The sequence below is a fragment of the Ciceribacter ferrooxidans genome (assembly GCF_004137355.1).
Lineage (GTDB): Bacteria > Pseudomonadota > Alphaproteobacteria > Rhizobiales > Rhizobiaceae > Allorhizobium > Allorhizobium ferrooxidans.
The window spans coordinates 55404-257565 of record NZ_SDVB01000191.1 but is presented as its reverse complement, the minus strand read 5'-3'; the positions used below and the strand labels follow the sequence as shown (position 1 = coordinate 257565).

Here is a 202162-nt window from a genome sequence, read left to right as displayed (position 1 = left end):
GGTAAAGCGATGGGCTCAGACCGTGGATCCGCGAACAAAGGAGGCTTTGTGATGCCATCAAAATGAACCATTGACAAAAAACCTGATGTGAGAGGAATCCACCGCTTGGCTATAGCTGTATCCCCACTGTCATCGCTTGTCGGTGCGAACCCGTCATTGCATTTTCCGGAATAAATATTTACTAAAACAATGTTGAAGCCTGCACTTCGATGCCGGGTGGCTACCCGAAAGGAACTGAAAGACAGAATGGTAACGATCAAGGAAATCGCCAAGGCCGTGGGCGTATCCTCCGCGACCGTGTCGCGGGTGCTGAATTACGACCCTGCCCTGTCGATCTCCCCCGCCAAGCGGCAGGCGATCATCGAAACGGCCGAGGCGCTGAACTACGAGACGCCGCGCAACCGCAACAAGGCGACGACCCAGACCGCGCCCAGCCTGCTCACCAAGCTCGTCATCGTGCATTTCCTGGAGCCTTCCGACGAGATCGCCGATCCTTACTACATCGGCGTGCGCCTCGGCATCGAGACGCGCTGCCGCGACCTCCGGACCGAGATCGTGAAGGTCTTCCACTCGGACGCCCTGCCCGAGGCTGGATTGCTCTCGGGCGCTTCCGGCATCATCGTCATCGGCAAGCATTCAGACCATGAGATCGCCTGGCTGAGGCAGCACGCACGCCACCTCGTCTTTGCCGATTTCGACCCGAAGGACGATGCGCTCGACAGTGTCTTCTCCGACGTGGAACTGGCGACGATGAAGATCCTCGACGGCCTGAAAGCCACAGGATACCACCGCATCGGCTTCATCGGCAGCCACGAAAAGCTCAACGACAGCGTACAGCGCTTCGCCGAAAAGCGCTGCGCCGCCTATATCGACTGGCAGAGACGAAACGGCACCTTCGAGCCCGACCTGCTCGCGCTCGCCGACTGTTCCACAGGACAGAGCCTGCGGCTCGAAACGGGCTATCGCCTCGCCCACGAACTCCTGGCGCTCTCCGAGCGACCGGACGTCATCGTGACATCGAACGACAACATGGCGATCGGCGCCTACCGGGCACTCCAGGAGGCCGGGCTTTCGATTCCGAACGACATTGCGGTCGTCTCGTTCAACGACATTCCGGTCGCCCAGTTCCTGACGCCGCCGCTCACCACCGTTCGCATCCATAGCGAACACATCGGCGAGACGGCGGTCGACCTGCTGCTCGAGCGCCTCTCCGGGCGCAGTTACGGCAAGCAGGTACGCATAGCGACCGAACTGATCTGGCGCGCGAGCTGCCGCAAGCCCCAGTAAATCCGGGCGATTTTCGCAATTCGCGACCGCAATAAATATTTACTAAATTTTACTTGCGCGCACCTCCGATTTCGGTAAATCTTGCGCTGACGGCAAAGAGGGAACCTGCCGCATCGGTTTCTTGGGAGGAAACAATGAACAACAGGACGATTCTGTCTCGCTTTGCGGCCGGCGCGCTTGCCGGCGCGAGCCTTCTCGCATCCACCGCAGCCTTCGCCGGCGAAATCACCATCTGGTGCTGGGATCCGAACTTCAACGTCGCGATTATGAAGGAAGCGGGCGCCCGCTATACGGCAAAGCACCCCGAGACCACTTTCAATGTGGTCGATTTCGCCAAGGCGGACGTGGAACAGAAGCTCCAGACGGCGCTCTCCTCCGGCACCACCGACGCGCTGCCGGACATCGTCCTGATCGAGGATTACGGTGCACAGAAATACCTGCAATCCTTCCCCGGCGCCTTCGCCGCCCTTTCGGACAAGATCGACTACTCCGGCTTCGCCCCCTACAAGGTCCAGCTGATGACGCTCGACGGCTCCGTCTACGGTGTGCCCTTCGATTCCGGCGTCACCGGGCTCTACTACCGCAAGGACTATCTCGAACAGGCCGGCTTCAAGCCGGAGGACATGCAGGATCTCACCTGGGACCGCTATATCGAGATCGGCAAGGCGGTCGAGGAAAAGACCGGCAAGAAGATGCTCGGCCTCGACGTCAATGACGCGGGCTTCGTTCGCATCCTCATGCAGTCGGCCGGCAGCTGGTATTTCGACAAGGACGGAAATCTCTCAATCGAAGGCAATGCCGCGCTGAAGGCTGCGCTCGAAACCGAACAGAAGATCCTGCAGGCCAATCTCCACAAGCCCGCCGCCGGCTGGACGGAGTGGGTCTCGACCTTCACTTCCGGCGATGTCGCGACCGTCACCACCGGCGTCTGGATCACCGGCACGGTCAAGGCGCAAGCCGACCAGGCGGGCAAGTGGGGCGTCGCTCCCATTCCGAAGCTCAATGTCGAGAGTGCCTCGAATGCCTCCAACCTCGGCGGTTCCAGCTGGTATGTGATCGACAGCTCGGCCGAAAAGGACGAGGCGATCGACTTCCTCAACGAGGTCTACGCCAAGGATGTCGATTTCTACCAGAAAATCCTGACCGAGCGCGGCGCCGTCGGTTCACTGCTTGCAGCTCGTACGGGCCCGGCTTACGGCGAAGCCGATGCCTTCTTCGGCGGCGAAAAGGTCTGGCAGAACTTTTCCGACTGGCTGGCGAAGGTTCCTTCCGTCAACTACGGCATCTTCACCAACGAGGTGGATACGGCCGTGACGGTCCACCTTCCCGATCTCGCCAAGGGCGCCAATGTGGACGAGGTCCTGAAGGCTATCCAGAGCCAGGCCGAGGGCCAGATCCAGTAGTTCCTCCCCCGGCGGGCGGCGGAAACCGCCCCACCTTCCGGAGCGTCCTTTCCTCGTGAGGGGACGTTCCGGCCCTTGTCTTCGGCGATGAAGGTATTCCCATGGCTGCCGGAAAAGCAGGCGGATTGAAACGCTATCACGATCTGAACGGCTGGCTGTTCATCGCCCCTTCGATCCTGCTCATCTCGATCTTCCTCGTCTATCCGATCCTGCGCTCGCTCTATCTGTCCTTCTTCTCCGGCAAGGGCATGATGATGAAGTTTGCCGGCTTCGGAAACGTGGTCCGGCTTTCCAACGACCCCGTCTTTCTCCAGGCACTCACCAATACCGTCACCTTCTTCGTGGTGCAGGTGCCGATCATGATCGTGCTGGCGCTGCTGCTCGCCGCCGTGCTCAACAACGACCGGCTGAAGTTCATCGGCTTCTTCCGCACCGCGATCTTCCTGCCCTGCGTCGCCTCGCTGGTCGCCTATTCCGTTCTGTTCAAGAGTATGTTTTCCGTCGACGGGGTTGTAAACCAGGCATTGCTGGCCCTTCACCTGACCGACGCACCGATCGGCTGGCTCACCGAGCCCTTCTGGGCAAAGGTGCTGGTGATCCTCGCCATCACATGGCGCTGGACGGGCTACAACATGATCTTCTATCTCGCGGCGCTACAGAACATCGACAGGTCGATCTACGAGGCCGCGCGGATCGACGGCGTGCCGGCCTGGGCGCGCTTCCTCTACATCACCGTGCCTATGCTGAAGCCGGTGATCCTCTTCACGACGATCATCTCGACGATCGGCACCATCCAGCTCTTCGACGAGGTCTACAACCTGACCGAAGGGCGCGGCAGCCCGGCAAATGCCACGCTGACGCTCTCGCTTTACATCTACAATCTCACCTTCCGCTTCATGCCGAGCTTCGGCTACGCGGCGACGATCTCCTATGTCATCGTCATCATGGTGGCGCTCTTCTCCTTCCTGCAGTTCTATGCCGCGAAGGACCGCTCATGAACACCTCGCGCCTCACTGCAGCCATGCTGCAATACGTCTTTCTCGGCGTCGCCGCCTTTCTCTCGCTCTTCCCGTTCTTCTGGATGATGATCAGCGCGACCAACACGTCGATCGACATCATCAGCGGCAAGACGAGTTTCGGTGGCGCGTTCGGGACGAACGTCGCGAACTTCTTCACACTGGTCGACGTGCCGCTGGTCTTCTGGAACTCGACCAAGGTGGCCGTCCTCGCCACGCTTTCCACCATCATCGTCTCGTCGCTGGCGGGCTACGGCTTCGAGATGTTCAAGTCCAAGGCACGCGACAGGATCTATTCACTCGTGCTCTTGACGCTGATGGTGCCCTTTGCAGCACTGATGATCCCGCTCTTCATGATGATGGCGAAAACCGGCCTCATCAACACGCATATCGCGATCGTGCTGCCGACGGTCGCCTCCGCCTTCATCATCTTCTATTTCCGGCAGTCGACGAAGGCGTTTCCGACGGAGCTGCGCGATGCGGCAAAGGTGGACGGCCTCAAGGAATGGCAGATCTTCCTCTACATCTACGTGCCGGTGATGCGCTCCACCTATGCGGCGGCCCTCGTCATCGTCTTCATGACGAACTGGAACAGCTATCTCTGGCCGCTCATCGTGCTGCAGTCGAACGAAACCAAGACGATCACCCTCGTCGTTTCCTCGCTCGCCTCCGCCTATTACCCCGACTACGGCGTGGTCATGATCGGCACGATCCTCGCCACCCTTCCCACCCTGATCATCTTCTTCCTCATGCAGCGCCAGTTCGTGCAGGGCATGTTGGGCTCAGTGAAATAGGAATATCGGTCCATGCGCATCATCGAGAATTTCAACGGCAACTGGCTCTTTCGCCACGGCTTCGAGCCGGCGCGCGTCTCCGCCCTGCAGGAGGGAGAGATCGTCCGCCTGCCGCACAACGCCGTCGAACTGCCCTATAACTACTTCGATGAAACGGAATACCAGAAGCCGTTCACGTATCAGAAGATCCTCGCCTGGCGACCGGAATTCGAGGGCCGCGAGATCTCGCTCGTCTTAGACGCCGCCATGGCCGACAGCGTCGTCTATCTGAACGGGCGCGAGATCGTCGCCCACAAGGACGGCTACACGCCGTTCGAGGCGCGGCTCACGCCCCATCTCGTGCCCGGCGACAACCTGATCACCGTCAAGGTCGACGGCTCTGAGAACCCGGAAATCCCGCCCTTCGGCGGCCAGATCGACTATCTCTGCTATGCCGGCATCTATCGCGATGTCTGGCTGAAGGTCGCAAGTCCCGTCTCGATCGGCAACGTCAAGATCGAGACGCCCGATGCGCTCGCGGACAGGAAGACCGTCACCGCACGCATCTTCCTCGCCAACCCGGAAAATCGACCCTTCTCCGCCAATATTGCCGCGACCATCGCCGACAGCAGCGGAACCGAGATCGCGGCTGCGTCTGTGGCACTGGACGGCAAAGAAGCACTCCTCACCTTCTCCGATCTCGGCGGCATTACGCTCTGGGACATCGATAATCCGACGCTCTACACACTGTCCCTGACGCTCGAGACCGAGCACGGCAAGGACACGTTCACACAGCGCTTCGGCTTCCGGACCGCCCGCTTCACACCGGACGGTTTCCTGCTGAACGGCAAGCCGCTCAAGCTGCGCGGGCTCAATCGTCACCAGTCCTGGCCACACACGGGCTACGCCATGGGCCGGCGCGCCCAGGAGAAGGACGCCGACATCCTGAAACATGAACTCGCCTGCAACATCGTGCGCACTTCGCACTATCCCCAGTCGAAGTGGTTCCTCGATCGCTGTGACGAGATCGGCCTCCTCGTCTTCGAGGAAATCCCCGGCTGGCAGCATATCGGCGGCAAGGCCTGGCAGCAGGAATCAATCGAGAATGTTCGTCGCATGATCGAGCGGGACTGGAACCACCCGTCGATCATCATCTGGGGCGTGCGCATCAACGAGAGCCAGGACAATCACGACTTCTACGCAGAGACGAACCGGCTCGCCCGCGAACTCGACCCGACGCGCCAGACCGGCGGCGTGCGCTTCATCACAAATTCGGAGCTGCTCGAAGACGTCTACACGATGAACGACTTCATCCTCGGCAACGAGGAACTGCCCGGCAACAACCGCGGGCGTGTCGTCCTGCGGGACAGGGTGGAGACGACCGGCATCACCCGGCCGATCCCCTACATGATCACCGAATATAACGGCCACATGTACCCGACCAAGCGCTTCGACCAGGAGCAGCGCCAGGCCGAGCACGTGACCCGCCACCTTCTGGTGCTCAACGCAGCCGCGGGCGACGGCAATATCTCCGGCTCCACCGGCTGGTGCATGTTCGACTACAATACCCACAAGGATTTCGGCTCGGGCGACCGCATCTGCTATCACGGCGTCCTCGACATGTACCGTATCCCGAAACTGGCGGCCTATGCCTATGCGAGCCAGGGCGATCCAGAAAAGAACGTCGTGCTACAGCCGGTCACCTTCTGGGCACGCGGGGAGCGCAATATCGGCGGCGTGCTGCCGCTGATCATCCTCACCAATTGCGACTATGTCGACGTCAAGTTCGGCGAATGGCCGGCAAAGCGGATCTATCCCGACCGGGAGACCTATCCGCATCTTCCGCACCCGCCGGTCGTCCTCGACCTGCGGACCGTCACGCAGGAGGAATTCGGCTCCTGGGGCCGCGTTTGGCGCGAGGGAACGATCACCGGCTATCTCGACGACAAGGTGGTCAAGACGCTGGTCCTGCCGGCCGATCCGGTTCCCGCAACCCTGGACGTCAAGGCGGACGACACGGCGCTGCGCGCCGGTGAGAAGGATGCGGTGCGCGTCGTGGTTCGGGCCCTTGATCAGTGCGGCAACCTGCTGCCCTACTTCGAGGAGCCGGTCTCGCTTGCCCTTTCGGGCCCCGGCCGTATCATCGGACCGACGGACCATACGTTGAAAGGCGGCGCCACCGGGTTCTGGGTGGAGGCCGGCGACGAACGGGGCAGCATCGAACTTGTCGTCGCGAGCCGCCGCTTTGCAGCTCAATCCGTCACCTTCACCGTCAGTTGAGATCCCGCCATGGCCGATGTTCGCCTCACCGACATACGCAAGCGCTTCGGCGCGCTGGAGATCATCAAGGGCATTGACCTGACCATCGGCGCGGGCGAGTTCGTCGTCTTCGTCGGTCCGTCGGGCTGCGGCAAGTCGACATTGCTGCGCATGATCGCAGGGCTCGAGGACATCACCTCCGGCGAACTGACGATCGGCGGCACCGTGATGAACGACGTCGATCCGTCGAAGCGCGGCATCGCCATGGTCTTCCAGTCCTACGCGCTCTACCCGCACATGACGGTACGCGAGAACATGGGCTTTGCCCTGAAATTCGCCGGCATGGACCGCCAGGAGATCGACCGGCGCGTCGACGATGCGGCGCGCATTCTCGAGCTCGGCCCCCTGATGGACCGGAAACCGAAGGCGCTTTCCGGCGGCCAGCGCCAGCGCGTCGCGATCGGCCGCGCCATCGTCCGTCACCCGGACGTCTTCCTCTTCGACGAACCGCTCTCCAACCTTGATGCCGAACTGCGTGTGCACATGCGCGTCGAGATCGCCAAGCTGCACAAGGCACTGAAGTCGACCATCGTCTATGTCACCCACGACCAGGTGGAGGCGATGACGCTCGCAGACAAGATCGTCGTCCTGCGGGCCGGCGTCGTCGAACAGGTGGGTGCGCCGCTCGAACTCTATGACGACCCGGCCAATACCTTCGTCGCCGGCTTCATCGGCTCCCCACGGATGAACTTTCTCAGCGGGCGGATTGCCGCCGTCGGGGACGGCCATGTGGCGGTTGCGCTTTCAAGCCGGCCCGATGTCCGGTTCGACCTCCCCGTCCGCGCGAGCGGGGTTTCCGTCGGCGACGAGGTGAGCCTCGGCATCCGGCCGGAGCATTTCCTGCCCGCCGGCGAAGGCGACGCCGATCTGACGATCGACGTCGACGTGGTCGAGCATCTCGGAAATACGAGCTACATCTATGCCGATCTCTCGGCCGACGAGCGCATCATCGTCGAGCAGGAAGGGTTTCGGTTCGCGCCCGATTGCAGCAGGCTGAACGTAGGTCTCGACCTCGGCAAATGCTTCCTCTTCGACGCGGCCGGGGTGCGAATTCGGTAAATCTCACGTTCGGCTCTGGACCGCCGAAGCCGGGGTCCTTGGGCGACGTGTTGCCCGGCCCTTGCGCCGTCGTGCGGCCCATATCCCGCCGCTCGCGCAAGAAACTGCGGCAACCGCAAACCAGCGGCTGCCGCATTGTCTTTACTCAGCGGCTTCCAGTTCGCTTTCGTCGGTGGCAAGCGACTCGCGGATCTGATCGATCTTTCCGACTTCAGGACCCACGCCGAGGATGGATTTCGCCTCCTCCAGCGTCGCATCCGTGACAACCCCGTCCTTGGTAAAGCTGGCAAGCGCTTCGCGCAGTGCCTCATCACTCAGTTCGGGATCGGTCGGAATTGCCTCAACGCCATTGGCCGCCTCGAACTCGGCGTATGCCAGTGCATAGGCGGCAACCGCCGTCATGCGCGGATCGCTCGAGTTGAGGTAGGCGTGATAGTTGCGGTTGAGCGAGCGCAGCCCGGGCGTTTTCGCCACGTCGCTGGCGACGGACACCTTGGAGGTGCGCTGCGCCTTCAGCGAGGATTTACCGTGTTCGCCCGAGTGCGCGGACGAGGATTTCCCGCTTCCGCCGCCATGGCCCCCGCCATTGCCGCCACCATTGCCACCTCCGTTTCCGCCGCCGTTACCGCCTCCATTGCCGTCCTTTGCAAAGGCAATGGTCGCAAAGCCCGTCATGCCGGCAGCCGCAGGGGCCACTGCCAGGCCGAGTGCAAGAACACTCCGGACGATCGTGTTGTTGATAGCCATTGGGTATCTCCTCGAGTTCATCACATAGTTCGGTCCCCCTTGAGGAGGCGCGAACTACTCCGGAAAGACTAATCGCCGACATGCCGGCGCGGTACCGTCCCCCGTCCAATACCACCTCGGCTCGGACCTAAGTCCGGGGGCTTACCCGATCAAAGGTCCGGAAGCGCCGATATGAGGGGGCGGAAAGGAGGGAGAGGTCTTGCCAGTCGCAGCCGCCTCCCCTAACCTCGAACGACCATCTTGCCGCATTTTTCGGCAATCGACTCGAGCACCCAGTGCGCATCAGCAAACTCATCTCCCGTTGGAATTCCCAGTCGCTTGCCATGCAGTTTCTCAGCATGGGCGGCGCTGTTTCGGTATGCGCCATGGCGCTGATCGGGGCTTTTGTTTCGAACCGGGTCGAGGATACCGTCACCAGCAATGCGGCCGCGGCGACGGCACTTTATGTCGACAGCGTGATCGCGCCGCTCCTTCCGGACATGCAGCGCAATGAAGTGCTCGACGATACGACGACACGCGCCCTGGATGAGACGCTCGGGCAAGGCGCACTCGGCGATCGCCTTCTTCTTTTCCGTCTCTGGCGGTCGGATGGAACGGTCTTGTATGCAAATGACGGAGCCATTACCGGAACCAGGCACGCCCCCGGCGATTTGCTGAAGACAGCCTTTTCCGGCCAGATGGTCGCGCGGTTCGTCGCCACCGGTGAAGGAGATGACCAGAGCGGGGCGGCGCTGCCTATCCTGAAGATCTATAATCCCGTCCTGCAGCCGTGGTCGGGGCAGGTCGTGGCCGTCTCCGAATTCCACGAAGCGGCAGGCGAATTCCAGCAGGGCCTTCTCCGGACGAGGTTGCACACCTGGCTCGCCGTAGCCGCCTTTACCTTTGTCTTCTTCGTTCTTTTGTCGGCGATCGTTCTTCGCGGAAGCAGGACGATCGAGCGCCAGCGTCATGACTTGAAGCAACGTGTCGAGGAGCTTTCCCATTCGCTGTCGCAGAACGAAGCCTTGAGGGAGCGCGTGCAACGCGCAACGCAACGCGCAACGACGCTCAACGAAGGGTACCTTCGCCGCATAGGGGCAGATCTGCATGACGGTCCTGCCCAGCTTCTGGCCTATGCCGCCCTGCGTCTCGACGGTGAGGCGCTGCGAAGATCGACCGGGTCAGATGAGACGAGCAGGAATGAAATCGTCGCGATCAAAGCCAGCCTTGATGAGGCCATGCAGGAAATCCGCACGATTTGCAGCGGCCTCGTGCTGCCGCAGATCGAAGGGGCAAGCCTCCCCGATATACTGCAGGAAGCCGTCCGCGCCCACCGGATGCGGACCGGAACGTCGGTGGCGCTGTCGGTTTCTGCGCCACCTGAGCACCTTTCGCCAGCCGCCAAGATCTGCCTCTATCGCTTCGTGCAGGAGGGGTTGAACAACGCCTACCGCCACGCCGGCGGCATCGGGCAGGCCGTTTCCCAGCGCACCGAGGGCGGGCTCCTCATCGTCGAAGTTGCCGATCGAGGCTCCGGTTTCGACGTGAACTATGTCCGGTCGACCAGTCTCGGACTTGCGGGCTTGCGCGAACGGGTCGAAAGTCTCGGCGGAACATTCGAAATCACCTCGTCTAAGGCCGGCACCGTCCTGCGCATGACGACGAGTATCGGGGAAACGAAGTAGCCATGGACACGAGGATACGGGTCGCGGTCGTGGACGACCATCCATTGTTCCGGGAGGGAGTGACGCGAAGCCTGTCGGAGATCGACGGGTTCGAGATCGTCGCCGAAGGGAGTTCCGGCGCGGATGCGGTCCGCATCGCCGGGACCCTGCAGCCGGACGTCCTGTTGATGGACATATCCATGCCGGGCGGCGGCCTTGACGCGATCCCGGCCGTTCTGGACGTCGCGCCCTCGCAGAGGATCGTCATGCTCACCGTTTCAGAGACGAGCGAAGATGTCACGACGGCGCTTACCCGCGGCGCGGTGGGTTACGTCCTGAAGGGCGTGGGAGCACTCACGCTTGCCGACGCTATCCGCACGGTCGCAGCCGGAGATGGCTATGTTGCCCCGACGCTGTCAGCCCGGCTGATTTCCGCCCGCACCGAGATGCCGAGCAAGTCCGCGCTCATCGCGAGCCTGACGCCGCGGGAAATGGAGGTTCTTGAATTGGTCGCTGTCGGCATGAGCAACAAGCATGTGGCCATCGAACTCGATCTGCAGGAAAAGACCGTCAAACACCACATGACACAAATCCTGACCAAGCTCGGTGTCACCAACCGCACCGAAGCGGCAATGGCGCTGCGTGACGCGCGCCAGACCTGACAGACTATTGGAGGAGCGCTTCGATCCGGCGTCTATCCGAGGTGGTTGCCAGCCGGTTCACGATCGTTCGGCCACGTGCGTCCTTCATGATGTATCGCCCGTTCACAACCGCTTCCGTTATGCCGCGCTTGTGACGAAAGCCGATGGCGGGAAGCGTGGGATCGACCTCGTCTGCCCCTTGCGCCTGTCCCGTTGTCGCTTCGGAACGATCGGCCTTATCGGAGGATCGGGATTCGCTTCCGTGTCCATTGCCTCCGCCGTTTCCACCTCCGTTTCCTCCACCGTTGCCACCGCCATTACCGCCACCATTTCCGCCCCCGTTCTTGGCGCTCGCCTCGGCCGGCGCCAGGGCAATGCCGGAGGAGGAAAAATCAAGGGTAACGGGCGCCGTGACCGCGGCAAAAATGACTGCCAGTCGGAGGAAAGCAACAACGGACATTCGGCGCATGATAAGGCGGCTATCCTTCAACGGGAGGTGTTCAGGGTTCGACATCCGTCCGGTCCTGGCTTCTCGAGGCTTGGCTGTCATTTTTACACGAGTGACCATTCCATGTCTTCCCGAATGCCAGTCGTAGGACGTTTCCTCGCCGTCGTCCGGACCTAGGTCCCGGCCATCCCGGGACCTAGGTCCGGTCCAAACTGACAGTGGGCCTCGACTTCGGCAAATGCGTCCTCTTCGACGCGGCCGGGGTGCGCATTCGACAGCGAGGCAATGCCGCTCGACATGTCTGTGCCGAGCGCTTCTGCACCTTCCCGCATGGCCGCTCGATCGAAGCCGCGGGTGCCACGGGCGAAACCGGTCGACCGTTCAGGTCGCTATTTCGCTGTCACGGTGCCCTTCATCGAGGGGTGGATCATGCACCTGAAATCATGTTTGCCGGCCGTGGTAATCTTCACGGTCGCAGCCCTGCCTGCGGCAAGCCTTCCCGTGTCGAACGAACCGTCCAGTGCGGTGGCTGTATGGCGGATGGAATCGGCATTGGCAAAGGTAACGGTGTCACCGACCGCGACTTGAAGCCTCGCCGGACTGAATTTCATCCCTTTGATTTGGACCGTGTGACCGGCAGCATAGGCCGGCAGCGCAAGGACAAGCATGGCAAACGTAAGAGCGATACGCATTTGATTGTTCCTCCTCGTCCAGGGAGGTAGCGATATCCCGTCGCCCGGTTCATTCTTCGACAAGGTGTCTTTGGCGACGGCACAAGGCCGTTCCTTGGTGCGCAGCAGGATACCATTCAATCGTCCTGACCGGTAGGATCGGCATCACACGATCAACGAACGCTGTGCTGGAGCCCGTCTCGCCCCTTGTTTCTGGAAAGCTCGAGCGGCCCATAAAATGGGCCGCTCGAGCATTGTCACCGACTACGCGCCTCGTCAGCTCGCCTTCGCCTGCCGGACCGGCGATTGCGTCCAGCCGGGCAACCAATCCCGGTGCGCGAGAAGGAGATCGTCGACGAGCGACCATATCTGGTCGAGGTCGAGTTCGGCGGCGGTGTGCGGGTCCATCATCGCGGCATGGAAGATGTGCTCGCGGCGCTCCGTCATCAGGGCGGCGACCGTCAGCTCCTGGACATTGATGTTGGTGCGCATCAGTGCCGTCAGCTGCGGCGGCAGCGCCCCGACGGACGTCGGCTGGATACCGCCGCGGTCAACGAGACACGGCACCTCCACCGCGCAATTGGCCGGCAGCGAGGAGATACAGCCATTGTTGCGCAGATTGCCGTAGATGACCGAAGGCTCGCCGGTCCAGACCGAGTTGATGATCGAGGAAGCATATTCCTTCGACGGGGTGACCTCGATCGTTTCGGCCGACCGGTAGGCTTCCGCCTGCCCTTTCCAACGCTCGATCTGCTCGATGCAGCGCTTCGGATATTCGTCGAGCGGAATACCGAACTTTTCGATCAGGTCCTCGCGCCCCTCCTTGATGAAATAGGGCGTATATTCGGCGAAATGCTCCGAACTCTCGGTGACGAAATAGCCGAGCCGCGTCAGCATCTCGTAACGCACCTTGTTCGGGCAGCGCGGGTTCCAGCCGGGTTTCGGCGCCCGTCCCTCGCGATAGGCGCGCACCAGCTCCGGATAAAGGTTTCGATAGCTGCCGTCCGCCTGGCGGTGCTCGAATTCCAGGAAGAACGCCATATGGTTGATGCCGGCCGAGCGGTAACGGATCTCCTCGTAAGGAATGTCCAGGTCGTGGGCGAGCTCCATCGCCGTGCCCTGAACCGAATGGCAGAGCCCCACCTGGCGGATCGCAGGGTATTTCTCCGCGATCGCCCAGGTATTGATCGCCATCGGGTTCACATATTGCAGCATGATGGCGTCAGGGCAGACCGCAAGCATGTCCTCGCAGATCTTCCAGAGATGCGGCACAGTCCTCAGGCCCCGCATAATCCCACCGACGCCCAGCGTATCGGCGATCGTCTGGCGGAGCCCGTACTTCTTCGGCACTTCGAAATCCGTGACGGTGCAAGGCTCGTAGCCGCCGATCTGGAAGGCGACGACGACGAAATCGGCGCCGGCGAGCGCCCTGCGCTGGTCGCTGTAGGTCTCCGCCTTGGCTTTCACCCCCAACGTGGCGATGAGTTTGTTGACGACGAGCGCGCTCTCTTCGAGCCGTTGCGGATCGATATCCATAAGCGCGATCGCCGCGCCGGAAAGCGCCGGGCGCTGCAGCACGTCGCCGATGATGTTCTTCATGAACACCGTCGAGCCCGCACCGATGAATGTGATCCTGGGATGTCCTGCCATGTCTTACCTCCGGCAATGGAAAATCATGCGATATCGAAGGCAGCCCTGACGAGCCGCCGCGTGTATTCTGTTTTCGGGTTCGAGAGCACCGCGTCGACCGGTCCCTCCTCCACGATCCGCCCGTGCTGCATGACGATGACGCGGTGGCAGAGTGCGCGCACCACCTTCAGGTCATGCGAGATGAACAGGTAGCTGAGGCCCTGCTCCGCCTGGAGTTTCCGCAACAGCTCGATGATCTGCGCCTGTACCGAGAGATCGAGTGCCGACGTCGGTTCGTCGAGCAGGATGAATTCGGGCTCGAGCGCCACCGCCCTCGCGATCGCGATGCGCTGGCGTTGCCCGCCGGAGAACTCGTGCGGGAACCGCGACAGGATGTCCGTCGGCATGCCGGCGGCCTCAAGCGCATCCTTGACCCTGTCGAGGCGTTCGGCGCGCGTCTTCCCAAGCCCGTTGACGACCAGTCCTTCCTCGATGATCTGGCCTATCGTCATGCGCGGATTGAGCGAGGCGAAGGGGTCCTGGAACACGATCTGCATGCGTGCCCTGAGTGGCCGCATGTCCGCGCGGGAGCGGCCGTCGACACGCTCTCCGTCAAAGCGGATTTCACCGGCGCTCGGCTCGTTCAGCCGTATGAGCGACTGCCCGAAGGTCGTCTTGCCGGAACCGGATTCACCGACAATGCCGAGTGTTTCGTGCCGGCGGAGCGTCAGGCCGAGACCGTCGACGGCAACCAGTTCCCTGAGATCGGGCCTGAAGATGCCGCCGTGGCGCATCATGAAGCTGACGCGCACGTCGCTCGCCGTCAGCAGCGGCTCGGCATTTGCCGGCAGCGGCGCGGCGCCCCCTTGCGGTTCGGAGGCGAGCAGCCGCCGCGTATAGGGATGGCGGGGCACCTCGAACAGGCGCTTCGTGGTGTTGTGCTCGCGCATCTCGCCATGCTGCATCACGTAGACATAGTCGGAGAACTTGCGGACGATGGTGAGATCGTGGGTGATCAGTACTACCGCCATGCCGCGTTCCTGCTGGAGCGCGCGGATGAGATTGAGGATCTGGGCCTGGACAGTGACATCGAGCGCCGTCGTCGGCTCGTCGGCGATCAGCACGTCCGGATCATTGGAAAGCGCCATGGCGATCATGACGCGCTGTCGCTGCCCACCGGAAAGCTGGTGCGGATACTGCTTCAGCCGCGCTTCCGGCTCGGGGATCTGCACCTGTTTCAGGAGTTCGAGCGCGCGCGCTTCCGCCTGCCTGCGGCTCACCTTCGCGTGCACACGGATTGCTTCTACAATCTGGCTGCCGATGGTGTGGAGCGGATTGAGAGAGCTCATCGGCTCCTGGAAGATCATGGATATCCGGTCGCCGCGGAGCGCCCGGCGGGCACGCGGCGAGAACGTCAGGATATCGGTGCCGTTGAAGGCAACCTTTGCCGCCGCCGACACCACGGCGCGCCTGGAAAGGAGACCCATCACGGTGCGGGCGGTGACCGATTTGCCCGACCCGGACTCGCCGACGATCGCCACGGTCTCTCCGCGGTAGAGCTGGAAGGAAATGTCCTTCACCGCCTCGACCGTCCCATGCTCGACCCTGAAAGTCACGCCGATATTGCGCGCATCGATGATCGGGGCGTCAGCCCGCTCGGCGCTGTCGAAGCGCATTGCCGGTGCGTAGTTCTCGGTTGCCGCAAGTGCCATGAGCAATCCTCCTTCAGTACGGATCGACGGCGTCGCGCAAGCCGTCGCCGAGCGCGTTGAAGGCGAAAACCGTCACGAGCACGAAGCCGACTGGCGCGAGGATCCACGGATAAGAGCCGATGACCGAATACGTCGCGGTGTCCTGCAGCATCAGGCCCCAGGAAATCAGCGGCGGCTTGACGGCAAAGCCGAGGAAGCCGAGGAAGGATTCCAGGAGCACCACGCTCGGAATGTGGAGCGTGACCGCCACGATCACATGGCTCATTACGTTCGGAAGAATATGCTGGAAGATGATCCGGCGATCCGTCGCGCCGACCGCTATCGCGGCGCGCACGTAGTCGATGCGGGCGAGCGCCAGCGTCTTGCCGCGAACCTCCCGCGACATCTGTGCCCAGCCGAGCGCCGACATGACGACCACCACGAAGGTGAGGAAGACATGGGTCGGTGCCGTGACCGGAATGAGCGAGGTGAGTGCGAGATAGAGCGGCAATTGCGGGAAAGCGAGCACGATCTCCACGAAGCGCTGGATCCAGGCGTCCGCGACCCCGCCGAAATAGCCTGACGCCAGCCCGACAGTGGTGCCGACCACGGTCACGATCAGCACGACGCTGAGCGCGATGGCGAGCGAAACGCGCGAGCCGTGGATCGCCCTCGAGAGCACGTCGCGGCCGAACTTGTCGGTCCCGAGGAAATGCACCGGCTCACCATCGATCGAACCGAAGAAGTGCCGGTCCGTCGGTACGAGGCCGAGGAGCCGGTATTCGCTTCCCCTGACGAAGAAGCCGAGATAGCGCGGGTTGTCGTAATCTGGCCCTACGATGGGCTGGAAGGTGACGGGGTCCAGTTCCTCGGTCTCCGCGTTCGCGTAAACCCGCGGAGAGATGCTGAGCCGCCCGTCCTTGTCCCGGAAGCTGACGGTCTGGGGCGGCGAGAAGCTGGCATCCGTCGCCATCGGGTTCATCGGCGAGAAGAATTCGGCAAACAACGCCGTGACCACCAGCAACGCAACCAGCCCAAGCCCTATGATGCCGGTCAGCGAGCGCCTGAAGCGGCGCCAGACCAGAGCCGAATAGCTCTCGTTGCCGCTTGCTCTGGTGACCGTCTCCTCGGCGACCGGATCGGGCCGGATTTCCTCGAGTGCCGCCATCTCACGCCCTCCCGAGTTCGCGGACGCGGGGGTCGAGCAGCGCCAGCAGCATGTCGGCGATGATGTTGCCGACGATCAATGTCGCTGCGAGCACCATCATGAAGGTCGCGGTGACGTAGACGTCGCCGACTGCCATCGAGCCGACGATCGCCGGCCCCACCGTCGGCAGCGAGAAGATGATCGCCGTCTCGATTTCGCCCGTGAGCATATAGGGCAGAACGACGCCCTGGTACATTACCAGCGGATGGAGCGCATTCGGAACGGCATGCCGCAGGATGACGGTGCCTTCCGAAAGCCCCTTGGCCCGCGCCGTCTCGATATACTGCGCATTCAGCGTGTCGAGGAGATTGCCGCGCATGACACGCATATTGTAGGCGAGCCCGCCAAACACGGCGATTGCGACCACCGGCCATACATGGCTGACGAGATCGGCGAACTTTGCCCAGGACCAGGGTGCGCCGCCATATTGCGGAGAAAAGAAGCTGCCGATTTCCGAGACGTCATAGTGGAACACCATCAGGTAGACGAGCACCAGCGCCATCAGGAAGCGCGGGATCGTCATGCCGAGGAAGGAGACCGTCGAAAGGAGATTGTCGACCCAGGAATACTGCCGCGTCGCGGCCCAGATCCCGAAACTGATGCCGAAGAGCGAAGCAAGGATATGGCAGACGAGCGCCAGCGCCAGCGTTCGCGGCAGTCTTTCGCCGACGACCTCGGCGACGGGTTTGTTATAGTAGAAACTGTAGCCGAAATCGCCGCGGGCCACGATGCCCGAGATCCAGTTGACGTACTGGACGGCCATCGGCTTGTCGAGGCCGTGTTCCACCCGGTAGGCCTGGGCCTGCGCCTCCGCCTGCTCGTAGGATGCACCCCCCTGGTTCATCAGCTGCGAGCGGATGTAATCGGCATAATCGCCGGGCGGCGCCTGGATGATCGCAAAGGTCACGACGCTCAGGATCAGGAGCACCGGCACCGCCGAACCGATCCGCGTCAGAAGAAATCTCAGCATCTACACTCTCTCCATTGCGACGGCGACCCTCCGGCTCGACCCCTCGTCCTGCCCGGCCGCGCTCCACGCGCGGCCGGTGGGGCTTCAGGGAGGAAAGTCAGTTCATCGGGCCACCGTCGCCCGGTTTGCCCGGCAACTGCTCCGGGTAGAGCTCGTACTTGCCCTGACGGTCGGCCGCCACCCACATGCGCTCGCGCATGATGGAGTCTTCGGCCCAGTTGAACATGTAGATCGGCGTGCCGGCGGGGACGTTCGAGAACCGCTTGTTGATGATGAGCGCGCCGGGATATTCCGTCAGCCCGATCGTGTAGAGGTTCTCGGTATAGACCTTCTGGTATTTCTTCATCAGCTCTGCCCGCTCGGCATTGTCCTGCGAGGTGATGAAGCGATTGACCAGCTCGGCCATCTCCGCCTCGAACGGCATGATGTCGACGTCCTTGCCCTCGGGTGCACGATGGTTCCAGCTGGTGCGCGGCCCTACGGGTGCCAGCTGCTCGGTGTTCTGCACCACTGAGGAAAGCTCGGTCGTGTTACGACGCACCGCCCAGTCGAAGCGGCCGGAATAGTGGGCCGCATCACGCTGGTTGGAATCGAGCGCGTTGATCACGACGCGAATGCCGAGCTTTGCCATCTGTCCGACGAGACCCTCCGCGAGGCTCTTGTCCGTCGTATAGCCGTTGTTGACCAGAACCACGATCTCGACGTTCGCGCCGCCGGCGGTGCCGGCCGGGAAATTGACGATGCCGTCAGAGTCGGTGTCGACGAGGCCGATCTTCTCGAGCGCTGCCTTCGCCGCCTCGAGGTCGTAGGGATAGTAGACCGTGGAATTGCGGTCGTAAAAGCTCGTCCCGGACGATAGTCCGCCCGGATAGATCGCCGTGAACGGCCCCTTCACAAGACTGTCGCCGATCGCCTTGCGGTCGAGCGCAGACGTCACGGCCTTGCGGAACTCGGGATTACGATTGAGCTCCCGGACAGCCTGCTCGCGCTCGTCGGGATTGCCCCAGCCGTTCGCCGAGAAGTTCATGAGGAGATTATAGCCGATCAGGCGCGGTCCGAAGGCGAGACGGGCTGGTGCGTCGGGCTCCGCAGCCCGCTTCAGCGCCGCCACGAAGTTTTCCGGCTGTTCGAGATTGGAGATATCTCCCGAGCCGGCGACCGCCTGCACGTCACGATCGGCCCAGGTCGAGAGCTTGTAATGCACCTCATCGAGATACGGCAGCTGCTGGCCCTTCTCGTCCACTTTCCAGTAATAGGGATTGCGGCGCATCACGATGATGTCGTCCGGGCGATACTCGACCGGCACCCAGGCCCCCATGACCGGCATGTTCATGTATTCCGGCGGGAAGGCATTCTTGAACTGGTCGTAGCTGTTGTCGGAGTATTTCGGGTGCTTGGGCTTCAGCACATGCGCCGGGCCGGGGCAAAAACTCGGATAGGCCATTGTATAAAGATACTGCCTCGGGAAGGCCTCCTTGAAGGTCCACTCGACGGTATAGTCGTCGATCTTGACGAGTGTCGTGCCCCCGCCGAAGGCCTCCGGAGAGGCCCCGCCGCCGAGGGGAGAAACGTTCGGATCGAGGACCGCATCCTCCCAATAGAACATCACGTCATCTGCCGTGAACGGATGACCGTCCGACCATTTCGCACCCTTGACCAGATGCATGGTCAGCTTGTGTCCGTCCTTCGACCACTCCCAGCTCTTTGCAAGGTTCGGCAGCGGTTCGGTGTCCTCGGCATTGACCTGGAAGAGCGGTGCGGTGCGCGTCAGGCATTCGGAAAGCCCGATGTCGATGCCGCCCCATCCCTGGCTCTGCCCCGCCATATAATTCCAGCCTTCCGGCCGGCCGCCAATCACGTGCCTGAGCGTATCGCCGTAGACGCCGATCCCGTCGGGCATGTTGGCCGCCTTGTAGACCAGCGGCTCCTCCGGCAGGCGGTCTTTCAACGGCGGCAGCTTGCCAGCCTTCTCGAACTTTTCAGAGACCCAGTCCGGCTCAGAATAGCCGGGTAACGCCTTGAACTCGAGGATCGAATCTCGCGCCACATAGGTGACCTTGGCTTCCGCTGGGAAAGCCGGCGGCTCCGGTGGTGTTGTGGCCTCGAAGGCATGCGCCGCCAGCGCGATCATCGATACGCCGACGCTCAGCAGAGCAATTCTCCCGAACTTCTTTCGATAGTGCATCGTCCCGTTCCTCCCTCTGTGGCAGATGCGTCAAACACCTGACTGGCTCACTGGGGCGAAGGCGCCGACTCCCTCTCGTCGCCCTGTCTTTCTCGCCTCAGCCTGCTCTCTTCATTGCAGCCTTTTCCGCCCGGATCTCGTCGAGCGAGCGAACCTCACGCCGTGCCGCCCCCATCCAATCCCGCGTCTTCACCTTTGCGTTCGCCAGCCGCTCCTGCGCCGCCGGAACTGCATGAGCGTATTGCGGCAGCCAGCGCGCCCCGGCGACGACCATCTCGTCGACCATCTGCCAGACCTCCTCCGGAGTCGCGACCGCACCGACCAGCGGATCATGCAGCACGGCGAGCTTCAGGAGATCGATATCGCCCGAGATCGCCGCATGGACCGCCATCCGCTGGACGTTGATCGAGGCCATGCAGGTGGCCGCGCAGGCCTCCGGCAATGTGATCCCCGAAACCATGTTGATGCCGAAGCGGTCGACGAAACCGGGCGACTCGATGATGGCATCCGCCGGCAGGTTTGTGATGACACCGTTGTTCTTGACGTTGAAGTGCCCGCGATAGACCCGTCCGGTCTCCAGCGCCTCCAGGATATGGCTGGCATGCTCGTTCGAGCGCCTCGTCCGGTCGATCGGCTTGCCGGCCGACTCCAGGAACTGCGGGAAGTCCGTCTCAAACCAGTTGCGGGTTTCGATCGAATACCGGAGGTAACCGCCGGTCTCGCCATGGATCCAGTCGGACATGTCGATCCACCGGGCGATCTCATCCGGGCGCTTGCGATACCACGGCAGGTATTCCGAAAGATGGCCGTTGCTCTCGGTGGAGTAGACACCGAAGCGCTTCAGCACATCGATGCGAAGCTTCTCCTGCTGCGAATAGACGGGGTGCGCCTCAAAGGCTGCCACCAGTTCATCCTTGCCGATCTTGCGGCCGTTCAGCCGCAGGTCGACGAACCAGGTCTGGTGGTTGATGCCGGAACAGACATAATCAAGTTCGCGGACCGACTGTGCGCCGAGCACTTCGGCGATCTGCTCGGCGCCGTGCTGCACGCCGTGGCAAAGCCCGACGGTATCGACCTTGCCGTACTCGATCGCCGCCCAGGTGTTCATGGCCATCGGGTTTGCGTAGTTCAGGAACTTCGCGCCCGGCGCCGCCACTTCGCGGATGTCCTTGCAGAAATCGAGAATGACCGGAATGTTGCGCTGGCCGTAAAGAATGCCGCCGGCACAGATGGTGTCTCCGACGCATTGGTCGATCCCGTATTTGAGCGGGATCGCGATGTCGTCGGCATAGGCTTCCAGCCCGCCGACGCGCACGCAGCTGATGACGTAGCGCGCGCCGTCGAGCGCCCGGCGCCGGTCGGTGGTCGCCGTCACCCGCGCCGGCAGCCGGTTTGCCTCGATCATTCTTTGCAGAATGTCCCGGATCATGCCGAGATTACGTTCGCTGATGTCGGTCAGGGCGAATTCCACGTCGTGGAACTCGGGAACGCAAAGGATGTCGGTTGCAAGCTTCTTGGTGAAGCCGATGCTGCCGGCACCGATGATAGCGATTTTGAAACCCATTCGTCAGACCCTTCTTGCGGAGTTGGCACCACAACCGACGACGACAATTGGAGGATGGAAATTCGTTGGCGACATGCCGAACACCGGCCAGAAAACCGGCCGTTTTCGCGCTGTCCCTCTGAGGAAACACGCTCTCCGACTTCTCCCGTGACAGCGATTATGCGTATATTCCCGGGCGGAGCCAGAGAAGGATTGTGCTATCATGGGTAATTTTGTGCTGCAGAATCTTCTCGATTTCGGGCCGGCAAGCCGCACCGTGTCGCTGCCCAGGGGGCGCCAGAGCCTGCACACAATGCCGACCAGCAGCGGTTACGAGATCCGCCTCGGGGGAGATTATGACTGGGACGGACGCAAGCGCGGCCTCGCCCCCTTCACCGTCCTGCAACACACCATCGGCGGACGGGGAAACCTGCGTTACGAGAACCGGACGATGCAGGTCCGGCCGGGCGAGACGCTGCTCCTGCTCATTCCGCACAATCACCGCTACTGGCTGGAAAGGAACGAGACCTGGGAGTTCTTCTGGATCTCCATGAACGGCGAGGAGGCACTGCGCATCCATCGCTCGATCCTTGCGATGACCGGTCCCGTCCTGCGGCTGAAGGCGGGGACGATCGACCAGCTGGCCCATTGCTGCCACAGGCTGGTGACCGGCGCGGAAACGCCCGGGGCGGCGTCCGCGATCGCCTATGAGGCTGCGATGGCGCTCTATGATGACGTCTTCGGCTCCCATCCGACCTTCGCCCAGGAATACCGCGCCCTGCAACATGTCCTCAGCCACATCGAGAGCCACCTCGACCAGCGTCTCGCGGTCGGCGATCTCGCGGCCGTCGCTGGCCTGAGCCGCGCGCATTTCTCGCGCATTTTCACTGCCAGCGAGGGCCTGCCGCCGGCAGAGTTCGTCCTGCAGAAACGGCTTCGGCGCGCGGCAAAGCTGCTGACGAAGACGGCGGAGATGCCGATCAAGGAGGTCTCCGCCCTCTGCGGTTTCGACGACCCGAACTACTTCTCAAAGGTCTTCCGCCGCCTCTACGGCACCAGCCCGAGCGATTTCAGAACCAGCGGAATGTATGCGAGCGTCGCAAGTCCGACAGCGCGGAAGGGGCGGCAAGCCGCCGCGGCCGGCTAATCAGGCTGTCCGATCGGGGCGCCGACGCCCATCGCGCCCTGTTCACACTCGTCGCACCAACGTCGCCGATATCACTGCGGTCACGCCATATCGAAATCACAGGGAGACGTGCGCATCTTCCGCCAGCTCGCCGTCGCTCTCGCCCGGCACGAGCGTCATCGGCCAGAGCAGGCGTGCCGGACGATCGGCATAGGGCTCAGCATAGGCTGGCATTGTGGCGAGCAGCGTCTCGGCAAGCGCTATGCCGAGATCGCGCAGTGAGAGCGTAAAGGCCGTCAGCCGCGGCGACAGGAAATGCGAATGCGGGCTCTGACGACCGATCACGGCGATGTCACGCCCCGGCACCAGCCCGGCCTCGTTGAGCCCGCGATAAAGACCGGTCGAGCTCACCTCATTGACGAGAAGGATCGCCGTCGGGCGCTCCTTGCAGGCCAGCAGATCACGGGCGATCTGGTAGCCCCCCGCCTCGTTCGGCGTCGAACGGAAGATGTGTTCCTCGGCGAGTGCAAGCCCATGACGCGCAAGGACCTCCCGGCAGCGGTCGACGAAGACATAACCGAGGTTCGCGTCGTCATGGGGCCGGCTGACGGCAATGCGGCGATGCCCCTTTGCGACCAGCCGCTCCACTGCCGTCTCCGCCATGCCTTCGAAGTCGAGATCGATCCACGGCTGCCCGACATCAGTCAGGCTTCGTCCGAGCGTGATGAAGGGGATCTTGCGTTTGGCGAGCAGCTCGAACCGGGCATCGTGGCGCCGCGTGGCCGAGAGGATGATGCCGTCAGCAAAACCGCGCGCCACGACCCTTTTCAGATAGTCGTGCGGATTCTCCTCGGAGGAACACAGCAGCGCGACGAGATCGAGACCGTGACGGGCAAAGACCGTCTGCACGCCGTCAAATACACTCATGAAGAAGGTATCGCCCTGGCCCGTGATTTCCGGCCCGGTCTGCATCATGAAGCCGATGATCCCGGTCGATCCCTTGCGCAGCGCCCTGCCCGACTGGTTGGCAACGTAACCCAGCGCCTCGGCCGCATCGAGCACGCGTCGCCGGGTCTCTTCAGCGACATCCGGCTTGCCGTTGAGGGCGCGGGAAACCGTGCCGATCGAAATGCCGAGTTGCTCGGCAAGCTGGCGTATTCCCTTCATTTTTCCGGATCCTCCCCCCGTCGACCCGAAGGCCGCACCGTTGCCCTATTGACATAAAACAATTCCCGCGCATAGTATCGTAAACGTTTACGGAAGCCAATCGAGGAGTTTCCGGCTTTCGAACTCGGGAGGAAACCTGTGACGTACAAGGCCGTCTTGTGCGGGTGTGGAAGTATGGCCAAAGGCTGGCTGAGAGCGCTTCGCGACACCCCCAACCTGAGCGACAGCGTGACGGTCGTGGGTCTCGTCGACATCGACCGTGCGGCCGCCGAGGCACTCGCCTACGAGTCCGGTCTGGCCAACGTCGCGATCGACACCGATCTCGAGACCATGCTTCGCCGCACCTCCCCTGACCTCCTCTTCGACATCGTCATCCCGTCCGCCCGGCGCGCCGTCGTCGCCGCCGGCCTCGCCCATGGCTGCCATGTGCTGAGCGAGAAACCCATGGCGGCCTCGATCGAGGAGGCCCGTGAACTGCGCGAACGTGCCGATCGGGCCGGTCGGCTCCACGCCGTCGTGCAGAACCGGCGCTTCATCGCCGGCGTGCGCCGCATTCGCCGGTTGATCGAGGAGAACCTGCTCGGCCGTTTGACCGGCCTTCATTGCGATTTCTTCCTCGGGCCCCATTTCGGCGGATTTCGCGAGGAGATGGACCACGTCCTCCTCCTCGACATGGCGATCCACACCTTCGATGCCGCGCGCTTCATGTCCGGCAAGGATCCGCTCGCCGTCTATTGCCACGAATACAATCCGCCCGGCTCCTGGTATCGCCATGGCGCTGCGGCAGACGCCATCTTCGAGTTTTCCGACGAGGTCGTCTTCACCTATCGCGGTTCCTGGTGCGCGGAGGGCGGGCCGACGAGTTGGGAGAGTGCATGGCGGATCGTCGGCACGAAAGGCACGCTTCTCTGGGACGGCGCCGACACGTTCGAGGCGAAGGTCGTCGCCGGAACGGACGGCTTCCTCCGCCCCCTCGAACCGGTGATCGTGCCCGCACCCGCGAACGAGGCGGACACCCACGGCCATGCGAGCGTGATTGAGAGTTTCGTCTCGGCGGTCCGCGGCGGCAGCCGTCCCGAGACCGACGGCAGCGACAACATCAAGAGCCTCGCCATGGTCTTCGGCGCAATTGACAGCGCCCGCGACCGGCGACGCGTCACAATCGCAGCATAGGGAACAAGCATGACCAACCCGGCCAAATCCATCCGCATCGGCACCATGGTCAGCGGGACCAAGGGAGACGCTGCAAGCCGTATCGGCCAGATCGCCGACTTCGGTTTCGAGAGCTTCGAACCCTTCTTCTGGCAGACGACCACCGGTCAGGATCTTGCCGAGCTCGGCAAGCACTGCCGCGAGGCGATCGGCGACCGGGACATCACCATTTCGACGCTCGGCATGTTCGGCAATCCGCTCGAGGAAACCGACATCGATCGCCAGACGCTGCAGGGCTGGAAGGACTGCATCGACAATGCTCACCATTTCGGAGCCACCTGCGTTGCCGGCTTCACCGGTCGGCTGCGCGGCAAACCGATCCCTGAGAGCCTTCCCCGTTACCGCGAGGTCTGGAGCGAACTTGCCAGGCGCGCCGCCGACAAGGGCGTGAAGATCGCCTTCGAAAACTGCGCCATGGACGGCAACTGGCAGACCGGCGACTGGAACATCGCGCACAACCCGGATGCCTGGGAACTCATCTTCAACGAGACGCCGGACGACCATGTCGGACTTGAATGGGAACCCTGTCACCAGATGGTCTACCTGATCGAGCCGATCCCGCAGATCCGCAAGTGGGCGTCGAAGATCTTTCACGTCCACGGCAAGGACGCGACGATTCGCTGGGACGTCATCCGCGAGCACGGCATCTTCGGCAAGGAGAAATTCGTCTTCATGCGCACGCCGGGCTTCGGCGACACCAACTGGACGGACGTGGTTTCCGAGCTTCGTCTCGCCGGCTGGTCGGGCTCGATCGACATCGAGGGCTGGCACGATCCGGTCTACCGCGATGCGCTCGAGATGACCGGTCAGGTCCACGCACTCAATTACCTGAAGACCTGCCGGGGCGGCGACTTCGTGTCCGACCCGGTTTGAGAAAGCATGCCGCCCCGTATGGAGGATGTGGGGCGGATTGGATAACCAAGGGAGGAGATCATGGGTATCCGCAAATATGCAATGCTCGCCGCAGTCGCGCTTGCTTCCGTGTCGGTGTCGGGACCGTCCGCTTCGGCCGAAGATGTCACGATCAGCGTCTGGTCGCTCGACCGCGACATCCAGCCGGCGCCGAACCTCATCAAGGATTTCAACGCGCTGAACACCGGCATCAAGGTTGAGTACCGCCAGATCCAGTTCGACGACGTGGTGAGTGAGGCAATGCGCGCCTTTTCGACCGGCCAGGCGCCAGACATCATCGCCGTCGACAATCCGGAGCACGCCCTTTTCGCTTCTCGCGGCGCATTCCTCGACCTGACCGAGATGATCGCGAAGTCGGATGTGGTGAAGGTGGCGAACTATTTCCCCGGGCCGCTTGCGTCGACCATGTGGGACGGCAAGAACTACGGCATTCCCAAAGCCACCAACACGATTGCCCTCTACTACAACAAGGACATGTTCCGGGCGAAGGGTCTCGATCCCGACAAGCCGCCGCAAACCTGGGACGAGCTTGTCGAGGCTGCCCGCAAGCTCACCGATCCTTCGGCAAACGTCTACGGCCTCGCCTTCTCGGCAAAGGCCAATGAGGAAGGCACTTTCCAGTTCCTGCCCTGGGCGCAGATGGCTGGCGCGAGCTACGAGAACATTAATACAGGTGGCGCCGTTAAGGCGCTCGACACCTGGAAGACGATCGTCGACGAGAAGCTCGCTTCGCCCGACACGCTGACGCGCGGCCAGTGGGATTCGACCGGCACCTTCAACTCCGGCAACGCCGTCATGGCGATCTCCGGCCCCTGGGAGCTCGACCGCATGATCGCGGAGGCGAAATTCGACTGGGGTGTCGCCCTGCTGCCAGTCCCGCAAGAGGGCGCCGAGCGTTCGTCCGCCATGGGCGACTTCAACTGGGCGATCTTCGCCAGTACGAAGCACCCGCAGGAAGCCTTCAAGGTGCTCGAATACTTCGTCTCGCAGGATGACCGGATGTTCAAGGATTTCGGCCAGTTGCCTGCACGCTCGGACATCGCGATCCCGGAAACCGGCGAGCCGAAGAAGGATGCCGCGCTCAAGGTGTTCGTCGAGCAGCTCAAATACGCAAAGCCGCGCGGTCCGCATCCGGAATGGCCGAAGATCTCCAAGGCGATCCAGGACGCGATCCAGGCGGCACTGACCGGACAGATGTCGTCGAAGGATGCCCTCGACCAGGCTGCGGAGAAGATCAAAGCCGTTCTCGGCTGATCTTTCTAAGTCCGCGCTCGGGTTGTTCAGTTTCCGGGAACCGGAGAGCCTCTGAGACCAGTCTTTGCAACGCGTTCCTCCCGGAGGGTCGTCCCGCGCGAATGCGGGATGCCCCCGGCGGAGGCGGAGAAGGAAATGAAGAGACTTCTTTCCAGCACCATCGACGGCCGCGGTTTCGACATCGCACTCGTGGCGTTGCCGCTCGCCTTCCTGCTTGCACTCTCCGGCATCCCGCTTCTCTACAATGTGCTGATGAGCTTCCAGGAAGTCGACATGTTCAGCCTCGGTACGCTCTGGCGCCCTTTCGTCGGCTTGCGGAACTATCGCGAACTCTTCGCGCAGCCCGAGACGTGGCCGATCCTCGCCAATACGGCGGTCTTCGTCACCGCCTCGATTGCCGGACAGTTCGTCATCGGTTTCGGGCTGGCACTCTTCTTCTGGACGAACTTTCCGGGTGCCTCCTGGCTGCGCGGCCTCTTCCTGGTTTCCTGGGTCATGCCGGGCCTCGTCGTCGGTGCGATCTGGAACTGGATTCTGTCGGGTGACTTCGGCGTCCTGAACTTCCTTCTGCGCGAAAGCGGGATTATCTCCGGCAACATCTTCTGGCGCTCGGACCCGAACTACTCGCTCTGGGCGGTGATCCTCGCCAATATCTGGCTCGGCACCTCCTTCAACATGATCCTGCTCTCGGTCGGCTTATCGTCAATTCCGGGAGACCTCTACGAGGCCGCCGAGCTCGACGGGGCAAATGCCTGGCAGCGGTTCTGGACGATCACGCTGCCGATGATGCGTTCGTCCATCGGCGCGATCATCGCGCTCGGTCTCATTTTCACACTGCAGCAATTCGATCTCTTCGCAGCGATCACCTCCGGTGGGCCGAACAACTCTTCGAACGTCACCCAGTACTGGGCGTGGGACATGTCGTTCCGCCAATATGATTTCGCCAAAGGCGCGACGATCTCCGTCATCATGATCGTCTTCGTGATGATCGCGTCCGTCGTCTATGTCCGTTCGACACGCCATGAGGTGCGGGGATGAGCCACACCCTTCGAGAAAGGATCATGCTCGGCGTCGCGATCATGCTTGCCGCGATTTATCTCTTTCCGCTCTACTGGATGTATGTCACCGCGCTCAAATCCGGCTCGGCGATGTTTGCCAATCCACCGGATTTCTGGCCGCGCGACCCGCAGTGGCAGATCTACGGCGAAGTCTGGGAAAGCCGGTCCATGGGCCGCTACATCTGGAACTCGCTGGTGATTGCCTGCGGCGCGGTTTCCGTCATCGCGCTGCTCGGCACCGGCTGCGCCTATGTGCTCGCGCGTTACCGCAATGTCTGGATCGACGTCGGCCTCTTTCTTATCCTCATGCTGCAGGTGCTGCCGGCCTCGCTGATGATCACGCCGATCTTCGTCGGTTTCTCGCAGATCGGGCTTCTCTCCTCCCCGCGGCTTGCCGTCGTTCTGGCGATCGCCGCCAAAAGCATGCCCTTCTTCATCGTCCTCGTGCGCGCCACCTTCATGAGCGTACCGCAGGAACTGGAGGAGGCAGCACTCGTCGACGGCAATTCCCGCATCGGCGCCTTCTTCAACATCGTGTTGCCGCTCGCAAAGAACGGCATCCTGGTCAGCGCCATCCTCATCTTCATGCAGGCCTTCGGCGAGTTCGTCTATTCGAAGTCGATGATCCAGGCAGTGGAGCTCCAGCCCGCCAGCGTGGGCCTCAACAGCTTCATGGGTCCGAACACCAACGAGTGGAACAATATCATGGCCTACGCGACCATCTATGTGACGCCGATCCTCGCCGTCTTCGTCGTCATGCAACGCCGCATCGTCTCCGGCCTGACTTCAGGAGCGCTGAAATGACCGCCCAGATCGAACTCTCCGGTGTCAACAAACATTACGGTGCCTACCATGCCCTGAAGAACATCGACCTGTCGATCCGCAAGGGCAGCTTCACTGCGCTTGTCGGCCCCTCCGGCTGCGGCAAGTCCACGCTCCTGCGCTCGCTTGCGGGTCTCGAGAGCATCTCGACCGGAACATTGAAGATAGCGGGTGAGGTCATGGACAAGGTGCCGCCGCGCAAGCGCGACGTCGCGATGGTCTTTCAATCCTACGCACTCTATCCCCACATGACGGTCGAGCAAAACCTCACGTACAGCCTGCGCATCCGCGGCACGCCGAAGGCGGAAGCGAAGAAGGCAGCCGAGGAGGTCGCTCAAACGACCGGCCTCTCCCACCTGCTCGGACGGTACCCGCGCGAACTTTCCGGCGGCCAGCGCCAGCGCGTCGCGATGAGCCGGGCGATCATCCGCCATCCGAAGGCCTTCCTCTTCGACGAGTCGCTTTCGAACCTCGACGCGGCATTGCGCGTCCACATGCGCAAGGAAATCCGCGCGCTGCACGATCGCCTCGGCGCGACCTCCGTCTACGTGACCCACGACCAGATCGAGGCGATGACCATGGCCGACCATGTGGTCGTCATGCGCGCCGGCGTCATCGAACAGCAGGGCCGCCCGCTCGACCTCTATGACAAGCCGGTCAACAAGTTCGTCGCCGGTTTCATCGGCTCGCCGGCAATGAACTTCATGCCCGCAACCGGCGGCGTCGATGGGCACTCGCTCGTTCTTGAACTCAACGGACGACAGCATGTGGCAACCGACGTTCCCATCGTCCCCGGAAAGGAAGTGATGTTGGGTCTCCGACCCGAGCACGTGACGATCGTTCCGCGCGGTGAAGGCATCCTCGAGGTACCGGTCGCGATCGTCGAATCCACAGGATCGGCAACCTACCTCACCACGGCCACGTCACCGCAGCTCGTGGTCGTCGTTAACGGACGGACGCATGTTTCCCCCGGCGACGTCGTCGGTCTCAAGTTTGCGTCGTCGCAGATTCACCTCTTCGCTGCCGACACGGAACGGCGGCTCTGACGGCGGCAAAACGGCGGCCCCGACCCTTCCGGTTGGCAGACCGGGTCACGGCCAATAGACTGGCACGACACCTTGGGAGACTGGAAGCATGGCGCTCAAGCGAATGGATAATATGGGCATCGTCGTCGAAGACCTCGAAGGCGCAGTCGAGTTCTTTCGCGAGCTCGGGCTCGAGTTCGAAGGTGGAGCGATGATCGAAGGGGAGTGGGCCGGACGCGTCACCGGGCTCGGCGACCAGAGCGTCGAAGTCGCGATGATGCGGACACCGGACCGTCACAGCCGGCTCGAACTTTCCCGCTTCATCAGGCCGTTGGTCATCGCAGATCACCGCAAGGCGCCGGTCAACGCTTTCGGCTATCTCCGCGTCATGTTCACCGTCGATGATATCGACGAAACGCTGGAAAGGCTCCGCACACGCGGCGCTGAACTCGTCGGCGAAGTCGTCGACTACAAGGACATCTATCGGCTCTGCTACATCCGCGGGCCGGAAGGGCTTCTCATCGGGCTCGCGCAAGAACTCGGCTGAGCGGCGCCTCGGCCGGTCCGTATTGCGCGCGCAGGTCTGAAGCTGCTCGAACGCCCGGAAGCGCCTTTCATGCGTCTCGGCAACCCCGCTCGTGGCCGGTTCATAGGTCCCGGAGACGCCGCTCAGCGCCTGCATCGCGGCTGTCATGTCGATGAAGGCGCCGGAAGCGACCGCGCCGAGGATCGCAGAACCGAGGAGCACGGGCTCCTCGGCTCGCGGCGCCACGACCGGCTTGCCGCAGGCATCGGCGAGAAGCTGGCGTTCGAGGCGGATGGAAAATACGGCAAACCTATCGTCGGACGGAAATTGTAGAATGGTACAGGAACGATGGCGGGCGGCGCGGAGATCCCACACATAGCAGCGCTGCCCGCCATTACGCGGCAGCGCTGGGCAAAGACAACGAAACAACGGGACGAACAGAAACGTGCCTTTATGCGGCCGGTCATTGGCTGGCAGTTCGCGCCTCCCGCTCCGTGACCTTCTGCGCAACGGACTCTCGCAACAGAGGAACCCAAAAGGGGCCCGGTAACTCTTGCCGGTCACGTCCGCCTCGGCAATGCGGTCAAACCTGAATCGACTGAAGGAATTGCGCTCGCAACATCGAACCCACAAGACTGGCTAGACACCAAAGCGCTCCCACATCTCTCCGGCCTTCACCCACTCATCACCGGGTATCCGGTCGATAAGTTCTTTCATCACCTTGGCAAATGCGGCTTTGAGTGTTCTATCGTTCAGTGCTCTCGCTCGATCTGTAGGAAGCAGCGGGCGCATGTCGGTGAAGAAGGTGGGACTGGCGAGTTTCTGAAACATCCGCTGCTGCGCCTCAGCCCTCGAAATAGCTTGTTCAGCCTTTTCGAGGTAGAGCTGAAAACACTCGACGATTCGGGCCGGGTCCACCCCCTGGAACACGGTGAGCGAGTGATCGAGGTCGAATAGATCGCGGCCCTTGTTGCGCTGAAGCAAAGCCCGTAGCTTGGTCGCGAGCATTTCTTCTCGCGAGAAGGTCGGGATTGCGGCCTCACCGGTGAACCACGGATTCTCTACGCCGAATGAAAGCTCGATAGGCGGATCGTAAGCTTGCCGTTCACGCGTGTTTATTTCGATCTTGAGTTTTATCGGGCTGGATGAATCCTCGGCTTCGACGGAGTATTTAAGTTTGGGTGCCACCGGACTTTGATTGAAGCGTGGCTTGCCCAACCACGGATCAAGAACGTCCTGCAGATGCTCCAGCAGCGGGCGGATGGGACCGGCGGTGGTGCGCACAAGATCGATGTCTTCCGAATAGCGCAGCGGCTTTGGAAAATGCAGCTTGTTGAGCGCCGTACCGCCGCGGAAGCGAAGTTCATTGTGCAGGAACGAATCGGAGAAGATGGCGACAATCGCGCGGCTGATAATGAGATCCTGCTCGACTTGCCGTTGGTTTGCCCACGGCGCCACACCGCTCCAGGCCGTGATGTAGTCTTGTGGTATCATTCATCGATCTCCGGCGGCCGGCGCACGATCACACGCCAGCGTTCATCGCGTTCGGATATCGGCGGCGACAAATCGGGATCGCCCGCCTGTTTGGGATCGAGTTCGACCCACGGCAGCGGCCCGCGTACAGACAGCGCCACGAAAATCGGCTCCGCAATCTGCGGATGCCCCACCCTTCCGAGCAGATGCCCAAGACGTTGCACCACCGCTTTCTCGAAGACGCCGGATAGGGCGGCGAGCTTTTTGGGTTGTAGCTGTTCGGCAAGCTCGGAAAGCACCGTAGCAATATTGTCCAGACCCGCGCCGGATTGCGGGTAGCGCATCAGATCGAGCGCCGTTAACTCCGGCGAGGATAGCTTCATATAGCCTGACTGCGTCTTGCGATCCTCGATCCCCGCCGACACCGCCGCCATGTCCTTACGATAGGAAAAGACGATCCGCGTCCGTCCAGCCTCGATGTCAGGCAGGAGCTTGTTCGTGATGACCTGAAACTCCATGACGGCCTGATGGGAAGCGCCGTGGGCCGCCGCTGCCGCCAGCAGCCCCACATAGTAGGGTCGCTTTTCGTGGCGCATCAGGGCGTCGATATATGACTCCGGCGGCGGCGCGCCTATCGTGGCGTATTGGGGCGGCACAATTACATAGAAGCCGCGTCGTGGCCGGACTAGATGACCACGCCGCTGCAACCGCTCGGCTGCATCAAGGAATGCACCGCGGCTGACGCCTAGCGCCTTCTGCGCGTCATCTGCGGAAAAGACCCCTTGGCCCGCAGCAAGCAGGCTGGAAATGTGGGAGGATAGAGCAGATCGTTCGACTAGAATCATATCTCAATATCCGCTTTTAGCGCGGTTTTTTCAACATGATTCCATTCCTTATCATCCCTGTGAATCCGCGTTTAAGGCGGACTTTCGCATATGATGCAGTGGCGTTTCAGACTCTTTTGATCTGTATTCTCGCGGCGCTCGTTTATGATGCGTGCGCGTTAATGGCAGGAACGATCGCCATATATGATTTGCAAATCCTGTCCCGGCGACTTGGTGGTATTGTAGTTGGTATGGATTTAGTGTGTGAGCGGAAAGCTCAACAATCACAATACGAACTGAAGCCTATTGACTATCGAGTGGGAATGGGCCGGACCTGTCACCGGCCTTCGTGACCAGCGTGTCGAGATCGCGATGACGCGAACACCCGACGGCCAAAGCCGGCTTGAGCTTTCCCGTTTCATCAGGCGTCGGTCGTCGCGGATCACCGCAAGGCGCCGGTCAACGCTCTCGGCTATCTCCGCGCCATGTTCACCGTGGACGATATCGACGAAACACTCGAAAGCCTCCGCGCGCGCGGCGCCGAGCTCGTCGGTGGAGTGGTCCAGTGCAAGGACGCGTACCGCCTCTGTTACATCCGCGGCCCAGAAGGCCTTCTCATCGGCCTCGCGCAAGAACTCGGCTGACGGGCGCCTCAGCCGGTTCGTATTGCGCGCGCGCAGGTCTGAAGCTGCTCGAAAGCCCGAAAGCGCTTTTCATGCCTCTCGGCAACTCTGCCCGAAGCCGGTTCATAGGTCCCGGAGATGCCGCACAACGCCTGCATCGCCGCCGTCATGTCGCCGAACGCGCCGGATGCAACGGCGCCGAGAATCGCTGAGCCGAGCAGCACGGGCTCCTCGGCGCGCGGCGCCACGACCGGCTTGCCGCAGGCATCGGCGAGAAGCTGGCGAACGAGGTCGCTCTGGCCCGCGCCTCCGCTGATCACCACGCGCCCGACATGGGCGCCCGCCTGCGCCTGGGTCTCGATGATCTGCCGGAGCCCATAACCGATCCCGCAAAGGCCGGCCACATAGAGCTCGACGAGATTGTCGAAATTCCGTTCCATCCCGAGTCCGGCGATGACTGCGCGGGCATGCGGATCGGCAAACGGCGCGCGATTGCCGAGAAATTCCGGGACGACGTGGATATCCCCGGCGAGATTGACCGCATCGGACAGGTGCGTGACCTTGCCCGCCGCCGCCTCAGCCATCAGGACCGGAAGGGCAATCCCGCGCTCGCTGGCCTCCTGACTGGCCTCCGCCGCGGCCGGATGGAAGGAGAGCAGCTGGTCGATTGCCGCGCCGGCCGCGCTCTGCCCGCCCTCGTTCAGCCACATGCCGGGCACCATCGCCGAATAATAGGGGCCCCAGACGCCGGGCACAAAGACCGGCTCGTTGGTCGACGTCATCGTGCAGGAGGAGGTGCCGAAGACATAGGCGAGATTTTCGGTCGGACGCCCACCGATGCCAACCGTGCCGATGCCGCCGGCATGGGCGTCGATCATGCCCGCCGCGACCGCGGTTCCCGGCTTCAGTCCCATTGCTCGGGCGGCATCTCCCGTCAGTCCCTCACCAAGTCGCGTGCCGGGCTCGACGATCCGCGTGCCAATCCGGGCGAAACCTTCATCTGCCAGTTCCCGAAGTCCTATTGTCTCGAAGTATCCCGGATCCCACCGCCTCTCGTGTGCAAGATAGGTCCATTTGCAGGTGACGGTACAGGTCGAGCGCGCGAGATCGCCCGTCGCCTTCCAGGAGAGGAAATCGGCGAGGTCGAAGAACTGCCAGGCTTGCGCGAAGGTCTCCGGCCTGTTCTCCTTGAGCCACAGGATCTTCGGCGTTTCCATCTCCGGCGAGATGCGCCCGCCGACATAGCGCAGGACCTCGTGGCCGAGCACATTGATGCGTTCGGCCTGTTCAACCGCCCGGTGATCCATCCACACGATGATGTCGCGGTCCGCATCGCCGGATGGGCCAACCGTAAGCGGAACACCGCCTTCGCCGAGCACGACCAGCGAGCAGGTCGCGTCGAAGCCGATGCCGACCACGGTCGCCGCATCCACCTTGGCTGAGGCGACCACCTCGCGGACGATGGCACAGACGACGTTCCAGATCTCGGTACTCGACTGCTCGACGATCGCGCCCGCCTCGCGGAAGAGCGAAATGTCGCGTCTGGCGACGGCGAGCATGTTGCCGGAAAGATCGAAGAGCCCGGCGCGCGCACTGCCGGTGCCCACATCGATGCCGATGACGTGGCGCGCCTCTCCTGTCGCAGACATGGTTTCCTCCTCGGTCATCGTCATGGCTCGAAACATCGACTAATCACAGGGCTCTGACGCTGCTGCAGGTCACAGGTCAACGCTGTTGGGTAGAATTACCAGATCGCGGATCGTCACGTTGCGCGGGCGCGTCAGCATGAAGAGGACGGCGTCGGCCACCTCCTTCGGCTGCATCAGGCTGCCATTGGCGAGCGCCTCCTCCATCTTGGCTTTCGGCCAGTCGTCGAGAAGTGCCGTCACCACGGGACCGGGCAGGACGGCGCCGATGCGCACGCCATGCTGTGCGACCTGGCGGCGGGTCGAATGCACGAAGGCCTGTACCGCGAACTTGGAGGCCGTATAGATCGGCTCCCAGACCACCGGCACGACCCCGGCGATCGAGCTGGTGAACAGGATATCTCCCGATTTCTGCGCAATCATGTGCGGCAGTACCGCATGAACCGAGCGGAAGGCCGCATTGATATTGAGGTTCAGCATTCGGTCCCAGGCGTCCGGATCGCCTTCTGCGACCGGCCCGCCGATATAGGCCCCTGCATTCGCGTGGAAGATATCGAGACCGCCGGCGACATCGAGGATCCGCGGCAGCATGCCGGAGACTTCCGCGCCGTTCAGGAGGTCGACCACCAGTGGCCGCGCTCTTTCGCCGAGTTCGGCGCAAAGCGCGTCGAGCTTCTCTCTGGCGCGGTCGATCAGCACCACAGTCGCACCTTCTGCAATAAGCGTGCGTGCGCATGCGAGCCCGATGCCCGATGCCGCCCCGGTGATCGCGGCAATCTTGCCCTTCATGAGTTCGGTCATGGTTGTTCTCCAGTCTTCTTGTTCAGGCGCGGCCATGGCTGACGCGCGAGCGGCGGGCAAGCGAGTCGACGATGACGGCAATCGCGAGCACGGCGCCGGTGATCATGTAACGCAATGACGAGCTGAGGTTCAGAAGCGTCAAGCCGTTCGAAATCGCCTGGATGACGATGATGCCGAGGAGCGCCGAATAGGCGCTGCCGCGACCGCCAAACAGGCTCGTTCCCCCGATGACCGCCGCGGCAATCGCGTTCAGGTTGACGTCGCCCGTTCCGGCCTGCTGGCTCGACGACGCGAGTCTCGACGCCGAGAGAATGCCGCCGAGCGTGGCGAGCGTCGAGCACAGCATGAAGGCACTGAGATAGATCCGCCGCACGTTGATGCCGGAGCGGCGCGCGGCTTCCCGGTTGCCGCCGACGGCGAAGATCGAGCGGCCCCATTTCGTCTTGGTGAGTGCGTAGTTCAGGACGACGACCAGCAAGACAAAGAGGCCGAACATCCACGGCACGCCGCGACCGACGTTGAGGTAGTAGATCGCGCCTTCGACTGCGAGCGTCAGAACTGCAGCCTTGAAGACGAGTGTGCTCACGGGCCGGGAGGAAAGATTGACGGTCTGCCGGCGGCGGCGGACGGCAAGCCCTGCGACGATGATGACCGCTCCGGGCGCCAGCGCCAGCAGATGCGAAAGCCATGCCGGCATCACCAAGATCTGGCCGAAGCGGACGAGCGGCGAGGCGTAGGGCAGGTTGATGCTGCCGGTCGGTCCGAGAATATAGAGCTGCATCCCGAGCAGCGCGAGCAGGCCAGCAAGCGTGGCAACGAAACTCGGCATCCCGAGACGGGTATAGAGAAGCGCATAGAGCGCGCCGACGGCGGCCCCGGTCGCGAGTGCAAGACCGATCGCAAGCAGCAGCGGCACGCCCGTGTTCACCCAGAGCACGCCGATGATGGCCGATGCCAGTCCGCTCATCGATCCGACGGAAAGATCAATTTCCCCAAGCAGCAGGACGCAGACGATGCCAAGCGAAATGATCCCGACGGTTGCGCAGTCGAAGAGCAGGTTGACGAGGTTGTTCGGCGCCAGGAAGATCGGATTGAGGATGCTGAAGATGGTCGAGATGACGACGAGCCCGACCGCAACGGGCAGCATTCCGAGGTCGCCGGAACGCACTCGCCCGACGAAGGCGCGGATCATGCCGGAGATTCCCTCGGCATGCGTCACGCGCTCGTCGCTGCGATCGAGTGCCTTTGAGGACGTGCGGCTTTGATTGGACATGTCGTTACTCATGCTGGGTTTCCACCGAGGTCGGCGCGCTCGCCGGACTTGCGATCGATCCGGCGCGAGACTGCGTTCTCCGTGGCGCCGGTGATGGCCGCCACGAGTTCATGGTTGGAGGCATCCGGGCTGAAGACACCGTTGTTGCGCCCGAGCCGGAGAACGACGATGCGATCTGCCACCGCGCGAACATCCTCCATGTTGTGGCTGATGATGATGACCCCGAGACCGCGCTCGCGCACCCGCTCGATAAGGTTCAGCACCTCGGCTGTCTGGGCGACACCGAGTGCAGCTGTCGGCTCATCGAGCATGATGATCTTGGGGTCGAGCAGCAGAGAACGGGCAATGGCTACCGTCTGGCGCTGACCACCCGAGAGAGAAGCGATCGGCTCACGCACGGAAGGGATCCGCGCCGCGAGTTCCCTGAGCAAGGTCCAGGCGCGCACCTCCATCGAAACCTCGTCGAGGTTCCACGGCGACATCTCGTGACCGAGGAAGAGGTTGGCGACGACATCCAGGTTTTCGCACAGGGCAAGATCCTGGAATACGGTCGCAATTCCGAGTTCGAGAGCACGGCTCGGACTGTCGAGGGCAACTTCCTTGCCGCAAAATTCGATCCGTCCCGCACTCGGCTGATGAACACCGGCAAGAATCTTGATCAGCGTGGACTTGCCCGCGCCATTGTCGCCGACGAGCGCGACGACCTCGCCGGCCTTGACCTCGAGTTCGATGTCGGTCAGGGCGGAGACCGCACCGAAGTTCTTCGAGACGTTGCTCAGTTTCAGGATGGTCATACCCTTTTCGGGCACGCCGCTATCGTTTCGCACCATGACAACACGCTCTTTTTACAGATCGGAAGCGCCGGCCGGAGCAAGCTCCGACCGGACACCTTGGGAGGTAACATTACTGGGTAATGCCGAGCTTCTTGCAACCCTCGGCGTACTCGCCGGTGCAGATCTCTTCAGGCGTCTGGATACCTTTGTCGAAGATCTCAGCCTTGATGTTCTCCGCCGTGACGACCGCCGGCACGAAGAGTTCGGAGGCGGTATTGTAAAGGGTGGTCTTGGCTTCGGGAGTCTCCCCCTTCAGCAGCTTGACGGCAACATTGGCGGCGGCGGCAGCGACGATTTCGGACGGCTTCGAAATCGTGTTGTACTGGTCGCCCGAGATGATCAGCTGCAGGGCCGCGATCGTCGCGTCGTTGCCGGTGACCGGCGGAACAGGATTGACGCCGGCTGCCTTGAAGGCTGCGATCGCGCCACCGCCGGTGCCGTCATTGGCCGCGACCACGCCCTTGATGTCGGCACCGAAGCGGGTGATCTGGCCGGCCGCCCACTCCTGCGCCTTCGGCGGCGCCCATTCCGGGGTGTCGAATTCGGCAAGCGTCTTGTAGCCCGAGTCTTTCAGACCGCGATGGATGCCGTCGCGGATGAGGCCGGCAGCTGCGTCGGTCGGCGAGCCGTTGATCTGCAGCACACCCGAGCCTTCCGGAATACTGGAGGCCTTCAGGTGATCGACGAGCGACTTGGCGATCGCATAGCCGATGCCCTCGTTGTCGAACGAAACGTAGAAGTCAGCGGGTTTGTCCGGGATCGGGCGGTCATAGGCGACGACCTTGACGTCCTGGGAATGGGCGATTTCGACGAGAGCCGCAGCCGCCGCGGAGTCGACCGGATCGAGCACGATCACCTTCGCACCCTGGGCGATCACCGAGTTGAACTGCTGCTGCTGCAGAGCCGCGTCAGCATTGGCGTTCTGGTAGATCACGGTGCAGCTCGCGCAGAGCTTTTCCATCTCAGCCTTGAAGCCCGGATAGTCGTGTTCCTCGTAACGGGTTGATGCCTGATCGGGCATCAGAAAGGCGACCGTCGCAGCTTCCTGCGCCGACGCGGAACCGGCAAACATCGCGGCAGCACCGACCGTTGCCATGAGCATCGAACGAACTTTCATCTTACTCTCCTCCTTGAATGGGCGAACCCGTTTCGAGAGACACAATCCAGGTATTTGCCCCTGCTTTCGTCATCACGGACCGGAACGTGACGGACGGCCGCAATTCTGCGTTCGCCGCCGATCCTCTCGACGCCGTTCTCGGTGACGGTTTCTGCCGGACAACTCCCGGTCGACCCTCCTTAGCCAACCAAATTCATCGATTGCGCAACGTTGCTCAATCGATGAAGCAAGAATTGCCACTTTCATTCTTTGATGTCAAGTTGGCTTTCACAGGAGGACTTCGTGATTCAGCGACGACCAGCAAAGAAGACCACGATCTACGATCTTGCCGATCTCGCCGGGACCTCAGCGAGCGCGGTGAGCGCAGTGCTCAACGGCACCTGGAAGAAGCGCCGGATCAGCAGCCAGCTCGCCGAGAAAATCACCCGGCTCGCCCAGGAACAGGGCTATGCCGTCAACATGCAGGCAAGCCTGCTGAGGCGGGAGAAATCGAAGATCATCGGAATGATCGTGCCCAAATACGACAATCGCTACTTCGGCTCGATCGCCGAAACCTTCGAAGCCATGGCGCGCGAGCGGGGGCTGTTCCCGATCGTTACCTGCACCCGTCGAGATCCCGACCTCGAGGTGGAGGCGGCGCGCACGATGCTCTCTTACCAGGTGGAATGGCTGATTGCGACCGGCGCAACAAATCCGGACCGCATTACCGACATCTGCCTTACATCCGGCGCCCACAGCATCAATCTCGACCTGCCCGGCTCAAAGGCACCGTCGGTCATTTCGGACAACTTTGCCGGCGCGCGGGAGCTGACCCGGCGAACCCTCGTCAATTGCCGCAACAAGCTCGGCGAGGCCACGCCCTTGCTCTTCATCGGCGGTCGTGGGTCCGATCACAATACGGCCGAACGCGTCCGCGGGTTTCGCGCAGCGCACGAGGAGATGGGCATTCCGATCGATGAGCGCCACATCCTCACCTGCGGCTACGCGCCGGAAAAGGCAGAGAACTCGCTCGCCGTGCTTGCCGCCTCCGAGGGGCCCCTGCCCCGTGGCATGTTCGTCAACTCGACAATCTCGCTCGAAGGCGTGATGCGCTGGATCAAAACCTCCCACCATTTCGAAGGCCGGTTGCCGATTATCGGCTGCTTCGACTGGGATCCCTTCGTCGCACTTCTCGGCCATGACGTCGAAATGGTCCGACAGGACGTGAAAGGCATGCTCCACGCTGTCTTCACAATCATCGACAAGGGCGGCTCGGAAAAGGCGCTGATCGAGGTTGCACCGACGTTTGCGTGAGTCCTACGCCGTGGCCGGGTGAAGCGAGTTTCACCCACACGCCGAGAAATACGCCTTTGGGCAGTTAGCGCGAGCGCGCACGAGGAAGCGGCGATATCAGTCCGACACTCCCGCGGTCGCTGGAGGAGCGCCGTCGGTCCGGATTTCGAGCGATGCCAGGCCACCGGCGGGGAAAATCGCGTGCACGGGTTCACGGCCGGGTGTCAGCGTGAACTGCGCGATCCCGTTCAACAGCTCATCAATCATCACCCGGAGCTGCATCCTCGCCAGGCCTGCGCCGGGGCACACGTGAATGCCGGCGCCATAGAGCAGATTTGGCGATTGATCACGGTCAGGACGGTATTGATCAGCGTCCTCGAAGACGGCCGGATCGCGGTTCCCCGATGCCCAGATCACCGTCACCCTGTCGCCTGCCTCGATCTGGCGGTCGCCCATGACGACTGCTTTCGTGGCGGTGCGCCGGTTCGATATCAGAGGACCATTGAGGCGGAGAATCTCCTCGATCGCGAGCGGAAGGCGCGTGCGATCCTGGCGCAAGTGCGATTGGACCTCCTGGTTCCGTGCGAGAAAATGCACGATAATCCCGACGCAGGCGGCGATTGTCCCAAGCTCGCCGACAGTCCAATTGCGCAGGATGCTGACAATGTCAGCGTATTCAAGTCGCTCGACGCCAATTGTCTGTCGCATAAGGTCGGTGGTGATATCCTCAGGCGCCCCATCGCCTGCAAATTTGCGCGCATCGAGTTGTGCGCGGATGTAGGCATCGAACTCGAGGGCGATCGACGCCATCGCCTCCGTGTCACGGGCAAGCGTCGCTTCGCGATTCTTGCGCACCCATTGACGCAACGGCCCGTGCAGCCCCTCTGGCCAACCGAGAAAACCGCACTGAACCCGGACGGCGTAGGGCTCGGCAAGGCTCGACATCACTTCCCAGGTCGAGCTCGCCTTCAGCGATCCGACGAGTTCGCCGGCAATCTGGCGACATACCGGCTCGAAGGCGTCCACTCTCTGCTGCGTGAAATAGCGTTCGATCAACCGCCTGTAGCCGGTGTGTTCGGGGGGATCCATCCCGTTCGGCACGGACGGGTGCCATGAAACAACATTGCTGAACCCGTGATGGTCCGTCACAACCTGCAAAACGTCTGCATGCCGAAAGAGGGACCAGCCGAGATAATCGCTGTGTGCAACAGGACAGGTCCCGCGCATATGGTCGTAAGCGCGGATCTGATTCCTCTGCACATCCTCCCCTCTGGGATCCCAGTCGGTTTCGTTGCCATCAGGCGATTGCGCCTCATTGGGGTTCATTCCGCTATTCAATCTCATCCGCCTTGATTCCGGTTCTCGGCCCGGCGGCCATTTGCGCAGCAGTTGTCGTTGCGTTCTTTGTCGCCCAGCAAAGAGGCAACCGCCTTTGCCAGCCCGATCCGGCAGGGCACGGGCGCCCGCAGGACTCGCGCGCCGATCATGGCACTGCCGTTCTCGAGCGCCGACCAGGCTCACGCTTCCTCACAAGTTTGAGTGTCCGCAGCTTGGTTGCGCTTCCACAAAGAGGACAAGGCCAGCGTACGGCTAACTCGCGACCAGTACATCTCAAGAGGACACCATGATCCCGGGCTTCCGCAACGCACTCTTCGCCGCCGCAGTCTCGGGGCTCGCCCTCACCAAGGGTCAGCCCTCGATGGCAGCAGGCAATCACCAGCATCCGGCAGAAAACGGAACCGCCGAGAAGCCGCTCGACATCATCCGGCAATCGACCGACCTTCCCGCGCCGCTTCATCGGAAGGGACCCGAAACCGTCACCGTGAACCTGGAGACCGTTGAAGTGACCGGAGCCGTCGCTGATGGGACGGCCTACCATTACTGGACGTTCAACAGGAAAGTGCCAGGCCCCTTCGTCCGCGTCCGCGTCGGAGATACGGTGAACATCGAACTGACGAATTCGCCCGATAGCAGCGAGCGCCACAGCGTCGACTTTCATGCCGTGACCGGACCCGGCGGAGGTGCGGTAGCCACAGATGCCGCGCCCGGAGAGAGAAAGGGCTTTTCGTTCCAGGCCTTGAAACCCGGCCTTTACGTCTATCACTGCGCTGTACCGCTTGCGGCCGAGCACATCGCGAACGGTATGTACGGACTTATCCTCGTCGAACCGAAGGAAGGCCTGCCCCTGGTCGATCGTGAGTTCTATGTCATGCAGGGAGAGCTCTACACGGAAGAGGCCGTCGGCACGAAAGGAAAGCTCACTGCAAGCACCGAGAAGCTGCTCGGCGAGCAGCCGGAATACTATGTCTTCAACGGAGCGGACAAGGCGCTGACGAACGAGAACGCTTTGAGAGCGAGAACCGGCGAAACCGTCCGTATCTATTTTGGAGTCGGTGGGCCAAACAAGACGTCGAGCTTCCACGTGATCGGAGAGATCTTCGACAAGGCCTACAATCTCGCTTCTCTAACCTCTGCTCCCTTGACCGACGTGCAGACGATCACCGTTCCGCCGGGCGGCGCCTCGGTGGTCGATCTCACCCTGGACGTCCCCGGGGAATACACGCTGGTCGACCACGCCCTCTCCAGGGCGGCGCGTGGCCTCGTTGGAAAGCTGATCGTCGAGGGTGACGAGCGGTCCGATATCTTCGCCGCAGCACCGGCGGGTAACGAGCACAGCAGCCACGATGCGCACATGTCCAATCACATGTCCGAGTGACCAGACATTGTGACCCCTACTCGCCGATAGGAAGGTCGCAGCCGGTCCGACATCAGCGCATTGGCCCGAAGGGCTGTCCAGATATATATGTCGATAGGTCTAGGACTTTACGGCGCTCCAGAGGGTGCTCAGCACCGTCGAATAAGCTTGCGATAGGCGAATGATACAAGAGCGGAAATCGAACGCCAACCTTCCCGCAAGATGGTGGCGCATCGCACACGTGGTGATGCCCCATACTCTCAGTCGCCAGAGAAAATCCGCGATCTCTGCATTATCGAACCGGATGCCGTCCCCCCCCAACGGCATTCCTTCTCATTCCCAGCGTACATCCCCGAGAAAGATATAGCCGGCTCCGTAGATCGTCTTGATCAATGCCGGATTTTTCGGATCTTCGCCGAGCTTGGTGCGCAGGCGCGAAATGCGCACGTCCATCGCACGGTCAAAGCTCTCGCCTCCCGCCCAGGGCTTCCTGCATCTGCGTGCGGGAGATCAACCGGCGGGGTCTCTCCAGGAAAAGTCGAAGCACCTGCCCCTCCGCGTTGGAAAAGGACACCTGCTCCCCGGTGGCCGAGACAAGCGTGTAGCTGTCGAAGAGCGCGGTCCATCCATCGAACCGCGCGATCTGGCTGGTGCGCTCGCCGGTCGGACGCCCCTTGCGCAGGCGGGCGCGGACACGGGCCACGATCTCGGCCGGTTCGAAGGGCTTGATGATGTAGTCATCGGCGCCGAGCTCAAGGCCCATGACACGGTCCTGCACTTGGGCGCGTCCTGAAATGATGATGATGGCAGCACCCGAATCCAGCGCCAACCGATGCACCAGCAGCAGGCCGTCACGATCCGGCAGACCGAGGTCGACAAGGCAAACGTCCGGGACGCATCGCTTCAGCGCCGCCTCGAATTCTGTCGCGCGGGCAAAAGTCGCCGTTTTGAACCCGGCTTCCGTAAGCGCCTCCGAAAGAACCTGGCGTATCTGTGGTTCATCATCAAGAATGGCGACAAGCGGTTGGGTCATTTGGTCACCGTCGGCAGGAACCGTGCAAGCGTCTGACTGTCGAAGGGCTTGGGAAGCAGCGGGAACCGTTTTTCGGCCGCGATCCGCAAAGAGGCTGAGGGAGGAAGGGAACTCATGAGGGCGATCGGCATTCCTCCTCTTGCCAGAAGCGTTTCGGCAAGATCGAGGCCCGTACGTCCACCCTTCAAGTGAATGTCGGCCAACACAAGATCGAGTTGCGGAAGATCGACGAGACTTTCTGCTTCCTCAACACTCGCCGCCTCAATAACCGAATGTCCAAGCGAGCAGAGCATATCGCGCACGGTCTCGCGGATGTCGTCGCTGTCTTCGACCAGCAACACCGTGTGCAGCGGCTCCTCGCTGCTGGCTGGTCGATAAGGAAGCCGAAGCTCGACACGCGCACCGCCTTCCCGGCGATTTTCCAGACGCACGCTTCCGCCGGACATCGTTGCCTGGTCATAGACCATGGAAAGGCCGAGACCGGAACCTTCGCCACCCTTCGTGGTGAAGAAGGGGTCAAGCGCGTGCTCAAGCGCTTCAGGCGAGAAACCGGCCCCAGTGTCCAAAACAGAGAACTCGATCCAGGTTTCATGCACTGTGCGGACGCGCAGCGTGATGGCGCCCGGTTTCGCGCCGATGGCGTCCTTGGCATTCAGGATCAGGTTCAGCAGCGAATCCTGTAACGAGCCGGCGTCGAGAATGAGCGGAACGCCGATCGAAGGGATGTCAACGTCCAACCGGATATTGTCGGCCAGCGCCGGCCCGGCGAGACGCATCAGATCCTTGATGAAATCGCAGAGATTGACTGGTGCCGGCCTGATCTCGCGCCGACCTGAAATGGATGCAATCCGATCGGTGAGATTACCGCCGCGGCGTGCTGCAGCGAGCGTCGAAGTCACCAGATCCTTCGCCCCCGGCGGCAAAGACATCTGTTCCAGCCTGCTCTGCAGTCCAAGAATAATCGTCAAGAGATTGGCGAAGTCATGTGCCAGCCCCGACGTCAACTGTGCGGCAAGCTCCCGCTTGCGCGTCTGCGCAAGGGCGGCACGCGCCTGGCTCTCCTCTGTAATGTCCGTCGATAGAATGTAGACGCCATGAATTGGCCCGTCACCATTTCGATCCGGAGTAAAGGCCGTTCGAATTCTCCGACCCGAGTCGTCGTCCGTGAACTCGCAAATGGAGGAAACGCCCGCCAGCGCGCGAACAAGATAGGGCTTGATCTTGGCAAATGAGCTTTCGCCCAGCACATCGCGCCCCGTGAGACCGACGATCTGCGAGGGGCGCCCGGGGATCACCGATGAAAGACGTCGGTTGGTATAGGTGTAGCGAAAATTACGATCGACATGCGCAATGTGCGCGGGGACCATTTCCGTCGTCAGGCGGATACGCGCCTCCATTTCAGTCAACTGGTTCTTGGCCGCCTCGAGCGCCGTGTTGGCCGCAGAAAGCGCCCTGTTCGTCTCGGAAAGGCGTTCGGTGTTGGACAGAAGCTGCTCAGAAAGCTCGGCAGAGCGGGTCCGCAGCATCTGCTGCTGTATCCGTACTTCGGTGATATCCGTGTAGACCGTAACCCAGCCGCCCTGCGGCAAGGGAAACCCCTCGACTGAAACCCAGCGGCCGTTTGGCCGCATGCGTTCGAGGTAATGCGGAACGAAGGCCTCGGCAGCCTTCACACGCGTACGAACCGCCTCTTCCGCATCGTCGACCGAACCATACTCGCCCCTCAGCACCAGATATCGGATCGTCTCCTCGAAGCTCACCCCTGGTGAGACGAAGGCATCCGGAAAGTCGAACATATCCTGGTAGCGACGGTTGCAGACGGCAAGTTTCAAATCGCTGTCGAAGATCGACAACGCCTGACTGATCAGGTTCAGGCCCGTTTTGATGAGGCCTTTGTGCTCCTCCTCGGAAAGCGGCATCCGATCCTTCTCCCTCCTGCATGGCTACCATTCGCGGAGAGACTGGGAAAGGGGTAATCATCGCTGTCACAATTCGTAAGATTTCAGAAAAAATGACGAAAAGCTTTGCGGCGAGAGTTGTGAATGAACGGAAGCCCGACAGTAGATCAGGCGCCGTCCAGCCCGGTACGGGTCAAGGGGAGGAACACATGACAGACCGGCAGCCCGGCTCGGGGCTTGTGTCTATTCCGGCACTGATGGCGAGGAACGCGAAAATGCTCTCGCGGCGCCCGGCCTATCGGGAAAAGGAATTTGGCATCTGGCAGGCCTGGACCTGGGCCGAAGCGTACGCGGAGACGCGGGCACTGGCCATGGGCTTCCTGGCGCTCGGGCTGAAACGCGGCGACTTCATCGCAGTCGTCGGACGCAACCGCCCTTCCCTCTACTGGTCGATCGTCGCCGCGCAGATGTGCGGTGCCGTCCCGGTGCCGCTTTACCAGGACGCCGTCGCCGACGAGGCGGAATATGTGCTGGAACACTGCGGCGCGCGGCTTGTCGTATGCGGTGATCAGGAGCAGGTCGACAAGGTGATCGAGGTTCAGGAGCGCATCAAGTCCATCGATCAAGTCGTGTATGTCGACAAGCGCGGAATGCGTAAATACGACCATTCACGGATGAACGCTCTTGCCGATGTGCTGTCGGAAGGCAGGGCGGCGCACCACCGGTTCGAGGCTGAGCTTGACCAGCGTATCGCGGCGCTCACCTATGACGATCCCTGTGTCATGCTCTATACGTCGGGCACGACGGGCAAGCCCAAGGGCGTTGTTCTTTCCAATCGAAATATCATCGAGACATCGCGCAATTCCTGCGAATTCGATCACCTCGGCCCCTCTGAGGAAATTCTGGCCTACCTGCCGATGGCCTGGGTGGGCGATTTCATCTTCTCGATGGGGCAGGCGATGTGGGCGGGCTTTTGCGTCAATTGTCCCGAAAGCCCGGCCACCATGATGAACGATCTGCGGGAAATCGGACCGACCTATTTCTTCGCGCCGCCCCGCGTCTTCGAAAGCCAGCTGACCAACGTGATGATCCGCATGGAAGATGCGGCACCTTTGAAGCGATGGCTGTTCCGCATCTTCATGGACCATGCCCGCAAAGTGGGTTCCGCGATCCTTGACGGCCGGCCCGTCCCGACATTGGACCGATTGAAATACCTGTTGGGCGATCTCGTGATCTACGGTCCGCTGAAGAACACGCTGGGCTTCAGCCGCATTCGTGTGGGTTATACGGCCGGCGAGGCCATCGGGCCTGAAATCTTCGACTTCTACCGCTCGCTCGGCATCAACCTGAAGCAGCTCTACGGCCAGACGGAAGCAAGCGTTTTCATCACACAACAGCCGGACGGCCAGGTGCGTTCCGATACCGTCGGCGTGCCTTCACCCGGCGTCGAGGTGAAGATCGCCGAGACCGGAGAGGTCTTCTATCGGAGCCCCGGCACCTTCCTTGAGTATTACCGGAATCCGGAAAGCACGGCCTCCGTCAAGGACCCTGATGGCTGGGTTGCAACCGGCGACGCGGGTTTCTTCGAGCAGGAAACCGGGCACTTGCGCATCATCGACCGGGCCAAGGACGTCGGCAAGATGGCCGACGGCCAGCTGTTTGCCCCGAAATACGTCGAGAACAAGCTGAAGTTCTACCCGAGCATCCTGGAAGCCGTCGTCTTCGGCGCCGGTCTGGAACGGTGTTGCGCCTTCATCAACATCGACCTGACGGCTGTCGGTAACTGGGCCGAGCGCAACAATATCGCCTATTCCAGCTATCAGGAACTCGCGGGCCACCCGCTGGTTTACGACATGATCCGCGGCCACGTCGAGGAGGTGAACCGATCACTCGCCGCCGACAGCACGCTCGCCGGCTGCCAGATCCATCGCTTCCTGATCCTGCACAAGGAGCTGGATGCCGATGACGGCGAACTGACCCGGACGCGAAAGGTCCGCCGCAACATCATCGCCGAGAAATACCGCGACCTCATCACCGCACTCTACGACGGGTCGACGAGCATCAGCACGCAGACGGAGGTCACCTACGAGGATGGTCGCAAGGGACTCCTCAGAGCGACGCTGCAGATCGCGGATGCGGCGACCGTTCCCATGCCCGAACGGAGGGCCGCCGCATGAATGCGCAGGCCCCCCTCACCACCTTTACCACCACTGCCGATGGCCGGAGGATCGGCGACGTTCTGATGGAGATGAAGAACATCACTCTTCGCTTCGGCGGAGTGAGGGCCGTCACCGACATCAGTTTCGATATCCGCGAGGGGGAAATTCGCTCGATCATCGGTCCAAATGGCGCGGGCAAGTCCTCGATGCTGAATGTCATTTCGGGTTTCTACGTGCCACAGGAGGGCGAAGTCTGGTTTCGTGGTGCGCGTCGGCCGACGATGAAACCCTACAAGGTCGCCCGCCAGGGCATTGCCCGAACATTTCAGAACATCGCGCTTTTCGACGGCATGAGCGTTCTCGACAACATCATGACCGGCCGGTTGACGTTGATGAAGTCCAGCATACTGCAGCAGGCGCTCTGGTGGGGGGCGGCGGAGAGAGAGGAAACCGCTCATCGGGAGAAGGTCGAAAAGATCATCGACTTTCTGGAAATCCAGGCGATCCGCAAGACGTCCGTCGGGCGGCTTCCCTATGGCCTGAAGAAGCGGGTGGAACTGGCCCGCGCATTGGCTGCCGAACCGAAACTTCTGCTGCTCGACGAGCCAATGGCCGGGATGAACGTCGAGGAGAAGGAGGACATGTGCCGATTCATCCTCGACGTGAACGATGAGTTCGGAACGACGATCGTGCTCATCGAACACGACATGGGGGTCGTCATGGACCTCTCCGACCGCGTCGTCGTGATGGATTACGGCAAGAAGATCGGTGACGGCACACCGGACGAGGTGCGCAACAGCCAGGCGGTGATCGACGCCTATCTGGGGGTCCCTCATGAGTAGAAATCGCGAGAAGGCAAGGAGAGTTTCCTGATGCCGGATACCGTCTATTACGCGCTCGAGGTCATGCTGAACGGTTTGATGTCCGGCGTCATGTATGCGCTTGTGGCGCTAGGCTTCGTGCTGATCTTCAAGGCGAGTGGCATCTTCAACTATGCGCAGGGCGTTCTTGCCCTTTTCGCCGCGTTGACGCTCGTCGGCATCATGGACGGCCAAATCCCCTTCGCGCACCTCATCAATGCACTCTTTGGCACGAACCTCCATCATTTTGGCTTCAAGGTGCCTGCGCTGATCGCCATCCTGATCACCGCAGGCGTCATGACCCTGCTCGCCGTCCTGGTAGAGCGCTATGTACTCAAGCACCTCGTCAACCAGGAACCGATCATCCTGTTCATGGCAACGATCGGTCTTGCCTATTTTCTTGAAGGCCTTGGCGACGCGATGTGGGGTTCCGACATCAAGACGCTCGACATCGGCCTGCCGAAGGGCATCGACGGGACGATCGAAAGCGTCACGAACGACTGGTTCGGCTACGGCTTCTTCATCGACCGGCTGGATATCGTGGCGACTGTCATCGCGGCCCTGCTCGTACTCGCGCTCACCGTTTTCTCGCAATACTCCAAGCAGGGCCGGGCGCTGCGCGCGGTTGCGGATGACCACCAAGCGGCGCTGTCCGTCGGCATTTCGCTGCGCTTCATCTGGGCCCTCGTCTGGTCCATCGCCGGCATCGTGGCCCTTGTTGCAGGTATCATGTGGGGCTCGAAATCGGGGGTCCAGTTCAGCCTGTCCCTGATCGCGCTGAAGGCCTTGCCGGTCCTGATGCTCGGCGGCTTCACCTCCATTCCCGGCGCCATCGTCGGCGGACTCATCATCGGCATGGGCGAAAAACTCTTCGAGTTTTTCGTCGGCCCACTGGTCGGCGGCGCGACAGAAAACTGGTTCGCCTATGTGCTCGCGCTGGTCTTCCTCGTCTTCAGGCCGCAGGGCCTGTTCGGCGAACGCATCATCGAAAGGGTCTGAGACATGCTCTACCGCGAGGCCGGTGACTTCAAGACAAGCTATGTGGCCGACAGCCAGACCTTTCCGATCAAGTTCGACCGGATCCGCTATTACATCGTGGTGGCGATCGCCTTCGGGGTCATCCCCTTCGTGATCGACGACTACTGGGCAAATGCGGTATTCGTCCCCTTCCTGATCTACGCCATCGCGGCGATCGGCCTCAACATCCTGACCGGCTATTGCGGCCAGGTGAGCCTCGGTACCGGCGGGTTCATGGCGGTCGGCGCCTATGCCTGCTACAAGCTGATGACAGCTATGCCCGATGTGTCGATCATCGTGCATGTCCTGCTGGCAGGTTTCATCACGGCCTTCGTCGGTGTCTTGTTCGGATTGCCCAGCCTCAGGATCAAGGGCTTCTATCTCGCCGTCGCGACCCTTGCCGCGCAATTCTTCCTGGTCTGGCTCTTCAACAAGGTGCCGTGGTTTTTCAACTATTCGGCCTCTGGCCAGATCACGGCACCGGAGCGCAGTCTCTTCGGCATTGCAGTGACGGGCGCCAGCACGCCGGCCTGGGCCAAGTACCTCTTCTGCCTCGTCATGCTCTTCACCCTCGCCTGGCTTGCCCGCAATCTGACGCGCGGTTCCGTCGGCCGTCGCTGGATGGCGATCCGCGATATGGATATCGCCGCCGAGATCATTGGCGTGAATCCGCTGACGGCCAAGCTTTCGGCCTTCGCCGTCTCATCCTTCTACATCGGCATCGCGGGCGCTCTCTTCTTTACGGTCTACCTCGGCGCCGTAGAGGTAGGAGAGGCCTTCGGCATCCAGAAGAGCTTCCTGGTGCTGTTCATGATCATCATCGGCGGCCTTGGATCGATCTTCGGAAGCTTCGCTGGAGCGGCCTTCCTCGTGCTGCTGCCGGTACTCCTGAAGAACGTGCTCGTCGGTCAATTGGGCTGGCCAACGGACCTCGCGGCTCATCTCGAGCTGATCATCGTTGGCGGATTGATCATCATTTTTCTCATCGTGGAACCGCACGGGCTGAATCAGCTGTGGCGGGTCGCGAAAGAGAAACTGCGCCTATGGCCCTTCCCTCATTAGGGGGCCGGTCCCGAATGCCGCGGCGGGGAACTGCGGACTTGTTGTGAATTCATCTTTGTCTGGGAGGAAATGAGATGAAGAAGATGCTTGCAGCCGTTGCGGCGGCCACCATGCTGATGAGCAGTATGCCTGCCTCTGCCGATCTGATCGTGCCGAACCTGTCCTATCGGACAGGCCCCTATGCACCGGGTGGCATACCCTATGCCGACGGCTTCAATGACTATTTCACCTTGCTCAACGAGCGCGACGGCGGCATCGGTGGTGAGAAGATCCAGGTTCCCGAATGCGAGACCGCGTACAATACCGAGAAGGGGGTGGAGTGCTACGAGGCCACGAAGGGTCAAGGAGCGCTGGTCTACAACCCGCTCTCGACCGGCATCACCTATCAGCTGATCCCCAAGGTCTCGGCCGATGGCATCCCGCTCTACACGCCCGGTTATGGCCGCACCTCGGCGGCGAATGGCAAGGTCTTCGAATGGGTCTTCAACTACCCGGCGAATTACTGGGATGGCGCGAGCGTCGCCATCCGCTACCTGCTCGACCAGAACGGTGGCGACCTGAAGGGCAAGAAGATCGCGCTGGTCTACCATAACTCGGCCTATGGCAAGGAGCCGATCCGCACGCTCACGGAGCTATCCAAGAAACACGGCTACGATCTGTTGCAGATTCCCGTCGATCATCCGGGCCAGGAGCAGAAGAGCCAGTGGCTGCAGATCCGCCGCGAGAAACCTGATTACGTGCTGATGTGGGGGTGGGGCGTGATGAACGCGGTGGCGATCCAGGAGGCCGCCAACATCAACTATCCGATGGAGAATTTCATCGGCGTCTGGTGGTCCGGTTCGGAAAACGACGTTCTGCCTGCGGGCATGGGCGCCAACGGCTACAAGTCGCTCGCCATGCACGGCACGGGCATGGATTACCCGCTCTACGGCGACCTCAAGAAATACGTGATCGATGCCGGCAAGGCGAGCGGCGCCGGTGACCAGTTCGGCTCCGTTCTCTACTCGCGCGGAATGTATGCCGCATTGGTGATTTCCGAAGCCATCCGCAAGGCACAGCAGATCACCGGCAAGTCAAACATCACCGCCGCCGACCTGCGTGACGGCTTCGAGCAGCTGGAGATCACCGAGGCGCGCATGACGGAGCTTGGCCTTCCGAAGTTCGGCCAGCCATTCAAGGCCTCCTGCTCCGACCACGGCGGACCCGGTGCCACGCTGCTCCAGCAATGGGATGCGTCGGCGAAGAAGTGGAACCTCATCACCGACTTCATAGCCCCGGATGATGAGGTTCTAACACCGCTGATCATGGAGGATTCCGCCGCTTACGCTGCGGAAAACAAGATCGCCGAACGCTGCAAATGAACCGGAGGATGCCCCGGCTGAACGCCCGGGGCGTCCCTTCACTCTCGCCGGGACGACACTCATGCTGAATGCAACCAACGTGGATGGGACCTTGCTGGAGGTCAACAACATCGAGGTGATCTACAACCACGTGATCCTCGTCTTGAAGGGCGTGAGCCTCTCCGTCCCGAAGGGCGGAGTGACGGCGCTGCTCGGTGGCAACGGCGCCGGCAAGACCACCACCTTGAAAGCCATCTCCAATCTCCTGAAGTCGGAGCGTGGTGAAGTCACCAAGGGGAGCATCGTCTATCGCGGCGATCGCGTTCAGGATCTTTCACCGGCAGATCTCGTACGCCGCGGCGTCGTTCAGGTGATGGAAGGGCGTCATTGTTTCGAGCATCTGACGGTGGAGGAGAACCTCCTGACTGGCGCGTATATCCGCCGGGACAGCAAGGCCGATATCCGGCGCGATCTCGATATGGTCTATACCTATTTTCCGCGCCTGAAAGAGCGGCGCAAATCGCAGGCCGGCTATACTTCGGGCGGCGAACAGCAGATGACGGCGATTGGCCGCGCACTCATGAGCCGGCCGGAAACCATTCTCCTCGACGAGCCCAGCATGGGGCTCGCGCCACAGCTGGTCGAGCAGATCTTCGAGATCGTGAAGGACGTGAACGAGGGCGAAGGTGTCACTTTCCTGCTGGCCGAACAGAACACCAATGTGGCGCTGCGCTATGCCCACTACGGCTACATTCTGGAAAGCGGCCGCGTGGTGATGGACGGCCCCGCCAAGGACCTGCGCGAAAACCCGGACGTCAAGGAATTCTATCTCGGCATGTCGGACAAAGGACGCAACAGCTTCCGTGATGTCCGAAGCTACCGCCGCCGCAAACGGTGGTTGGCATGAGGGCAGCGGAAGCAAGGAAAGACATCATGAGCCATTTCGACTCTTTGGAAACGCGCTCCCGCGACGAACGCGACGCCGGCCAACTGGCGGCACTCAACGCCTTGCTGCCTCGGTGGGGACGGAACCCCCTGGCCGATCTTTCGGAACTTGCGGCACTGCCGGTCTTGCGTAAGGCGGAACTTTCCGAGCACCAGAAGGCGCGGCCCCCTTTCGGCGGCCTGCCCGTCGGCAATGTTGTGCACTATTTCCAGTCGCCGGGACCGATCTACGAGCCGGGCGGCATCAGCCATGACTGGTGGCGCATGGGCCGCTTTCTGCATGCGCTCGGAGTCGGCCGGGGCGACATAGTGCACAACTGCTTCGGCTACCACCTGACACCGGCCGGCATGATTTTTGAGAATGGCGCGCGTGCGGTCGGGGCCGCCATCCTGCCCGCCGGCACGGGCCAGACCGAACTGCAGGTGCGTGCCGCCGCCGATATCGGTTCGACGGTCTATGCTGGAACGCCGGATTATCTCAAGGTGATTCTGGAGAAAGCCGATGAACTGGGCGAGCGCCTCAAGATCAGCCGTGCGGCCGTCTCTGGTGGCGCGCTGTTCCCGAGCTTGAGGCAGTATTACACCGATCGCGGCATTGCCTGCCTGCAGGTCTACGCAACCGCGGATCTCGGAAACATCGCTTATGAATCGTCCGCCATGGAAGGTCTGATCATGGATGAGGGCGTGATCGTCGAGATTGTGCGCCCCGGCTCTGATCGGCCCGTTCCGGACGGCGAGGTCGGCGAAGTAATCGTGACCTCGCTCAATCCGGATTATCCGCTCGTCCGCTTCGCGACGGGTGACCTCTCCGCCATTCTGCCCGGCACCAGCCCCTGCGGGCGCACCAATCGCCGCATCAAGGGCTGGATGGGCCGCGCCGACCAAACGACGAAAATCAAGGGCATGTTCGTGCGACCGGAACAGGTGGCACAACTGGTTGGTCGGCATGATGAGATCGTCCGGGCACGCGTCATTGCTAGCCGCGTGGGGGAAATGGATACGATGACGGTTCAGATCGAAACCCGCGCGACCAATCCCGCACTTTACGAACAGAGCATCATGGCGACGCTGAAAATGCGGGGAACCGTGGAACTGTTGCCGCCCGGCGCGCTCCCGAATGACGGTAAGGTCATCGAAGACCGCCGAAGTTATGATTGAGACTGCAGAATACAAATGAACCTGTCAGGCGACACAACCGCGTAGCAACGTGCCTTCTTTCGGTCAGGCCGACAAGGTTCGACGCTGTCGAGCAGGACGGATGATCGGCAAAGTCTCGTTTGCCCGTTTGCCGCCGGCAAACGATGCAGGCGGATTCCGTTTGACGGCCGGGGAGCATCGTGGTGCAACAATCTCAGGTACAGCCCCCGCTCCGGTTACCAGACCGGCGAGGTCTATACCGGAGCCCCGGCCTCCATTGCCCAGGCGCCGAGCTCGCTCATGCGCGGAGCTGCAGCGTACCGTAGGCGACGTTGTGATTGGCGCCGAACCACCCGACCTCCTGCCCCGTTGTCGCAACGCCGGGTATTGCCTCGACCGTCACGCCCCTTTTCCGCAGCCAGCCCGCCTGCGCTGCCTCACAAGTCGGGTCCACCAGATCGGACGAGCAGAGCCGCACGACCCGTTTTCCGGCGACAGCCAGGGTGAGGGCCTCGTCGGGTAGCACCGGCGTGCCGCCTCGGCCCATGGCGAGGGGAACACGTCCGGCCTCGCGCCGCGCGAGCTCCAGGACGCCGCCGGCGACATCGTCGTCGAAGAAGATGACGTCGGCGGATTGCAGGGCACGCACCGCCTTCAGCGTGAGAAGCTCGGGATCAGACGGATGCGCGCCGACAAAGGCAAGATGACCGCCGGACGGCTCTGCGGCGAGGGTGTCCGCCTCGTTGAGAAGCGCAGCCGCCATTCCTTCCTCCGGAGGCTTGCCGCCGGCAAGAGCACGGTCGACGAAACCTTCCCAGAAGACGCGGCGCAATGGTCCGGACAGAAGGCGCTCGTTGAGCCGCTCTCGGATCTTTTGTGCGATGACGGTCCAGGCGCCGAGCGTTAGCGGCAACAGCGTCTCGATACGGCGGCGGATGGCCTGCGCGAGGATCGGCGCGGCGCCGTCCGTCGAGATCGAGACGATCACCGGCGAGCGGTTGACGATCGAGCCGAAGCGGAACCGGCAAAAGGCCGGCCGATCGATGACATTTGCGGGAACACCCATCGCGTCCGCGGCATGGCAGAAGGCTTCGGCCTCGGTCTCGTCCGCGCAGTCCGCGATTGCAAGCGCCATGCCGGCGAAGCTGTCCGGCGTCCAGGCACGCGGATGATGGATGATCCGGGATGCCGGTCGATGCTCAAGAGAACCGGGCAACTCCCGCATCGCCTCACTCATTTGCTCCTCATCGGCGAAAACGTGTACCTCCGCTCCGGCGGCCGCCAGGAGCTCGGCCTTCCACGCCGCGCCCGCGGAACCGCCGGCGACGATGACCCTCCTGCCGCGGAGCTCCCAGAACACCGGAAGCGCCGCAAGCGGCGCAATCCGGCCACGACAACCTTCCTCACTCTGCTGCAAGCGTCTGCGTGGCATCGATGATCCTTCCGATTTCAGAGCGGCAGGAGCCGCAATTCGTCCCGGCAGAGAGTACCGCGCCGATCGCCTCGACGCTGCGGCAGCCCTTGCGAGCAGCGGCGGCGATCTGGTTGACGCCGACCGCAAAGCAGGAGCAGACGATGGCGCCGGTGTCCGGCCGGTCGGCACCGGGCCGGCCGGCGACAATCGCTGGGCGCTTGGCGGCGTCGGTGTGTGCGCAGGAGAGCTGCGAGACCGCCCAGCTGCGAGACACGGCAACAGGCTCGGCGGAGATAAAGAGCGCGGCCAGAAGTCGCCCCTCCGCAAAGAAGGCGATCCGGCAGTCCCCACTCCTGAGATCGACATAGCGCGCAATCTCGGCCTCGGCCGGTATGCCGAAGACCCGCCGCGCCCAGCTTTCCCAATCGGCGACGGCCTCGTCGAAGCCGAGCTCGACCCGCCAACCGCCGTCGGCGCGGGCCGACGCCCAATAGACGGTGCCCAGCCCTTCCGGCCGACGCGCACTGACCGCGAAACCGTAGGCTCGAGCCGCATAGCGCCTTGCGGCGACCGCGATATGCTTCGACGCCGGTTGCCCCGAAACCGGATCGGTGACCGGGGCGACCAGAGCATCGATACGGCCGAGGGATGCGGTCTCGCCCGTCCAGTGCATCGGCACGAAGACGGAGCCACGAGTCTGGCGATCCGAAAGCAAGGCCCGGAGAACAACCCGCGCGCCGTTCTCGCCAGAAAGCTCGACGAGGTCGGCGTCGGAGATCCCGTGCTCGGCGGCGTCCAGCGGATGCATCTCGGCGAATGGCTCGGCGGTATGGGCGGACAATCGTGCGCTCCTGCCCGTCCGTGTCATCGTGTGCCAATGGTCGCGGACGCGGCCGGTATTGAGGACCAGGGGAAAATCGGCGCTGACACGCGATGGTGCAGTCGACCGCACGGCTACGAAGCGGGCGCGTGCATCAAGATGGAAATACCGACCGTCCGCGAAGAAGCGGCGCTCCGCGGAAGCTTCGCCGGAGCGCTGCGGCCATTGGAAGGGCGCAAGCGCTTCGTAGGCCTCGGCCTCGATTTTGGCATGGGCGCCGATGTCGAATGCGCGATCACCGTCGTTCTCGAAGGCAGAGAGAGCCGCGTGCTCAGCAAATATCTCGTCCGGGGAGGTCCAGGCGAAGGCATCTGCAAATCCCATGCGCCGCCCAATCTCGGCAAGCTGCCACCAGTCGGGCCGGGCCTCACCGGGCGCCGGGCGGAACGGCCTCTGCCGGGAGATCCGGCGTTCCGAATTGGTGACCGTCCCGGCCTTCTCGCTCCAGCCCGCCGCCGGCAGGAGCACGTGCGCAAGGCGGGTCGTGTCGGTCCGCTTCTCGATGTCGGAAACGACGACGAAGGGGCAGGCTTCGATCGCCGCGCGGACACGATCGGCATCCGGCATCGAGACGACCGGATTTGTGGACATGATCCAGAGCGCCTTGATGCGTCCATCCGCAACGGCCTCGAACATGTCGACCGCCTTGAGGCCGGGCCTGTCGGCGATCACCGGCGAGCCCCAGAAGCGCTGGACACGCTCGCGATCGGACGGGTTCTCGATCGCCATGTGGGCCGCAAGCATGTTTGCAAGGCCGCCGACCTCGCGACCGCCCATGGCGTTCGGTTGACCGGTGAGAGAAAAGGGTCCCATTCCGGGACGACCGATCCGGCCCGTCGCAAGGTGGCAATTGATGATGGTGTTGACCTTGTCGGTGCCGATCGACGACTGGTTGACCCCCTGGCTGTAGCAGGTCACCACTCTTTCCGTTCTTTCGAACAGCGAGAAGAAGCGACGGATCGCGACGGTCGGGAGCCCTGTCTGCTGCGCCACGTCGGCAATCGACAATCCGCTGACAGCGGCGCGGACCTCGCCGAAGCCGTTGGTGTGGGCCGCGATATAGGCGTGGTCGAGCGTGCCCGTCTCGGCGAGATGCGCGAGAAGGCCGTTGAAAAGCACCACGTCGCCATCAGCCCGCACCGGCAGGTGCAGGTCTGCGATCTCGGACGTCGCAGTGCGACGGGGATCGATCACGACCAGCTTCATTTCGGGACGGGCGGCCTTGGCAGCGGCAAGCCGCTGATAGAGCACGGGATGGCACCAGGCCGTGTTGGACCCGACCAACACGACGAGGTCGGCATGTTCGAGGTCGTCGTAGCTGCAGGGCACGACGTCGGCGCCGAAGGCACGCCGGTGGCCGGCGACGGACGAGGCCATGCATAGGCGCGAGTTCGTATCGATGTTCGCCGAGCCAATGAAGCCCTTCATCAGCTTGTTGGCGACGTAATAGTCCTCGGTCAGTAACTGCCCGGAAACGTAGAAGGCGACGGAATCCGGACCATGCTCAGCAACCGTCCGACGGAAGGTCTCAGCGACGAGATCGAGGGCACCGTCCCAATCGGTCCGCGCGCCGCGGACTTCAGGGTAAAGAAGCCGGCCGTCGGACCCGAGAGTCTCGGCGAGCGCCGAACCCTTGGAGCACAGCCGCCCGAAATTCGCCGGATGATCCGGATCGCCCTTGATGCTGACCTGGCCGTCGTCACCGACCGTCGCGATGACGCCGCAGCCGACGCCGCAATAGGGACAAGTGGTACGGGTTTCAGTGGTCATGGTTTCCTCACGGAAATGCCCGCGCGGCGGCCGCGCCGAAGGCCATCTTCACTCTGCCGCCGCCAGCATGCTCTCGAGGAAAATCGACAGCCGGCCGTCGTCATTGCGAAGCGGGATCGTACGCACGGCCCCCTCGTCAGCCCCGAGAGCCTGACCGTTCTCCAGCGAGATTACCCAATTGTGCAGCGGGCAGGTCACCGCCTTGCGGTGGACAATGCCCTCCGAAAGCGGTCCGCCCTTGTGGGGGCAATGATCGTCGATTGCGAAAACCTCGTTTTCAGCAGTCCGGAAAACGGCGATCTTGCCCTCCGGTGTCTTCACGCAGCGGGCGCCGCGGACGGGAATGTCGTCAATGTGGCCAATAGCGATCCAGGTCATGGGTTTGGTTCCTTCTTTTTGAAAGCCTTGCGGGATGGCTACCCTCCCCTCGAGGGGGAGGGTCGGACCGCAGGTCCGGGGTGGGGTGATGGCGGCGAGCGCCAAGGTCATCCCCACCCGCGCGTTCCGCGCCACCTCCCCCCTCGAGGGGGAGGTGGTCACTCCGCAGCCTCGCTGAAGCCGACGAACGCCATCGGCCGGAATTCGTGCTTGTCCTTGCCGGAAACGCGCTCGGACCAGGGGTCGACCTGCGCGAATTTCTGGGAGAAGACGAAGCGGTCGAAGTAGGCGCGGCGCTTGTCGACATCGTCGAGAACCTGCCGACGCACTTCGTCAAGACCCACGCGCTTCGCCCACTTGTAGATGCGCTCGAGATACCGGGCCTGCTCGCGATACATCTGCGTGAGCGCGGCGATCACCTCGAGCGCTTCATCCTCGGTCTTCACGAGACCCAGAACCTCGGTGCCCTTGATGTCGAGTCCGGCCGCGCCGGCGAAATGGATTTCGAAGCCGGAGTCGACGCAGATCACGCCGACATCCTTGCAGGTCGCTTCCGCGCAGTTGCGCGGGCAGCCGGAGACCGCCATCTTGACCTTCGCGGGCGTCCAGGAACCCCACATGAATTTCTCGATGCGGATGCCGAGACCCGTCGAATCCTGGGTGCCGAACCGGCACCAGTCCGAGCCGACACAGGTCTTCACCGTGCGCAGGCCCTTGGCGTAAGCCTGGCCCGAGACGAAACCCGCCTTGCCGAGTTCGGCCCATACGGCAGGAAGATCCTCCTTCTTCACGCCCAGCATGTCGATGCGCTGGCCGCCGGTCACCTTGACCATCGGAATCTCGAACCTGTCGACCACGTCGGCGATCGCCCGCAACTCCCCGGACGACGTCACGCCGCCCCACATGCGCGGGACGACCGAATAGGTGCCATCCTTCTGGATGTTGGCGTGCACGCGCTCGTTGACGAAGCGTGACTGATAGTCGTCGGCATATTCGTCCGGCCAGTCACAGACGAGATAGTAGTTGAGCGCCGGGCGGCACTTGGCGCAGCCGCACGAGGTCTTCCACTCGAGTTCCTGCATCACCGCCGGAATGGTCTTCAGCTTCTTCGCCTTGATCAGCCGGCGGACATCGTCGTGGCCGAGATCCGTACAGCCGCACATCGGCGTCACGGCGGCGGGGTTGTAGGCATCGCCCAACGTCAGCGCCATGAGTTGTTCGACCAGGCCGGTGCAGTTGCCGCAGGAGGCCGAGGCCTTGGTGTGGGCGCGCACGCCGTCGAGTGTGGTCAGGCCCTTGCCGGTGATCGTGGAGACGATCTTGCCCTTGCAAACGCCGTTGCAGCCGCAGATCTCCGCATCATCCGGCAAGGCTGCAACGGCCGCCATAGGGTCCAGCGGGGCACCCCCCTGGTATGCCTGGCCAAAGATCAGGGTCTCGCGCATTTCGGAAATGTCGGTGCCCTTCTTCTTGAGGTCGTTGAACCAGGGCCCGTCGCCGGTGTCGCCGTAGAGAACCGTGCCGATGATACGATCGTCCTTGATGACCAACCGCTTGTAGACGCCCGCCGAGGCGTCCCGCAGGACAATCTCCTCCCGGTCGTCGCCGTCGGCGAAGTCCCCGAGTGAATAGAGGTCGATGCCTGTCACCTTCAGTTTCGTCGGCGTGTCCGAATGGACGAAGGCGGGCGTGCTGTCACCGGCAAGGTGGGCGGCCGCTACGCGTGCCATCTCATAGAGTGGCGCCACCAGGCCGTAGACCATGCCGCCGACCTCGGCGCATTCCCCGAGCGCAAGGATGTTGCCGTCCGAGGTCCTCATCCCGCCGTCGACGACGATGCCGCGATTGATTGCAAGTCCGGCATCCTTGGCAAGCCCGACACTCGGACGAATCCCGACCGCCATCACGACGAGGGTCGCGGGAATGATACGGCCGTCTTCGAGCTCGACGCCTTCCACACGGCCTTCTCCCAGGATCGCCTTGGTGTTCGCCTTGCAGATCACCTTGATGCCACGCTCTTCCACCGCCCTCTGCAGAAGATAACCGGCCGCCGGGTCGAGCTGGCGCTCCATCAGCGTCGGCATGACGTGCAGCACGGTCACGTCCATGCCGCGCTCGGCAAGACCTGCGGCCGCCTCGAGACCGAGCAGCCCGCCGCCGATGACGATGGCTTTCTCACGCGATTGTGCCGCCAGCAACATCGCGTTCACATCGTCGAGGTCACGATAGGTGAGAACACCCGGCAGATCCTTGCCCGGCAAGGGAAGGATGAAGGGCACCGAGCCGGTGGCGATCACCAGCTTGTCGTAGCTCTCGGTCACGCCGTGGTCGGAGGTCACCGTCTTCGCCGCGCGGTCGATCGCGATGATCTTGTGGCCCTTGTAGAGGGTAATGCCGTGATCGATGTACCAGCCGTCGCCGTGGATGACGATCTGCTCGTAGGTCTTTTCACCCGAAAGGACCGGAGAGAGCATGATGCGGTCATAATTGACGCGCGGCTCGGCGTTGAAGATCGTGACCTGATAACGGCCCGGCGCCTGCTCGAACAGGTGCTCCAGCATGCGGCCCGGAGCCATGCCGTTGCCGATAATGACGAGTTTTTCTGCCATGGTTCTTACTCCGCTGCAGTTCTGGGAAGAGCCGCGCCGGTCTCTTCGAGACGAGCGGCGCGCTTCTGCCGGATTGTTTCGAGGCGCTCGAGTGACGGATTTGCTCCGCCCTCGTAGGCTTCGAGAAAATCGATGAGTTCTTCGCGATAGGCATAGTAGTCGCGGTGGGCGAGCAGGGCCTTGCGGCTTCGCGGACGCGGTAGATGCACGTCCATCACATTGCCGATACGAGCGTTGGGGCCGTTCGACATCATCACCACGCGGTCGGCGAGCAGGATCGCCTCATCGACGTCGTGCGTCACGCAGATGGCCGTGACCTTGGTGCGGGCCCAGACGTCCATCAGCACTTCCTGCAATTCCCAGCGCGTCAGGCTGTCGAGCATGCCGAATGGCTCATCGAGAAGCAGCAGCTTTGGGGAGAGGGCAAAGGCGCGGGCAATCCCGACACGCTGCTTCATGCCGTTCGACAGGTCCGCGGCCATACGGTGCATGGAATCGCCGAGGCCGACCTTTTCGAGATAGTATTCGACGATGTCCGTGCGTTCCGCCGGGGAGGCCGTCGGGTAGACTCGGTCGACACCGAGGGCAACATTCTCGCGTGCCGTCAGCCACGGCATCAGCGAGGGGGATTGGAATACCACCGCCCGGTCCGGCCCCGCGCCGGAGATTTCCTTGCCGTCGAGAATGATGCCGCCGCCGGAAATCGAGTTCAGGCCGGCTGCCATCGAAAGGACCGTCGACTTGCCGCAGCCGGAATGGCCGATCACCGAGATGAACTCGCCCTTGTTGATCTTGAGGTCGAACCCGTCGACGACCGTCAGCGGACCCTTGGGAGTGGCGTAGGTCTTACGGACCTCCGAAAACTCGACAAAGCGGCGCTCGACCACGGTGCGGGCGGCGCGCTCGTAGGCTGCCGGCAACTTGTCCGCACCGGGCTTCTGGGTAATCGGAACGACGTTCGGCAACTCGATGACGCGGCCGGCCGACGTATTGCGATCGGCGCCGACGTCCATCAGATATGCCGTGACAGCGGCGCGCAAGCGGATGAACTCCGGGTCTGAATTCATTTCGGCGCGAGCACGCGGGCGCGGCAGAGTCACGTCGAAACTGGGACCGAGTCGTGCATTCGGACCGGGTGTGAGAGGAACGATACGGTCGGCGAGTAGGATTGCCTCGTCGACGTCATTGGTGACGAGAATGATCGTCTTCTTCTCCTGTTCGGAAATCACAGCGAACTCGTCCTGCAACTTCGAACGGGTCAGCGCATCCAGTGCCGAAAGGGGCTCGTCCATCAGCAGGACGTCGGGCTGCATCGCCAGAGCGCGCGCCACGGCAACGCGTTGACGCATGCCTCCGGAAAGCTCGGCAGGTCTGCGATCCTTCGCATGCGCCAGGCCGACCATTCCGACATAGTGCGACACGATCTTCCGACGCTCTGCCCTGCTCTTCGCCTTGAAGACGCTGTCGACTGCCAGCGAAACATTGGCATCAACCGTCAGCCAGGGCATCAGCGAATAGGACTGGAACACCACGCCGCGTTCGGGGTCGGGGCCAGTGACTTCCCGGCCGCGGAAGAGGACCGCTCCTGTATCCGGCTTCGCGAGGCCGGCCAGAAGTGAAATCAACGTGGTCTTTCCGGCACCGGAGAAGCCGACGATGGCGATGAATTCGCCTTCCGTCACCGTCAGATCGATGTTCGCCAGCACGTCGTTTCGGGAATTGCCGTGGCCGTACGATTTCGAGACGTTGCTTAATTCGAGGATCGTCATCGTCATTCCCTCACCGCGTGGCCGAGAAGGTGAAGGCCGACTGGAGCGCGAACATGACGCGGTCCAGCACAAAGCCGATGATGCCGATGGTAAGAACCGCAACCATGATACGGGCGAGCGAAGTCTCCGAACCGTTCTGGAACTCGTCCCAGACAAACTTTCCGAGCCCCGGATTCTGCGCCAGCATTTCGGCAGCGATCAGCACCATCCAGCCGACGCCGAGCGCCAACCGCAGGCCTGTGAAGATCAACGGCAAGGCGGAGGGCAGGACCAGCTTGCGGATCGTTGTCGCCGTCGAAAGCTGCAGCACCTTGCCGACGTTGACGAGATCCTTGTCAATCGAGGCGACGCCGAGCGCGGTGTTGACGAGCGTCGGCCACAACGAACAGAGGGTGACGGTGACCGCTGAAATCACCAGCGACTTCGGCAGCAAGTCGGAGGGATTCACATAGAGTGCCGAGACGATCATGGTGACGATCGGCAGCCAGGCCAGCGGCGAAACCGGCTTGAAGATCTGGATCAGCGGGTTGATCGCTCCATTGATCGTACGCGACAGGCCAGAGGCAATTCCAAGCGGAATGGCGATGACACTGCCGATCAGGAAGCCGAGGCCGACCGTCATCAACGAGGTCAGGATCTGGTCGAGATAGGTCGGCTTACCGGTATAGATGCGATGCTTGACCTCGTCCGCCTTGCCGTCGGCGACGAGCTTGGCGTTGCGCTCATCCTGGCGCTGGTAGAACGCAGCCGCCTTCTCGCGCTCAGCAAGATGATCCCGCCAGAGCGACCCTGCCTGTTCGAAGACCTCGGTCGGACCAGGTACAGCCCCGAGCGATGTCTTGACCATCGGCGCAAGAGCGCCCCAGGCAACCAGGAAGAACAGGATGCCGGCGAGGGGCACGACCAGAGTCTTGCGTATCTCCGCCACCTGTTCGCGAACACTGTCGCCGGCAGCCATCCTCAGGATGGGCGTGACCCAGCCGAGCCCGAGGATATTGAGCCATATGGAGACCTTGTCGATACGCTGGAAGAGTCGTTCTCTTCGGATTGCGCTATCGATCTTGGCGGTCCCGATGGTTTCAGTTGCGTGCGCCATCTATGCTTGCCTCATCATTGTCGTGCGTGTGTGTAGGATCAGCCGCCGACGACTTCTGCGCCTTCGATCTTCTGGTGGCCCTTGAGACCGATTTTCAACGAGTCGATGTAGGCGTTCGGGCTCTTGCCGTCGTAGTTGACGCCGTCGATGAAATCCGCGGTCGGCGCCTTGTAGCCGTCGCTGCTCCAGGGGAAGTCGGCGTCCTTCGCCTTGCCTTCCTCAACCAGCATCTTCGCGGCCTTCAGGTAGATGTCCGGCTTGTAGACCGACTTGGCCGTCTCCGCGTACCAGGTGTCGTCCTTGAACTCGGGGATCTGCCCCCAACGGCGCATCTGCGTCAGATACCAGACCGCGTCGGAGTAGAAGGGATAGGTGGCGTTGTAGCGGAAGAAGACGTTGAAGTCGGAGACGTCCCGCTTGTCGCCCTTTTCGTATTCGAACGTCCCGGTCATCGAATTGGCGATGACCTTGGCGTCGGCACCGACATATTCCTTGCGGGACAGAATTTCGACGGCTTCGGCGCGATTGGCGTTGTTGTTTTCGTCAAGCCACATCGCCGCGCGGATCAGTGCCTTGGTCAACGCGAGCGTCGTATTGGGGTTCTGGTCGACGAATTCCTGCGTCAGGCCGAAGACTTTCTCCGGATTGTTCTTCCAGATCTCGTAGTCGGTCACGACCGGCACCCCGATGCCCTTGAAGACCGCCGCCTGGTTCCAGGGTTCGCCGACCGAGTAGCCGACGATGGTGCCGGCTTCGAGCGTTGCCGGCATCTGCGGCGGGGGCGTTACCGAGAGAAGCGCGTCGCCCTTGATCTGTCCGGAAACGTCCGCCGGCGAATAGAAGCCGGGATTGATGTTGCCCGAGGCCAGCCAGTACCGCAGTTCGTAATTATGCGTCGAAACGGGGAAGACCATGCCGAGGTTGAAGGGCTTGCCGTCCGCCTTGAACTTGTCGACGACCGGCTTCAGGGCGTCGGCTTTGATCGGATGCACGATCTTTCCGTCGGCGTCCGTCGCCACATTCGCCTTCATCATGTCCCAGACTGCGTTCGAAACGGTGATGCCGTTTCCGTTCAAATCCATGGAAAATGGCGTGACGATGTGGGCCTTGGTGCCGTAGCCGATTGTCGCTGCAAGCGGTTGACCCGCCAGCATATGGGCACCATCCAGTTCGCCGGTGATCACGCGATCGAGCAGTACCTTCCAGTTCGCCTGGGGCTCGAGCGTCACGTAAAGGCCTTCGTCTTCGAAGAAGCCTTTCTCGTAGGCGATCGCGAGCGGCGCCATGTCGGTGAGCTTGATGAAGCCGAGCTTCAATTCGTCCTTTTCGAGCGAGAGCATCTCCGCAGTCGCCTGAGTTGCAAAAGCGCTGATCGCCAGCGCGGAACAGATACCCAGCACTCCATTGCGTACTGCCTTCACGGCGTCAGTCGATTTCTCGGTCATCGATCGGTCCCTTCCCCGGCTACGGAGAGAATGAGCAATAAAAAACGCCGCTCGGAGATTTGCGCCCGCGGGAGGAGGAATCCCGGACTGCAAAAACCCTTGCGACGTCGGTGTCTGATGTGGACGCGCCTTTGGCGCTCATCTGCTTGCCGGTCGCCGTTGACCGGTGCACTAATTGACACGCAAACAGCGTGCCACATTCAGGGGCGCGGAATTATCTTATTGACGAATAAATAGAAAATACGGCACTTCCCATAGAATGCTTATTCTTTGAGCGGATCAATAAGTGCACATTCTTAAGGCGATTGCCCATCGACGACGCCAGGAGAGCCGGACAATTGTGCAGCGCGGTCGGTGCTACGCCTCGTCCCCCACGGTCGACGCCGGCACAGCACTGCGCACAGCAAAGCCCTCCACATACTCGGCTATGCGGGTAGGATCGAAGACGTGGCCGTCCATGAAACGGTCCGCCGGGTCGGCACCTTCCATACGGAGATCCGCATCTGCAGCCGGCGCGGCTGCCTCGCCGAGGGCGAGACGGTAGAGGTCGGGACGGAAGGCCGAGGCGGCCGCCTTCATGCCCTCCGCAGAGAACGCCACCTGCCCCCAGCGGATCATTTGGCTGTAGATCCAGAGCGCCTCGCTCGGCCGCGGATAGTTGGCAAAGCCACCGTGAAACCGGAAATAGTCCCTGATGACGCGACGATTGCCCTTCGCGTCGAGGCTGAATTCGCCTGCAAGCACGTGGCGGATGATATCGACCGGCGCGGCGATGTAACGGGGATCGGCGAGCAGGTCGGCGAGCGCATCGTGGTTTTCCGGGTCGTCGCACCAGCGGGCCGCCGCATCGAGCGCCACGAGGAGACGTGACACCGTCTCGGGATGAGCTTCCGCCCATTCCGGCCGCATTCCGAGCACCTTCTCGGGCGCCGACGGCCAGATGTCCTGTTTGGCCGCGACGATACGGCCGACGCCGCGCCCGGAGGCAACCATGTTCCATGGCGCCCCAACGCAAAAGCCGTCGATTGCTCCCGCCGCGAGCGCATCGGACGTGAGCGGCGGCGGCACGACGACCAGCTTCACATCACGATCAGGGTCGATGCCGCCGGCCGCGAGCCAATAACGGAACTCGTAATTGTGCGAGGAGAACGGATAGGTCATGCCGAGCGTGGGCGACTGCTCTCCCCTCGCCCGCATGTCGGCAAGCACCAAAGCCAGCGCACGTGCATTCTCGAGCGCAGAGGCAGCATCATCGAGCCCGGTCAGCCCTTGCATACGCTCGAAGAGCCGGAGCGACAGCGTAATCGCATTGCCGCCACGACCGAGCGAGAAGGGCGCGATCGTCGGCGAAGGATTGGAGCCGAGCCCCAGCATCGACGCGACCGGCATCGGCGAGAGCATGTGGGCCACATCGAACTGCCGGAATGCGAGCCGGTCCCTGACATTGGCCCAGGAGACATCGCGCACGAGATCGAGCGCGAGACCTTCGCGCGCTGCAAACCCGCATTCCGACGCGACGATCAGCACGGAAGCGTCCATCAGCGGAATGAAGCCGGCGCGCAAGACCTTCGGCTCCGGCGAGCGCCCGAGCGCCGGCGAGGCCTGTAATCCCATGCCTTTCGAACCTGTGTCTTTCCGACCTGTCGTCATGTCATTCACTCCGGTTCCTCCGGATAGCGCCAACGATCACAGCAGCAGCCCCGCCGCGGTGACGACACTCTGGGCGATTTCGGCAAGCTTCTTCTTTTCGTTCATCGCGGTCTGGCGCATCAGCGCGAAAGCCTCTTCCTCGGAAAGCCCGCGCATTTTCATGAGAATGCCCTTCGCGCGTTCGATGACCTTGCGCTCCTCGAGCGCGCTGCGGGCATCAGCGAGTTCACGCTGCAGCCGGCTGAAGGCGTTGAAACGGCTCACCGCCATGTCGAGGATCGGCTTCACCCGCTCCTTTCTGAGCCCATCGACCACATAGGCGGAGACGCCCGCGTCAACCGCCGCCTCGATCGAGGCCGTGTCGGAGCGGTCGACGAACATGGCAATCGGCCGACTGACGGTCCGTGTCAGCTGGAAAAGGTGCTCCATCATGTCGCGGTTCGGGTTTTCGATATCGATGATGATGACGTCGGGCGCCAATGTCTCGACCACTCGGGCGATGCCGTGCATCTCATGCGCGACGGTAACCCGCGTGTGCCCGGCCTCACGCAAGCCTTCCTCGATGATCGCGCCGCGAACGGCGTTCTCGTCAATAACAAGGATGGTCAGGTCAGGATGCGACATCCCCTATTGATGGTGCATCGCAGCAATCCTGACAAGTGGGTTCTTGCAGCGGCACCAGCTGGACGGGCCGGCATCCCACCACTATTCCGGGATGTTGAAGGAGCGGCGGAAATAGGAGCGCACCCCCTCCATCGCCGGCGTGAACTCGGCATTCCGGCGCCAGGCAAGCCCGACATCCATCGAGGGGATCGGATCCTTGAGCGCGATCGTCTCGATGCGGCGCCCCTCGAGCGACCACGGGCGGTGAACCATGTCCGACAGGATCGCGACGCCTTGTCCGTTGGCGACCAGCGAGCGCACCGCCTCGACGGAAGAGGTTCGAAGCGTGATCCTCGGCAGATAGGGCGTCTGGCTCCAGTAGCGTAGCGAGGTGTGGGACGCCTCGTCGACCGTCAGCATGATATAGTTCTCCTCCGCCACTTCCTTGAACCCGATGCTTTCCTGCTCGAGCAGACGATGACGGGCCGAGACCCAGAGCCGGCGCTGCGAACTCAGGAGTTTCTCCGTCGCCAGTTCCGGGTTGAGGATGTTGGACGTCAGCATCACCGCCAGATCGTAACGATTGGTCAGGAGCCCCTCTTCGACGGATTCACGGTTGAGCTCGAAGAGCTGGATCTCGATCCCCGGAAACTGCCGCCGCATGCGCTCGATGTGAAAGGGCAGGAAATAACCGATGACGGTGTAGGTGGCGGCAATCGTGAGCGTCCCCTTGACCTCCGCGGATACCAGATTGAGCTGCGTCGCCTCGTCGATCTTCTGCAGGATCTCGTAGGCCTGCGAAAGAAAGCGCCGGCCGGCGACCGTCAGATCCATGCCGTGGGGCGTGCGGTCGAAGAGGCTCGCACCGACCGTCTCCTCGAGATCCTTGATCGCGGTCGTCACAGCCGATTGGGAGATTGCAAGGTTCACCGCGGCCTGCGAGACCTGACCGGATTCGGCGGTGGCGACGAAATATCGAATTTGGCGAAGGCTCAGCGACATCGGATATCCATACGATCTGAATCTACGATATATTATATCGATTTTTCAGAATGAGAAGCGCGAAGATTGTGGCGTCGTCGGAGTTCACCTGAACGACATACGGGTAAATATTTGATTTTCCATTATGCGCCTGCAGAACGCCGCCTGCGATATGATTTTCTTTTTCAGATACACTCCTTCCAAAAATAGAATTTTTCAAATGAAACTTTTCTTCATACGGTCTTCTGACAAGAAAGAAGGCATTGCGCTGCATTGCACAAAATGCGGGCAGAACAGGGAAGAAAAGTGGCACTCGAGGTCGTGGACATCAATTGTGATCTGGGCGAGGCTTTCGGCCGTTGGCATGTCGGCGATACCGACGATGCCGCCCTGATGGGACTAATAAGTTCAGCCAACATTGCGGCCGGTTTCCATGGTGGTGATCCGAACCTTATGGATCACACCGTGCGCCTCGCGGTCGAACATGGTGTCGGCGTCGGAGCCCATCCCGGCTATCATGACCTCCAGGGTTTCGGGCGGAGAAAGATCAACGGCACGGCCCGCGAGCTCGTCAACGACATTGTCTACCAGGTGGGCGCATTGCGTGAGTTCGCCCGCCGCCACGGCACCAACCTGCAGCATGTGAAGCCGCACGGCGCGCTCTACATGGAGATGGCGGTCAACCCGGAACTCGCACAGCTCTTCGTCACTTACATGCGCACCGTCGCGCCGAACGCCTACGTCTTCTGCATGGCCGGGTCCGCGACGGAAAAGGCCGCAATCGAGGCCGGCCATCCCGTTGTCCGCGAGTTTTACGCGGACCGTGACTACGACGAGAGCGGCTCCATCGTCTTCACGCGCGACGCGGGACGCCCCGATCCGGCAACGATCGCCCGCAAGGTGGTGCGCGCCTGCACCGAAGGCCGCGTGACGGCCGTCACCGGCAAGGACATCCCGGTCCCCTTCGAGAGCATCTGCTTCCATTCCGACACGCTGGGCGCCCTCGATATCGTCCGCCACATGCGCGAAGCCCTGATCGCCGCGGGCATCCGCATCGCCCCCATTTCAGAAATCGTCAGATAACGGGAGACCACGATGAGCAAGCTCGAAATCAAATCGCCCCTTCCGGGAACCTTCTACCGCCGGTCGTCTCCCGACGCCGCACCATACAAGCAGGATGGAGAGAGCGTGGCAGCCGGCGACGTCATCGGCCTCATCGAAGTGATGAAGACCTTCCACGAAGTCCGCGCCGACGCGAGCGGAAGCTCGATCACCTTCGTTGCCGACGACAACGAGCCGATCATGGCCGGCCAGGTCATTGCCGAGGTCGAGGCATGAGCATCTCCTCCATCCTCGTCGCCAACCGGGGCGAGATCGCCGTCCGGATCATCCGCGCCGCCCAGGCGCTCGGGATCAGGACCGTGCAGGTCCATTCCGCCGCCGACCGCGACATGCTGGCCGTGAAGCTCGCCGACCAGGCAGTCGAAATCGGGCCGCCGTCCGCGGCGAAGTCCTACCTCAACATCGAGGCCGTGCTGAAGGCCGCACGCGAAACCGGCGTCGACGCCGTTCATCCCGGCTATGGCTTCCTCTCAGAAAACGCCACCTTCGCGAAGGCCGTCGAAGACGCCGGCCTGATCTTCATCGGGCCGCGCCATGATGCGATCAGCCTGCTCGGCGACAAGGTCGAGGCGCGCAAGGTCGCAAGCCGTGCCGGCGTCCCGACCGTGCCCGGTTCCAACGGCCGGATCGACGATATCGCCGCCGCGCGCGAAATCGTCGAGGAAATCGGCTTTCCGGTGATGATCAAGGCGGCAGCCGGCGGCGGTGGCCGCGGCATCCGCATCGCCGAAAGCATGGAGGATTTCGAGCGGCACTTCCCGCAGGCCTCGGCCGAGGCGCTCGCCGCCTTCGGCGATGGCGGGCTCTATGTCGAAAAGGTCATCACCCGTGCGCGCCACGTCGAGGTCCAGATCCTCGGCGACGGCCGGAACGCGATCCACTGTTTCGAGCGCGAATGCTCGCTCCAGCGACGCCGCCAGAAGGTCTGGGAAGAGGCCCCCTCCTTCCGCCTGCCGGAGAGCGTCCGCAAGGCCCTCTGTGAAAGTGCCGTCGCGCTTGCCCGCGAGGTCGGCTATCGCGGAGCCGGTACCGTCGAATACCTCTATGACGACGAAACGGGCGCGTTCTACTTCATCGAGGTGAACACCCGCATCCAGGTCGAGCATCCGGTAACCGAGATGATCACCGGCATCGACCTGGTCCAGGAGATGATCCGCATCGCCGGCGGCGCAGAGCTTTCGATCCGCCAGGAAGATGTCGTAATCCGCGGCCACGCAATCGAGTGCCGGATCAACGCCGAGGACCCCATGCGCGGTTTTCTGCCCGGTCCCGGTCTGGTCGAGGCGCTCGGCGTTCCGGAAGGCGACGGCGTCCGTTTCGACACCATGCTCTACGACGGCTACCAGGTCCCGCCCTTCTACGATTCCCTGCTCGGCAAGCTGATCGTCTGGGGTGAAAGCCGCGACCACTGCCTCGACCGGCTCGGAGAGGCCCTCGACAATTTCGAGATCCGCGGGCTCGCAACGACCATTCCTCTCCACAAGGCACTGGCATCCGATCCGTCGGTGGCCGCCGGTGACGTCCACACCCGCTTCCTCGAACCGTGGCTGGAGACGGAGTTCAAGGCCTTTGTCGCATCCAAGGAGGTTGCCTGATGCCCATGCGCTATACGTTCGGAGGTGACGAACACCTCTTCGTCGAATGCTCCGAGGAGATGTCGCTCGAGGCATTCTTCAACTCGCTGTCGATGACGACGGGCATCAAGCAGGCGAAGATCAAGGGCGTGACCGAAATCTGCCCGGCAAACGCCTCCTTCCAGATCAAGTTCGACCCCGACGTCATTCACCCGAACGACATCCTGAAGGAAGTCCAGGCGATCGAGGCGGCGGCTGCGAAGTCGGAGCCGGTGATCACCACCCGCATCATCGAGATTCCGGTCTTCTACAACGACCCGTGGACGCACGAGACGCTGATGCGTTTTCGCGAGCGCCATCAGGATCCGGCGAGCACCGACCTCGAATACGCCGCTCGGATCAACAACTATGGCTCGGTCGACGATTTCATCGCAGCCCATTCCGGTTCGCCCTGGTTCGTCTCGATGGTCGGCTTCGTCTCGGGCCTGCCCTTCATGTACCAGATGGTCGAGCGCCAAAGGCAGATCGAGGTGCCGAAATACCTGCGGCCCCGCACCGATACGCCGAAGCTCACCGTCGGCCATGGCGGCTGTTTCGGCTGCATCTATTCGGTGCGCGGCGCCGGCGGTTACCAGATGTTCGGCATCACTCCGATGCCGATCTACGATCCGACCCAGACGACGTCCTACCTCAAGGACTTCATGGTCTTCTTCCGCCCCGGCGACATCGTCAAGTTCAAGCCGGTCGACCGCGACGGCTACGACCAAGCGGTGGAAGACGTCGACAAGGGACGCTTCGCCCCGCCGATCCGCGAGGTGAAGTTCGACCTCAGGGAATTCCAAAAAGACATCGACGGCTACAACGCGAAGCTGGAGGGCGTTCTCCATGGCCATTAAGGTTCAACATCCAGGTCTCGCCACCACCGTCCAGGATCTCGGTCGGCCGGGCTATTTCCATCTCGGCATCCCACTCGGCGGCGCCATGGACCGCCTTGCGCTCAAGGCCGCAAACCTCCTCGTCGGCAACGAGGAAGGGGCTGCCGGCCTCGAGGCGGTCTTCGTCGGACCGAAGCTCGAGTTCACCGAAGATGCGATGGTCGCCGTGACCGGGGCCGAGATGCCGATCCGGGTCGACGGCGAAGAGAAGCCGGGCTGGACCGCCTTCAAGGTCAAGGCCGGCCAGGTGCTCTCCTTCGATTTCCTGAAGACCGGCGCCCGCATCTATATCGCCGTCTCCGGCGGCATCGACGTGCCGCTCGCTCTCGGCTCCCGCTCGACCTACGCGATCGGGGCACTCGGCGGCTTCAAGGGCCGGCCGATCGCCGCCGGCGACGAACTGCCGGTCGGTGCCGCAGGCGCGGCCGTCGAAGGCAAGTCGATCCCGGAAGCGCTCCGTCGTGGCCCGGGCATGCCGGCCGAGCTGCGGGTCCTGCCGGGCCTCTACTGGCATCGCATCACGGAAGAGTCGGGGAAGAACTTCTTCGAGGACACCTGGAAGGTCGCGCCTGAAGCCGACCGCATGGGCTATCGTTTCCGTGGCGGTCGCAAGCTCGATTTCGTTCCGCGCACGCCGCCGTTCGGCGCCGGCTCCGATCCGTCGAACATCGTCGACAGCTGCTATCCCTACGGCTCCATCCAGGTGCCGGGTGGTACCGAGCCGATCATCCTGCATCGCGATGCGGTTTCCGGCGGCGGCTACTTCATGCTCGGAACCGTGATCTCCGCCGACATGGATCTGATCGGCCAGCTTCAGCCACATACGCCGACCCGCTTCGTGAAGGTCGACATGGAAACCGCGCTCTCCGCACGAAAGGAGCGAGCCGCCCTGATCAACCAGATCCGCAATCTCTTCTGACCCGCAGCAACCAACTCGAAAAAGGGGAACAACCATGAAAAACAGAATTGCACTCACACTGGCGAGTTCCGCACTCGCCCTGACGCTGGCGACGCCCGCGCTGGCGGAAGCCTGGTATCCTTATCCGGCGCAGGCCGTCGAGCCTGCATTTTCGGCCGACGGCAAGGCCATCGACATGTCCTATTCGCCACTCGAAAAGGCAGAGAAGCCCTGGAACATCTGCGTCTCATTCCCACACATGAAGGATGCCTACTGGCTCGGCGTCGACTACGGCGTCGCCGAAGAAGCGAAAGACCTCGGCGTCAAGATGAACCTCGTCGAGGCGGGCGGCTATACGGAACTCTCAAAGCAGATCAGTCAGATCGAAGACTGTGTCGCCGGCGGGGCCCAGGCCGTGGTCATCGGCGCCATCTCCTTTGACGGCCTCAACAATCTCGTCAGCGAGATCAAGAAGAAGAACATTCCGGTGATCGACGTCATCAACGGCATTTCTTCGCCCGACATCACCGCCAAGTCGCTCGTTTCCTTCTACACCATGGGGTACGAAACCGGCTCTTACCTCGCCAAGAAGCATCCCGCCGGGTCGGAAGAGGTGAAGGTCGGCTGGTTCCCGGGTCCGGCCGGCGCCGGCTGGGTGGAAGCCGCCAACAAGGGCTTCCTCGAAGCGATCAAGGGCTCGTCCGTCAAGGCTCTCGAGCCGAAATACGGCGACACCGGCAAGGAAGCTCAGCTGAAGCTGGTCGAGGACGTGCTGCAGGCCGAGCCGGACATCCGCTATATCGCCGGCACGGCGGTGACGGCGGAAGCCGCCCAGGGCCTCATCCGCGAGCGCGGCCTGAAGGGCAAGGTCGACCTTCTCGCCTTCTACATGACGCCCGGTGTCTACGAGGGCATCAAGCGAGGCTTCATTCTCGCCGCCCCGGCGGATTCGATGGTCGTCCAGGGCCGTATCGCCATCGACCAGGCGGTCCGTGCACTGGAAGGCAAGGAGTTCGTCAAACACGTCGGACCGAAGATCTTCGTGGTCGATCCGTCCAACGTCAAGACGGTGCCGCAGACCAACATCCTGCCCCCGGACGGCTACAAGCCGGTCTTCTCGGTCAATTGATCGCGCAGGTTCCGGCGTCTCACGGGCGCCGGAACCCTTTCCCGGCAGCAATGATTGGACTGATACGAAAATGACTTCGCGGCCACCGCTGGTGGAAATGACCGGCATTGCCAAATCCTATCCCGGCGTGCGGGCGCTCGATGGCGTCGACTTCACGCTGCAAGCCGGCGAAGTGCACGTCCTCTTCGGCGAGAACGGCGCCGGCAAATCGACGCTGATCTCCATCCTCGCCGGGGTCACCACTCCGACCGAAGGAGTGGTCCGGATCGACGGCGAGGCGAAGCACTTCCATACGGTCAACGACGCGCGAGCGGCAGGCATCGGCGCCGTGTTCCAGGAATTTTCGCTGGTGCCGACGATGACGGTCGCGGAGAACATATTTCTCGGCCAGGAGCCGCGAAAGATGGGCCTCGTCCAGCGCCGGCGCATGTATGCCGAGGCGCATGTCCTCTTCACAGGCCTCGGCTTTCCGATCGACGTCCGCCGGTCCGTGATTTCACTGTCGCGCGCCGAACAGCAGATGGTCGAGATCGCCAAGGCACTGCATCAGCAGGCCCGAATCCTCATCCTGGACGAGCCGACCGCCTCGCTCACTGAGAGAGAGACGCAAAAGCTCTTCGAATTCATCGACCGTGCCAAGGGGCGCGGCGTCGGCATCGTCTACATCTCCCACCGCATTCAGGAATTCAAGGCGATCGCCGACCGCATTACCGTCCTGCGCGACGGGCGCCTGATCGGTACGATCAGCGCCGAGAACCTGTCGGAGAAGGCGCTCGTCGAAATGATGACGGGCCGCAAGATCGACGAGATCTACCCACATATCGCGCGCAGCCCGCAGCCGGAACCTGTCCTGACAATCCGCGGATTGAAGGCCTGGGGCGTCGACGGCGTCGACATTGACGTCCGCCGCGGCGAGGTCCTCGGCGTTGCAGGCCTCGTCGGCTCCGGCAAATCGCGCACCTTCCGCGCCGTCATGGGCCTGCTGCCGACGGCGGACGGTACGGTCACGCTGATGGGACGCGACAAGACCGGCGCGGCAACGCCCGAAATGATGCAAAGCGGCGTCTTCTTCCTCCCGTCCGACCGAAAGGAAGAGGGCCTCCTGCTCGGGGCGAGTGCGCGCGCCAACATCGCGCTTTCCATTCTCGACCGGCGCGACACGCGCAATGCGCTCGGCCTCGTCTCGCCCGCAGCGCTGCGCCGCCAGTCGAGCGAGATCGGACGCAAGGTCGATCTCAGCGAGGCCTTCCTCGAGCGCGGCACCTCGGAACTCTCCGGCGGCAACCAGCAGAAGATCCTCTTCGGCAAGAGCTTCGGCAGGGATTACGACGTCTATATTTTCGACGAACCGACAGTCGGCGTCGACATGGGCACCCGCGCCGCCCTCTACCGCATCATCAAATCCATAGCCGAGGCCGGCAAGGCGGTCGTGGTGATCTCCTCCGACCTGCCGGAAGCCATGCACCTCGCCCACCGGCTGATCGTCTTCCGCAACGGCCGAATCTCGGCCGAACTGGAAGGCGAGGCCATTCAGGAACAGGCAGTCCTCGGCGCCTTCTTCGATCAGGAAAGAAAATCGGCATGACCAGCAAGCTCGAAACCGCGTCGGTCACGGACGCCAAGCAGACCCTCTCCTCAACGGCCGCACTGAAAGCCGTCTTCATCAGGCTGGGTGCCCTGCCGTTCTTCCTGATCGCGGCGCTGATCCTCTTTTCTCTCGCATCCCGGCAGTTTCTGACCCTCGACAACCTGACGAACGTCGCCCGCCAATCGGTCTATCTCGTCCTCGTCTCGCTGGGTCAGATGGTGGTTCTGGTGACGGGCGGCTTCGACCTTGCGGTCGGCACCTCGATCGCGCTCACCTCGGTGGTCTCGGCTTCGGTCATGGTGTATTTCGCAGCCCAGTTTCCCGACATGGTCTGGCTGGTCATCGTCCTCGGCGTGTCGGCGGGGTTCCTCGCGGCTCTCGCACTCGGCATGCTGAACGGTATCGGCATCGCACAGTTCGGGGTTTCTCCCTTCATCATGACGCTCGGGGTACAATCCGTCGGCGCCGGCATCGCGCTCTTCCTGACCGGCGGCGTGCCGATCGGCAATCTCCCCTTCGAATTCGGGGATTTCTTCGGTTTCGGTCGCGTGCTCGGCGTTCCCGTCCCGGTCCTGATCGCCATCGTCACCATGGCGGCCATGTGGGTCCTGATGAACCGGACGCGCAGCGGCGCCCGCATCTACGCGATCGGCGGCAACATCAAGGCCGCCAATCTCTCGGGCATCAACACGAAGCGGACGCTCTTCCTCGCCTATATCCTCTGCGCGCTCCTGGCATCGGTCGCGGGCGTCCTGCTCACCGCCCGGGTCGAAAGCGGCGAGACCAATCTCGGCGGCACCATCGCGCTCGAATCGATTGCGGCCTGCGTCATCGCCGGCGTCTCGCTGAGGGGCGGCATCGGCCGGGTGGAGAGCGTGGTGCTCGGCGCCTTCTTCATCGTGCTCGTCCAGAACGGGATGAATCTGATGCAGATCGGCTCCTACATGCAGATGGTGCTCCTCGGCTCGCTGCTGATCCTCGCCGTCGTCATCGACCAGTTCCGCTACCGCATGCTCATCGGCAACAGGTAGGGGCAAAGCCGGAAAACGAGGTCGGCTCGACGTCGATCGTCGGGCCGGTCTTGGCGCATGCTTCTAGATTGCCCGGCGAGACGAGATCGGCATCGAGCGTGCTCCCGCGCGCATGCTTGAAATGTCGCGACCACCCTTCATACATTCGACGCCGTGACCCGCGCAGCCCTCATCGTGAGCTGGTGACAGCAGATCGCCAAGCGCGTGCCGCAACCAGGCACGCGATCACAAGCAGAATTGTTGCCGCCACAAAGGGGAGTTGTGGCGATACGCGGTGAAGGCCAGCGCCAGTGATCGGGCCAAGGGCCTGCCCCAACCCTTGCGCTAGGACGTTCACACCTGCGGCTTTGCCCTGAGCACCAGGACCGGTCCCCAGACTGAGCGCTGCCAGGTTACCGGTCAGCATAAGTCCAAGTCCGATGCCGAGCAGAATGAACGTGGCAACGATCGTGGAATAGGCCGTCGCCAAGGTGCAAATGAGCATCGCAGTGACAGCGATCACGGCTCCGACCCCCAACAGTCGAGTGGCCTCCCACCGGAAGACGCGGACTGCAGATGCCTGCACCACGATCATGGCCAGCGCCGCGGCCATCAGTGCCGCGCCTCCACGCGAAATTGACTCCTCGACCGAGAAGCCGAGAGAGTCCTGCAGGCGGAGAGCCGTCACCTGTTGCAGGATGCTGTAGGCGGAGATCGAAACGAGTGTGGTCACCAGGAATGGCCAGATCCGACGAAGAGGCAGTTGGGCATCGGAAAGCCTTGCTGAAGCCATGCAAGCAGGTTCCTTTGCCAACCAAAGCACGCTTGAGAGGGCAAAACCGGCGAGCGCCGCGATGATGGAGAATGCCATGACCGGATTTTTTCCCCCGACCTGCCAGGCAAGCCCCGCGCCGGCTATTGCGCCGACACCTATACCCGCACCGAGCGTGCCCATTCCGCTGGCTCGCCGTGCAGGAGCCGTAATGTCCGCCATCAAGGCTTGAGCCGCGGGCAAGACTCCACTGGTGACCAAGGCCTGGATCGCGCGGACGAGCGCAATCAGGATGAGCGCGAGGAAGACACTCAAGCTGCCCGAGAGCCGAAAATGCACGATTGTTCCAAATCCAATCGCGGCCAAAGCACCCCCCGCCAGAGCGGCCAGCAGGACTGGCCGGCGTCCGACACGTTCACTGAGGTAGCCCCATCCAGGCGCCGACACCATAATCAGCAAAGCAGAAAGGCTGAGAATACCCCCGATATGGAGATCCGTGAAACCCAGCCGCCGGCCAAGCGGGGGAAGGACGACAAGAAGGAAGGACTGTCCAGCCGTAAAGACCATCAAGGTCAGAAACAGCGTCGCCTGCGTCCAGGACGTCTGCGTTTCGACGTCCTGGACTTGCCCCTGAGTTTTGTCCATCTGCCTATTCCGATCCGTCGCCTTCGGAGTAGCGTCGTAGTGCCTGCGCGTTCGTCACGGCGATGGAACGGTAGGTGTAATTCACCCAACCGGCTTCAGCAAACCGTTGCATTGCTGCGTTGACCTGCTGGCGGGACGCATTTGCCATGATGCCAATGTCCGTTTGGGACAGAGGTATCGCGACATCACCAAGCCAGCCCGTCCGTTGCAGCACGGACGCAATTCTGCGCCCGACATCGCGCTTTTGCAGGTCGTGAACGATCCGGACAAGCACATCGACAGTAAATGCAGTGTTCATCCCGATCGCCCGCGCGACGCCGGGATCGCGGGCCGCCATCTGCTCCAGCGCATCGAGGGGCACGTGCATCATGATGGCGCCTCCCAAGGCGCGCAACTCGATCCTACGTGGCTGCCCGGTCAGGAACGGACCCTCTCCCGTCCATGTCCCGGGCATTCCGAGGTGGATCAAACGCGGAATCGCATCGGGAGGCGCCGAATTGATGGAGAGCGAACCGGCGACAAGCCCGTACATTCCTCCGACCGGGTCACCGAACCTATAGATTATCTGGTCGGGAACAAACCGCTGCAAGCGCGCATGGCGCAACAACTCCGACCGGAAGGTCTCCGTCATGGTCGAGAGCCAAGCGCCCCTCCTCATGACCTCTTCCGCTTTCTCTCGCGCAAGATCCAACATGGTTTTTCCACATTGCTATCCCCCCAGACAGAATGCCTTCGGCCAATCGAATGCGGTGCGTGGCCCGGCAGGCAGCCGGGCCACGGGAACAAACTCGTCGAACTTCAAGCGCCCGACACCAAACGCGCCGAACCCCCTAAAAGACAGACTTGCGGTGGCGCCACGTTCCGCATCCGGGAATGGCAGATCGACGGGATAACAACATAAACTTCAAGGATTGTCCAGTCTCGACAATCGGCAACCGGCAGCGGGTTGGAAATGCCTGCAGCGACAGCCGTGCAGCAATCCACTCTCCAGAGCACGCGGCAAACGCGCGAACAGGCGAGAATAAAGACTACCGCAAATTGTCTGAATTCGGACAATGTAGCGCCAACGAACGTGCAAATTGAGTCCGTCGGCGGTCACATGTGGCAGCAATTACACACGAATAGAAAGGCGCAAGAGTCTACCGACGCGCCGACGGGAGGGCCGGAGTGGGAACTACGAACGACGCTCACACTCCTGTTCCCAAACTGAAAGCCGAGCCGAATCGGAATCCATACCTGATGGCAGAAGGACCTATCAATGAAAGTGAATTCAGTCTCAGCGGCGGTGCTCTTCAGTGTGACGCTGGTTGCCCCTGTGAGTGCCGCCGATCTTCGGCAACCATTCATAGTTCCCGAAGCCAAACCGGCTGCGGACGACGACTGGAGCTTCGCCGTAAGCCCATATTCTTGGGCGGCCGGCATATCCGGCGACGTCGCGCAGTTCGGCCTGCCGGAGGTGCATCTCGAATCCGACTTCGGAGACATACTGAAGGATCTCGACTTCGGATTCATGGCGATCGGTGAAGCCCGTCACGACCGCTTCAGCATCTTTGGCGACATCATGTACACCAAGGTGTCCTCCGGGGTTACCACGCCGCTCGGCATCGCGGCTGGAAGCGTCGATACCACATCGGAGACATTCGCCGGACTTGTCGGCGTCGGTTATGCCATCCTTGACGACAGCCGCGGCAACCTTGATGTCGTCGCTGGTGCACGCCTCTGGCATGCAAGCACCGAAATCTCCTTCTCCGGTGGACTTCTGGACGGCGTGTCGGACAGCGATAGCGCCACCTGGGTCGACGCCATAGCCGGGGTGCGCGGGCGATATTTCCTGACCGCCAGTCTCTATGTCAGCGCCTGGGGACTGATCGGTGCCGGACAGGCGGACCTCGACTGGGATATCGCCGCCGGCCTCGGCTACGAGTTCAATGAACGGATCTCAGCCACCGCCGGCTATCGCGCGCTCGGTGTCGACTACAGCCATGACGGCTTTGTCTTCGACGTGGTCCAGCAAGGTCCGATCCTCGGCCTGGTCGTGCGCTTCTAGCCGTTCACCAACAACCTGCGCTTTTTTCATTGCCAACTTTGGAGGGTTTCCATGTCTCTTGCAAGAATGAGCTTTTCGACAATTGCGGCAACGCTGCTCGCTGTCTTGCCTGCCGCTGCCGATCCAGTTCCTGTCAACAGCGACAACTTCGTGCGGGCGGAGAGCGACCTCTACTTTTCCGGCATCGCCGCCAACGGTGGCTTCGGCAAGTTCGACCATACGCGGGAAATGGCGCCGCTTGATAAGCAGACGGTCATCCGGCTGAACCGGGACACTCTTTATTCTTCCGCCGTCTTCGATCTGGACGCGGGACCGGTGACGATCACCGTGCCGGAGTCCGGCGACCGGTTTGTGTCGCTGCTCGTGATCGACGAGGATCACTATGCCCACGGCGTATACTATGGGGCTGGATCGCACACCTTGACGCGGGAGGACATAGGCACCCGATATGTGGCCGCCGCGTTCCGTTTCTTTGCTGACCCCGCCGACGCGGACGACATGAACAAGGTTCATGCGCTTCAGGACGCGATCACGGTCGAGCAGGCGGCACAGGGTCGTTTCGAAATCCCCGACTGGGACGCAAAGAGCCGGGACAAGACCCGCCGCGCGCTCCTCGATCTCGGCGCCTTGCTGCCCGACACCGCGAAGATGTTCGGATCGCGCGACGAAGTAGAGCCGATCCGGCACCTGATCGGGGCCGCGCTCGGATGGGGAGGAAACCCGGACAAGGAAGCGCTCTATCTCAATGTCACGCCTGAAAAGAACGACGGCAAGAGCATCTATCGGTTGACCGTGAAGGATGTTCCCGTGAAGGACTTCTGGTCGGTCACCGTCTATAACAAGGACGGCTTCTTCACCCCCAACAAACTCAATGCGTATTCGCTGAACAATGTGACTGCGCAAAAGAGCGCGGATGGATCGATCACGATCCAGTTCGGAGGTTGCGACGGCAAGATTGTCAACTGCCTGCCGACGCCCGAGGGCTGGAACTACATGGTTCGCCTATACCGGCCCGAGATGCAGATTCTGGATGGAACGTGGAAGTTCCCCGTCGTGGAGGAAGTGAAATGAGACGTCGTACGTTTCTGAAGGCCACCACCGCAATGATGGCACTGTCGGTGTCGTCGATGCCGGCTTTCGCAAGGGAGAACGCCGAGGCGATCGCGCGCGAAGCTTATATCTACACTTATCCGATGGTGAAGAACTATCTCACCATGTATCAATATGCGCTGGAGCCGGGCGGCGGCCAATACAAGGGACCGCTCAACACTTTGGTGAACATCGCCAGGGTCTATACGCCGGACGATACGGCGATCATCACGCCGAATTCGGACACGCCCTATTCCTTCATCGTGTTCGATCTGAGGGCGGAACCCGTCGTAGTGACCATGCCGCCGATCGAGGAGAACCGCTACTATTCGCTCCAGCTCATCGACCTCTATACCAACAATGTCGACTACCCCGGAACACGGGTCGACGGCAACGGAGGCGGCGATTTTCTGATCACCGGTCCAAGTTGGAAGGGAGACACACCCAAGGGCATCAAGCGCGTTATCGAAATGCCGACCACACTGGCCATCGGCATCGTCAGGACGCAACTCTTCTCGCCCGACGATCTTGAGAGGGTGAAGGAGATCCAGGCGGGCTATAAGGCGCAGTTGCTTTCCGCCTATGCGGGTACGCCGGTTCCACAGGCTCCGCCAGCGGTCGAATGGTTGTCGATCTCCGACGAGAAGATGGTTTCCGATTACTGGTCGCTTGCCGCCTTCCTTCTACAGTTCGCCCCGCCCTATCCGGGTGACGAAGCACAGCGCAAGAACCTCGGCATCCTTGGAATTAGGGACGGCTCACCATGGCCTCCGCAGGACTTGTCGCCAGACACCGAGAGACTGATGAAAGAGGTCGCTGTAACGACCGAGCAAGAAATTCGCGATGTCGCGGCGAGCCTGACGGATTCGTCTAAGATATTCGGCTCACCGGAATTCATGAAGGGCCAATACATGGTTCGTGCCGCGGCGGCGCAGGGCGGCATCTACGGTAACTCCGTGCAGGAGGCGCTCTATGTCATCTATGCCTTCGACGCACAGAACGCGCCCCTCGACGGCAGGACGGGAAGATACACTCTGACCTTCACCTCTGAGACGCTTCCATCAGTCGATGCCTTCTGGTCGATCACGATGTACGACAGGCCAAAGCAACTTCTCGTGGCCAATCCAATTCATCGCTACCTCATCAACTCGTCGATGCTTGCGGACCTGAAGAAGAATGACAAGGGCGAGATCGTTCTCTACCTGCAGAACGAGAGTCCGGGTGCGGACCTGGAATCCAACTGGCTCCCCGCTCCGAAGGACGCATTCTACGCGGTAATGCGGCTTTACCTTCCGAAGCCTGAAGCGCTCGATGGCCGATGGAAGCCACCGGCTATCGAAGTCGGTTAGTCGTGGTGCGAGGTACCACGCGAATGATGTCAAATGCCTTGAAGGCATCTTTGAATAGCGCGCTCGGGCAATCATCCTCGTTGGCCCCTAACGTTCTACACTCGGAAGCCGGACTGGCGTCCGGCTTCTTTACGACCAGATCATAGATTCGCAGGCGAATCCTTCCCGGAGCCCCCATGCGTGACAGGCTTCTCTTCGGCGTCCTCCTTGTCCTTTCAGGATGTGGACATCCGGTTGGGGTCATGATGCCCGTCGAGCCGGCAGCCCATGCCGCGAAGACATCGCGGGTTGAGATGCTGGTCGCAACGAACCGTCAACCCTCCGGTGACCCCGGGATATTATTCAACGGCGAGCGCAGCCCGAGACCGTTCTTGACGGAAATCGCGGTTTCGATTCCGCAGCGGAGGGAACCCGGCACTGTGCAGTGGCCCAGACAACTGCCCCCAGACCCGGCCAAGGAGTTCGCGGTCGCACGCGTGCGGCAGGTCGAGACCCTTTCCGAAGCAACGGCGTGGTTCAGGCAACACGCCGCAGGCGGACACGCGCTAGTCTTCGTTCACGGCTATAATAACAATTATGAAGATTCCGTCTTCCGCCTTGCCCAGATTGTCCATGACAGTCGAATGCAGGCCGCTCCGATCCTTTTCACGTGGCCCTCGCGAGCTCAACTCGCAGCCTACGAGTATGACAAGGAGAGCACCAACTACTCCCGGACCGCCTTGGAACAATCGCTACAGGTTCTGGCGTCGAATCCCGATGTGAAGGACATCACGATTCTGGCTCACTCGATGGGGACATGGCTCACGATGGAAGCATTACGTCAGATGGGCATCCGCAACGGCCATTTGAACCCGAAAATCGCCAACGTCATTCTCGCGTCGCCGGACATCGACATCCAGGTCTTTGCAAAGCAATTCGTCGAGATGGGGCGACACAACGCAAAGTTCACGATTTTCGTATCGCAGGACGATAAAGCGCTCGCGATTTCGAGCCTGATCACTGGGAATGTTCAGCGTCTCGGTTCTGTCAATCCCGCCGACGAGCCTTATCACTCGAAGTTCGAGCAGGCGGGCATTACCGTTGTCGATCTGACAAAACTCGATGCCGGCGACAGCCTCAATCACGGAAAGTTCGCCGCGAGCCCACACATCGTTAGACTTATTGGCGAGCGTCTGATGAAGGGACAAACGCTGACGGATTCCAGGGTGACATTGGGCGATGGCGTGGCGGCGGTGATCGGCGGAACCGCTCGCACGATCGGCACTGTCGCGGCAACGACCATCTCCGCGCCGCTGAACGTCATCGAGGATCCGCAAAAATCCGCATCGCAACCGGATGTTGGGCAAACGCTCACCGAGGACACTGACGACAAGCTTCTCCTCCGGTGATTTTAAGGTCAACCGAGCCCGCAGAGCTGCCCCATCGAGGTTGATTGCCTGTTCACTCGTCGGTCACGAGCCAGTCGAAGCCATGTCACTAGGCCAGAACATCAATCCGCACTGGTCCAGGTATTGGCTCCTGCGGCACGTTGCCGCCACAGAGGATCGTCGCCACTGATCGTCCCTCAAGTCTTCCACGGTGTTCCAACGCTGCGGCCACGCCGGCTGCACCGGCTGGCTCGACGACGAGGCCGTAATGCTGCCGGCAGAAGCGCATCGCGGACCGGATCGTGTCCTCGTCCACTGTCCAGACCTCGTCCACCGTCGTCTTCATCGACTCGAGCGCATAGGGAACCGGTTCACGCACGGCGATCCCATCGGCGATCGTCGGCGCCGACGGGGTGGCGAAGCAGGTGCCGCGCCGCCACGAAAGGAGCATCGCCGGGGCCTCCGCCGCGACGATGCCGATCACGCGACAGGAGGGCAACTTGGCCTTGATCCACGTCCCGATACCCGTCAGCAGTGCGCCGTTACCGAGGGGCACGAGGATGGCATCGAGCGCAATGCCCCGCACCTCGGCTTGCCGCGTGACCTCAAGTGCAATCGTGCCTGCACCCTCGGCGATAGCCGCATGGGCCCCGTCTTCGACGAAGGCATAACCCTTCTCGGCAGAGAAGCGGCGCGCCTCCACCTTCGCGGCATCGAAATCCTCACCGTGGAGGAGCACCTCGGCGCCGAGCGCTCGCATGGCGGCAATCTTCAGCGGATTGGCGTTTGTCGCCGCGAAGATGATCGCCTTGCGTCCCCGCTTGGCAGCCGCATGGGCGAGCCCCTGGCCGAAGTTTCCGGCAGAGGCCGTCACGAGCGGCACGTCGGCGGAAGGCATCGTCTGGAGAAGCCAATCGGTTCCGCGTCCCTTGAAGGCGCGGATCGGGTTCAGCATTTCCACCTTGGCGTGAAGCGCGAACCGAAGTTCGGCATCGGCCGCGGCATGCCGGACGAGCGGTGTGTCGAGAAAGAGCGGATCGATGGCGCCATACGCAGCAAGGATGCCATCTACGCTGGGGAATTGTTGCAAATCAGTCATGCAGGCAGCATAGCTGTCGGAGACGGGAAACTTCGTCAAACAGGGGCGGACAAATGGATAATTTACCCAGAAAACGCGCAGGATCGAACGGGTCACCCGATAACGTGACCGCCGCCGACCGGGAGATCCTGGCAATCCTGCAGGAGGATGCCCGCGCGACGATCGAGGACATCGCGGCCCGCACCGGCCTTTCTCCATCCTCGGCGCAGCGGCGGCTGCAGCGGTTGCGAGAGCAGAAGGTCATCCTCGGCGACGTTTCGATCATCGACGCGAAGAAGGTGGGGCTCGGCGTCACCCTGCTTGTCGAGCTGGAACTCGAGCGGGATCGGCCCGAGTTGATGGCCAACCTGCACCGCTGGATCGCGAAGACGCCGGAGGTCCAGGAAGCCTGGTGCATCACCGGCCGCGGCGACTACACGCTCGTCGTCGTTTGTAGATCGATCGACGATTTCGATACGCTCGCCGAGCGGCTGGTGAACGAGAACCCGAATGTCCGCAAGTTCACCACCCATGTCGTCCTGAAGACACTGAAGCGCGGGCTCGCCGTTCCGTTGACGTGACGGAAGGTTCAAGCGAGCCGCGGCGTCTCCCCGGCCAGAATCGTCCGGAACACCTCGGCATCCACATTGGCGCCGCTGAGGATGATGCCGACCCTCCTGCCGCGCATGGCGGTGCGCTCCTGGAGAAGGGCCGCGAGCGACGCGGCGCCTGCCCCCTCGGCGACGTTGTGGGTGGTGCGATAGAGAACACGCATGGCCTCGGCCACTTCGTCATCGGTGACGGCAACAATGCGCGACGCTCCCTTCGCGTAGATTGCAAAGGCATCCTCCACGGGCACGCGAACGGCCATGCCGTCGGCAAATGTCCGCGCCGTTTCCGTCTCGATCAGCCGTCCCGCCTCGAAGGAAAGCTTCGCGGCCGGTGCGTGGGCGGAGACCACGCCGATAACCTCGGTCTCGAGGCCGAGCGCATCGCGCGCGGCGATGACGCCGCAGATGCCGGAACCGCAGCCGATCGGCACATAAACCGCATCGAGGTCGGGCACCGCCGTGAAGAACTCCAAAGCGTAGGTCGCGACACCACGGACGATCTCCTCATGGAAAGGTGGCACGAGAAAATGCCCCGTCTCGGCGGCAAGCCGACGGGCTTCGGTTCGCGCCTCGTCGAAATCCTCTCCGAACTCGATGACCTCGCCGCCCCAGGCACGCATGGCTGCGTTCTTTTCAACGGAATTGCCGTGCGGGACGACGATCCGCGCTTCGAGGCCGCAAACCCTTGCAGCGCGTGCCTGGCTCTGGCCGTGATTACCTCGTGTCGCAGTGACGATCCCCCGGGTCTCCGGCAATGCGCGGCAAAGCCAGTCCAGGAAGGTGATACCGCCGCGAACCTTGAACGCGCCTGCCGGCGTGTGGTTTTCGTGCTTCACCCAGACAGTCGCCCCCACCTCGCCTGAAAGCTGTGGCCACGTATATTGCGGCGTGGGTAGCATATGCCGATAGACGAGCGCGGCCGCCTCTTCGATGTCCTTGCGGGTAAACTGCTTCATTCGTCGCTCCGTCTTATGTTGCAGGTCGCGAAACTGGCATGCCCGGACGCGTGACGCTTTCAGATTCCTGACGTAAAAGGGCGTCTGAACCTGATCCGAAGGGTGGAAGAGCGTATGGAAGGAACCGCGGCTTTGAAGCCTGAGCCAACGCGGCGGGTGACGGTCGGACGCTGGACGGCGGAACTGCTGCCGCGCCAAGCTTACGAAGCCCGCTACACGGCGGACCGCGCTCTGCTCGGCTTTGCCTTCGAGAGCCAGGAGGGCATGCATGCCTATGCCGGCGATCGCATCCGCCCGTTTCGTGCGAAACCGAATGGTCTTGCCTATGTGCCGGAGGGCTGCGACGTCTACTCGCGGTCGCCTGCGGGCGGAGAGTATCTCGCCGTGACGGGCTTCGATCTCGACGTGTCCATCGACCTGCCCTTCAGCGACCGCACGGATCCACCTGCTATCGCGGCCGCGCAGGCGACGAGGCGCTTGCTGCTCGCCTTTCCTGCCGCCGACCCGCTGCATTTCGAAGCCCTTATGGGCTTCCTCATCGAGCGCCTCCATGTGCAGATACGTGGTCGCCAAGCCCCGACGGACAGTGCACGATGGATGACTACGCAGCGTCTGCGGCGGATCGACGATTTCATCGAGACCCGTCTCGACCTGACGCTGACGGTGCAGGATCTCGCTGACGAGCTCGGCCTTTCCGCCGGATTCTTTTCCCGGGTCTTCAGGCAAGCGACCGGCCGCTCGCCTCACTCCTATATTCTCGACCGACGGATCGCGCGAGCCCGGGCGCTGATTGCCGCCGGGACCGAGGATCTGAGCGCGGTTGCACTGGCCGCCGGCTTTTCCTCCCATGCGCACCTCACGACCGTGTTTCGACAGAAGTTGGGCGTCAGCCCGAGGGTGCTGCGCGCAAACCTCCTAACGCCTCATCCCCCGCAAGCCTCGTAACCGGCAAGACGCAGCCGCACCGCAGCACGAACGGAAAAGGTCCGGCGATCAAGACAGACCTCGACCACGGAGAGCTTGATCGGGGTTGAAGGCAGTACCGTCGCCAGCGGCGTCGATTGCTCTCAACAAGCCATCTCTGCCGCCATTCGCATCCATCCAGCGCAGCACACGACACACCGCATCCGCATACAGCATTGAATCCTTGCCGACCTTGGAAGTCCATTCAAAGGGCGTAGTGGGCAACGGTCTCTCTGAGTCACGCACACATCGTTCCGAAGCGGTCGGTGCGGACCTTATGTATCGCTGGTCGGCGGAAACGAGAACAGCGATCCCTTCGTCGAACCAGGCGGGAAACGCGCCGGTGAGCCGCGCCCATAAGCCGACCCTGTGATGCAATTCGACATGCGAAAACTCGTGCGTCAGGATGGTCGGGTCGATGCCCCTCGGCGAAAGCCGCAGAACCGTCACGAAGGGGGTCGACAGTGTGATGGCCTTGGCCCCACGCCCTCCCATACGATGGTCGCACGCTTCCGTCGAACAGGCGACAAGGTAGGGTTGACGGGAAAACGCTCCATAAAACGCTCCGACCTCCGATGCCGCGATTTCGGCATCGCCCAACAGCTCGGCCCGCATCTGGGCAGGCATTGCCGCATCGACGACAATGCGTCGCCCGGCGTATTCCATCCCGTAGCATGAAGGGCAAACAACGGCGGCGGCTATTGGATAGGCGTACGCCAGGGAAGCAGTGGCGGCAAAGCCGAAAAGAACTAGGCCAGCGAAAAGATAGCCGATGAGCTTTCGCATGTTCTGCCCCCGTATCGAGAAGGTCTTGTCCTGCGGGAGAACTGAACAAGACAGTCCGAGCTCTTGGGGAGCAGCGAGACCGCCGGAAGGTGAGTTCCCAAGGGTTTTGCTGCTCCGCATCTCACGATTGTCGTTGGGCCGTCAACGTTCGTCAATCTTTTGGCGGTTGCAGCCGGCGTCACGCAAGTGCCGCAATCTGGTGATGTGCGAGTCCAGGCGTCGGATTGGATCTCATGACCGCATCCTTGGACCCTGGCCTCGAGCGCTTCATGCAGAACGACGCATCCTGTCCTTCTAACCAGCAGTTGCCGTATTGGCAGTTCCCGGCGCTGTCTGGGAAGCGCAGCGAGCGCCGAAGCGACACCGCGCCATGGGACACGATCTTTGGAACGCACATGTTTGACCTACTGATGTGTCTCGTATTCTTCCCACGATCTTGGTGTAAACGAAAATTGCTCCAAGTGAGGACGTCTACTTGATCCCATCAGAGGCCTATCGGCGCAGGGGCCGTGTCGTGCCATTGGGACTCTGGGGCAACGCGCGAGCCATATGCCTCACACCTGGACGCAGCCCAGTTCCGACATGGCGACCAGATCGCAAAAGATCACGCGCGGCGGTGCGCTCAGCAGCGTCTCGAAACGTTGCATGGCCAGCTTCACCGGTGTTGACGCGAGATGCTCGTCGCAGGCTGCGACATTCCGATAGAGTTCGTAAATGACGAAGGTGTCGGGGTTTTCCTTTTGACGGTGCACCGCGTAGCGAATATTCCCCGCTTCGGTGCCTGCAATTTCAACCAGTTCGCGCAAGACGTCTTCGACCTCGCCGGCACAGGAGGGTCTAGCGCTCAATTCCGCCAGCAAAAGATACATGATGGTTGGCTCCTAAGGGTACAGGGGAGCCGCTATCTTGGTGCAGGCGCGCCAAGGAGTATTGTAAAAATGCGTCCTTGTGCGAGCGGCCTTGAGATGGCGCTCTGGTGACTCCGCTGCCAACCCCCGAAAATGACGGATGAAGTGAGCCTGATCATAGTAGCCATGCGCCAGCGCCGCGTCCGTGGTTTGGGCACCATTGTCCAAGATCAGGGTGCGCACGGTTTTCTGGAAACGGGCGAGGCCACGCAACTCGACCGGAGTCTGGCCGGCGATAGCATTGAAACGGCGTTCCAACTGACGCCGTCCGAGTCCTACTCGCTCCGCCAAGTGGTCGATGGTGAGATCGATGCAATTATCATAGAGTAGGGTGGCAGCGTGTTCGAAGACCAAGTCGGAAGATCGCCGCGCCAAGCGTTCGACGAGAAAGCACTGGATCAGCCGCAGCCGCTCGGTCAGCGTTTCCGCGCTGGCCACACGGGTGGCCAGAGTCTGCCCTGTTGCGCCCCACAGATCATCGGCGGAAAGATCGCGGTCGATGAGTTCCCCGCCCGGTATGTCGATGAAACGGTGCATCATGCCAGCCCGGAAACGCACGGCGACAAAACCGATGTCGCGGGCGGGCAGCAACTCGATGGGCCGACTGCGGATGCAGAACAGATGGGCGTCGTGACACACCACGGACTCGCCGGACCCGGCGGATCGCCGGAAGGGTGTACTGTAGTGAAAATACAACTCGGCCCCTGTCCCCGGCAACAGGATAGGCAAGGCAATCCGCTCGTTACCGACGCTTTCCAAGCCCCATAGCCTGTCGATATAGGGAGCCAATATGTTGGCGGGAGGGACATGGAAGGTGCGCATCGCGTCAGACATTCTCTCCATCTCAAACCATAGTTGTCGGTACCCAAAAGAGTATTGCTGCCGGACGTAGTGCATAAGGTGGCGCGACGCCCGTCCTTTTGCCACAGGTCGCCGAACAGATGGCATCCAATCTCGAAACAAGTTGCAAGTAGGTCCCACCGGTGGACATGCTGGCAAGCCTTTTCCTCGAAGCGGGACAGATGCGCTTCCTTCTGTCAATCACGCTCGAACTCGGTAGCGATCCGGAGCGTCAATCGGTCCTCTACACCCTTACGAACGGGCTAAGTGCGGAAATCTCCACGCGGATGGGCAGATCCGCCGAAGATACCATCGTTCGGTCCTTCCTGGACGAACTGCCGGCCCGGGGCAAAGCCTTCATGTTTCCGCCGCTTGCGGACGACGGCCAACGGCTCATTCGGGCAAGCGCTGAAAGGCGCGGCCTCTCGCCACCCATGCAAACGGCGAAACCTGACCGGCAAAGGATGTGGCCAATCCGAGATGAGACGACATCCTGTACGATGTGGCTGTCGGTGACACGGCTGTCGCGCGCATCGGTAGGAACTGCACCTCATGTCAGGGTACGTCAATGCATTGGCAGAGTCGCTTTACGGCGCCGAAAGGCAGCACGATGACCTGAGCTCCTTCGAACAGGCTCTTTGCGTCAACGCAAACACGCCAGCGTTTGTCCTTGTGGAATGCCTGCCGTCCACATGAGATGGCCGTGGCATCCGTTGCCTGCGGGCAAGGCTCGGGATAGGGGCTTCCCGACAACTAACGGAACACGGTGAAACTCCGTGACGGTCCCGCCGCTGTAACCAGATACGAGTCTCAGGAGGTTTTGTCCGCCACTGTCCGTTTCAGGACGGGAAGGTGCCTGAACCCGGCCACGCTGGAAGTCAGAAGACGAGTTGATCCTCAACCGAAATCCGCCCGATGGCAAAGGGCGGAACGATCGGCGTCACGTGGAGGACCCGTATGTCTGCTGCAAACAGCCTCTCTTCGAGGCAAGTACCAATTCCGCCCTTTGAAAATCTGGCCGCCTTGCGAGAGGCACTGATGCGGCTTCCCCAAGGCGACGCACGAGCCGCCGACGCCGCTGCCGCCCGTGACGGCATGCTGACCAAGCCTCCAGGAAGTCTCGGGCGGCTTGAGGAGATCGTGGCCTGGCTCGCGCGCTGGCAAGGACGCTACCCGCCGGTTATGGACCAGCCGCAAACCTGCGTCTTTGCCGGCAATCACGGCATCGCCGAAGCAGGCATCTCCGCCTATCCGCAGGTCGTCACCGAGCAGATGGTCCTCAATTTCGAAAGGGGCGGCGCCGCAATCAATCAGTTAAGTGCCGAACTGGGAGCCCGCATGACGGTCGTTCCTTTGGAGCTTGATCGTCCGGTCAGGAACTTCCTGCATGCGCCCGCCATGACGGAAGCGGAGTCTCTGGCAGCGTTCAATGCGGGAATGCGGGCCGTGCGGCCGGACGGGAGTGTTCTGTGCCCCGGCGAGATGGGCATCGGAAACACGACTTCGGCCTCGGCTTTGTGCCTCGCGCTCCTCGGCGGCCCGGCCGTCGAATGGTGTGGTCGCGGATCGGGCGTCTCGAGCGACGTCCTGCAGCGCAAGGCCCAGATCATTTCCGAGGGGGTCGAACGCCATCGGGAGTCGATCGGGGACGGTCTGGATGCCCTGCGGATACTTGGTGGGCGCGAGATCGCCGCCATGGCGGGGGCAATTCTCGCCGCGCGCCTGCTGGCGATCCCGGTGATGCTCGACGGTTTCATATGCTCGGTAGCTGCTCTCGCCTTGCATTGCAGCGGTCCGGACAGCCTTGCGCATTGCATGGTGGGGCACGCCTCCATGGAGCCGGGGCACCGACGTCTCCTTGCCCACCTCGGTCTCCGGCCGCTTCTTGATCTCGATCTGCGGCTCGGGGAAGGGACCGGCGCGGTGCTGGGAGCGATTCTTGCGAAAGCCGCCCTGCGCTGCCATCTCGGGATGGCGACCTTCGCCGAAGCCGGCGTCGACAGCGGCACAGCCGTATAGCCGTCATGATCTCGGGTCCGTCGCCGACGGTTGCCCGAAGACGGAAACTGCCCCGGGGCAGGATGGGAGACATCCCGTCACGGGGAACCCCTATCGCCTCGCGAGAAAGGCTTCGATGCCCTCCGCTGCTTCTGCACTCTCCCATCGGTCCGCAAGCAGGGAGGCGGTTCGCTCGGCGAGGCCGGCCGGGTCGTCACCGCCGAGCTCGAGGCAGAGCGTTTTTGCCGCCGCGACGGCGCCCCGACGGGTCTTCAGGACCGCCTCGACTTCGGCCTCCACGCAGGCATCCAGCTTCTCCGCTTCGGTCACGGTCGAGACGAGGCCGCATCGCAATGCGAAGGCGGCATCGAACGGCTTGGCCGTAAAGAAGACCTGCCGGGCGTAACCCTCGCCCATGCGGCGAACGACGAAGGGACCGATGGTTGCCGGAATGAGCCCGAGGCGGGTCTCGGTAAGCGCGAAACGCGCGGTGTCCACCGAAATGACGATGTCGCAGACCGCCATCAGGCCGACGCCGCCGCCATAGGCATTTCCGTGGACCCGGGCTATGAGCGGCTTCGGCAGAGCGTTGAGCTCGGCGAGCATCGTCGCCAATGTCCGGGCTTCTTCCATTTTGCCGGCGCGGTCTTTCTCCCGCTGCGCCCGCATCCAGTCGAGATCGCCGCCGGCGCAAAAGCTCGCACCTTTGCCGGCGAGCACAACGGCACGGACCCTTTCATCCGCACCGAGGATTTCCGCGGCTTTCGTGAGTTCGCCGATCATCCGGGCGTTCAGCGCATTGTGCTTGTCGGGGCGGTTCAGTGTCAGCAGCGCGATGCCCCGTTCATCGGTTTCGATCCGGATCGTTTCGAATTCCGTCATGCGTTCCTCCCGGAAAGACGCCCAACACGTCCCTTGATGAAAGCCTCGGCGCGCTTCAGTTTCTCCGCGTCGATTCCGGTTTCAAACCCGCGGCCTTCAAGTAGCTCGACGAGCGGTCCAGTCGCGACATTGCCCTTGGCGCCCGGCGCGTACGGGCAGCCGCCGAGCCCGCCGACGGCGGAATCGAACGTCCTCAGCCCGTAGTCGAGAGCGATTTCAACATTGGCGAGCGCACGGTTGCCGGTATCGTGGAAATGACCGGCCAGTTTGACGACCGGCACCGATCGCAGCACTTCGTCCAGCATGGCGGAGATGGTCTCCGGCACACCCGCGCCGATCGTGTCGCCGAGCGAAATCTCGTGGCAACCGAGCATGATCAGGCGCTCGGCGACCAGACGAACGGCCTCCGGCGCAACGGGGCCTTCATAGGGACAGGCGACAACGCAGGAGACATAGCCGCGCACCGGAACGCCGGCCGTCTTTGCCGCCTCCATGACAGGGGCGAAACGCTCGAAGCTCTCGGCAATGGAACAGTTGATGTTCCTCCGGCTGAAGGTTTCGGATGCGGAGGCGAAGATCGCGACTTCGTCGACCTTTGCGGCGAGCGCCGCCTCCAACCCCTTGAGGTTTGGCGTCAGCGCGCTGTAGACGACGCCCGACCGGCGCGAGATGCCAGCCAGCACCTCGGCGGCGTCGGCGAGCTGCGGCACCCACTTCGGCGAGACGAAGCTCGTGACCTCGATCTTGCGGAAGCCGGCCTCGGAGAGACGGTCGACCAACGCGATCTTGTCCTCGACCGGAATGATTTCCTTCTCGTTTTGCAATCCGTCGCGCGGACCGACTTCGTAGACCGTGACAAACTCAGCCATCGAGTCTCTCCTCCGTGATCCGGACGAGAACGGCTCCGCCTTCCGCCTGCCCGCCTTCGGTGCAGAAGACGGCGTCGACGAAGCCGTCGCGCGGGCTCCTCAGCGTATATTCCATCTTCATCGCCTCCATGACGACGAGCCTGTCACCGGCCTTCACGGCAACGCCCGCCCCGACGTCGACGAGGCGGACGATGCCCGTCATCGGTGCCAGGATCTCGCCGGAGTGGTGGTGCGCGGCATCCTCGCCTTCCAGCGGGTCCAGCCTCTCGAAGGCGTAGGTCTCGCCGTCGAGCAGAACCGAGATGCGTTGCTCGCCACCATGGACGTCGACGACAAGACGGGCGAGCACACGATCGCTGCCGTTCGCGCGGACCAGACGCGCCGAGAAGGTCCGACCGTCGAAGACGATCTCTTCGAGCAGGACCTCCTCGCCACCATCCAAGAGCCGGACACGTCCGCCGCCCGGGACGATGCGCCGTTCGATGACCTCTTCGCCCGCATGCAGAGTCACGCGATGACTGGCCTCGCCCCAGAGCCTGAAGCCGCAATGCGGTCCGCTCAGATCGAGACCGGAAGCCGCAAGCGCCGCGATCAGAATGGCCTCTTCCGGCGCGTCGGGCCGTGCAATGAGACCGTCCATGCCCCGGTCGATAAGGCCGGTATCCATGCGTCCCTGCCGGAAGATCTCGTCCCTGCAAAGCGCGCGCAAAAAGTCTCGATTGCTGGTGAGTCCGGTAATGTGTGTGCCGTCGAGCGCATTCTTCAGCCGGTCAATCGCCTCGTCGCGCGACTTGCCGTGGCCAATCACCTTGGCGATCATCGGGTCGTAATAGGGCGAGACCTGATCGCCGGCGCGAACACCGGCATCAACGCGGATGCCCTCGCCGCTCCCGAACTCCAGGTGATCGATCCGGCCCGCCTGCGGCAGGAAGCCGTTCGCCGGATCCTCCGCGTAGAGTCGCGCCTCGGCCGCGTGGCCGAGAAGTCGGATCTCGTCCTGCCGCACCGGCAGCGGCTCACCCGCCGCCACGCGTAATTGCCACTCGACCAGGTCAAAGCCGGTCACCATCTCGGTCACGGGATGCTCCACCTGCAGGCGCGTGTTCATCTCCATAAACCAGAACCCATCCGGCCGGAGCGGCCCCGTGCCATCGGCGATGAACTCGACTGTCCCGGCGCCTTTGTAAGCGACGGCTCTCGCGGCTGCGACCGCGGCCTCGGTCATCGCAGTCCGCACGGCATCCGTCATGCCCGGCGCCGGCGCTTCCTCGATCACCTTCTGGTGCCGGCGCTGCAGCGAGCAGTCGCGCTCGAACAGATGAACGACGTTGCCTCGCCCGTCGCCGAAGACCTGCACCTCGATGTGGCGTGGGGAGGAAATGTACTTCTCGATCAGGACACGATCATCCCCGAAGGCAGACTTCGCCTCGCGCCGGCAGCTCTGAAGCGCGGCGTCGAAGTCGTCGTCCGTGTCGACGCGCCGCATCCCCTTGCCACCGCCGCCCGCGGACGCCTTGATCAGCACCGGGTAGCCGATCTTGCCGGCTTCGAGCTTCAGGAAGGCTGCGTCCTGATTGTCACCGTGATAGCCGGGCACCACCGGAACGCCTGCTTCCTCCATCAGCCGTTTGGCGGCGTCCTTCAGGCCCATCGTGCGGATCGACGCGGCGGCGGGACCAATGAAGGTAAGGCCCGCCTTCCCGACTGCATCGACAAAATCCGGGTTTTCCGACAAGAACCCGTAGCCGGGATGGATCGCTTCGGCACCACTGGCAAGGGCTGCCGCGACGACCTTGCCGATGTCGAGATAGCTTTCGGTGGCAGGCGCGGCTCCGAGGAACACCGCCTCGTCGGCGAGCGCGACATGCAATGCGCCGCGGTCGGCCTGTGAATACACCGCGACGGTTTTGATCCCGAGTCGTCTCGCCGTCTTGATGATGCGGACGGCGATTTCACCACGGTTGGCAATGAGGATCCTGGAAAACATCGTCATGCCTCACATCCTGAACAGGCCGAACCTGGTTTCTTCGACCGGCGCGTTGAGCGCGGCCCGGAGAGAAAGGGCCACCACGTCACGGGTCTTTTCCGGATCGATGATCCCATCATCCCAGAGCCGGGCGGAGGCATAAAGCGGCGCGGACTGGCGCTCGAACAGTTCCAGCGTCGGGCGCTTGAATTCAGCCTCCTCCTCGGCAGACCACATGCCACCGCGTGCTTCGATGCCGGTGCGCCTGACATTGGCCAGGACACCGGCAGCCTGTGGCCCGCCCATGACCGCGATCCGGGCATTCGGCCACATCCAGACGAAGCGCGGCCCGAAGGCGCGGCCGCACATGCCATAGTTTCCGGCGCCATAGGAGCCGCCGATGATCACCGTCACCTTCGGCACGGCGGCGGTCGAAACCGCCGTCACCAGCTTGGCGCCGTCCTTGGCGATGCCGCCCGCCTCATATTTAGAGCCCACCATGAAGCCGGTGATGTTCTGCAGAAAGAGAAGCGGAATCTTGCGCTGGCAGCAGAGCTCGATGAAATGAGCACCCTTCAGTGCACTTTCGGAAAAAAGGACACCGTTGTTGGCAATGATCCCGACCGGCACGCCATCGATATGGGCAAAGCCGGTGACCAGCGTCGTGCCGTAGCGCGGCTTGAACTCGTCGAAATCCGAGCCGTCGACGATGCGAGCAATCACCTCGCGGACATCATAGGGCAGCTTCGGATCGGCCGGCACGAGACCCATCATCTCGGACGCCGTGTAGAGGGGATCACGGGACGGGGCAATTGCGATGCCCGGTCGCGGGGCCGGCCCGAGATACCGGACGATCTGGCGGGCGAGCGCCAGCGCATGATCATCGTTGTCGGCGAGATAGTCGGCGACACCGGAAAGACGCGTATGGGTGTCGCCACCGCCGAGCGTCTCGGCATCGATGACCTCGCCGGTCGCCTCCTTCACCAGCGGCGGACCGGCCAGAAAGATCGTCCCCTGGTTCTTGACGATGATGGCCTGGTCGCACATGGCCGGAACATAGGCCCCGCCTGCCGTGCACGAGCCCATGACGACGGCGATCTGCGCGATCCCCTTCGCGCTCATCCGCGCCTGATTGTAGAAGATTCGGCCGAAATGATCGCGATCGGGAAAGACCTCATCCTGGTTCGGGAGGTTGGCTCCACCCGAGTCGACAAGATAGAGGCAGGGAAGACGGTTTTCCTCGGCGATCTCCTGCGCACGCAGGTGCTTCTTGACCGTCAGCGGGTAGTAAGTACCGCCTTTGACGGTGGCATCGTTGCAAACGATCATGCAGTCGCGGCCTTCGATACGACCGATGCCGGCGATCAGACCCGCCGCCGGAATGTCCTCGTCGTAGACACCTGTCGCCGCAAAAAGCCCGATCTCCAGAAAGGGTGAGCCGACGTCGAGGAGCCCGGTCACCCGGTCGCGCGGCAAGAGCTTTCCACGCTTGACGTGGCGATCGCGCGATGCTGCCGAGCCTCCCTCGATGATACGTCGGGCCTCCTGCTCGATTGCTTCGCGCTGTGCGATCATCGCAGCCCTGTTGTTGGCGAATTCGGGCGATGCGAGAGCGATTGCCGATTTCAGGATTGTCATTACTCGAAATCCTCCATGCGCATGGCCCAGTCGTCGAGAGATATCGCCCGCTGCGCGGCGGTGTCCCGAAGGCAGGTCGCCTGCCATCCGGTAGAGGCGGTTCCCGAATATTGGGAGAAGAATTCTCCGGTCGCGTCGCACTGCGCGGTCCGGTAGGCCGTGAACGCCCGCTGTGATGCCTCGACCGCATCAACGAGCGCAGGTTTCAACCTCTTGCGCAGAGCCTCGAGCCGGTTCTCAGCAACAGCCATCCACGCTTCGGCTTCCTTGTTCAGGCAATCGGCGGGCGAACCCTTGTCACCCCCGTTCACCCCCTTCTGACAGGCGCTTGCAATTGTGCCGATACAGTCGCGGGCTCCCCCGGCTGCGGCGGCACCGAGACAAGAGGCGATCTCCTCGGCTGCCAGCTCTGAACGATCGGACGCAGCAACCGGCGCTGCGAGAAAGAAGGGCAATGCGAGCAGATATCTCATGGCGGCCTCTGATAGACTTCACGCATCTCATGCGGGGTGGATGCCTCAGCGCATCGCATTCATCATTTCGCGGCCGATCAGCATCCGGCGAATTTCCGAGGTGCCGGCACCGATTTCCATGAGCTTGGCGTCGCGGAAAATCCGGCTGACCGCACTGTCATTGAGGAAACCGGCCCCACCCATGGCCTGAACAGCCTGGTGGGCAACCTCCATCGCCATCTCGGAAGCGTAGAGAACGCAGGCCGCCGCATCCTGTCGTGTCACCTCGCCGCGGTCGCAAGCGGCAGCGACGGCATAAACGTATGCGCGGGCGGAGTTCATTTTCGTGTACATGTCGGCAATCTTGCCCTGCATCAGCTGGAAATCACCGATGGATTGGCCGAACTGCTTGCGACTGACCATGTAGGGCATGATCTCGTCGAGACAGGCCGCCATGATGCCACAACCGATCCCCGAGAGGACGACGCGCTCGTAATCGAGGCCGGACATCAGCACGTTGACGCCTCGCCCCTCCGAGCCCAGTACGTTCTCGAAGGGCACCTCGACGTCCTCGAAGATCAGCTCGGCCGTGTTCGAGCCGCGCATGCCGAGCTTGTCGAAATGCCTGGACGTCGAAAAACCTCGCATGGTCTTCTCGATGATGAAGGCCGTGATCCCCTTGGCGCCGGCCTCGGGGTCCGTCTTGGCGTAGACGACCAGCGTATCGGCATCCGGACCGTTGGTGATCCAGTACTTCGTGCCATTTAGGCGGTAGTGGTCATTACGCCTTTCGGCGCGCAATTTCATGGACACGACATCGGACCCCGCACCTGCCTCCGACATGGCAAGCGCGCCGACATGTTCTCCGGAAACAAGCTTCGGCAGATATTTCCGTTTCTGCTCGTCCGTACCGTTGAGCTTGATCTGGTTGACGCAGAGATTGGAATGGGCGCCGTAGGAGAGCGAGACGGAGGCCGAGGCCCGCGCCAGTTCCTCCACCACGATTGTGTGGGCAAGATAGGTCAGCCCTACCCCGCCATATTCCTCCGGCACGGTGACACCCAGCAATCCGAGATTGCCCATTTCCCGCCAGAGCTCGTTCGGAAAGGCGTTGCTGCGGTCGATCTCCGCAGCCATTGGCTTCACGCGCTCCTGGGCGAGGCGATGAACCGCGTCGCGAAGCGCCTCCGTCTCCTCGTCAAAACCAAATCTCATCGTGCTGTTGAACATTCCCGCCTCCCAACAGAAAACAACAAATATCAGTGCGCGCAGCCGACGCTGCGCAGCACCATTTCCGCGTAGATTTCCTCGATCTTCTTCTCAGAGAGCCTTCCGCCGCTGCGGTACCAGGTGTTGACTCCCGTCAACATGGCAATGATCGCCATCGCGCAGACATGGGAGTCCTCGATCCGGAATAGGCCACGCTCGCTTCCGCGAACGAGGATCGCCTTCAGCTCGCTCTCATAGGTTTTGCGCAAGCGCTCGATTTCCCTGAACCCGGCAGGTTCCAGCGCGCGAAGTTCCATGTAAGAGATGAAAACCTCGTCGGCGCGCGTCAGGTGATAGCGAATGTGGAAGCGCGCAAAATGTTCGAGTGCTGCCTCCGGCGGCTCATTCCCGATTCCTTGCTCCTTCAACGACGCCAGAAGCTCCTCCATATGCTCGCGCATCAGCGTCACGAGGATCTGCTGCTTGGTCGGGAAATACTGGTAGAGAGCGCCGGGCTGCACGCCGACGGCATCCGCGATCATGCGCATGGAGACGGCGTCATAGCCGTGCTGGGCGAAGAGCCTGAGGCTCTGCCTGCGGATCGCCGCTGCGGTCTTCTCACCCGTCGACCCGGCCTGACGCGCCACGGCCCCGTCTCCTTACTTGAATGAACGTTCATTTCTTTAACTGAGGACTATATCACCGTCAAGACGGCCGCGCCGCCGAAGAAGCTCCCGGTCGCGCACGAATGGCCGCCCAGCCTTCGGCGCCAATTGAGAATGGAAACGCCATGCAATCTCTGGTATGCATTCCGGAGATCAGCAGGTGCGCGGCGGAGCACCGCCAGAAAGAAGGGGGAAGGGAATGACGGAACGGATCGACTATATCGCCAACGAGCTTGCGACGCTGCTCGATCTGACAAAGCTGCAGAAGGAGGAACGTCTCGCCCATCTCATCGGTTTGGCGCTGAGCGAGGCGAAAGCCGAGAAGACACGCCGCATGGAGCGACGGCAGCCGGACGAGGCGTCCGAGCGCTGAGGTCCCGCGCAAGTCAACGTGACAGCCGATTCTCGTCGTCTATGACGAGGAGTCTCGACGGAGCCGAGGCTCCCCAGCTCCAGAGGACGATGCTGAGATCATCGGCCTGTGCGCCGGGAGCAAAGCTTCGCGTCAGCAAACCCTGAAAGCCGCGGATGAAAAGCCGCCGCGCAAGAGTCTGCGTTCTCGCCTCTCCGTCGCGCTTCATCTGATCGCGCCAGCTCATATCCGCAAGGCTTGAAGCATCCATGCCCTCTGCCGCGAGCGCTCCCGCGTCACGCGTGTCGAAGACGGCATCGATCTCCGCCTTGTAGCGGACCAAGCTCGTCGGCTGCAGATTGCCGACCTGATTGGCCTCCCGTACGGCCGTCATGATCGACAGGGACATATAGAGTGCCGGCATTCCCTTGGGATTGAAACGTCCGCCGTAGAGTTCGGCACCCCGGCCGGACAATGGCTCATGCGCATAGACGGGGTTGAGCGCTCGATAGAGCTTCCCCTCGAAGCGCATAGGCTTCGTCACGCGTGAACGCCGGCATCGACGGCGTCGATGTAGTCAAGCACCTCATCCGCCCGCCCGTCACGCACGAGTTGCATGGCGGTGAACCCGGAGAATCCGGGGAGCGGCTCCGATCTGTACCAGGCGAAGGCCATCAGCGCCGAACCGAACCGCGGCTCGACCTTGTTGACGATCTCGATCATCTCACGCAATCGCCTTTGTGTCTTGTCGGAGCGGATGCGCTCCTTGCGCTGAACCGCATCCTTGCCGAGACCCGCGGTACGCGCGATTTCCATACTGGTCGTGTGAAAAGCCTCGGCGATCTTTTGCGGAGCGAAAAGACCCTTTTCGGCATATTGGGCGAGACCCATGGCGACAGCCTTCCTTTCGAGTACCCCACTTATATTGACGTTATATAGCGTCATATATTGCGTCATTCAACTCCGCGTCAGACCTGGCAGAACCGCCCGCCCGTTCCAGACATCCTCGGCAAAGCAACCGGGCCGGAGCCGTCAGGCAAAGCCTACGACGCCTTGCGCTGGAAATCCGTGACGTCGAGGTCGAAGGGAATCCTGTCGATCACCTGCAACTGCCGAACGAGCCAGTCGATGAACACCCGCACCTTGTTGCTCAAGTGACGCGTGCGCGGATAGACGATGTAGAGCGGCAGCCGCTCACATTGCCAGTCGGTCAGGATCGGCACCAGTTCGCCCTTTGCGAGCGCATCCTTGACGAAAAAGGGCGCGGACTGCACGACGCCGAGGCCTGAGACCGCCGCGTTCAGATAGGTCCTGCTGTCGTTGACCGAGATGATATAGCGCGGGTCCACCTGGCAGAATTCCTCCCCGCGGGTGAAGTCCATCGTCCAGACGCGTCCTGACTGAGCATGCAGATAACCGACGCAGTAATGGGACGTGGCGAGATCCTCGGGATGTTCCGGATGCCCGACGCGCTCCAGGTAGCGCGGGGCGGCATAGCAGTGCAGCTTGAGTTCCCCGACCTTGCGCGCAATCAGCGACTGGTCGGCCGGCGTTCCCCCGCGGAGCGCGCAGTCCACGTTCTCGGCGATATAGTCGACGAGGCGGTCCCCGACGCCGATATCGAGTTGGATTTGCGGGAACCGGTTATGGAAGTCACACATGCCGGGCAGCACGATCAGATCGGCAAAGATGCCCGCCATCTCGACCCTCAGCCGGCCCGACGGCTGCGCCTGCGAAGTCGACAGGCTGTTGTCCAGTTCGTCCACGTCGCCGATGATCTGTAGTGCCCGCTCGTAATAGAGCGCACCGTCGGTGGTCACCATCACCCGACGCGTCGTCCGGTTCAGGAGCTTTGTCGAAAGACGTGCCTCGAGCGACTGTACGAGGTTGGTCACCGTCGTCTTCGGCATGTTGAGCGATGCCGCGGCACGGGTGAAGTTGCCCATCTCCACCACACGCACGAATACCCGCATTGCGGAAAGCTGATCCATCTGCTTGTCCTCGCACTTCGCAATTATCCGCGATTTTGGAATAGTGTTTACGAAATCAGCATGCTTGTGTGTCGATTACCGAATAATAATATTCCAATGCAACTTCGCAGCAAGAGCGTTTCAACACCGGAACAGGAAAAGTTGTGATGTCTGCACACTGGCAGGAAATTGCATTCGATCCGTCGGAGGCAACGTCCGTCCGGATTTACGATCGCGGCGCACACGCCAGGGAACCGTCGATCGTCCTCTACCTGGCAGGTGGCGCCTTTCAACGTCGGGCGGCACCCGCCGAGGAAGCCCCGGCGGCGCGCGCCCTTGCCGCAGCTGGCGCGATCGTCATGGAGGTCGATCTCGGCGGTTGGCAGGAGAACACCTTCCCGGGCGCGCTGGATCGGGCTTTCGCGGTGCTCACCGGCATTCGAAAGTGCCGCCGTCAATACGGCAGTTCAAAGTCGACGTTGTTTATCGCCGGCGACGAGGCCGGTGGCAATGTCGCAGCGGGGCTTGCGCTGAAGGCGCGAGACCAAATGTCGGGCGCGGTTCGAGGACAGATCCTGCTGTCCCCGATGATCGATCCGCTAATGGCGAGCGGCTCGATCCGCGACGCCGACCGGATCGGCATGCGCGGGCGCTGGTCGGAAGGCTGGAGCCGGTATCTGCACTCCGCGCGATACCTGATGCACCCTTACGCAGCGCCATGCCTGTGTTCGAGACTTACGGGAGTCGCGCCGGCGCTCCTGATGACCGCCGAGGACGACCCCTTGCGAGACGAGGTGTCGGCCTATTCGAAGCGCCTCTCCGCCGCAGGCGTTCGGGTGCATTTGAAAGTTCTGCCGTCCGGCTCCGGTTGGACGGGCATCTACCGGAATGAGGAGGGCGCGTGGCTCGACGCGGTACGCGACGCGTTCGCCGCCTTCTCTGATGAAGTAACGCATTGAAATAAACGCATTTAGTCCACCTGACGGTTCCTCCCCCAAGGGAACCAAGGAGAGCAAGTCATGACCGTGAAGAAGACCCGCTGGGCCCTCTGGGCTGCCGGCACGGCCGTCGTTTTGTCGGCAATCGCAGCAACCGTCCATCTCGATATGCCGACGGGCGCCAATGCTGCGCCCGCCGAGCAGGCCGCGCCGCCCGCCGTTCCCGTTACCGTAACCACATTGAAGCCGCGGAGTGTCACCACCTGGCAACAGTTTTCCGGCCGCCTCGAGGCGGTCGACCGCGTGCTGATCCGTCCACGCGTGGCCGGTGCCATCCAGTCGGTGCACTTCCGCGAGGGCAGCCTGGTCAAGGCGGGTGATCTCCTGGTGACCATCGATCCGGCGCCCTACGAAGCGGCCGTCGCCCAGGCGGAAAGCCAGGTCGCGTCTGCACGCGCTCGCCTCGATCTCGCCGAGGTCGAGTACCAGCGCGGCAAGACGCTTTCGGCGAACAGGACGATATCGCAAAGCGAACTCGCCCAGCGCGAGAGCGAATTCGCCCAGGCGGAAGCGACGCTGCGAGCTGCCGAGGCTTCACTGAAGATCGCTCGCCTCGACCTCGGATACACGGAGCTTCGTGCCCCGATTTCGGGACGAATCGGCCGGCTCGAGGTTACGCAAGGCAATCTCGTCTCGGCGGGCTCCACGTCTCCCGAACTGACCACGATCGTGTCCGTCGACCCGATCTATGCGAGCTTCAGCGCGGATGAGGAACTCGTCACCCGGCTGCTGTCCCGACTGCCGCGCAACGACGGCATGCCGGCCCTCGATCAGGTTCCCGTCGAGATCACCGCCTCGACCGACGATGCGAACCCGATCCGAGGCAAGCTGCAGCTCATCGACAACGAAGTCGACAGGTCAAGCGGCACCATTCGGGTCCGGGCCGTCTTCGACAACAAGGATGGCAGGCTGATCCCCGGCCAGTTCGTCCGCATCCGGGTGGGAGAACCCACACCCGAAGACCATCTGCTGGTCAGCGAACGCGCAATCGGAACGGACCAGGACAAGAAGTTCGTGATGGTGGTCGGAGACGACAACGTCGCCACCTACCGTCCGGTGCAGCTCGGCGCCAGCGTGGACGGCGACCGGATCGTCGAAGCCGGGATCGCCCCCGGCGAGCGGGTGATCGTCAACGGCCTGCAGAGAATCCGGCCGGGGATGACGGTCGCACCCGAGGACGAGTCCAAGGTCGCCAGCCAGTAACGACGAGAGCGGCGACCCCGCCGTTCCCCAACTATCGGTTCGATCCCGTCTCCGGCGTGCACGACCGGAGACGCCCCGCCGCTCTGTTTGCGGCGCAATGCCGGAGATCCCGCCATGAACATATCCCGCTTCTTCGTCGATCGGCCGGTCTTTGCAGCCGTCCTGTCTATCCTGATCCTCGTCGCCGGCCTGATCGGCGTGCGCTCTCTCCCGATTTCCGAATACCCGGATGTCGTGCCCCCCTCCATCATCGTGCGCGCCAGCTATCCCGGCGCGAACCCGACCGTTATCGCCGAAACCGTGGCCACGCCGCTCGAGGAACAGATCAACGGTGTCGAAGACATGCTCTACATGTCGAGCCAGGCTACGTCCGACGGTGTGCTGACCGTCACCGTCACTTTCAAACTCGGAACGGACCCGGACAAGGCCCAGCAACTCGTCCAGAACCGCGTCGCCCAGGCCGAACCACGCCTGCCGGCGGAGGTACGCGCACTCGGCCTGACGACGGCCAAAAGCTCGCCTGACTTCATCATGGTCGTCAACCTCGTGTCTGACGACGCCAACTACGACATCACCTATCTGCGCAACTATGCGACATTGAACGTGAAGGATCGCCTGGCGCGGATCGAGGGCGCCGGCCAGGTCCAGGTCTTCGGAGCCGGCGACTATTCCATGCGGATATGGGTCGACCCGCAGAAGGCGGCGGAGCACTCGCTGGCGGCAAGTGACATCACCAACGCAATCCGCGGCCAGAACGTCCAGGCGGCGGCCGGCATCATTGGCGCATCGCCGAGCGTGCCCGGCACCGGCCTGCAGCTCAATGTCAATGCGCGGGGCCGCCTGCAGACGCCGGAGGAATTCGGCAACATTATCGTCAAAAGCGGCGAGAACGGCGAGATTACACGCCTGCGCGACGTCGCCCGCATCGAACTCGGCGCCGCCGACTACACCTTGCGTTCGCTTCTCGACGGCAAGCCCGCCGTCGCTGTCGCAGTGCTCCAGGCGCCGGGCTCGAACGCGATCGAGATTGCCGACAATGTCCGTGCAACCATGGAACAGCTGCAACTGGCCATGCCGGAAGGTGTGCGATACGAGATCGTCTACGACACGACGAAGTTCGTGCGTGCCTCGATAGAGAAGGTCGTCGAAACCCTGCTCGAGGCCGTCGGGCTGGTCGTCCTCGTGGTCATCCTCTTTCTTCAGACATGGCGGGCGTCGATCATTCCGCTGATCGCCGTCCCGGTATCGATCATCGGTACCTTCGCGGTGATGTATGCCTTCGGCTTTTCGATCAACGCCCTGACACTGTTCGGCCTGGTGCTGGCGATCGGCATCGTCGTCGATGACGCAATCGTGGTCGTCGAGAATGTCGAGCGAAACATCGAGAACGGGCTATCACCGCGCGAGGCGACCTACCGGGCCATGCGCGAGGTGTCGGGCCCCATTATCGCCATCGCGCTGGTGCTGGTGGCGGTCTTCGTGCCGCTGGCCTTCATCACCGGCCTGTCGGGACAGTTCTACCGGCAGTTCGCACTGACGATCGCCATTTCGACGGTCATCTCCGCCATCAATTCGCTGACCTTGTCTCCTGCGCTTTCGGCCCTTCTCCTGAAGGATCATCACGCGCCGAAGGATCGGCTGACCCGGATCATGGACGGGCTCTTCGGCTGGTTCTTCCGCGGCTTCAATCGTGCCTTCGGGGCCGCCTCCAACGGCTACGGCCGCTCTGTCGGCGGGCTCTTGTCGCGCAAGAGCCTCGTCATGGTCGTCTATCTGGCCCTCGTCGGTGCGACCTACAGCATGTTTGCCACCGTGCCGGGCGGCTTCGTGCCGGCGCAGGACAAGCAATACCTGATCGGCTTCGCCCAGCTTCCCGACGGCGCCACCCTGGATCGCACGGAACAGGTGATCCGAAAGATGAGCGACATCGCGCTCGAACAGCCGGGGGTCGAACACGCAATCGCCTTCCCGGGCCTTTCGATCAATGGCTTTACCATCGGTTCCAATGCCGGCATCGTCTTCGCGGTTCTCGACGACTTCGAAAATCGCAAGACCCCCGATTTATCGGGAGGCGCCATCGCCATGGCGCTGAACCAGAAATATGCCGGAATCCAGGACGCCTTCATCGCCATGTTCCCGCCCCCGCCGGTCAACGGCCTCGGCCAGACGGGCGGGTTCAAGCTGCAGATCGAGGATCGGGCAGGCTACGGCTACCAGGCCCTTGACGAGGCGGCAAAGGCGGTCCTCGCCAAGGCCTACCAGACGCCGGAACTGGCGGGGATCTTCTCCAGCTTCCAGATCAACGTTCCGCAGCTCTACGCAGACGTCGATCGCGCCAAGGCCGAGCAGCTCGGCGTGGCTGTCACCGACATTTTCGAGACGCTGCAGATCTATCTCGGCTCTCTCTATGTGAATGACTTCAACGCCTTCGGGCGAACCTACAGCGTGCGCGTCCAGGCGGACGCAAACTTCCGTGCCGAGGCCGCGGATATCGGAGCGCTGCAGGTTCGATCGCGTTCAGGCGAGATGATCCCTCTGTCGGCCTTGCTCAAGGTCGAGGAAACGACGGGACCTGAGCGCACGACCCGCTACAACGGCTTCCTTGCCGCCGACATCAACGGCGGTCCGGCACCGGGCTTTTCCTCGGGTCAGGCGCAGGCGGCGATCGAAAAGATCGTCAGGGAAACCGTCCCCCAGGGCATCGATTTCGAATGGACGGACCTGACGTACCAGGAAATCCTCGCCGGCAATTCGAGCGTCGTCGTGTTTCCGCTCGCACTGCTCCTCGTCTTCCTGGTGCTCGCAGCCCAGTATGAGAGCCTGACCCTGCCGATCGCGATCATCATGATCGTGCCGATGGGCATCCTCGCAGCCCTGACCGGCGTGTGGCTCACCGGTGGAGACAACAACATCTTCACGCAGATCGGTCTTGTCGTGCTGGTCGGATTGTCGGCGAAGAACGCGATCCTGATCGTGGAATTCGCCCGGGAACTGGAGTTGCATGGGCGAACGCCGGTGCAGGCGGCGATCGAAGCGAGCCGGCTCAGGCTTCGACCGATCCTGATGACGTCGATGGCCTTCATCATGGGCGTGGTTCCGTTGGTGGTATCGACGGGCGCCGGTGCCGAAATGCGCGCGGCGATGGGCGTCGCCGTCTTCTCCGGCATGATCGGCGTGACCTTCTTCGGCATCTTCATGACACCGGTCTTCTACGTTCTCGTCCGCAGGCTGACCGGCAATCGGGCCCTCGTTCACCACGAGATTCATCCCGATTTCCTTCAGCAACGCCCGCATGGATCAGTGAGCGCCGCCAACGACGGCACACCTTCGCGCCCCGAACCGGCAGAAGCCATGTAAGACGGAAGAGGACGTTGACCGAACATCACGCGTGCGGCACTGCTGCACGCGTGATATCACATCCACGGACATCCCCCCGTCGCCTTAACGCCACGGTGCTCTCCGGCCGTCACCCCATCGCCAGAATGATCTGCGATGCCTTGATCAGGGCACCAAGTCGCTTGCCGGGCCGTATCTCCAGATCCACGGCACTGTCGTCTGTGACGATCGCACAGAGCGTCTTGCCGTTTCCTATGTCGAGCACGACTTCCGAATTGACTGCGCCCTTCTCGACCGAGATCACCGTACCGGAGAGACGGTTGCGCGCAGATGTCCGAACCGGCTCGTCCTCGCTGACGAGGATCGGCGTACTCGCCTTGATCAGGGCGTACGCCTCCACCCCAGGAGCGATGCCCAGGTTGTCGATGCTGCGCTCGGTCACGATGACCGTCAGCACGACGTCTCCGGCCACCTTCAGTGCAACCTCCGCGTTGACCGCCCCGTGTTCGACCGAGGTGACGATGCCGTGATAGGTATTGCGAGCGCTGGTTTTCATGATCGGGCTCCAAAGCAGGGACTGAGCAGGGAAGGAAACGGCAGGATCACCGGAGATCGTCGTTTCGAGATTGGCGATGATCTCGCCGATCGAGGCTGTGAGCAGGCGATGAACCGTCAACGCGCGCAGGCCCTCCGTTGTCACGCAGGCGCCGCCGCCATGCCTACCGCCAGCAGCAGCGACCACGATGGGGCGGGGAAAGAGGTTGTTCAACGAATTGACCGCATCCCAGGCGGCGCGATAGCTGAGGCCGACCACCTTCGCGGCGGCCGCGATCGAGCCCGTATCGTCAATAGCCGCCAACAGGTTGAAGCGATCCTCTCCGGCCCGGTGGCCGTCGGCGCCCCGGAAATCAAGCAAGGGTGTCAGAGCCTGACGCATGAAAGCTTCCTCTGTTGTCGTTATGCAGCTCGGCTTCATATCGGTCGGCAAGACCGACGAAGCTCGCGACGCAAGCTCCGTGCCGAGCCATTCACCCACGTATTTTCAAGCACTTGGTAACATCACACCCGGGGGCTTTCCGACAATGTCGGAAAGCCGACAGGTGCCCGTGTCACCCATCGGACAGGAGAGCAGTCACCTCGTGACCATTCTTCCGCCGAGCCAGATGGCTTTGGCCGCTCTCGTCCCCGAAACAGTCTTCGAAATCCAAACATTCGCGGCAGCTCGGTGCCGTGCAGAGCGAGTAACCTTCCGCCTCGCAAAGCTTTCGGTAGAAGTACTTCTTCCATTTCATGTTGTCGGTGTTGCCGCGTGCCAGCTCGGGGAAATGGCGATAGAGCAGACGCGTCAGTTCCGCGCGTTCGAAGAGCCCGAGATCCTGCCAGAGATGATCGTTGCGCATTGCCCGCCGCGCGACGATGCGGGCGAACCAGCGGCTGTCGGAAAGGCCGGGATCGGCATGCTCCATGAGCAGGTCGAGGAGCAGGTCCTCTTCCATGCCCCGTTCGGCTTCGCCGGTGTCGGCGCCGAGCCCGAGCCTCCCGGGCGAAACACAGGGAAAGTGCCGGTGTATGAGGCCGAGGAGCTCACGCGGACCAAGCCCCGTCGCCTCCTCTATCGTGGCGCGACCGCTCAGCCCCTCCTCCCGGGCGACGGACAAGACGCAGGCGAGGGCATGGCGGTCGAACGCGGTTCCCTCGTCGATCGCGGGCCACTGACCGGCGATCAGGCTGGCATAGTGATCTGCGAACACGCGATTCTCCTTCCTCGTCAGGCGGCGGCAAGGTCGCTCGCGGCGACATGCGTCTGACAGTTTTTCGGGCAAACACGGGCGCAGGCTCCGCAGCCGATGCAGGCACCGGCCCTGTCGACGACCATGATCATGCGGTTGAGCTCGCCGTCGAAATCGCCGCCTTCCTCCTCGTCGTAGAGGCCGAGCACTTCGCCATCCTCGTCGACGCCATAGAGATGCATCACATCTCGCGAACAGACCTTGTAGCAGCGGCCGCAGCCGATACAGGTCTTGCCGTCGATCTTGGTCAGGTATTCCGGCATCCAGACGGAGCCGTCACGGGTGGAGAAAGGGCTGCCCATCACGCCTTCTCCAGTGCTGCGAGCTCGAGCTTCGCCGCATCGAGTTCGGCGAACACGGCGTAAGTGCGCTCGGCGACGGCCCTGATTTGCGTCCAGTTGATCGGAAGGTCCTCGGCGAGATCGTGCAATTCCATCTTCGCGGCACCGGCTCTGGAATTGAGCTTGCGAACCTTCTTCTGCAGGTCTTCGAGTTCCGACATGGCCTGGTCTCCCGTCAGTACTTCGCCACGTCGGGGAACCTGGCGATCATCTCCACCGCCTCCCGCACCAGCTTGTTGCCGGCCTCGGCGAGCTTTGCGAGATCCTCGAAGCCGAAGCGGTGGACGTCGCGCAGGGTCTTCATCACGACGACCAGACGCCCGGCGGTGAGGAGCACCCGACCGAAACCCTCATGGCTCATTTTCATCATTGGAGCCGCGATGAGGCCGGTCTCCCGCTCGATCGCCAGCCCAACCGCCGAATAGAAGATTTCCAGCCTCCACAGCACATCCGGATCAGGATCCCCGATGATCGGGATTTCCCGGCGCTGCTCTTTCGTGACGATGAAATCATTGAGGATCGATGCGTCGGATCGACCCTCCCATGCGTCATAGGTATCCTGCGCGCGCATCAACCGGACGAGGCACTGCATGAACGGTGTCGTCATGACGGCCGGATCGGTAACGGTAGCGGCTTTTTCAAGCGTATCGGTGGTGGGCATGCGCTTTCTCCTCAGTCTTCGTCGTCGAAGGAAGGCTTGGCGGTCGAAACGCCGGCCTCGGCCAGCACCTTGCGGAGCCAGGGCGGAGGTGCCGTTTTCAGCATGGATTGGGTGCGCGACAGGACTTCCTCCATCGAGGACGGCTGCGGCACCTTGATCGGATGGATTTTCGCCGACACGACCTTCGCGGCGGACGGGCCGCCGATCGCCAGGCAGAACAGCAGGTGACACCCCTTGAGCGCCTCGACTTTTGGCGTGATCTTGTCGTCACCCTCGGTCCTGTGCTTGCCGCTCTCGTCGGAAACCTCTCCGAAACTGACGGCTTCAACGAGGGCCGACCCTTGCGGGGTCACGTCGTAGATCGCAAAGAGCTTGGCCGAGCCGAAGTGGGCATTGAGCCCCTTCATGTCCTGGGTGGCGATCGCGATGCGCAGCGCGCCTTTGGGGCGTTCCGGCGCTGGCGCCGGTCCCTCGTCAGTGACGAGTGAAAGACGTCGGACGGCTGTCATTGTCAGTCTCCCTGTTGCGGAAAGGATTGAGCTCCTCCGGCGTCGGCTGATGCCCGCCGGCCTGGAAGATATTGGCTGCCTCGAAGATCAGGTCGCGCGCGCCTTCGTAGAGAACGGTGCGTCTGTGCTGACTGCCGAGCCGATCGAAGATCGGGAAGCCGACACGCATCAGAGGTATGCCGAGCCGCTGGGCAGCCTGGCGGCCATGCGAATGCGTGACGAGAAGATCCGCACCCGCAGCCATGTCCTCGAGATCGGCGAGATCGCCGACCTGAACCGTCTCGGCCTGCACCTTCGCAAGGATCCCGCTGCTGCCCGTCGTCGTCACGGCCGCGACGATCTCCGCACCAAGCCCGGTGAAGAAGGTCGAGAGCTGGTAAAGATGATCCGGCTCGGCGGCGAGCGCGACCCTCTTGCCGCCGAAGTGGAAGTGGCCGTCGAGCAGCGCGTCCTGCAGTTGGGCACGGCGGCGGCGCACCTTCGCCGGCACGCGATTTCCCGAAATCATCGCCAGCATGGTGACGAAACGGTCGATCGCCTTCATGCCGACCAGTTGCTGGAAAAGCACGTAGGGCACGCCGGTTCTTGCCTGCAACGCCTCGGCCGCCGGACGCATGTGTTCGCCGATGGCGATCGCCTGGAAGCAGTCCCCGAGCGCGCGGATATCCTCCACCTTCGTTCCACCGTAGGTGGTCGGAATCCAGCGGTCAGGCACAGTTCCGTCGAGCGCGCCGGAAATGTCCGGCAGGATGACGGGCTGCAAACCGAAGCTCTCGACGGTCTCGCGGATGAGCTCGATATCTGCGACGGTGAGGTGCCAACCCGGCAGGATGGCCAGTTTTTTTGGATCGCGGGGTTGCTCGCCCGGCCGCGTGACCCCCTCGATCATGGAGGTTACCGCCTTCCTCCAGCCTTCCTCGATGGCGCCGTCGAAATCCGGTGTGCTGGAGAGCACGACTTCGGTGTCGCCGAGGTCGTCTGCCCGGCGCATCCTGATCGCGGCGATGTCACCGGCGAAATCCTCGCCCCTGGTCTCCACCAGCGCAGTCGTGCAGACGCCAATGAGACTCGGCTTGGTGCGGCTCTTGAGATTGAGGATTGCTTCTTCCAGGTGGTCGGCGCCGCCGAGGATCGTCGCCACCTCGTCCATCGCCGTCGTCTGCAAAGGGATCGTCTCCTTGAAATGCCGGACAAACAGCACCAGCGCAAAGGAGGTGCAACCCTGGCTGCCGTGGAAGAGCGGCATGGCGCGATCGACTCCGAGATAGGCGAAGGCCGCTCCGAGCGGTTGCGAGGATTTCAGCGGATTGATCGCCACTTGTCTCTTCTGCTGTACAATGCGCGCCATCAGCACTCTCCCATTTCGTCGGTGACGGAGTTGACGAATTTCCGGAAGGCGCGGACAGGCGTTGCAGACATCGCCTCCTCCTTCCGGTCGCCCCCCGCAGGGGAGGCTGTCAGGTTGCCCACCTCGTCCCAGGGCGAAGCCAACCGCACCGTCTCCCAGATCGGATTGTGGATCGCGATATCGATCTGGCGGACCAGCTCGACCATGCCGTCATAGCCGGCATAGGCATGGTGGCGCTCCTGGTTGATGTCGAGCCATGGCATCTTCGCCTTGAGCGCGATGAACTGCGTGCGTCCGCCCGAGAGCATGATGTCGGCCTTGTGGTCGCAAAGCATGGTGTAAAGATCGCGCGGTGCCATGGACTCGAAGGCGTGGTTCTCCTCCTTCAGCAACTGCTTGATGCGCTCCTTGTCCTCCGGCGTCGACTTCTTCACCGACGTTCCGACGATCTCCATGCCGATTTCCTGCAAGGCATGGACGACCGACCAGGATTTTACTCCGCCGGTGTTGAGCAGCACCCGCTTGCCGGCAAGACGCGGACGGAAAGCCTCGAGCCTGGCCCAGGCGATCGCCTCCTCCTCCGCGACCAGGTGTTCCGTCCGCTCCGCCAACGCCGGATCGGCCCCGCCTCGAACCAGCAGGCTGGCAAGCTGGCGCAGGGCCTCCGACGTGTCCGAGATTCCGTAGAAAGACCCTTCGAAATAGGGAATGCCGAAGCGCTCCTCCATCTTGCGGGCGAGATTGATGAGCGCGGTGGAACAGACCATCATCGTCGCACGCGCCCGGTGAGCCGTCGCGATATCATGGTAGCGCGCATCACCGGGTATGCAGGCGCGGATCCGCATGCCGAGCCTCTCGAGCAGAGGTTTCACCAGCCAGAACTCACCGGAGAGATTGAATTCGCCGAGGATGTTGACGTCCATATCCGTGGCATCGTCGGGCTCCTCCGTCCCGATCACGTGGTCGAGGAGTGCCTCGCCCGCGAGCTTGTTGCCGAGGTTCTTCGAACCGACGAAGCCGGGCGCGTTGACCGGAACGACCGGCAGGCCGAACTTTTCGGAGGCGCGCCGGCAGACGGTCTCGATGTCGTCGCCGATCAGCGCGGTCACGCAGGTCGAGTAGACGAAGATCGCCGGCGGCGAAAAGGTTTCGGCGATCTCGCGAATCGCCCTGAATAGCTTGCGTTCCCCTTGCCCCATGACGATGTCGAGCTCGGTGAGATCGGTGGTGAAGCTCGTTCGCCAGAGGCTCGAGCCCGAGGAGGCGGCCCCGCGGTTGTCCCAGCTGTTGCCCTCGCAGGCGAGCGGCGCATGGATCAGATGGGCAACGTCGGTGACCGGCTGCAGCACGATCTTGGCGCCGTCGAAGGCGCAGCCGCCGGCCGCCGCCCCCGGCGTCAACGGCTTGGAGCAGCCCTTCTTGCGGGCTTTTTCGTCCTTACCCCGGTTCTTGTCGCAACCGGGTTCGTTGAAGACATCATCGATCTTCGCCTTCAATGCCGGCATCTGACCGTCTCCATCGTGAGAGTTCCAGGGATTGGACCGGCCCCGAGGTGCGGGGCCGGCATGTTTCAGCGCGTCAGGTCGAAGGAGTAGTCGGTCTTCGACGGGACGATCGTCTCCCGGTCGTAGACGTCGAAGAACTTGTCGAGGATCGCGGTCAGCACGCGCAGGCCACCCTGGTAACCCATCAGCGGGAAGCGGTGATGGTGGTGGCGATCGAAGATCGGGAACATCAAGCGCAGCAGAGGGGTCCCGGTGTCGCGTTCGAGATACTTGCCATAGGAATTGCCGATCAGGAGGTCGACCGGCTCGGTGAAGAGCAGCGAGCGCATCGCCCACAGATCCTTGCCCGGCCAGACCTGACAATCCTTGCCGAAGGGCGAGGAGGCGAAGAGCTCCTTCATCTCTGCTTCCCAGGCAGGCGTGCCATTGGTGGCGAGGCAATGGGTGGGCTCGCCACCGGTCTCCAGAATGAAGCGCGCCATGCCGTACACGAAATCCGGATCGCCGTAGATCGCGTATTTCTTGCCGTGCAGGTAGGCCTGGCTGTCGGCCATGGCATCGACAAGACGTCCACGCTCCATGCGAAGTTCCTCCGGGATTTCCTTGCCGGTCATCTCCGAAACCTTCATCAGCAGGTCGTCGGTGCCGCGAACGCCGAGCGGATAGTGGAGTGAGGCCGTCTTCTGGCCGACCTCCTTGCAGTAGTCCTCGGTCTTGCGGGTATTGTAATGCTGCAGCGACAGCGTCCATTCGGCGTTCAGCGCATCCTTGACGTCATCGATCTTCGTGCCGCCGTCATACATGCGGTATTCGCCGTCGGAGGGCGTATCGTATTGGTCGGAGGCGTCCTGAATGAAGGTGTAATCGACCCCCATCAACGACAATATGCGCTTCAGTTCACGGTTGTTGCCGACACAGAAACCGTCAAAGCCCGGAATGAGGTTGAATCGCCCCTTGATTTCGGTGCGCGGCTGTCCTTTCCAGAAGTGTTCGAACACCCCGCGGACCATGTTGTCGTAGCCGTCGACATGGCTGCCGACAAAGGCCGGCGTATGGGCGAACGGCACGTCGTAATCGGCCGGCACCGAGCCTTCATTCTTGGCATTCTCGATGAAGCTGCGCAGGTCGTCACCGATGACTTCCGCCATGCAGGTGGTCGAGACCGCGATCATCTTCGGCCCGTAGAGCGTGTAGGTGTTGGCAAGTCCGTCGATCATGTTCTTCAAGCCGCCGAAGACAGCGGCATCTTCCGTCATCGAGGAGGAGACAGCCGACGAAGGCTCCTTGAAATGGCGGGAAAGGTGCGAGCGGTAATAGGCGACGCAGCCTTGCGAGCCATGGACGAAGGACATGGTCTTTTCGAAGCCGGCGGCCGCGAAGACGGCACCGAGCGGCTGGCAAGCCTTGGCCGGATTGACGACGAGCGCCTCGCGGGCAAGGTTCTTCTCGCGATAGTCCCAGCTCTTCGTGAATTCGCGCTGGTCGTCGACCCATTCGCCCGGATGCGGGCATTCAAACATTTCCTTCTTGCTTTTCAGCATCTCGACGTATTCCGGCTCGCGGAAGAGCGGGGCGTGATCGAGCACTTTCTCGGCGGACTGCGGCATGACTGGTCACCTCCATCCTGCGGGCCGCGCCATACGGCGGCTCCGGGACAAATGACGTTTCGACTGATCCCGACAGGTTTGTCCCGCGGGCGTTTTCATTCCGGATCGGCCCTGGGGCCGGACCTCCGCCCCGGGGGCGAAAGCCAACCGCTCATTCGGCGGCAATCGGCAGCGGCAGCGGCTGTTTCTTCTTCCACGGAGCGTCGTAGAGGCCCCAGACCGGATTGTTGATCGCGAGATCCATGTCGCGCGCGAAGATCGCGAAGCCGTCATAGCCGTGATACGGGCCGGAATAATCCCAGCTGTGCATCTGGCGGAACGGAATGCCCATCTTCTGGACCGGATACTTTTCCTTGATGCCAGAGCCGACGAGATCGGGCCGGATCCCCTCGATGAACTTCTCCAGTTCATAGCCGGTCACGTCGTCGTAGATCAGCGTGCCGTTCTTCACGTAGTGGCTGGTGCGCTGGTAATCGTCGTTGTGGCCGAACTCGTAGCCTGTGCCGACGATCTCCATGCCGAGATCTTCATAGGCGGTGATCACGTGGCGGGGGCGAAGGCCGCCGACATAGAGCATCACCGTCTTGCCCTCGAGACGCGGGCGGAACCTCTCGATCACCGCATCGACCAAAGGGCGGTACTTGGCGATCACCGCTTCCGCATTGGCCTCGATCTCCGGGCCGAAATGCTTGGCAATCTTGCGTAGGCTGGCTTCGATCTGGGAGGGACCGAAGAAGTTGTATTCCGTCCAGGCGATGCCGTATTTCTCTTCCATGTGGCGGCAGATGTAGTTCATCGACCGGTAGCAGTGGATGAGGTTGAGCCTGGCCTTCGGCGCCCGCTCGATCTCGGCAAGCGTCGCATCGCCCGACCAGTTGCCGACCACGCGCAGGCCCATTTCCTCGAGCAGGATGCGGGAAGCCCAGGCATCGCCGCCGATATTGTAGTCGCCGATGATGTTGACGTCGTAGGGGCCGGTCTCGAATTCGGCATGCTTGTCTTCGCCGGAGAACACCCAGTCGCGGATCGCGTCATTGGCGATGTGGTGGCCGAGGGACTGCGACACGCCGCGGAAACCTTCGCAGCGCACCGGCACGATGGTCTTGTTGATCTCTTTCTTCTTCTTGCGCGACACTGCTTCGATGTCGTCGCCGATCAGGCCGATCGGACATTCGGACTGGATCGTCACGCCGTTGTTCAGCGGAAAGAGTGCCTGGATCTCGTCGATGACCTTTTCGAGCTTCTTGTCGCCACCGAAAACGATGTCCTTCTCCTGAAAGTCGGAGGTGAACTGCATGGTGACGAAGGTGTCGATTCCAGTCGTGCCGATGTAGTAATTGCGGCGCTGGGACCAGGAATACTGGCCGCAGCCGACCGGTCCATGGGAGATATGGACCATGTCCTTGACCGGTCCCCAGACAACGCCCTTGGACCCGGCATAAGCGCAGCCGCGGATGGTCATCACGCCCGGGATGGACTTGATGTTGGATTTCACGTCGCACTCGGAAAGAGCCTTACCCTCTTCCGCGTCGACCTCGTCGCCCGCCTTGGCGACGTTCAGATGCTTCTTGCGGCGCTTGGCCGTCTTGTCCGGATAATGCGACAGCACTTCCTCGATGAGTTTTTCGTGGAATCCGCTGTCGTTTTCATAATCGAGGCTCATGGCTTGCGATCCCTCGCTGGTGGCGGCGTGCCGCCGTTTCGACTGGAGCGCCGGGTCAAGGCCGGCGCCCGGTTGAATCCTTCGCTCAATGAGCCGCGGCCGAGGCTTCCTTGGCCTGAAGCTCGGCGAGCATCTGTTCGTCGGTCTTCATGATGCCGAAGGCGAGCAGCATGTCTTCGAGCTCCTCCATCGTGATCGGGGTCGGGATGGTGCCCTTGCCCGAATTGTTATGGATCTTCTCGGCGAGCTGCCGGTACTCCTGCGCCTGCTGGGAGTTCGGCGCGTACTCTATGACCGTCTGCTTGCGCAGTTCCGCGTGCTGGACGATGTTGTCGCGAGGCACGAAATGGATCAGCTTGGAGTTCAGACGCGCGGCGAGAGCCTCGGCAAGGTCGAGTTCGCGGTCGGTCTGGCGCTCGTTGCAGATCAGCCCGCCGAGGCGCACGCCGCCGGAATTGGCATATTTCAGGATGCCCTTGGCGATGTTGTTGGCAGCGTAGAGCGCCATCATCTCGCCGGACATGACGATGTAGATTTCCTGTGCCTTGTTTTCGCGGATCGGCATCGCAAAGCCGCCGCACACGACGTCGCCGAGGACGTCGTAGGACACGTAGTCGACGTCGTCGTAGGCACCGTTTTCCTCGAGGAAGTTGATCGAGGTGATCACCCCGCGGCCGGCACAGCCGACGCCCGGCTCAGGACCGCCGGACTCGACGCACTTGATGCCCTTGTAGCCGATCTTCAGAACGTCCTCGAGCTCCAGGTCCTCGACGGAGCCTTCCTGGGCGGCAAGCGACAGAACGGTGTCCTGGGCCTTGGAGTTGAGGATGAGGCGGGTGGAGTCGGCCTTCGGGTCGCAGCCGACGATGAGGATCTTCTGACCCAGATCGACAAGTGCCGCGAGCGTGTTTTGGGAGGTGGTCGACTTTCCGATGCCGCCCTTCCCGTAAAATGCGATCTGACGCAAACCTGACATGTTCATTCCTTCCTTGGCTGAAGCGTCCGCGGCCTCTCCCGCGGGGCTGAATATCGGATGGGTCGGCTCGACCGCCGCCGCTTTCTCCGTTTCAAGACCCGTGCCAACTCGGAAGACTGATTGCAGTGTCTAGATTTTTCTCTTTTGAATCATCATGTTAGCCTTTCCGACCGGCGAGACTTGGCCACGACATCGCTCTGTCGCAGACGCGACAAACCCGACAGGGCTCGACGTTTTTGTAGGAAGCCGACAGCGCCTGTCGAATTGAAGACGTTGTCGCAAAGCCGACAAGACGGACTTCCCCCATGTGACTGTTATTCCAAGGTCTTTTTCTCTGGCATGGCTGATGCATGGCGTTTCGCGTCGTCCTGCAAAACGGAGAAACGTGCCATGATCACTCTGACCGAGAATGCCATTTCCGCCGTCAAGTCCGCCCTCTCGAAGGCTGCCGAGCCCGCCGAAGGGCTTCGCATCATGGTCGAAGCGGGCGGCTGTGCCGGCTTCAAATACATGATGGGGTTGGAATCGACCGTCCGACACGGTGATGCGGTGATCGACGCCGACGGGGTCAAGGTCTTCGTCGACGACCGCTCCCAGCCGCATGTCGCCGGCATGACCATCGATTTCGTCACCGGTCTCGAATCCTCGGGCTTCGTCTTCGACAATCCCAATGCCGCGGACAAATGCGCCTGCGGCAAGTCCTTCAGCTGAGCGAGGGACGGCGATGCCGGAACAAAGCCGCGCGACGCGCATCACACTGTTCGACGGCCTCCGCGGCCGCTCCCCCCTCGCCTCGCCCCGCCCTGTGCCGACGATCGTGCCGACGGCGCCGGAGCAACCGCCGGAAACGGAAGAGGCGCTCGACGGCCCTACCCTTCGGGCAGCCCTGATCGCCCGCCGGCGCCCGCTGATCGAGGCCGCGCTGGAGACGATCCGCCCGAACCTCAACCGTGACGGCGGCGATTGCCAGCTGGTCAAGATCGAGGGAGACGCGGTCTTCGTGCGGCTGACCGGCGCCTGTGTCGGGTGCCAGCTCGCCTCCGTGACCGTCGCCGGTGTTCGCCAAAGACTGGTCGAAGCGGTCGGAATGCCGCTGCGAGTCATTCCCGTCGAGTGAGGGTGATCGCGATGCGCGCCGTCTATCTGGACCACAACGCCACGACGCGGATCGATCCGGTGGTCGTCGAGGCGATGCTGCCCTTCCTCGGGGAGAGCTTCGGCAATCCCTCATCGCACCACGCCTTTGGCGAAGCAGCTTTCAGCGCCGTGCGGAAGGCGCGACGGCAGGTCCAGACGCTGATCGGTGCCGCAAACGACAGCGAGATCGTCTTCACGTCCGGTGGAACCGAGAGCGACAATACGGCCCTTCTCAGCGCGCTTGCGGCCCTTGCCCCGCGCAACGAGATCATCGTGTCCGCCGTCGAGCACCCGGCCGTCCTGGCGCTCTGCGAACGGCTGGAGGCGGAGGGACGCGCCGGGGTGCACCGCATTCCCGTCGACCGCTGCGGCCGCATCGACGTCGCGGCCTACGAGCATGCTTTGTGCGAACGCACCGCCGTCGTCTCGTTCATGTGGGCGAACAACGAGACCGGCACGCTGTTTCCCGTCGAAACCCTCGCCGAGAAGGCGAAAGCCGCCGGCGCCCTCTTCCACACCGACGCGGTGCAGGCGGCGGGACGGGTGCCAATCCGGGCGGAAGAAACCGCCATTTCCATGATGAGCCTTTCCGCTCACAAGATCGCCGGGCCGAAGGGCATCGGCGCTCTCTATGTTCGGAGCGAGACACCGTTTTATCCCCTGATCCTCGGCGGACGGCAGGAACGCAACCGCCGCGGCGGAACAGAAAACGTGCCGGCGATCGTCGGCTTCGGCGAAGCGGCCGAACGCGCCGCATCGAGACTGGAAAGCGAAGCGAGGCGGATGAAGGCGCTGCGCGACCGGCTGGAACAGGGCTTGCTGGGCACGGTCCCCGGCGCCCGCGTCAATGGCGATCCGACGGCGCGGCTCGCGAATACCTGCAACATCGCCTTTGAGGACGTCGACGGCGATGGTCTCCTGGCGCTCCTTGCGCGCGAAGGCATTGCCTGTTCTTCCGGCTCAGCCTGTTCCGCCGGCTCCATGCAGCCGAGCCATGTCCTGCAGGCGATGGCCGTACCGGCGAGCCACCTCGGCGGCGCCGTCCGCTTTTCTCTCGGACGAGACAACGACGACAGCGATATCGACCACGTGCTCGCCGTGCTGCCGCCACTGGTGATGCGGCTGAGGCAACCCGCCGGCGCGCGGAAGGTCGCACGGGCCGGATGATGAAAGAGACCATGATGGGATCACCCAACCACCCCGCCGTCTTTCTGAACGACACGACCCTTCGTGACGGCGAGCAGACGCCGGGCGTCGCCTTCTCCGTGGCCGAGAAGGCGGCGATCGCCGAAGCAATCGCCGCGGCCGGCGTTCCGGAGATCGAGGCAGGCACGCCGGCCATGGGAGAGGAAGAGATCGCGGCAATCCGCACCATCGTGGCGCGCCGACTGCCGCTCCGGGTCATGGCCTGGTGCCGCATGATCGAAGAGGACCTGGACGCCGCGCTGAAGACCGGCGTCGAGGCGGTCAACCTTTCGCTGCCCGCCTCCGATCTCCAGCTTTCCGCCAAGCTCGGCATTGGTCGCAGCGAAGCCCTCGACCGGATCGACCGCGTGACGCGCCGCGCCACCGCCTTCGGTCTCTTCGTCGCCATAGGGTGCGAGGACGCCTCGCGCGCCGACCCCGACCATCTGCGGAATGTCGCCGCTGTCGCCACCGCGGCGGGAGCGCAACGACTGCGCCTTGCCGATACGGTCGGCATCCTCGATCCCTTCTCCACGATGGCGCTCGTCCAGCCGCTGGCGGAGGCCGGCCTGATCGACGTCGAATTCCACGCCCATGACGATTTCGGGCTGGCGACAGCCAATACCCTGGCCGCCTTCCGCGCCGGGGCGAAACATCTTTCCGTTACCGTCTCGGGGCTCGGCGAACGCGCCGGAAACGCCGCGCTCGAAGAGGTTGCGGCAATCCTGGCGCTGAAGGAGGCCGTCGCGACCGGAATAGACCTCTCGGCGCTGAAGGACCTTGCCGAACTGGTCGCCCGCTGTTCGGGACGCCGACTGCCGCCCTCGCAGGCAATCACCGGAGGCGACGTCTTCACACACGAATCCGGCATCCACGTCGCGGGCCTCCTCAGCGACCGGCGTACCTATCAGGGCCTCGATCCGGAACCTTTCGGGCGCGGTCACGAGATCGCCATCGGCAAGCATTCCGGGGCAAAAGCGCTTGCCTACGTGCTGGCGGACCACGACCGCGGGTGCGAACCGACGATCCTGACGCGGCTGATGCCCGAGATTCGCCGCCGCGCGGTGATGACGAAAAAGCCGGTGCCCCCCGAGGTATTGCTCGAACTCTACGATCGGGCAGCGACGCATCAGGACCGGGAGGGACAGCCATGTCGTTCGTGATGGGCACCGGGCGAGGGCCGGACGTCGCCGGCACAGCGACGATCGACACCGACCGACCGAAAGAGGGGCTTCCGGCGCCAAAGTCGCTGCTGCGGCTTGTTCTAGACGACATCGCCTGCGTGAAGGCCCGTGACCCGGCCGCGCGCTTCGCGCTCGAAATTCTGCTGACCTACCCGGGTGTGCACGCCATCATCTGGCATCGCCTGTCCCACGCGTTGTGGCGGAGACGACTGCGCTTTCTCGCGCGCCTTCTTTCCTGGCTGTCACGCCTCCTCACCAATATCGACATCCATCCGGGGGCCGCCATCGGCGAGCGCTTCTTTATCGACCACGGCGCGGGTGTCGTGATCGGCGAGACGGCGGAAATCGGCAACGACGTGACGCTCTACCACGGTGTGACCCTCGGCGGCACGTCCTGGACGCCCGGCAGACGGCATCCGACGCTCGGCCACGGCGTCCTCGTCGGGGCCGGTGCCAAGGTCCTGGGTCCGATCGCGATCGGGGCGGGATGCCGGATCGGGGCCAATTCCGTGGTGATCGAGGATGTCGCACCCGGCATGACGGTCATCGGCATACCCGGTCGGGTGGTGAAACCGGCGCGGGACCGACGAAGGTCCGGCGATCGCCGCATCGACCTCGAACATCACCTGATGCCCGACCCCGTCGGCGAGGCCATCGCGGCACTCGTCGACCGCATCGATTTCCTCGAGGTTCGTCTCGCCCGGTTGCAGGCACGAACGAACCTTTCCCCGCTGACCGATGTCTCGGTCACACCCATCACCAATGCACCGGAACCCGCAGGAGCCTCCCATGAGTGACTGTTCGTCCAATGCCCGCCCGATCGACGTCGACAACATCCTCGAACGTCTGCGCGGCCTGTCCTCCGCCGAAGACTTCTTTCACACCCTCGGCATTCTCTACGATGGCCGAGTGCTGAACGTCGCGCGGCTGCACATCCTGAAACGCATGGGACAGTATCTCGCGGAGGAGGATTTCGATGGTCTCCCCGACCGCGTGATCGCGGCTCGCGCCCGTTCGACGCTGGAGCGCGCCTATTCAGACTTCGAGAGCGCCTCGCCGCTTTCGCAGCGCGTCTTCAAGGTGCTGAAGGAACACGATCCGGAGAAACCAGCGGAAAAACGTGGCGCCTTCGTCTCCTTCGAAGCCGCTCTGAAGCCGTTTGCCGAACAATAGGCCCGGCGCCCTTCCCGAGGCGGCCGGTCCTTTCGACATCCGCCTGCGCCGGACCCGAAACGACACGATGCGACACGACAGTGTCGAGAACCCGACAAAACGTTCGACCACGACGAATGATGAAGACGGAAATGAAAAGATATCAAAGGGTTATTCTTCGACCAGCGACATGGCACGGATTATGCTGCTGCATCTGCGTAACCTTTGAAGAACCTGATGGAGGTGCGCGGCATGCATATCGTCGTCTGTATCAAGCAAGTGCCGGATTCGGCGCAGATCCGCGTCCATCCGGTGACCAACACCATCATGCGGCAGGGCGTGCCGACGATCATCAACCCCTTCGACCTGTTTTCCCTGGAGGAGGCGTTGCGGATGCGTGACGCCCACGGCGGCGCGGTCACCGTGCTGACCATGGGCCCGCCGATGGCCACAGATGCGCTGCGGAAGGCCCTGGCCTTCGGGGCGGATCGCGGCGTGCTGCTCACCGACCGTTTTTTTGCCGGCTCCGACACGCTGGCCACGTCCTTTGCGCTGTCCGCGGCGATCGAAAAGATCGGCCAGGTTTACGGCAAGCCGGACGTGATCTTTGCCGGAAAGCAGACGATCGACGGCGACACCGCGCAGGTGGGGCCGGGCATCGCCAAGCGTCTCGACCTCCTGCAACTGACCTATGTCGCAAAGATCGCGTCCGTCGACCCCGAGACACGGGCGATCACCGTCGAACGGCGGGCGGAAGGCGGCACGCAGGTCCTGCAGACGAGGCTGCCCTGTCTCGTCACCATGCTCGAAGGTTCGAACGAAATCCGCCGCGGGACGCTCGATGATGCGTTACGGGCCGCCCGGGCCGAAATCGTCACCTGGAGCGCCACCGACGCGGGGATCGAAGACCTGACCAAGTGCGGCCTGCGCGGGTCGCCGACCGTCGTGAAGCGGGTCTTCGCGCCCACGGCCCGACAGGAGAAGGCGGCGACGATCGGGGAAGCGGGTGACAGCCCGCGCGATCTGGCCGACGGCCTAATCGCCGAAATCTTCTCGCGCAAACCCGCGCTCGAGGGTGCACTCGCCGCAGCCGGCTGCGCAGCATAGAAGGATGAGAACGTCATGACGGAAGAAGCCAAGAAACCCGCAGCACCCGCCGCCGGACGCGCCGGCATGAAAAAGGAACTGCCGGAGCACTTCAAGTCCTACAAGCACGTCTGGGTGGCCATCGAACTCGAACGCGGCCAGGTTCACCCGGTTTCCTACGAGCTGCTCGGCTGCGGTCGCAGACTGGCCGACAAGCTCGGCGTGCAGCTCGCGGGTGCGGTCCTCGGCCCCCCCGGGGAGGCCACCTGGCACGCGGTCGCCGAAGCCTTCGCCTATGGTGCCGATCTCGTCTATCTCGTCGAGGACCCGGTCCTGAAGGACTACCGCAACGAACCCTACAGCAAGGCGCTGACCGATCTGGTCAACACCTACCAGCCGGAAATTCTCCTGCTCGGGGCAACCACGCTCGGCCGCGATCTCGCCGGCTCCGTCGCCACCACGCTCAAGACCGGCCTGACGGCCGATTGCACCGAACTCGACGTCGATGACGACAAGTCGCTCGCGGCCACCCGCCCGACCTTCGGCGGCTCGCTGCTCTGCACAATCTACACGCTGAACTTCCGCCCCCAGATGGCGACCGTCCGCCCCCGCGTCATGCCGATGCCGGAGCGCAAGGACCGGCCCGTCGGCCGCGTCATCCAGCACAGGCTGCCGATGGTGGAGGAAGACATCGTGACCAAGGTGCTGAGCTTCATTCCCGACGGCCAGTCCTCCAAGGTCAACCTCGCCTATGCCGACATTGTCGTCGCCGGCGGGCTCGGGCTCGGGGCGGCCGAGAACTTCCAGCTGATCCGCAACCTCGCCTCGACGCTCGGCGCGGAATACGGCTGCTCGCGGCCGGTCGTGCAGAAGGGCTGGATGCCGTCCGAACGCCAGATCGGCCAGACCGGCAAGACGATCCGTCCGAAGCTCTACATCGCCGCCGGCATTTCCGGCGCGATCCAGCACCGGGTGGGCGTGGAAGGGGCCGACCTGATCGTCGCGATCAACACCGATCCCAATGCCCCGATCTTCGACTTCGCCCATGTCGGCATCGTCACCGACGCGGTGCGTCTGCTGCCCGCCCTCACCGAGGCGTTCATCCGCCGCCTCTCACCCCACAACCGCGACAAGCTCGCCAGCTGACGGAGATGCGACCATGATCGAGGAAAAATTCGACGCCATCGTCATCGGGGCCGGCATGTCCGGCAATGCCGCCGCCTATACGCTGGCAAGCCGCGGGCTGAAGGTACTGCAGCTCGAACGCGGCGAATATGCCGGTTCGAAGAATGTCCAGGGGGCGATCATGTACGCCTCGATGCTGGAGAAGATCATCCCGGACTTCCGCGAGGATGCACCGCTCGAGCGCCACCTCGTCGAACAGCGGTTCTGGATGATGGACGACAGCTCGCATACCGGCATGCACTACCGCTCCAACGACTTCAACGAGGAGAAACCGAACCGCTATACGATCATCCGCGCCCAGTTCGACAAGTGGTTCTCCTCCAAGGTCAAGGAAGCCGGCGCGACGGTGCTGTGCGAAACGACTGTGACCGAACTTGCCCGCGATACCAGCGGCAAGGTGATCGGCGTTCACACCGACCGCAGGGGCGGCGCGATCTTCGCCGACGTGGTGGTGCTCGCCGAAGGCGTGAACGGCCTGCTTGGAACCCGCGCCGGCCTGCGCGACATGCCGAAGCCGGAAACGGTGGCGCTGGCGGTCAAGGAAATGCACTTCCTGCCGGAGGAAGTGATCTGTCAGCGTTTCGGGCTGACTGGCAATGAAGGTTGCGTGATCGAAGCCGCCGGCACCTTCTCGCAGGGCATGACGGGGCTCGCCTTCCTCTACACCAACAAGGAATCGATCTCGCTCGGTGTCGGCTGCCTGGTCTCCGATTATGCAAAGACCATGGAAAGCCCCTATGCGCTGCTGGAAGAATTCAAGAACCATCCCTCTGTGAAACCCCTGCTGGCGGGCTCCGAGGTCAAGGAATATGCCGCGCATCTGATCCCGGAGGGCGGATATAAGGCCGTGCCGCAACTCTTCGGCGACGGCTGGGTCGTCGTCGGCGATGCCGCCCAACTCAACAACGCGGTCCATCGCGAAGGCTCGAACCTTGCCATGACGTCGGGCCGGCTGGCAGCGGAAGCGATCTTCCAGGTGAAGAGCCGCAGGGACCCGATGTCCGCGGAAAACCTGAGCCTATACAGAAAGATGCTGGAGGACTCCTTCGTGATGAAGGACCTCAGGAAGCACAAGGACATGCCGGCCCTGCTGCACACCAATTCGCAGAATTTCTTCATGACCTATCCGCAGCTGATATCGGCGGCCGCGCAGAACTTCGTGCGCGTCGACGGTACGCCGAAGATCGACAAGGAGAAGGCGACGATCGCCCAGTTCGTCAAGAACCGCAGCCGCTGGGGCATGGTCTCCGACGCCGTGAAACTTGCCTTTGCCTGGCGCTGACGGCCTTTCGCCCGACACAGACTGAGAGAAGCACCGCATCTTTTGTTTCACGCAATTCCGGAGACCAGGCCCAGCGCCTTTGCCGGATTTGCCTTCGCCAACGAGGTATACCGACATGACCATCGCCATCAAGAACGTCCGGGTCGAGGACAAGCTGTTCCAGAACCGCTATCTGGTCGATGTCGGCCGGCCGCACATCACGGTTCGTCCGCATGAGACGCCAAGTCCGAGTCTCTTGGCCCTGACAAGGGTCTGCCCTGCCAAGTGCTACGAGCAGAACGACAAGGGCCAGGTGGAGATCACCGCCGACGGCTGCATGGAATGCGGCACCTGCCGGGTTCTCTGCGAGGCATCCGGCGAGATCGAATGGAACTATCCGCGCGGCGGCTACGGTGTGCTCTTCAAGTTCGGCTGACGTCCACGCCTCGAAAACGGGCGAGCCGGCCCCGAACCGAATTGACAAAGGGCGACGTCGGCGTAAGCTGATTTGCCATATAACAAAAGACGGTTTGGGGAGGTTGCCCTTGGAACAATCCGGCCTGGGATAGTCCAAGAGGTCTTCAGATGAACCGCTATGTCGAACATGTCAGTCCGCCCGGCAGGGAATCCGGCCCGTCGGACGCTGCCATTCGGTCGAGCCGCCGCGCCACCATCTCCCTGAGCGGCATCTACGAAATCTCCAAGGTGCTCGCCGAGCCCGCACGCCTGGAGATCACGCTCGCCAACGTCGTCAACATCCTCTCCTCCTTCCTGCAGATGCGGCATGGTGCCCTGATCGTTCTCGACGACGGCGGCCTGCCCGAGATCATCGCCACCGCCGGCTACTTTCACAAACCGGACGAGAGCCATTTCATGCCGATCCCGCAGGCAGTCATCGACCAGATCGTAGCGACGGCGACCCCGCTGGTCATTGCCGATACGAGCAAGTCTGAGCTCTTCGCCGAGGAGGGCGAGCCGGGAGTGTGTCTCATCGGCGTCCCGGTGAAGGCCAATCACACCGTTCTCGGAACGCTGTCGATCGATCGCTCCGGCAAGGACGGTACCGACTTCACCCTCGACGACGACATGCGTTTTCTCACCATGGTCGCCAATCTCGCCGGGCAGACGATCCGTCTCCACCGTATCCTGAGCGAGGACCGGCAGCGGCTGATCGATGAACAGCGCCGGCTCGAGAAGTCCTTCGGCGGCAGCGCAGAAACATGGCCGCGCCGATCGAACACGAAAAAGAGCACCATCGTCGGCGAGAGCCCGTCGGTGAGAAACGTACTCGATACGATAAACATCGTCGCGAGGACCAACTCCACCGTACTTCTGCGCGGCGAAAGCGGCACGGGCAAGGAACTTTTCGCGCAGACCATCCATGAGCTTTCGCCCCGCCACGACAAGCCGTTCGTCAAGCTCAACTGCGCCGCTCTTCCCGAGACCGTCCTCGAGTCGGAGCTTTTCGGGCATGAGAAGGGCGCCTTTACCGGTGCCACGAACCAGCGGACCGGGCGGTTTGAGCTTGCCCACGGCGGCACGCTGCTGCTCGACGAGATCGGCGAGATTTCCGCCGCCTTCCAGGCGAAGCTGCTGCGCGTGCTGCAGGAAGGTGAGTTCGAACGCGTCGGCGGCAACAAGACGCTGAAGGTGGACGTCCGGCTGATCTGCGCGACCAACCGCGACCTGGAAGATGCCGTCCGCAAGGGCGAGTTCCGGGCCGATCTCTATTACCGCATCAGCGTCGTGCCGGTGACCCTGCCTCCGCTTCGGGAAAGGCCGGGCGACATACCACGTCTTGCGGAAGAGTTTCTCCGGCGTTTCAACCGCCAGAACAACCGCCGCCTCAGTTTCAACAAGACGTCACTCGATCTGATCTCGCGGTGCTATTTCCCGGGCAATGTGCGCGAACTGGAAAACTGCGTGCAGCGAACGGCGACATTGACGCGCTCCGAAATCATCGGTCCCGGCGATTTCGCGTGCAGCAGCGGCCAGTGTCTTTCCGCGCTCCTGTGGAAGGGAAATGGCAAGGTTCCACACAACGCGATCGACATGCTCGCGAGCGGACATATCCTGCCGGCCGGTATGCCGATGCCGACCGTCCACCCCGAGAGCACGGCTACCATGCGTGACGCCGGCAACGGCGACACGAGCGTCAATCCCATGACGAATGGCGGACGGCTGACGGAACGCGAGCGTCTGATCGAAGCGATGGAGCGTTCGGGTTGGGTGCAGGCGAAAGCGGCCCGCGTACTCGGGCTCACGCCCCGGCAGGTTGGCTACGCGTTGCGGCGCCACGACATCCCGGTCAAGAAGTTCTGAGCGCCCCGCGGTGCCCGGTCAAGGCGCGGGCGCCGCGTCGACCACGAGATTGACCGCATTCGGCAAGGGCATGTCGATGAGAGTGATGCCGTTCGCAATGAGAAACCGGCGCTCGTTCCTCGTCAGTTCGGCTCCGCTCATCACGGCATAGTGCGGCCCCTTCGACCGCTTGATGATCTGCCGTGCATAGGTGCGCAGCATCTGGTCGTCGAAGCGGCAGCCGAGAAAGACGAACCCGAGAGAACCACGGCGATCCCGGACGATCTCGGGGATCGGCGTCTGGATGTCGATCTCGGTCAGAACCTCGACATAGTCGGAATCCGCGACGAGGAAGTTGCCCGCGGGACGTGCCGAGCCGTGGGGTTCGTAAAGGATCGTGGTCGCTGTGGACGCGGCGGGATCGTCCGTCGCATTGCCATCAGCGCCGTAGATCCGCGTCCAGATGTCCCGAACCTCGCCCGCGCGGGTGATCCCCTGGATATTGGCGAAATCCGTCCGGCCGCTTTCCACGAGCGCGGCCCGCATGGCGCCGTCATACCAGCTGTCGATGACGAGCGGCAGGGCGAGCCCTGCAAGCCAGTGATGCAGCGCCGTCGGCTGCGGTTCCGCGGAAAAGATTTCGGCCATCCACGCCTTCAGCGTATTCCTGTGCCTGCGCTGCTCGATGTGCTGGGCGACCGACCACATGTTGGTACGGATGCGCGAAGGCGCCGGTGCCCGCGTATGGAGCGCTGCCGCGACCTCTTCCGGCGCCGCCGGCACGCGCCGTTCGCCTGCTTGCAGCGCGACGAGGCCCGGCCCGAGAAAGGGTGCGAGCGCACCGCGCCTCAGGCCTCGGCCGACATCGAAAAGCGCCTTTTCTGCGGCCTCCTCCGACACGGCGAACAGGAAGTCCTCGTGCAATATCGCGTTCATGGCATCGATCCTTTCTTCGCGGGTTCCGTTATTCGTCGTCTCCGAGCTTGCGCGCCTCGACGGTGATCGGCAGCCGGGTATCGGCCGGCATCGGCGGAAGATCGAGACGCCAGCCGTTCTTCAGCGTGACGACGCCGCCCCAGAGGTCCTCCGTCTCGGCCCGCACGATCGGCTCCTCGAGATCTTTCTTCGGCACATAGGCGGAAAAGCCGCGTTCGGACTTGCGGATCATGACCTTCATCTTTGGTCTCTCCCGATGCTGCCAGCTTCCAGAATTTCGGAACGGTCGAGGCTGGCAAGCTCCCGCGCCCGCATGCCGACCAGGGTGCCCCTGTCCACCCACTCGACCGAGTAGATATAGAACTGCTGCAGGAAGGTGCCGATGTCGCGGACGTAGCCGACATCCCCCTTGCGGACGAGGTTTTCGCCGATGTCCTTGCCGGGATAGGTGCCGTCGTTGCGGACATGCCGGGTGGCCCGCACACGCTCACCGGGCCGGAACACCGGTGCCCTTCGGATTTCGATCTCCTCTTCACGCCCAAGACCCATGGCGCCCTATCCTTTCCCGTCTCTCGTCCTCTCCCGTGCGAGTTCCCGCACGGCGTCGTCCTCGTCCTCCAGAAACGGAGGGAGTTCATCGAACGCGATCCGCTCGGCAACCGCGTAGCGCACGCGGAAATCCGGGTCGGCAGCCAGAAGATGAAGCCGCTTCGGCCCCAGCCTTCGGGCGACCTCGATCCGCACCAGCGGCTCCGGATCGGCAACGAGCGCGGGCAGATGCGTGAGCGGTACCCGGCGGGCCGCCTCACGGCGGATGTCGGGCTCGGGATCGTCGAGAAGCCCGACGAGGAGGGTCTCGCTTGCCGAACGGGTCGCGCTCAGCCTCACCTGGTAGTCGGGATCGCCGAGCAGCGGCAGCAAGTCTTCGCCCGCGAGTCGGCGGGCGAGCGCGATCCGCACGCGGCGATCCGGGTCCGACCGCAAGGCGAGCACGCGAGTCGCCGGCAGCCTGATCGCGGCCATGGCACGCACGTCGGGCTCGACGTCAGAGAGAAGCGGCAGCAGCCTGAACGGCGACGCATAGCGGGCGGCAATGCTGCGTACCTCGAAGAACGGATGATCGAGGTAGCTGTCTGCCAGGCCCGGATTGATCGAGAAGAAGCGGTCGATCCGGCGCGCCCGCAAGTCCCTGACACAGGCGCGACCGAGATCGCAAAGACCGGAGACACGGTTTTCCTCGTGCGGACAGTCGCGGCACGAAACCGGGTTGCCGAGCCAGTCGATCGCCGGCGGCACGTCATCATCCTCCATCGACTGAGGTCCACTCTTGTCCATGCCAACTCTCCGGGCTCGCCGGGCGAGACCCGACCGGAAACGGGAGTCCGGCGGCCGCCACAGGGAGTCAAGGTCCCTGGGCGACCGCCGTGTTTCCCACCTGACGGGCATCAGGCCGGAACGCAGGTCTTCGGCACCGGACAGATCGCGGCGCATTGCTGGGTCTCGAAATATCCCTCGCATTCGGTGCATTTGTTCGGGTCGATGACATAGGTCTCGCCCTTGAACTTTATTGCCCCTGTCGGGCACTCGAACTCACAGGCGGAACATTGGGTGCACTGCGATGCGATAATCTTGAAGGCCATTTTCGACTCTCCTGTCGGCTGCTTCGGTCACGGATTTCAAAAGGTCAGGCACTCTCGGCGAGAAGCTCCAGGCCAAATTCGGCGGCGTAGAGCGCGGCGATTGCGGTTTCGATGTAGTCATACCCGTAGGCATCGGTGGCGCGGATACCGGCGGTGCTGAGGCTGTCCTTCGGGCAATCGCCGATCTTGGCGCAAAGCACGACGTCGATGCCCTCCAGCGCGTCGATGACTCCGTCGAGCGTGGCATCCTCGCCGAAGCCGCCCATGCAATACTGGTCGACCTTACGGTGCCCGACGAAGGCGATGCCTTTCGGCGACGCCTCGTAAACCTGAAACTCCCTGGCATGGCCGAAGTGCTCGTTGACACGGCCGCCGCCCTTGGTTGCCACGGCGACCAGCAGGGCGCCGGTGGCCTCGGTCTCCGCGACCGTGCTGAGGGCCGCCTGCTTGGCGGCAACGTGATCGCCCCGCTCGCGCGCCACCACCTCGCGATAGGATTCGCGCGTGGAAGGATCGTAGGTGACCTCCTCGGGGATCTGGTCGAGGGTGAATTCCTGGCCGCGGTCTTCTCCGAGCAGGCCAACCGCGTCGGCCCGACACTGGCGGCAGTGGCGCATGAGCTTCGCTCCGCCTTCGAGCTTGTCCTGCAGAGCTTTCAGCTCCATGGCCTTTGGCCCCCGCTGCCCGGTGAGTCCGAAATGGGTGCCGTGCGCCGGATCGGAAATGAGCGGCATGACATTGTGGAGGAAGGCGCCGCGTTCCTTGACCCATTTGTTCACCTCGATGAGGTGCTCGTCGTTGACCCCTGGAATCATCACCGAGTTGATCTTGGTGAGGATGCCACGCGCCGTCAGCATCTCCAGTCCGAGCATCTGCCTCTCATGCAGGATCTGGGACGCCTCGAGGCCGGTGTAGCGGCGGTTCCTGTAGAATATCCATGGATAGATCTTGGTTCCGATCTCGGGATCGACCATGTTGATGGTGATCGTCACGTGATCGACGTTCATCTCGGCGAGCTCGTCGACATGATCGGGTAGCGCCAGCCCGTTCGTCGAAATGCAGAGCTTGATGTCGGGGATATCCCGCGACACCTCCTCGAAGGTCGCCCGGGTCTTCTTCCAGTCGTAACAGGCGTCCCCCGGTCCGGCGATCCCCAGAACGGAAAGCTGCGGCACTTCGTTCGCGACGGCAATCACCTTGCGGCGGGCCTGATCCGGCGTCAGCTTCTCCGAAACGACGCCCGGCCGGCTCTCGTTGGCACAGTCGTATTTGCGATTGCAGTAGTTGCACTGGATATTGCAGGCGGGCGCCACTGCCACATGCATGCGAGCAAAATAGTGGTGCGCTTCCTCCGAATAGCACGGATGGTCCTTGATCTTCTCCCAGACGGCCGGATCCATGTCGTCGGGCTTCGCCGAGGAGCCGCAGGACGACGATGAGCAACCGCCGGAGGCGGCCTTGGCGAGCAGAGCCTCCATGGAGGAGGCGGAGGCGAGGCTTTCCAGGGAGATGATGGGTGCGGACATCGTTTGCTCCATGCGCTCTGTTTTCGACGACCAATACGACGCAAGTGCCATGCCAGGATACTTCCTGATTGAATTTCAATAACTTGAGAGATTACTCCCTTTCCGCATCCGTCCGTTTGACGACGATCTTGTCGGATGGCCGACAAAACGTGGCGAACCGGACAACAAGCGGCGCCACCCGCACATGGCGGTGTTCCCGGTTGACTTGCATCAAAACGTCGCAGACAACCATCCGATATACTTTAGCGATTGCGAAAGCGAGGGGCGTCAGGGAACACGATCTTCTACAGATGCTGCCGGGACACCGGAGCCGGCAAAGCTGACGCTCACGCATGTGCCAGAGGGAGGAATGGCAGATGGTACCGAAGACGGCATCCTGCGCAAAGGACGGGTATCGTCCTGGAAGTTTCCATGTGCGGCCCCAACCCGATGCATGCACCTCAGCGCGTGTCCGCTGGATCTCGCCTTGGCGGCGTGCCCTTCGTTTCATCGCGACGCTCGCGATCAGTTCTGCGGGCCTGACGACATCCCACGTCGCGGCACAGGAGGCATTGCAAGTGGGAGAGGCCGTCGTCACACGCTTCTCCGGAACCGTCGATGACGCCGGCCGCCGGATCATCGACACGAACGGGGCCTCGGCCAGCATCCTCGACCTGCGGCAGCCGGGCGGCCCGCCGATCGGCGCACACTGGTTCAACGAGAGCCAGCGCGCGGCCGTCACTGCCGGCGACATCGGCCAGGTCTTCGGCGTTGCGCTCGACGATGCCACACCGCCAAACATCTACCTGACCGCGACGGCGGCCTTCGGCCTGCACCGCAATGCCGACAATTCCGGCTGGATGACGGGCATGTGGGGTGCCGGCGGCGGCCCCGGCACCGTCTGGAAGCTCGATGCCGCGAATGGCTACCGACCGCAGGTCTTCGCCGAGATCGCTCTCAACGGGCGGGCGAATTCCGGGGCAGCCCTCGGCAACATCGCCTTCGATCCGGAAAACCGGCAGCTTTACGTTTCCGACCTCGAGACGGGCATGATCCACCGGCTGCGACTCACCGACGGTGCCGATCTCGGCACCTTCGACCACGGCGTCGCAGGACGGACGGGCTTTCTCGACGTGCCGACGGGTGAATTCCGCTCGCTCTCGGAGGTTTCCTTCGACCCGGCCACCTCGGCCCATGTTTCCGATTGCTCGAGCGGCGACTTCTCCCGCACTCCCTCCTGCTGGAACCTCGCCGACTTCCGCCGCCGGATCTGGGGCCTCGGCGTCCGCATGGAAGCGGGGACAGGTTCCGCGCGGCTCTACTACGCAGTGTGGGGAAGCCAGGGGCTCGGCAATCCCGACTATGCCGCTGCCGAAGACGACGACCGACGCAATGCGATCTGGTCGGTCGGCATCGCCGCGGACGGCAGTTTCGACGGCGGCAGCGTGCGCCGGGAGTTCTTCCTGCCAGATTTCTTCCGCTCGCCGGAAGCCATCGCCCGGGCGGGCCGCAGCCACCCGGTTTCCGATATCGCCTTCCCGGTCGTTGGCGATCAGACCGTGATGCTTGTTGCCGAACGTGGCGGCATGCGCAATCTCGGCCTCGCCGCCGACGACGCCTTCGCCTATCCGCATGAGTCGCGCGTCCTGCGCTACGAGCTGACCGAAGCAGGTTCCTGGCGCGGAGCCGGACGCTACGACGTCGGCTACTACGATCGCAGCGAGGACGGCCCGCCCTATATGCGCGCGAACGCCGCTGGCGGCGTGTCCTTCGGACCCGGCTACGGCCCGAATTGGCAGACAGACCAGGCACAGCCCGACAGCTTCGCCTGGATGAGCGGAGACGGCCTTTGCTCGCCACGCGGACTCTGCCTCGACGGCAGCGTCGGCGAACACACCGACTCCTCTCAGGTGACCGGCATCGAGGGCCGCTCTTCCCAGCCCTATGAGGCCTTCGAGCCGGTCACCGCCTTCCAGCCCTATCCGTCGCCGGGGCCCGCCTCGCCGCCGGAAGGCCCGGACAGCGCATTCATGGTCGATGCGAATGTCAACACCGACGCGGCAGGCAATGCCATCGCAACGGACCTGCAGCGCAACGATGCGACCAAGGTCGGCGACGTTGCAGTCTTCCAGCCGCTGCCGGGCGCCGGAGGAGCCATGAACGAAGGCGGCGCGCCGCCTGCCGCAACCACCGAAGAAGAGATCGCCTCCGCTTGGCCGGAAGGTCTGCCGCCGGAAGGCTGGCTGCCCGCCCCGCCGCCCGAGGACGGCTGGTTCCCGCCACCGCCCTGGCCGATCGAGACCGATCTGGCGATCCGCAAGACGGGACCCGCAGAATGCCAGGAAGGGGTCGAATGCACCTACACGGTGACGATCCGCAACCTCGGGCCGATCGCCTATGTCGGCCCGCTGGCGATCACCGACACGATGCCCGCAGGGGCAACCCTCGCCTCCACGTCGCCCGGCTGGAACTGCGTCCCCGGCGGAGGGTCCTTCTCGTGCATCACCAACGCCTTTGCGCTGCTCGCGCCCGGCGCCACCGCGGCAATCGAGGTCAACCTGCTGCTGCCGGCCGACATTCCCGGCCCGACGGTCGAGAACTGCGCCGCTATCGACTGGTTCGAGATGGGAACGGATGACGGACCGGGGGACGGCAATGACGAGGACTGCGTCGATACGCCGGTGACCGACGGCTTCGACCTCGGCATCACCAAGGAAGGGCCTGCCAACTGCACCGAGAATGCCGATTGCACATTCCTGGTCCAGGTCGTCAATCACGGCCCCGGCGCGTTCGACGGCGTGATCGCCGTACGCGACCCGCTCCCGGCCGGAGCGACATTCGTTGCCGCCGGTTTCGACCCCGGCACGGTCACCTGTGCTCCGAGCGGCAACGATATCCTCTGCCAGACGCCCGACTTGGCTCTTCCTGTCGGCGGGATAGTCCACATCTTCGTCCGCATGAAGTTGCCGGACGGCATTGCCGGCGGCACCATTGAGAACTGTGCCGAGATCAACTGGGGCGGCATGGCCGCGAACGACGGCCCCGCTGACCTGCACCCCGACCTTGCCTGCTTCACGGTCAACGTGCTCGACGGCGCAGGCTTCTTCGATCTTTCCCTCGCCAAACAAGGGCCGGCTCACTGCGATGCCGGCGGCGACTGCACCTATCACATCACCGTCTCCAACAGCGGGCCGGACGACTATACCGGCCAGGTGGTCGTCGAAGATACGCAGGAGCCAGGCGTTACACTGGTTTCCGCCAATCCCGAGTGGACCTGCATCGCGGGACTGCCGATCCGCTGCACGCTCAACGGCGGTCCGCACACGCTCCATCCGGGCGACACCCGCGACCTGACCCTCACGGTCGCAATCCCGGATCCGGCGCCGGCCGATCCGATGTTCAACTGCATCACCTTCGACTGGGCCGCACCCGGCATGCCTCCGAACGACAACCCGGCAGACGGTGCCCCGGAAAACAGCGACGGAACCTGCGTCCCGACGCTCGCCGACGAAGGCTTCGATCTGGAAATCGCCAAAACCGGCCCGGCCGAATGCTACGAGGGCGGCGCCTGCGATTTCACGATCGGCGTCACCAGTCACGGACCGGCGCCCTTTGTCGGGCTGATGACCTTCACCGACGAGATGCCCGCCGGCTCGACGCTGGAGGGGGTTACCGGCGGTGTCTTCACCTGCAACACCGCGATGCCGGACACCGTAACCTGCGTGACGGCCGGCGCCGTCGTTCCACCCGGAACGACGCAGGAAACGTCTCTCAATGTTCGCCTGCCTGATCCCGTCGCCGGCGACGTGGTCGAGAACTGCGCGGCAATGAACTGGGACGCACCACCGCCGGACTGGTACATCGGATCGACCTATACCGGCGACGACAATGCCGCCAATGACGGACCGGTCTGCGTTACCGTGCCGGTGCTTGCCGCCGACCTCGCGCCCTGGGGCGCGACCACCTGCGAGCTCGGAACGTCCTGCCCGATCGACGTCAGGATCGAGAACCGCGGCGGACGGCTGTTCAAGGGTGCCGCCGGCCTGCGCGGCACGCTCGATCCCGGCGTCACGATCAGCAGCATCGAGAGCCGTACCTCCGGTCTCACCTGCCGGGTGAGGGGAACCGGACGCTACGAATGCGACAGCAGGGAGATGGTTCTGAAGCCGGGTGCCGCGGCCGACATCCACATGACGCTCGACATCCCGGCCGATTTCCCCCACCGCCGTATCGTCCATCGCAAGGAGCTGCTGTGGCCCGACACGCAGGTGAAGGACCACAAGCCGGAGAATGACCGTCACACCAGCACGATCATGATCCTGCAGCCGCAGGAGCCGACGACCCCGCCCTCGCCGCCGCCTTCTCCGCCCACACCCCCACCGCCGGCAAATGTCGCGGCTGCGGATCTCGCAGTCAGCAAGTCGGCCGGTCGCGATACTTGTGTCGCCGGTTCGCCATGCGACTTCCTGGTCACCGTCACCAATGCCAGCCGCACGACCTATGTCGGGCCGCTCAGAGTCAGCGACGTCTTTACGCCCGGAAGCGCAAGGCTCGCCGGCTTCGAGCCTTCGCCCTGGACGTGCCGGGAAAGCCGCGGAACGTTCCTCTGCAGTTATCCCCGCACGACCCTCAGGCCGGGAGAGTCGCGCACGCTCGCCCTGGCGCTCGAGCCGGTCCGCACCGGTTCGGGATCGGCACGCAACTGCGCCCGTCTCGACTGGAACGAGACGACACTCGTCACGGCGGTCCAGCAGGCGCTGAACCAGCTCGGGTTTGCCGCGGGCGAGGCCGACGGACAGGCCGGCAGCAGGACGCGCAAGGCGATTGCCGATTTCCAGCGAAGCGCCGGACTGTCTGAAACCGGCGTGATCGACACGGCACTCGTCCGCCGGCTCTTCGCCTCCTGGGGCGAGGGGGATGCCAATGCGGCAAACGACAATGCCTGCGCGACGGTCGCCGTCCGTGAGCCCGTCGTGCCGCCGCCGGTCTGCAAGGCAGGCCAGACACCGGTGGACCCCGCCCGCGCCGACGCCCTGCGGGCGCAAGGGTGGAGGATCACGGCCGTCAGTCGTGGCGGCCGGACGATCCTGTGCGGTGTCGCCCCTGCCCCGCTCACATGTCCCTCCGGCTACACCGCCTATCGCAACAAGGACCAGATCCCGCCGAATTCCGAGGTGGTGCGTCGGGAACGTGGCGGCCAAGTGCTCTTCTGCGCTCGCCCGCAACCGGTCAGCTGTCCGTCGGGCTATCAGGCCTTCCAGAACCAGAACCGGATACCGAAGGGCTGGGAGGTGGTCGCACGCCGCAGTGGCGGGCAAGTCCTCTACTGTGCCCGCCCGCCGCAACTCGTCTGCCCGACCGGTTACAAGGCTTATCCGAGCCGCAGCCGGATACCCGCGGGCTTCGAAGTGGTCGTGCGCCGCAGTGGCGAGCAGGTGCTCTATTGTGCCCGCCCGCAGGCGACGACCGAAAACTGCCCGCGCGGGTGGAAGCAGATCGACCCGGACCGTGCCGCGTCCCTCTCCCGCCAGGGCTGGCAGATCCGGCGGGTCGGAAGCCTGACCTGCGGACGGCCCGGCGACATCGTCGTACCGCCGACCACCAAGCCTCCGGCCTGCACGGGCGGCCGGACCTGGAGCGCGAAGCAGCAGGCCTGCGTCTGCCCCCGCAACACGCGCTGGGACGCCAGACGCGAGCGCTGCGTGCCGCTTTTCCGGCCGGTGGAACCGGTTCCGGGCCAGACGACTCCGAAGCCGCGCGAGACGATCCCGCCGCTGCTGCGGATACTGCCACCGGTGCAATAAAAGGCGGTCCGGGATGTCCTCACTTGCGTTGGAGGACATCCCGCCGGTCGCGAATTCTGGAGACGTCGCTCTGCATTTCGTTCGCACGCGAACGGGCTTCGCCCGGTCCCGACGATGTCGCTTTTTTGCCCTCGCCCGGAAGCGCCGAGACAAAATGTCGATCGGCAGGGTAACCTACGGTCCGACTGCGATCTCGTTCACGACTTCGTCGACACCGAATATGTACCAGGCGTCATTCTCCGCCATGCGCCGTTGGTCGTCGCTCGGCAAATAGCCGGTGAGGCGGACGGTCCGGTTGCGAACACCGACCTTGACCTGTGCCGCATCGACGTAAGGGTCCTTTTCCAATGCAAGCCGGACCGCCTCAGCGATCCTGTCGGCACTGTCCTCGTCGTCGTCCCCGGCGACAATTCCGTTTATGACGTCACGCGACCCCGGCACCCACCACGCGAGCAGGCCGATGTAGCGCTTGATGGTCAGGCCTGGCACGGAGCCGTTCAAGGTGACAACCCCGTCAACGACCTCGTAGTCGATGTCGCCATGGGCATCCGGCGACTTCGAAATCGTCTCGCAGTGCCCGCCCCTGATCTCCTCGACGTTCAGACTCGCAAGAGCCGGATCTTCCGCGTATTCGCGCCGCAGACGGGCGAGAATCTCGGCGTCTCCCATGGGCGATGCCGGCTTCACTCGGACGCGGTCGACAGTGGCAACGACGTCGGGCATCGCTGCAGCAATCTCGAGCGCGAGCTTCTTCTGGGCAACACCATCCACTTCCGCTTCGAAGATCAGCGTTCCGTCGCCTTCCAGCGAAAGGCCATCGGCCTTGAACCGACTCCCGAGGCGGCTTTCCCCCGACAGACGCCCACGCAGCTCATCGACGATCTTGCGTATCCTTTCCGGTTCGAGTCCGAACATGAGATCCTCCGTAACCTCGTCAAGATGCATGTCTGTCCGTCTGAACATCGCTCAGAAACCGTTCGAACTTCTGCCGGTCCTGATCGGTTTCCAGCTCGACCGTCACTTGGGCCGTTCCCCGATCAGGTTTCACGAAATCCTCTTCGAAACCCTGGAGGGTCATCTCCTCCGACTCGTCGGATACCGTTCCTCCCTCAGGCAGGCCGCTCCCGAGGACGTCTTCAATCCTGATCCGCAGCAGCCAGTGTCCGCCGCTGTCCACCAATGGCTTCACTTCCAGAATCCCGACGGTGGAAAGGGCTTGGAGGTCGTCGGTCTCAGCGATAGCCTCAAGCTGACCGCCGGCATCGTCGGTGAAGAACATCTTGCTCGCGTCTATCTCAAATCGGGGCTTCCCGGCCGATGCAACCTCCCGCTTTAGCCATTCGACGACATGCGCCGCGTCCAGGTCGAGTTCGTATTCCATCGCCATCGCTCCGAAGTGTCAGGTTTCGATCGGTGCAATCGGATCTCCGATACGCTTCACGTTCTCCTCGAAGCACCACTGCTTCCATGACGTACATCAATAAACTCTACTTTAGTTCTCACTCACCGTGAAGCTGCAGACGGCCGGCAGCGCGGGTGGTCCCGAGCACCTTCTTCTCCTGTCGTCCGGATTAAAGTCGGCGTGGTGTATTTGATCCGGCAAAGCTGACCTTCCCAAAGACGTATGGTTCGCCAGACGCTTCGCTTGGATCGCGTTCTTGGCGGCCCGACTACAGTGAATAGTATCGTCGGATTTACGTCCGCCAGAAGCATCGCCTCATCAGCAAGAAGCGAGTTCAACGCGGAGCACACAGGAAGATGGACAGCGATGGATCAGCCGGAGGTCCCCTCACAGGCTATATATTAATATTTTATATATTATTATATTATAACCATGTTATGCTACTGAAAATGATTCGGAGGTCAGATGCGTCTCAGCTTCTCGACTGCCTTCGCGTTTCTCGCCGGTGTGCCGTTGTTGACCTGCCCCGCAGAAGCGCAAACGACAACTGACAGCTTTACTGTGCAGATCCAGATCACTGCCGAATGCCTGATCAACTCTGCCACCACGCTCGACTTCGGTGCCTCCGGTGTTCTGTCGTCTGCTACGACAGGAACCAGCGAAATCACTGTCCAGTGCACGAACGGGACGACCTATAATGTGGGTCTGAACGCCGGCCTCGGCGCAGGGGCGACCGTGGCTTCGCGCAGGATGACCGGGCCGGCGTCTGCGACCGTCACATACTCCCTCTACTCGGATGCCGCCCACACCACCGTCTGGGGTGAAACGATCGGAACGGACACCGTCTCCGGCACCGGAACAGGCGCGTCGCAGGTCTACACCGTCTACGGCCAGGTGCCTGCCCAGTCGACCCCGGCGGCGGGTACCTACTCGGACACGATTACGGTGACCGTGACCTACTGAAACCACGCGCGATATTGACGCGTGATATCGGGGCACGGTGCCGAGCCATCTCGGACCCAGTGCCCTTGATCGTGTTGGGAGGAATTATGCAGCCGATCATCTCGCTCATCGTATGCCTGACAACTTTCATCCTCTTCGGTCCGTCGTCGCACGCCGCGTCGTTACGGGTCGCGCCGGTCATCCTCGACATGAAGGTCCCGCAGGCCGCCTCGACCATCCGCGTCTGGAACGACGCACCGCGTGCGATCCACGTGCAGGTCCGGGTCTTCCGCTGGGACCAGAAGGACGGGGAGGACGTCTATACGCCGACGAACGACGTCGCCGCGAGCCCGCCGATCATCGCCCTCAATCCGGGAGGCGAGAATCTGATCCGCGTCGTCCGCACATCCAAGAGGGCGATCGGTAGGGAGGAAAGCTACCGTCTCATTGTCGACGAGCTTCCCGAACCATCGAGACGGCAGGCGGGCGTGGTGAATCTCGTCGTGCGGCACTCTATTCCGGTCTTCTTCACGCCGCCCGACTCCTCTCCAGCCACATCGTGGACAATCGAGCGGGGGCGTGGAGGCTATGTCGTGACGGTTCGCAACGATGGAACTCAGCGCCTGCGGGTCTCCAACCTCGTCCTGAGTAGCAAGGGAAGAACGCTCGCCCGCCGCGGGGGGCTTGTCGGTTACGTGCTCGGAAAGTCCTCGGTCGCCTGGTTCGTGCCCGCAAAAAGCGGCCCCTCCGGAGGAACCGTGACGATCAGCGCCGACAGTGAAGGAGGGCGCCTGAATGCGCAAGCGCGCATGCGGGGCGGCTAGCATTCTGTTCTCGCTGTCTGTTTCACTCGCCGTCGACCCCAGCGCCTCCCGGGCGCGTGCCCAGCGGCTGCCGCCGGCCGGTACCGGTGTCGACACGGATACGTCGCTTGCCGCACCCCTCGACCTGCAGCTGGAGGTCTTCGTCAACGGGCGGTCGACCAGGCTGATCGCCGGCTTCATACGCGACGACGATGGAGCACTCGCGATCGCCCCTGACCAGCTCCGCAATGTCGGGATCATCCCGGCAGCTGAGGCCGTCCGGGCCGACGGCCTGGTCGACATCTCGAAACTGCCTGGGGTCACCTACCGCTATGATGCGACATTGCAGGCCATCTATTTCGATGTCCAGTTCGACAGCATATCCGCGCGCATCATCGACGCCCACAGGCCTACGAGAAGCGACCCGGGGGAGGAGAAGGCGGACAGCAGCTTCGGAGGGCTCATCAACTACACGATCTACGGCAATACCGGAGGAGGCGATGCAGGGAAAATCTGGGATTTCCAGGGCCTTTCCGGCTGGTTAGAGGGGCGCGTCTTCAGCCCTTACGGGGTTTTGTCGAGTTCGCAGTTGCTGAGCACCTCGACGGATGATCGCTACGACTCGACCCGCCTGGAAACGAACTGGTCGTATTCGGACCCCGACACGATGACGACCTATCAGGTCGGCGATCTCATCACCGGCGGCCTCGGCTGGACCCGACCGATCCGCATGGGCGGTGTCCAGGTAAAGCGTAATTTCGGGCTGCGGCCGGACCTCGTGACGATGCCGCTGCCGCAGCTCTCGGGATCGGCCGCCGTCCCCTCAACGGTCGACGTCTACGTCGACAACGCACGCCGCCTCAGCGAAACTATTCCGGAAGGGCCCTTCGAAATCATCAATCTGCCGGTCGTCACCGGAGCCGGCATGGCACGTCTCGTGGTACGCGATGCGCTCGGGCGGGAGACGACGTCCGACACGCCGTTCTTTGCTTCCTCCAACCTGCTCGCAACGGGGCTGGCGGACTACTCGCTGGAGGCCGGCTATGCGCGGCGCTTCTACGGAACGGAATCCAATGACTACAGCAGCGATCTCGTGGGGTCGGGCACGTTGCGCTACGGCGTCGACGACTGGCTGACGGTCGAGGCCCACGCAGAAGGCGGGGGCGGGCTCCTGAACGGTGGCGGCGGCGCTGCGTTCGGACTGGGCTCCTACGGCGTAGCCTCGCTTGCCGGGTCTGCCAGCAGCTATGGAGACAGGGCAGGCTTCCAGCTCGCCGGAAGCGTCGAAATGGAATTCGGAGACTGGCGTCTCTACGCCCGCAGCCAGCACACGTTCGGCGACTACGACGACATCGCCGCGATCACCTTCGGTCCGGCAACGCCCGAGGAAAGGTTTCGAGCCTCGCCGCCTCGTGCGCTCGACCAGATCGCTCTTTCCGTTCCCCTGAGCTTCGACCCCTCGACGCTCAATCTGAGCTTTACCAACGTGGAGACCGTCGACGGAGACCGCTCACAGCTCGTCGGCCTCTCTTACAGCCGGCAGATCAACAATCGCGTCTCGTTCTTCGCCAGCGGTTTCACCGATCTCGCGGACCGGGGTTCCTTCGGCATCTTCGCCGGCCTGTCGGTGCAACTCGGCAAGGATATCTACGGCGCGGCGAGCGTATCGTCAGGATCGGATGGTAGCGCCTTCACCGCCGACATCGCAAAGTCCGCCGGCACCGAGAGCGGCAGTCTCGGCTGGCGGTTGCGCAATTCGGAAGGAACGCGGACCCATCGTTCCGCCACCGTCACCTATCGCACGGAGACCGCCCGTTTCGAAGCGGGCGCCGCACAGCACGGCGAACACCTGCAGGCGACAGGGCAGGTCGACGGAGCCATCGTCTTTGCAGGCGGCGACGTTTTCCTCTCCAACAGGATCGACGACGCTTTTGCCGTCATCGATACGGGCGCTCCGGGAGTCGATGTCCTCTACGAGAACAGGCCGGCCGGACGAAGCAACGGCAGGGGCAAGCTTCTATTGCCGAATCTGCGCTCCTACGAGCCGAACCGTGTGACGATCGATCCCACCAATCTGCCGGTCGACGCCGTGGTCGCCGAAACGAAAAGCACGACGATCCCCGCAGACCGCAGCGGGACCGTAATCCGTTTCGATGTCGAGACCCAGGCGGCCGCAGCCCTCGTCACGCTGCGCGATGAAGGCGGCTCCTACATCGAGATCGGCTCCACGGGCCGTGTCGAGGAGAGCGGCGAGGACTTCTTCGTCGGCTATGACGGGCAAGCCTTTCTGACACATCTGACGGCGCATAACCGGGTAACCATCAGCAGGTCGGACGGCACTCCATGCGTCGCGGAATTCGGCTTCCGCCCGAAGGCCGGCGAACAGGTCACCATTCCCGACGTCGTCTGTCGGGCAACCCAATGAGGTTCGGGATGTCGCTACGTGCTCCGGTTCTCGCATGCCTACTCTCGACGGCGCCCTTCCCCGCTCTGGCGCAGACCTGCTCATTCTCCGTCTCCGACGTGAACTTCGGGAGTGTCGATTCCCTCTCCGGAGCGGCCGCCGATTCCAGCGGTACGGTCACGGCAAGCTGCTTCAGCGGCATTTTGACAAACGTCCGGGTCTGTCTGAACATCAATGCAGGATCAGGCGGTTCGACATCCGGCACGCGTCATATGCTGAACACCACACTCGATCAGCTCGACTACAATCTCTACAGCGACGCCGCCCGAACCACCCCCTGGGGCTCGCGAGAGATGCCGAGCCTCGGCTCGCCCGTAGCGATCGATTTCACCCAACTCCTGGGTACCGTGGAGCAGACCAGAACCATTTACGGACGCGTGCTGGCGAACCAGCAAACGGCTCCGACCGGCACCTACACCTCCACCTTTTCCGGCGCCGAGGTAAGCTTCAACTACGCCACCTATCTCATCATCGGCAGTCCGCCCGATTGCTCGACCGTGACCGGCAATACGACCAGACCAAGCTTCACGGTGCAGGCGACGGTCAACCCGAACTGCCTGGTCAGCGCACAGGACATCGACTTCGGAAGCCAGGGTGTGCTCGACACGGCAGTGGACGCCACCGGCAACGTCGCCGCAACCTGTACGGCCGGCACGGCCTACACGATTTCGCTCGACAACGGCCTGACCGGCACCGGACCTACGGCGCGGCGGATGACACTGGGCGGCGCATACGTCACTTATGGCCTCTACAAGGATGCGGCGCGGTCGCAGCCATGGGGCAGTTCGGGGGGCGATCTCGTAACAGGCACGGGGACCGGCCTTACGGAAAACATCGGCGTCTACGGAAGGGTGCCCGTGCAAAGCACACCGGCACCCGGCACCTATACCGATACGATCGTCGTCACCGTAACCTATTGACCACCGACATAGCGGCCGGTCGCCGTCGTCTCCGGGATGCCCTCTTGTCGAGCCAGTATTCAGAATAGCGGCAAGACTGTGAACCGCGCCCATGCGGGGGGCATCGAACAGCCGAATGCGCCACCGGCCCCCTTTCCACCGCGGCGAGCAAGAAACTCCGCCACATGTTTTCCTGATCGGCGTGTAAGAAACGCCGACCTCTCACGACAAATGACCTGTCAGATGCAACTAAACCATCTTGGGAGAGAAATAGGTCATGAGCAGACAGGTATTGCTGGCGAGGCCCCATCCCTTCCTCGTCAGTGAGATGAAACCGTGGCTGGAGCTGGGCGGGTATTCGGTCCAGCGACCCGACAACATTGATGATCTTGCCGGACAGGCGCGCTCCTGCGTCGGGGCAGTCATTTCGCTTGCCGTCTCATCATCGATCACCGCCGGCGCAGCGGACGTTCTCAAGATTGTCCGGCAGGCAAATCCGTCCCTGCCGATCCTGTTCGCGGCGCTCCGCCCCTATACGCAGATCAGGCCGGAGATAGAACGCCTGCTTGAAGGCCTCGGTGTCGCGGGAAGCGTTCTCGGTATGGATCAGGGTGCCGGTTCGCCGTTCCTTGGTGGCCGCACGACGTTCCTCTACGTATCCAAGGATGATCTTTCCGACAACACACGAAGCGGCAAGGCGCGGGCGCTCCTTGCGAAGCACTTTATTTGACGGCCATGCGGTTGGTTCTTGTCGGCGGCGGCCACGCCCATCTGATCGTGCTGGAGGCCCTGGCGAAGCGGCGTGAGGCCACGCTCGACGTTACGCTGGTAACCCCGTCTCGATGGCAATACTACTCGGGCATGCTCCCCGGCTGGATCATGGGACGTTACGGTGACGATGACTGCCGCGTGGACTTGCGTCCTCTGGCAACACAGGCTGGTGTGCACTTGATCCTGGACCAGGTCACAGCAATGAACGCCGACCGGAACCTCCTGTGTCTGGGAGATGGCCGACATCTCGAATACGATCTGTTGTCGCTCGATACCGGCAGCGAGACCAACATCGAATGGCTGGCGAGCCTGTCCGACAGATTGCTGACCGTGAAGCCGGTCGAGCAGTTTTGTGAACGGTGGCGAAGGGCCTTCAAACAGCTCGCAGGGCGCGAACGCTCACGCCTCGTCGTGGTGGGAGGCGGAGCAGCCGGCGCCGAGTTGTCAGTTGCCGTGAAGACGGCGCTCTCGGCAGCTGACGGGGAATGCTCGGTCACATTGGTTACGGGGAACTCCGGTTTGCTCTCCGGCCATAACTCGATGGTCCGGCGACGCATGCAGTCTGCGCTCGAGATGTCCGGGATCACGATCCTGCACGAAAGGGCGGCAGGCGTTGAAGACGGCGTGCTCTTGCCGGGCGGCGAACTGGTAGAGGCGGATTTCGTGATCGCCGCGACGGGGGCCCGTCCGTCGGCATTTCTGGCCCAATCACGGCTCGGTCTCAGCGACAACGGCTTTGTTGCGGTCGACAGCTTTCACAAAAGCGTATCGCATCGGAATGTTTTTGCGGCGGGAGACGTGTCTGCCCGCTTGGACGACGCCACGACGAGATCCGGTGTCCATGCGGTGCGCGCCGGACCGATACTGGCGCACAACCTGATCGCGGCAGCCAAGGATCGATCCCTTCGACCCTACAGGCTCAGACGACGGTCCCTCTATCTGTTGGTGTCGGGACCGGACAAGGCAATCCTCTCGTGGGGTGGTCTCGGAGCTGCCGGGAGATGGGTCTGGCGCTGGAAAGACTGGATCGATCGCAATTTCATAAAGCGTTTCCGCCAGGGCTGAACGAGGCAGGGTCCCAAAAATGCAGAAATTCTTCACTGTGGCCTTGCAGCGTTCCATCGTGATGAATGCGGTTCGGATCTCGCTCTTTGTCGGCACGGTCCTCAATCTCATCAATCAAGGAGGAGCCGTATTGTCCGGAGACAACCCGTCGTGGCCTCACGTAGTCTTGAACTACGCAGTGCCGTATTGTGTCGCAACATACAGTGCGGTGCGTATCGAGATGAAGCGCATGGGGGAATGATGAATCTGGCTGCCGGTACTTTCGACGACCCTGCGTTTCTCACTGATCTTCGTGCTCAGATGCTGAAGTTCGCGACCCTGCAGCTTTCGGATCCGATCGCCGCGGAAGACGCAGTTCAGGAGGCACTCACCGGCGCACTGCGCAATGCCACGTCCTTCGGCGGTCGCTCCGCCCTGCGAACCTGGGTTTTCGCAATCCTGAAGAACAAGATCGTCGACATGATCCGGCAACGTCAACGGCGAGCCGAAATCCAGCCCCTCCTGAACGTTGAATCTGACGACGAAGAGACAACGGAGCTCTTCGATCGCCGCGGCATGTGGCGACCGGAGGATCGGCCGACGGATTGGGGAAACCCGGAAGACGAACTGCTTGGCAAGGAGTTCTGGCGCGTGTTCGACGCTTGCCTCAATCACCTGCCCGCTCAGCAGGGGCGAATTTTCATGATGCGCGAATTCCTCGACATGGCGACGACAGAGATATGCGCCGAAGCCGACATCACGGTCTCGAACCTGAATGTCATGCTTCACAGGGCAAGGCTCCGCCTGCGCGGTTGCCTTGAAAGCCACTGGTTCGCAAAGGAGACCGCCGAATGCTGAATTGCTGGACGGCAACCGCGCTCGCCTCGCAGGCGATGGACCGGGAGCTGACGATGATGGAGCGTCTCAAGCTGAAGGCACACATCGCGATGTGCTCCGGCTGCCGCAACTTCACGTCTCAGGTTCGCGACCTGCGGCAGATGTCGCGCTTCTATTGCTCCGGAGCGGGGCAGGACGAACGCCCGAAAAAGCAGGACTGAGTTCCGCCGGCTGTAAGATTACGCCTGGTTCCACGACCAAAGGGCATGAAGACTCTTTCACCGGGGTGGAACTTGAAACGCGCAATTGCTGTCGCCCTCACAGGGATCGTCACGGGCATCGTCTACGTCTATGGCAGGGAACACATCCCCTCCCTGCCCGAGCTGAAGGCAAACATGGCCTTCCTCACCGCGACCGTCGAAGACAAGCCGCTGAGTTCGGCCCTTCTGTACTTCGGCATCTATGTCGCCGTTGCTGCGTTTTCCGTACCTGCCGGCACGTTGATGACCTTGGCCGGCGGTGCGCTTTTCGGTTTCTGGGGCGGATTGCTGATCGTCTCCTTTGCCTCGAGCCTCGGCGCGCTCCTCGCCTTTCTTGTGTCCAGGCTTCTTCTTCACGATGCCGTGCAGCGACGCTACGGTTCCCGTCTTGCAAGGTTCAACGATGGCCTCAAGAAGGACGGCGCATTCTTTCTGTTCACGCTGCGCCTCATTCCCGTGTTCCCCTTCTTTGTCGTGAACCTGGTCATGGGCCTGACCCCCGTTCGCGCCCGGACCTTCTACTGGGTCAGCCAGTTGGGCATGCTGCCGGCGACCGCCGTGTACGTGAACGCGGGAACACAATTGGCGCAAATCGACAATGCCGGTGATGTCCTGTCGCCGGGCATCCTCGCCTCGTTCGCCCTGATCGGCGTCTTTCCCTGGATCGCCAGGCTGACGCTCGCCTTTTGGAAGCGGCGCAAGGTCTATAGCCGATGGCGCAAACCCAAAAGCTTCGATCGCAATCTGGTCGTCATCGGAGCCGGCGCGGCCGGCCTCGTCAGTGCCTATATCGGCGCAGCCGTCAAGGCCAAGGTCACGCTCGTCGAAGCCCACAAGATGGGCGGTGACTGCCTGAACTACGGCTGCGTGCCGAGCAAGGCCCTCATCAGAAGCGCCAAGCTCGCCAAGCAGATACGCAACGCCGATCAGTATGGTCTGTTGGCGACCGAACCGGCCTTTTCCTTTCGGCGCGTCATGCGGCGAATTCACGATGTCATCGCAGAAGTCGCGCCACACGACAGCGTCGAGCGATACGAAGGGCTCGGCGTCGAGGTGCTGCGCGGTCATGCGCGCATCAAGGATCCGTGGACAGTTGAAATCACCCACCCGGACGGCGAGGTCCAGGTGCTCACCACACGAGCCATCATCATCGCAACCGGCGCCAGTCCGTTCGTCCCGCCGCTCCCGGGCATTGTCGAGGTCGGCTACCTGACCTCCGACACCCTGTGGGAACGATTTGCCGACCTCGACGTCCCGCCAGAACGGCTGGTGGTGCTGGGTGGAGGCCCCATCGGCTGTGAGCTCGCCCAGAGCTTCGCCCGTCTCGGGTCCAGCGTGACACAGATCGAAATGGCGCCGAGACTGCTCGTCCGCGAGGACGACGATGTGTCGAACTATGCGCTCGAGGCACTGCAGAACGATGGCGTTTGCGTCCTCACGGGGCACAAGGCGCTTTCCTGCGAAGTCCGTGACGGTGAAAGGGCTCTCATTGTCGAGAAGGATGGGGAGCGGCGGCGGGTCGCGTTCGATGAACTGATCTGCGCCGTCGGCAGGTCGCCCCGCCTGAAAGGCTTTGGCTTGGAGGAGCTCGGAATACCGGTCGGTCGGACGGTCGAGACGAACGCCTATCTGGAAACGATCTACCCGAACATCCTGGCCGCCGGCGATGTCGCGGGCCCGTACCAGTTCACCCACACGGCGGGACACCAGGCCTGGTTTGCCGCGGTCAACGCGCTGTTTGGCACGTTCAAGAAGTTCAAGGCCGACTACCGGGTCATTCCGTGGACCACATTCCTTGATCCGGAAGTGGCCCGCGTCGGCCTGAACGAGCAAGAAGCTCGGGAACAAGGCATTCCCTTCGAAGTGACTCGCTACGGCATCGATGACCTCGACCGGGCGATCGCCGATGGAACGGCGCACGGCTTCGTCAAGGTGTTGACCGTCCCCGGCAAGGACACTCTGCTCGGGGTGACCATCGTCGGCGAACATGCCGGCGACCTTCTCGCAGAATTCGTGCTGGCCATGAAGCACGGGCTCGGCCTAAACAAGATCCTGTCCACCATCCATACCTACCCGACGCTCGCCGAGGCCAACAAGTATGTCGCCGGCGAGTGGCGACGCGCCCACGTCTCTCGCCGCGTGCAATCGTTTCTGGAAACCTTCCACCGCCACATGCGCGGAGAGCGGGCATGATCGATCGCCACGTCCTGCCTCTGCAAAAACGGATCCTGCAGCCGGTCGCAAACCAGGTAGTCAAGCACGGAATTCACGCGAATGTCATAAGCCTTTCGGGCTTCGCTATCGGATTGTCGGCCGTTCCGCTCCTGGCATTCGGCCTGTACCATCAGGCACTTCTCGCCATCTTGCTCAATCGGCTGTTCGATGGTCTTGACGGAGCGGTTGCACGGGCGGCCGGGCCGACAGACCGGGGTGCGTTCATCGATATTGCCTTCGACTTCTTCTTTTACGCCGCGATACCGATCGGCTTCGCAATCGCCGATCCGGCCGTGAATGCCCTGCCCGCGGCAATCCTGGTTTCATCGTTCATGGGAACGGGGTCGAGCTTCCTCGCATTCGCCGTCATTGCCGAGAAGCGCGGATTGACCGCCGCGGACTACCCGCAAAAGGGCATCTATTATCTGGGCGGGCTTGCAGAGGGGGCGGAAACGATCGCCGTCTTCGTCGCGATGTGCCTCTGGCCAGATCATTTTCCGCTTATCGCATTTTTCTACGCCCTGATGTGCCTGATGACGACGGTGACCCGCTGGCATCAGGGATGGGTCGCCTTCACGCAGAAAAACATCGATACGAATGTAAGAACTTAGCGGCTCCGGCGACCAATGCCCATACGCCTATCTTTTCCATGGGAGACTTCATGAAGAACGTTCTTTTGGTGACCGCAGCACTGTTGATCCACGCCGGGAGCGCCCTCGCCGACGACCAGTGGGACGACACGCTCACCAAGGCGCGCGGCCAAACCGTCTATTGGAACGCATGGGGTGGAGACGAGCGAACCAACGCCTTCATCTCCTGGGCGGGCGAACAGGTCAAGGCGCGCTACGGAGTGACCATTCAACAGGTCAAGCTGACCGATACGGCAGAAGCCGTAACCCGCGTTATCGCGGAGAAGGCAGCGGGCAAGACGGAAGGTGGGTCCGTCGACCTGATCTGGATAAACGGCCCCAACTTTCTCTCGATGAAAGAAAAGGGACTTCTGCATGGCCCCTTCGTGGCGGGGCTGCCTAATGCACGGTTCCTCGACCTTAGCACGAACTCCGCGGCATCGGTGGATTTCACGGTCCCGGTGGAGGGTTACGAATCGCCCTGGCGACTCGCCAAATTCGTTTTCAACTATGATTCCGCGCGGGTTCAGGCGCCACCGAAGTCGATGAAAACGCTGCTCGAATGGGCGAGGGAGAACCCTGGGCGTTTTACCCACCCCGATGTCAGCAATTTCATGGGCGCTACGTTTCTCAAACAGGCCCTGATCGAACTCGCACCTGATCGCAGCGTTTTGCAGAGCCCCGTGAGCGATGCCAGCTTCGAGACAGCATCCGCGCCGCTTTGGGCCTGGTATGATGCATTGCGCCCGAACCTCTGGCAGGCCGGAACGACGTTCCCCGCGAACGGTTCCGCCCAGCAGCAGTTGCTGAACGACGGAGAGATCGACATGTCGATGTCTTTCGATCCGGCCAGCGCCGCTGCCGCAATCGCCGGTGGTCAATTGCCCGACACGATCCGCACCTATTCGCTCGACGGTGGGACCATCGGCAATATCAGTTTCGTCGCAATCCCCTTCAATGCGGCACACAAGGAAGGAGCGGAGGTCGTTGCAGACTTCCTGCTGGAGCCTGCGACACAGGCCCATGCGCAGGATATATCCGTCCTTGGCAGCTTCTCTGTCCTGGATCAGAACACGCTGGACGAACAACAGAAGGCTCTCTTTGCCTCTCTGCCGACATCCCCTGCCCTGCCCGGCAACGCCGAGCTGGGAGCAACCTTACTCGAGCCCCATGCATCCTGGATGACCCGGCTTTCGGAGGAATGGGCAAAGCGCTACACGAAATGAGCAGTCGCACCGGCATCTGGTTGCAGTTCTGTGGGGCCGCCATTCTTTGTGGCGGCTTCGTCACTCCCATTGCCCTTGGTTTCTGGGAGACGCTACTCCCGGCATTCGGGATCCTTCCTGCCATCGGCGCCGACAGGTTTAGCCTGAATGCCTGGACTGCACTTGCCGCCCTGCCCGGCGTGTGGACCAGCCTTCGTCTGACAGTGTTCACGGGGCTTCTGTCCACACTGTTGTCGCTCGGACTTGCCGTCGCCTTTTGCGCATCCGTGCATGGACGCGTGGGCGCATGGCGGGCCGAGCGCGTACTTTCTCCGCTACTGGCCGCACCCCATGCGGCGATGGCCATCGGGATCGCATTCCTGATTGCACCTTCGGGCTGGCTGGCGCGGCTCTTCAGTCCCTGGGCGACGGCGTGGACCGTACCTCCCGGCTTCACGACGGTCCACGACCCGGCGAGCCTGTCGCTGGTCCTCGGCCTCGTGGTCAAGGAAGTCCCTTTTCTGCTTCTCGTGATCATTGCCGCGCTCAACCAGGTCTCCGCCCGACAGCAATTGGCCGCGGGACGCGCGCTCGGCTACGGCCACGGCGTCATCTGGATCAAGATCATCTTCCCCCAGGTGTACCGCCAGATCCGACTGCCGGTTTACGCCGTGCTTGCCTTTGCCCTCTCCGTCGTCGACATGGCGATCATTCTCGGGCCTTCAAATCCGCCGGTCCTCTCCGTCGCGGCCATGCGGTGGTTCATGGCGGCGGACGTCGATCTGCTGCTTCCGGGCGCCGCGGCCTCGATCCTTCAGATCGCTGTAGTCGTTGCGGGAATATCGGGCTGGTGGCTCAGCGAAAAGCTGGTCGCCGCCGCGGGCCGAGCGGTGATCCGGCGCGGCGGCAGGGGACTTGAAAGCGAACCGTTGATCCGGTTCGCGACCGTCTGCGTCCTGGCGCTTCTGGCGGCCGGCTTTGCGGCCATCCTGTCCTTGATCATATGGTCGTTCACCTGGCGCTGGTCCTTCCCGGATGTAATGCCCTCATCCTTCACGACGTCCATCTGGGTGCAATCGGCCGGCGGCTGGCTCCAGGCACTCGCCAACACCGCAGGCCTCGGTTTCGGTTCGACCCTGCTTTCGCTCCTCCTGGCAATCCTCTGGCTCGAAGGCGAGGATCGGAGTGGACGCAGGCTTCTGCCTGGTGCACCGGTCATGCTCTATCTGCCTCTTTTCCTGCCGCAGATCGGCTTCCTCTACGGGCTTCAAGTCACTTTCCTGCGCGCGGGGATAGATGGCTCCCTGGCCGCAGTTCTCTGGGGCCACACACTTTTTGTTTTTCCCTACGTGATGCTGGCGCTCAGCGATCCATGGCGAGCACTGGACCGCCGCTATGTACGAACAGCGGCAGCGCTCGGCGCGTCGCCGCTGAGAACCCTGTTCCGCCTGAAGCTCCCACTTCTCCTGCGTCCACTGCTGGCCGCCACAGCCATCGGCTTTGCCGTAAGCGCCGCCCAATATCTGCCGACGCTTTTTCTGGGAGCCGGCCGCATTGCCACGCTCACAACCGAGGCGGTAACGCTCTCGTCCGGCGGGGATCGCAGGATCATAGGTGTCTATGCAGCCCTTCAGGCCCTGGTCCCCTTGCTCGTCTACGGCGTCGCCTTCTCTCTTCCCGGAATGGTCTACGCCGACCGCCGCGAACTCAACGGAGTTACAGTATGAACCAGCTCGTACTCGAAGAGATTTCGATAGCCGCACCCGACGCGCCGTCATCGCTGATCTCGGACCTGAGCCTGACCGTCGCTCCCGGTGAGATCGTCACCATCATGGGCAGGAGCGGCATCGGCAAATCAACGCTGCTCTCCTTCATCGGCGGACATCTGGGCCGAGGTTTCAGCGCGAGCGGCACGGTGCGCATCGGGGGAAGAGATATCACCGACACGCCGGCAGAGAAGCGCAAGATCGGCATTCTGTTTCAGGACGATCTCCTGTTCCCGCATCTCTCGGTTGGCGACAACCTTGCCTTTGGCCTTTCCGCGAACGTCAAGGGACGTAAGGAACGCAGGAGATGCGTCGAGCAGGCCCTCAAAAGCGCCGGCCTTGATGGTTTCGCAGACCGGGATCCGGCGACGCTGTCCGGAGGACAGCGTGCGCGTGTGGCGTTGATGCGCACCTTGCTGGCCCGGCCCGATGCCCTGCTTCTCGATGAACCTTTTTCGACGTTGGACAACGGTCTTAGAGAGGACATTCGCCAGTTCGTGTTTGCCCACGGCAAAGACCAGAGGCTTCCGGTTCTGATGGTGACCCATGACGAGGCAGACGCGGCGGCTGCCGGTGGAAGACGGCTCCTGTTGTAGCCTATCGGACAGCGTCGCGTCCGGCCTTGTGCAACCCCAGGATCTCCCGGCGTCCCGCCAGCCAGCGCCAGCTCTCGAGTACATCAAACAAGAGGGAAGTCCCGTTCACCGCGACAACTGCCGCAGCAAAGACGTACTCATCGCTGCCCGACGCGATTGCGTGATCGACGAATAGCCTCTGGATGAGATGAATCAGCAGCGGGATCCATATGGCATGCGGAACCGACAGCAGCCGCGTAAGCCCACCCTGAATATAGACCATGGGCATGTTGAACACGCCCACAGCCGCGAATGCCACCGCTGTCCAGCGGCCGCTGTCCGTGTCAAGAAACGCCAGGGACGACATATTCGTCAGGGCCAGAACGACAAGCCACAGCCTGACCCAGAGCGGCAGGCCCATAAGGGAAGCCCGGATGGTTCTCCATTTCGACGTCATGATCGGATACCCGTATTGAGAGCGCAGTGGAAACACGCCGTGTTGGCGGGCAGCGGGGCGGCAAAAGGCCGCCCGCGCCCTATTTGGTCGATCAGGCTCGAACCGCCGTCAGGCGTCCCAGCGGTAGCCGGAGAAAGCCGCATCCAGTTCGGTATGGAAGAGATGATTGGCGTAGTTGCTGATGGTCTTCACCGCGATCGCAAGAATGATCTCCAGGACGTGGCGTTCGCTGAAGCCGGCAGCAAGAAAGGCCTGAAGCTCCTCGGGCGACGGATTCCCGCGGCCCTTCACCATCAGTCGTGTGAACAGCGAAAGCGCCTGCAACCGGGCATCGGGCAGGATTTTTCCGGCGCGCAGCGCGCTGAGCACCGCTGCCGGTACGTTGGACATCTTCTCGCCGACCATGCTGTGCGCGGCCATGCAATACCGGCAGCGATTTTCATGGCTGATGGTCAGGAGCACGACCTCCTGCTCGGCAGGAGCGAGATGGCTCTCCGCCCGAAAATGCTTGTAACCGACCATGTAGGTGTCGAGCAGGCCGGACGAGTTGGCCATGTTGGTATACATGTTCGGCACGAAGCCGAGGGACTTTCGGGTCCCGTCGAGCAGGGCCTTCACATTGGGTTCGGCGGCATCGGCGTCCACGCCGTCAAGTGTCAATCGTGCTATCTCGGCCATCGTCCAGTCTCCATTGTCAACACAGGTTTTATTTGCGAAACGTCGGAAGAGCGCTGTGGCAAACGCACCCCGTGATCGCCCGGAGACTATAGCGATGGCGAGCACAGGACCCCATGTGAGGGATTCCGGAATGCATGTCCGCCTGTCCGGGAGATGACGTTGGACGCACTGACAGCCTTGGCCAATGGCCTCAACCTGCGCGCAAAGCTCGCCTACGCCGGCGGGGTGTGTGGACAATGGACGATGGACCACAATTCAGACAGGTCGATCTGGTTTCACCTCGTCGGCAAAGGGCATGGATGGGTCCACTCCCCTGCGATCGATGGACCGCTGGAACTGGCCGAGGGCGACCTGATGGTTTTCTTGCCCCATGCCGCGGAACACTACCTGTCCTACAGTCCTGACCATGTGCCGCTGGGCGGCGTGAGCGGCGATCTGACCACTTGGGCGGCGGGCGAGACAGGTTTCGTCTGCGGCGAGATCGAGCTCAATGCGCCGCAGTCGCCGCTCTGGCACGCTCTGCCCGCCGAGATCGTCATCCGGAAGAAGGATGCCCGCGACAGCCTTGCACGTCTGATCGAACTGGTTATCGCCGAGTCCGAACATGCCCGTTTCGGCAGCGGGGCGGTGATCGAGCGTCTTTGTGACGGCTTCTTCATTCTGTTGGTTCGACATTGCATCGAGGCAGAACTGGTGCGTGACGGCGTGTTTGCGGCGATGCAGGATCGCCGGATCGCCACGGTTCTGGAACTGATTCACCGCGAACCCTGGCATCGGTGGTCCATTGCCGAACTTTGCGGGCGCGCGGGTATTTCCAAGACCGTTCTCACCGAGAAATTTGCGTCCCGGATCGGTATGTCACCCATCGAATACCTCACGGACTGGCGGATGCAGATCGCCGCCCGTTGGCTGAAGGAAACCGCCGTGACGCTCGATCAGGTAGCGGAGCGCTGCGGATACGACACCGCCTCTTCGTTCAGCAAGGCGTTCAAACGGGCTTATGGCGTTTCTCCGGCAACGTACCGGCGCAGAAGTGATCCCGGCCTCTAGATACCGCGTTCCTGATCGTAATGTGTCGTCCGTGGCGACCACCCCTCGCACGGGACGCCACCCCTTCATCGACGTCTCGACGACCTCGCCCCACCACCACCGGGTGAACCTCCCGCCCAGGGTGGGATTGCCCTCCGCGCGCGCATATTGCCGTCCCTCTTGCCTGAGGAATTCGCCAGCTAGACCCGCATGCGGCAATGGTGCAGAAACGACGCCAGCTTCGGCTAGAGAATGTTTGATCTGGGTACCTGCCCAAGCGATGTCGGCTCTGGTCGAAAACCGGGACACGGTTCGCGGCTATCCGGGCCTATTCACCGAAGAGTAGGCGACGTGCCAGATTTGGCGTCTTCTGCGCTCGTCCATGTCAACTGGTCGAGGGACGCCTTCAACCGGGGTGCTGCAAAGTCGATGAAGGCGCGGACCTTGGGGGCGACAAGCCTCGCCTGAGGATAGACCAGATGCACCGGCTGCGGCGGCAAAGCAAAGGCATCGAGGATTGGCACCAGCTTCCCGCGGCGGACCTGATCGCTCACCATATACGACAGCGCTACCGTGACACCATGCCCCTCCTCGGCGGCCTGAATGGCGGATGCCGCGTCGTTGATCTCGAAGACGGGGCCAAGGTTCATGCTACCCTGCTTTTGCCCGTTCAGGAATCGCCATTCGCGGTTCGGCATGAGGCCTGTGAATGCAATCACCGAATGGAGCCTCAGTTCTGCCGGTGACGCAGGCATCCCTCGCCTGGCGATGTAATCCGGGCTCGCGACCAGAACCCGGCGGACGGCGCCAATCCGTTTGGCGATCAGGCCCGAATCCGGCAGGTGACCGATGCGCACAGCGACGTCGACGCCCTCCTCGACAAGATTCACCACCCGATCGAGAAGGAGAACGGATGCCGTTACCCGCGGGTATCGACTGAGGAAACCGCAAACGACCGGCGAAAGGGCGGATCGGCCGAATGTCACAGATGCCGTGATGTTGAGGTGGCCTTGCGGCGTGGCGGTTTCGCCGATCGCCTCCTTCTCGGCCGTCTCTAGGTCCGAGAGCACGCGCCGCGCGCTTTCCAGGAAGCGTCGACCGACGTCGGTGATCGTCACGCTTCGCGTCGTACGGTTGAAGACGCGCGCACCAAGTCGCTCTTCGAGCGCCGAGACAGCGCGCGTCACGGCCGGCGGCGACAGGCGGAGCCGCGCACCAGCCTTGGCGAAGCTGCCAGCCTCGGCCACGCCGACGAACACCTCGAGCTCATGGAAGCGATCCATTTTTATTCCTCCGTTCGAAATAAAGTGTTTCACACGACGCGTATTCTTTCAATTGCGGCCATCAGTCAAATTATGTGCGAGCGGCGCCCGAGGGCACCGCACCAACACTCACGGAAGGACAAAATCTCATGGCTCGTGTTGCCGTCATCGACCCCCAATCCGCCACCGGCGAGGCAAAGGAGCTTCTGGACGCGGTCCAGGCTGGCCTCGGAATGGTTCCAAACTTCATCCGCGTGCTGGCGAACTCGCCGGCAGCCTTGAGCGCCTTTCTCGGTATCCATGGGATTGCCGGTGCAGGTGTTCTCGACCCGCAGACGCGGGAGCGGATCGCGCTCGCAGTCGCCGAGCAGAATGCCTGCCAGTACTGCGTCTCGGCGCACACGGCGATCGGTCGGAAAGCCGGCCTCGGCAACGAGGAGATGCTCGCCAACCGCAAGGGCCAGTCTTCCGACGCGAAGGCTGCGGCCGCGTTGGGTTTCGCCCGCGCTCTCGTGGATAGTACCGGCCAGGTAAGCAAAGCGGAGTTCGACGCGGTCCGCGCGGCCGGTCACTCCGACGCGGAGATCGTCGAGATCATCACGCATGTCGCGATGAACATCTTCACCAACCTGCTCGGTAAATCGACCCAGGTCGAAATCGACTTCCCGAAGGTCGACCTGAACCAGTTTCTTTGAACAGGAAGACGACACTTGGCGCGGCTTCCGCCGCGCCATTTCCCCGAACGGAAGGAAATTCCGATGACCCAGACGATTCAACCTGCCGCTCGCCCACCTCTGCCGCCCTTCACCCTCGAGACTGCGCTCCAGAAGGTGCGGCTGGCTGAGGATGCGTGGAACACGCGTGACCCGGAGCGTGTTTCGCTCGCCTACACGAAAGACAGCCGCTGGCGCAACCGCGCCGAATTTCCGGTCGGCCGCGCCGACATCGTCGCCTTCCTCAGGCGCAAATGGGCTCGGGAGCTCGAATATCGCCTGGTCAAGGAGCTCTGGGCCTTCGCCGGGAACCGCATCGCGGTGCGCTTCGCCTACGAATGGCGGGATGATGCCGGGAACTGGTTCCGCAGCCACGGCAATGAAAACTGGGAGTTCGACGAGCACGGCCTGATGCGGCTTCGATTTGCCAGCATCAACGACCAGCCGATCCGCGAAGGCGAGCGGAAGTTCCACTGGCCGCAAGGACCACGCCCCGCGCATCACCCGGGTCTGTCGGAACTCGGGCTGTAACACGCGGGATCTCAGTCTCAGGAGGACATCATGCCACATCATTTCGCGGAGATCGCCTTCACACCGAAAGTGAAGAAGGTGCAGGAAGAACTTGGCAGCCGGTCCTCCTATGCCGGCATCGAGGATGTGCCGGACGCGCTCAACCATCGGCTCACCGAAGCCGAGGCCAGTTTCATCGCCGCGCGGAACTCTCTCTACATGGCCACGGTCAGTGAAACGGGTTGGCCCTATATCCAGCATCGCGGCGGACCGACCGGTTTCATGCGCGTGCTCGACGAGAACACGATCGGCTTCGCGGACTTCCGGGGCAACCGACAGTACATCAGCGTCGGAAACCTGATGACGAACGACCGCATATCGCTGTTCTTCATGGACTACCCGAACAGGACCCGTCTCAAACTGCTGGGCCGCGCCCTGATCATCGGGCATGAGAGACAGGACTTACTGTCACGCCTCGAGATGCCCGACTACAGGGCACGGATCGAGCGGGGCTTCCTCGTCAGAGTCGAAGGCTTCGACTGGAATTGCCCGCAGCACATCACCGAACGCTATTCGCTCGACGAAATGAACACCGTGATGGAGCCGCTGACAAGGCGGATTGCCGAGCTTGAGGCCGAACTGGCGCAATGCGGCTCGCCGCAGTCGGCGCGATGAGCTGCGTCATGCTGCCCGTGTCTCCTCGGCATTCTCAGTGGAAAGCGCAACCTGGCGCATATGAGGGCGCGGCATCTCTTTTCGGTGATCGACAAACATCTCCGGACCAGGGGCAGGTTCCTGGCCGGCGCACTGCAGGCCACCACGGGCGTGCGTTCCACATGTACACAGCACAAGCAACGCTGGGGTCGAAGCCCCATCCCGTCATTCATACCCGACTGAAGACTGTGGGGCCCCTCGCGGAGGTTCTTACCGCTCATTCCGAGCGAGCCTCGCTTCGGGTCAAAGGAGCGACTGTGAGATGAACAAGAGTATGTCGCTCATTCCCCGGCCCCTTCTCGACGCATCAATCGGCGGTGCGAAGGCGGACAGCCTCTCAGGCGCAGGCAGTCTGCCGACGTCCGACGACGAGCATCTTCCGGTCGTTCCGGAGCGGCCTTTGATGCTCGCCGCCGTGCAACAGGAAGCCGAGCTCGTCACCTCCTACTGGCTCGCCTCACCGGATGGTACCGCGTTGCCGACGCCTCTCGCCGGCCAGTACCTGCCCATCTCGGTGGAGGTACCCGGTCACGGTTTGCTGCGGCGAACCTATACAATATCGGCCTATGAAGCCGGTCGCTACCGACTGAGTATCAAGCGCGAGTGTCTTCCGGACCGGCCACCAGGCCGGGTCAGCAACCATGTCCATGACAATTGGGCGGTCGGCGACCTCATCAGTGCCGGCATACCGCAAGGCCACTTCGTCCTTGACGGAGCGAGCAGCCGGCCGATCGTCCTGCTTGCGGGCGGCATCGGCATTACGCCGCTGCTTGCCATGCTGCGAGACCTGGCGGCACGCGAGGCGCGCCGCAACGTTGTCCTCGTATTGGCGATGCGTCATCAACACGATCATCCGTTCCAGAGCGAGGTGGCGGACCTCGCGTGTCGCATGCCGAACCTGACTGTCCATGCCCGTTACAGCCAACGGCTCCCGGGCGCCGTGAGCGATAGGGCACGTGACAGCCACGGACTGGTCGATGAGGCTCTCCTGCTTGACCTCGTACCCTCACCGAACGTCGACGTGTATCTTTGTGGCCCCGCCACCTTCATGAACGCAATGGACCAGATCCTCACCGCACTCGGCGTGGCCGACGAGCGCGTCCGATACGAGTCCTTCGGGCCTGCAACAGTAGAACGCCGTGGCCAGCAAGCCCCAGCGACAAGTTCTGGGGGCAATGCGGTCGTGAGCTTCGTCAAGGCGGGCATAACCGCGCCATTCGACCCACGGGCATTGAGCCTTCTCGAATTTGCCGAGGATCTTGGACTCAATCCTTCCTTCAATTGTCGTTCCGGGCGTTGTGGTGCGTGTGCGACCAGAAAGCTCTCCGGCGCGGTCCGATATGAGAGCGTGCCGGCGGCCGCGATCGCGAAAGACGAGGTCCTGCTCTGCTGCGCTCTGCCGGACGGCCCCGTCAGCCTCGAACTTTGAGACAAGAACCTTCGGCACTCTCAGCCGGCTAATCGAAAGGATGAAAATCATGACGAGCTTTAGGCGAACCCGGACCATCTTCGTCGGCGGCGCCAGCGGTATCGGTAAGGCAACTGCTCACATGTTGCTCAATAACGGCGGTGCAGTCGTCCTTCTTGGCCGCCAGCGCGCCAAGCTTGAAGCCGCGCGCAGAGAACTCGCGCAGATCGGGCGCGTCGACATCGAAGTGCTCGATATCACCGATACGGCGGCCGTGCGCGCCTTCACCGACCGGGTGCCGGACGATTTCTCCGATCTCACCGGCCTTGTGAACGGTGCCGGCGTCTTCCTGCCGAGGCCATTCCTTGAGCATTCGGAGGAGGACTACGACCGTTACCTCGACCTCAACCGTGGCACCTTCTTCCTCACGCAGGCCGTGGCCAGGGCCATGACCGTGCGCGGAAATGGAGGTGCAATCGTCAACATCGGGTCGATGTGGGCGAGGCAGGCCGTCCAGGCAACACCCTCCTCCGCCTATTCAATGGCGAAAGCCGGCTTGCACGCCATGACCCAGCATCTCGCGGTGGAGCTGGCCGAGCATGGCATCCGCGTCAACGGTGTCTCACCGGCGGTGGTCGAGACACCAATCTACGAAGCCTTCATCCCGAGGGAGCAGGTGCACGACGCTCTCCAGGGCTTCAACGGCTTCCATCCGATCGGGAGGATCGGAACTGCGGAAGATGTGGCAAATGTAATTGCCTTTCTACTCTCGCCCAAAGCGGGCTGGGTGACCGGGGCGGTTTGGGATGTGGATGGCGGCGTCATGGCAGGTCGCAACGCCCAGAGCTGAGAAACCTGCGTGCTCCAGGTCCGATGTGAGTACAGCACTGCGAAATCACCCTGCCCGACGGCCAGCCTTCACGTCCCATCACCTTTGCCCTAACCGGAGCACCTGTTGCTCAACTGTGAAGGCTGCGAGATTGCGCGGGTGATAATCATCGTCCGCCATGGACCGGGATCCCGTGCCTCGTTCACTGAGCATGGCGACGCAAGAGAATCCGACGGGAAATCCGGCTACTTATCCGCAATCATCGAATGGCCGCCCGTGCAACAGTTGCGGCCTTTGACGCAGCTTGCGGGCCGGAACACTGCCTTTTCCTCCGTCGGTGTGAAGACGCACTGACGGAGGAAGGCTGTCGGCATTGCCAGTAGCCGGTGCGGGAACTGGAGCAGATTTCAAAGTGCTTCATACCGGCCCCTCCACGTCGGACTGCGAGGATCAGCCTCCAACTGCCGACCGAACAGGCCGAAAATGTTCAGAGGAGGCTTGGGCAGGCCTTCCGGGCAACCTCAGAGCAGCAACGTCAGGCTGTGCCCTCCCTCTCTGCGTGACTTACCGTCATTTCCGACTCTTTCACGCAAACAATTGCGGCCCAGGCGAGGTCGCCGGGCCGCAAGGTGCGCGAGGAATCGTCGGCGGTGGATTTCTGAGGACCTGAGTTTCCTCGCGACAGACATCCCTTCTTACGGAGAAGCCCTTGTAGGTATTCACGCGGTTCACGCCGGTTTCCCTGACGACCTCGGTCACAGAGGTCCCTTGTCGCCCTTGGACCGGAGGCCCTTCGCTGCCTTGAGGTTGAGTTCCGCCTTGTCATGCCGCGTCCGTCCAGTCTTTGCCGTTGCCTCCCTCGGCAACGGCGCCGACATATGCCGGAATGATCGTTCACCACCACTTCTCTTGCCAAGGCTCATCTTGGCCGGCTTGTTCTCTGGCGTCTCGGGGGAGGCAAAGAGGGGGCTTGGCCTCCCCCGAGCCAGTCACTGGGCGGCGGCAATACGGCCCAGCGCATCCTCGGTCGACCAAACGGCGTTCGCCATGTATCGGAAGTTGGTGATGGCGGCGAGGTAGCCGTCGCCATCGGGAAGGATCGCGGCGGCAGTGGCATCCTTGACGACCGCCACCTCGAAGCCCTGCTCGAGAAGTTCGCGCATATGGGATTCGACGCAGAGGTTCGCTGACATGCCCGCCAGGACCACCTGGCTGACGCCGCGCTTGCGCAACTGGAGCACAAGGTCGTTCGTCTCGGGGCCGTACACCTTGTGCGGGGAAACAATCACGGTCTTGTTGTCTTCGATGTATTCCTTGTACTCAGGCATGAAGTCGGCGCCTGAGTTGCGGAAGTCTGTCAAGTCGAGAGGACCTTTGCGGTCGAACATGCCGATCGAATGCATGAGCTTCTCAAGTGCGCCCTCGAACTTCCAGCCGTGGTCGGTGGGGTAATAGTAGTGCGGAGACACCGCGACTGTGAAGCCGCCGGACTTCGCGGCGGCGAACAACTTGCCGATGTTGCTGACGACGTTGTGCTCCGTGACGCTCGGCCCGACAACGCCCCATGTCACGCCCTTGGGGCTGAGGAAGTCGACCTGGGGATCAATGACGACGAGCGCCGTCTCGGCCTTGCGCAACTGCATGGTCGACGCCGGCAGCGCGGGTTCCTTAGGGTCGGCGTACTTGTCATCCTTCTTGGTGGCGGCGTCCGCCGCCGAGGCGCTCAGGGCGACCGACAGCGCCGCGGTGGCAGCAACGCCCGCGGAGAGAATGGCCTTGCGCCTTGTCAGACCCGCGCGTTCGATCTCTGCGTGGTCACAATGGCAATGATCGTCATGGCTGCACATTTCTGGTGTACTCCTGTGGTTTGGGACGCTACTGTCCTAACCCACAGAATGTTCTCTATCGTCCCGTTTGCGTTTGAAACATGGAAATCGAAGAAATCCTCGAATCTATCATCGTAGACACGAACCCCTTTTCCTTGTGCGAGCTTGAGCCCCGCAGTAGACTGGACATGCCGAGATCACCGTTGGTGAGCCTCCACTACGTTCTCGACGGAGCGGGTAATATGGAGATGCCGGGACAACCACCTCGGCCCTTGACCAAGGGCGACCTCGCGCTCATCCCGGCTGCGCAGTACCATTGGCTAACCTCATCGCCCGGGACCTACCTTAGCCACGCGGTATGCAAGCCCGCCAGCATTGGCCTAGACTCCGTCCGACAGGCTTCGCCGGATACCGACGGGTCAGCAAAGGTCGGCCTCGTAGTGTTATGCGCCCATCTGACGGTGGGTTTTCGGGGAGCGGGTGCGATCATCGACCTTTTGCAGGTTCCGATCGTCGAACCCTTGTCGGAGGACAGGCTTGCCATGCGTGGGCTCGATCTGATCATGGCGGAGTTGCAGGAGCCGCGCTTGGGAAGTCGGGTGATGATAAAGACCCTGCTCCTTGAGATAGTCCTGAACCTGTTGCGTCTCCGGGTTGGGGCCAATGATCCGAGCACATCTTGGCTCGCGGCGCTCGGCGACCAGAAGCTTTGGCCCGCTCTCAAGACAATGCTGGAAAGACCTGGCGCGGTACACACGGTGGAAGGCCTCGCAGAGCTTGCGGGCATGAGCCGCTCTCGGTTCGCACAGCGGTTTTCGGCGAGCTTCAGAATCGGCCCGATGGAAATGCTACGCGGTCTTCGCCTGCAGCTTGCCGCAAGGCAATTGATCGAAACCGATGCGGGCATGGCGCGTGTCGCCGAAAAGTGTGGCTTTCGAAGCCGGAGCTACTTCAGCACGCAGTTCGCTGCAGCCTTCGGCATGACACCAAGCGAGTTCAGGAAGATCGCTCGAAGAAAAGAGAATTAGGCCATTGGCACCAAAGGAACCCGCCATGACGCTCGATCACGTGGCGGAGCGCCGCGGACACGACACTGCCTCCTCATTCAGCAAGGCGTTCAAACGGGCTTATGGCGTTTCTCCGGCGACGTATCGGCGCAAAATTGACCCGATCGCCCCTGCAACGCCGCCATAATGTCATACGGTTTGCTCTGATGTCCGCCACGCCTCGGCCCGAGTCAGCAGACCCATTCCCGCACTGCTCCAGGGGACTTCTCTTCGTTAGGGGGCAATTCCTCGGTTCGCTTGACAGATGCGGCCTCAGACCTCCGCATGCCCTTCGAGATAAAAGACGCAACGGCCCGCGAGCTCGACCCTCTCGCCGAGAAGACGGCAGCCGATCTCGCCGCCGCGCTTGGACGCCTGAAAGGCCCGAAAGTCCATCTTGCCCAGGCGCTCTGCCCAGTAGGGCGTCAGCGCGCAATGCGCCCCGCCAGTAACCGGATCTTCGGGAATCCCCTTGGCGGGCGCGAAGTAGCGGCTGACAAAGTCGTAACCGTCATCGCCCGCGGCAGTGACAATCACGCCCGTACGGTCGAGCCGGTTGATAGCTGCCATATCGGGGGACAGGCTCCGCACCTGTCCCGCACTCTCGAGCAGCACCAGATAGTTGAAGCGGTCGGCCGCCACTGCGACCGGCCGCTCTCCGAGCGTTTCGGCCAGTCCCGCAGGCGGCTCGACAGGCTCGGTCGGACGAGCCGGAAAGTCCATCACGTAGCCGTCGGACCGGCGATCGACAGTCAGGGCCCCGCTAACGGAATGAAAGATGACACGCCGGCGATGTGGCGACAGACGCTCCATCACGACCGCGGCACTGGCGAGAGTGGCGTGTCCGCACAAAGGCACCTCCACGGTCGGTGTAAACCAGCGAAGACGGTAATCCTCGCCGTCCGGCAGGAGAAAGGCAGTCTCCGCGAGATTGTTTTCAGCGGCGATCGCCTGCAGTGCCGCGTCTTCGACGAAGTTCTCAAGCAACATGACCGCCGCCGGATTTCCGGCAAACCGGCGGTTGGCGAATGCATCAACCTGAAAAATGGGAACGCGCATGAATATCTCCCGACTGAGACCGGCAGTTCAAGTCAGGATTGATCTTTGGGTCAATCGGAACATTGTATCGGATACAATTTCGGAGGTCGGCGCGCCGATCGGCTCTACACCGCCAAGGTGTTGTCGATCCGGTAGTCGGCGGCAGCGCTTTCCTGTACGACGAAGCGGCCGTTGGGCAGGTCTACTTCCTCGATCTTGCGGCTAATCTCCGATGGCGGGAGTCCGTAGAACTCCCATCTTTTCGCAAGCCGTTGCCGAAGAATGGTCTCCAAGGTGACCACCATGACCGTGAGATCGAAAAACGGCTTCAACGCCGACCAAGGCGGTTGGCGGAGCAGCAGGTAATTGCCTTCGACCACAACGATGTCGACCGCTGCGGGAATGAGCCGCGCGCCCGCCCGCGCTGTCTCGATGTCGCGGTCGAAAACAGGGACAGCGATCGCTTCATCCGTGTTCTCCCGCAAGCGCCGAAGCATATGGCACAGCCCGTCGACATCAAAAGTGTCCGGCGCACCCTTCCGGGCGTGGCGACCAAGCTGCTTTAGCAGTGCATCATCATAGTGATAGCCGTCCATCGGCAGGATGGCGGCGCGTCCCGGCTGGTGCTGCTCCAGCCTCTCTACCAGTCCCTCCGACAGCCTGGATTTGCCAGATGCCGGCGCTCCCACCATCGCGACGAGGAGGCGCCTGCCGCGTGGACGCGAGGTGAGAAGATCGGCCAATACCGGCAAAGTTATCGTCTGCATGGATGCCCCGTAAGAAATGCCGCTGCGCGAGCCGGCAGCCAAACGTTCAGATCAGCTTGTACTGCCTGGCCTTGTTGCGCAGGAAAGGCAGCCCATTCCCCATCACTTCCGCCTCGTCTCTAGCGACCGGCCGCCACACCGAAAGGCCGAACGCCAATTCCTGCGGCATGTTGATGAAACTCTCCATGGCCAGGCCACCCTTGAAGCCGATGGCCGCAAGTGTCGCGAAGATCTCGTCCCAGTCACAGGTACCGCAACCGGGCGTGCCTCGGTCGCTCTCCGAAAGATGGATGTACCTCAGGTGGTCTCGCGCATCGAGAATCCCGTTGGCCGTGCCCTTTTCCTCGATGTTCATGTGGTACGTGTCGAGGTGGATGAAGATATTGTCCGCGCCGACCCGCTCAATCATTTCAACTGCCTGCCAACCCGTGTTGATGAGATGGGTTTCGTAACGATTGACCGGCTCAATACCGAGCTCGATGCCGAGAGACTTCGCCCGCTTGGCAGCGGCGCCGAGAACGCGAGCGACATTGTCGAGCTCGGCCTTTGTCGGTGAGACACCCGTGCGCTCTCCGATGCCGCCATAGGTCACGCCGGTCAACGCCAGCGCCCCCATTTCGGCCGTCTTCTCCATCGCCGTCTCCAGATGGGCAATGGCTGCCTCCGGGCGCTGCGAAGCCCAGGCCGGCTCGGGCAATCCAAGGGAACATACCGCCCGAAGACCATGCTTTTCGAGCAGCGCACGCGTATGTCCGGCATCGACCGACGGTGCGTCGAGAAGTGCGATTTCGATGAAGTCCATCTTGTAGTCGACGGCCGCAGCAATCGCCTTTTCAGCGCCAGCGCGATCCCAGTTCATGGTCCACATGCTGGTGTGCACACCAAATCCTTGCATGATCCTAGCCTTTCCTACTGCTGAAGAGTTTTGTTTTCCCGGCGAGCCAGCGCAGGACCATCACCGCGATAAGGAAGATGCCCCAGACCGCAGTCGACAGATGCTGGTTGGCGCCGAGCAGATTGAGACCGGACGACAGGACCTGGAGTATGACGAGCGCCAGCACGACCGGGACCACGCGACCGAAGCCTCCGAAGGGGTCGACCCCACCCAGGAAGCACGCAAGGACGGTGACGAGAAGCAGCGCTTCTCCGTGGCCGACCCTGACCGAATTGAACCGGGCCAGCATGAGGATACCGGCGACAGCGCACATGAGCCCCGACAACGTGTAGATCAGCGTCAGTGTTCGCTTGGTATGGACCCCGGAATAGGCGGTCGCCTTGACGTTCGACCCGATCATGTACACCGAGAAGCCGTGTCGGGAACGACCGAGCAATATGTGCCAGGCAAGCGCCGCCAAGGCGAATATCAGGAGCGGAACTGGTATGCCGAGGACAAATCCGTGTCCGATGGGGTGCAGGTAGGCGGGAAAGTTGGAAATGTCGCCACCCTTGGTCAGGAATTCGCCAAGCCCCCGCAGAAAGATCATCATGGCAAGGGACACGAGGATGGGGTGAGCACCAATATAGGCGATCACCAACCCCATGAAGCATCCGGCAGCCGCACCGACGATGAGCGCCGCACCGACGCCGACGACGAAGGCCCACATCGGCGCATCCGGACCGCCGTGAATCTGCAGCACGTAGGCCAGCGTCAGACCGCAGATATTGGCCGTGTAGATGATCGCCAGGTTGAAGCCGCCAGAAATGATCGGCATCAGCATCGCAAGGGTCAGCAGGCCCAGTTCCGGCAGTTGGAACGCTATGGATCCGAAGTTTGCCGGCGTCAGGAATTGCGGTGAGGCCAGTCCGAAGATGACAATGACGGCGAACAGGAAGACGAAGAGCCCCGCAATCTCGGCGCCGAGGTATTTGTTCAGCCATGCAACGAGCGTGTTCATGTTAGTCCTTGCGGTGTCTGCTTGCGGCAACGCCGGCAAAATTGAGATTGGACGTCGAAATGGCGATCAGAATGATCGCGCCGACCACCATCTTGAAGGCGAAGGGCGAGATCCCCAGCAGGTTCAATCCGTTCTGCGTGACGGCAATGAGCAAGACACCGAGCAAGCAGCCGAGCACCGATCCTCGTCCACCTCCGAGACGCGCACCGCCGAGCACCACCGCCGCCAGGACATCCAGCTCGCGGCCGATCAGCGCGTTTGGCACGACTTCCTGGACGATGTGCGCCTGCATCAGCCCGCCTATTCCCGCCATCAACCCGCACCAGCCGAACGCAATGAATTGCATGAGGCCGATATTGATGCCGAGCCGGCGCGCGCCTTCCGGGTTGTCGCCGAATGCATAGAGCTGGCGCCCCGTGGTGGTGTGGCGGATCAGAATCCAGGTCGCCGCGAGCGCTGCCACCATGACGGCGACCGGAAGGGTGATCTCGGCCCAGGTTCCATCCGCCGCCTGCCGTTCGAAGAGAACGACCCGTCCCGTCCACCAATCGGGCAAATTGTAGAGGTACTTTCCACTCGTGAAGAACATCAACAACCCGAAGAAGGCGTTGAACGTGGAAATGGTCACGACGATGGAGATGATGCGGAAGTGATGAATGAGGATGGCATTTATGAAGCCAAGCCCGATCCCGAGCCCCCCGGCGACCAGGAACCCGACGAGCCAGTTGCCGCCGCCGATCGCGGAAAAGACGTAGACCGCCAGATACTGGACTATCGATGCGGCAACCGCGAATGAGATGTCGATCCCACCCGCGATCAGCACCACGAGCAATCCGGCCGCCCAAATGAGATTGACCGCACTATTGTTCAAAAGCGCCGTGAGGTTCGGCAGCGTGAAGAAGCTGCCTGAAGCGAAAGACAAGCTGACGCAGAGCGAGATCAGCACGATCGACAGCCGCATTTCTGTCGGGTGATTGCGCATGAACTTAGCCATAGACAGCCTCTTCCATCGCGCGGAGTTCAATCTTGCTCGGATCGAATTCATTGACGATGCGACCGGCAGCCATGTGCAACACGCGGTCCGCGTTCAGATAGACTTCGGGCACCTCATCGGAGATCAACAGGATCGCCAGGCCCTGTTCAGCCAGTCGTCGGACAATCGCGAAAATTCCCGCTCGCGCGCCGACATCGACCCCGACCGTTGGCGCATCGAGGATGAGAACCTTCGGTTCGGTGGCCAGCCACTTGGCAAGCACGACCCGCTGCTGGTTGCCGCCGGACAATGTTGAAACGGGATCCGCAGGGTGCCCGATCTTGATCGCCAGGTCCGCCAGCCATTTCGACACCAGTTGTTGCTTCTTGCGCCGCGAGATCAATCCATCCGGACCGGAAATCCGCGGCAGAACCGCCAGCGCGATGTTGTCGGCGATCGACTGCTGCTGCACGAGCCCCAGAGACAAGCGGTCTTCCGATACGTAGGCGATACCGGCGGCGACGGCATCCCGGTTGGACCTAAGATCGAGGGGCTTGCCGTTCAGGCGGATGACGCCGCTGTCAGGCCTCGTCATGCCGAACAGCGTGTGCCCGAGTTCGGTGCGTCCGGCTCCGATGAGTCCGGTCAGGCCGACAATCTCGCCTGCACGGATCTTGAGACTGACGTCCTCGAACTCGCAGCGACGGCTGAGGTTTTCGACCTCCAGCACATCGCGTTCGCCCGCCTTGTCCCGCGCGGTCATCTTGGTCTCGAGCATCTTGCCGGTCATCAATTCGGTCAGACGTGATTGGCTCATCCCTTCGGTCGGATAGACGCCGACCAGACGTCCATCGCGCAGGACCGTCACGCGGCTCGAAATCGCAAGAACCTCTGCGAGACGATGGCTGACGAAGACGATGGCCACGCCGCGTGTCGACAACGTGCGGACAATGTCGAGCAGTCGGTTTGTTTCCGATTGAGTAAGCGATGCCGTCGGCTCGTCCATGAAGATGAGCCCGGCATCCCCGACCAGCGCGCGGGCAATTGCCACGACCTGCCGGCCGGCAATCGGCAGTGTATTCAACCGGGCGTCGAGGTCCAGTTCCACTCCCAACTGTGCCAGAGCCGCGGCGGCCTTTTCCTTCACGGCGCGGTGGTTGACCACGCGCGGACGCGAACCCAGAAGGGTCTCGAACGCGATGTTCTCGGCAACGCTCATTTCCGGGAACAGAGCCAGATCCTGCCAGATCACGGCAATGCCGCGATTGCGGGCGATACTCGGCGAGACAGCCGTTTCAACTTCGCCGAAATACTCCATCCGCGCCCCGGGTTCGGGCGTGTAGGCGCCTGCGATGATCTTGATCAGCGTGCTCTTTCCGCAGCCGTTTTCTCCGGCGAGGCAATGCACCTCGCCCTGATTGACCTCGAACGAGACGTCGTCGAGGGCCTGCACGCCCCCGAATTTCTTCGAGACGTGCTCGAGGCGGATCGCCGCAGGCTTTGAAGTGGTTGTTTCAACCAGGGTCATCGGTGCCAGCTACTCGAGATTGGTGTGGTTGGCGCGCATCGCTTCAGGGCTGATGACGAGCGTGTCGATCAGCTTGAGGACCATAACCTCGAACAGGACGAAGAGAGCGCCTTCGTAAAGCGAGCCCATCGGCAGAACAGAGGTCTTTTTCTCTCCTTGGTCATCGGCCATCGTCTGGGCCGGCAAATGTAGGACGAAATCCGCGTATTTCGCCGCACGTCCCTGAGGCTGGGCCGTCAGCACGAGAATGCTCGCACCCGCCGCCTTCGCCACGCCGAGAAGCGCGAGCGCAGTCGAAATTTCGCCGGGGCCGACACTCACGATGAAGAGATCGCCCTTGCCGACCGGCGGCGTGGTCATGTCTCCTTCGACGGCGACGGCCAACCCCATGTGAAAGAGGCGCATTGCGAAGCCCATGATCTGTAGTTTCTCGCGTCCTCCTGCGAAGACCACGATCTTTCGGGCAGCGGCGATCATCTCGACCGCCTTGTCGACCTCGGCGTCATCCAGACGATTGAACGTATTCTCAAGTTCGGACAAGGCCGCCTTGTACAAGGTGCTCATGATAAAACCCTGATTGTGATTTGGACACGACCAAACGGAAAGGTCTGGCGAGGTAAGGAGGAGCACTTCTGCGCCCCTCCTTGCACGACTGCGGTCAGAGTCCGAGGTCTGCCAGGCCCTGAACTGTCTCTGCGTTGATCGGAATCAGGTTGTCGGTGATGATGTCGCGACCCTCGACGTCCGGCTTCACCACACCCAGGCCCTCGATCTCCGTGCCGTCCTTGATCTCCGTACCGTCCACGAGCATCTTGCCCATGCTCACGAAGACCCTGCCGGCCTCGGCGGGATTCCACATGAAGCCGCCGGCGATGGCGCCCTCTTTCACGAGCTTCAACCCCTGGCCGGGTGAGAACGGCCCGAGGACATGCACCTTGCCGATCAGCCGGCGCTCCTCGAAGGCACGCCCCGCACCGATCGGACCCTGGCTGCCGAAGGCCAAGATACCGGTCATGTTGGGATGCGCCGCCAGAAGGTCGAGGGTCGTCTTGCGGCTGTCGTCAACGCTTTCGGCGACGCCGTAGCGCTCGCCGATAAGCGTCATCTCCGGGTATTTTTCCTTGAGGTAGGCGATCGCAGCGTCCGCCCAGGCGTTGTGCAACGGCACGGTGAGCGACCCGACGTAAACCGCATACTCGCCCTTGCCACCCATCTTCTGGGCCAGCAACTCGGCATGGGTCTCGCCAAAGCCCTTGACCGAAGCCAGCTCGAAGTCCCAGTCGACATTCTTGAGGCCGGGTCCTTCATGGGCAACAACCTTGATCCCTGCCGCACGCGCCTTCTCGAGCACGGGCTCGAGGGCCGCCTCGTCGTTGGGAACAACGCCGATGACATCCACACCCTTGGCAATCAGGTCTTCAATAGCGCGAACCTGAAGCGCCGGATCTGCGCTGGTCGGCCCGACCATCGTAGCATCCACGCCGAGCTTCTCGCCCCGTTCCTTGATCCCCATTTCCATCGCGTTGAACCATGGAATGCCGCCGATCTTCACGACGATACCCATGGTTGGTTTGTCCTGCGCCTGCGCACCGGCCGCCAGTAATGCGGCGAGTGCAACACCCGCCAGAGCTGCGGTTACTGCCTTGATCATGTCACTCCTCCCAGAGCGCCGCCCCAATGGGCGAACTTGTTTGAACAATCGATTGTGCAGAATGGCAACTTGAAGCGGCTTCAAGCCCCCGTCCAGGCAAAGCATCAAAGCCGCATTCACGCGAATAGCCGGAATAGCACTTGCACAATCGATAGTGCTATGACATCAAGAAACAAGCTTCTCGTCAAGAGCAATTGTCAGCCCTGACCATTGAGACCGTTTCGACCCATGCCCGAAACCAGGCAAAAACTCACGATCTACGATATCGCGCAGCTCAGCGGGTCCTCTCCTTCGACCGTGAGTGCGGTACTGAACGGAACGTGGAAGAAGCGTCGGGTTGGCGAGGCAACGGCGAGGAAGATCCAGAAAATAGCGGCTGAGCACGGGTATACGACGAACCTGCAGGCGCGGGGATTGAGACGCGCGCAATCCGGTCTCGTCGGCCTCATTCTCCCGGTTCATGACAACCGCTTCTTTGCGTCGATGAGCCAGAGCTTCGAAGCGCAAGCCCGCGAGCGCCGCTGGTGCCCGGTGATCGTATCCACCTTGCGCAATCCCGCCGAGGAGATCCGAACTGTCGAAACGCTCATTTCCTACGCCGTCGACTATCTGTTCATTGCAGGCGTCACCGATCCCGCCGCGCTCAGCGAGATCTGCAGGGCGGCACAAGTGCCGCATATCTATGTCGACCTTCCGGGAAAGGACGCGCCTTCCGTCGTCAGCAACAACTATCTCGGCGCCGAACTGTTGACGCGAAAGCTCCTGGAGCTCATGCCGCAGGTGGACGATCCGGCCCGGGCAAAGCCGTATCTGATCGGCGGTCTGGAAACCGACTTTGCCTCTGCACACCGAATTTCGGCATTTCGATCGACGGTCCTGGAGCTACGAGGATCGTTTGATGAAGACCAGATCATTACCTGCGGATACGCTCCCGGTAACGCCGCTCGCGAGGTCTCGGCACTCAGCGACCGTATCGGCGGATTGCCAGCCGGGTTGTTCATCAACTCGATCAGAGCGTTCGAAGGTATCGTCAGCGAGTTTGTCCACCTTCCCTCGGAAGCATTCGAACAGAGCGTCTTCGGTTGCTACGACTATGACCCGTTTGCGGCATTCCTGGAATTTCCTGTGCACATGGTACGGCAGAACTCGAACCAACTCATCGCCACCGCTTTTGAATTGGTCGACAGCGGTGTTACCGACCCGGTGCTGATACAGGTCGACCCGGAACTGATCCCTCCCCGAACCGTCTATAACGGTCCGTTCAGCCAACTGGGGTAAGATTGGAGCTTGAGCCCCTCGGCTAGGGTCATACGCTCATTTCCGGGATGCGAATGGTGCGACAGGAGTGTCGGCAAGTGCGGACATCGTCTCCTCCCGGGGTGACGCAGAACACGTCGTTGCCGTGTCCACTACAGGTCCGATGACTTCTCCCGACTACCTCTCAGTCCATACCGCGCGATCTTCTCGTTCAGGGTCCGGTGCGGTATGCCGAGGCTCGCGGCCGCGCGCGCCGTATTGCCGTCGTGTTCGTCGATCGCCGCCCGGATCAACTGCACCTCGTAGGCGGCAAGCCGGTCCGGCAGTGTCAACTCACCGTGTGGACCCGTTTGCGCGGCCTTGCCGGTGCCCTGTTCATCGAGACCAAGGGCAAAGCGCTCCGCGCGTGCCTTGAGCTCGCGAACATTCCCTCCCCACTCCTCCTGCTGCAATCTTGCCATGAGAGCAACAGGTACGGTCCGCTCGGCGCGGCCATAACGGTGGGCGGCGAGCGAGGCGAAATGGCTGAACAGAAGACCGATATCCTCGCGACGCTGACGTAACGGTGGAATGCGAATGTCGACGGTTGCAAGCCGGTAGAACAGGTCCTCGCGGAACCGTCCAGCGGCAATCTCGCCGGAAAGGTCGCTCTTGGCACCTGCAATGACCCGCACGTCGACCGGCCGCAGCCGGTTTTCCCCGAGCCGCTCGATCACCCGCTCCTGCAGCACACGCAGGATCTTCGCCTGCAGCGTGAGGGGCATCGACTCGATCTCGTCGAGGAAGACGGTGCCGCCGGCCGCATATTCGAACTTGCCGTCACGGTCGGAAAGGGCGCCGGTGAAAGCACCCTTCGCATGGCCGAAGACCTCGCTCTCGAAAATGCTCTCGGGCAGGGCGGCACAATTGATGGCTACGAACGGGCCTGCGCGGCGGCGACCTTGCCGATGCAGGGCCTGCGCGACGAGCTCCTTGCCGGAGCCGGTTTCACCGATGATCAGTACGTCGATGTCGACATCGGCCAGCATCGCCACGCGGCTGCGAAGCGCGCGCATGGCGGGACTGTCTCCAACGATCTGCGGGCCGCCACCCTCCTCCTGGACCAGGCCCTGGAGGCGGGCGATCTCCCGCTTCATGCGGCGCTTCTCGACGGCCTTGTCGAGAACGGAAAGGAGGTATTCCGCGTCGTAGGGCTTTTCGATGAAGTCCTCCGCGCCCTGCTTCATCGCCTTGACCGCGAGCGTCACGTCGCCGTGCCCGGTCATCAGGATGACGGGTATGTCGCGGCGCGCCTTGATGACGGAGTTCAGAAGCGTCATGCCGTCGATTCCCGGCATGCGGATGTCGCTGACCACGACATCAGGCTCGGAGCGCAGCAGTTGCTGATAGGCTTCTTCGGGCCGATGGTGGGCGGTCACGGAAAATCCGCTGACCTCCAGCCAGCCGGTGGCCGCCTTCAGGAGATCGCGGTCGTCGTCGACGAGGAGAACGTGTCCGCGGCTCATTGTGCTGCCTCGAGTGGATGGGCGGATGGCATGCCGATCGGCATCGACATTGTGGCCATGGTACCGCCCCCGGGAGCCTCGGCAAAGGTGATTTCGCCGCCGAATTCCTGCACGATCGCCGTCGCGATGGAAAGGCCGAGGCCGAGCCCTTCGCCGGTCAGCTTGGTGGTAAAGAACGGCTCGGCGACACGATCGCGGTGTTCCGGCGCAATGCCCGTCCCATTATCGATGACGGTCACACTCACCTGGCCGGCATCCGTGGTTCGCCGGATGGTGACCGAAGGAGCGGGACGGCCTTCGACGGCGTCGAGCGCGTTCAGGAGCAGGTTGAGCATGACCTGCTCCACCTTGACCCCGACCGCGGCGATGACGGGCGCCGGGCCCTGCACTTCGACGGCCGGAACGACGCCGAGCGCCTTGGCGCGCGGCGTCGCGAGATCGATCGCGTTTCGGATGACGATATCGATGTCGACCGCCTCGAGTTCGGAAGCGCCCTTCCGGCCGAAGGTCTTCAGGTGCTTGACGGTACGCTGCATGCGTTTGACGAGCGCACGCGCATCGAGAAGCCGCTCGCCGACCTTTGCCGCCGCCTCCTTCTCGGCCAGGACGCCGACCGTCGCCAGTGTCGCCTCGAGTGCCGCGAGCGGCTGGCTCACTTCATGCACGATCGCCGTCGACATCCGTCCGAGTGCCGCCATCTTCTCGGAATGGACGAGCCCTTCCTGCGCGCGGCGCAGTTCGTCCTCGGTCCGCTTGCGCATGTCGATCTCGCGGGCGAGATCCTGCGTCCGCTCGGCAACCTTGAGCTCCAGGATCTCGCCCTGACGCAGGCGCATGCGGATCAGCAGCGCGCGCTGATGGAGAAAGTAGAGCGAACCCGTCGCCACAAGGCCGGCGATGAGCGCGGCGAGCGCCCAGAAGCCGGCGAGCTTGGCGATATCCTCCGTGCTGGTCGCGGCAAGCACGATCCAGCTATCGGGTTCAATGGCGGAAAACCGCGCCAGAAGCTGCTGTCCTTCGCCATCGACCCGAAGCGCCGGCATGTCGGCCGCGTTGATCGGCGGCACGACGCCTGCGGGCAGGATCGGCTTGGCCTCGGCAAGGTCGGTGCCGTCATAGGTTCTCTCCGCTGCGACCCGTTCGGCGGCCTCTCGCGAAAGCGGTGCAAGCGGTCGGTATTTCCAGTCGGGATTACCGGAGAGGAAGACAATGCCCCAGCGATCGGCGATCGCGGTCTGGACGCCGGCGGCTTCCCAGGTCACCTCGAGCGGTTGGAGATCCGCCTTGACCACGACGATGATGGGGGGACGGTCGGGAATGTCGATCCGGGAACTCAGGAAGTAGCCCGGCTTCTTTGTTGTGACGCCGATTGCGTAATAGCGGCCCTCACCGTTGTGAATCGCATCCTGAAAATAGGGGCGAAAGCTGTAGTCGTGCCCAATGAAACTCTCGGCGGTCGCGAAATTGCTGGCGGCAAGCGTCACCCCGCGGCTGTCGAGGACGTAGAGTTCGGCCGCACCCGCTTGTCGCACAACCGTCTGAAGGTAGAGGTTCGCGGCGTCGAGAACAGCAGCGTCCCGCCCTGCGGCCGAAAGTGCGCGAATGCGGGCATCCTCACCGATCACGAGCGGAAGATACCGAAACCGCTCGACCTCGGTGGCGATCGCCCTGTTCGTAAGCACCAGACTACGCTGGAGCTGCGCCTCAAGTGCACTGACCGCCGCCCCGCTCGCCACATGGTAGGCGGCAAAGGGCGCTGTGAAAGTCACCACCAGCATGAAGGCAGTCATCCTGCCGATGTTACGCGCCATCACCGAACCGACGAGACTGGGTTTGATCTTCTGCATCGAGTGTAGCGTCTCCTCGGTCAAGAGAGAACAGTCGCCGCGCTTATCCTTCATTATCCTCCCGTCGCCTCGAGTAGCCCCTCAGACTGCCCGTCAATCGCACGGCCGCAGAACGAGCGGTGTCTGCGTCTGGCGTCCGAGTTCGCGGCAGCCGTCTGCATCGCAAAGTCTCCAGCCGGAGACCGTCGCTCCCGAGGCCGCAAGGACCAGCTCGGGAACGGGCTCGAGGCTCGGCGTCCAGACCCACCATTTCCCCTCTCGGTGAGCGCCGTCGCCGGGCTCCATTCCCGCGCCCGAACCCTGAACGCGGGCCTCCTGGAGAACCAGTCCCTTTGCCGTCGGTGACCAGCGCTCCTGCCACTCGGTCTTCTCGACCGAGTGCGTCCAACCCAGCGTGAAGACGCCGGCGACAACGGCCATCGCCTTGCCGCCGGCAATGATGCAGACCACCATGGTCATGCGGCACCCGGCACCGATCTTGTCGCAACCTGCCGGCCCCGACGCCAGATCCAGACGGCGAAGATTAGCGAGAGCGCAAAGCCGATCTCGTCCGTCAGCGGCAGGGCCGCCAGCAGCATGAAGGCTGTCGCAGCGGCGACGAGCCGTTCCGCGACCGAAAGACGAACGGCCAGGAAGCCGATGACCGCCGCGCCCCAGAGCCCGATCGCAAGTCCGGTCTTGACGACGACGTATGCGACCGCCGCCGGATAGCCGACCACGGCAGCCATGGCCCCGCCGTCCTGCAACATCAGGGCCGGCGAGTAGACCCCCATGAACGGGATGACGAAGCCGGCAGCCGCCACCTTGATCGCCTGGATCGCGATCTTCAGTCCGCTTTCGCGCGCGATCGGCGCCGCCGCAAAGCAGGCGAGCGCGACCGGCGGCGTCAGATCGGCAAGGATGCCGAAGTAGAAGACGAACATGTGGCTGACGATGAGCGGAACGCCGAGCTCGAGAAGAGCCGGACCGGCGATCGACGAGGTGATGATGTAGTTCGGGATCGTCGGTATGCCCATGCCGAGCACGAGGCAGGTCACCATCGTGAGCAGAAGCGACAGGAACAGGCTCTTGTCACCGACGGAGACGATGAACTGGCCGAAGGTGTTGGCCGCCCCCGTCAGCGTCATCGTGCCGATGATGATACCGACGAGCGCACAGGCGGTCGCCACCGGCAAAGCCGTCCTTGCTCCTTCCGCAAGCGCGTCCCGGCAGGTGACGAGTGTCTCGCGGCCGCCTCTCGAAAAGGCGTTGACGGCGATCAGCCCCGCCAGCGCCGCAAGGACCACACCGATGCCGAACTGGAAGAAGGCTGCCGCCACCAGGCCGAGGCCGACCCAGAAGATGACCCGGATCACAGTGGAGGGAAGGCCGAGCGCCACGGAACTGCCGAGGATCAGCAAGGTGGTGAATGCGAGACCGACGGTGCCGGCGAACAGCGGCGTATAGCCGGAGAACAGCAACCAGACGAGCGCCGCCAGCGGCAGGATCAGGTACCACTGCTCGATGATCGCGGCCTTGGCCGAAGGCAGTTCCTCCTTCGACAGGCCGAGCAGTCCATGCTTGCCGGCCTCGAGATGAACCGTCCAGAAGGCCGAGGCAAAATAGAGGATGGCCGGGATGATCGCCGCCTTGACGATCTCGTGATACTCGACACCCAGCGTTTCCGCCATGATGAAGGCGACCGCCCCCATCACCGGCGGCATGATCTGTCCGCCCATCGAGGCCGTCGCCTCGACACCGCCGGCGAAGGCCGCACGATAACCGAACTTCTTCATCAGCGGAATGGTGAACTGGCCGGTGGTGACGACGTTTGCCACGCCCGAGCCCGAGATCGTTCCCATCAGCCCGGAAGAGATGATGGCGACCTTCGCCGCACCGCCGCGCTTGTCGCCGACGAAGCTCAGCGAGACGTCGTTGAAGAGCTTGATCATGCCCGCCCTTTCGAGGAAGGCGCCGAAGAGGATGAACAGGAAGATGTAGGTGGACGAGACGAAGGTCGGAATGCCGTAGATTCCTTCGGTGCCGTAGGCCATGTGGTCGATCACCTGGGTGAAATCATAGCCGCGATGGTCGAGCGGCGGCGGCAGGTATTCGCCGAACAGGCTGTATGCGAGGAAGAGACCCGTGATGATCGGCAAGGCCGGCCCCATGAGCGCCCAGGCAGCGGCAAACACGACGCCGAGTGCAACGACGCCGACCGCAACGTCCCGCGGAAGCGGATCGCCGGCACGGATGAGCAGCTCGGTATATTCAAAGCACTGGTAGAAGGCGACCGCCGCTCCAAGCAGAGCAATCCCCCAGCTGGCCGCCTTGGCGAATCCACCACGCTTCGAAAAGACGGCAAGCAAGGGAAACACCAGGACCGTGACGAAGCCGACATGTATGGCTCTCACCATCTGGCTCGGCAGGTCGACGAGATGCGCGGCGGTCGCGATCTGGAAAACGGAAAAGGCAAGCGCGATCGCAAAAAGAAGCCGCCCGTCCCATGTCTTCGGCAACGCCTGCGTCGTGGCGGCGTGCCCGTGTAGCTCCACCGGCGCGGCCGGGTCTTGTAGATTCGTTGTGTCGTGCATGGTTTCCTCCCGTAAACCCGAGCATGCGCGGACGGCGGCGCCTACCAACACCGGATAAGCCGGTCATCGTGGTCGCGGCCGCCGCCCGTCGCTGTCAGAGCAGGCCCTTTTCCTTGTAGTAGCGCTCGGCCCCCGGATGCAGCGGCACCGGCATACCCTGCAACGCCTTCTCGAGCTTGATCTGGGCGGCCGCCTTGTGCGCCGCTTCCATCTCCGGCAGGTTCTCGAAGAGCTGCTTCGTCATCTGGTAGGCCGTTTCGTCGGACACTTCGGAATGGGTCACGAGAAAGTTGACGACCGCGACCGTCGGGACGTCTGCGTCCTGTCCCTGGTACGTGCCGGCGGGGACGGTGGCTGCAATGTAGGGAGCACCGAGTTTCCCGGCGATTTCTTCCGGCACCGCGACCATCTGCACCTCGACGGACGTCGCCAGATCCTTGAAGGAGGAAACGCCGAGACCTGCCGACTGCAAGGTGGCATCCAACTGACGGTTCTTCATCAGCTCGACCGATTCCGCGAAAGGCAGATACTCGGTCTTCGCAAGATCGTCATAGCTCATGCCGGCGGCGGCGAGGATGGCCCGGGCATTCAGTTCCGTGCCGGATTTCGGCGCGCCGACGGAAAGGCTCTTGCCCTTGAAATCGGCGATCGTCTTGATGCCGGACTCCTTCGACGACATGATCTGGATGTAGTTCGGATAGATGGCTGCGATGCCGCGCAGCTTGTCGAGCGGTGCCTTGAAGCCGGCGTCGACGTTCCCCTCCCATGCGAGCTTGACGCTGTCGCCGAGTGCAAAGGCGATCTCGCCGCGGCCTTGCTGCAGGAGGTTGAGGTTTTCGACCGAAGCCTTGGTCGCCTGCACCTGGGTGCGTGCACCCTCGATCTTCTCGCCGTAGATCTTCGAAAGAGCGACGCCGAGCGGATAATAGACTCCCGAAGTGCCACCCGTCAGGATGTTGATGAATTCGCTCGCGCCGGCCGACGCCGAGGAAAGCATGATGGACGTACCGGCAATCGCCGCAAGGGCAGCGCGTTTCAGTCTAAGGTTCACTTGAGAGTCCTCCCGTTCAAGTTTCACATCGATGCAGCCGCCCTCCTCGGACCGGACCGCATGTAAGACCCGTAGCAATTGATGGGCCATTTCCAACCATTTGAAATCATTGACACTGTACGCAAAGATCCGGCGACGGCAGGCGAATTTCCGCCAGCCTCGGCGGCGCATCTGGCAAGAAGTTGCCGACGTGACGGTCGGCTCGCTCGTGCCCGCAGCACTCTACCCCTTGATGCCGGTCGAAGCGATGCTCGCGATGAAGAAGCGCTGCAGGAGCAGATAGAAGACGAGAACCGGAACACTGATCAGCGTCAGATAGGCCATCACTTCTCCCCAAGGCGTTTGCAGCTGGAAGAAGTACTGCAAACCGACCATCACGGGTCTGTAAGTCTCCGACTGCGTCACCAGAAGCGGCCAGAGATATTGTTGGCTGTACATCACCAGAAACTTGAGGATCGCCGCGGTCGCGATCACCGGACCAGAGAGGGGCATGACGACTCTCGCATAGATCTGCACCCAGCTCGCCCCGTCGATCCGCGCGGCCTCGATCAGATCCTCCGGCAGGTCCTTGAAATACTGGACGAAGAGAAAAATGGTGAGGCCATCGGCGATCCAGGGAATGATCTGAACGCGCCACGAGTTCAGCCATCCCCATTGCAGCCCGTCCGCGCCGATCCAGGGCAGGTTGTTCACCTCGAGCAGGAGCGGCACGGCGATCGTCTCGAAGGGAATGATCAGCGTCGCGAGGATCACGGAAAAGACAACGTCCCGACCGCGCCAGTTCAGGAAGACGAAGGCAAACCCGGCGAGCGAACTGAAGATCAGCGCCAGAAACACGGTGGTGGCGGTGACGATCACCGAGTTGAAGACGAAGGTCGCGATCGGCGCGCGGGAAAATGCGGCCGCATAATTGTCGAATGAGAGGTCGCCGACGGGCAGAAAGGCTCTCAGCGACGTTGCATCACGCAGCAGCTGGCCGTCAGGCTTCAGCGACGAGAAGACCATGAAGAGCAGCGGCAAGACGAAGATCGCCGCAATCGCGATCAGCGGCAGGTAGTCGAGGGCAATCAGCAACCGGTTCTTTTGTCTGCCTGCGGTCATGGTGAGCGCTCCCGCGTCATATATCTCTGTGTGAGCGTGATGCAGAGAACAATGAGAAATAGAACGACCGAGATCGCCGAACCAGCCGCGATATCCTGCTGGCGATAACCTCGCTCTACCGCCTGAAACACCAGTGTCTGCGTGGAATCCAGCGGGCCGCCCCGCGTCATGACATCGATTTGGGCAAAGAGTGCAAAGCCCTGCATGGTGATCACGACGAAGACGAGCACCGCCGTGTTGCGCAGCATTGGCCAGGTAATCATGGAGAACTTCTGCCTGGCATTCGCGCCCTCGATATCCGCCGCTTCGTAGAGCGTCGGGGGAATGGTCTGCAGCCCCGAAAGCCAGATCACCATGTGAAATCCGACGCCTTGCCAGACCGACATGACGAGGATCGCCCAGAGGGCGGTATCAGTGCGTCCGAGCCAGTCGACCGGTCGCAAGAGCCCGAAACTCAGATAGCCGAGCAGGCTGTTGAGCAATCCGTTGTCCGGCGCATAGATGAAGCGCCAGAGCAAGGCCACCACCACGACCGAGAGAACCACAGGCATGAAGTAGATCGCCCGGAAGATGCTGATACCGGGCCGTCTCTGATTGACGAGAAGTGCAAGCGCCAGGGCAAGGGAAGCCTGCATCGGCGTCACCACGAGCACGAAAAGAAAGGTGTTGGCGAGCGCCTTCAGGAAGACCGGGTCGCGGGCCAGCGCGACGTAACGTGCGTCGCCCCATCCGAAGCCCAGCACTTCCCGCATGCCGCGGTATTGCGGGTAGTCCGGGTTGTTGCGCGTAAAGCTGCGCACGGTCGGAAATCGAGGTGCACCGTCAGGGTCGCGGCGGATCTCTCCTTCCGCGGTTCGTTCGGGCTCAAGGCGGAGAATGCCGACACCGAGCAGCTTCGAGAAATTGTCCAGCCCGACGAATTCTGTCGGGTTGGGAGAGGTCAGGCGCTGATTGGTGAAGGACAGCCCGAAACCGAGCACAAAGGGCGCGACCAGAAAGAAGCCGATCAAAGCCAGTGCAGGGCCGGCCATCAACCAGCCCGCCACGTTCTGTCGGTTCAGTTTGCCTGATCGCGGCTGTTGCCTCATCCCCGGGCCTATACTCTATTTCGGCTTGTATCCGCCATTGCGCTCGATGTTCGCGTTGATCTCGTCGGTCGCGTTGTCGAGCGTCGTGGTGACGTCGGCGCCATTCGCGATATCGGCAAGCACCTTCTGGAAGACAGGCGAGATGAAGGCATAGGCGGGCGTAACCGGTCTGAGTGTCGCCTGCTTTTCCGACAACGAGAAGAACACCGAAAGCGGTCCGCCCTGCTTGTAGTTCTTCGTCATCTCGGCCGCGGTCGAGGTGGCGGGAACGAGGCCGATGGCGTCGGAGAACTGGGCAAGGTACTTGTCCTGGATCGCAAACTCGATGAAGGCGGATGCGCCCTCCGGATACTCGCTCGTGGCCGAAATGCCGAATTGCCAGGATGCCGCCCCGATCTTCGGCCCATTGCCGAAGTCGGGCGCCGGCAGGAAGAGAAGATCGTCTCCATATTTTTCGAGAGCCTTGACCGCGACCCAGTTGCCCATCCACTGCAGTGCATAGCGGCTATCGAGGAAGCCCGTCTCATGATCGGCAGGCGACTGCGACGTACCGGGCGCGAGCTGCTTTTCGAACAGGGATTGCCACCATTCACCGAAACGGATGGCCGCGTCGCCGTTCAGCACGCCCTCCGCGGTTTCGTAGGCCTTGGCATCGATCAGGCCACCGCCGAAACTCTCCAGAAGCGGCGTGAAGGCATAGCTGTACCATTCCGTCTTGTCCGCCATTCCGAGGTCGATCGCGTACTCGAAGCCGCCGGTTGCCTTCAGCTTCTCGAGGATTGCCGTGAACTCCTCACCCGTCCAGGGCTTTTCGAGCGTCGGGATACGGATGTCGTTCTTCTCCAGCACCGATTTGCGCGCAAAGACCGCAAGCGCCGCGTCCCACAAGCCGACCGAATAGAGTTTGCCATTCCACTTTCCGATCGCACCGGGCAGGAAGTTCTTCAGCTTCTCTTCCGACATCTGCAACGGCTGGAGATAGCCGGCCCATGCCCAGTTCGGCATGTTCGGCCCGTCGACATCGAGAATGTCGGGGAGCTTGTTCGAGAGTGCGGCGGCGGTCACCGACTCGTTGTAGGCCGCCTGCGGAAATTCCTGCAGGCTCACCCGCCACTCTTTCTGGGACGCATTGAAGTCCTCGATGATGCCGGTCAGGATCTTCCGCTCCTCGGCATTGCCCGCACCGTGGTACCAGAGAGAGAGCTCAGTCTCGGCCTGGGCGACCCCGGCGAGCAGCGCGACGCCGACGGCACCGAGCACGAAAACAAACGCAGATTTGCTCATGATTGATCCTCCATCCGGTTCGGAGAACCGGATGGAGCGCGAATTGTTCCCTCGTCGCGTGCATGCATGAAGACCACCACGCCGCGGCCACGAAGCAACGCGCAGAGAACCTCCAGAGCAGGCCAAGTCGCCACAAAAGAACTGGCCGGCCGACACGCGGATCAAGTTCTGCGCAAATTTCTGTTAGCTTTTGCTTCTATAAGTCATAGCTTGATTCGCGAAACTGCCCTTCACTACAACCATGAGGGGCAGGGACGAGGAGACCGCCGACGATTTGACGCCTCCCGACGGCGGGAATGGCGCTGTAAGGGCTTTTGTCTTCACAACCGCCGGCACCGACGACCCCTTCGGCGCATGGGGATCGGTCCTCGATGTGCTCTTCGAGTGTGTTCCGCCTCGGCGAACGGTATCGACATCCTTCGATGCCAGACTCGTCGTGCATCACTTCGGCACATTCCTGCTGTGCAGGAGCAGAGCCACAGGCGGGCGCTACCAGCGGAGCCGCGTCGGGCTCGTTGGCAACGACCTCGACCACATTGTCGTCTCCTGCCTGCTGAGCGGCGAAGTCGCTCTCGCCCATCCTGCCGCCAAGCGACTTCGTCCGGGCGACGTTGCCGTCATCGACCTGTCGGCACCGTTCGCATTCGCAACGACTGAAGTGGAGGCACTTCATCTCATCATGCCGAGATGGGCGCTGCCAGCGTCCATTACCGATCAGCAGCCAACGTCTCCCCGCTTCATTGTCCGCGAAAGCGCGATGGGCATCATCATCCGAGGTATGCTGGAGGCGCTGGCAGCGGCCGCGCGCCGCCTTGCCACCGGAGAGACGCTGGCGCTCTCGGGCGCCATACCCGAACTGTTGGCGTCCTGCCTCGCATCGACCGTACAGCCCTCCCATACCGGCCCAAGACCAAGCATCGGGCAACGCCTGCGTCGCCATATCGAAGAGAACCTCCATCGGGACGATCTCACGCCGCTCACCATCGCCCGGGAACTGGGCGTCTCGCGCAGCCAACTCTACAGACAGTTCGAGAGTGTCGGCGGCGTGCGGACGTACATCCGCCGCCGGCGACTTCGCCGAAGCCTGAGCGCCTTGTGTGATCCAAGGCACCCTGATCGCCGAATCGGAGAAATCGCCTACGACGCCGGCTTCGCCGACGAGGCCCACTTCAGTCGGCTCTTTCGACAGAGGTTCGGGATATCCCCGCGGGAGGCCCGCGCCTCCGTGCGCGCCGGCCGCCAACCGGGACTCTCGCCGGCGGCTGCCACCGATCCATCCCTTTCCGACTGGCTGCTTGCACTTATCAGCGGTTGAGTTTCGGGACGCACGTCCAAGTTTTCGGGACGCCCATCCAAGGACAACCAGAGCGGACAGTCATAGGCTATCCACACACAAAACGAGAAACCGAAGGAAGTCGTAGCCAGTCCAACAGCCCCCGTTCGCCGAAAGGAGAGCCGAAAATGTCGACACAGGTGGCCAATACCGACTCCAGTACCGCCGCTGATGACCCGCCCGCAACCGGAGTGGTTCCCTTCCAGTTGACCGCGACGAACGCATCGAGCGTGCCCGGATCCGTCTATTTCAACGTCTTTCCGCCGGCTCTGACGAACATTCCGGCAACGGGACAAACGATCACGGCACTGGTGTCGCCTGCGACGACCAATTCCTCTCCGCCGGTGACAATGACCTGGAACGGCGGACCCGGCGCACTGGGCCTCTTCGCCCTCACCGACGGCGCAGACCCTGCCCGCGCCGAGAAAACACCTGTCGCGCTCGGCGACACCGTCGCGGTGGCATGGGCCAACGGAGCATTCACGATCACGCCCTCTCCCGGAGGCCCCGCAGGTGTCCTCACCGTGACCTTCGCTCCGGGGATCCCGACCGGCGGTTCGATCGGCCTGGTGGTAGGCCCCGCCCCGATCCTCGTGCCGATCCCCGTCAGCCTGTCGCCCTTGACGCTGGCGCCGGACCTCTCGCCCACCGTCACGGTTGTGTTCGGCACCGCTTTCCAGCTCCCGGTGCCCGACATGTCGGACGAGAGCCAGGCACAGACCGTCACCTTCAAGACGGATGCGACGAGCACCAGTCCGATGGCAACCGCAAGCATCACGGTCGGCCTGGACAACCAGATCGTCGAGACCAGCTGACGACGAACCAGCTTGCCCGGCGCTCGCCTCCTGCCGGGCAGATCCTCGCCACTCCCGATTCCCCGCCTGATCCACGAGCGGCGAGGCAAGGCCGGTATCGTTTCAGCCCCCGAGGCGGTACCGGCCCCTTCAAACCGGGGGATATTCCTCGAAGAAAGGCAAGACCAATGACCTCCTACTCTCTGACGTGCGTCAACAACTCCCAGCTTTCCGGAAGCTTCGCCGTGTTCCAGAAGGCACCGCCGATGACCATTCCGGGCAATGTGTTCTCACTCGCCTGGTTTGCCCGGCCGACCGCTCCGAAAAGCAAGGTGACCTTCACCTGGAATCTCGAATACAGCTTCGTTTGGTCTGAAACCGGGCTGCTCCAGCCGGGGATCAACTTCTCGGCGTCGCAGACCATGCCGGCAGATCCGAACGGGCAGAACCTCATCCAGCTGACCCAGGACAACTACGGTGCGACGACCTTTGCGAACCCGAGTGCCAGCGGAGCCATCGGCTCCCTGACCATTCAGCAGCTCCCGAATGTCGCGCCGAACCGCACCTCCGTCGGCGTCGGCATGTCCGGTTCGGGCACATTCGCCGTGCAGGCGGCACCGAACATGACGGCCGTGTTCACGCCGCACCCGAACTACTGGGTCATCTTCGGCAATTTCGTAACCGGGGATGTCATCGACATCGAGGATGTCACCAATGCCGTCGAAGTCACCTATGGCGGCGCCCTGACGACGCGCAGTGCCACTCTCGGCATCGACAACCTGATCACCGTCTCCTGACGTCCTGGGGCGGCGTTCCTCCCCGCCGTCGGTCAACGTCAGACGCCAGGAGAGGCGATGCCGGGGGACGCCGCCCTCGGCATCGTCGGCAATGAAGCCGCGCAGCGGCAAGTCGGTCGGGTAGTGGCAGCGTTCGGCATCGGCTGACGCTTCCAATCCCGAGACCCGGACGGCCTGACGCCGTCCCTGGAACACCCACAGACACGGCCCTCCTGAGGGGCCCTATCACCGCCGGCGAGAGGCCTCGCCGGTCAGCGCTCCTCGCATGGTGCGAGGAGCGCCCATCCTCCCTGTTGAAAGAAGGAATGCAGTCATGAGAACCAGCAGACTTCGTTTCCGCCACCATCTCGCCGTCGTCCTTGCCGCTCTTGCAGCACTCGGGTTCGCCAGTCCCGCGATGGCCTACTCCGTCTACCGCGCCGTCGACGCAAATGCCGTGACCGGCGCGGTCACCTGGAATGCCGCAAACTTCGGCGTGGGCGGCAATCCGTCGACTCTCTCGTTCTTCTACTTCGCGAACGACGCTGCGGCACAGGCGGCATTCCCGACCAGACAGTGCTTCGTGAAGGTCGACCTCCCGAACACGGTCGCTCCGGTTCCGGGCAACCAGGATCTGGTCGGAAACGCAGCCATTCAGTATCAGGCCAACCCAGCTGACCAGCCCTTGCCGTTCCCCTGGCAGATCGTTTTCGACAACAACCCGGCAGGCCACTGGAGCATTCCGAAGGCCCAGATCACGACCGCGCCCGCGAACAATGCGGCCAGCCGGGTTGCTGCCGCCGGGTTTCAGGCACTCGCGACGACCGTTGGATCAGGCGTGACCATCGTCAACGGAACGCTTGGCAATTGCGGTCCGTGAGGTCGTACCGGTAGAATTGCACTGAACGGAACAAGGATGAATACCCTCGCCGTCGGGCCTTCGGCCCGGCGGCTCTTGCCAAAGGAGCATCTGCGACATGGCCGTACTGCATCACGCCTTTCGTTGTCCCGTCACGCCTGCCTTCGAAGAGACGGTCCGCGAGGTATTGTCGGCATGGGATGCCGGCGATCGTGAAAGACTCTCCGCGGTAGCACTGCGATGCCTTCCCCGGATCGCAGGGCGCGCGGATATCCAGGCGGCGTTTCGCCTCGATCCGGACGGCGCGGTTCCTTCATGGCTTCAGCCGCAGATCGTGAGCCCCGGGCTCGCCGCCTTGGTCCTGCTTGCCGAGAGGCTCGTGCCGGTCCCGTCTCTCAGCGCGAGCAAGGACACCAATCATTACCTGCTCGCAACCCATCTGCCCGTTCTCGGCTGGAACGCGAGAGAGGTGCAACTTCTCGTCCACGGGGACCCGATCGAGCTCATGCTCGCCCGGTATTCACTCTCTTCGCGTGAGTACGACGCGAGCAAGTTTCGCGAGACAGGCGGCTGGACCCTCGGAACAGCCGTAAGGGCACTCGAAGCCAAACTCACGCGTCTCGCGACCGCGCTCGACCCGGGCGAACCTCCGGCGGTTCAAGAGAGCCGGACCGCCCTTCGCGAGGGCGGAGCGATCGATGATGCACGGGCCATGCTCGCTGCGGTCGAAGACACCGACTGGCTCGTCACCAGCATTACCCACTAGGGCATGTGGCAATCACATGAAGAGGGCCGCAGCGCCGGGGATGTCTTCGCCGTTGGGTGCCAAGAGGCACGTCGTGTCAGACGCGCTGGGTTCGGCAGCAACGCTTGAGAACAGAAGAGAGCCGGACAGGTTCTGCCGACGGCGATGACGCCGAAATGCCGCCCATCCGGGATGATGAGTCACGGGCTTGGCGCGACTTGCCGCTCGAACGAGCCGATTCACGTCTGTACAAACCCGACCCCTGGCGAGTACGTCCCGCCCTTCAGGACCGCGACTGCTTCGGAGCTCGATATAAGATTATCTGTCCGGTCGGCATGAGTTGCGAGAGAAAATCAAAATCGCGGATGTTTCCCGTTAGAACGCTTGCACCCAGTTGCCTCGCCTGCAGGAAGACAAGAGCATCGTTGACGAAACGTCTCTCGTACCCCTCCCATTTGGGTAGATTGCTCAATCGGAACAGCAACCCCGCCAAGACACCCGCCTGTCCCCACATGGACGCATCCGGAGCATGAAGCCGATGTGGCGGGATGTCGCTTATGGTGGCACTTATCGTCTTAAGCGCCGCCTTGGTTGAAGCATGCTTAGGATCCAAGCGACCGAAGGCATGGGTCAGCTCGGACAGACAGACTGCGGAATGGTGGCACAGCCGATATGTCAGCAGGGCATCGACTTCAACGGGTGAGCGTCCCTGAAGCACATCCATGTAAACGCTGGTGTCAAGAAACAGCGGCACTCCGATTGCAGGTTCGTCAGCAACCCACGGGAGGGCCTCGTCAGGCCGGCGCCTAAGCGTTCCGGCTCGTTTCTGAGCCTTTAGGACCCGGAGGGTCTCGGTGAGATCAAATCCCAAGGTCAATATCCGTCGGGATGCTGCCTTTGCGATCGACCAGACGTGCACCGAAATCATCTTCCAGCGCCAGGCGGGAAAGCGCCAGTTCCAATAGCTCCGTGTCGGACGTTACATGTGCGCGCCTTTTGGCCGCCTCGATCAAATCCGATGAGACACGGCCCGACAGGCGCGTGTTCTTTGCGGTCCCAATGAGGCCGACAGCTCTTGCTTGCTCGAGTACGAGCTTGTTGCGCGCCTGCGCAGTCGCTGTTTCCGCGTCTGATGCAGCATGTGTTTGAGTAGCCATTGCATACTCCCGTGTTGAACAAAATATACCTTCTGTCCAACATAAAGACAAGATTGACTGGCTCGCAGCGTTAGGATTCGCCTCGCCGTCCAACCAATAGTCCACCGGAGTCGCATCGGTTCGACAAGGAGCGAGGCTGCGTTGTCATCGCAACCGTCCCCCAGGTTCGACTGCTCACGTTTTCCAATAGTCGACCCAAACACCGCCTGCATCTGCAGACCGGACGCAGTTTTCCACCCAGCGAACGCCTTCAAGTCCTGCATCGACGTCCGGGAAAATCAGATCCTCAATACCGTCAGGCGCCAGACCGTGATCGCCCGTCATCTTGAAGGCGAAGCGGCGATAGAGATTGGCCCAGGCTTCGAACAGTCCTTCGGGATGACCGCCACCGATCCGGTCGTCGACGAGCGCTTCAGGATAGAGGTAGCCCATGCCGCGTTCGAGAATACGCACGGATTCGCCCTGCACCTCGTAGCGCAGCTGGTTCGGCTGTTCGTCCCACCATTCAATACTGGCCTTCGAGCCGACGATACGCACCTTCTGCCCGTGCATGGAACCTGCATTGATCGCACTCGACCAGACATTCGCGATCGCGCCATTGTCGTACTCCATCAGCGTTATCGCGTTGTCCTCAAGCGGCGCACGGCTCTTCACGAAGCTCTGGCGCACACACATCAGCCGCTTGATCTTCATGTGCGGGAGGATCGCCTCGGCGAGATAGAGCGGATGCGTACCGACATCACCGAGCACGTAGCTCGGACCGGCGAACTCCGGATCGACTCGCCACTTGGTCGCCGGGTTCTTTTCCTCGACCGCGTCACTATGGAAGCCGTGTGCAAAGGCGAGGTTGACGACGCGGATCTCTCCGAGATCGCCGTTTCTCACCATCGCCCGCGCCTGCTCGATCAGTTGATGCCCGGCATAACCGTAGGTAACCCCGACGACGAGGTTCTTTGATCGCGACAGCGACTGCAGTTCTTCGGCTTCCCTCACCGTGAAGCAGAGCGGCTTTTCGCAGACGACGTGAATGCCGTGCTCGAGTGCAAGCTTCGTGATTTCGTGGTGCGTGTTGTTCGGCGTTGCAACCGAAACCGCCTCGATGCCATCCGATCGCGCGGATTCAGCCTCCAGCATCGTCTTGTAGTCCGGATAGACGCGGTCGGGATCGAGTCTGAGATCAGCGCCGAAAGCGCGGCCGCGCTCCGGATTGATGTCGAAGGCGCCGGCAACGAGTTCAAAGACGCTGTCGCGCAGCGCCGCATTGCGGTGGATGGTGCCGATCTGGCTGCCGCGACCGCCGCCGACCATGCCCCAGCGGATGGGTCTCTTGGAGTTTGCAAACATGAGCGTGCTTCCTGCTGATTAGAACCCGACCTGCCGGAGGTAATCCCGGCTGGCCTTGACGTCTTCGACGCTGCCCGAGACGTTTCTCGGATCGCGCTCCTGCTCGACGGTGATGTAGCCGTGGTAGCCGATCTCCTCGAGCGCCCGCTTGACGGCCGGATAGTCTATGGCGCCGCGACCGATTGGGCACATGACGCCCTTGCCACAAGCGTCGAAGAAGCGGATCCGCTCGCCCAGCACCTCGTCGAATATCGGCTTGTCGATATCCTTGAAGTGCACATAGTCGAGCCGGTCGGCATATCTTTTCAGCGTTTCGACCGGATCCATGCCGGCATAGTACGTGTGTCCGGTATCGAGGCAGAAACCGGCGATATCCGCCGGAATGTTCCGGGCGATGCGCGCAACCTCATCCTCGAACTCGATATAGCCACCCGCATGCGGATGGATCGTCGCCCGCACGCCGTACTTGTCGCGGGCGAGCACCGAGATCGCTCGGATGTTTTCGACCATGCCGGCCCATTCCTCGTCTGAAAGGCGCGGCGCACGGTTGGAATGGCCGGCTGCGTAATCGCGTTCGTCGTGGCCCCAGTCCATGACGGTCAGATACGGCGTCCTGAAACGCTGACCCGCGACCGGCTCGGGCTGCGGCAGTCTGGTGATGACCGAACAGATCTCGTCTGTCTGGCGCAGCAGGTTTTCCTTATTGGCGGGAGAGACCAGATCATCGAAGATCGTGCCGGCAACGACGAAGAGAGCGCGGGCCGCCAGCTCCTTGCCGACAAGCTCGGCATCGAGCGGCACGTAGCCGTAAGGGCCGAGCTCCAGTCCGCCATAACCGGCGGCAGCGGCCTCGTCGTAAACACGCAGCCAGGACGGCAGATTGGGGTTGTTGACGTCGTCGACGCCCCAGCAGCAGGGGGCGGTTGTGATGGTGATTGTCATGGGATGCTGCACCTCTTCTGCGCCTGTTAGTGCTGAACGGACCCGGGTCACTTCTTGTATTTGTCGATGTAGTTGTTCATTTCGGCGCACATGAAGCGGCCGGATTCGTCGGCCCTGTCCTCCCAGGCGAAGACGCAGGAGGTCATGATGCCGTCGAAGCCGATCTCGGCGAGCGTGCCGAAGAAGTCGTCCCACGGTACCTCGCCCTGGCCGATGTTCAGGTGCTGGTGCACACGCGCCTGGGTGCCGGGCGGATTGAGAATGTAGCGCAGGCCGGATGAGGCCTTGTGGTTGAACGTGTCACCGACATGGACATGGGCCAGCACGTCCTTCGCCTCGCGCAGCATCGCCTTCGTGTCGTCGCCGAAATAGAAGGTATGCGGCGCGCAGTAGAGGAACTTCACGTTCTTCGAATTGACCGTGCGGATGATGTCGAGCGCCGGCTGCAGCGTCTCGCACCAGTCCTCCGGATGCGGCTCGACGTGCAGGTTGATGCCCTCGCGCTCGAAGATCGGTACGAGCTCTTCCATCGAGCGCCACCAGGCGTCCTCGCAGGCCTCGATCATCGAGCCGGTATGGCAGCAGTAGCACGAGCCCTTGTCGGGGTGCGGGCCACGGCCGAACTCCGAGTTCATCGTGTCCACTTCCATCTCGACGGCGATCTCGATCGCCCGCTTCCAGTGCTTCACCGCCGCCTTGCGCTCGGTCTCGTCATTCGAGGCCCAGCGGTACATCGGCAGCAGCGAGGCGATCTTCACGTTCTCGGCGGCGAGCGCCTTCTTGAACGAACGGATCCGCTCCGGAAACACCCGCGGCGCCTTGAACCATTCGAGAAAATCCGCCCGCGGGCTGAGTTCGATCCATTCGTAGCCGAGCTCCCGGACTTTGGCCGGAAGCGCCTCGAGACTCAGATGTCGATGCATGAATGGGTCCAGCGCGATGCGCATGGGGGCCTCCCTCGTTGCCGTCGAGCGCGCGAGATTCGTTCGCCAGCCGGCCGAATTGTCACTTGCTCCGTCCGGCTCTCCTCCGAACTGCCGGAAACGTACCGCGGCGCCTTTCCCGGCTCCAATTGTTCCTTGATCAAATTTGATCATTACCCGATAAGTCGAAGGCCGGTCGTCTCGGCTGGCGGGAGAGGCCCTGATGGCGAAAGTGACACTGAAGGATCTGGCGCTGGCCGCCGGCGTCGGTACGGCAACGGCCGAGCGCGTCATGAACGGACGCGGTGGTGTGCGGCCGGAAACGGTCGAGAAAGTGCTGATCACCGCGCGAAAGCTCGGCTACCGTCACGTCTGGCCGGAAACACACCAGGGACTGGTTCGCATCGAGGTGATTCTGGTGCGCCCGGAGACCTATTTCTATTCGCGCATGAACCGGGCCTTCGAGCGCATCGCGGCCTCCCTCGGCAACGGCGTTTCAGTCTACCGCACCTTCGCACGCGAGAATGACCCGGAAGATTTCGCGGGCTACATCGCCAATCCGAAATTCCGCCGCTCTGCTCTCATCGTGGTCGCTCCGGATCACGAAGGCGTCGTCAGGAGCGTGCGTGAAGCCGCCACCACCGGAATCCCGGTTATCCAGATCATGACGCGCCCTGCACCAGAACTGCCTTATGTCGGCATCGACAACTACGCCGCGGGGCGGACCGCCGCCTATTACATGTCCGGAATGCTCGGCAATCGCTCCGGCTCGTTCGTCGCCCTCTGCCACAGCGGGGCCTACGAAAACCACAAAGAACGTATTCGCGGCTTTTCGTCCTACCTCGACGAACGCGACAACGGCATGCACAGGTTCACCGAGGTGATGTTCGACCTCGACGACGAATATGCGGCAATGGATCTGCTCAAGGCAGCACTCGATCGTGATGCCGATGTCATCGGCGTTTATACCGCCGGCGGCGACAACAGGGCGGTGGCGAGGGTGCTGTCCGAACGCGCGCCCGGTCGGATATTCTGGGTCGGCCACGAACTGACGGACCACAGCCGCTCCTGTCTCGCCAGCGGTCTGATGGCGATCGTGCTGGACCAGGCGCCGGAGATCCAGGCGCGCCGCTCCATCGACCTTGCCCTGAAGACACTCGGTCTGATGGACGTGGATGTCAGCACCGACCCCGTACGCTTCCTGACGGTGACGTCCGAGAACCTCTGATCCGGGCTGCGGACTAGTTCGAATACGACCATTCCGAGTAAGGGGAGCTTCACGCTTGCGTCTTACGGTCAGGTAATGACCGACAAGAGCGAGACCTTTCAGAACTTCCGCAGCAGTAGTCAGACGAAGCAGATCACACGATTTTCGCCGTACCTGCTACTTGGCACCGTTCCGTGGCTGCTGCTTGCAACTGTTCTCAGGCTGAACATGAAGGTTGCACCCGGCGCGGTCGCACTTCTGCTGCTTCCGCTGGTACAGATCGTTGTATTCATTGCCTTTTTGTTGGCAAGCGAGAAAATGATCTCTCTTTCGCGAGGCCATACTTCGCTCGCGGAACTGACCGTCAGTGCAAAGGCTCGATTTGCGTGCCAGGTAATTTGGAGACTGCTGCTACTCTTCCTCGTCTCAGTCCTGCTGGCGATCGGAATCGGGGTCAGCGGGTTGCAGGCCGCGACCATGTGGATGGGTTTCGACGGGCTCGCCTATCCTTGGCGTCAAGGTCCCCTCCAGGCATGGGTGGCGTTCATCTCGATCGTAGCCTTTGTCTTCGTGCTCGAGAAAGGCAGCGAACGCGACCCCAGATACCTAAACCTTGTGCGGCGTTTGTATGAGCACCGACGCAGTCTCCTCATGTCCTGGGTCTATATCTCCCTGTTCTTGATGCTCGCCACCTTCGTGCAAGGAAAGATCGCACTGCTTGCCGGATACCTTCTGAGCTTTACGGATATCGCCAGCATCGAGCGTGTTGCGTTGATCGGGTACATTGCTGCGTTTTCCTATCTTCGGATCTGGGTCGTCGTTGCGATCCTCACCTTCTCATTTCGTGCCTCTTATGGGCGCCTCGGCGTCAAACACCAGTAAGAGCACAAAAGATCGCGGCGACGGGGTATTCTCACTCCCGGTGCCGGCAACTCCGAAATTCTGCAGCACTCAGCGTTCTTCACCCAATCCCATCTGCGTCAGCGTGGAGCGCTGGCGTGCTCACGTCGTCAGTAGCCTGCCTTCATGACCGAGCGCTCGCCGCGAAGATGGCGGGCGGTGGCGTCCTTCTGGTCCTTCTTCAGGCGGCCGTTGGCGATGAATCTGACGAGCCAGGGAATGCGCCCGATCCGTCCGGCAGAGCATTGGGCGAGCACATAGGATTCTGCGCACTTCTCGAGGATCTCGATGTTGAGCAGCAGGCGTTCGAGTCCCATGCCGAAGCAGAGCGCACGGTCGTCGAGGCAGTAGGCGTTCGCTCCGTTGGCGAGCACCACGATGGGGCGGGCGTCACTCGACCGCATGGCGACCGTCGTATCTCGATACCGAGATGACGCACCTGTTCGTCGAATATCACGGGCCTCGACGGGTCCAGTCGTGCCAACATACAAGCCCAGCTGAGATCAGCGGAGGCAAGAGCGCCGACGTCAGGTCTGGCTGCATAGATGCGATGGTGCAGGCCCTGTGGCGAGGCGGAGAGCCGCACCAACCTGTCGCCTGGACGGCCGGCGACGACCGGCGCATTGGTGCGCGCCATTTCCTCGATGGCGTAGTAACCTCCGCCATGGCCGCCGCGCTCGGCATCACGACGGACTTGCCGGCGAATGGCGGAGGCAAGCTGCCGCAGTCCGTCAAACTCTCCGCGCAGACCGGTGTCGCGCCGGGCTGGCTCGTCTATGGATCAGTCATGTGGACGGACTGGAGCGTCCTGCCGAGTTTCGACTATGGCGTCGGCGGTCTTGCATCGAGCCACAAGGTCTTCAACTACCACGACGGCTATACCGTTCAGATGGGCGTCGGCCATGCCTTTACCGAGGATTTGTCCGGAACCGTGAACCTCACCTGGGACCAGGGTGTGGGTGACGGTGCCGACATAGCGACCGACACCTGGACCCTCGGCATCGGGGCGGAATACAAGACGAAGGTGGGCACCATCGGCGCAGGCCTGGCAGTCTCGTATCTGACCTCTGGTTCCCAGAGTGTTGCGGACGAGGCGACCTATGACGCGACCGCCGATGCCGACTGGGCCGTCGCCGCCGGATTGTCCTACATGATCGAGTTCTGAGGCGGGCGCACAGGGTCGATGACACGGCTGTTCCCGCCTCAAGTCATATACGCCCGAGGCGGGAACAGGTCAGTCCTACTTGCCCGAGGCCTGGGCCGCGTAATTGTAGCTGTCGTAGCCGTATTCCGCGACGCGGAACCACTGGAAGGACTCATCCCGGAACTTCTTCCACTCCGGATAGATCTTCGCCCAGGCGGGGTGTTTTTCTCCGTACTCGGCGTAGAGGTCAAAGGCTGCCTTGTAGGCGGCATCCATGATGTCACGCGGCATCGGCCGGAGCTTTACCCCCTTGGCCACCAGCTCCCGGATTGCCTTGGTGTTCTTGACGTCATAAAGCGCCTGCATGTTGAGATTGGCGGCCTTGCATGCAGTGTCGAGGGCTGCCTTATAGGTGTCCGGCAGAGCTTCATACTGCTCCTTGTTGACGTAGAAATGGATCGTCAACCCACCCTCCCAATAGGCGGGATAGTAGTAGTACGGCGCGATCTGATAGAAGCCGAGCCGTTCGTCGTCATAGGGGCCGACCCATTCGGCGGCATCGATCGTGCCGCGTTCAAGCGCGGGATAGATGTCGCCGCCCGGCAGCTGCTGCGGCACGACGCCAAGTTTCGCCATGACCTGCCCGGCTATGCCCGCGATCCGCATCTTGACGCCTTTGAGATCGTCGACGCCCTTGATTTCCTCGCGGAACCAGCCGCCCATCTGCGCCCCGGTCGCACCGCCCGGAATACCGACCAAGCCGTAGTCGGCGAGAAAGGCGTTGTAGAGCTCGTTTCCACCGCCGTGATAGAGCCAGGCATTCTGCTGGCGGGCGTTCATGCCGAAGGGGATAGTCGAGCCGATCGCGAACGTCGGGTCCTTGCCGGTGAAGTAATAGCCGCAGGTGTGGGCGATCTCGACCGTTTGCGCTTTCACGGCATCGAGCGCCTGCGGTCCGGGCACGAGTTCGCCGGCCTGGAAGACCTGGATCTGGAACTTGCCGTCCGTGATCGCCGAAAGCGCCTCTGCCATGACCACGGCACCGCCATAGATCGTGTCGAGATTGTTCGGAAAGCCCGACGTCAGCCGCCACCGGAGTGTCGGCAGATCACCGGCAATCGCTGGAGCCGCAAGCGTCGATCCCGCCGTCGCGGCGGCGCCGGCAAGCACGCCCTTTGATAGAAAACTGCGCCTGTTCAGAGTATCCGTCATCCGTTGTCCTCCTCGGTTTGGATGGGTGAAGTTGGTTTGCGCCCGCGTTTCGCGGTATGCGGCAGAACCTGTCGAAGCATTGGCTAGTCCTGTGGGGCGCCGAAGTCTGGAGTGGGAGAGCCGAAGTCGACGGCGGGAACCTGGCCCGCTCCTGCGCCATCAGTCGCGAAAGGATTGGCGCCGGCATCACCGGGCATCGGCACCTCGAGCTCGATTGTCGACGGGTCGACGGCGATCGCGTTGCTCTTGTAGTGGGTGACGAGGCCAGGGAACATGATGACGATCGCAACCATGGCAAGCTGGATGGCGAGATAAGGCAGCGCCCCCATATAGATCTGCCCGGAGGTGATGGGCTGGATCGTCTCTCCGGTCACCCGGTCGCGATAGGCACGCGCCGGTGCAACCGAGCGCAGGTAGAAGAGCGAAAAGCCGAAGGGTGGATGCATGAAGCTGGTCTGCATGTTGATCGCCAGCATGACGCCGAACCATATGAGGTCGATGCCGAGGCTGTCGGCAACCGGTGCCAGCAGCGGAATGATGATGAAGGCAAGCTCGAAGTAATCGAGAAAGAACGCCAGGAAGAACACCAGCAGATTGGCGACGATCAGGAAGCCAATCTCGCCACCCGGGATTGCGGTCATGAGGCGTTCGACCCAGACATGCCCGTTCACGCCGTAGAAGGTGAGTGAAAACACACGGGCGCCGAGCAGGATGAAGATCACGAAGGACGACAGCTTGGCGGTCGCGTAGAGCGCCGATCGCATCATCGCCAGATCGAGACGTCGATTGAGAGCAGCGAGCACCAATGCGCCGGTGGCCCCCATGGCGCCGCCTTCGGTCGGCGTCGCGACGCCGATGAAGATGGTGCCGAGCACGAGGAAGATGAGGGCGAGCGGTGGAATGAGCGAGATCGCCGCTTTGCGCACGAGCTTCCAGCCGCGGAGCGTTCGGGCCTCGAGCGGCAGCGCCGGTACGCTCGGCGGGTTGAGAAGCGCCATCACGATGATGTAGCCGGCGTAGGCGGCGACGAACAACAGGCCGGGAACGAGCGCACCCTTGTACATGTCGCCGACGGAGCGGCCAAGCTGGTCGGCGAGGATGATGAGGACCAAGGACGGCGGGATGATCTGTGCGAGCGTTCCAGATGCGGCGATCGTGCCGGCGGCGATGCGCCGGTCGTAGCCGTAGCGCAGCATGATGGGCAGCGAGATCAGTCCCATGGAAATGACAGAGGCAGCAACCACACCGGTTGTGGCGGCGAGGATCGCCCCCACGAAGATGACCGCGAAGGCCAGGCCGCCGCGCACGGGACCGAAAAGCTGGCCGATCGTATCGAGCAGGTCTTCGGCCATTCCGCTTCGTTCGAGGATGAGCCCCATGAAGGTGAAGAAGGGGATCGCCAGTAGCGTCTCGTTCGACATCTGCCCGAAGATTCGGTCGGGAATGGCGCCGAAGAGGCTCGCGGGCAAGAGCTCCATTTCGATGCCTACGAAACCGAAGAGGAAGCCGACGAATGCGAGCGCGAAGGCGACGGGATAGCCCATCAGGAGGATCACGATCAGCGACAGGAACATGATCGGAGCGAGATTTTCCGCAAGGAAGGCAAACATGACGTAATCCTGATTAGAGAGCGCCGGCGTCGGCATCGGCAATCGCGACCGCGTCGGGCAAGTCGCCGCGCAGGATGGCAATACGCTTGATGAGCTCCGAGAAACCCTGGATCGCCAGCAGGCCGAAACCGATGGGGATCAATGCCCAGACGGGCCAGAGGACCAGACCGCCGGTGTTGTTGGAAACCTCGCCGCTCGCGAACTTCGACAGGAAGAGCGGCACGGACAGGTAGATCGTGATCAGGCAGAAGGGCAGCAGGAAAAGCACCGTGCCGATCACTTCGATCCAAAGCTGCCGGCGACGCGACAGCTGGCCGTAAACCAGATCGACCTTCACATGCTCATTGCTGAGCAGCGTAAAGGCGGCGGCGATCAGGAAGACCGCGGAGAACAGGTACCACTGCGCCTCGAGCCAGGCATTCGAACTCAGATCGAACAGTTTGCGTGTGATCGCGTTGATGGAGCTGATCAGCACGTCCAGCAGCAGCAGCCAGGCGACCGATTTTCCGAGAAAGGTGTTGAGCGCATCGATAGCGCGCGACACCGCCAGCAGACTTGACATGACATCCTCCCCGATGACGTCGCGAGAGGGCGACGCCGCATCAGTGCTAGGGGCGGACCGGAATTGCGGCAAGCAGGAAAAAATAGAGAATTCAGATAGATACCCAGAAGTGGGTAGGCGGTTAGTTCAGGCCGCGATCGATTACGTAGCGGGTGAGACCAGCTGTCGTACCTATCCCGAGCTTTTTCTTCAGGTTCTTCCGGTGGGTCTCGGCCGTCGCCGCCGCAATGCCGAGCGCTGCGGCTATGTCGCGATTGCTTTTGCCGGCCGCAAGCAATCGGAGTACATCTTGTTCCCGGCTCGTGAGAGGCACCGCATTGTCCTCGGGTCGGCGTTCAAGAAGCGCATCGGATACCCCTGAGGAGAAGAAGGTCCCGCCCGCAGCAACCGTTTCGATCGCTTGTACGATCTCCTCCGTCGCCACGTCCTTCAAGATATAGCCGCGCGCGCCGCGCAGCACCGAGGTGGAGATATACTCCCGGCTGTCGTGCATCGACAGCATCAGGATTCGGACGTCAGGCAACTGCGCCCTGAAGAGGTCGATCGCCTCGATGCCGTTGACCTGCGGCATGTTGATGTCCATCAGCACAACGTCCGGTCGGGTGCGCAAGGCCAGATCGAGGCCCGTCCGCGCCAGCCCGGCAGTACCCACGACTTCGATATGGCTGTAGCACTCGAGCAGGGCCTTAAGGCCATCCAGCACGAGCGGATGGTTGTCGATGAGCAGGATCTTTATCGGGGCTTTGTCTTTCATGCCGCTTCCGACCTCATTCCGTGCAGACGGCCGGCTGACTTCGGCAGCATGGCGGTCAGCTGAGTGCCGTCTGGTCCTGAGCGCACAAGGAGCAGGCCGCCGAAATGGGCCATGCGTTCCTGCATGTTCCTGAGACCGAGTCCGCCGCGCTCCGTCTGCAGCTTGTCTTCCTCAAAGCCGGTGCCGTTGTCGGAGATCGTCATTCGCATCCGACCTCTTTCGCTCCATATCCGGATCTCGGCCGAACTCGCACCGGAGTGGCGCTCGATGTTGGTCAGCGCCTCTTGCGTGATCCGGTAGAGAGCGGTGTTGACCTCGGGCCGCAACGCGCTGGGCTCCGTCACCACTTTGAAGTCAACCTCGATTCCCGTGCGTTCCGTGAAGTTGAGGGCGAGAGCCTTCAAGGCGGGCGTGAGACCGAGATCATCAAGGACCCGCGGACGCAGTTCGTGCGACAGCCGTCGCACTTCCTTGATCGCTCCATTCAAGGCCTCAACGCCACGATCAATGGCGTGGGAGGCACCCTCGCTACCGGCCTTGACCTGCCTGCTGGCGAGGTCGATCGTGTAGCGTACACCCACAAGGTTCTGCGATATGCCGTCATGCAACTCCCGGGCGAGCCGCATACGCTCCTCTTCCTGCGTATCGATGATGCGCTGGGCGAGTAGTTTCAGCTTTCCGTCAGCCAGGCGCCGCTCGCGAAGGGTGATCAACATGCAGGTCGCGAAGACGACAAGGACGGCCGGAACGGCGATCAACGTCACGACCAGAAAGGTCGTGCGGATGTTCTCGCGAAGATCCGCCTTTGCGGCTGCGGTCTGCGCGAAGACGTCATCGAGGTAGACGCCGGTGCCGATCATCCATCGCCACTTGGGAAGACCCGCGGCGAAGGAGAGCTTGTCCGCAATCTGGCCGCTGGAAGGCTTCTGCCATTTGTACTGGTGCAGGCCGCCGCCCTCACGCGCCTTCGCAATCAGGTTCGCAATGACGCGGTCGCCGTCCGGGTCTTCCAGGTTCAACCAGTTCTTGCCGGGGCGAAACGCCTGGCGTGGATGCACGAGATTATTGCCGTCGTAGTCGTAGACGAAGAAATAGCCGTCCTGACCGTAGTCGAGCCCCTGAAGGATCGCCTTCACTTCTT

The 202162-nt window shown here is 62.4% G+C and carries 185 protein-coding genes, 1 pseudogene and 1 riboswitch (1 of these 187 running past the window's edge); of the genes and pseudogenes, 88 read left to right on the top strand and 98 right to left on the bottom strand.

The genetic code is table 11. From position 1 onward, the window contains the following. Positions 1–246: 246 nt before the first annotated feature. From EUU22_RS09220 to EUU22_RS09195, 6 genes are all read left to right on the top strand, one after another. Positions 247–1287, top strand: a complete 1041-nt coding sequence (locus EUU22_RS09220; protein WP_129331727.1) for a LacI family DNA-binding transcriptional regulator — start codon at positions 247–249, stop codon at positions 1285–1287. A gap of 134 nt (positions 1288–1421) precedes the next feature. Next, positions 1422–2690 carry an extracellular solute-binding protein gene (locus EUU22_RS09215; protein WP_129331726.1) on the top strand — a complete coding sequence of 423 codons (1269 nt, stop codon included), beginning with the start codon at positions 1422–1424 and terminating at the stop codon, positions 2688–2690. Positions 2691–2791: 101 nt separating this feature from the next. Then, positions 2792–3688, top strand: a complete 897-nt coding sequence (locus tag EUU22_RS09210; protein ID WP_129331725.1) for a carbohydrate ABC transporter permease — start codon at positions 2792–2794, stop codon at positions 3686–3688. Next, entirely contained in the window at positions 3685–4500 is an 816-nt protein-coding gene (locus EUU22_RS09205) for a carbohydrate ABC transporter permease (protein ID WP_129331724.1), read from the top strand. The genes EUU22_RS09210 and EUU22_RS09205 overlap by 4 nt, the downstream gene beginning before the upstream one ends. Positions 4501–4512: 12 nt before the next feature. Next, on the top strand, positions 4513–6759 hold the full coding sequence (locus tag EUU22_RS09200) for a glycoside hydrolase family 2 protein (protein WP_129331723.1): 2247 nt from the start codon (positions 4513–4515) through the stop codon (positions 6757–6759). A 9-nt stretch (positions 6760–6768) separates the two neighbouring features. Next, positions 6769–7857 (top strand): ABC transporter ATP-binding protein, encoded by a 1089-nt coding sequence (locus tag EUU22_RS09195; RefSeq protein WP_129331722.1) that lies wholly within the window; start codon positions 6769–6771, stop codon positions 7855–7857. Positions 7858–7998: 141 nt separating this feature from the next. Here the strand turns inward: EUU22_RS09195 and EUU22_RS25240 are convergent, their stop codons facing one another. After that, positions 7999–8604 carry a hypothetical protein gene (locus EUU22_RS25240; protein ID WP_165351114.1) on the bottom strand — a complete coding sequence of 202 codons (606 nt, stop codon included), beginning with the start codon at positions 8602–8604 and terminating at the stop codon, positions 7999–8001. Between the two features lie 323 nt (positions 8605–8927). On the opposite strand from EUU22_RS25240, the gene EUU22_RS09180 reads away from it, so the two are divergent. Together EUU22_RS09180 and EUU22_RS09175 are read left to right on the top strand one after the other, a co-directional pair. Further along, positions 8928–10268, top strand: coding sequence for a sensor histidine kinase (locus tag EUU22_RS09180; protein WP_129331740.1), 1341 nt, complete (start codon positions 8928–8930; stop codon positions 10266–10268). Positions 10269–10270: 2 nt separating this feature from the next. After that, positions 10271–10909: a response regulator gene (locus EUU22_RS09175; protein WP_129331719.1), complete on the top strand. Its 639-nt coding sequence runs from the start codon at positions 10271–10273 to the stop codon at positions 10907–10909. 4 nt (positions 10910–10913) lie between these two features. On the opposite strand, the gene EUU22_RS25575 is transcribed toward EUU22_RS09175, so the two are convergent. The 8 genes from EUU22_RS25575 to EUU22_RS09135 all read right to left on the bottom strand — a co-directional run bounded on the left by EUU22_RS25575 (position 10914) and on the right by EUU22_RS09135 (position 21253). After that, positions 10914–11402: a hypothetical protein gene (locus tag EUU22_RS25575; RefSeq protein WP_245484943.1), complete on the bottom strand. Its 489-nt coding sequence runs from the start codon at positions 11400–11402 to the stop codon at positions 10914–10916. 323 nt (positions 11403–11725) lie between these two features. After that, the gene (locus EUU22_RS09165) at positions 11726–12028 is read right to left on the bottom strand and encodes a cupredoxin domain-containing protein (RefSeq protein WP_129331717.1); all 303 of its coding nucleotides are present in this window, start codon (positions 12026–12028) and stop codon (positions 11726–11728) included. A 255-nt stretch (positions 12029–12283) separates the two neighbouring features. Then, on the bottom strand, positions 12284–13657 hold the full coding sequence (locus EUU22_RS09160; protein ID WP_129331716.1) for an alpha-glucosidase/alpha-galactosidase: 1374 nt from the start codon (positions 13655–13657) through the stop codon (positions 12284–12286). A gap of 23 nt (positions 13658–13680) precedes the next feature. After that, positions 13681–15348 (bottom strand): ABC transporter ATP-binding protein, encoded by a 1668-nt coding sequence (locus tag EUU22_RS09155; RefSeq protein ID WP_129331715.1) that lies wholly within the window; start codon positions 15346–15348, stop codon positions 13681–13683. Positions 15349–15361: 13 nt separating this feature from the next. Next, on the bottom strand, positions 15362–16495 hold the full coding sequence (locus EUU22_RS09150) for an ABC transporter permease (RefSeq protein WP_129331714.1): 1134 nt from the start codon (positions 16493–16495) through the stop codon (positions 15362–15364). 1 nt (position 16496) lies between these two features. After that, on the bottom strand, positions 16497–17504 hold the full coding sequence (locus EUU22_RS09145) for an ABC transporter permease (protein ID WP_129331713.1): 1008 nt from the start codon (positions 17502–17504) through the stop codon (positions 16497–16499). 97 nt (positions 17505–17601) lie between these two features. Then, positions 17602–19689 carry an ABC transporter substrate-binding protein gene (locus EUU22_RS09140; RefSeq protein WP_129331712.1) on the bottom strand — a complete coding sequence of 696 codons (2088 nt, stop codon included), beginning with the start codon at positions 19687–19689 and terminating at the stop codon, positions 17602–17604. Positions 19690–19786: 97 nt separating this feature from the next. Beyond that, on the bottom strand, positions 19787–21253 hold the full coding sequence (locus tag EUU22_RS09135; RefSeq protein WP_129331711.1) for an alpha-glucosidase/alpha-galactosidase: 1467 nt from the start codon (positions 21251–21253) through the stop codon (positions 19787–19789). 202 nt (positions 21254–21455) lie between these two features. On the opposite strand from EUU22_RS09135, the gene EUU22_RS09130 reads away from it, so the two are divergent. After that, a complete protein-coding gene (locus tag EUU22_RS09130) occupies positions 21456–22379 on the top strand; it encodes an AraC family transcriptional regulator (RefSeq protein WP_129331710.1) in 924 nt (307 codons plus the stop codon). A gap of 96 nt (positions 22380–22475) precedes the next feature. On the opposite strand, the gene EUU22_RS09125 is transcribed toward EUU22_RS09130, so the two are convergent. Beyond that, on the bottom strand, positions 22476–23525 hold the full coding sequence (locus EUU22_RS09125) for a LacI family DNA-binding transcriptional regulator (protein ID WP_129331709.1): 1050 nt from the start codon (positions 23523–23525) through the stop codon (positions 22476–22478). Positions 23526–23663: 138 nt separating this feature from the next. Here EUU22_RS09125 and EUU22_RS09120 point away from each other — a divergent pair, with 138 nt between their 5' ends. The 7 genes from EUU22_RS09120 to EUU22_RS09090 all read left to right on the top strand — a co-directional run bounded on the left by EUU22_RS09120 (position 23664) and on the right by EUU22_RS09090 (position 30355). Continuing rightward, entirely contained in the window at positions 23664–24698 is a 1035-nt protein-coding gene (locus EUU22_RS09120; RefSeq protein WP_129331708.1) for a Gfo/Idh/MocA family protein, read from the top strand. 9 nt (positions 24699–24707) lie between these two features. Next, positions 24708–25610, top strand: a complete 903-nt coding sequence (locus EUU22_RS09115; protein WP_129331707.1) for a sugar phosphate isomerase/epimerase family protein — start codon at positions 24708–24710, stop codon at positions 25608–25610. Between the two features lie 60 nt (positions 25611–25670). Next, a complete protein-coding gene (locus EUU22_RS09110) occupies positions 25671–26903 on the top strand; it encodes an ABC transporter substrate-binding protein (RefSeq protein WP_129331706.1) in 1233 nt (410 codons plus the stop codon). 135 nt (positions 26904–27038) lie between these two features. Continuing rightward, complete coding sequence (locus tag EUU22_RS09105) at positions 27039–27941, top strand: carbohydrate ABC transporter permease (protein WP_129331705.1); 903 nt, start codon at positions 27039–27041, stop codon at positions 27939–27941. Next, complete coding sequence (locus tag EUU22_RS09100; RefSeq protein ID WP_129331704.1) at positions 27938–28765, top strand: carbohydrate ABC transporter permease; 828 nt, start codon at positions 27938–27940, stop codon at positions 28763–28765. The genes EUU22_RS09105 and EUU22_RS09100 overlap by 4 nt, the downstream gene beginning before the upstream one ends. Next, the gene (locus EUU22_RS09095) at positions 28762–29829 is read left to right on the top strand and encodes an ABC transporter ATP-binding protein (RefSeq protein ID WP_129331703.1); all 1068 of its coding nucleotides are present in this window, start codon (positions 28762–28764) and stop codon (positions 29827–29829) included. The genes EUU22_RS09100 and EUU22_RS09095 overlap by 4 nt, the downstream gene beginning before the upstream one ends. A gap of 88 nt (positions 29830–29917) precedes the next feature. Beyond that, positions 29918–30355, top strand: coding sequence for a VOC family protein (locus tag EUU22_RS09090; RefSeq protein WP_129331702.1), 438 nt, complete (start codon positions 29918–29920; stop codon positions 30353–30355). Positions 30356–30973: 618 nt separating this feature from the next. On the opposite strand, the gene EUU22_RS09080 is transcribed toward EUU22_RS09090, so the two are convergent. Both EUU22_RS09080 and EUU22_RS09075 read right to left on the bottom strand, forming a co-directional pair. Next, positions 30974–31828 carry a nucleotidyl transferase AbiEii/AbiGii toxin family protein gene (locus EUU22_RS09080; protein ID WP_129331701.1) on the bottom strand — a complete coding sequence of 285 codons (855 nt, stop codon included), beginning with the start codon at positions 31826–31828 and terminating at the stop codon, positions 30974–30976. Beyond that, the gene (locus EUU22_RS09075; RefSeq protein WP_129331700.1) at positions 31825–32652 is read right to left on the bottom strand and encodes a type IV toxin-antitoxin system AbiEi family antitoxin domain-containing protein; all 828 of its coding nucleotides are present in this window, start codon (positions 32650–32652) and stop codon (positions 31825–31827) included. The genes EUU22_RS09080 and EUU22_RS09075 overlap by 4 nt, the downstream gene beginning before the upstream one ends. Positions 32653–32940: 288 nt before the next feature. Between EUU22_RS09075 and EUU22_RS25825 the strand changes: the two are divergent. Continuing rightward, a pseudogene (locus tag EUU22_RS25825) lies at positions 32941–33275 on the top strand (VOC family protein); the annotation flags it as partial. An 8-nt stretch (positions 33276–33283) separates the two neighbouring features. Here EUU22_RS25825 and EUU22_RS09065 read toward each other — a convergent pair. The 5 genes from EUU22_RS09065 to EUU22_RS09045 form a co-directional block, all read right to left on the bottom strand. Next, complete coding sequence (locus EUU22_RS09065; RefSeq protein ID WP_129331699.1) at positions 33284–34903, bottom strand: FGGY-family carbohydrate kinase; 1620 nt, start codon at positions 34901–34903, stop codon at positions 33284–33286. A 69-nt stretch (positions 34904–34972) separates the two neighbouring features. Next, positions 34973–35701, bottom strand: coding sequence for an SDR family oxidoreductase (locus tag EUU22_RS09060; RefSeq protein ID WP_129331698.1), 729 nt, complete (start codon positions 35699–35701; stop codon positions 34973–34975). Positions 35702–35723: 22 nt separating this feature from the next. Then, the gene (locus EUU22_RS09055; protein ID WP_165351124.1) at positions 35724–36986 is read right to left on the bottom strand and encodes a sugar ABC transporter permease; all 1263 of its coding nucleotides are present in this window, start codon (positions 36984–36986) and stop codon (positions 35724–35726) included. Continuing rightward, positions 36983–37804, bottom strand: coding sequence for an ATP-binding cassette domain-containing protein (locus EUU22_RS09050; RefSeq protein ID WP_165351123.1), 822 nt, complete (start codon positions 37802–37804; stop codon positions 36983–36985). The genes EUU22_RS09055 and EUU22_RS09050 overlap by 4 nt, the downstream gene beginning before the upstream one ends. A gap of 73 nt (positions 37805–37877) precedes the next feature. Then, positions 37878–38924, bottom strand: a complete 1047-nt coding sequence (locus EUU22_RS09045) for an ABC transporter substrate-binding protein (RefSeq protein WP_129331697.1) — start codon at positions 38922–38924, stop codon at positions 37878–37880. A 282-nt stretch (positions 38925–39206) separates the two neighbouring features. Between EUU22_RS09045 and EUU22_RS09040 the strand changes: the two genes are divergently transcribed. Further along, positions 39207–40217 carry a LacI family DNA-binding transcriptional regulator gene (locus EUU22_RS09040; protein ID WP_245484941.1) on the top strand — a complete coding sequence of 337 codons (1011 nt, stop codon included), beginning with the start codon at positions 39207–39209 and terminating at the stop codon, positions 40215–40217. 96 nt (positions 40218–40313) lie between these two features. Here EUU22_RS09040 and EUU22_RS09035 read toward each other — a convergent pair whose 3' ends face one another. Next, positions 40314–41522 (bottom strand): cytochrome P450, encoded by a 1209-nt coding sequence (locus EUU22_RS09035; RefSeq protein ID WP_129331695.1) that lies wholly within the window; start codon positions 41520–41522, stop codon positions 40314–40316. Positions 41523–41820: 298 nt separating this feature from the next. Between EUU22_RS09035 and nirK the strand changes: the two genes are divergently transcribed. Beyond that, positions 41821–42912 (top strand): copper-containing nitrite reductase, encoded by a 1092-nt coding sequence (nirK, locus tag EUU22_RS09030; protein ID WP_129331693.1) that lies wholly within the window; start codon positions 41821–41823, stop codon positions 42910–42912. Between the two features lie 312 nt (positions 42913–43224). Here the strand turns inward: nirK and EUU22_RS25565 are convergent, their stop codons facing one another. The 3 genes from EUU22_RS25565 to EUU22_RS09020 are packed head-to-tail and all read right to left on the bottom strand — an operon-like array spanning position 43225 to position 45843. After that, positions 43225–43344, bottom strand: a complete 120-nt coding sequence (locus tag EUU22_RS25565) for a winged helix-turn-helix domain-containing protein (RefSeq protein WP_205687878.1) — start codon at positions 43342–43344, stop codon at positions 43225–43227. 7 nt (positions 43345–43351) lie between these two features. Continuing rightward, positions 43352–43924, bottom strand: a complete 573-nt coding sequence (locus tag EUU22_RS09025) for a response regulator transcription factor (RefSeq protein ID WP_205687877.1) — start codon at positions 43922–43924, stop codon at positions 43352–43354. Further along, positions 43921–45843, bottom strand: a complete 1923-nt coding sequence (locus EUU22_RS09020) for a PAS-domain containing protein (protein WP_129331691.1) — start codon at positions 45841–45843, stop codon at positions 43921–43923. The genes EUU22_RS09025 and EUU22_RS09020 overlap by 4 nt, the downstream gene beginning before the upstream one ends. Positions 45844–46031: 188 nt before the next feature. Here EUU22_RS09020 and EUU22_RS09015 point away from each other — a divergent pair, with 188 nt between their 5' ends. From EUU22_RS09015 to EUU22_RS08985, 7 genes are all read left to right on the top strand, one after another. Then, positions 46032–47999, top strand: a complete 1968-nt coding sequence (locus EUU22_RS09015; RefSeq protein WP_129331690.1) for a long-chain fatty acid--CoA ligase — start codon at positions 46032–46034, stop codon at positions 47997–47999. Next, on the top strand, positions 47996–48823 hold the full coding sequence (locus EUU22_RS09010) for an ABC transporter ATP-binding protein (RefSeq protein WP_129331688.1): 828 nt from the start codon (positions 47996–47998) through the stop codon (positions 48821–48823). The genes EUU22_RS09015 and EUU22_RS09010 overlap by 4 nt, the downstream gene beginning before the upstream one ends. A 30-nt stretch (positions 48824–48853) precedes the next feature. Continuing rightward, a complete protein-coding gene (locus EUU22_RS09005; RefSeq protein WP_129331686.1) occupies positions 48854–49840 on the top strand; it encodes a branched-chain amino acid ABC transporter permease in 987 nt (328 codons plus the stop codon). A gap of 3 nt (positions 49841–49843) precedes the next feature. Continuing rightward, entirely contained in the window at positions 49844–50920 is a 1077-nt protein-coding gene (locus EUU22_RS09000) for a branched-chain amino acid ABC transporter permease (RefSeq protein ID WP_112687717.1), read from the top strand. A 74-nt stretch (positions 50921–50994) separates the two neighbouring features. After that, a complete protein-coding gene (locus EUU22_RS08995) occupies positions 50995–52281 on the top strand; it encodes an ABC transporter substrate-binding protein (RefSeq protein ID WP_129331684.1) in 1287 nt (428 codons plus the stop codon). A gap of 61 nt (positions 52282–52342) precedes the next feature. Continuing rightward, positions 52343–53167, top strand: coding sequence for an ABC transporter ATP-binding protein (locus tag EUU22_RS08990; protein ID WP_129331682.1), 825 nt, complete (start codon positions 52343–52345; stop codon positions 53165–53167). Between the two features lie 26 nt (positions 53168–53193). Then, the gene (locus EUU22_RS08985; protein ID WP_129331680.1) at positions 53194–54363 is read left to right on the top strand and encodes a phenylacetate--CoA ligase family protein; all 1170 of its coding nucleotides are present in this window, start codon (positions 53194–53196) and stop codon (positions 54361–54363) included. Between the two features lie 277 nt (positions 54364–54640). Here EUU22_RS08985 and EUU22_RS08980 read toward each other — a convergent pair whose 3' ends face one another. The 10 genes from EUU22_RS08980 to EUU22_RS08935 form a co-directional block, all read right to left on the bottom strand. Then, positions 54641–55774: an NAD(P)-dependent oxidoreductase gene (locus tag EUU22_RS08980; RefSeq protein WP_129331678.1), complete on the bottom strand. Its 1134-nt coding sequence runs from the start codon at positions 55772–55774 to the stop codon at positions 54641–54643. Next, positions 55746–58406, bottom strand: a complete 2661-nt coding sequence (locus EUU22_RS08975; protein ID WP_129331677.1) for a nitrate reductase — start codon at positions 58404–58406, stop codon at positions 55746–55748. Before EUU22_RS08975 ends, EUU22_RS08980 begins: the two co-directional genes overlap by 29 nt. Before the next feature lie 48 nt (positions 58407–58454). Continuing rightward, positions 58455–58784, bottom strand: coding sequence for a nitrite reductase small subunit NirD (gene nirD / locus EUU22_RS08970; RefSeq protein ID WP_129331675.1), 330 nt, complete (start codon positions 58782–58784; stop codon positions 58455–58457). A 158-nt stretch (positions 58785–58942) separates the two neighbouring features. Beyond that, on the bottom strand, positions 58943–61393 hold the full coding sequence (gene nirB, locus EUU22_RS08965; protein WP_129331674.1) for a nitrite reductase large subunit NirB: 2451 nt from the start codon (positions 61391–61393) through the stop codon (positions 58943–58945). A 5-nt stretch (positions 61394–61398) separates the two neighbouring features. Next, positions 61399–63162 (bottom strand): ABC transporter ATP-binding protein, encoded by a 1764-nt coding sequence (locus EUU22_RS08960; RefSeq protein ID WP_129331737.1) that lies wholly within the window; start codon positions 63160–63162, stop codon positions 61399–61401. Positions 63163–63172: 10 nt separating this feature from the next. Then, positions 63173–64258, bottom strand: coding sequence for an ABC transporter permease (locus tag EUU22_RS08955; protein WP_129331673.1), 1086 nt, complete (start codon positions 64256–64258; stop codon positions 63173–63175). A 38-nt stretch (positions 64259–64296) separates the two neighbouring features. Further along, complete coding sequence (locus EUU22_RS08950; RefSeq protein ID WP_129331671.1) at positions 64297–65703, bottom strand: CmpA/NrtA family ABC transporter substrate-binding protein; 1407 nt, start codon at positions 65701–65703, stop codon at positions 64297–64299. A 357-nt stretch (positions 65704–66060) separates the two neighbouring features. Continuing rightward, complete coding sequence (locus EUU22_RS08945; protein WP_129331669.1) at positions 66061–67317, bottom strand: CmpA/NrtA family ABC transporter substrate-binding protein; 1257 nt, start codon at positions 67315–67317, stop codon at positions 66061–66063. A gap of 72 nt (positions 67318–67389) precedes the next feature. After that, positions 67390–67977, bottom strand: coding sequence for an ANTAR domain-containing response regulator (locus EUU22_RS08940; RefSeq protein ID WP_129331668.1), 588 nt, complete (start codon positions 67975–67977; stop codon positions 67390–67392). 81 nt (positions 67978–68058) lie between these two features. After that, the gene (locus EUU22_RS08935) at positions 68059–68958 is read right to left on the bottom strand and encodes a LysR family transcriptional regulator (RefSeq protein WP_129331666.1); all 900 of its coding nucleotides are present in this window, start codon (positions 68956–68958) and stop codon (positions 68059–68061) included. A 261-nt stretch (positions 68959–69219) separates the two neighbouring features. On the opposite strand from EUU22_RS08935, the gene EUU22_RS08930 reads away from it, so the two are divergent. From EUU22_RS08930 to EUU22_RS08895, 8 genes are all read left to right on the top strand, one after another. Beyond that, positions 69220–70020, top strand: coding sequence for a 5-oxoprolinase subunit PxpA (locus EUU22_RS08930; RefSeq protein ID WP_129331665.1), 801 nt, complete (start codon positions 69220–69222; stop codon positions 70018–70020). A 12-nt stretch (positions 70021–70032) separates the two neighbouring features. Continuing rightward, positions 70033–70275 (top strand): acetyl-CoA carboxylase, encoded by a 243-nt coding sequence (locus EUU22_RS08925; protein ID WP_112691346.1) that lies wholly within the window; start codon positions 70033–70035, stop codon positions 70273–70275. Next, the gene (locus tag EUU22_RS08920) at positions 70272–71654 is read left to right on the top strand and encodes an acetyl-CoA carboxylase biotin carboxylase subunit (protein WP_129331663.1); all 1383 of its coding nucleotides are present in this window, start codon (positions 70272–70274) and stop codon (positions 71652–71654) included. The genes EUU22_RS08925 and EUU22_RS08920 overlap by 4 nt, the downstream gene beginning before the upstream one ends. Beyond that, positions 71654–72529 carry a 5-oxoprolinase subunit B family protein gene (locus tag EUU22_RS08915; protein WP_129331661.1) on the top strand — a complete coding sequence of 292 codons (876 nt, stop codon included), beginning with the start codon at positions 71654–71656 and terminating at the stop codon, positions 72527–72529. Before EUU22_RS08920 ends, EUU22_RS08915 begins: the two co-directional genes overlap by 1 nt. Next, positions 72519–73487: a 5-oxoprolinase subunit C family protein gene (locus tag EUU22_RS08910; RefSeq protein WP_129331660.1), complete on the top strand. Its 969-nt coding sequence runs from the start codon at positions 72519–72521 to the stop codon at positions 73485–73487. Before EUU22_RS08915 ends, EUU22_RS08910 begins: the two co-directional genes overlap by 11 nt. Positions 73488–73521: 34 nt before the next feature. After that, positions 73522–74595, top strand: coding sequence for a TMAO reductase system periplasmic protein TorT (gene torT / locus EUU22_RS08905; protein ID WP_129331659.1), 1074 nt, complete (start codon positions 73522–73524; stop codon positions 74593–74595). A 70-nt stretch (positions 74596–74665) separates the two neighbouring features. Further along, positions 74666–76180: a sugar ABC transporter ATP-binding protein gene (locus EUU22_RS08900; RefSeq protein WP_129331658.1), complete on the top strand. Its 1515-nt coding sequence runs from the start codon at positions 74666–74668 to the stop codon at positions 76178–76180. Then, positions 76177–77214 (top strand): ABC transporter permease, encoded by a 1038-nt coding sequence (locus EUU22_RS08895; protein ID WP_129331656.1) that lies wholly within the window; start codon positions 76177–76179, stop codon positions 77212–77214. The genes EUU22_RS08900 and EUU22_RS08895 overlap by 4 nt, the downstream gene beginning before the upstream one ends. 169 nt (positions 77215–77383) lie before the next feature. On the opposite strand, the gene EUU22_RS08890 is transcribed toward EUU22_RS08895, so the two are convergent. Further along, on the bottom strand, positions 77384–78610 hold the full coding sequence (locus tag EUU22_RS08890) for an MFS transporter (protein WP_129331654.1): 1227 nt from the start codon (positions 78608–78610) through the stop codon (positions 77384–77386). A gap of 4 nt (positions 78611–78614) precedes the next feature. Beyond that, positions 78615–79304, bottom strand: a complete 690-nt coding sequence (locus EUU22_RS08885) for a Crp/Fnr family transcriptional regulator (RefSeq protein WP_112691354.1) — start codon at positions 79302–79304, stop codon at positions 78615–78617. 564 nt (positions 79305–79868) lie between these two features. Here EUU22_RS08885 and EUU22_RS08880 point away from each other — a divergent pair. The 4 genes from EUU22_RS08880 to EUU22_RS08865 all read left to right on the top strand — a co-directional run bounded on the left by EUU22_RS08880 (position 79869) and on the right by EUU22_RS08865 (position 84483). Beyond that, positions 79869–80657, top strand: coding sequence for a hypothetical protein (locus EUU22_RS08880; protein WP_129331652.1), 789 nt, complete (start codon positions 79869–79871; stop codon positions 80655–80657). A gap of 51 nt (positions 80658–80708) precedes the next feature. Then, positions 80709–81728 (top strand): DUF1214 domain-containing protein, encoded by a 1020-nt coding sequence (locus EUU22_RS08875; RefSeq protein WP_129331650.1) that lies wholly within the window; start codon positions 80709–80711, stop codon positions 81726–81728. Next, a complete protein-coding gene (locus EUU22_RS08870; protein ID WP_129331648.1) occupies positions 81725–83095 on the top strand; it encodes a DUF1254 domain-containing protein in 1371 nt (456 codons plus the stop codon). The genes EUU22_RS08875 and EUU22_RS08870 overlap by 4 nt, the downstream gene beginning before the upstream one ends. A gap of 176 nt (positions 83096–83271) precedes the next feature. After that, on the top strand, positions 83272–84483 hold the full coding sequence (locus EUU22_RS08865; RefSeq protein ID WP_129331646.1) for an alpha/beta hydrolase: 1212 nt from the start codon (positions 83272–83274) through the stop codon (positions 84481–84483). Positions 84484–84571: 88 nt separating this feature from the next. On the opposite strand, the gene EUU22_RS08860 is transcribed toward EUU22_RS08865, so the two are convergent. Beyond that, a complete protein-coding gene (locus EUU22_RS08860; protein WP_112691359.1) occupies positions 84572–85561 on the bottom strand; it encodes a threonine ammonia-lyase in 990 nt (329 codons plus the stop codon). Between the two features lie 53 nt (positions 85562–85614). Here EUU22_RS08860 and EUU22_RS08855 point away from each other — a divergent pair, with 53 nt between their 5' ends. Beyond that, positions 85615–86121 (top strand): Lrp/AsnC family transcriptional regulator, encoded by a 507-nt coding sequence (locus tag EUU22_RS08855; protein ID WP_129331644.1) that lies wholly within the window; start codon positions 85615–85617, stop codon positions 86119–86121. An 8-nt stretch (positions 86122–86129) separates the two neighbouring features. On the opposite strand, the gene EUU22_RS08850 is transcribed toward EUU22_RS08855, so the two are convergent. Further along, the gene (locus EUU22_RS08850) at positions 86130–87107 is read right to left on the bottom strand and encodes a threonine dehydratase (RefSeq protein WP_112691361.1); all 978 of its coding nucleotides are present in this window, start codon (positions 87105–87107) and stop codon (positions 86130–86132) included. Positions 87108–87239: 132 nt separating this feature from the next. Here EUU22_RS08850 and EUU22_RS08845 point away from each other — a divergent pair, with 132 nt between their 5' ends. Beyond that, positions 87240–88052 carry a helix-turn-helix transcriptional regulator gene (locus EUU22_RS08845; protein ID WP_205687876.1) on the top strand — a complete coding sequence of 271 codons (813 nt, stop codon included), beginning with the start codon at positions 87240–87242 and terminating at the stop codon, positions 88050–88052. A 48-nt stretch (positions 88053–88100) separates the two neighbouring features. On the opposite strand, the gene EUU22_RS08840 is transcribed toward EUU22_RS08845, so the two are convergent. The 3 genes from EUU22_RS08840 to EUU22_RS08830 form a co-directional block, all read right to left on the bottom strand. Then, entirely contained in the window at positions 88101–88856 is a 756-nt protein-coding gene (locus EUU22_RS08840; protein WP_112691363.1) for a hypothetical protein, read from the bottom strand. A gap of 554 nt (positions 88857–89410) precedes the next feature. Then, positions 89411–89725 (bottom strand): putative quinol monooxygenase, encoded by a 315-nt coding sequence (locus tag EUU22_RS08835; RefSeq protein ID WP_112691364.1) that lies wholly within the window; start codon positions 89723–89725, stop codon positions 89411–89413. A gap of 12 nt (positions 89726–89737) precedes the next feature. Beyond that, positions 89738–90598 carry a helix-turn-helix domain-containing protein gene (locus EUU22_RS08830; protein ID WP_162699125.1) on the bottom strand — a complete coding sequence of 287 codons (861 nt, stop codon included), beginning with the start codon at positions 90596–90598 and terminating at the stop codon, positions 89738–89740. Between the two features lie 764 nt (positions 90599–91362). Beyond that, positions 91363–91491: riboswitch (cobalamin riboswitch) on the top strand. A 70-nt stretch (positions 91492–91561) separates the two neighbouring features. Between EUU22_RS08830 and cobT the strand changes: the two genes are divergently transcribed. Next, on the top strand, positions 91562–92623 hold the full coding sequence (gene cobT / locus EUU22_RS08825; protein WP_129331736.1) for a nicotinate-nucleotide--dimethylbenzimidazole phosphoribosyltransferase: 1062 nt from the start codon (positions 91562–91564) through the stop codon (positions 92621–92623). Positions 92624–92713: 90 nt separating this feature from the next. Here cobT and EUU22_RS08820 read toward each other — a convergent pair whose 3' ends face one another. The 7 genes from EUU22_RS08820 to EUU22_RS08790 are packed head-to-tail and all read right to left on the bottom strand — an operon-like array spanning position 92714 to position 100265. Then, on the bottom strand, positions 92714–93484 hold the full coding sequence (locus EUU22_RS08820) for a crotonase/enoyl-CoA hydratase family protein (protein ID WP_129331643.1): 771 nt from the start codon (positions 93482–93484) through the stop codon (positions 92714–92716). Next, positions 93481–94353 carry a hydroxymethylglutaryl-CoA lyase gene (locus tag EUU22_RS08815; RefSeq protein WP_129331641.1) on the bottom strand — a complete coding sequence of 291 codons (873 nt, stop codon included), beginning with the start codon at positions 94351–94353 and terminating at the stop codon, positions 93481–93483. Before EUU22_RS08815 ends, EUU22_RS08820 begins: the two co-directional genes overlap by 4 nt. After that, positions 94346–96340: an acetyl/propionyl/methylcrotonyl-CoA carboxylase subunit alpha gene (locus EUU22_RS08810; protein ID WP_129331735.1), complete on the bottom strand. Its 1995-nt coding sequence runs from the start codon at positions 96338–96340 to the stop codon at positions 94346–94348. The genes EUU22_RS08815 and EUU22_RS08810 overlap by 8 nt, the downstream gene beginning before the upstream one ends. Before the next feature lie 9 nt (positions 96341–96349). Next, complete coding sequence (locus tag EUU22_RS08805) at positions 96350–97957, bottom strand: carboxyl transferase domain-containing protein (protein WP_129331639.1); 1608 nt, start codon at positions 97955–97957, stop codon at positions 96350–96352. After that, entirely contained in the window at positions 97957–98430 is a 474-nt protein-coding gene (locus EUU22_RS08800) for a lysozyme inhibitor LprI family protein (RefSeq protein ID WP_129331638.1), read from the bottom strand. The genes EUU22_RS08805 and EUU22_RS08800 overlap by 1 nt, the downstream gene beginning before the upstream one ends. Before the next feature lie 45 nt (positions 98431–98475). Beyond that, positions 98476–99624, bottom strand: a complete 1149-nt coding sequence (locus EUU22_RS08795) for an acyl-CoA dehydrogenase family protein (protein ID WP_500681141.1) — start codon at positions 99622–99624, stop codon at positions 98476–98478. Positions 99625–99668: 44 nt separating this feature from the next. After that, positions 99669–100265: a TetR/AcrR family transcriptional regulator gene (locus EUU22_RS08790; RefSeq protein ID WP_129331634.1), complete on the bottom strand. Its 597-nt coding sequence runs from the start codon at positions 100263–100265 to the stop codon at positions 99669–99671. Between the two features lie 217 nt (positions 100266–100482). On the opposite strand from EUU22_RS08790, the gene EUU22_RS25230 reads away from it, so the two are divergent. Continuing rightward, positions 100483–100656: a hypothetical protein gene (locus tag EUU22_RS25230; RefSeq protein WP_165351121.1), complete on the top strand. Its 174-nt coding sequence runs from the start codon at positions 100483–100485 to the stop codon at positions 100654–100656. 13 nt (positions 100657–100669) lie between these two features. Here EUU22_RS25230 and EUU22_RS08785 read toward each other — a convergent pair whose 3' ends face one another. From EUU22_RS08785 to EUU22_RS08775, 3 genes are all read right to left on the bottom strand, one after another. Next, a complete protein-coding gene (locus EUU22_RS08785; protein WP_129331734.1) occupies positions 100670–101167 on the bottom strand; it encodes an RES family NAD+ phosphorylase in 498 nt (165 codons plus the stop codon). A gap of 8 nt (positions 101168–101175) precedes the next feature. Further along, positions 101176–101526, bottom strand: a complete 351-nt coding sequence (locus EUU22_RS08780) for an antitoxin Xre/MbcA/ParS toxin-binding domain-containing protein (RefSeq protein WP_112691671.1) — start codon at positions 101524–101526, stop codon at positions 101176–101178. A gap of 152 nt (positions 101527–101678) precedes the next feature. Continuing rightward, the gene (locus tag EUU22_RS08775) at positions 101679–102626 is read right to left on the bottom strand and encodes a LysR family transcriptional regulator (RefSeq protein WP_129331632.1); all 948 of its coding nucleotides are present in this window, start codon (positions 102624–102626) and stop codon (positions 101679–101681) included. Between the two features lie 146 nt (positions 102627–102772). Between EUU22_RS08775 and EUU22_RS08770 the strand changes: the two genes are divergently transcribed. The 3 genes from EUU22_RS08770 (at position 102773) to EUU22_RS08760 (ending at position 108163) form a co-directional block, all read left to right on the top strand. Continuing rightward, a complete protein-coding gene (locus EUU22_RS08770) occupies positions 102773–103564 on the top strand; it encodes an alpha/beta hydrolase fold domain-containing protein (RefSeq protein ID WP_112691669.1) in 792 nt (263 codons plus the stop codon). Between the two features lie 60 nt (positions 103565–103624). Next, positions 103625–104806, top strand: coding sequence for an efflux RND transporter periplasmic adaptor subunit (locus EUU22_RS08765; protein ID WP_112691668.1), 1182 nt, complete (start codon positions 103625–103627; stop codon positions 104804–104806). A gap of 114 nt (positions 104807–104920) precedes the next feature. Then, the gene (locus EUU22_RS08760; RefSeq protein ID WP_129331630.1) at positions 104921–108163 is read left to right on the top strand and encodes an efflux RND transporter permease subunit; all 3243 of its coding nucleotides are present in this window, start codon (positions 104921–104923) and stop codon (positions 108161–108163) included. Positions 108164–108272: 109 nt separating this feature from the next. On the opposite strand, the gene EUU22_RS08755 is transcribed toward EUU22_RS08760, so the two are convergent. The 11 genes from EUU22_RS08755 to nifH form a co-directional block, all read right to left on the bottom strand. After that, entirely contained in the window at positions 108273–109079 is an 807-nt protein-coding gene (locus EUU22_RS08755; protein ID WP_129331628.1) for a TOBE domain-containing protein, read from the bottom strand. A gap of 172 nt (positions 109080–109251) precedes the next feature. After that, positions 109252–109893 carry a nitrogen fixation protein NifQ gene (locus EUU22_RS08750; RefSeq protein WP_129331627.1) on the bottom strand — a complete coding sequence of 214 codons (642 nt, stop codon included), beginning with the start codon at positions 109891–109893 and terminating at the stop codon, positions 109252–109254. 17 nt (positions 109894–109910) lie between these two features. Further along, positions 109911–110234, bottom strand: a complete 324-nt coding sequence (gene fdxB / locus EUU22_RS08745) for a ferredoxin III, nif-specific (RefSeq protein ID WP_112691665.1) — start codon at positions 110232–110234, stop codon at positions 109911–109913. After that, positions 110234–110434 (bottom strand): CCE_0567 family metalloprotein, encoded by a 201-nt coding sequence (locus EUU22_RS08740; protein WP_112691664.1) that lies wholly within the window; start codon positions 110432–110434, stop codon positions 110234–110236. The genes fdxB and EUU22_RS08740 overlap by 1 nt, the downstream gene beginning before the upstream one ends. A gap of 14 nt (positions 110435–110448) precedes the next feature. Beyond that, the gene (locus EUU22_RS08735; protein WP_129331626.1) at positions 110449–110934 is read right to left on the bottom strand and encodes a NifX-associated nitrogen fixation protein; all 486 of its coding nucleotides are present in this window, start codon (positions 110932–110934) and stop codon (positions 110449–110451) included. A gap of 11 nt (positions 110935–110945) precedes the next feature. Then, positions 110946–111443, bottom strand: a complete 498-nt coding sequence (gene nifX, locus EUU22_RS08730; protein ID WP_129331625.1) for a nitrogen fixation protein NifX — start codon at positions 111441–111443, stop codon at positions 110946–110948. Further along, the gene (gene nifN, locus EUU22_RS08725; RefSeq protein WP_129331624.1) at positions 111409–112791 is read right to left on the bottom strand and encodes a nitrogenase iron-molybdenum cofactor biosynthesis protein NifN; all 1383 of its coding nucleotides are present in this window, start codon (positions 112789–112791) and stop codon (positions 111409–111411) included. The genes nifX and nifN overlap by 35 nt, the downstream gene beginning before the upstream one ends. After that, on the bottom strand, positions 112791–114296 hold the full coding sequence (gene nifE / locus EUU22_RS08720; RefSeq protein WP_129331623.1) for a nitrogenase iron-molybdenum cofactor biosynthesis protein NifE: 1506 nt from the start codon (positions 114294–114296) through the stop codon (positions 112791–112793). Before nifE ends, nifN begins: the two co-directional genes overlap by 1 nt. 65 nt (positions 114297–114361) lie before the next feature. Then, positions 114362–115903, bottom strand: coding sequence for a nitrogenase molybdenum-iron protein subunit beta (gene nifK, locus EUU22_RS08715; protein WP_129331622.1), 1542 nt, complete (start codon positions 115901–115903; stop codon positions 114362–114364). Between the two features lie 151 nt (positions 115904–116054). After that, complete coding sequence (gene nifD, locus EUU22_RS08710) at positions 116055–117566, bottom strand: nitrogenase molybdenum-iron protein alpha chain (RefSeq protein WP_129331621.1); 1512 nt, start codon at positions 117564–117566, stop codon at positions 116055–116057. Positions 117567–117651: 85 nt separating this feature from the next. After that, positions 117652–118542, bottom strand: a complete 891-nt coding sequence (nifH, locus tag EUU22_RS08705) for a nitrogenase iron protein (RefSeq protein ID WP_112691676.1) — start codon at positions 118540–118542, stop codon at positions 117652–117654. Positions 118543–118932: 390 nt separating this feature from the next. On the opposite strand from nifH, the gene EUU22_RS08700 reads away from it, so the two are divergent. From EUU22_RS08700 to nifA, 11 genes are all read left to right on the top strand, one after another. Then, positions 118933–119253 carry a HesB/IscA family protein gene (locus EUU22_RS08700; RefSeq protein ID WP_112691657.1) on the top strand — a complete coding sequence of 107 codons (321 nt, stop codon included), beginning with the start codon at positions 118933–118935 and terminating at the stop codon, positions 119251–119253. Between the two features lie 13 nt (positions 119254–119266). Then, positions 119267–119659 carry a NifU family protein gene (locus EUU22_RS08695; RefSeq protein ID WP_245484940.1) on the top strand — a complete coding sequence of 131 codons (393 nt, stop codon included), beginning with the start codon at positions 119267–119269 and terminating at the stop codon, positions 119657–119659. Between the two features lie 11 nt (positions 119660–119670). Continuing rightward, positions 119671–120846: a cysteine desulfurase NifS gene (gene nifS / locus EUU22_RS08690; RefSeq protein WP_129331619.1), complete on the top strand. Its 1176-nt coding sequence runs from the start codon at positions 119671–119673 to the stop codon at positions 120844–120846. Positions 120847–120857: 11 nt separating this feature from the next. After that, positions 120858–122027 (top strand): homocitrate synthase, encoded by a 1170-nt coding sequence (gene nifV, locus EUU22_RS08685; RefSeq protein ID WP_245484939.1) that lies wholly within the window; start codon positions 120858–120860, stop codon positions 122025–122027. Next, positions 122015–122845, top strand: a complete 831-nt coding sequence (gene cysE / locus EUU22_RS08680) for a serine O-acetyltransferase (protein WP_245484938.1) — start codon at positions 122015–122017, stop codon at positions 122843–122845. The genes nifV and cysE overlap by 13 nt, the downstream gene beginning before the upstream one ends. Beyond that, on the top strand, positions 122838–123221 hold the full coding sequence (gene nifW, locus EUU22_RS08675) for a nitrogenase stabilizing/protective protein NifW (RefSeq protein WP_129331617.1): 384 nt from the start codon (positions 122838–122840) through the stop codon (positions 123219–123221). The genes cysE and nifW overlap by 8 nt, the downstream gene beginning before the upstream one ends. A 231-nt stretch (positions 123222–123452) precedes the next feature. Continuing rightward, positions 123453–124307, top strand: coding sequence for an electron transfer flavoprotein subunit beta/FixA family protein (locus EUU22_RS08670; RefSeq protein ID WP_129331616.1), 855 nt, complete (start codon positions 123453–123455; stop codon positions 124305–124307). A gap of 15 nt (positions 124308–124322) precedes the next feature. Continuing rightward, on the top strand, positions 124323–125432 hold the full coding sequence (locus EUU22_RS08665; RefSeq protein WP_129331615.1) for an electron transfer flavoprotein subunit alpha/FixB family protein: 1110 nt from the start codon (positions 124323–124325) through the stop codon (positions 125430–125432). Positions 125433–125445: 13 nt separating this feature from the next. After that, positions 125446–126753, top strand: coding sequence for an FAD-dependent oxidoreductase (locus tag EUU22_RS08660; RefSeq protein ID WP_112691650.1), 1308 nt, complete (start codon positions 125446–125448; stop codon positions 126751–126753). Positions 126754–126868: 115 nt separating this feature from the next. After that, entirely contained in the window at positions 126869–127168 is a 300-nt protein-coding gene (locus EUU22_RS08655) for a ferredoxin family protein (protein ID WP_112691649.1), read from the top strand. Between the two features lie 149 nt (positions 127169–127317). Next, a complete protein-coding gene (gene nifA / locus EUU22_RS08650) occupies positions 127318–129054 on the top strand; it encodes a nif-specific transcriptional activator NifA (RefSeq protein WP_129331614.1) in 1737 nt (578 codons plus the stop codon). An 18-nt stretch (positions 129055–129072) separates the two neighbouring features. Here the strand turns inward: nifA and EUU22_RS08645 are convergent, their stop codons facing one another. The 6 genes from EUU22_RS08645 to nifB form a co-directional block, all read right to left on the bottom strand. Continuing rightward, the gene (locus EUU22_RS08645) at positions 129073–129969 is read right to left on the bottom strand and encodes an SIR2 family NAD-dependent protein deacylase (protein ID WP_129331613.1); all 897 of its coding nucleotides are present in this window, start codon (positions 129967–129969) and stop codon (positions 129073–129075) included. Positions 129970–129997: 28 nt separating this feature from the next. Next, entirely contained in the window at positions 129998–130210 is a 213-nt protein-coding gene (gene nifT / locus EUU22_RS08640; protein WP_114363476.1) for a putative nitrogen fixation protein NifT, read from the bottom strand. After that, complete coding sequence (locus tag EUU22_RS08635; protein ID WP_129331612.1) at positions 130207–130518, bottom strand: nitrogen fixation protein NifZ; 312 nt, start codon at positions 130516–130518, stop codon at positions 130207–130209. The genes nifT and EUU22_RS08635 overlap by 4 nt, the downstream gene beginning before the upstream one ends. Positions 130519–130524: 6 nt before the next feature. Next, positions 130525–131304, bottom strand: a complete 780-nt coding sequence (locus EUU22_RS08630; RefSeq protein WP_245484937.1) for a 4Fe4S-binding leucine-rich repeat protein — start codon at positions 131302–131304, stop codon at positions 130525–130527. A gap of 110 nt (positions 131305–131414) precedes the next feature. After that, a complete protein-coding gene (locus EUU22_RS08625) occupies positions 131415–131609 on the bottom strand; it encodes a 4Fe-4S dicluster domain-containing protein (protein ID WP_112691644.1) in 195 nt (64 codons plus the stop codon). A 44-nt stretch (positions 131610–131653) separates the two neighbouring features. Continuing rightward, positions 131654–133135 carry a nitrogenase cofactor biosynthesis protein NifB gene (nifB, locus tag EUU22_RS08620; protein WP_129331611.1) on the bottom strand — a complete coding sequence of 494 codons (1482 nt, stop codon included), beginning with the start codon at positions 133133–133135 and terminating at the stop codon, positions 131654–131656. A 557-nt stretch (positions 133136–133692) separates the two neighbouring features. Between nifB and EUU22_RS08615 the strand changes: the two genes are divergently transcribed. Continuing rightward, positions 133693–138918, top strand: a complete 5226-nt coding sequence (locus tag EUU22_RS08615; protein WP_165351120.1) for a peptidoglycan-binding protein — start codon at positions 133693–133695, stop codon at positions 138916–138918. Between the two features lie 174 nt (positions 138919–139092). Here the strand turns inward: EUU22_RS08615 and EUU22_RS08610 are convergent, their stop codons facing one another. Together EUU22_RS08610 and EUU22_RS08605 are read right to left on the bottom strand one after the other, a co-directional pair. Next, entirely contained in the window at positions 139093–139833 is a 741-nt protein-coding gene (locus EUU22_RS08610) for a BON domain-containing protein (RefSeq protein WP_165351119.1), read from the bottom strand. 19 nt (positions 139834–139852) lie between these two features. Then, positions 139853–140299, bottom strand: a complete 447-nt coding sequence (locus EUU22_RS08605) for a hypothetical protein (protein ID WP_129331608.1) — start codon at positions 140297–140299, stop codon at positions 139853–139855. 486 nt (positions 140300–140785) lie between these two features. Here EUU22_RS08605 and EUU22_RS08600 point away from each other — a divergent pair, with 486 nt between their 5' ends. The 14 genes from EUU22_RS08600 (at position 140786) to EUU22_RS08535 (ending at position 154750) form a co-directional block, all read left to right on the top strand. Then, complete coding sequence (locus tag EUU22_RS08600; RefSeq protein WP_129331607.1) at positions 140786–141283, top strand: Csu type fimbrial protein; 498 nt, start codon at positions 140786–140788, stop codon at positions 141281–141283. 86 nt (positions 141284–141369) lie between these two features. After that, positions 141370–142086 (top strand): fimbrial biogenesis chaperone, encoded by a 717-nt coding sequence (locus EUU22_RS08595; RefSeq protein ID WP_129331606.1) that lies wholly within the window; start codon positions 141370–141372, stop codon positions 142084–142086. Beyond that, positions 142058–144490, top strand: coding sequence for a fimbria/pilus outer membrane usher protein (locus EUU22_RS08590; RefSeq protein ID WP_129331605.1), 2433 nt, complete (start codon positions 142058–142060; stop codon positions 144488–144490). Before EUU22_RS08595 ends, EUU22_RS08590 begins: the two co-directional genes overlap by 29 nt. 8 nt (positions 144491–144498) lie before the next feature. After that, complete coding sequence (locus EUU22_RS08585) at positions 144499–145449, top strand: Csu type fimbrial protein (protein WP_129331604.1); 951 nt, start codon at positions 144499–144501, stop codon at positions 145447–145449. Positions 145450–145705: 256 nt separating this feature from the next. Beyond that, on the top strand, positions 145706–146158 hold the full coding sequence (locus tag EUU22_RS08580; protein WP_129331603.1) for a hypothetical protein: 453 nt from the start codon (positions 145706–145708) through the stop codon (positions 146156–146158). 5 nt (positions 146159–146163) lie between these two features. Further along, complete coding sequence (locus EUU22_RS08575; RefSeq protein ID WP_129331602.1) at positions 146164–147264, top strand: FAD-dependent oxidoreductase; 1101 nt, start codon at positions 146164–146166, stop codon at positions 147262–147264. Between the two features lie 19 nt (positions 147265–147283). Then, entirely contained in the window at positions 147284–147505 is a 222-nt protein-coding gene (gene nrtS, locus EUU22_RS08570) for a nitrate/nitrite transporter NrtS (protein WP_129331601.1), read from the top strand. Next, on the top strand, positions 147502–148101 hold the full coding sequence (locus tag EUU22_RS08565; protein ID WP_129331600.1) for an RNA polymerase factor sigma-70: 600 nt from the start codon (positions 147502–147504) through the stop codon (positions 148099–148101). Before nrtS ends, EUU22_RS08565 begins: the two co-directional genes overlap by 4 nt. Then, positions 148095–148301, top strand: coding sequence for a zf-HC2 domain-containing protein (locus EUU22_RS08560; RefSeq protein ID WP_129331599.1), 207 nt, complete (start codon positions 148095–148097; stop codon positions 148299–148301). Before EUU22_RS08565 ends, EUU22_RS08560 begins: the two co-directional genes overlap by 7 nt. Before the next feature lie 72 nt (positions 148302–148373). Next, entirely contained in the window at positions 148374–150533 is a 2160-nt protein-coding gene (locus tag EUU22_RS08555; RefSeq protein WP_129331731.1) for a dihydrolipoyl dehydrogenase family protein, read from the top strand. Continuing rightward, the gene (locus tag EUU22_RS08550) at positions 150530–151165 is read left to right on the top strand and encodes a CDP-alcohol phosphatidyltransferase family protein (protein WP_129331598.1); all 636 of its coding nucleotides are present in this window, start codon (positions 150530–150532) and stop codon (positions 151163–151165) included. The genes EUU22_RS08555 and EUU22_RS08550 overlap by 4 nt, the downstream gene beginning before the upstream one ends. Before the next feature lie 50 nt (positions 151166–151215). Continuing rightward, positions 151216–152409, top strand: a complete 1194-nt coding sequence (locus EUU22_RS08545) for an ABC transporter substrate-binding protein (RefSeq protein ID WP_129331597.1) — start codon at positions 151216–151218, stop codon at positions 152407–152409. Then, a complete protein-coding gene (locus tag EUU22_RS08540) occupies positions 152406–154115 on the top strand; it encodes an ABC transporter permease (protein WP_129331596.1) in 1710 nt (569 codons plus the stop codon). The genes EUU22_RS08545 and EUU22_RS08540 overlap by 4 nt, the downstream gene beginning before the upstream one ends. After that, a complete protein-coding gene (locus EUU22_RS08535; protein ID WP_129331595.1) occupies positions 154112–154750 on the top strand; it encodes an ATP-binding cassette domain-containing protein in 639 nt (212 codons plus the stop codon). Before EUU22_RS08540 ends, EUU22_RS08535 begins: the two co-directional genes overlap by 4 nt. 1 nt (position 154751) lies before the next feature. On the opposite strand, the gene EUU22_RS08530 is transcribed toward EUU22_RS08535, so the two are convergent. Both EUU22_RS08530 and EUU22_RS08525 read right to left on the bottom strand, forming a co-directional pair. After that, a complete protein-coding gene (locus tag EUU22_RS08530) occupies positions 154752–155186 on the bottom strand; it encodes a hypothetical protein (protein ID WP_129331594.1) in 435 nt (144 codons plus the stop codon). 108 nt (positions 155187–155294) lie between these two features. Then, a complete protein-coding gene (locus EUU22_RS08525) occupies positions 155295–155864 on the bottom strand; it encodes a carboxymuconolactone decarboxylase family protein (protein ID WP_129331593.1) in 570 nt (189 codons plus the stop codon). Positions 155865–156023: 159 nt separating this feature from the next. On the opposite strand from EUU22_RS08525, the gene EUU22_RS08520 reads away from it, so the two are divergent. Then, positions 156024–156914: an AraC family transcriptional regulator gene (locus EUU22_RS08520; protein WP_129331592.1), complete on the top strand. Its 891-nt coding sequence runs from the start codon at positions 156024–156026 to the stop codon at positions 156912–156914. A 311-nt stretch (positions 156915–157225) separates the two neighbouring features. Here EUU22_RS08520 and EUU22_RS08515 read toward each other — a convergent pair whose 3' ends face one another. Beyond that, the gene (locus EUU22_RS08515; protein ID WP_129331591.1) at positions 157226–158176 is read right to left on the bottom strand and encodes a LysR family transcriptional regulator; all 951 of its coding nucleotides are present in this window, start codon (positions 158174–158176) and stop codon (positions 157226–157228) included. A gap of 128 nt (positions 158177–158304) precedes the next feature. Here EUU22_RS08515 and EUU22_RS08510 point away from each other — a divergent pair, with 128 nt between their 5' ends. The 5 genes from EUU22_RS08510 (at position 158305) to EUU22_RS08490 (ending at position 162350) form a co-directional block, all read left to right on the top strand. Beyond that, complete coding sequence (locus tag EUU22_RS08510; RefSeq protein ID WP_129331590.1) at positions 158305–158850, top strand: carboxymuconolactone decarboxylase family protein; 546 nt, start codon at positions 158305–158307, stop codon at positions 158848–158850. A 63-nt stretch (positions 158851–158913) separates the two neighbouring features. After that, complete coding sequence (locus tag EUU22_RS08505) at positions 158914–159399, top strand: nuclear transport factor 2 family protein (protein ID WP_129331589.1); 486 nt, start codon at positions 158914–158916, stop codon at positions 159397–159399. A gap of 30 nt (positions 159400–159429) precedes the next feature. After that, positions 159430–160053, top strand: coding sequence for a pyridoxamine 5'-phosphate oxidase family protein (locus EUU22_RS08500; RefSeq protein WP_129331588.1), 624 nt, complete (start codon positions 159430–159432; stop codon positions 160051–160053). A gap of 301 nt (positions 160054–160354) precedes the next feature. After that, positions 160355–161521 carry a 2Fe-2S iron-sulfur cluster-binding protein gene (locus EUU22_RS08495; RefSeq protein ID WP_129331587.1) on the top strand — a complete coding sequence of 389 codons (1167 nt, stop codon included), beginning with the start codon at positions 160355–160357 and terminating at the stop codon, positions 161519–161521. 40 nt (positions 161522–161561) lie between these two features. Further along, positions 161562–162350, top strand: coding sequence for an SDR family NAD(P)-dependent oxidoreductase (locus EUU22_RS08490; protein WP_129331586.1), 789 nt, complete (start codon positions 161562–161564; stop codon positions 162348–162350). 968 nt (positions 162351–163318) lie between these two features. On the opposite strand, the gene EUU22_RS08485 is transcribed toward EUU22_RS08490, so the two are convergent. Continuing rightward, positions 163319–164176, bottom strand: a complete 858-nt coding sequence (locus EUU22_RS08485; protein ID WP_129331585.1) for a cysteine hydrolase family protein — start codon at positions 164174–164176, stop codon at positions 163319–163321. 80 nt (positions 164177–164256) lie between these two features. Here EUU22_RS08485 and EUU22_RS08480 point away from each other — a divergent pair, with 80 nt between their 5' ends. Then, entirely contained in the window at positions 164257–165183 is a 927-nt protein-coding gene (locus EUU22_RS08480) for an AraC family transcriptional regulator (RefSeq protein WP_129331584.1), read from the top strand. Between the two features lie 25 nt (positions 165184–165208). Beyond that, positions 165209–165349: a helix-turn-helix domain-containing protein gene (locus tag EUU22_RS08475; RefSeq protein ID WP_129331583.1), complete on the top strand. Its 141-nt coding sequence runs from the start codon at positions 165209–165211 to the stop codon at positions 165347–165349. 125 nt (positions 165350–165474) lie between these two features. Here the strand turns inward: EUU22_RS08475 and EUU22_RS08470 are convergent, their stop codons facing one another. The 8 genes from EUU22_RS08470 to EUU22_RS08435 all read right to left on the bottom strand — a co-directional run bounded on the left by EUU22_RS08470 (position 165475) and on the right by EUU22_RS08435 (position 173053). Continuing rightward, positions 165475–166260 carry a PhzF family phenazine biosynthesis protein gene (locus EUU22_RS08470; RefSeq protein ID WP_129331582.1) on the bottom strand — a complete coding sequence of 262 codons (786 nt, stop codon included), beginning with the start codon at positions 166258–166260 and terminating at the stop codon, positions 165475–165477. A gap of 104 nt (positions 166261–166364) precedes the next feature. Continuing rightward, positions 166365–166982: a nucleoside/nucleotide kinase family protein gene (locus EUU22_RS08465; protein WP_129331581.1), complete on the bottom strand. Its 618-nt coding sequence runs from the start codon at positions 166980–166982 to the stop codon at positions 166365–166367. Between the two features lie 70 nt (positions 166983–167052). After that, positions 167053–167901: a sugar phosphate isomerase/epimerase family protein gene (locus tag EUU22_RS08460; protein WP_129331580.1), complete on the bottom strand. Its 849-nt coding sequence runs from the start codon at positions 167899–167901 to the stop codon at positions 167053–167055. Between the two features lie 4 nt (positions 167902–167905). Further along, positions 167906–168901, bottom strand: a complete 996-nt coding sequence (locus EUU22_RS08455; RefSeq protein ID WP_129331579.1) for an ABC transporter permease — start codon at positions 168899–168901, stop codon at positions 167906–167908. A 1-nt stretch (position 168902) separates the two neighbouring features. Then, complete coding sequence (locus EUU22_RS08450) at positions 168903–169895, bottom strand: ABC transporter permease (RefSeq protein WP_129331578.1); 993 nt, start codon at positions 169893–169895, stop codon at positions 168903–168905. After that, complete coding sequence (locus EUU22_RS08445; protein WP_129331577.1) at positions 169888–171402, bottom strand: sugar ABC transporter ATP-binding protein; 1515 nt, start codon at positions 171400–171402, stop codon at positions 169888–169890. The genes EUU22_RS08450 and EUU22_RS08445 overlap by 8 nt, the downstream gene beginning before the upstream one ends. 9 nt (positions 171403–171411) lie before the next feature. Then, positions 171412–171966 (bottom strand): SIS domain-containing protein, encoded by a 555-nt coding sequence (locus EUU22_RS08440; RefSeq protein ID WP_129331576.1) that lies wholly within the window; start codon positions 171964–171966, stop codon positions 171412–171414. 94 nt (positions 171967–172060) lie between these two features. Further along, the gene (locus EUU22_RS08435; protein WP_129331575.1) at positions 172061–173053 is read right to left on the bottom strand and encodes a substrate-binding domain-containing protein; all 993 of its coding nucleotides are present in this window, start codon (positions 173051–173053) and stop codon (positions 172061–172063) included. 228 nt (positions 173054–173281) lie between these two features. On the opposite strand from EUU22_RS08435, the gene EUU22_RS08430 reads away from it, so the two are divergent. Next, positions 173282–174331: a LacI family DNA-binding transcriptional regulator gene (locus tag EUU22_RS08430; protein ID WP_129331574.1), complete on the top strand. Its 1050-nt coding sequence runs from the start codon at positions 173282–173284 to the stop codon at positions 174329–174331. 131 nt (positions 174332–174462) lie between these two features. Here EUU22_RS08430 and EUU22_RS08425 read toward each other — a convergent pair whose 3' ends face one another. The 8 genes from EUU22_RS08425 to EUU22_RS08390 all read right to left on the bottom strand — a co-directional run bounded on the left by EUU22_RS08425 (position 174463) and on the right by EUU22_RS08390 (position 184759). Then, on the bottom strand, positions 174463–175815 hold the full coding sequence (locus EUU22_RS08425; RefSeq protein ID WP_129331573.1) for a sigma-54-dependent transcriptional regulator: 1353 nt from the start codon (positions 175813–175815) through the stop codon (positions 174463–174465). Then, on the bottom strand, positions 175812–177662 hold the full coding sequence (locus tag EUU22_RS08420) for a sensor histidine kinase (RefSeq protein ID WP_165351118.1): 1851 nt from the start codon (positions 177660–177662) through the stop codon (positions 175812–175814). The genes EUU22_RS08425 and EUU22_RS08420 overlap by 4 nt, the downstream gene beginning before the upstream one ends. A gap of 93 nt (positions 177663–177755) precedes the next feature. Continuing rightward, the gene (locus EUU22_RS08415; RefSeq protein WP_129331571.1) at positions 177756–178121 is read right to left on the bottom strand and encodes a DUF1850 domain-containing protein; all 366 of its coding nucleotides are present in this window, start codon (positions 178119–178121) and stop codon (positions 177756–177758) included. After that, on the bottom strand, positions 178118–180235 hold the full coding sequence (locus tag EUU22_RS08410) for a TRAP transporter permease (protein ID WP_129331570.1): 2118 nt from the start codon (positions 180233–180235) through the stop codon (positions 178118–178120). Before EUU22_RS08410 ends, EUU22_RS08415 begins: the two co-directional genes overlap by 4 nt. Before the next feature lie 94 nt (positions 180236–180329). Further along, positions 180330–181274: a TAXI family TRAP transporter solute-binding subunit gene (locus EUU22_RS08405; protein ID WP_129331730.1), complete on the bottom strand. Its 945-nt coding sequence runs from the start codon at positions 181272–181274 to the stop codon at positions 180330–180332. Between the two features lie 234 nt (positions 181275–181508). After that, positions 181509–182387, bottom strand: coding sequence for a carbohydrate ABC transporter permease (locus EUU22_RS08400; protein WP_129331569.1), 879 nt, complete (start codon positions 182385–182387; stop codon positions 181509–181511). Then, complete coding sequence (locus EUU22_RS08395; protein ID WP_165351117.1) at positions 182384–183418, bottom strand: carbohydrate ABC transporter permease; 1035 nt, start codon at positions 183416–183418, stop codon at positions 182384–182386. Before EUU22_RS08395 ends, EUU22_RS08400 begins: the two co-directional genes overlap by 4 nt. Positions 183419–183490: 72 nt before the next feature. Further along, positions 183491–184759 (bottom strand): sugar ABC transporter substrate-binding protein, encoded by a 1269-nt coding sequence (locus EUU22_RS08390; protein ID WP_129331567.1) that lies wholly within the window; start codon positions 184757–184759, stop codon positions 183491–183493. 274 nt (positions 184760–185033) lie between these two features. On the opposite strand from EUU22_RS08390, the gene EUU22_RS08385 reads away from it, so the two are divergent. From EUU22_RS08385 to EUU22_RS08365, 5 genes are all read left to right on the top strand, one after another. Beyond that, positions 185034–186074, top strand: coding sequence for a helix-turn-helix domain-containing protein (locus EUU22_RS08385; RefSeq protein ID WP_165351116.1), 1041 nt, complete (start codon positions 185034–185036; stop codon positions 186072–186074). 146 nt (positions 186075–186220) lie between these two features. Continuing rightward, positions 186221–186907, top strand: a complete 687-nt coding sequence (locus EUU22_RS08380; RefSeq protein ID WP_129331565.1) for a hypothetical protein — start codon at positions 186221–186223, stop codon at positions 186905–186907. Positions 186908–187074: 167 nt separating this feature from the next. Beyond that, a complete protein-coding gene (locus EUU22_RS08375) occupies positions 187075–187683 on the top strand; it encodes a RhiA family protein (protein ID WP_129331564.1) in 609 nt (202 codons plus the stop codon). 313 nt (positions 187684–187996) lie between these two features. Further along, positions 187997–188542, top strand: a complete 546-nt coding sequence (locus tag EUU22_RS08370; RefSeq protein WP_129331563.1) for a hypothetical protein — start codon at positions 187997–187999, stop codon at positions 188540–188542. A 97-nt stretch (positions 188543–188639) separates the two neighbouring features. Further along, complete coding sequence (locus EUU22_RS08365) at positions 188640–189287, top strand: hypothetical protein (protein WP_129331562.1); 648 nt, start codon at positions 188640–188642, stop codon at positions 189285–189287. 262 nt (positions 189288–189549) lie between these two features. Here the strand turns inward: EUU22_RS08365 and EUU22_RS25820 are convergent, their stop codons facing one another. The 5 genes from EUU22_RS25820 to EUU22_RS08340 all read right to left on the bottom strand — a co-directional run bounded on the left by EUU22_RS25820 (position 189550) and on the right by EUU22_RS08340 (position 193656). Continuing rightward, complete coding sequence (locus EUU22_RS25820; protein ID WP_129331561.1) at positions 189550–190137, bottom strand: type II toxin-antitoxin system VapC family toxin; 588 nt, start codon at positions 190135–190137, stop codon at positions 189550–189552. Beyond that, on the bottom strand, positions 190127–190423 hold the full coding sequence (locus EUU22_RS08355) for a hypothetical protein (RefSeq protein ID WP_129331560.1): 297 nt from the start codon (positions 190421–190423) through the stop codon (positions 190127–190129). The genes EUU22_RS25820 and EUU22_RS08355 overlap by 11 nt, the downstream gene beginning before the upstream one ends. A gap of 174 nt (positions 190424–190597) precedes the next feature. Continuing rightward, complete coding sequence (locus EUU22_RS08350; RefSeq protein WP_129331559.1) at positions 190598–191767, bottom strand: Gfo/Idh/MocA family protein; 1170 nt, start codon at positions 191765–191767, stop codon at positions 190598–190600. Positions 191768–191785: 18 nt separating this feature from the next. After that, positions 191786–192709, bottom strand: coding sequence for a sugar phosphate isomerase/epimerase family protein (locus tag EUU22_RS08345; protein WP_129331558.1), 924 nt, complete (start codon positions 192707–192709; stop codon positions 191786–191788). Positions 192710–192756: 47 nt separating this feature from the next. Further along, complete coding sequence (locus EUU22_RS08340) at positions 192757–193656, bottom strand: sugar phosphate isomerase/epimerase family protein (RefSeq protein WP_129331557.1); 900 nt, start codon at positions 193654–193656, stop codon at positions 192757–192759. A 199-nt stretch (positions 193657–193855) separates the two neighbouring features. Between EUU22_RS08340 and EUU22_RS08335 the strand changes: the two genes are divergently transcribed. Beyond that, a complete protein-coding gene (locus tag EUU22_RS08335; protein ID WP_129331556.1) occupies positions 193856–194860 on the top strand; it encodes a LacI family DNA-binding transcriptional regulator in 1005 nt (334 codons plus the stop codon). Between the two features lie 75 nt (positions 194861–194935). After that, the gene (locus tag EUU22_RS08330) at positions 194936–195721 is read left to right on the top strand and encodes a hypothetical protein (protein WP_129331555.1); all 786 of its coding nucleotides are present in this window, start codon (positions 194936–194938) and stop codon (positions 195719–195721) included. A gap of 128 nt (positions 195722–195849) precedes the next feature. On the opposite strand, the gene EUU22_RS25560 is transcribed toward EUU22_RS08330, so the two are convergent. Further along, positions 195850–196143 (bottom strand): hypothetical protein, encoded by a 294-nt coding sequence (locus EUU22_RS25560; protein ID WP_205687873.1) that lies wholly within the window; start codon positions 196141–196143, stop codon positions 195850–195852. A gap of 146 nt (positions 196144–196289) precedes the next feature. Between EUU22_RS25560 and EUU22_RS08320 the strand changes: the two genes are divergently transcribed. Further along, the gene (locus EUU22_RS08320) at positions 196290–196904 is read left to right on the top strand and encodes a hypothetical protein (RefSeq protein WP_205687872.1); all 615 of its coding nucleotides are present in this window, start codon (positions 196290–196292) and stop codon (positions 196902–196904) included. A gap of 75 nt (positions 196905–196979) precedes the next feature. On the opposite strand, the gene EUU22_RS08315 is transcribed toward EUU22_RS08320, so the two are convergent. From EUU22_RS08315 to mctS, 5 genes are all read right to left on the bottom strand, one after another. Continuing rightward, positions 196980–198095 (bottom strand): TRAP transporter substrate-binding protein, encoded by a 1116-nt coding sequence (locus tag EUU22_RS08315; RefSeq protein WP_129331554.1) that lies wholly within the window; start codon positions 198093–198095, stop codon positions 196980–196982. Positions 198096–198178: 83 nt separating this feature from the next. Next, a complete protein-coding gene (locus tag EUU22_RS08310) occupies positions 198179–199705 on the bottom strand; it encodes a TRAP transporter large permease (protein WP_129331553.1) in 1527 nt (508 codons plus the stop codon). 13 nt (positions 199706–199718) lie between these two features. After that, positions 199719–200267 carry a TRAP transporter small permease subunit gene (locus tag EUU22_RS08305; protein WP_129331552.1) on the bottom strand — a complete coding sequence of 183 codons (549 nt, stop codon included), beginning with the start codon at positions 200265–200267 and terminating at the stop codon, positions 199719–199721. A gap of 121 nt (positions 200268–200388) precedes the next feature. Continuing rightward, complete coding sequence (gene mctR / locus EUU22_RS08300; RefSeq protein WP_129331551.1) at positions 200389–201021, bottom strand: two-component system response regulator MctR; 633 nt, start codon at positions 201019–201021, stop codon at positions 200389–200391. Then, on the bottom strand, positions 201018–202162 hold the 3' portion of the coding sequence (mctS, locus tag EUU22_RS08295) for a two-component system sensor histidine kinase MctS (RefSeq protein WP_129331550.1). Its footprint extends 238 nt past the window's final position; the window shows 1145 of its 1383 coding nt (coding positions 239–1383); its start codon lies beyond the right edge, outside the window; its stop codon occupies positions 201018–201020. Before mctS ends, mctR begins: the two co-directional genes overlap by 4 nt.

What these genes read in the sequence shown, in the direction of transcription:
- EUU22_RS09220 (WP_129331727.1), top strand. Translation starts at nt 247, where the DNA reads ATGGTAACGATCAAGGAAATCGCCAAGGCCGTGGGCGTATCCTCCGCG.
- EUU22_RS09215 (WP_129331726.1), top strand. Translation starts at nt 1,422, where the DNA reads ATGAACAACAGGACGATTCTGTCTCGCTTTGCGGCCGGCGCGCTTGCC.
- EUU22_RS09210 (WP_129331725.1), top strand. Translation starts at nt 2,792, where the DNA reads ATGGCTGCCGGAAAAGCAGGCGGATTGAAACGCTATCACGATCTGAAC.
- EUU22_RS09205 (WP_129331724.1), top strand. Translation starts at nt 3,685, where the DNA reads ATGAACACCTCGCGCCTCACTGCAGCCATGCTGCAATACGTCTTTCTC.
- EUU22_RS09200 (WP_129331723.1), top strand. Translation starts at nt 4,513, where the DNA reads ATGCGCATCATCGAGAATTTCAACGGCAACTGGCTCTTTCGCCACGGC.
- EUU22_RS09195 (WP_129331722.1), top strand. Translation starts at nt 6,769, where the DNA reads ATGGCCGATGTTCGCCTCACCGACATACGCAAGCGCTTCGGCGCGCTG.
- EUU22_RS25240 (WP_165351114.1), bottom strand. Translation starts at nt 8,604, where the DNA reads ATGGCTATCAACAACACGATCGTCCGGAGTGTTCTTGCACTCGGCCTG.
- EUU22_RS09180 (WP_129331740.1), top strand. Translation starts at nt 8,928, where the DNA reads ATGCAGTTTCTCAGCATGGGCGGCGCTGTTTCGGTATGCGCCATGGCG.
- EUU22_RS09175 (WP_129331719.1), top strand. Translation starts at nt 10,271, where the DNA reads ATGGACACGAGGATACGGGTCGCGGTCGTGGACGACCATCCATTGTTC.
- EUU22_RS25575 (WP_245484943.1), bottom strand. Translation starts at nt 11,402, where the DNA reads ATGTCGAACCCTGAACACCTCCCGTTGAAGGATAGCCGCCTTATCATG.
- EUU22_RS09165 (WP_129331717.1), bottom strand. Translation starts at nt 12,028, where the DNA reads ATGCGTATCGCTCTTACGTTTGCCATGCTTGTCCTTGCGCTGCCGGCC.
- EUU22_RS09160 (WP_129331716.1), bottom strand. Translation starts at nt 13,657, where the DNA reads ATGGCAGGACATCCCAGGATCACATTCATCGGTGCGGGCTCGACGGTG.
- EUU22_RS09155 (WP_129331715.1), bottom strand. Translation starts at nt 15,348, where the DNA reads ATGGCACTTGCGGCAACCGAGAACTACGCACCGGCAATGCGCTTCGAC.
- EUU22_RS09150 (WP_129331714.1), bottom strand. Translation starts at nt 16,495, where the DNA reads ATGGCGGCACTCGAGGAAATCCGGCCCGATCCGGTCGCCGAGGAGACG.
- EUU22_RS09145 (WP_129331713.1), bottom strand. Translation starts at nt 17,504, where the DNA reads ATGCTGAGATTTCTTCTGACGCGGATCGGTTCGGCGGTGCCGGTGCTC.
- EUU22_RS09140 (WP_129331712.1), bottom strand. Translation starts at nt 19,689, where the DNA reads ATGCACTATCGAAAGAAGTTCGGGAGAATTGCTCTGCTGAGCGTCGGC.
- EUU22_RS09135 (WP_129331711.1), bottom strand. Translation starts at nt 21,253, where the DNA reads ATGGGTTTCAAAATCGCTATCATCGGTGCCGGCAGCATCGGCTTCACC.
- EUU22_RS09130 (WP_129331710.1), top strand. Translation starts at nt 21,456, where the DNA reads ATGGGTAATTTTGTGCTGCAGAATCTTCTCGATTTCGGGCCGGCAAGC.
- EUU22_RS09125 (WP_129331709.1), bottom strand. Translation starts at nt 23,525, where the DNA reads ATGAAGGGAATACGCCAGCTTGCCGAGCAACTCGGCATTTCGATCGGC.
- EUU22_RS09115 (WP_129331707.1), top strand. Translation starts at nt 24,708, where the DNA reads ATGACCAACCCGGCCAAATCCATCCGCATCGGCACCATGGTCAGCGGG.
- EUU22_RS09110 (WP_129331706.1), top strand. Translation starts at nt 25,671, where the DNA reads ATGGGTATCCGCAAATATGCAATGCTCGCCGCAGTCGCGCTTGCTTCC.
- EUU22_RS09105 (WP_129331705.1), top strand. Translation starts at nt 27,039, where the DNA reads ATGAAGAGACTTCTTTCCAGCACCATCGACGGCCGCGGTTTCGACATC.
- EUU22_RS09100 (WP_129331704.1), top strand. Translation starts at nt 27,938, where the DNA reads ATGAGCCACACCCTTCGAGAAAGGATCATGCTCGGCGTCGCGATCATG.
- EUU22_RS09095 (WP_129331703.1), top strand. Translation starts at nt 28,762, where the DNA reads ATGACCGCCCAGATCGAACTCTCCGGTGTCAACAAACATTACGGTGCC.
- EUU22_RS09090 (WP_129331702.1), top strand. Translation starts at nt 29,918, where the DNA reads ATGGCGCTCAAGCGAATGGATAATATGGGCATCGTCGTCGAAGACCTC.
- EUU22_RS09080 (WP_129331701.1), bottom strand. Translation starts at nt 31,828, where the DNA reads ATGATACCACAAGACTACATCACGGCCTGGAGCGGTGTGGCGCCGTGG.
- EUU22_RS09075 (WP_129331700.1), bottom strand. Translation starts at nt 32,652, where the DNA reads ATGATTCTAGTCGAACGATCTGCTCTATCCTCCCACATTTCCAGCCTG.
- EUU22_RS09065 (WP_129331699.1), bottom strand. Translation starts at nt 34,903, where the DNA reads ATGTCTGCGACAGGAGAGGCGCGCCACGTCATCGGCATCGATGTGGGC.
- EUU22_RS09060 (WP_129331698.1), bottom strand. Translation starts at nt 35,701, where the DNA reads ATGACCGAACTCATGAAGGGCAAGATTGCCGCGATCACCGGGGCGGCA.
- EUU22_RS09055 (WP_165351124.1), bottom strand. Translation starts at nt 36,986, where the DNA reads ATGAGTAACGACATGTCCAATCAAAGCCGCACGTCCTCAAAGGCACTC.
- EUU22_RS09050 (WP_165351123.1), bottom strand. Translation starts at nt 37,804, where the DNA reads ATGGTGCGAAACGATAGCGGCGTGCCCGAAAAGGGTATGACCATCCTG.
- EUU22_RS09045 (WP_129331697.1), bottom strand. Translation starts at nt 38,924, where the DNA reads ATGAAAGTTCGTTCGATGCTCATGGCAACGGTCGGTGCTGCCGCGATG.
- EUU22_RS09035 (WP_129331695.1), bottom strand. Translation starts at nt 41,522, where the DNA reads ATGAACCCCAATGAGGCGCAATCGCCTGATGGCAACGAAACCGACTGG.
- nirK (WP_129331693.1), top strand. Translation starts at nt 41,821, where the DNA reads ATGATCCCGGGCTTCCGCAACGCACTCTTCGCCGCCGCAGTCTCGGGG.
- EUU22_RS25565 (WP_205687878.1), bottom strand. Translation starts at nt 43,344, where the DNA reads ATGGACGTGCGCATTTCGCGCCTGCGCACCAAGCTCGGCGAAGATCCG.
- EUU22_RS09025 (WP_205687877.1), bottom strand. Translation starts at nt 43,924, where the DNA reads ATGACCCAACCGCTTGTCGCCATTCTTGATGATGAACCACAGATACGC.
- EUU22_RS09020 (WP_129331691.1), bottom strand. Translation starts at nt 45,843, where the DNA reads ATGCCGCTTTCCGAGGAGGAGCACAAAGGCCTCATCAAAACGGGCCTG.
- EUU22_RS09015 (WP_129331690.1), top strand. Translation starts at nt 46,032, where the DNA reads ATGACAGACCGGCAGCCCGGCTCGGGGCTTGTGTCTATTCCGGCACTG.
- EUU22_RS09010 (WP_129331688.1), top strand. Translation starts at nt 47,996, where the DNA reads ATGAATGCGCAGGCCCCCCTCACCACCTTTACCACCACTGCCGATGGC.
- EUU22_RS09005 (WP_129331686.1), top strand. Translation starts at nt 48,854, where the DNA reads ATGCCGGATACCGTCTATTACGCGCTCGAGGTCATGCTGAACGGTTTG.
- EUU22_RS09000 (WP_112687717.1), top strand. Translation starts at nt 49,844, where the DNA reads ATGCTCTACCGCGAGGCCGGTGACTTCAAGACAAGCTATGTGGCCGAC.
- EUU22_RS08995 (WP_129331684.1), top strand. Translation starts at nt 50,995, where the DNA reads ATGAAGAAGATGCTTGCAGCCGTTGCGGCGGCCACCATGCTGATGAGC.
- EUU22_RS08990 (WP_129331682.1), top strand. Translation starts at nt 52,343, where the DNA reads ATGCTGAATGCAACCAACGTGGATGGGACCTTGCTGGAGGTCAACAAC.
- EUU22_RS08985 (WP_129331680.1), top strand. Translation starts at nt 53,194, where the DNA reads ATGAGCCATTTCGACTCTTTGGAAACGCGCTCCCGCGACGAACGCGAC.
- EUU22_RS08980 (WP_129331678.1), bottom strand. Translation starts at nt 55,774, where the DNA reads ATGCCACGCAGACGCTTGCAGCAGAGTGAGGAAGGTTGTCGTGGCCGG.
- EUU22_RS08975 (WP_129331677.1), bottom strand. Translation starts at nt 58,406, where the DNA reads ATGACCACTGAAACCCGTACCACTTGTCCCTATTGCGGCGTCGGCTGC.
- nirD (WP_129331675.1), bottom strand. Translation starts at nt 58,784, where the DNA reads ATGACCTGGATCGCTATTGGCCACATTGACGACATTCCCGTCCGCGGC.
- nirB (WP_129331674.1), bottom strand. Translation starts at nt 61,393, where the DNA reads ATGGCAGAAAAACTCGTCATTATCGGCAACGGCATGGCTCCGGGCCGC.
- EUU22_RS08960 (WP_129331737.1), bottom strand. Translation starts at nt 63,162, where the DNA reads ATGACGATCCTCGAATTAAGCAACGTCTCGAAATCGTACGGCCACGGC.
- EUU22_RS08955 (WP_129331673.1), bottom strand. Translation starts at nt 64,258, where the DNA reads ATGGCGCACGCAACTGAAACCATCGGGACCGCCAAGATCGATAGCGCA.
- EUU22_RS08950 (WP_129331671.1), bottom strand. Translation starts at nt 65,703, where the DNA reads ATGACCGAGAAATCGACTGACGCCGTGAAGGCAGTACGCAATGGAGTG.
- EUU22_RS08945 (WP_129331669.1), bottom strand. Translation starts at nt 67,317, where the DNA reads ATGGGATTACAGGCCTCGCCGGCGCTCGGGCGCTCGCCGGAGCCGAAG.
- EUU22_RS08940 (WP_129331668.1), bottom strand. Translation starts at nt 67,977, where the DNA reads ATGTCGCATCCTGACCTGACCATCCTTGTTATTGACGAGAACGCCGTT.
- EUU22_RS08935 (WP_129331666.1), bottom strand. Translation starts at nt 68,958, where the DNA reads ATGTCGCTGAGCCTTCGCCAAATTCGATATTTCGTCGCCACCGCCGAA.
- EUU22_RS08930 (WP_129331665.1), top strand. Translation starts at nt 69,220, where the DNA reads ATGCGGGCAGAACAGGGAAGAAAAGTGGCACTCGAGGTCGTGGACATC.
- EUU22_RS08925 (WP_112691346.1), top strand. Translation starts at nt 70,033, where the DNA reads ATGAGCAAGCTCGAAATCAAATCGCCCCTTCCGGGAACCTTCTACCGC.
- EUU22_RS08920 (WP_129331663.1), top strand. Translation starts at nt 70,272, where the DNA reads ATGAGCATCTCCTCCATCCTCGTCGCCAACCGGGGCGAGATCGCCGTC.
- EUU22_RS08915 (WP_129331661.1), top strand. Translation starts at nt 71,654, where the DNA reads ATGCCCATGCGCTATACGTTCGGAGGTGACGAACACCTCTTCGTCGAA.
- EUU22_RS08910 (WP_129331660.1), top strand. Translation starts at nt 72,519, where the DNA reads ATGGCCATTAAGGTTCAACATCCAGGTCTCGCCACCACCGTCCAGGAT.
- torT (WP_129331659.1), top strand. Translation starts at nt 73,522, where the DNA reads ATGAAAAACAGAATTGCACTCACACTGGCGAGTTCCGCACTCGCCCTG.
- EUU22_RS08900 (WP_129331658.1), top strand. Translation starts at nt 74,666, where the DNA reads ATGACTTCGCGGCCACCGCTGGTGGAAATGACCGGCATTGCCAAATCC.
- EUU22_RS08895 (WP_129331656.1), top strand. Translation starts at nt 76,177, where the DNA reads ATGACCAGCAAGCTCGAAACCGCGTCGGTCACGGACGCCAAGCAGACC.
- EUU22_RS08890 (WP_129331654.1), bottom strand. Translation starts at nt 78,610, where the DNA reads ATGGACAAAACTCAGGGGCAAGTCCAGGACGTCGAAACGCAGACGTCC.
- EUU22_RS08885 (WP_112691354.1), bottom strand. Translation starts at nt 79,304, where the DNA reads ATGTTGGATCTTGCGCGAGAGAAAGCGGAAGAGGTCATGAGGAGGGGC.
- EUU22_RS08880 (WP_129331652.1), top strand. Translation starts at nt 79,869, where the DNA reads ATGAAAGTGAATTCAGTCTCAGCGGCGGTGCTCTTCAGTGTGACGCTG.
- EUU22_RS08875 (WP_129331650.1), top strand. Translation starts at nt 80,709, where the DNA reads ATGTCTCTTGCAAGAATGAGCTTTTCGACAATTGCGGCAACGCTGCTC.
- EUU22_RS08870 (WP_129331648.1), top strand. Translation starts at nt 81,725, where the DNA reads ATGAGACGTCGTACGTTTCTGAAGGCCACCACCGCAATGATGGCACTG.
- EUU22_RS08865 (WP_129331646.1), top strand. Translation starts at nt 83,272, where the DNA reads ATGCGTGACAGGCTTCTCTTCGGCGTCCTCCTTGTCCTTTCAGGATGT.
- EUU22_RS08860 (WP_112691359.1), bottom strand. Translation starts at nt 85,561, where the DNA reads ATGACTGATTTGCAACAATTCCCCAGCGTAGATGGCATCCTTGCTGCG.
- EUU22_RS08855 (WP_129331644.1), top strand. Translation starts at nt 85,615, where the DNA reads ATGGATAATTTACCCAGAAAACGCGCAGGATCGAACGGGTCACCCGAT.
- EUU22_RS08850 (WP_112691361.1), bottom strand. Translation starts at nt 87,107, where the DNA reads ATGAAGCAGTTTACCCGCAAGGACATCGAAGAGGCGGCCGCGCTCGTC.
- EUU22_RS08840 (WP_112691363.1), bottom strand. Translation starts at nt 88,856, where the DNA reads ATGCGAAAGCTCATCGGCTATCTTTTCGCTGGCCTAGTTCTTTTCGGC.
- EUU22_RS08835 (WP_112691364.1), bottom strand. Translation starts at nt 89,725, where the DNA reads ATGTATCTTTTGCTGGCGGAATTGAGCGCTAGACCCTCCTGTGCCGGC.
- EUU22_RS08830 (WP_162699125.1), bottom strand. Translation starts at nt 90,598, where the DNA reads ATGTCTGACGCGATGCGCACCTTCCATGTCCCTCCCGCCAACATATTG.
- cobT (WP_129331736.1), top strand. Translation starts at nt 91,562, where the DNA reads ATGTCTGCTGCAAACAGCCTCTCTTCGAGGCAAGTACCAATTCCGCCC.
- EUU22_RS08820 (WP_129331643.1), bottom strand. Translation starts at nt 93,484, where the DNA reads ATGACGGAATTCGAAACGATCCGGATCGAAACCGATGAACGGGGCATC.
- EUU22_RS08815 (WP_129331641.1), bottom strand. Translation starts at nt 94,353, where the DNA reads ATGGCTGAGTTTGTCACGGTCTACGAAGTCGGTCCGCGCGACGGATTG.
- EUU22_RS08810 (WP_129331735.1), bottom strand. Translation starts at nt 96,340, where the DNA reads ATGTTTTCCAGGATCCTCATTGCCAACCGTGGTGAAATCGCCGTCCGC.
- EUU22_RS08805 (WP_129331639.1), bottom strand. Translation starts at nt 97,957, where the DNA reads ATGACAATCCTGAAATCGGCAATCGCTCTCGCATCGCCCGAATTCGCC.
- EUU22_RS08800 (WP_129331638.1), bottom strand. Translation starts at nt 98,430, where the DNA reads ATGAGATATCTGCTCGCATTGCCCTTCTTTCTCGCAGCGCCGGTTGCT.
- EUU22_RS08795 (WP_500681141.1), bottom strand. Translation starts at nt 99,624, where the DNA reads ATGAGATTTGGTTTTGACGAGGAGACGGAGGCGCTTCGCGACGCGGTT.
- EUU22_RS25230 (WP_165351121.1), top strand. Translation starts at nt 100,483, where the DNA reads ATGACGGAACGGATCGACTATATCGCCAACGAGCTTGCGACGCTGCTC.
- EUU22_RS08785 (WP_129331734.1), bottom strand. Translation starts at nt 101,167, where the DNA reads ATGCGCTTCGAGGGGAAGCTCTATCGAGCGCTCAACCCCGTCTATGCG.
- EUU22_RS08780 (WP_112691671.1), bottom strand. Translation starts at nt 101,526, where the DNA reads ATGGGTCTCGCCCAATATGCCGAAAAGGGTCTTTTCGCTCCGCAAAAG.
- EUU22_RS08775 (WP_129331632.1), bottom strand. Translation starts at nt 102,626, where the DNA reads ATGGATCAGCTTTCCGCAATGCGGGTATTCGTGCGTGTGGTGGAGATG.
- EUU22_RS08770 (WP_112691669.1), top strand. Translation starts at nt 102,773, where the DNA reads ATGTCTGCACACTGGCAGGAAATTGCATTCGATCCGTCGGAGGCAACG.
- EUU22_RS08765 (WP_112691668.1), top strand. Translation starts at nt 103,625, where the DNA reads ATGACCGTGAAGAAGACCCGCTGGGCCCTCTGGGCTGCCGGCACGGCC.
- EUU22_RS08760 (WP_129331630.1), top strand. Translation starts at nt 104,921, where the DNA reads ATGAACATATCCCGCTTCTTCGTCGATCGGCCGGTCTTTGCAGCCGTC.
- EUU22_RS08755 (WP_129331628.1), bottom strand. Translation starts at nt 109,079, where the DNA reads ATGCGTCAGGCTCTGACACCCTTGCTTGATTTCCGGGGCGCCGACGGC.
- fdxB (WP_112691665.1), bottom strand. Translation starts at nt 110,234, where the DNA reads ATGGGCAGCCCTTTCTCCACCCGTGACGGCTCCGTCTGGATGCCGGAA.
- EUU22_RS08740 (WP_112691664.1), bottom strand. Translation starts at nt 110,434, where the DNA reads ATGTCGGAACTCGAAGACCTGCAGAAGAAGGTTCGCAAGCTCAATTCC.
- EUU22_RS08735 (WP_129331626.1), bottom strand. Translation starts at nt 110,934, where the DNA reads ATGCCCACCACCGATACGCTTGAAAAAGCCGCTACCGTTACCGATCCG.
- nifX (WP_129331625.1), bottom strand. Translation starts at nt 111,443, where the DNA reads ATGACAGCCGTCCGACGTCTTTCACTCGTCACTGACGAGGGACCGGCG.
- nifN (WP_129331624.1), bottom strand. Translation starts at nt 112,791, where the DNA reads ATGGCGCGCATTGTACAGCAGAAGAGACAAGTGGCGATCAATCCGCTG.
- nifE (WP_129331623.1), bottom strand. Translation starts at nt 114,296, where the DNA reads ATGCCGGCATTGAAGGCGAAGATCGATGATGTCTTCAACGAACCCGGT.
- nifK (WP_129331622.1), bottom strand. Translation starts at nt 115,903, where the DNA reads ATGCCGCAGTCCGCCGAGAAAGTGCTCGATCACGCCCCGCTCTTCCGC.
- nifD (WP_129331621.1), bottom strand. Translation starts at nt 117,566, where the DNA reads ATGAGCCTCGATTATGAAAACGACAGCGGATTCCACGAAAAACTCATC.
- nifH (WP_112691676.1), bottom strand. Translation starts at nt 118,542, where the DNA reads ATGTCAGGTTTGCGTCAGATCGCATTTTACGGGAAGGGCGGCATCGGA.
- EUU22_RS08700 (WP_112691657.1), top strand. Translation starts at nt 118,933, where the DNA reads ATGATCACTCTGACCGAGAATGCCATTTCCGCCGTCAAGTCCGCCCTC.
- EUU22_RS08695 (WP_245484940.1), top strand. Translation starts at nt 119,267, where the DNA reads ATGCCGGAACAAAGCCGCGCGACGCGCATCACACTGTTCGACGGCCTC.
- nifS (WP_129331619.1), top strand. Translation starts at nt 119,671, where the DNA reads ATGCGCGCCGTCTATCTGGACCACAACGCCACGACGCGGATCGATCCG.
- nifV (WP_245484939.1), top strand. Translation starts at nt 120,858, where the DNA reads ATGATGGGATCACCCAACCACCCCGCCGTCTTTCTGAACGACACGACC.
- cysE (WP_245484938.1), top strand. Translation starts at nt 122,015, where the DNA reads ATGTCGTTCGTGATGGGCACCGGGCGAGGGCCGGACGTCGCCGGCACA.
- nifW (WP_129331617.1), top strand. Translation starts at nt 122,838, where the DNA reads ATGAGTGACTGTTCGTCCAATGCCCGCCCGATCGACGTCGACAACATC.
- EUU22_RS08670 (WP_129331616.1), top strand. Translation starts at nt 123,453, where the DNA reads ATGCATATCGTCGTCTGTATCAAGCAAGTGCCGGATTCGGCGCAGATC.
- EUU22_RS08665 (WP_129331615.1), top strand. Translation starts at nt 124,323, where the DNA reads ATGACGGAAGAAGCCAAGAAACCCGCAGCACCCGCCGCCGGACGCGCC.
- EUU22_RS08660 (WP_112691650.1), top strand. Translation starts at nt 125,446, where the DNA reads ATGATCGAGGAAAAATTCGACGCCATCGTCATCGGGGCCGGCATGTCC.
- EUU22_RS08655 (WP_112691649.1), top strand. Translation starts at nt 126,869, where the DNA reads ATGACCATCGCCATCAAGAACGTCCGGGTCGAGGACAAGCTGTTCCAG.
- nifA (WP_129331614.1), top strand. Translation starts at nt 127,318, where the DNA reads ATGAACCGCTATGTCGAACATGTCAGTCCGCCCGGCAGGGAATCCGGC.
- EUU22_RS08645 (WP_129331613.1), bottom strand. Translation starts at nt 129,969, where the DNA reads ATGAACGCGATATTGCACGAGGACTTCCTGTTCGCCGTGTCGGAGGAG.
- nifT (WP_114363476.1), bottom strand. Translation starts at nt 130,210, where the DNA reads ATGAAGGTCATGATCCGCAAGTCCGAACGCGGCTTTTCCGCCTATGTG.
- EUU22_RS08635 (WP_129331612.1), bottom strand. Translation starts at nt 130,518, where the DNA reads ATGGGTCTTGGGCGTGAAGAGGAGATCGAAATCCGAAGGGCACCGGTG.
- EUU22_RS08630 (WP_245484937.1), bottom strand. Translation starts at nt 131,304, where the DNA reads ATGGACAAGAGTGGACCTCAGTCGATGGAGGATGATGACGTGCCGCCG.
- EUU22_RS08625 (WP_112691644.1), bottom strand. Translation starts at nt 131,609, where the DNA reads ATGGCCTTCAAGATTATCGCATCGCAGTGCACCCAATGTTCCGCCTGT.
- nifB (WP_129331611.1), bottom strand. Translation starts at nt 133,135, where the DNA reads ATGTCCGCACCCATCATCTCCCTGGAAAGCCTCGCCTCCGCCTCCTCC.
- EUU22_RS08610 (WP_165351119.1), bottom strand. Translation starts at nt 139,833, where the DNA reads ATGTTCGGACTCGAACCGGAAAGGATACGCAAGATCGTCGATGAGCTG.
- EUU22_RS08605 (WP_129331608.1), bottom strand. Translation starts at nt 140,299, where the DNA reads ATGGAATACGAACTCGACCTGGACGCGGCGCATGTCGTCGAATGGCTA.
- EUU22_RS08600 (WP_129331607.1), top strand. Translation starts at nt 140,786, where the DNA reads ATGCGTCTCAGCTTCTCGACTGCCTTCGCGTTTCTCGCCGGTGTGCCG.
- EUU22_RS08595 (WP_129331606.1), top strand. Translation starts at nt 141,370, where the DNA reads ATGCAGCCGATCATCTCGCTCATCGTATGCCTGACAACTTTCATCCTC.
- EUU22_RS08590 (WP_129331605.1), top strand. Translation starts at nt 142,058, where the DNA reads ATGCGCAAGCGCGCATGCGGGGCGGCTAGCATTCTGTTCTCGCTGTCT.
- EUU22_RS08585 (WP_129331604.1), top strand. Translation starts at nt 144,499, where the DNA reads ATGTCGCTACGTGCTCCGGTTCTCGCATGCCTACTCTCGACGGCGCCC.
- EUU22_RS08580 (WP_129331603.1), top strand. Translation starts at nt 145,706, where the DNA reads ATGAGCAGACAGGTATTGCTGGCGAGGCCCCATCCCTTCCTCGTCAGT.
- EUU22_RS08575 (WP_129331602.1), top strand. Translation starts at nt 146,164, where the DNA reads ATGCGGTTGGTTCTTGTCGGCGGCGGCCACGCCCATCTGATCGTGCTG.
- nrtS (WP_129331601.1), top strand. Translation starts at nt 147,284, where the DNA reads ATGCAGAAATTCTTCACTGTGGCCTTGCAGCGTTCCATCGTGATGAAT.
- EUU22_RS08565 (WP_129331600.1), top strand. Translation starts at nt 147,502, where the DNA reads ATGATGAATCTGGCTGCCGGTACTTTCGACGACCCTGCGTTTCTCACT.
- EUU22_RS08560 (WP_129331599.1), top strand. Translation starts at nt 148,095, where the DNA reads ATGCTGAATTGCTGGACGGCAACCGCGCTCGCCTCGCAGGCGATGGAC.
- EUU22_RS08550 (WP_129331598.1), top strand. Translation starts at nt 150,530, where the DNA reads ATGATCGATCGCCACGTCCTGCCTCTGCAAAAACGGATCCTGCAGCCG.
- EUU22_RS08545 (WP_129331597.1), top strand. Translation starts at nt 151,216, where the DNA reads ATGAAGAACGTTCTTTTGGTGACCGCAGCACTGTTGATCCACGCCGGG.
- EUU22_RS08540 (WP_129331596.1), top strand. Translation starts at nt 152,406, where the DNA reads ATGAGCAGTCGCACCGGCATCTGGTTGCAGTTCTGTGGGGCCGCCATT.
- EUU22_RS08535 (WP_129331595.1), top strand. Translation starts at nt 154,112, where the DNA reads ATGAACCAGCTCGTACTCGAAGAGATTTCGATAGCCGCACCCGACGCG.
- EUU22_RS08530 (WP_129331594.1), bottom strand. Translation starts at nt 155,186, where the DNA reads ATGACGTCGAAATGGAGAACCATCCGGGCTTCCCTTATGGGCCTGCCG.
- EUU22_RS08525 (WP_129331593.1), bottom strand. Translation starts at nt 155,864, where the DNA reads ATGGCCGAGATAGCACGATTGACACTTGACGGCGTGGACGCCGATGCC.
- EUU22_RS08515 (WP_129331591.1), bottom strand. Translation starts at nt 158,176, where the DNA reads ATGGATCGCTTCCATGAGCTCGAGGTGTTCGTCGGCGTGGCCGAGGCT.
- EUU22_RS08510 (WP_129331590.1), top strand. Translation starts at nt 158,305, where the DNA reads ATGGCTCGTGTTGCCGTCATCGACCCCCAATCCGCCACCGGCGAGGCA.
- EUU22_RS08505 (WP_129331589.1), top strand. Translation starts at nt 158,914, where the DNA reads ATGACCCAGACGATTCAACCTGCCGCTCGCCCACCTCTGCCGCCCTTC.
- EUU22_RS08500 (WP_129331588.1), top strand. Translation starts at nt 159,430, where the DNA reads ATGCCACATCATTTCGCGGAGATCGCCTTCACACCGAAAGTGAAGAAG.
- EUU22_RS08495 (WP_129331587.1), top strand. Translation starts at nt 160,355, where the DNA reads ATGAACAAGAGTATGTCGCTCATTCCCCGGCCCCTTCTCGACGCATCA.
- EUU22_RS08490 (WP_129331586.1), top strand. Translation starts at nt 161,562, where the DNA reads ATGAAAATCATGACGAGCTTTAGGCGAACCCGGACCATCTTCGTCGGC.
- EUU22_RS08485 (WP_129331585.1), bottom strand. Translation starts at nt 164,176, where the DNA reads ATGTGCAGCCATGACGATCATTGCCATTGTGACCACGCAGAGATCGAA.
- EUU22_RS08480 (WP_129331584.1), top strand. Translation starts at nt 164,257, where the DNA reads ATGGAAATCGAAGAAATCCTCGAATCTATCATCGTAGACACGAACCCC.
- EUU22_RS08475 (WP_129331583.1), top strand. Translation starts at nt 165,209, where the DNA reads ATGACGCTCGATCACGTGGCGGAGCGCCGCGGACACGACACTGCCTCC.
- EUU22_RS08470 (WP_129331582.1), bottom strand. Translation starts at nt 166,260, where the DNA reads ATGCGCGTTCCCATTTTTCAGGTTGATGCATTCGCCAACCGCCGGTTT.
- EUU22_RS08460 (WP_129331580.1), bottom strand. Translation starts at nt 167,901, where the DNA reads ATGCAAGGATTTGGTGTGCACACCAGCATGTGGACCATGAACTGGGAT.
- EUU22_RS08455 (WP_129331579.1), bottom strand. Translation starts at nt 168,901, where the DNA reads ATGAACACGCTCGTTGCATGGCTGAACAAATACCTCGGCGCCGAGATT.
- EUU22_RS08450 (WP_129331578.1), bottom strand. Translation starts at nt 169,895, where the DNA reads ATGGCTAAGTTCATGCGCAATCACCCGACAGAAATGCGGCTGTCGATC.
- EUU22_RS08445 (WP_129331577.1), bottom strand. Translation starts at nt 171,402, where the DNA reads ATGACCCTGGTTGAAACAACCACTTCAAAGCCTGCGGCGATCCGCCTC.
- EUU22_RS08440 (WP_129331576.1), bottom strand. Translation starts at nt 171,966, where the DNA reads ATGAGCACCTTGTACAAGGCGGCCTTGTCCGAACTTGAGAATACGTTC.
- EUU22_RS08435 (WP_129331575.1), bottom strand. Translation starts at nt 173,053, where the DNA reads ATGATCAAGGCAGTAACCGCAGCTCTGGCGGGTGTTGCACTCGCCGCA.
- EUU22_RS08430 (WP_129331574.1), top strand. Translation starts at nt 173,282, where the DNA reads ATGCCCGAAACCAGGCAAAAACTCACGATCTACGATATCGCGCAGCTC.
- EUU22_RS08425 (WP_129331573.1), bottom strand. Translation starts at nt 175,815, where the DNA reads ATGAGCCGCGGACACGTTCTCCTCGTCGACGACGACCGCGATCTCCTG.
- EUU22_RS08420 (WP_165351118.1), bottom strand. Translation starts at nt 177,662, where the DNA reads ATGCAGAAGATCAAACCCAGTCTCGTCGGTTCGGTGATGGCGCGTAAC.
- EUU22_RS08415 (WP_129331571.1), bottom strand. Translation starts at nt 178,121, where the DNA reads ATGACCATGGTGGTCTGCATCATTGCCGGCGGCAAGGCGATGGCCGTT.
- EUU22_RS08410 (WP_129331570.1), bottom strand. Translation starts at nt 180,235, where the DNA reads ATGCACGACACAACGAATCTACAAGACCCGGCCGCGCCGGTGGAGCTA.
- EUU22_RS08400 (WP_129331569.1), bottom strand. Translation starts at nt 182,387, where the DNA reads ATGACCGCAGGCAGACAAAAGAACCGGTTGCTGATTGCCCTCGACTAC.
- EUU22_RS08395 (WP_165351117.1), bottom strand. Translation starts at nt 183,418, where the DNA reads ATGGCCGGCCCTGCACTGGCTTTGATCGGCTTCTTTCTGGTCGCGCCC.
- EUU22_RS08390 (WP_129331567.1), bottom strand. Translation starts at nt 184,759, where the DNA reads ATGAGCAAATCTGCGTTTGTTTTCGTGCTCGGTGCCGTCGGCGTCGCG.
- EUU22_RS08380 (WP_129331565.1), top strand. Translation starts at nt 186,221, where the DNA reads ATGTCGACACAGGTGGCCAATACCGACTCCAGTACCGCCGCTGATGAC.
- EUU22_RS08375 (WP_129331564.1), top strand. Translation starts at nt 187,075, where the DNA reads ATGACCTCCTACTCTCTGACGTGCGTCAACAACTCCCAGCTTTCCGGA.
- EUU22_RS08370 (WP_129331563.1), top strand. Translation starts at nt 187,997, where the DNA reads ATGAGAACCAGCAGACTTCGTTTCCGCCACCATCTCGCCGTCGTCCTT.
- EUU22_RS08365 (WP_129331562.1), top strand. Translation starts at nt 188,640, where the DNA reads ATGGCCGTACTGCATCACGCCTTTCGTTGTCCCGTCACGCCTGCCTTC.
- EUU22_RS08355 (WP_129331560.1), bottom strand. Translation starts at nt 190,423, where the DNA reads ATGGCTACTCAAACACATGCTGCATCAGACGCGGAAACAGCGACTGCG.
- EUU22_RS08350 (WP_129331559.1), bottom strand. Translation starts at nt 191,767, where the DNA reads ATGTTTGCAAACTCCAAGAGACCCATCCGCTGGGGCATGGTCGGCGGC.
- EUU22_RS08345 (WP_129331558.1), bottom strand. Translation starts at nt 192,709, where the DNA reads ATGACAATCACCATCACAACCGCCCCCTGCTGCTGGGGCGTCGACGAC.
- EUU22_RS08340 (WP_129331557.1), bottom strand. Translation starts at nt 193,656, where the DNA reads ATGCGCATCGCGCTGGACCCATTCATGCATCGACATCTGAGTCTCGAG.
- EUU22_RS08335 (WP_129331556.1), top strand. Translation starts at nt 193,856, where the DNA reads ATGGCGAAAGTGACACTGAAGGATCTGGCGCTGGCCGCCGGCGTCGGT.
- EUU22_RS08330 (WP_129331555.1), top strand. Translation starts at nt 194,936, where the DNA reads ATGACCGACAAGAGCGAGACCTTTCAGAACTTCCGCAGCAGTAGTCAG.
- EUU22_RS25560 (WP_205687873.1), bottom strand. Translation starts at nt 196,143, where the DNA reads ATGCGGTCGAGTGACGCCCGCCCCATCGTGGTGCTCGCCAACGGAGCG.
- EUU22_RS08320 (WP_205687872.1), top strand. Translation starts at nt 196,290, where the DNA reads ATGGTGCAGGCCCTGTGGCGAGGCGGAGAGCCGCACCAACCTGTCGCC.
- EUU22_RS08315 (WP_129331554.1), bottom strand. Translation starts at nt 198,095, where the DNA reads ATGACGGATACTCTGAACAGGCGCAGTTTTCTATCAAAGGGCGTGCTT.
- EUU22_RS08310 (WP_129331553.1), bottom strand. Translation starts at nt 199,705, where the DNA reads ATGTTTGCCTTCCTTGCGGAAAATCTCGCTCCGATCATGTTCCTGTCG.
- EUU22_RS08305 (WP_129331552.1), bottom strand. Translation starts at nt 200,267, where the DNA reads ATGTCAAGTCTGCTGGCGGTGTCGCGCGCTATCGATGCGCTCAACACC.
- mctR (WP_129331551.1), bottom strand. Translation starts at nt 201,021, where the DNA reads ATGAAAGACAAAGCCCCGATAAAGATCCTGCTCATCGACAACCATCCG.